Here is a 181,650-nt window from a genome sequence, read left to right on the forward strand (position 1 = left end):
CATGCGCGCAGCCCCGGCAAGAGTGCCTGTGACACACTTTGAATCAGCCCTGGGTTCAGGGATGAGTTCCTGAATATTGAGCTGTTCAACTCGGTGCAGGAGGCCAAGCTGTTGGCTGAGCAGCACCGACTCGAGTACAACACCTACAGACCGCATTCGGCGCTCCAGGGGCGTACGCCCCTGGAGGTCATCCAGCAATGGAAAGCGGCCTGACTACCCACCAGCTCTCAGAAGAACTGGACCAGCAAAGGGGGTCACGTCAACAAGGAGTGACCAATTTTTGCCGAACTCAATGTCTACCGGCCCGGAAAGAGCCCCTACGATTGATTTTTAATCCGCATTTTATCCGCCAGGAACTCGTTGCGGTCGGCAGGCAGTTACAAGCAGCTGGTCTGATGATGTATTGGCTCTGGGGCATCATTCAAAAGCCGCATTCCACATTCAAACTGTAAAATCATATGTGACCGAAACTTGTCTATTAAATATTAATGTATTGTGCGCCTGCTTGCTAATGGCAGAAGATAATGGCTGGTTGAATCGGTTATTTGTTGGATATGCATATTTACCAAGCCCAAAAGTCGAGGGGTTTGCCCATGTATGCGAGCATCTTTTCGCTGTCCTGTCTGAGATAATCGATTACCCGATTGCGAAGCTTTGGGGGCCATTCGGGTTTCTCGATTAAAATCCTCCCCTTGTCTCCGGCTTCGTTTGCTTTTGGAAGGGCGCCGTCATCCAAGAGCTTTCCTACTTTTGGGGACAAGTCAAGAAAACGAAGCAGCTGCTTTAGGGTTGGTTTGGGTTTTTTGATCAGGTCTTCGAAGGTTAGGCAGTGGATTTGATCATCTGGATAATAGGCTTTAAAGCGTTCAAGATGCTGAAAATAAAGCGAACAACCAACAACTAACTTCTTAAGCTTTGCATTGCGCATAAGGCAATTGAAGTCGGCCGTTTTTTCGTCTCGACCTCGCAGATGTCGCCACTGCGAGACAATTCGATCCAGTGGATGACGCACAATGTAAATGAGCTTGGCATCAGGCAGGTAGCGATGCATTAGCTCGGGGGTGTGTCGATATGTGGTGAGAAGACTTGCATACATCGTGCTTCCCTCACCCCTCGCCATTTTGTCGGCTCCCTTCGCAAAACGAGATCCATACCACTCCCAGCCATTTTGATAATATCTACCAAAATACTTGGGCTCTTTGGGTTTGCTGATAAAGCAGTCTGGATGTCTTGGCAGGATATCCGTGAGCGTTGTGGTAGCCGATTTAGCGGCTCCGATTATGATGAAATTCGGAAGATGTTGCCGGATCCTTAGCTCGTCGACCTGATCTTGATGCGCGCCGTTGATGCCTGCTTTAATCGCAGATGCCAATCCGGTATCAAGAGCCATGAAGCTGAAATCTATCAATGACAATATTCTACAGGATCAGGTTTTGGTCGTTATGCCGCGCCCTCGTTGAATCGGGGGGGATTCGGAGATGAATGAGTTGCGTGCTAGGTCTTCGATATTGACATCAGTGTAGAAGATCTGGATGTCTCTACTGTATCGGTCAGCTGTTTTTCTGATAAGCTCGTCACTGTTGAAATACTCGCTTAAGTCGTCCGTTTTATCCCGGCGTCTGTTTTTCTCTGGGAGTTTACCTAGCGTAGGCAACCCCTCTCTGCGCATCCGACGCCTGAGTGCGGCCCAGTGGGCATCAATCTGCTCTAAGCGGCCAATAAACTTTGGCACAAGTCTTTCTCCTGCGCACAGAATCGTACTCTGTGGTAACAAATGAACATCTAGCTGATCATCTGGGCATGAACAAACGCAGTCAATAAAGTCTGAGAACCCCATCTGGCGGCGTAAGCCCATTTCCAGCATGGATCTTGTTGGCTCACTATTCTCAACTATTTTGTTGTTGTATGCAGAAACGAGTCTGTCGAATGGATTGCGAACAAAGCTAAAGCTGAAATGAGTACCACGATGGCGACGTGCTTGCAGTGGGGTTATCAGCTCTGTTTCTCCATGTGTTGCATCACGCCAGAAACTATCAGCAGTTGTACGAACCCCATCGTCAGCAGGGTTCTTAAGCAGATTACAGAGTGAAGCTTTTATCGAAGAATTGGCAACCTTCGGTACTCGACCATACATCAATGGCAGATGATGAAATAGAATGAAATGGTGAGTGGTGCTCATGAAGACATCGCCTCCGTTTTCTGGGTCTCCTGCATGACTGAAGACCCTGAACGTTGTGATCGGCCCTGGGCGGCTTCAAGGCGTTCCAAGGCCAGCCAGGCTCCCTCCCCACTGTTTTTATGACCCTGCCAGATTTCAGGTATAAATGACGCTTCTGGGGCCAAATCAGCGAGCATTTGAAAAACCTGTGGCCAGTCAATTTCCCCTTCGCCGATTTGCAGGCCTTCACCATCCACGCCGCCCGCATCGGCAAGATGCAGATGGGCCGTGAATGGTAGAATTTGCTCCAGAAACTCACGGAACGGCATGTGTAGGTGATTGCAGGCGAGTTTGGAATGTGAAACATCTAGGCACACTCGGTAGCCTTCGTCCTGGCAGAATTCTCGAATAAACGCCGCATCGACAAAAAGGTTGTGGTAGCGTTGGCCGCCAAAGTGCCATGGGAATGGAGGCATGGTTTGGGGGATAACCTCTACCTCGTCTAAACCCCTGAGTTGATGAAAACTGTCTTTGAGGTTATCACGTAGAGGCTTAATTTCTTTGCCGCTTAGGTGTCTATTTTCAGAAAAACCACCCACATTGGTTACCAGCAGAACTCGTCCTTCACAGCGGAAGTAGCTCTTCAGCTCAGTTGAAATGTTAATTACGCGTTGAAGCTCGGCGATCGAAGTCTGTCGGTACTCTTCGTTGTTGCTGCACAGATCCAGGGTGTGATCGCCAGCGAACAGTTCGGGCGCATGAACCACTAGTCCAAGCTCGTTTTGTGGCGCCAGCACGCTAGAAAGATTTACATCAAGATCTTTGTAGCTCAAATGTATTTCAACCAAGTCTATGTTGCTGGCGTGGCTGAAGGCTTTGATATCGTGGTAGCGAACAGGAACTCCAAAAGGTTGACTGAAGTTATAGGCCCTTGGGCTGGCAACTGGGCTTTCGAGGTCGGAGGGGAAAAATGGTTCTCCTGGCTTTTTCTCGATTGGCAGCTTCCGTCCCAATAGGTCATGCAGGCGGTACGGCTGTAGACCCTGACCTGGGCTCTTGATTCTCACCATCTCTTCAGTGATCTCAGTGCCTGCTGGGATGCTACAGCTAGCCACAAGGCTTTTCGCCAAGACTTCGCGATTCATCAGCTCGCCTTGGCTAATAGTACGTTCACCACCAGTGCCCATGGATTCGCGCACGCGACGAATTCCCTTCACCATTGCAGTGAATTCACAAGGCAGCAAGCTCACCTTGTGATCGTTGCCCTCCATGGTGCGGTCAAGTGTGATGTGCTTTTCAATGACCACTGCGCCAAGGGCAGCAGCACCTATTGGTACCTCGATCCCTCTTTCGTGACCTGAATAACCAACCGGCGCGCCAGCTAACTCACGCAGCCGCTCCAAATAACGCAAGTTTACGTCTTTAAATGGTGTGGGATAGGTAGAATTGCAATGCAGCAATACAAATGCCGCGTCGCAATCTCTCAAATGGCGTATGCCTGCGCGGACTTCTTGTTCAGAGGCCATCCCGGTTGAGGCCAGGAGAGGCTTTCCGGTTGCAGCCATGCTGCTTAACAGGGCATGGTTTGTAAAATCTGCAGACGCCACCTTGAATCCTGGCACTCCCCATGCCTCCAGTTTCGCCAGGCTTACCTCATCCCAGGCTGTGCAGAGTGGCACTAGGTCTTTCGATGCAGCATGATCGAAGCAGCGGAACAGTTCCTCATCACTTAGTTGAAATCGTTCCAGAAGATCTAAGGTGTACTGTGTTCCAAGGTCTGAGCTTATATCGTTGCTGTTACCTGCATTGACATACAGTTGTTTCATGTCGCGCATCTGAAACTTTGCGCAATCGGCACCGGCCTTGACTGCTTCGTCGATGAGTTGTATCGCTAGATCTACATTGCCATTATGATTGTTGCCGATCTCGGCAATCACAAAGGTTGGCTCATCTTCTCCTATTCGTCGATTTCCAAGTAGCAAGCTGCGCTCTCCGGCACGAGCAATGGCCACGATCCGGCCATGTCTGTCGAGTAGGGGCAGGGCGTTGATCTGATCAGAAACCATTCCCCCAAGCACAGTGCTGGTCGTCCCTTCAGGAGCACTTCGGCATGCCGGATTCATGGCGGCGGTAACCGGCTGATTGAGGTCAATTTCGCTGCAGGATTCAATCCAGCGACGAAAATCGCCGTCACTCATCACCCCTAGCAGAATTCCCGACTCAGAGACGACAAAGATAAGACGCGTTTGGTTGGCCGTGATTTTGCTTAGGGCGGTGAGGATGCTGTCCTCGGCGAACACAACGAACTGAGTAAAGTTTCTGTCGATATGCACTTTTCTCATGGTTTTAGTTTTCTCGTCATGGCTATCGCTCCATCATAGCCTATCCATTAAAGCGGGGGCTCAAAAGCAGTCCTAGCCGACGTGCTATCCAGTGATTTCGTCGTAACGCCACTAGCCGCCTCCTAACATTTCGGTGATCCGGGCGAATCAGTTGCGCCAGTTCCAGACTTGCTGCAGCCTCACCGAACTGCCTAGCCCTTATCGCTTTCTCGGCACTGTTGCGAAGCTGATTGAAGCTCATGTTGTGTGAGTTCACGACATAGCCGGGTTGCTCTAGATCGATAGGAGCTGACATACTGCCTTGTCGTTCTTTCCAGTCTTGTATGAACTCCAGAAGCTTGGCTGGTTGATGTGTCTTGCCGTATCCCACCCACTCAAGCCAATAAGGATTGGGCCACTCCAGCTGTTCTTCTAGGCTATCGAGGTCCGTCAGCTTGTCAAAATAGTGACACACGCTCGAGCCGACAAATACATGGCCTCCTGACCTTGGCAAATTCCCGAAATCCGCCATCACCACAGGCTTGCAACCATAATCGAGTGCATCGAACAGGGCCGTGGATGACACTGTGGCCATCAAACGTGCTTCTTGCAACACTTCTGGTAAAGGTCGATAGTCGAGCTGAAGGTTCGTTGGCGGGTGTCCGATGGTCTCCTGAATTGTTTGACTGATGTGCTGATCGTTTCTATGGAAGGTGGCTTCGTTTGGCGCAATTCTAGGTTTGATTAGTACCTCCCAGTTAGGGGAGCGTCTGGCCAATTCAGCAAGAATGCGGACTAGCTTTTGTCGATCCTTTTGACGAGATGGAATTACGACCTGCTCGGCAAATACCAGCATCTTTTTACGCTTGTCTGCTGGTAGCAATGGTGTCTTCGTGGCTATATTTCTCTGCATACCAGTTGTCAGGAATGGCTGAGTCTCGAATGGAGTGTCAGCTAGCATTCGTTTTATTGCTGATGCGTCCCGCGGTCCATTCAGGCAAATGAGGTCGTAGCCAAGCCGCCAACTGATCGCCTCTTCAAATCCACTGAGCACAATCCCATTAAAGCCGCAAAATAGCATCGGCTTGTAGGAGCCAGGTATTATGCTTACAGCATGGCGAAAATACGCCAGTTTGCTACCTGTTAAGAATACCCCAATGGCATCAAATCTCATCAGTAATCGGTGGCTCAATAGTTGGCTCAGCCCTAGTTGCCACAGCTTGCCTAGTGCCCTGGCCCGCTCTAATACGCCATCTGGAGTCCCCTCGCGAGGAATGGCGTTGACTGTGATATTGACTGCTGGTCCATCCTCTGGAAATTGGGCTATAGCCTCACACGCCAGTAACTGACTGTCGCTGTCGCCCACCAGTAAAAGCTCCAGTGGCGTATTGGTTTTGTTTGGTGCCTCTGTCGTCACTGGGAAGCCTCCGGTTTCGCCCTGGTCCTCAGGGCCTTCACAAGCTGTGAGGCACCATCGTGGACGCCCCAGCCCATCTTCTCCAGCCAATTTGAGTTCACTATTGGCATTTCTAATAGGTCATCAAGCGCTGTGATGCTGTCTAGACGGTGCATCACACCAGAGCTGGAGAATGGAACAGACCCATGATCGGTGCGGATGCCATGGTCAGCCATCACAACCACGGCGCGCCCCCACGCCATCGCGGTGTAGATCCACGGGGAACTGATGGTGATGCATGCACTACATCGTCCCAACACTATCGGTAGGTTTCCAGAGGCACCGAAGCTGATATTTGTGGGGAGCTCGGCGAGTACGCGCTGGTCGGCGTTGAGGGGAAGTTGTTTTTCGGACTGCGTGTGATCGGTTTGAATCAATACTTGCCAGTGTGGAGACGCGCTTGCCTTTTGGCCGAGCAACCTAAGCATCCTCTCTGCGGCTCCTTTCAGTTTTGGCAGACCCTTTTGCGCTAAGACAACCAGTGTATGTGGAGAATCTGGTTTACCTACACCGACGAGTCCTCCGGTCTCTGGTGCCTCGGGCATAAACCAGAACCCGATTGCGACTGTCGGTACCGGATTGGGCCAGCGATGCATCAGGTCATGAGCCTCTTCTAGCTGTCTTTCACCATGCAAGCAGAGCAGGTCGCAACACATGCGTGGCAGCAAATCCTCGATGAGTGTGTCACCAGCCAACGGAAATACCGGACCGCTGAACACAGGCGCTGGTCGCTGAGCATTTAGTTGACAGATCTGTCGATAGTTCGTCACAAATGTCTCAACGTTGCTAGCTCGTATGAAAACTCCGATAGCCGTGGCCTTGAGAATCAACGATGAGAGGAGCAGCTCGTTTATTGAGCAGTTCAATTGTGCCACTCTGCCATTCCCTGCTGGATTCTCAGGAAGCGGTGAAACCAGACTCGAGATTCTTTCTGTTGTCACTACCAGACAATCCAAATGTTCTTGGGCCAGTTCATTGGCTAGTAGTGTGCAGGCATAGGCACCTAGATTAGAGTCGGCAAGTAGAATTATGCTCATCGGCCTCGTACTACCTTCTCAATCCAACCCATGCCAATAATGAAATCGCGGAGTTGTCTAATCAAGCTGCGGGTGCGGTTTCGCTTGCGCTGAGCTGAGCGTACGCCGCCACTTGCAAGCATACTTATACCACCGTTAGCAAGCGCAAACTCCTGCCAATCCCGGCTACCCCAGCCCGCTAGCTCGATTGCATTGTCATTCAGTTCGTTGTCCCGAGAGGTTAGTGAGGTGCGCAACGCAGTCAAAAATTGATTCTTCCCGTTTGGTTGATAGCCATGGTGCTCTAGCCAGGTTGAATCATGTCGTATTGAAAAGGGATCAGAGCAGATTGACTCGAATTCCGCGAGCGCCCCAGAGGCGATGAAATAGTGATTGCCTAGAGTTTCATTGAGTCCGAGATCTGTCACGATTCTTGTGCTGATGCCCATTGCCATGGCCTCAAGCGCTGCGGTTGACGATATAGTAATTGCGCAGCTGCACTTTCTTAGCAGATGAGCCGCCGGCTTGAAGCTGATAGTGAGGTTTTCTGTTTTCTTTGAAAGTCTTTTTATCCCTCGTGTCATCTCGCCGTGATGGCGATGTAATGTTCGTTCAAGGCCCGATATTCGAGGTTTGAAAATGATTTGATGTTCGGGCCAGTGATTGGCTAGTCTTTCGAGTTGCTGGCATAAATACCGCCTTTGGAGAGGATTCGAGGGCACTGAAGGCTGCTCAAAAAACACTAGAGAACCCCTTTCTATTGATTGTGTTCGAGGATGAAGGTTCCACAGTATCGGGAGTCCAGTTATAACTGCATTGCTGCTATCTAAATTGAGTCCTTGGCATCCCTTGGCATAGGTCTCGAAGTCGTTCGGGGTGTTAAGGCACAGCAAGTCCACGCCCGCGCGATCCAGCATGCCCTCCAGCTGGTGGCGAAAGAGGATTCCTGGGTAAGCGCTTACGAGCAAGGGGCGTTTGGGATGTTCGTTCCATAGCCTTTTCAATAGTAACAACGTATCTCGACTTCGCTTGCCATCTAGAGCTAGAATGACTGCGTCGCTACTATCTAGTTTGTTTTCAAGTAGCATCTGCCGCCCATTCCAAGGGTGGCGTGTAATTTTTGTCTTGGGATCAACCCTCTGAATTTCTACTCGCTGGCGACGGGAAATTGTTCGACCGTCCACATCCAGTAAAATTAAGTACGTATCAGCCCCGGCATTGCGGCATGCCGCGAGCATGCTCATACCTGTTTTCCCAAAGGAATCGAAACATGCCAACGCAATGATCCTGCGACCGTTGAGGGATGCGCTCATGTTGGTTGGTCAAATAACGCTGCCGCTTGATCGCAAATTGTCAGATCGTATGGCGTATCGATCTCAGGGTGCCAACCATCGATAGGTACTGGTAGCCGTGGAGCAACAAAGCGATGCCCCGCTTCGACGAAGGGCTCGGTGCGAATCGCGTAAATAGCGCCTGTCTCCAGCCAGCAGGGGGGAAGGTCTTGACGCCTTGGGCGAGGGGCATCGGCGTTGTGATTAACCCCGATGCCCCAGCCCTCTTCGCTAGCACTCCATAGAAATCCATGCCATGGTGAGGCTGAGAAGGCCATAGCTGCACCGGATTCCTGAAGCCGCTCCACCACCAGGTCGATCTCACGCCCCCGGGTGAACGGTGATGTGCACTGCAGAAATACAAAAACCTCTGGTCTTAAGCCTTCGGAGGCCAGCACGTCGAGGGCATGGATCAGAGCTGATTCAGAACTGGCAGTGTCGCCTGCTATGTCGGGTGGTCGTTGAATAGTACGTGCCCCCTCAGCTTGTGCCAGCGCCAGTAGTTCGGGTGAATCACTGCTTACATAAGTGCGCTGTATTTTCTCGGAAGACTGTGCAGCTTGAATGGTTCTTGCTAGGAGCGGGATATTTCCAACTGTTCGCAGGTTTTTGTTTGGAATACCCTTGGATCCGCCGCGTGCCGGAATCAATGAAATGATTGACATGGCTCTATACGATTGAACCTACGGCGAATGAGAACCTCGGTCATCTTAGGGTGGCTCGGCCCCTGCGTATGGCTATACCTTTTTACTGTAGCGGACCAGCCTCTTTGTGTCAACGGTTGCTTCTGGGCTTCATCCTCTCAAGTAATTTTGCGCATGTAGGCTTTGGTTGGTACAGGGAGATTGGGCTGTGTCGGTGCTGAGTCAGGCCCAGTTAGTTGGATGCCCGGATCGTCTGCTTTTAACCCACTCCACGATTGCGTCACTATTGGCCCCCGCCAAGGTGGTTGCGGGTCGTCGTCGGTGTGTGAGGGAGCCAATCCACGCTCTTGTGGCCTGGGGCCGCCGACCCAGTGGTCGTTTCGCTGAAGTCCTGAGCCAAAGACGCTCCCTGCCGCTATGGCGCCTTGAGGACGCTTTTCTGCGTTCCATGGATGCAGGTTCCGGAATCCCACCTTTAGGGATCGTCCTCGACGACTTGGGTATTCATTACGATGCAACTCGGATTAGTCGACTGGAGCTCTTGATATCAGCCGGCGTCAGTGATGAACAACGCCAGCGAGCTGAGAGCTTAGCCAGTAGCTGGCGTCAGCATCGCCTGAGCAAGACCAACGCCTCTGCTGAATCACCTCCTCCGGACACCCCGTTTGTCCTGGTTGTCGATCAAGTAGCCGACGACGCTTCGATCCGCTTTGGCTTCGCGGATGCATCTGCCTTTCCCCGGATGCTGGACGCTGCACTTGCTGAATTTCCTAATCACACAGTGGTGGTTAAGATCCATCCAGATGTTGTGAATGGGCGCCGGCATGGCCACTTTAATGCCATCTATTTGGAGCATCCTCGGGTAAGACTCTGTGTAGATGGAGGGCACCCGGCGGCGCTTTTGGAGGCCGCTGATGCGGTGTATGTTGTTACCTCACAGATGGGATTTGAGGCTCTGCTTTGGCAGCGACCTGTGCGCACATTCGGGATGCCGTTCTATGCCGGGTGGGGCCTAACTGTGGATGACCTCGAATCACAATGTATTGGACGCCGTGATGCTAAGCCTGATTTGCCAGCTTTAGTCCATTCCTGTCTTGTCTCCTATTCCCGTTATTTGCATCCTGTCACCAACCAAGTCTGCACACCTGAGCAGCTCATCGAGCACATCGTGCTTCAGCGTAATTGTAGAGCGCGTCTTCCACGCAATCTGGAGGTGTTCGGTACTGCACCTTGGAAGCGCCGAGCTGCACGCCAATATCTATTGGCTCTCAAGCCTGCGAAGCTACACTTTCGGCCTCTGGATGCCGCACCCGGAAGACAATCTGATCTTCGCCAGTTGGTTTGGGGACATCGCATTGGCCGGGGTCTACGGCGGGCTATGGCAGGAGGGATCGTACCTGAACCCATTCGAGTGGAGGATGGCTTTCTCCGTTCCGTTGGACAAGGCTGGGTTCTTCGCTGGGTGCCGCCAGTGTCTTGGGTGTTTGACGAGCAGGGTATTTATTATGACGCCTCAAAGTCAAGTGACTTGGAATGTTTTCTGGCCAGCCATCGCTTCACGGTTGAGGAACGTCAGCGGGCTGCCGCCTTACGCCGGCATTTGGTTACCTTGGGCCTCACAAAATACAATCTTAATGCACCGGCCTGGCAGCGGCCTGCCGCATTGCTTAATCGGCCTGTGCTGTTAGTGGCCGGCCAAGTCGAGTCTGATCTCTCGATCCGCTATGGCACACCCCCAGATGCCTGCATACGTAGTAATTTAGAATTGCTTCAGGCTGTGCGGTCTCTTTATCCAAAAGCTTTTTTGATCTACAAGCCTCACCCCGACGTGGTTGCTGGTCGTAGACGTCCAGGGAAAGGGGAAGGCCTGACCCATTTACATTGCGATCTGGTGTTGCCCGATGCTCCTATTGATCAATTAATTTCTGCAGTTGATGAGGTACATGTTCGCACCTCCGGAACCGGGTTTGAGGCCATACTTCGCGGCGTCCCTGTGCATACTTGGGGTATGCCGTTCTACGCCGGATGGGGTCTTACCTCGGATCAATTCATCTGCACGCGCAGGGGGCGCTCCTTAAGCCTCGACGAGTTGGTTTATGGCGCTCTCATTTACTATCCTCGCTACTTTAGTCAGCGTTCCGGGTGTTTTATCACAGCTGAACAGGCTGTTGAAGAACTGGCAATGCAGCGCCGTCATCGTCACCGTTGGCCAGGCTCTCGGTCGATTCTGGCGTCAACCCTCTTCGCGACTTCCCCTCGTGTGCAATTTGCGGGTGCCCAGCTTGCAGCGCGGTTCAAGGATGCATTGGATGGCATCCTTCCTGACTCTCTAGTTTAACCTTATTGGACTAGAAGGAGATTATCTTGAATTCCAGTCGGCATCCAATGACCCCATCCGTCCAAGTCGAAATCAAGGGACCTGTCCTGCTTCTCATGGGTCCAATTGGTCTTTTCTTTTCTCGCTTTTATAACTACTTGACGCGTTGTGGTATCCCAGTGCGTAAAGTCGAATTCCCCTTGCATGAATTTGGCTTTCCTCGTCACGCCCGTGTGCGTTTCTCTGGAGATATGGATGAGTGGCGACCCTTTTTGCGTGATTTGCTTCTCAAGCATGAGATACGTCATGTTTTTATGTATGGTGACTTCATTATTCCTCACCGCATTGCCATCGAGGAATCGCGGGCTGTTGGTGTTGAAGCCTGGGTGTTTGAGCTTGGCTATATACGACCAAATTACGTTACTTTGGAGCGTGATCGCGTCAACGCGCGTTCACACCTTAACCAATCTGCCGGCTTTTATCATTCTCTTCCTCTGGTCAGTAGTCTTCCGTCATGCCGTTTAGATTCAGGTTTGCGGTGGCGAAAGATATGGAAAGTGCCTACATTTATTCAGCATGCTTTCACGCGATACCGGATTATAGAGGGTGACCATAAGTTGCAGCCGTCTCCACGCTTCCTTTGGTACCAGTTGCGTGGCAGTTGGCTCTATTGGCTCTATCGGCTTCGGGAAAGGCGAATCAAGGATAGACTTCTCGAGAGCTATTCGTTTTTTCTGGCTATTCTCCAGGTCTCAAGTGACAGCCAGATTCAGATGGGCTCCCGTTATCGAGGCATGCATGACTTTATCGAAGAGGTGATTTGTTCTTTCGCTGCTAATGCTCACGCTTCTGATCATCTGGCATTTAAGCATCACCCGCGGGACAGAGGTTACAACAACTATTCTTCGCTCATCTCTCTTTTGGCTCGCCGTTATGGTATTTCCGGCCGCGTGCATTACTTCCATGATGGTCATCTGAGTCGTTTCTTGCGCGTCTGCCGTGGTGTAGTTACTGTTAACAGTACCGTGGGTCTCCAGTCTCTCTACCATGCTGTTCCCACAAAGGTTATGGGCCACTCTTTCTATAACCTACCCGGCCTAACTGACCAGCAACCTCTGCACCAATTCTGGGCTTCTCCCCAGTCTAGTGATCGTGCACTTTTCTACCGCTTTTACTCCCACTTGATCACCACGACACAGGTTAATGGCAACTTTGATGGTGCATTCCCGTTCCGCAGTACATTTCCCATTGCAGCTGATGCGAACCGCTTTACCCTCCCTTCTGCCTGTTCAACCGATTTAACTTGGGATAGCCGCATCCTTACAACACTAGCTGTAATTCCCAGAATCGTATCCAGGCTTTGCTGGATTCTTTGTTCGCTGTCGATTTATAGCCTACAGCTGTTACTCCTTTCACTCGGGTCTCGTAGATTCGCTTCTTGGATGCTGTCTATCGCATCGGCAGCTGCGCTGAGAGCCCTTGGTATCAAAGTTGTTGTTGATGACAGTCATTCCAGTGAGCAGGAAGGTATTCCCCTTGTTCATATCTGGAACCATGCAAGTCCGATTGATGTCTTGGTCGTGCAGGGAGTATTGAGGATTCCTAGCATCACCACGGCCAACCTACATTTAAGCCATCTTCTGCCCTGGTTTGCTAAGTCGGCTGCAAATGCGGGACATACTTTGATGGATCATCGTGATAGAGCATCCCGCATCGCAGCACTCTACTCAGCATCTCGCACTCTTGCTGAGAGTGGCCAAATTATTATTGCTCCTAATGGCTCTCTGGTTACTCCGATCGAAGAGAGAGTGTCGGCCAGTGCTTTGCTCCTAGCGCGCCGTCACGGTGCTTTGATTGTACCTTGGACGTTTGTGGTGGAGGGACTTACCAACCTTGCCCGCCTCAACTACCGGCCCCTTCGGCTTGTTTTGTCACGCCTAAGTGCACCTTTGGGATTCATTTATTGTCGTAGAGGACGGTCTAAGGACTTGCTCTTGCCGGAAGGTATCTGCGATGCTCGACAGTTCAAGATCTCCGTGCAGTCTTATTATGCTCAGCAAGCCGATCCTAGTACCAAAGAAATGTTGTGACCACCGAAGCCAAAGGCGTTCTTCAGAGCAAATCGTTGACCGTTATCGCCAGTGCTTGAATTGCCATCAATCGCAACATTCTGTTGTGCTACGTTCAGTCTCACCTCAGGATCTATTCTCTCGGCGTTAATACTGGCTGGTATTTTCCCTTCTCTTAAAGCCTGAATCGCGAGGATTGTTTCTACAGCACCTGCCGCGCCAAGTAGGTGACCGAGCTGGCTCTTTGGAGCAGTAACTGGCAGGCTATCTAAAGCTGGTCCCAGTGCTCGGTGGAGTGCACGCGCCTCTGCAAGATCTCCCAATCGAGTCCCTGTGGCATGACCTTGGATAAAGCTGAGATCTTTTGCGCTAACCTCAGCCCTCTCCAATGCATCGTTTATAGCTCGACTTGCCTGGACACCATCGGGATCTGGCGCCACCATTTGGTACCCATCACAACTGCTTCCGCAAGACAGCAGCCACCCCAAGGGCTTTTCTTTGTAAGCTAAATCTCGTTCACGTTTAAGTACTAGTACGCCTGCTCCTTCCGAGAGCACAAAGCCATCGCGATCTTTGCAATAAGGCCTCGAAGCTTGTTCGGGTGTTTCGTTTCGAGTGGATAGTGCCCGCATGGCCGAAAACCCCACTAATCCCAGTCGATTGACCGGAGCTTCACACCCTCCAGCAATCACCACATCGGCACGGTCGTCGTCAAGCAGCCACTGAGCAAGGAGTAAGGCTTCTGCTCCAGAAGCGCAAGCTGATACCGGCGTATGGCAACCGCCGTGGATCCCCAGCTCAATCGCAATCTGCCCGGCAGCAGCGTTTGGGATCATCATCGGCACTGTTAAGGGGGTCACTCTGCTCGGACCTGCATCATTTAGGTTCGTGTGTTGACGCTCTAAGGTTGACAGGCCGCCGATGCCGGTACCGATTACCACAGCTATTCGACTACGATCAACGTTGTTGAGGTAGTTTCTTGCTTGGCCCCATGCCTCACGAGCTGCGAGCACCGCCAGTTGTGTAGCTCGATCAAGACGTCGTTGAAGCAGTGGCTCAAGCAAATTTTCTCCACTATCGCTTGGATACCTGTGCACTCTCCCCGCAATTCGGGTAGGAAGATCATTGGCCCAAGACTCCCCAATCGCCCGAATCCCACATTGTCCATTGACCAATGCGATCCACGTTTCCTGAGCTGTAGCCCCAAGAGGCGTCAATGCACCCCAGCCGATAACTGCTAGACGATTAGTTGGCTTAGTCATCCAGAGAAGTATGGGAACTGAGATACATCTCAATATCTTCAACTGTTTTGAACCTTAGCAAGTCTTCTTCTGGAATCCTGGTGTGCAGGTGCTCATCTGCTTCGATTAGGATTTCATAAAATCCTAGTGAGTCAATGCCAATATCCTCTAATAGCCTTGATTCCGGCCTTATCAGGCTCGGTTCAGCGCCGGAGACTCTCGCTACGATTTCAACGATTTGATGATATAGCTCTGAATCGATCTCTTTTTCGCTTATATCTGATTGCCGATGGAGGCTTGTGGGTGTTTTGCTCCCCCTGCCTTCGCAACCCGGCTCCCGACGTGGAACTTCATCCATCTGGCCTTGCCTACTTATTTTTTTATTCTAGCATTGGCCTGCCCCAGTATCCAGGCCTCGGTACCATTCGAACTTCTTGTACACGGCATGGTGCTTAAAGCCCGTGAAGTGCTGCAAGCGAGTTGTCGGGATTCGCGTCAGATCTGCCGACATCAAGATTTCCGTGATTTGATTGAAGTCAAGCGCTAGCGATAGATTCTCTACCCTTGCCCCCATCAAATTGATATACTGACGCAGGAGAATGGGTAGTCTGAAGTGTGAATCTAGTTTTACCTGAATCTGCTTTTCTAGATCTTGTATTGTGCTGGTGTATTCTAATTCATTGCTATATCTTATTCCAGTGTGCGGATGGCGAGGCTGCGGCCGCGATTTGTTGTTCTCGGCAAAGGGTGGACGAATAAGTCTGCTTAGAAAAGAGTTGTTCACGGCGTCGCTGTAAGCGAAATGGTTGTATGAGACAAGTCCGTGGATTGAAGTGTATCCTGAGCTGAGTGCTACCTGAAGGCCGCCGCGAAATAGGCACATCAGTGTGTGAGGTAAGCGTTGAAAGCGCGGCGCTAGAGCTACTCGGCCGATTTCCAGATTGTTTCCGCGTTTGGTCAGCTTCGCCTTGATTCCGGGGTACACGTGTTCTAGGTACGACTGATGGCTTGTAGGGATAAATCTGGTTCCATCCTGCTGTCGCTCCGGCTGTTGGGGGATAAACTGAAGTCGAGCACATCCGGCAATCTCTCCCGAGGACCTCTCCACTAACAGGAAATGATCGTAGTATGCGTCTCGGCTATCTAAGTCGTGGCTTCGCCCTGAACCAGAGAGTTGCTGGCGATAGGTCAGTTCCCGAAGAATCCCCACCGCCTCCTCAAACTTTTTGAAGCGATTGCCGGGAACTAGGTAGAGGTCTAGCCCATGCGAGGTAAACAGGCCGTAATCCGCCAGGTACCGGTTGAGTTCGGTGGACAGAGCCTGCGGGACGGCGATCGACCGACCCCTTTCTTCGTTGGCCTTCACGGCTTTGACGCGCTGTGACCAAAGACTAACGTGGGGCCTATGGCTCATCCGGGCTCTAGCCCTCCTGCCTGCGTTTTTCAGTCATGCCACAGGTCCGTTGTCTGTCTTACTGTCTCGCGATGGCCTTCCTGTCAGCGCCGGCTCTTCCCCTTGGAGCTGTTGCTCAAGAGCCTGCGTTGGGACAATCACCGGTCTCACTCACCCACGAGCCCGGATCGCCTGAAAGGAGTCCTTCTTTTCCTGCTTCAACCTCTGGTGCTCAGACGTCCCCTGGTCGTACCTTTCGCTACCGGCTGGGTCCTGGCGATCGCTTGCGCATGTCGGTGTTTAAGGTCGAGGGCTACGCAGCCGATGTAGAAGTACTCAGCGACGGTACCATTAGCCTTCCACGACTCAATTCTGTTTCTGTAGCAGGTCTTACTCTTGATGATGCTCAGCGTCGGATCAGCCAGTTGTACACAATTTACCTGCGCAGACCGTTAGTCTATCTAGATCTACTGGTGCCTCGCCCGGTTCGTGTAACGGTGGTAGGCGAAGTTCAGAAGCCTGGCTTCTATAGTATTTCCCAGGGTTCTCGTGAGTCCAGCCTGGGTACCGTGGCCGCGGCCCAAACCAGTGTTGATAGCTCTGGCTGGCCAACTCTCGTTGATGCGATTCAGCGAGCTGGCGGCATTACTGGCACGGCCGATCTTTCGAGAGTGCGGCTTGTTCGGTCGTCAAATCCATCGCTCTTAAAACGTCAAGTCTATAATTATGATTTTCTTTCGACTCTTATGGGTATGGGGTCTTCGCCAAACCCTTTGATCCAAGATGGTGACACTATTGAGGTGGCCAAGATTGAAGGTGTGATCCCAAGCGACGTGCTTATACGGACAGGAAAGTCGAACCTTTCTGCTGATGCTATAGCAGTTACTGTGGTAGGCGAAGTTAACGCGCCGGGCTTGAAGCAGATCAGGCTTAATAGTTCCTTGACTGATGCGGTGATGGCTGCTGGTGACCTTAATCAGTTGCGTGCTGATCCTAATTTTATTCGACTTTTGCGTATGCAGGGTGATGGTAGTGTCGTTTCTCTTCGGCTCAGCTTGGATCCTGCAGCACCGCTGGGCTCGCGTAATAACCCTGTTCTTCAAAATGGTGACGTTATTGTTGTCGCGCGAAACGGATGGACATCCCTGAATCAGCGTCTTGTCCAGGCGGTTGAGCCCCTTGGTCCTTTGTTAAATGCTGCATCTCTCTATAACATTCTCACAAAGGGTCCGTGATTGCATTTTTCTCCATCTTTCTTCCTGACCCTTTTCTATTAGCTAACGGTTCTCGTCGGTTTCGGTCTGGCGATTCGGTGTATCAGGCATGCTGTTAGATAGTGCCTGGGTTCTGTCTGTGTTACTGCTTCCTTCGCCTTGTTCGCTAAATTGTACTTTTAGCCCCATAGTGCTCTTCTGGGTTGCTTGGTGTGTCTCGCTTATTCGGTGAGACTTGATTGTTGGCTTCATGTTTCTTATTTCTTTTACTCCGTTGCTCGGTCCGATGATCCGCTAGCAAGGTGTTCTCGCAGGGAGCTAGCTTGATCAATCCCTCCCGCATTCGCATCCTGGCGGTGGGCAAGGTGCGCAAGGACTGGGTGCTCGAAGGCATTGCCACCTACCTCAAGCGGCTGCCAGGCCTGCAGGTGCTCGAGCTGCGCGATGCCGGCAAAGAACGGGAGGCCGCGGCGATCCTGGAGGCCTTGCGGCCCGATGAGCAGCTGGTGGTGCTGGCGGAGGAGGGGCAGACCTTCGATTCGCCGGCCTTTGCCCAACGCCTGGAGGGCTCTGGCTCAGAACGCCTGGCGTTGGTGATTGGTGGAGCGGAAGGCATCGATCCCGCCCTGAAGGCCAAGGCCCGTTGGAAGCTCAGCCTCTCGCCGATGACCTTCCCCCATGAGCTGGCGCGGCTGCTGTTGCTCGAGCAGCTCTACCGCGCCCTCACGATTCAGCAGGGCGGGCCTTATCACAAGTGAGCCTGCTGGCTCAGATGCTCAGGCGCTCCCAGATCACGCCCAGGTTGGCCTGGTGCAGATCGGTGGAGAAGCAGTCGGCCAGTTGCTCGGCGCTGAGGCGTGAGGTCACGTCGGGGTCGGCTTCGAGATTGGCGCGGAAGTCGCCGCCGGCGGTGTTCCAGGCGGTGTGGGCGTTGCGCTGCACGATCCGGTAGGCGTCTTCGCGGCTGATGCCGGCTTCCACCAGGGCCAGCAGCACGCGCTGGCTGAACACCACGCCGCCGTACACATTCATGTTGCGGGTCATGTTTTCCGGGTAGACCCCCAGGCCCTGCACCACGGAGGTCATCTCCCGCAGCATGAAATGAAGGGTGACGGAGCAGTCGGGCAGCATCATCCGCTCCACGGAGCTGTGGCTGATGTCGCGCTCGTGCCAGAGGGCGCAGTTTTCCAGCGCCGCCACCACATAGCTGCGCAGCACGCGGGCCAGGCCGCTGATGCGTTCGCTGCGGATTGGGTTGCGCTTGTGGGGCATGGCCGAGCTGCCCTTCTGGCCCTTGGCGAAGTTCTCCTCCACCTCGAGCACATCGGTGCGCTGCATGTTGCGGATCTCGGTGGAGAAACGCTCGAGCGCCGCACCCACCAAGGCGAGGGTTTGGATGTATTCGGCGTGGCGGTCGCGGCCGATCACCTGGGTGCTGGCGGTATCGGGCACTAGGCCGAGCTTGGCGCAGGCGATCTCCTCCACCCGGGGATCGGTGTTGGCGTAGGTGCCCATGGCACCAGAGATCTGGCCCACGCTCACCACACGCTCCAGGCGCTCAAGCCTCTCCTGATTGCGCACCACTTCCGCCAGCCAGCCGGCCAGCTTGAAGCCGAAGGTGATCGGTTCACCGTGGATGGCGTGGGAGCGGCCGATCATGACGGTGCCTTTGTGCTCCCGGGCCAGCACCCGCAGCGCCTCGGCCAGCTTGTCGAGCTCGGTGCGCAGCAGTTGCACCGAGGCCTTCATCTGCAGGGCCACGCCGGTGTCGAGCACATCGGAGCTGGTCATGCCCACGTGGATGTAGCGGCCCGCATCACCCACGTGCTCGTTCACGTTGGTGAGGAAGGCGATCACGTCGTGACGGACCTCCGCCTCGATCTCGAGGATGCGCTCCACGCTGAAGCTGGCCTTCTCCTTGATCGTGGCCACGGCCTCGGCGGGCACGCGGCCCAGCTCGCAGTTGGCTTCAGTAGCCGCGATCTCCACATCCAGCCAGCTCTGGAACTTGGCTTCCTCGCTCCAGATGGCGCCCATCTCGGGCAGGGTGTAACGCTCGATCAAGGCCGCCGCGGGCTCACATCCAAACCAATGTATGGGGCGCTGGGATCGGCCCCTGATCGGCGCACGGGGAAGCCTCAGGCCACAGCCGTGAGCTTGCGGTGTTCCACCTCCCACTGCACCAGCTTCCCCCAGGCCTGCTGGCGCACCCAGCAGCGGCCGCCCCGGCACTGGATCAGCTGGAAGGGGGGGAGGTCGTCGGGCTGGTTGCGCAGTTTCACGAAGCTGCCCGGTTGAAGCAGTTCAACCACGTTGGATTGCTGGCGCGGCATGGGGGATCCCCTGTGCTGAGGGTCATCCTCCGGAGTGTTCCCCGTTTTGCCGCTCCAGCCCCCGTATTTGTTCGGTTTCCCCTGTGCTTTTGTGACAGCACACCAGCACACCGCTGTTGATGGGCCGCAAGCAACGCCTGGATCTGCAGTTGGTGGAGCTGGGTCTGGCCACCAGCCGCCAGCAGGCGCAGCAGCTGATCCGGGCTGGCAAGGTGCGCAGCGGCGATCGCGTGCTCGATAAGCCTGGATTGGATGTGCTCCCGGATCTGCCCCTCCAGGTGGAGCAGCCGCCGCGGTTTGTCTCTCGCGGCGGTGAAAAGCTCCAGGGCGCCCTGGAGACCTTCCCGATCGAGCTCACGGAGCGGGTGTGCCTCGATGGCGGCATCTCTACCGGCGGCTTTACCGATTGCCTGCTCCAGCACGGCGCCAGCCGGGTTTATGGCGTGGATGTGGGGTATGGCCAGACGGCCTGGAGCCTGCGCACCGATCCGCGCCTGGTGCTCAAGGAGCGCACCAACTTGCGGCACCTTGAGCCAGCCGACCTCTATGGCGATGCCGACCCCTGGCCGGATCTGGCAGTGGCGGATGTGTCGTTCATTCGCTTGGCCTTGGTGCTTCCGGCCATCGGCCGGCTGCTGCGGCCGGAGCGGCGCGAGGCGCTGCTGCTGGTGAAACCGCAGTTTGAAGTGGGGAAAGAGCGCGTGGGCAAGGGCGGGGTGGTACGCGATCCGGCGGCCCACGTGGATGCGATTGAAGGCGTGATCGCCGCCGCGGCGCTGGAGGGCTGGAGCGCCTGCGGGGTGACGGCTTCGCCGATCACCGGGCCCGCAGGCAATCACGAATATCTGCTTTGGTTGCGCAGCGGTGCCTGGCCTGCCGCGGTGGAGACGATCGAGGCTTCAACGCAGCAAAAAGCCGCCGGAGCCTCTCCCGATGGGGAGGCGATCCGGCGGCTGGTGGGGCAAACACTGGGGGTGTGAGGCTGCCTGCGGCGTGGGACGCGCCGATCAGATGGCGCTGCTGTCGCGATCGCCGGTGCGGATCCGGATCACGGAATCCACGGGGCTGATGAAGATCTTGCCGTCGCCGATCTCGCCGGTGCGGGCAGCTTCCTGGATGGCGCCCACCACGGTGTCCACCTGGGCATCGTCGACCACGATCTCGAGCTTCAGCTTCTGCAGGAATTCCACGGTGAACTCGGAACCGCGGTAGCGCTCCACCTGGCCCTTCTGGCGACCGAAGCCACGAACCTCACTCACGGTCATGCCGACGATGCCGGCATTCACCAGCGCCAGCTTCACGTCTTCAAGCTTGAACGGGCGAATGATGGCCTCAACTTTTTTCATGGCTGCGGGAGTGGCTGGGAACGCTCTGTCGGAGACAGTCTCTCAGGAATTCTGGAAAGACACGCGGGGAGTTGGGCCCCGGCAGCCCTATTAGGCCGCAGCTTTCGGGGCAGGGGTGTTGCGGTTGCTACCGCTACGGGTGCCTGGGGGCGGCTGCCTAGCATCCCCCCTTGAACCATCCCTGCCGATGAGCGCCGACCAGACCCGCACCCCCCTCTATGGAGAGCGGGCCATTGCCGAAGCGGAGCTGATCTGTTTCGACAATCCGCGTCCGGGCCGGGCCTACGAGGTGTCGATCACCCTGCCGGAATTCACCTGTAAGTGCCCCTTCTCGGGCTATCCCGATTTCGCCACCCTGCGCCTGACCTATCAGCCGGGCCCTCGCGTGATGGAGCTCAAGGCGATCAAGCTCTACGTGAACAGCTACCGGGATCGCTCGATCTCCCATGAGGAGGTCACCAACCGCATCCTCGACGACTTCGTGGCGGCCTGCGAACCGGTGTGGATGCAGCTCGAGGCTGATTTCAACCCCCGCGGCAACGTGCACACCGTGATCCGGGCCAGTCACGGCACCCGTCAGCCCTGCTGAAGGTCCAGCAGCAGCGCCGGGAGCTCCCGCGAGAAGGCTGCCAGGTTGCGGTTGCAGAGCCCGGCCACGTGCAGTTTCTGTTGTTCGGGCTCGGCGATGGCCCAGAGTTGGCGGGTGGCGATCAGGCTCAAGGCCCCGCCCGCCAACGCAATGGCGAAGCCGGCATACACCAGAGGCACGCCAGGGTCGCGCTTGAGCAGCAGACCACTAGCCGGCACCACGCCGGCGATGCGCAAGGGGATGCCGGCGATCTCCGCCGGCTCTCCGCCGGGCACCAGTGTGCCCAGCACCTCCGCCTCGGCGGAATACACAGTCACCGGGCCCTGCTCGCTCGAGAGCGACACCAACACCGGGTTGCTGCCATCGGGGCGTGTGGGCAGCACGATGCCCCACACCTGATCCCCGAGTTGCGGGAAGCTCTGCAGCGGCAGTTCCAGGATCGGGCTCTTGCCCAGCTGCACCTGGATGGCGGCCAGGGCCCAGTCGGCCTGATACACCGTCATCCCCTGGAAGCGCAGGGGATGGTTCACGCTGATCTCGCGGCTGGTGGCGCTCAGTGGCTGCGCCGCAGCGGGGTCACCGGGCTGCAGGCGGAGCTGGGATCGGAACTGTTCCGGTCTGCCGGCCGGGTCGCGTTCGATGCCAAAGCCTTCCAGCGTCACGGTGAGCTGGGTTTCGCCGCGGCGGTTGAGCAGTTCCAGCTCATTGCCGGGGGCGAGGTAGCGCTCGAGTCGCTGGCCGGCCAGGGCGCCCCAGGCCGCTCCCACCATCAGCACCACCAGGCCAGCGTGCACGAGCAGGGGGCCAACCCGGCCACTCACGCCCCGCCGGGCCGCCAGGCGATGGGGGTGGGGTTGCACCTGCCAGCCGCGCCGTTGCAACAGCTCCTGCAGATGCCCAAGCTGCGTGTCGGCGTTGGGGCTGCTGAGGGTTTCCGCCAGGGTGAGCTTGCTCAACTGACGCGGGCTGCTGTAGTCGATCCAGCGCAGAGCGGCCTGCAGCGCCGGCCATTGGCGGCGCCAGCTGCACAGGATCAACGACAGGCCCAGCCAGGCCAGTAGGGCCAGAAACCAGTTGCTCGAATACACGTGATCGAGCTGCAGGCGCAAGATCGCATCGCCGTTGAGCAACCCCAGCCAGGGCTGTGCGTCGTAGACGCGGTGATAGAGCTCCGTGCTCTCCTGCTGCGGCACCAGCGTGCCCAGGCCGCTGGCGATGGCGATCAGGATCAACAGCCCGATGGCCAGGCGAAGGTCGGAGATCCAGGCGATCAGGCGTTTCATCAACAATGCGAGGAGGGCTCAGCCCCAGCGGGCCAGAAGGGTGAGTGTGCCTGTGGCCAGCAGCACCACGCCGCTGATGGGGGGAACCCACTGGCCCAGCGCACGCAAGGCCAGCAGCCGTGGCACCCAGGCGGCGGCGGTGCCGGCGAGCAGCAACGGCATCACCTGGCCGGCGGCAAAGGCGGTGAGCAGCACCACGCCCGCCAGCGGATCGCCGGCCTGGGCGATCCAGGCCAGCAACACCGCCAACACCGGCGTGGTGCAGGGAGAAGCGGCCAACCCGAAGGCCAGGCCAGCCGCTAAAGGTGCGAGGGCCCTCGGCACACGCTGGCGCCATTGCTCCGGATCCGGCCCGCTGGGCAGCTGCAGAGGCAGCAGACCGAGCAGGTTGAGCCCCATGAACACCGCCAGCACCGCCACCAGAGTGGGCACCAGACCTGGCACCTGGCCGTAGATGCGTCCGAGGGCACCGCTGGCCAGGCCGAGCAGCACCAGCGACGCCACAATGCCTCCGCAAAAGCTGAGGCTGCGCCGCCAGGGGCGCTCCTTCTGGTCGTCAAAACCAGCCAGGTAGGCCAGGGTGATTGGCAGCAGCGACAGCGAGCAGGGGCCGAGGCTGGTGAGCAGGCCGCCGGCGAACACCAGCAGCAGCGTCAGGGCTCCTGGATGGGCCAGGGAGCTGCTGAGGAGCTGCTCTCCGCTGCGGGCCCAGTCGGCCAGGGCCGGAGCCACCATCGCGGTTCTTGAGTCGGCAGTGGCGTCAGCCTATCGAGAGGCTTCCGCCGGCTGAGCCTTCCCGCTGGCGCTCTTCGCGGCGGCGTGGCCGACCGGGTTCCAATCCAGCACCTTCCAGGGCGCAGCGCAGCAGCAGGCCGGCGGTGAGCAGGCTGGAGAGCAGGGAGTTGCCGCCGTAGCTGATCATCGGCAGGGGCAGGCCGGTGGTGGGCATGGCGCCGCTGGCCACGGCGATGTTGAGAATCGATTGCCCCACGAGCAGGCTGGTGCAGCCGATCGCGACCAGCCGTTGCTGGTTGCTGCGGCAGCTGAGTGCCACCCGCAGCCCCACGAACCCGAACAGCAGCAGAAACAGCAGCAGCAGCACCGAGCCCACGTAGCCGAATTCTTCGGCAAACACGGCAAAGATGAAATCGGTGCTCTGGATCGGGAGGTATTGCAGCTTCTGCGTGGAAAGCCCGAAGCCTTCACCCCACACACCACCCGAGCCGATGGCCAGCAGGCTCTGCACCAGCTGATAGCCATCGCCCTGGGCATCCTTCCAGGGGTTGAGGAAGGAGGTCACCCGGATGCGTTGGTACTCGTTGATCGCGATGCTCCCGATCGCCACGCTGAGGCCGAGCCCCGCGCTGCCGAACATCGCCCAGAGGGGCAGGCCTGATGCCAGCGCCATCAGCCAGAGCAGGATCCCGCAAAGGGCTGCTGTGCTGAGGTTGGGCTGCTTGAGGATCAGGCCCAGGGTGACGGCGAACACCCCAAGCCAGGTGAGCTTCTGATCAGGCGCGATTCGGCTCCAGTGGGAGAAGAGCGCAGCGCCCTGCAGCACCAGGAAGGGTTTGATCAATTCAGTGGGCTGAATTTGGATGGGCCCAATCACCAGCCAGCGGCTGGCGCCGTTCACCGTGCTGCCGATCACCAGCGTGAGGGCCACGAGCACCATGCCCACCAGCAGGGCTGGCCCGGCCATCCGTAGCCAGCGCCGCAGGTTGATTTTCACCCCGAGATACAGCAGGCCCCAGCTGGCCACCATCCAGATCGCTTGGCGCTTGAGGTAGTAGGTGGGATCGCCCATCTCGCGGGCCGCCACCCACCAGCTGGCGGAGCCGAGTACCACCAGGCCCAGCACGCTCCAGAGGGCCACCATGCCCAGCAGCAGGCGCGCCTCCGCTGGCCAATGCTGAAAGGGCACAGGTAGCAGAGCGGGTGGGTTGGCGGAACGGGCCAATGCTGCGTGGATATGAGGTTCCGACTATCCCGTATTTGCGGCGGCCTTGCCAACACGGGCGCACTAAAAAAGCCCGGCAATGCCGGGCTTTTGAACGATGCGAATCGCTCGGGTTGGCTCTGAAGATCAGTTGCCCACGTTCACCTGACGGCGACCGGAGACCAGTTCAACCTTCAGGATCTTGCCGCCTTGCTTCATGATCCGCTGCTGTTCAGCGAACCAGCTTTCGTAAGGCACCCACTTGGTGAAGAAGGTGTTCTGCAGCTCGCGCTGGGAACGGGCCTTTTCAGGGCAGGGGATGCAGGCGGTGACTTTGAACAGGCGCATGGGTGGATCCTCGAGGTTTGCCGAAGGCAGGGATCAGTTACCCAGGCCGGAGCTGATGTAGTCGAAGTACACGCCCATTTCGCGGCCGGCATCAGGGCCCACCAGGGAGGCGGTCACTTCCTTCATGGCCTGGATCGACTGCACGGTGGCGCCGATGGGCACACCCAGGGAGTTGTAGGTCTCCTTGAGACCGTTCAGCACGCGCTCGTCGAGGATCGAGGTGTCACCAGCCAGCATGGCGTAGGTGGCGTAGCGCAGGTAGTAGTCGAGGTCGCGGATGCAGGCTGCATAGCGACGGCAGGTGTACATGTTGCCGCCGGGACGGGTGATGTCCGAGTACAGCAGCGACTTGGCTACCGCTTCCTTGATGATCGCGGAAGCGTTAGCGCTGATGGTGGCAGCGGCACGCACGCGCAGCTCACCGCTGGCGAAGTACTGCTCCAGGCGGCCCATGGAGGAGGTGTCCAGGTAAAGGCCCTGAACGTCGGCCTGGTTGATGACGTTGGTGATGGCGTCTTGCATGGAACCTGATGGAAGAGGCAGTGGTTAGAGAAGGAAGATCCTCAGGAGAGGGCGCCGACGACGTAGTCGAAGTAGAAGCCAGCCTCTTCGGCATCAGCGCCGGTGAGCAGGCTCATGGCGGCGTTCTTCATCTCGCGCACGGCTTCAGCCATGGCTTCAAGGGGGGTGCCCAGGGAGCGGTACATCTCCTTGGCGCCGATGATGCCGATCTCTTCGATCGGGGTCACATCACCAGCGACGATGCCGTAGGTCACCAGGCGCAGGTAGTAGTCCATGTCGCGCAGGCAGGACGCCGTCATTTCCTCGCCGTAGGCGTTGCCGCCGGGGGAGATGACGTCGGGGCGCTTCTGGAACAGAGCACCGCCAGCGGTCTTAACGATGCGCTCGCGGCTTTCGGCCAGGACCTGGGCGACGCGAAGACGACGCTGACCGCCGCTCACGAAAGCCTTGATCTGGTCGAGTTCGCCAGGGCTGAGGTAGCGGGCTTCGGCGTCCGCGTTGATGATCGAGTTGGAGACGATGCTCATGCAGTTCTGCCTCGAAACAAGCGGTCGCCTGAACGGTGACCGATATCCGGTGGGTAAGGGGGGAGGTCTTCAGAGGTGTGCTCCTCCCGCAGCAGGCTGCGTCGGGGGCGGGTGACTGAAGGCGCGGCAGCAGTGCTGACCGCCGAGTCATTCTGTGGCAGAGCCCTGCAGCCTCCCGGGTCCCGGTAACAGTTCTTCACGGCGAGTTGTGTCCTTGAAACCCTTTGCGGTGACTGGGTTTTCCCGGGGATTGCTCACCGTGATGCGCGTGGCAGTTGTTCACAATTAATCGCGCTTCAAGCGCGCTTTTGTTGCATTTTGTTGGCATGAATTATGCGCGCTTTTGTTGCAAAAAATCCATGCACATGAAAAACCCCCTGCCATCCGGCAGGGGGTTCGAAAGCGTCACACGATTCAGGGGAGGCTCGATCCGGGCTTAGGCGGTGGGGTTGAGCGCAGCGTTGCCGCCATAGAGGGCGGCGGTGCGGTTCACCGTGCTCAGGGGGATGCCATCGCTGGTGCCCATGCCTTTGAGGTAAGGCACGGTGTCGCGGCCAAAGCTGCTGGCGTACTCGGGGGAGTTGAGCACCGCATCGATGGCACTGCGCAGGCCGTCGTTGCAACGGGTGGCCAGGAAACGGCTGGTTTCGGCGGGCTGCGCGGCACGGCCCAGCAGGGCCAGATAAGCAGCTGCAGCGGCTTTGAAGGGGGCCATGCGGTTGAGGCGGCTCACGAATAAGTCGCTGCCGGCAACCCTTGCCACGAATTCAGCCACACTCAGCTTGCCGTTGCGCAATTGCGATTCGGCATCGCCGAGGGCTTCAGCGGCCAGGGGCTGACGCCCGAGCAGCTGGCGATACACCGCTTCGATCGCTTCGTTCACTTCGGCACTGCTGGGGCGCATCGAGAGTTTCACGGTGCTACCCAGGCTGCGGCGCTTGCTGAAGCCCTGCAGGTTGCCAGGCTTGAGGGCCTTGGTCATGGCAGCGCCGGGTTGCTCAGCCAGCGCGCCAGCTGCACCGCTCGACACAGCCGAACTCCAGCCGCCGCCAATGCCGATCGTGGTGCCACTGGCCGGAGCCGCGGGGGCGGCCACGAAGCTGGTGGTGCCGGAGCTCCAGGTGGGGGCTGCACCGCCGCCAGGCTGCCAGCGCGGTGCACTCCAGCGGCGTTCAGGGGCCGGCCGTGTTTGCACGGAACCAGGACCGGCAGCTGCGCTGGCGGTGGGTGCCAGGGTTTCACCACCGGTGAGAGTGGCGCTCCAGACGCCGCGGATCACGCCGCTACGGCCCGGCAGGTTGCGCTCAGTGAGGCTGCCGCTGCCGCGGAAGCGCTCGGGAGGGTTCACCTCAGGCCGGATCTTCGGCGTGATATCGGCGTAAGCCGCTGCGTTGAAGGCCCGCTTCAGGGCTGGCACCCGGCGGGTGTTGAGGTCGGTGGGGGTGATGAAGCGCTCGTAGGGAACGGTGTCTTCCCCGAAGGATTCGCTGTACTCGGCGCTGTTGAGCATGGCGTCGACCACGCCGTAGAAGCCCTTGCGAGCGGCCACGTCGAAGTAGGCGTCGATCTCCCAACGGCCGAAGGTGGGACGGCCCAGCAGGCGGCGGTGCATCACCTCGATCGCCTTGCAGATGTAGAGGCCGCTCCAGTAGCGACGGCGGAAGGCATCGCTGCGGGCCACCTGGCGCACGAACTCACGCAGGCTGAGATCGCCGTTTTCGAGCTTGATCTCCTCCACCTTGTTTTGTTCACCGGCGTAGCCGGTGTTGCCGAGCACCTGCACATACACGGCCCGGATCACGGCCTGCGTACTGGCTTCGGTGTTGCGGATGCTGGGTTGGCCGCCGCGGCGGGGAACGGAGTTGCCGCCCGTGGCGATCTGCTGCAGCCGCACCACCTTGGGCCCGAGCTTGCGGGGGGTGGAGGCGCGGAACTGCGGGCTGTTCATCTGGCCCGGCTGGCGCATGCCGTTGCCCACCAGGATGCGGCGAGCGTCGTAGCGGATCGGTGCAGGCCGGGTGCCCACATTCGCGGTTCCCGAGGGGAAGATCGCGCCGTAGTTCAGGCCCAGGGGATCATTGCCACCGCCGTAGGGGTGCTGATCGGCGTAGGGCTGGCGATAGCTGGCGTAGAGGGTGACGTATTGGGGCGCGCCCTCAAACGGTGCGCTGAAGCGGAACAGCTTGCGGTTGGAACCCCAGCCCGCGCTTTCCTGGGCTTCTTCGCCGATGTCGCGCAGGTAGGGAACGGTTTCCTCCCCGAACACCTGGGCGTACTCCATGCTGTTGACCAGCGAATCGACCAGGCCCTTGAGGCCCTGGGCGGAGACAATGTCGAAGTAGCGGGTGAACTCCTCGCGGGAGCTGATGCCACGGCCGAGGAAGTGGCGGAAGGCCAGCTCCACCACACGGCTGTTCACAAACCGGCCGTAGAACTGTTGTTGATATTCCTTGCTGTGGCCCAGGGAGCGGATGAACTCCCGCATCGAGATGTCGCCCTGGCGCACCTGGGTGGCTTCCACCGGGCAGGGCATCTGGCTGTAGGCCTTGGCGATGTCGCGCTCAAACACCTGGCGGTAGGCGGCGCGCACCACTTCGGCTTTCTGGGCGCCGCTCATGCCAGGCTTCATGTTGAAGCGCTGGGCCTTGCCCTGGGCGGCTAGGGCATAGATAGCGGGCAGCTGCAGGCCCTGGTTTTCAGGGCTGCCTAGGCGCTGACGCGGCGAGGGGGTGGGAACGGCGAGCTCTTCGAGCAGCACGTTGAAGCTGTCGATCAACAGCTGGCGCGCTTCGGGCAGATCCTTGAGCAGATCAGCAGAGGCGGCGCGCATTTCCTGCAGGGCCACGTTCGTGGCCGCCAGCGAGCAGCCCTTCTCGAGCACATCGCGCAGGCCGCGGGTGTTCACCCGCAGGATGCTGGGGTCACCCGACACCACGGCGTAGCCCACGTAGCGCAGGAACCAGGCCAGGTCGCGGATCGACTTCTTCATCCGCTCGGTGCCGTAGCGGGCCACCGAGATCGGGCTGAAGCCAGTGGGCAGCACGACGCGCACGTCGGCATCGCCACCGGCGCCCTCGAGCAGGCGGGAGAGCGCATTGCCCCGCTTGTTGGCGCCGCTAGCGCCGGCAAAGGTTTGAACGGAGCGCTGGAACGCGGCTTGGTCGGTGGCCAATGGGGTGGCACCGGCGTCCACCGCAGGGCTCAGGGGCGCATCGAGGTAGGAGAGCGGCGTGCCGCCGGCAAAGATCCGGCTGGCGGCACGGGCCACGATCGCCTCGGCGTTGGCCGAGAGGCGACGGGCGGCTTCGACACGCAGCTGACCGCTCTGGAAGAAGGTCACCAGGGTGTTCAGCTCACCGCCATCGAGGAAGCGGTCCTGCTGTTCCGCCTCGCGGACGCTGGAGAGCGGCAGGGTGTCGTAGCGCTGAGGAGCAACCCTGCTGCTGCCGCTGCTGGCGGTCACAGTCATGGAGGAGAGCGAACCAGGCCAAGGCACGTTACGGCTGGCCCTCTGGCCTCCCGGCGGCCCATGAACAAATGTTTGCAGCCGGGCCGGAACCCCGGCCTCTCGGCCCCCCGAGCCATGAAAAGCTCGCTCGGTTGCGGAGCTGTTCCTGCGCCATGACCCAGGCCCCGGCTGATGCCGCCACCCCAGTGGTGAGCGCGTTTTACGACCGATTTCCCTATCCCGGTGACCCCCTGCAGGACGGCCCACCGCCTGGATACAACTGGCGCTGGTGCGTGGATGCGGCTTACGCCGCCTGCACCCGTGCTGTGGCACCCCGTTCGGCGGATGGAGCGCCCCTGCGCGTGCTGGATGCCGGCTGCGGCACCGGTGTGAGCACCGATTACCTGGCCCATCTCAACCCTGGCGCTGAGATCCTGGCCGTGGACATCTCGCCGGGAACCCTCGAGGTGGCGCGGGAGCGCCTGCGCCGCTCCGGAGGTCACCAAAGGGCCCAGGTGCGCATTGAAAACCGCAGCCTGCTGGAGCTGGAGGGGGAAGGAGCCTTCGACTACATCAATTCTGTTGGAGTGCTCCATCACCTGCGGCAGCCGGAAGCTGGACTCAAGGCTTTGGCGGCGCTGCTGAAGCCCGGGGCGCTGCTGCATCTCTTCCTCTATGCCGATGGCGGCCGCTGGGAGATCCATCGGACCCAGCGTGCGCTCACAGCCATGGGCGTGGGTACGGGCGAGGAAGGGCTGCGGCTGGGGCGGCAGCTGTTGGCCGAACTGCCAGAGCACAACCGGCTGCGCCATCACCACGAGCAGCGCTGGGTGATGGATTGCGCGGCGGACGCCAACTTCGCCGACATGTATCTCCATCCCCAGGAGACCAGCTACAACCTCGAGCGGCTGATGGCCTTTGTGGCCTCCGCCGATCTGGAGTTCGCCGGTTTTTCCAATCCCCAGGTGTGGGATCCGGCCCGGCTGCTGCAGGGCGAACTGTTGGAACGGGCTCAGGCCCTGCCGCCCTTGCAGCAGTGGCAGCTCGTGGAGGACCTCGATCCCGATATCAGCCATTTCGAGTTCTTCCTGGCCAAACCGCCCCTGAAGCGCTGGAGCTGGGAGGACGACGCGGCTCTGCTCGCGGCAGCAGGTCAGCGCAACCCCTGTCTCTGGGGGTGGCCTGGTGCAGCGTTGCTCGATTCCGATATGGCGCCGCTCGATCTGACTGCCGATGGATTGGCCCTGATGCAGGCGCTGGAGCTGGCACCAGCCCTGACGCCGATCGGACGGTTGCCTCTGGGCTGGTCTGAGGGGCAGATCGCTTCTGTGGCAAGGAACTTGCTCGCACAGCGCGTGCTGCTGCTTCAGCCCGGTGCCGGCGGCGCTGCGTGATAGATTCCGCGCGCCTTTTCAGAGCGCAGGAGCCCTTGCTGGCAACCCCCCCGCTCCCTCACAACGACAGCGCTTCATCTGAGGTGTTGCAAGGTGAGGGCGAGGATCTGCCAGTGGTGGCAGCTGATCCAGTCCCCGAGGCTGCGGCAGTTTCCTCCGACGACTACCTGCGCCTCCAGCGGCGTCTGCTCCTGGCCACCTTGATCGTGTCCGCCATTGCGGTGCTGATCACGGCCCTGGCATTCAACCTTCACATCGCCGGCTCACTGCTGGTGGGTGCACTCGGCGGTTTGCTCTATCTGCGGCTTCTCGCTCGCAGCGTGGGCAAGCTCGGCAACGGCGCCAAGAAGGTGGGCAAGACGCAGCTGCTTGTGCCCGTGGTGTTGGTGTTGGCCTCGGCCCGCCTTCCCCAGCTGGAGCTCCTGCCGGCGCTGCTCGGCTTCCTGCTCTACAAACCGGCCTTGATTCTTCAGGTTCTGCTCGATTCCTGAGCTGACCTCTCCCTGAACCGTCGCTCCCGCGACACCGAACGCACAACCCGATGGGTTTCTTGCCACTCGCTCTTCCCTTTGCCGAACTGGAGGTGGGTCAGCACCTCTATTGGCAGCTGGGCAATCTCAAGATCCACGGCCAGGTGTTTCTCAGCTCCTGGGTGGTGATTGGTGCTCTGCTGGCCTTTGTGCTGGTGGGCAGCCGCAAGATGGAGCGCGATCCGCGCGGCATGCAGAACCTGCTCGAGTTTCTGTGGGATTACATCCGTGATCTCGCCCGCGAGCAGATCGGTGAGAAGGCTTACCGCGATTGGCTGCCTTTCATCGGCACCCTGTTCCTGTTCATCTTTGTGTGCAACTGGGGCGGCGCCCTGGTGCCTTGGAAGCTGATTCATCTTCCCGAAGGTGAGCTCGGCGCTCCGACTGCCGACATCAACACCACCGTGGCCCTGGCCCTCCTGGTGTCCTTGGCCTACTTCTACGCAGGCCTGAGCCGCAAAGGATTCCGGTACTTCGAGTACTACGTGGAGCCGACCCCGATCATGCTCCCGTTCAAGATCATCGAAGACTTCACCAAGCCTCTGTCGCTGTCGTTCCGTCTGTTCGGAAACATCCTGGCTGACGAACTGGTGGTGGCTGTGCTGGCATTCCTGGTGCCTCTGCTGGTGCCCCTGCCGGCCATGTTCCTGGGCCTGTTTACCAGCGCGATCCAGGCACTGATCTTCGCCACCCTCGCCGGTAATTACATCGGTGAAGCGGTGCACGAAGAACATCACTGAGGCCTGTCCTCAACCCCGCCAGAGCAGGACACCCGCTCTGGCAAACTCCTTGCGCGCAGGTCCGGCACGATCCGGGCCCATCTCGAGTCAATCCGAGATGTCCCAGGCGCAGGGATAACGTCCCGGTCCCCGTCCGCGCTCTCCCAGCGCCCTACATCCTTCGTTCCACCATGGATTCCATCACCTCCGCTGCGTCTGTTATCGCGGCTGGTCTGGCTGTCGGCCTCGGCGCCATCGGCCCTGGTATCGGTCAGGGCACCGCAGCCGGTTCCGCTGTTGAAGGCATCGCTCGTCAGCCCGAGGCCGACGGCAAGATCCGCGGCACCCTGCTGCTGTCGCTGGCCTTCATGGAAGCTCTCACCATCTACGGCCTTGTGGTCGCACTGGTGCTGCTGTTCGCCAACCCCTTCGCCGGCTGATCGCGCCTGAGGTGAGCGGAGGCCTGGCACTGGCCGGGTCTCCGCACTCGTTTCACCTCACTGCATCCGCACGCGACCGCTTTCATCCGCCCGCACCCCCGCCTCATGACCAGCTGGCTCCTGCTTGGTGCAACGGAGGGAGGTCTGTTTGACCTCGATGCCACCCTGCCGCTGATGGCGGTGCAGGTGGTTCTCCTCACCTTCATTCTCAATGCCCTGTTCTTCCGCCCCGTTGGACGGGTCGTGGAGGAGCGTGAGGGCTACATCACCACCAGCCGTGCCGAGGCCAAGCAAAAGCTGGCTCAGGTGGAGCGTCTGGAGGCGGATCTGCGTGAGCAGCTCAAGGAGGCCCGCAAGGCCACCCAACAGCTGATTCAAGAAGCGGAACAGGATTCCGACAAGCTCTATCGCGAAGCCCTGGCCACGGCCACGGCAGAAGCGAATGCCTCCCGTGAACAGGCGCGTCGTGAGATCGATGCCCAGCGGGAATCGGCCCTTGGCCAGCTCAAGGGTGACGCCGAGAAGCTCGGTGACCTGATCGTCGACCGTCTGCTGGCCGCCAAATGACTTTCCCAAGCCTTTTCGCCAACCACGGTGGCTTTGGTCTGAACCTCAACGTGTTCGAGACCAACATCATCAACCTGGCGATCGTCATTTTCGCCCTCTACAAGTTTCTGCCCAATTTCCTGGGCGGCATTCTTGAGCGGCGTCGGGCGATCATCCTGGCCGACCTCAAAGATGCCGAGGAGCGTCTGGCCAGCGCCACCACACAACTCGCCCAGGCTCAGAAGGACCTCGCCGAGGCTCAGCAGAAGGCCGAGCAGATCCGTGCTGACGGCAAAGCCCGTGCCGAAGCCATCCGTCTCGAAAGCGAGAAGCGCACCATCGATGAGATGGCTCGTCTCAAGCAGGGTGCTGCTGCCGATATGGATGCCGAGGCTGCTCGCGTGAGCAATCAGCTCCGCCGTGAGGCTGCCCGCCTGGCGATTGAAAAAGCTCTGGCCACGCTCCCCGGCAAGCTCAGCCCTGAGGCCCAGGCCCAGCTGGTCAGCCAGTCCATCAACACCCTGGGGAACGCCTGATGCCGCTGCTCAACACGATTACCACCCCCTACGCCGAAGCCTTCCTGCAGGTGGCTGAGAGCCGCCAGGAAGTCGACCAGGTGGTGGATCAGGCCAAGGCCGTTCTCGCCCTGTGGCACGACTCACCCGAGCTGCGCCAGGCCATGGCTTCGCCCGTTCTCGAAGTGGAGGCCAAGAAGGCTGCTCTCGAGAAGCTGTTCACAGATCAGCTCACCCCTTCTTTCCTCAACCTGCTGAAGCTGCTGGCCGATCGTCAGCGCATCGGCGTGCTCGACGCTGTGCTTGATCGCATGCTCGAGCTCTACCGCGAGCAGCGCAACATCGCTCTCGCCAACGTGACTTCGGCCACAGCTCTCAGCGAAGAGCAGCAAGCCGAGCTCAGCAAGAAGGTTCAGGCCGTGGCCGGTACCGACAAGCTGGAAATCAACCTCTCTGTGGATCCTGATCTGATCGGCGGCTTCGTCGTGAAGGTTGGCTCCAAGGTGATTGACGCCAGCCTCGCGGGTCAGGTGCGTCGCCTCGGACTGGCGCTGGCCAAGGTGGGCTAGCCCCGCACCCGAATCCTTTCCTCACACCCCGTCCTCATCTTTCTCGCCTCCCATGGTTTCCATCCGCCCCGACGAGATCAGCGCGATCCTCAAGCAGCAGATCGCTGATTACGACAAGTCGGTTTCCGTCAGCAACGTCGGCACCGTGCTGCAGATCGGCGACGGTATCGCCCGCATCTATGGCCTCGATCAGGTCATGGCCGGTGAGCTTGTGCAGTTCGAAGACGGCACCGAGGGCATCGCTCTGAACCTCGAAGACGACAACGTCGGCGCGGTGCTGATGGGCGAGGGCCGGGGCATCCAGGAAGGCAGCACCGTGAAGGCCACCGGCAAGATCGCCTCGGTGCCCGTGGGCGACGCGATGCTCGGCCGTGTGGTGAACCCCCTGGGTCTGCCCATCGATGGCAAGGGCGACATCGCCACCAGCGAGACCCGTCTGATCGAGTCGATGGCGCCTGGCATCATCCAGCGCAAGTCGGTGCATGAGCCCATGCAGACCGGCATCACCGCCATCGACGCGATGATCCCCATCGGCCGCGGCCAGCGCGAGCTGATCATTGGCGACCGCCAGACCGGCAAAACCGCCATCGCGATCGACACGATCATCAACCAGAAGGGCGAAGACGTCGTTTGCGTCTATGTGGCTGTTGGCCAGAAGGCTGCTTCTGTGGCCAACGTGGTGGAAGTGCTGCGCGAGAAGGGCGCCCTCGACTACACCATCGTGGTCGCCGCCAACGCCTCTGAGTCGGCTGCGCTGCAGTACCTGGCTCCCTACACCGGCGCCGCCATCGCTGAGTCCTTCATGTACAAGGGCAAAGCCACCCTCGTCATCTATGACGACCTCACCAAGCAGGCTCAGGCTTACCGCCAGATGTCGCTGCTGCTCCGTCGTCCCCCCGGTCGTGAGGCTTACCCCGGCGACGTGTTCTATTGCCACAGCCGTCTGCTCGAGCGTGCCGCCAAACTGAGCGACGCCATGGGCAAGGGCTCGATGACCGCCCTGCCGATCATCGAAACCCAGGCTGGTGACGTGTCGGCCTACATCCCCACCAACGTGATTTCGATCACCGATGGTCAGGTGTTCCTCAGTTCCGACCTGTTCAACTCCGGTCTGCGCCCCGCCATCAACGTGGGTATCTCGGTGAGCCGTGTGGGCGGTGCTGCCCAGACCAAGGCCATCAAGAAGATTGCCGGTACCCTCAAGCTCGAGCTGGCTCAGTTCGACGAATTGGCTGCCTTCTCCCAGTTCGCCTCCGACCTCGACGCCGCCACCCAGCAGCAGCTGGCCCGCGGCAAGCGTCTGCGCGAGATCCTCAAGCAGCCCCAGTTCAGCCCCCTGATCCTGGCTGAGCAGGTGGCTGTGGTGTACGCCGGTGTGAAGGGCATGATCGACGAAGTGCCCGTGGAGTCGGTGGTTCAGTTCTGCCGCGAACTGCGCGAGTACCTCAAGAGCAACAAGGCCGAGTTCATTAACAAGGTGCAGACCGAGAAGCAGCTCAGCGACGAGGCTGAGGCCATGCTCAAGGACGCCATCAATGAAGTGAAGTCGTCGATGCTGGCTGCGGCCTGATCCTGACGGTTAACCCGGAGAACCCCTTCCATGGCCAACCTCAAGGAGATCCGCGACAGGATCAGTTCGGTTAAGAACACCCGCAAGATCACCGAGGCTATGCGCCTGGTGGCCGCCGCCAAAGTGCGCCGGGCCCAGGAGCAGGTGCTGCGCAGCCGGCCGTTCGCCGACCGGCTGGCGCGGATTCTGGAGAACCTCCAGACCCGCATGCAGTTCGAATCGGTGGATGCTCCCCTGCTGGAGAGTCGCGATGTGAGCACCATCACCTTGCTCGCCGTGACTGGCGATCGCGGTCTCTGTGGTGGCTACAACGCCAACATCATTAAGCGCACCGAGCAACGTCACGCTGAGCTCACCGCTCAGGGCTACAAGGTTGACCTGGTGCTGATCGGCCGGAAAGTGGCCACCTACTTCCAAAACCGTTCCAGCCAGTACACCATTCGCGCCACCTTTATGGGGCTCGAGCAGGTGCCCAATGCTTCTGAAGCAGGCAAGATCGCTGAGGAAGTGCTGGCGGAGTTCCTCTCTGGCAGTACCGATCGCGTGGAGATCATCTTCACCAAGTTCATCAACCTGGTGAGCTCCAAGCCCGTGTCGCAAACTCTGCTGCCCCTGGATCCCCAGGGCATTGCCAGCCCGGATGATGAGATTTTCCGTCTCACCACCCGCGATGGTCAGTTGGGCGTGGAGACAGGCAAGGTTGCCAATGAGCAACCAGCTCTGCCCTCTGATCTGGTGTTTGAGCAGACCCCTGAGCAGCTCCTCAACGCTCTGCTGCCGCTCTATCTGCAAAACCAGCTGCTGCGCTCCCTCCAGGAAGCCGCAGCTTCCGAGCTGGCCAGCCGGATGACGGCCATGAACAACGCCAGCGATAACGCAAAGGCGCTCGCGAAAACCCTCACCCTCGACTACAACAAGGCCCGCCAGGCCGCCATTACCCAGGAGATCCTGGAAGTGGTAGGTGGTGCGGCTGCCATGGCCTGAGGCGTTTAGCCAACCGAAAACCCTCGCCCCGTTCGGCCGTTACCGCTTCGCGGATACGGCCTCTGCGGGGCGAGGGTTTTCATTTGGCCGCCATCGGGGAGTCAGTTCCCTGCGGCCCCAGCCTCGATCCGGGCGCAGGATGAACGGATGGCAGCACGGGTGAGTGGTTGATGGGGATGGAGTTGCAGGCGCTATTTCCGTTGGCCTTGGGGCGGGTGCAGTTGCGGCTGGATCCTTGGGATCTGGCGTTGTTGATGCAGGAGGTGCTGGCGTTGCGCGGCGATGCCGTGGGCAATCCCATGCCTGGTTGCGCCTGGACGGGGGATATCAACGGCATTTGGCAGGTGCACCGGCTGGAGGCCTTTGCGGCGATCACGGCAGAGGTGGAGCGCCAGGCCTGGGGGTACCTGCAGGACCTCGGTTTTCGCGAGGGGAGTGTGGCGCTGCATGTGCAGCGGGCCTGGCCGGTGGTGAGTGAGCCGGGCCAGGTGGTGGGCCGTCATCACCATCCCAATGCGCATCTCAGTGCCGTGCTGTATCTCAACGGGGATGGCAGTGGCCGCAGCGGCTACCTGCGCCTGTTCCCTCGTCAGCAGAGCAACGAGCTGGTGCTCGGTTTGGCGGTGGGCCATGGCGGCCCGATCGATGCCGATTCCGCAGGAGGCCTGCGTTGGAATGCTCCCTGGGTGGATGTGGCGCCGCAGGCAGGCCTGCTCGTGTTCTTCCCTGCCCACACGGATCACGCTGTGACCTCCAACGACGACGACGAGGACCTGCGGCTGTCGCTGGCATTCGATCTGGCGCTCACCGCTCCCTTCGCCGGGCCGGCTGATGCGGCCCCACCGGAATACCTGGCTCCCCATCCGGCTCAATGGACGGAGCTGCAGCAGCGGGCCGGTGATCCGGGACAATGAACGGCCACCAGCCCCAGCTGCCGCTGCGCCCCATGAGCGACACCTACACCGTTGTTTGCGAGATCAACGGCACCAGCCACAGCTTCAGCTGCAGCGCTGAGCAGACCGTGCTGGCCGCTGCGGAGGCCGCCGGTGTGGATCTGCCCAGCTCCTGTTGCTCCGGCGTGTGCACCACCTGTGCCGCCCGCATCCATGAGGGCAGCGTGCACCAGCCGGATGCCATGGGCGTGAAGGCCGAGCTGCAGGAGCAGGGCTACGCGCTGCTCTGCGTGGCGTTCCCTCGCAGTGATCTCAAGCTCACCGCCGGCCAAGAAGATGCCCTTTACGAAGCGCAGTTCGGTCAGTACCAGAAGTGAGCAGCGTCCAGCTGCTCCCGCTGCTGCTGCAGCTCGAACGCCAGTCCGGCTCCTTGCGTGCTCAGGTTGAAGCGGCGGTTCGCGCCCATGGCACGCCACTGCGCTGGGCAATCACCGCCGTTCAGCACCGCCCAGAGCAGCCGCCATTGCTCCAGATCGAGGCCGTTGTGCTCAGCGGCGTTGCTGCGGAGGTTGTTGACGCGTGATCAGCACGTCTCCAGCCCTGCCCACCCTGTTGGTGATCCCCACCGGCATTGGGTGTGCCGTGGGCGGATACGCCGGCGATGCCCTGCCGGCGGCACGCTTGCTTGCGGCGGCCAGCGGCTGCCTGATCACCCATCCCAACGTGATGAATGGGGCGGCTCTCTATTGGAGTGATCCGCGCATCCACTACGTGGAGGGATCCAGTCTCGATCGCTTCGCGGCGGGGGAGCTTCTGCTCCAACCGGTTCGCCAGCAGCGGGTGGGGTTGTTGCTGGATGCCGGCATCGAGCCTGAGTTACGTCAGCGTCACCTGCAGGTGGCCGATGGGTGCCGCGCCACCCTCGGGCTTGAGATCGGCCCGGTGGTGATCACGGATCGTCCTCTGGAGGTGAGCCTCAGCCTTGGGGTCAGTGGCGTCAGCTGGGGGCAGCTGGGCCAGCCGGAGGCGCTGCTGCGGGCCGGCCGACAGCTCAAGGCCGCAGGGGCCACCGCCATCGCCGTGGTCGCCCGCTTCCCCGATGATCCAGACAGCGAAGCCCTGGCGGCCTACCGCCAAGGCAGTGGCGTGGATGCTCTGGCCGGTGCCGAAGCGGTGATCAGCCACCTGCTCAGCCGTGAGCTGGGTTTGCCCTGTGCCCATGCGCCGGCCCTCAGCCCGCTGCCGCTCGATCCCGATCTCGACCCCCGTGCTGCCGGCGAGGAGCTGGGCTTCACCTTTCTGCCCTGTGTTTTGGTGGGCCTGAGCAGGGCACCGGATCTGTTGCCTGCCGCACCCTCACCTGTCGTGGGCGGGGCGACGAGCTCCGCGCTGGGGATTGATGCGGTGGGCGCTGTGATTGCTCCAGCGGGAGCGCTCGGCGGCGGCGCTGTATTGGCTTGCGCTGAACGCGGCATTCCCGTGATAGCCGTTGATAACCCCTGCCTGCTGGCGGTGACGGCAGAGGTGCTGGGGCTCGAGGTGATTGCGGCCTCCAGCTACAGCGAGGCGGCGGGGCTGGTGTTGGCGCTGCGCGAGGGAATCGCTCCTGCCGCGTTGCGCCGGCCGTTGCCCCCTTTGCGGCTGCAGGCCTGATGGCGGGCTTTGGCAGCACAGGCCCAGACCCGCAGCAGCCTTGCCCCTGCGGTGGCAGCAGTGTGGGCGCCAGTTATGGCCGTTGCTGCCGCCCGCTGCACCGGCAGGAACAAGCTGTCGCCACGGCTGAGCAGCTGATGCGCTCGCGCTACAGCGCCTTTGCCCTCGCCCAGATTGATCATCTGCTGCGCACACAACCCTCCGAGCAACCCGTGCAGGCCCGGCGCCGTTCGCTGGAGGCCAGCTGCCGGAAGCTACGTTGGCGTGGTCTGGAGATCGTGGCCACAGAAGCCGGCGGCCCTGACGATCTGGAGGGCACCGTGACCTTCATCGCGCACTACAGCGCTGGTGCGGAGCGGGGGACCCTGCGGGAGTGCTCCCGCTTTGCCCGCGAGGGTGGCAGGCCCGATGGGGCTTGGCTCTACCTCGAGGCGCTCGAGCTCAGCGGTTGAGCCCGGTGCAGATCCGATCGAGCACCGAGGCGCAGCGGGTGCTCGATCGGGCCATGCATTCACCGCTCAGGGTTTCAAGCCAGAGCTCTCCGGTGCTGGCGATGTCGCTCCAGTCGGCCCACACCCGCACGTAATCGTTCACGCGGCGGCCGGAGCAGGGCCGCTCGAACGCCATCAGGGTGCGCTGGTCGGGTTGCTCCACCTCAAGGCCGAGCTGCTCCAGCAGGGGGCGCAGCAGCTCTCCCGGGGAGCGGGAGCCGTGGAAGGGAACGAGGGCGCGGCAGTAGGCCATGGCGTGGGACGGGCCGTGCCTTCAACGTATGGATGGCGCGGTGCAGGGTTCACCGCCTGCTCAGATTGTTTTCCACTCCGGCGCTTCAGCTCAGGCAGGCCATCGGATGCCGCGTGGGCAGCCCCAGGGCCTTGGCCACGCCGGGATGGCAGAGCGATCCCTCCACCGTGTTCAGCCCAGACACCAGCTCAGGCCGATCGGTGACGGCTTCCACCAGCCCGCGACCAGCCACGGCGGCGATGTAGGGGAGGGTGACACTCACCAGCGCTTCGGTGGACGTGAAGGGAACGGCCCCGGGCATGTTGCCCACGGCGTAGTGCTGCACCCCGTGAATGCGTACCACGGGATCGGTGTGGGTGGTTTCGCGGCTGGTGGCGATGCAGCCGCCCTGATCGATCGCCACATCCACGATCACCGAGCCCGGTTGCATCTGCGCCACCAGGGCTTCCTCAACCAAGGTGGGAGCGCGATCGGCCGGCAGCAGCACCGCACCGATCAGGAGATCGGCGGAGGGCACGAGCCGCTCCAGCAGGCCGCGGCTACTCACCAGGCTCACCAGGCGGCCCTGCCGCTGGTTTTCCAGGCGCCGCAGCCGCTCGGGGGAGAGGTCGAGCAGGAACACCTCCGCATCCATGGCGGCGGCCAGCCGAGCGGCATTCCAACCCACACTGCCGGCACCAAGCACCACCACCCGGGCCGGCCGCACGCCGGTGCAGCCTCCGATCAAGACGCCCCGCCCGCCCTGGGGTTTCTCGAGCAGGCGCGCACCCACCTGGGCCGCGAGCCGGCCGGCGATCTCACTCATCGGCGCCAGCAGAGGCAGGCTGCCATCGGCCAGTTGCACCGTTTCGTAGGCGATGGCGGTGGTGCCTGACTGCAGCAAGGCTCGGCCCACCGCGGGGTAAGCCGCCAGGTGCAGATAAGTGAACAGCACCAGATCGGGCCGCAGGAAGACGAACTCTTCGGGCTGCGGTTCCTTCACCTTGACCACCAGATGGGCAGCCCAGGCCTCCGTTTGATCCACCACGGCGGCACCGGCGGCTTCAAAGGCTGCATCGCTGATGCCGGCTCCTTCGCCAGCGCCCTGTTCGATGCGCACCTGCAGCCCATGGCTCGCGAGCTCGCGCACCGCATCGGGCGTGAGCGCCACCCGCCGTTCATCGGGCTTGATCTCCCGCGGCACGCCGATGCTGGCGATCGGGGCGATGGTGGCGGCCATGGCGCGATCGCGGTGGCGGATCGCCCTTCAGCTTGGCGCCGCTGGCAGGGATTGACCACGGTTGATGGCCGCAGCGATCGGCATCCTCCAGCCGCTGCCAAAGGAGCGTTGGCTGAGTTTGAGCACTGGTGGTGCCTGGCGGCGTTTGAATTCTGCGCGGCGCAGCAAGCCCATCACCCGTTGGGCCAGCGCAGCATCGACGCCCCGGGCGATCAGATCTTCGGGGCTTTGATGCTCTTCCAGGAGTGCCTGCAGCAGCGGATCGAGCAGCGCGTAATCCGGCAGAGAATCGCTGTCGCGTTGGTCGGGACGCAGTTCGGCGCTGGGGGGTTTTTCTCGGATGGCGGCGCCCACCAGCTCGCCGGCGGCCGGCAGGCCGAGCTCAGCGCGGCAGTGGGCTGATGCTGTGGAATCGATCCAGGCGCAGAGCCGGAACACGCTGGTTTTGTAGAGGTCGCCAATGACGGCCAGCCCGCCGTTCATGTCGCCATAGAGCGTGCAATAGCCAACGGCCAGCTCGCTTTTATTGCCGGTGGAGAGCAGCAACTGCCCTTGCTGGTTGGCCACAGCCATGAGCAGGGTGCCGCGGATGCGCGATTGCAGGTTTTCGGCTGTTAATCCCGCGGGTTCAGCGCCGAGTGGCTGGGTGAGGGCCGCATCAAAACTCGCCATCAAGGGCGCGATCGGCACCGTGTGGGTGGCGATGCCCAGGCGATCGGCGAGGGCTAGGGAGTCTTGGATCGAGCCCTCCGAGCTCCAGGGTGAGGGCATCAGCAGCGCCTGCACGTTCTCTCGCCCCAGGGCCGCGGTCGCGATCACCGCCACCAGGGCTGAATCGATGCCGCCGCTCAGCCCCAGCAGCGCCTTGCTGAAACCGCACTTGCGGGCGTAGTCGCGCACCCCAAGCACCAGGGCGCGCAGCAGCAGCTCGTCGGTTGCGGGCAGGGCGGGATGGTGTTTCTGTGCGGGCGTGGCATCGCGGCTGTCCCAGAGGCCGAGATCAGCCTCGGCAAAGCTCAGCTGGCGCAGCACCTCGCCATCGGCGCTGGTGACGAAGCTGCCGCCGTCGAACACCAGTTCGTCGTTACCGCCCACTTGATTCACATACGCCACCGGGCACTGCAGCCGGCGGGCCGCGGCGGCGGCTAGCTCACGCCGCAGCTGTGCCTTCCCTGTGCCGAAGGGTGAGGCCGAGAGGTTGAGCAGCAGATCGGGTTGCAGTGCCTGCAGATCCGCCACGGGATCATCCCCGAGCAGCCGCTGCTGGTGGAGCTCTTCCTCCACCCACAAGTCTTCGCAGATGGTGATGCCGAGGCGCCAGAGGCGGCCATGGCGTTCCAGCTCCACCAAGCAGGGCTGGTCGGCCGGACGGAAGTAGCGCCGCTCATCGAACACGTCGTAGCTGGGTAGCAGGCGCTTGCGGGCCACCACCCGCCAGCTGCCGTGCTCCACCAGCGCGGCGGCGTTGAACAGATCGGGGATCTGCCGATCGGGCGTGGGCTCGCTCACTCCCAGCAGCAGGACCAGCCCCTGGGGAAGCTCGCCGGCAAGCCTGTTCAGAGCCTGCTGCTGCTGATGGCGGAGCGCCGGGCGCAGCAGCAGATCGCGAGGTGGGTAGCCCCAGAGCGCCAACTCCGGCGCCACCACTAGATCGGCGCCAGCTGTGGCGGCGCGGCGACAGGCCTGCAGCAGCTGCTCGCCATTGCCGGCCAAGTCGCCCACCAGCGGGTTGATCTGGGCGAGGGCGAGACGCATCAGCGGAGGGAGCGGGAGGGCTGCTGCCCCAGGCCGTAGAGATTGTGACGAACCAGTTCCGCCCACAGTGCCGCCGGCACCTGCTCGGGGCTGGGATGCCGGCGGATCGAGGAGCTCGCGGTGGCTGGCACCGGCAGGTGCACCAGCTCTGGCTGCCCGCCCAGGTTGCGGATCGCCTCCAGTGCCGCCGGATACAGGGCGAATCCTTTCCTTGGAACCACCGCCAGACGGCAGCGCTGCAGCAGTTCAGCCGCTTTCCACCACGTCGGCACTTGCGCGACCAGATCCCCACCCACCACAAACACCAGAGAGTGGCCGGGCCAACGCTCAGCCGCTCGCTCCACGGTGATCAGGGCCCGCGGATTGCTCAGCTGCTGAACATGACGAATGCGGGGATTGCCGATCGCCTCCACCAAGGCAGCCAGCAGCCGGGCTCTGAGTCCCAGCGGGGCACCGTGCTGTTTGAACGGATTGTCGCTGGCCCAGGTGGCCACCTGGCCGTAGTGATCAGCCAGTCCCTCGAGCAGGGCGCGGTGGCCTTCGGTGGGGGGGTCGGCGCTGGTGCCGAGCAATGCCAGGCTGGGCAGCTCGCTCATGGCAGCAGCGGCAGTAGGGCTGCCGCTTGGTTGCTTCGGTCGTGCCACTGCTGCAGCCAGGCCCTGGCCTGAGGGTCTTGGCGGGCCAGTCTCCGCAGCAAGGATGCCGGCCGCAGCCTCCCCCGTTCGGCGCTGCGCAGCAGTTCGGCGGCCGCCAGCCGGCCGGTGAGCCGGGTGGTGTGCACCGCCAGTGCTGCTTGGGCCAAGGCCACCGGCGCCGCCGGCGCCAGGCTGAGGCCGCCGCTCAGGGGAGCCGCCAGCAGCAGCACCTGGCGCAGGCCCCCTAGTAGCAGCTGGATGCCCAGTTGGGTGCCTCCCAGGAGTGCGTTCTGGGCTGACAGCCGCGTGAGCAGGGCGCGGGCGCCGCCGCCCCCCAGCTCCAGGCCGTAGAGCTCACAGAGCTGCACCACCAGGGCGGTGTCGAGGGCAATGCCGCCGGCGAGATCCAGCAGCAGCAAAGGGTTGGCCGCCACGCCGGTGGCTTTGAGGGCGGCGTAGCGGCCGATCAGCGCCTGGGCGCTCTCCTTGCCGCGGCGCAAGCGCCATTGGTGCAAGCGCTGGGCGAAGCGATCAGCCGCTCGTAGGCCGTTGAGGCCCAGCAGCAGCGCACCGTGCTGGCTGAGCAGCTCGAGCAGAGCCCATCGCAGGGGTGCCACCTGGGGCGGCATCGGTTCGCTGCGCACACGGCCATCGGCCAACACCACCGCTTGCCGCGGCGCCGAGGCCACCGCCAACAGCTCCAGATCGCGGTGAGCCGGAGGCAAGCGCCGGCGGATGCTGCTGATCAAGGCCTCGCGCTCGCTCTCCGGCCAGCAATCGATGCGGTTGAGCGCCAGCAGCACTGGTTTGCCGGCGGCCAGCAGTTGCTCCAGGGCTTCGGCTTCCGGGGTGGTGAGGTCGCTGTCGAGCACCAGCAGCACCAGGTCGGCCCCTACGGCCACCCGTGCCGCCAGCCGCTGCCGCGCTTTGGCGGCAATCTCATCGATGCCGGGGGTATCCACCAAGTCCACGCCGGTGAGCCCGGGGATGCGCACGCTCCAGGGGCGCCGCTGTTGGCTGCGGGTGCAGCCATGGGCCACATCGGTGGCGAAGGCCTCCTCCTCCAGCAGCGCATTGAGCAGGCTGGATTTACCCACCCCCACCCGGCCGAACACGGCGACCCGCAGGCGCCGCTGTTTCAAAGCCAGCAGTTGTTGATCCAGGGCCTGTAGTTCCGGTCCAAGGGCGCTGCGCTCCCGGTCGCTCAGTCGCAGCCCGCTGCGCCACTCGCCCAGGAGCAGCTCGCAGCGCTCGGCGGTGGAGGGAGAACGCAAGGGCGGTGGCGGGAACGCCATGCATTGAAGCGGTTGTGCCATCGTCGCGCTCAGCCCCGCTCGCTTCCATGCTGATCAGCCCAGCCGTGTACGCCGAGCGCCGCGCCCGTTTCTTTCAGGCCCTGGGCGGAGCCGCTGCAGTGATCCCTGCGGCCCCGTTGGTGACGCATCACGCCGATTGCGAGTGGCCGTTCCGCCAGAACAGCGATTTTTGGTATCTCACTGGCTTCGATGAGCCTGATGCGGTGGCCTTATTCCTGCCGCACAGGCCGGAGGGGGAGCGCTATGTGCTGTTCGTGAACCCCAAAGAACCCAGTGCCGAGGTGTGGAACGGCTTCCGCTGGGGCTGTGAGGGAGCGGTGGAGCAGTTCGGTGCCGACCTGGCCCATCCCCGCAGCGAGCTGGCCCAGCGCCTACCGGAGTATCTGAGTGGAGCCGAGGGCATTGCGTTCCGCGTGGGCAAGCATCCGGCGGTGGAGCCGCTGGTGCTGCAGGCCTGGGCCGGGCAGCTGGATCGTGCCCCCCGCAGCGGTGCTGCCGCCCTCGGGCTCGTGGCCCCCTGCCCGCTGCTGCATGGGCTGCGGCTGCGCAAGAGCCCCGAGGAGCTCGATCGCATGCGCGAGGCGGCTCGCATCTCGGCGGAGGCCCATGAGCTGGCGCGCCAGGTGGTGCGGCCGGGGCTGAACGAGCGCCAGGTGCAGGCGGTGATCGAGCAGCACTTCCTGGAGCAGGGCGCCCGCGGCGCGGCCTACAACTCGATCGTTGCCGGCGGCGATAACGCTTGCGTGCTGCACTACACCGCCAACAACTCCGAGCTGCGCGACGGCGATCTGCTCCTGATCGATGCCGGTTGCTCCCTGAACGACTACTACAACGGAGACATCACCCGCACCTTCCCGATCAACGGCCGCTTCAGCGGAGAACAGCGGGCTCTCTATGAGCTGGTGCTCGCGGCCCAGGAGGCGGCTGTGGCCGCTGTTGCACCTGGGCAAACCGCAGAAGCTGTGCACGACACGGCTGTGCGAGTGCTGGTTGAGGGCCTTGTCGATCTGGGCCTTCTGGCCGGTGAGATCGACGGAATCATTGAGCGGGGAGCCTTCCGCCACCTCTACATGCACCGCACCGGCCACTGGGTCGGACTCGACGTGCACGACGTGGGCGCCTACCGCCTAGGTGAGCACCACGTGGCGCTGGAGCCGGGGATGGTGCTCACCGTGGAGCCCGGCCTGTATGTGAGCGATCGCCTGCCGGTGCCGGAAGGGCAACCCGCCATCGAAGATCGCTGGAAGGGCATCGGCATCCGCATCGAAGACGACGTGGCAGTGACCGATCACGGCCACGAGAACCTCACGGCTTCGGCGCTGAAGGCACCGGCGGCGATGGAGCGCTGAGAGGGCTCACGGCAGCGCTTCCGCCCAGCTGCGGATCACCCGCAGCCCAGCGATCTGCTCAAAGTGCTGGTCGAAGCTGAACAGCAGTGCGCCATGCTCGAGGCAGCAGGCGGCGATCCAGATGTCGTTGGTGGGAATCGGCCTGCCTTGGCGACGCAGGTCGCGGTAGATCAGGGCATAGCTGTCAGCGGTGGCCAGGCCGTTGGCGCACACGCTCACCCGTGGTGAGGCCAGGAAGCGGTTGAGCTCTTCGCGGTTGCGTGCCTCCTGGGTGCCGCAGGCGAAGCCGGCGAGCAGCTCGCCCACCACGGTGCTGCTCAGCAGCAGCTGATCGGCATGGCGGATCACCTCTACACAGGCGGCGTCACCGCGTTTGAAGCCGGCGTAGGTGTTTGTGTCGAGGGCGATCGCTCGCATCCTTCACTCCCACAGCTCAGGGTCCACCTGCTCCAGGGGGGCGATGGCTGCGTTGAAGGCATCGGCCTCGTTTTGGCTCCAGGTGCCCGCGAGGGCATCAAGGTCGTCATGGGTTCCTGCGGCGTTGTCACCGCTGCCCGTGAGGCGCTGGAGAGCCAGCTTGTTCAAGCTGATGCCCTGGCGCTGGGCTTCGTTCTTGAGATCCTCGAGTTGTTGGGCTTCTAGGCCTCGCACGCTGATGGCTGCCACGGAACGCAGGCAGAGAGTGCCATCAAGCTAGCGATAGTTGCTAGCAGTGATCCGTGCCTGCTAGCGCTTGCTCCAAACCCGCCAGCACCGCCGCGGTGCTGGGAATCACGGAATCGGCACCGGCCTCCCACAGCTGGGCCTCATAGCGGCCGCGGCGCTCGCCGGCTTCGGGGCTGTGCAGGTGGGGCGGTGCCACCGCCAGGCTCAGGAAGCGCTGCTCGGGTTGCACTTGTCGGGCGCGCTGCACGGTGAGGACGTCGGCCACGGTGTCGCCGAGGTACGCCACAGGGGCCGCCGTGGCGCCCAGGGGGCCGACTAGGTCGCTGGCGAGGCGCAGAAAACCGGTTGGGTCCGGTTTGTCGGGGGCGTCTCCCATGGCGATCAGCGGCGGGCGGCTCAGCCCCAGGCGTTGCTCCAGCACGAACCGGGCGGAGGGCGGTTCGGCGCCGCTCACAAAGCCCCAGGACACGCCTGCTGCACTCAGTTCCTCAAAGAAGCTCCGATCCACCAGCAGCGGCTCACTGCCAATGAAGCCCTGCCAGGCGCTTGGGTCGCCCTCAGGGTCGCCGCCGAAATAAAAGCCGTTGAACACGTCCACCAGCGCCTGAAACGCCGGCAGCTCCGCCAGGCCGCCCCGGCGCAGGAGCTCCAGGGAGGCCTCCCAGTCGTTGTTCCAGCAGCCCTCGGCCTTCAGCGCATCAATGGCGGAGGGCTCAGGCCGCACACCGCTGTAGTGCTGCACCGTTTCCACGATGGCCCGGCGGTAGCTGCCGCCCACATCCCGGATCACGCCGTCGATGTCGAACAGCAGGACAGCGCGGGGACTCAGGGGCTTGGCAACAGCGGCTGGTAGGTTAGTTGTTTGTGATTAAGCCTTGAGCGCTGACACCATGAGCACAGAGAGCGCTGAAAGCGCCGTGGCGACAGCCGCCGCTGAGGTTTCCTCGGAGGACACCACCGAAGGCCGTCCCGTGCTGCGTGGTGCCAGTGCTGTTCTGGCAGCAGCCACCATCGACGAGAACGGCGTTCCCTCCGGCCGTACCCCCAAGGCCGATGAGGGTCGCTTCCTCGTGAAGATCCTGTGGCTGCCCGACAACGTGGCCCTGGCTGTGGATCAGATCGTGGGTGGTGGCCCCAGCCCCCTCACTTCCTACTTCTTCTGGCCCCGTGAGGACGCCTGGGAAACCCTCAAAACTGAACTTGAGGGCAAGAGCTGGATCACCGACAACGAGCGCGTTGAAATCCTCAACAAGGCCACCGAGGTAATCAACTACTGGCAGGAAGAGGGCAAGGGCAAGAGCCTCGAAGAGGCCAAGCTCAAGTTCCCCGATGTCACCTTCTGCGGTACCGCTTGATCGCTGCGCACGACGCATTGGCAGCTGCCCCCGCAAGGGGGCTTTTTCATGCCTTAACCGCAAGGGCTCAGCTCACTGCCGGCCGCGGGTCACTTGGCCGAAGCTGCTGCCGGTGATCAGGGCTGGATCGGTGCTGGTGTCCACCGTGAACTGGCGCGACTCGCTCTGGCTGCTCCCATCGGGATACACAAAGGTGACCACCCCTTCAAGGCTCACCTGTGAACCATTGATCCCGATGGTCCGCAGCTGATCCACGCTGACGCGTTGAAATTGGCGGAAGAAGGCGGGATCGAACTGATCCGCCGCCTCACCGCTGAAACGTTGGCGTGCGCCCTGGAGATTGCCCAGGGAGAGGTCGTTGTAAAGCTGCTCCACGCTCGCAATCGCCTGAGCTGCGGCGGCATCGCTGCTGGCTTGCTGGCTCAGATCCGGCGCCGGTGGTGCCTCGGTGGTGGTGGTGTCGGGGCTGGGGGTGATCAGTTCACCGGGGAGCCGCGGCCGTTGGGCCTCTGCAGGGTTGTTGCTGGGCAGAGTGGTTTGCAGCAGCAGCCAGGCCAGGCCTCCACCTACACCCACCACCAGCACGCCGGCCATGAAGCTCAGCACGGCCACCAGCCCATTGCTGCCGCCACGGGCCTCGGTAGGCCCCATTGCGTCGTCGTACTCCTCTGTCACTTCCTCCGCCGGTTCTGGCTCGTTCTGCTGAACACTGGCTGCTATAGGGCTTGGCAACGGCGCTGCAGCCGGCGGCGCGTTGGTCTCCTGCAGGCCCATCAGCCCGCGCAGCACCGCATCCATGCGTGCGCAGATCGGTGCAGCGAACACCTCATTGAGTTCTTGCTGCAGCCGCAGCTGAAGGCGCGGATCGGCGGGCAGGGGTGGTTGCTGGCTGGCGGCGCTGCTGAACCCAGGTGAGAGCACCAGGTATTTCAGGGCTGGCAGCAGGGCCAGTTGACTCTGGCCGCAGAAATCGCCCACTAGGGCCTGGAGCCGGCGTCCATCGAGGGGCAGGCCCCGCTCCAGATCGCTGAGGATCTGGCGGCGCAGATTGGCTCCGAGCGCGTAATCGTTCACGGGTTCTTTGGCGCCGCGGCTGGCGCTGCAGCTGCAGGCATCTTGCCCTTTGCCGGCGCGGCCGTGGTGCGGGCCCGTTGCCATTGGCGGCTCAGCTCAGCGTTCAGCGCAGCGCAGCCGGGGATCGGGCCGCTCTGGCTGGCGGCGATCAAGGCGCCGAGTGGATCGGTGCTGGTGGGTTGTTGCAGCTGGCTGGCCAGTTGCGGCTGCTCAAGCAGGGCCTTGAACTGGGCGCGGCGCTGGTTGAGGTTGCTCTGGATCTGCTCGGGATTAGCGCAGAGTTGGCGTGCTTGGGCCTGCAGCGGCGTCTCCTGCCGTGTGATCAGCCACGCCCCCAGACCAATGCCAGACGCCGCCAACAACAGCAGCAGCCAGCGCCATGATCCCGCCGGCAGCACGCCGCTCCGCCTTGGCCTGGCAGCTCGGTGGGCCATCGCCAGCGACACGTCATCGCCGCTGCCGGCTTGGGTGATGTGGGCGAGCCCCTCCTCCAGCTCCTGGCGATCGCGCAGATCCACCAGAGCAGCGCAGAGCTGCAGATAGTCGGCGTCGGTGGCGCAGGATTTGCGCACGCCATCGGTGCTGAGCACCAGAGCCTGCAGATCTGTTTGGGGCTCCAGCGGATGCAGTTGGGTGCGCGGGAGCCAGAGCTGCTGATCCAGCTCCTGGCAGAGGCTGCCGGTGGCCTCGCTGTCGCTGTGCTCGCGCTCCTCGCTGAGCAGTGCAGCTTGGCCCTGTTGATCGATGGCGCTCAGATCCCAGTCGCCGATGCCCGTGCAGCCCCACCACTGCGGCGCCAGCAGCACCAGCCCAAGGGTGCTCCCGTAAAGGAGGGGTGAGAAGGGCTCGTGCTCGGCTTGCGGTTGCAGCGCCCAGTCGGCTGTGATCGCTGTCAGCCAGCGCTGATGAATCGTGGTTGGCAGCTCCTGCTTGAGCCATTGCCGCCAGCGCTCTGGATCCGCCAGGGGTGTGCAGGCCAGCCACTGTTCCACCACCTCCTGGCTCACCTGGCAGGCCAAGGCGCTGCCCCGGTGGCTGAGCCGGTAGCGATGGCCGCCGTGGCCATCGGCCACCACCAGCAGCTGCAGACTGCCGTCCCTGCCCTTGAGCTCCACACTCAGGCTGGCGTCCTGGCACGGTTTCTGCTGGCGGCGATGGGCCGCGCCGATCACGCTGCAGGCCTGCAGGTGCTGCCAGCGCGGGCTCACCACACCAGGGGGCCCACGTCGTCGCTGGGATCCAGCAGCGTGGGTGGCAGATCCGGCAGAGGGATGTTGGCCGGGCTGTTCGGCCCGCCGGCATCGGCTGCGGTCACGCGACTGGCGGGCATGGAAGCAGCCCCCACCACGGCAGTGGAGGCCCACTGGATGTACTGGGCCAGGGTGGTGGCATTGCTCGCCTGCAGCGGCCGCCGCGGCGACTTGCCGTGTGCCGATGGCTCCGGACCAATGAACTGCTGCAGCACCTCCAGATCAGCGTCATGGCCCATGGCAATCGCCAGACGCACCGCCTTCTGGGCCCACGGCCGCCGCATCAGGTTGGCCAGGCCTGCGTCGAAATCATCGGTGGGCTGGCCGTCCGAGATCAGCACCAGCACCGGCGGCAGCGCCCGCTCCTCCATCGGCGGCGACTGCAGGGCATCGGCCACCAGATTGAGGGCATCGCCCATGGCGGTGATGCCGCCGGCCTCCAGGTCGCGCCACTGCAGCTGCTGCACGGGGGTGGCTTCGGCCAGGTGCCAGGCCGCCTGATCGGCAAAGCGCACGGCGCGCACCAGCACCCGCGCTTCGGGGTTCTCGCGGGCCACCTCGGCCATGCCCGGCAGCGATTGGCGGATCGCCTGGTTGAGGGCTTGCATCTTGCCCTGGGCAGCCATCGAGCCACTGCAATCGCAGAGGTAGATGAAGTGCAGCGGCCGGTTGCTGAGCCGAACGTTGGGGAAGGGCATGGCTTAGGGGCGTAGCACCAGGATCGCTCCGGCGCTGCTGTCGATCTGCTGCAGGGCCGAGAGGTTACAGGTTTTGCCCGGGTCGAGCTCGATGCTTTGCCCGCTGGTGGTGCGTCCACGCCAGCGGCTGGTGCTCAGGTTCTGCAGGCCCAGCAGGGCGGGGTCGCTGGGGTGGGCCACCAGCCGGGCCAGGGGTTCACGGATGGCCTCGCCGACCAGGGGATCGAAGTGATGGGGCTGCAGTTCATTGCCGGCCGCGGCGCTCACCAGGCCATGGGGCAGCCGCAGGCGGAGCGGCTCTGGCAGCGGTGTGCCGCAGCTCCAGCAGGCGCCTGGGGCATCGGCAGCGGGGAAGGTTTCCTGGCCGCAATGGCTGCACAGCTGGCGTTGATCCAGGCAGAGGCTGATCGCCTGCTTCCACTGCCCTGTGAGTGTGCGTTGCTCGCTCTGGCGCAGCCCGGGGCCGAAGCTCTGTTCAAACAGGCGTTGCAGGCCGGCTGGATAAATGGGCCACGTGATCAGAGCGGCGCTGTGCTCGATCGGATCGGGCCTGTTGCGTGGATCGTTGGGATCAAAGATGAACAGGGCCTCATCGCCATATAGCCGGCGCCGGGCCGGTTCGTCCAGGCAGCGGATCGCCAGTTCCCGTTGGCCGCGGAAGGGGTCGTGTCGCGTCAGTAGCCGGAACAGCAGCACCGCCAGGGAGAAGAGATCACTGCGCGCGCTCGGTTTCGCCTGGCCCAACAGCACTTCCGGCGCCATGAATCCAGGTGTTCCGAGCACGCTTCCGCTGCTCTGGCCATCCACATCCACGTTGTCGTTGTCGCAGATGAGGATCCCGCCGCTGCTGGGATCCAGAAACAGGTTGCCCAGCGAAACGTCCTTGTAACAGAGGCCCTTGAGGTGCAGTTGATGGAAGGCCTCCGCCAGGTGGAAGCAGGCCTTGAGCACGCACTGAAGGCTGATGGCTAGATCGCCCCCGGCGTGACGATGGGCTCCCACAAACGCGTCCGGGCGTAGGCCCATCAGGTAACCGAAGCCGCCGGCGGCAGCAGGAAAGCGCCCCAGGCTTCCGGGGATGGGATCCAACAGTGCCAAGGGCCAAAGGAAATCACGGTTCGGGGCGCCGAGCCGGATGCTCTGCTGCAGCCGCTCCCGCAGTTGTGGATCCCTGCCGATGCAAGCCGGGAAGTACCACTTCAGTGCCAGCCGCTCACCGCCGAGCTGCACGGCAAACACCTGGCCCTGGCTGCCTCCCCCCAGCCCCTGCTCAATCCGTAGGGGTTGCTCCAGGCCTGCAAAGGGCAGGCTGGCGCCTTCGGGCAGCAACCAGTTCATGCGGAGGTGGCGTCCTGGCCGATGGCCTGACGGATGCCGTTGCGGTGGGCCAGGGCCGTGCGGCGATTGGCGAAACCATGGCGCACGGCTCGTCCATCGCGCAGCACCAGTACCAACTGATGCTGCTTGCGCGAACCCAGCAGGATCCAGCCGGCCAGGGCGCCGGCCTGCAGCGGCCAGAACACCAGCGGAAACGGCAACAGCAGCAGACCTCCCAGACAGAGCAGCAGCCACCAGCTGAAGATGTGGGGATGCAGCGGCAGGCTTTGCACGGCTGCCGATCGGATCTCGGCGACGGCCACGTGCTGCTCGCCAACGCTGATGCTGCGGGGCGGGGCGGCAGGTGGTGCGGTGGCGGCCGGCGCCACAGGTGGTTTTGCCGTAGCAGCCGCCGTAGCTGGGGGAGCTTTCGCCTCCACGGCTACGGCAGATTCGAACACCAGCACCGGGCCACTGCGGCCGAGCCGGATTTCATCACCGTTTTCTAGGCGCTTGCATTGATGCACCTGGCGCCCCTCGAGAAAGGTGCCGTCGTTGCTTTGCCAGTTGCACACCAGCCAGCCCTGACTGCGGGAGAAGCGCACCACGGCATGGTGCTCTGAAACCCCCTCCAGGTTGGCCAGGCACAGGCTGTTGCTGGCCGCGCGCCCGATGGTGAGCGGTTTGGCGGGATCCAGCGGCGCCACCTTGCGGCGATCCGCCGCCAGCACCAGGCGTGCAGCAGGGGCGCTCATGGTTGCCTGCGCCGGCGGCGCCACCACAGCTGCCAGTCATCGCGCAGGTCGTTCCACCAGCCGCCGTCGCCTTCGCGGTAAGGCACCACGCGGCCAGGAAAGAGCAGGGCCTTGCTGGCGAGGGCCAGGGCGATCAGCACCAGCACAAGGAGCACCCAGCCGGGGATCGCACCCACCCAGGTGGCGGCGAAGAAGGCGCGGATCGCGTACAGCCCGATCGTGAACGCCAGCCACAGCCGGAAGGGTTCCCAGGGGTCCCGTTGGCGCTGCAACGATCCGCTTGAAGGCTGGCCGTAGCCTATGGCCGGGCTGCAACACCCGCCTGGCCACCGCATCGCATCTGGCTTCATTGAAAGAGCGCCTGGCGCCCGCGCCGGTGAGGCGTGCCTGGCTTGAGCTGGCGCGAGCCGTTGGCCAGGGGCCCTGGCGGCAGCGCCCAGCAGCGATCGCTGGGGTTTGGCCCTTGCTGCGCTCCCATCAGGCCCGCGTGGAGCTCTGGGCTGGTGGACGCAAGCTGAGCGAGCTGGTGCTCGAGAACCAGCGCTACCGCCTGGGCCGGGATCCCGCCTGTGAGCTGCCTCTAGCGGAGCCCGGGCTCAGCCGGGTGCACGCCATTCTCGAGAAGCAGCGCCCCAGCGACCGCGAGTTCGCCCTCGAGGATTTCAATTCCGCCAACGGCTTGTTCCATCGGGATCGCCGAATCCGCTGGATTCAGCTGCGCGATGGCGATGCCGTGCGCTTGGGCTCGCCGCTCAAGGGTGAGGCGCCGGAACTGCGCTACCACCATCCCCGCAGCCCGCTCGAGCAGGCTGCCCTGCTGCTGGGGGTGGCGGCCCTGGCCGGCTCCACCCTGCTGGTGAGCGGCATGCTCGTGGCCGCCAGCATTGGCGGTGGCTCAAAGATCCGCTCCATCTCCGGGCCGGTGAAGATCTTTTCGGCCGATGGCCGCCAGATCGATGCCCGGGAGGGATCCTCCACCGCGTTGCCGTCGTTGCAGTCGTATCCGCTGCATTTGCGCCAGGCGTTGATGGCCTCCGAGGAGGCGCGTTTCGGCTGGAACAGCGGCATCGACCTCTTCGGCACCCTGCGCTCTGCCCTGCTGGGCACCGGCGGCGGCAGTGGGCTCACCCAGCAGGTGGCGCGCATGGTGTATCCGGACGTGGGCCGGGATGTGAGCCTGACCCGCAAGCTCAGGGAGCTGTGGGTGGCGCTGCAGCTGGAGGTGGGCTTCAGCAAGAACCGCATCCTCAAGCTCTATCTCGATCGCGCCTATCTGGGCCTCGGCACCGAAGGTTTCGAACAGGCCTCCCAGCTGTATTTCCGCAAGTCGGCGAGCGATCTGGATGTGGGCCAGGCGGCCTTTCTGGTCGGTTTGCTGCCCAGTCCGAATGGCTACAGCCCCTGCAATCTTGAGGACCCCGGAGCGGGGCTGGAGCGGCGCAACCTGGTGCTCAAACTGATGCACGAGCAGGGCTGGCTCAGCGATCAGGCCCTGATCGATGCCCAGCGCCGCCCGCTCAACATCGATCCATCAGCCTGCCGCGAATCCACCTTCAGCAGTTATCCCTTCTTCAGCGACTACGTGCTGGGGGAGCTGGAAGGCACCCGCTTCGGCCTGGATCTCAGCAGCGCCGATGCAGGCGGCAACTACGCCGTGATCAGCACGATCAATCCCAAGCTGCAGCAGCTGGCCCAGGATCAGCTCAAGCGTTTTCTGGAAGGGCCGGCCGCGGCGGCGGGGCTCAGCCAGGGAGCCCTGATCACGGTGAACACCGCAACCGGCGACATCCTGGCTTACGTGGGTGGTGGCGACTACGGCCGCTCCAGCTTTGATCGCGTGCAGGCGCTGCGTCAGCCCGGCTCCACGTTCAAGCTGTTCCCCTTTCTGGCGGCCCTCGCGGCCGGGGTGAGCCCTTCTGATCCGGTGTCGTGTGCGCCGCTGGCTTATGTGGCGGGTTGCCGCAGTGGTGGCGGCAGCACCAGCGTGGCGGAGGGATTGGCTCGTTCCGAGAACGTGGTGGCCCTGCGCCTGGCGGAGCGCGCCGGCCTGGGCAACGTGCTGAAGCTGGCCCGCCGCCTGGGCATCTCCACCCCGCTCGACGCGGACTACAACACGATGCTGGGCGGCCGTGAAACCTATCTCTACGAGCTGGCCCGCGCCTATGCCGTGGTGGCCAATGGTGGGCGCTCCGTGCCGATGCATGGTGTCAGCCGCATCTACGACCTCGGCATCTGCGGCTCGATCAAGAGCCTTGAACAATGCCCTGAGCGGGGCGTCACCGTGCCGATCGGCGAGCAGAGCCGTCAGCTGCTCTCGCCGGAACTCGCCGCCACGATGGATCAGCTCTTGGCTGGGGTGGTGCAGGGCGGCACCGGCCGAGCGGCGGCGCTGGTGCCCGATGCCCGCGGCAAAACGGGCACCACCAATAACGGTGTGGATGTGTTGTTTGTGGGGTACTCGCCTGCCAGCAAGCTGCTCACCGCCATCTGGATGGGCAACGACGACAACACCCCGGCCCAGGCCGCCAGTGGAGCGCTGGTGGCGGAGCTGTGGGGCCGCTACATGCAGCAGGCGGTTACAGCAGTTCCCGGATCCGGGTGATCACGGCCCAGCTCAGCCCCAGCAGCAGACCCCAGCCCCAGCTGCTGCTCAGCACCCGCTGCAGAGCACGGCTGCGTTCATCGGGGTTCTGGCGCGGCAGCTGCCAGCCCAGCTGCAGTGCTCCGTAGACCAGTAGCAGCACCCAGGCGGGGATCTCCAGGCCGGCGCTGCTGAAACGGAAGACCCGCCAATGCAGCAGGCTCAAGCCTGCCGCTAGGGCAATCAAGGCACTGATGGCGCCGGAAGCCCCGCTCCAGCGGCGTGTGATGTGCCATCGCGCGGCACACAGGGCGGCCAGCCCTAAACAGGCCAGGGCTGTGAGGCAGTAGCGGAGGATCACCGACCCCAGTTGCAAAGGCGAATCCCCGAGCAGGATCAGCAGCACGATCAGGTTGAGGATTGCTTCGAGGCCATTGGCATGAATCCAGGCCTGGCTCAGCCATTGCCAGGCCTGCCGCGGCTGCTCGGCCTCTGCGCTGGCAAGCGGCCAATGCCGCTTGAGTGGTTTCAGCGGTCCGAGGCTGAGGGCCTGCAGCAGGGCGAGCACGAGCACCAGCACAACCCCGCCGCTCCAGCCCCAGCCCTCGAAGAGCGCCCGATCGAGTTCGGCTCCAACCCAGGCGAACACCAGCGCACCTGCGGCGGAGAGGGCTAAGCCCGGGCCGAAGCGTTCGAGCTGAAGCCGCATGCTGACGGGCCGTTCAGCAGCGGCAGTTGCCGCGCGCGGACTGGGCTCAGCGGGCGTTGCAGGAGCGGGTGCTGATGGTTGAACAGCGTTGGAGGGCTCGGCTGCGGAGGGATCAGGAGCCGGCAGCTGTCCAGTGGCCGTGTGCAGCAGATCCAGCAGTTCCTGCAGCACAGCTGGTGCATAGGTGGCACGCAGCTGGGCGGTGAGGCTTGCCAGGGCCGATTGCTGCTCGGCACCTTGGCTGTGGAGCACCTGAAGCAGCAGCGGCTGGCTGGCCAGATCGCGGATGGGGCCCCGCAGGCCATCGTTGGCCCCCAGCGCATCCATCAGCCGGTTGGTGAGTGCCCGTGATTGGCGCAGGCCCGCGGGATCCGCCGCCAGCCACCGGTTCAGCTGCTCGCCCAGGTCGTGGCCAACACCCATGGGTTGCATTCCGCAGGCAACAACAAAAAAGCGCCCCTGAGGGGGCGCTGTCGATCATGAATCGTGGCGCTGATCAGGCCTTGCTGGCTTGCATGCGGGCGCGGGCGCGGGCCAGTTCCTGCTGAGCCTTGATCTTGTCGGTGCTGGAGGGCTGGCCTTCGAACTTGGCGAGGGCCGCGGTTGCGGCATCCAGCTCCTTACCGGCGGCTTCAGCGTTGATGCTGCTGCCGAGCTCGGCAGCATTCACCAACACAGTCACCTCGTCGGCATCGACTTCGGCAAAGCCACCCTGGAGGGCGATGGCTTTCCAGCCATTACCCTCACGAACCCGCAGCACACCGAAATCGAGGGCGGTGAGCAGGGAAACGTGGCCGGGAAGAATGCCGAGCTGACCGGTAGTACTGGGCAGGATCACTTCGTCGGCGTTGCCGTCGAAGACGCTCTGGTCAGGTGCCAGAACGCGGAGGGTGAGAGACATCAGTTAAGACTCCGGATCAGCCTTTGGCGTCAGCCTGGATCTTGGCGGCCTTGGCCTTCACTTCGTCGATGTTGCCCACCAGGTAGAAGGCAGCTTCGGGGAGGTGATCGAGCTCACCAGCCAGGATCATGTTGAAGCCAGCAATGGTGTCTTCGAGCTTCACGTACTTACCGGGCATGCCGGTGAAGATCTCAGCCACGAAGAAGGGCTGGGAGAGGAACTTCTCGATCTTGCGGGCGCGATCCACGGTGCGACGGTCGTCTTCGGACAATTCGTCGAGACCCAGAATCGCGATGATGTCCTGGAGCTCCTTGTAGCGCTGCAGGGTGGACTGCACGGCACGGGCGGTGCGGTAGTGCTCGTCGCCCACAACAGCGGGCTGGAGCATGGTGCTGGTGGAATCGAGGGGATCCACAGCGGGGTAGATGCCCTTGGAAGCCAGGCCGCGGCTGAGCACGGTGGTGGCGTCCAGGTGGGCGAAGGTGGTGGCGGGTGCGGGGTCGGTCAGGTCGTCCGCAGGCACGTAGACGGCCTGGATCGAGGTGATCGAACCTTCGAGGGTGGAAGTGATGCGCTCCTGCAGCGCGCCCACATCGGTACCCAGGGTGGGCTGGTAGCCCACAGCCGAAGGCATGCGGCCCAGCAGAGCAGACACCTCAGAGCCGGCCTGCACGAAGCGGAAGATGTTGTCCACGAACAGCAGCACGTCCTGCTTGTTCACGTCGCGGAAGTGCTCAGCCATGGTGAGAGCCGAGAGACCCACGCGCATGCGGGCGCCGGGGGGCTCGTTCATCTGGCCGTAGCAGAGGGCCACCTTCGACTTGGACAGGTCGTCGGGGTTGATCACGCCCGATTCCTTGAATTCCTCGTAGAGGTCGTTGCCTTCACGGGTTCGCTCACCCACGCCGGCGAACACGGACACACCGCCGTGCTCTTTGGCGATGTTGTTGATCAGCTCCTGGATCAGCACGGTCTTGCCCACACCGGCGCCACCGAACAGGCCCACCTTGCCACCCTGGCGGTAGGGAGCCAGCAGGTCGATCACTTTGATGCCGGTCTCGAACACCTTGGGCTTGGTTTCGAGATCGGTGAGCTTGGGAGCTTCGCGGTGAATCGGAGCGGTGACGGTGGTGCTCACGGGGCCCTTCTCGTCAACGGGCTCGCCGAGCACGTTGAAGATGCGGCCGAGGGTGGCTTCACCAACGGGTACGGAGATCGAAGCACCGGTGTCAACGGCTTCCATGCCGCGCACCAGACCATCGGTGCTGCTCATGGCCACAGCGCGGACCCGGTGGTCACCCAGGAGCTGTTGCACCTCAGCAGTCAGAGCCACGTCTTGACCGGCCGAGTTTTTGCCCGTCACGCGGAGGGCGTTATAGATCTTGGGCAGCTTGCCGGCCGGGAATTCAACGTCGATCACCGGGCCGATCACCTGCCGGATGATGCCTTTGGTGCCGGTGGCAGTAGCAGCAGCCATTTATGGGAGAAGTCGCTGGGGACGCGCAGCGGGTCCAGACCCGCTCCGAAGCGGCGCAACCTTACCACTGCGTGCCATCCCTCCGTTCTGTTCGGTAGAGCGACACCAGCTGTTCGGTCAACCGCCCCAGTGGGCGCTTGAACCGCGGTGGGCTGCCCCCATAGCTTGGCACTCACGGCAGGCGAGTGCTAACTCCCTCCGCCGGGCGTCTCGACGCCGCGACCCTGGCAGCGTCTCTGGCGCCATGCCAATGGTTTCGCCTTCTTCATCGCATTCCATCCATGGCTGCTGTTTCTCTCAGCGTTTCCACCGTCAAGCCCCTCGGCGACCGCATCTTCATCAAGGTGTCGGAGTCTGAGGAAAAAACCGCCGGCGGCATCCTTCTGCCTGACACCGCCAAGGAAAAGCCCCAGGTGGGCGAAGTGGTGCAGGTGGGTCCCGGTAAGCGCAACGACGACGGCTCCCGTCAGGCCCCTGAAGTGAGCATCGGCGACAAGGTGCTCTACAGCAAGTACGCCGGCACCGACATCAAACTCGGCACCGACGAGTACGTGCTCCTGTCCGAGAAGGACATCCTGGCTGTCGTCAGCTGAGCGATCGCGCACCGCGAGATCGATTTCCGCTTAACCGTTTCACTATTAACCGTTTCAACAGCGAGATCCGCTTTCCATGGCTAAGCGCATTATTTACAACGAGCAGGCCCGCCGCGCCCTCGAAAAAGGCATCGACATCCTGGCCGAGTCTGTTGCCGTGACCCTGGGCCCCAAGGGCCGCAACGTGGTGCTGGAGAAGAAGTTCGGCGCTCCCCAGATCATCAACGACGGCGTCACGATCGCCAAAGAGATCGAGCTCGAAGACCACATCGAGAACACCGGTGTCGCCCTGATCCGTCAGGCCGCCTCCAAGACCAACGATGCCGCCGGCGACGGCACCACCACCGCCACCGTGCTGGCTCACGCCATGGTGAAGGCTGGTCTGCGCAACGTGGCCGCTGGCGCCAACGCGATCACCCTGAAGAAGGGCATCGACAAGGCTGCTGAGTTTCTGGTCGAGAAGATCAAGGAGCACGCCAAGCCCATCAGCGACTCCAACGCCATTGCCCAGGTGGGCACCATCTCCGCCGGTAACGACGAAGAGGTGGGCCGCATGATCGCCGACGCCATGGACAAGGTCGGCAAAGAGGGTGTGATCTCCCTCGAGGAAGGCAAGTCGATGACCACCGAGCTGGAGGTCACCGAGGGCATGCGCTTCGACAAGGGCTACATCTCGCCCTACTTCGCCACCGACACCGAGCGGATGGAAGCGGTGCTCGAGGATCCCTACATCCTCCTCACCGACAAGAAGATCGGCCTGGTGCAGGATCTGGTGCCCGTGCTTGAGCAGATCGCCCGCACAGGCAAGCCTCTGCTGATCATTGCTGAGGACATCGAGAAGGAAGCCCTCGCCACCCTGGTGGTGAACCGCCTCCGCGGCGTGCTGAACGTGGCGGCTGTGAAGGCCCCTGGCTTCGGCGATCGCCGTAAGGCCATGCTCGAGGACATCGCCGTTCTCACCAACGGTCAGCTGATCACCGAGGACGCCGGCCTCAAGCTGGAGAACGCCAAGCTGGAGATGCTGGGCACCGCCCGCCGCATCACCATCAACAAGGACACCACCACCATCGTGGCCGAAGGCAACGAGGTGGCGGTGAAGGCCCGCTGCGAGCAGATCCGCAAGCAGATGGACGAAACCGACTCCTCCTACGACAAGGAGAAGCTGCAGGAGCGTCTGGCCAAGCTGAGCGGCGGTGTGGCCGTGGTCAAGGTGGGTGCCGCCACCGAGACCGAGATGAAGGACAAGAAGCTGCGCCTGGAAGACGCCATCAACGCCACCAAGGCGGCCGTTGAGGAAGGCATCGTCCCTGGTGGTGGCACCACCCTGGCCCACCTGGCTCCTGCCCTCGAGCAGTGGGCTGCCTCCAACCTGGCCGGCGAAGAGCTGATCGGTGCCACCATCGTGGCTTCCGCCCTCACCGCTCCCCTCAAGCGCATCGCTGAGAACGCTGGTGTGAACGGCTCTGTGGTGGCCGAGCACGTGAAGAACAAGCCCTTCAACGAGGGCTACAACGCCGCCACCGGCGAGTACGTCGACATGCTGGCTGCCGGCATCGTGGACCCCGCCAAGGTGACCCGCTCCGGTCTGCAAAATGCCGCCTCCATCGCCGGCATGGTGCTGACCACCGAGTGCATCGTGGCTGACATGCCCGAGAAGAAGGAAGCAGCTCCTGCCGGCGGCGGCATGGGCGGCGACTTCGACTACTGATCCCGCTCGGGTTCACTGAACCGAACCAATCCGGTCTGATTGATGCATCCAGGGAGGGCTTCGGCCCTCCCTTTTTCGTGTCTGGTGGAAGCCGGGCCTGGGATGGCGGCCGCACCAATGAAGTGTTACGAACGACACGAAATGGCGGCGCAACGGTAGCTTTCGCTACCGAATAATGGTGTGGGCGCGCAGGAAGGTCGCAGCACCTGCTGAGGCGATTTTGCTTCTTTTTGCGGCTGAACCAGCGCAGCATGCAGCCAACAACGGCTTCGTGCTGATCAGTGCAGCGCTGGTGTTGATGATGACGCCGGCTCTGGCCCTCTTCTATGCCGGCTTTGTGCGAAGCCGCAATGTGCTCAACACCATGGTGATGAGCTTTGCTGCCATGGGCTTGGTGAGCGTGCTCTGGGTGCTGTTTGGCTACAGCCTTGCCTTCTCACCCGGCAGTGGCCCCCTGGCGCCGTTCATCGGTGGCCTGCAATGGGCTGGTTTGAGTAATTGGTCGGCCCCTTACGGCGATGGTCAGCTGAGCCACGGCGCCGTGGCGTTCTTCCAGCTCACCTTCGCGATCATCACCCCCGCGCTGATCTCAGGTGCGGTGGTGGAGCGCATGAACTTCCGCGCCTGGATGCTGTTTGTGCTGCTTTGGAGCACCTTCATCTATCTGCCCCTGGCCCACATGGTGTGGGGGCCTGGCGGTTTCCTTGGCCCTGAGGGCCTGGGTGCCCTGGATTTCGCCGGTGGCCTGGTGGTGGAGATGGCCTCCGGCGTGGGGGCTGCGGTGACCGCCGCGGTGGTGGGCAGTCGCCGCAACCATCCCGAGCACAATGCCCCGCCGCACAACGTGCCCTTCATCCTGTTGGGGGCCGGTCTGCTCTGGTTCGGCTGGTTCGGCTTCAACGGTGGCAGTGGCCTGGTGGCCGGCAATCTGGCCTCGCTGGCTTGCCTCACCACCAACACTGCCGGTGCCTCCGCGGCCTTGGGCTGGATGCTGATTGAAACCGTGCAACGCGGTAAGCCCACGGCGGTGGGTGTGGCCACCGGTGCGGTGGCGGGCTTGGTGGCGATCACCCCCGCTGCCGGTTATGTGAGCCCGTTGGGTGCCCTGGTGATCGGTTTTGCAGCGGCCTTCCTCTGCAGCTGGGCCCTCCAGCTCAAGAACCGTTCTCGCCTCGACGACAGCCTCGATGTGCTGCCGGTGCATGGCGTGGCAGGCCTGCTGGGCATCCTGCTCACCGGTGTGTTGGCACTGTCTTCGGTGAATCCTGCTGGCGCCAACGGTCTGCTGGCTGGTAACCCCGCTCAGCTGCTGATTCAGATCAAGGCGGCCGGCTTCACCGCGCTGTGGGTGGGTGTGGGCACCTTTGTGATCCTCCAGGCCCTCCGCATGGTGATCCCGCTGCGGGCCAGCGATGCCGAGGAGCGCCAAGGCCTCGACATCAATGCCCATGGCGAGGAGGCCTACAACACCGAGTTCACGATGTGAGCGTCAGCCCTTGCTGGCTGGTTTGAAGGTGAGCGCGACGCCGTTGTTGCAGTAGCGCTTGCCGGTGGGTTTGGGGCCGTCATCAAAGACGTGCCCCTGATGTCCGCCGCAGCGTTTGCAGTGGTATTCGGTGCGCGGCACGATCAGCTTGAAATCGATCTTGGTGCCGATGGCCTGCGGTAGGGGCTGCCAGAAGCTGGGCCAGCCGGTGCCGCTGTCGTATTTGGCCTTGGAGCTGAACAGGGGCAGATCACAGCCGGCGCAGTTGAAGGTGCCGGCACGCTTTTCGTTGTTGAGGGGGCTGCTGAAGGGGCGCTCGGTGCCTTCCTTGCGCAGCACCTGGTAAGCGGCAGGGCTCAGGCGCCGCTTCCACTCGGCATCGCTGAGGTTCCACTGTGGGTCCGCCGCCGCTGACGCCGCCTCCGCAGCGCTGGCGCCCAGCATCGGGCTGAACAGAGCCGTGAGGCTCGCCAGAAAACTGCGGCGGGGCATCGTCAAGGTGCGGGTTGGAAAGGCTGAGGTGTGATCAGGGTTGTGATCAGAGCTTGAACCAGCCGGCGCTCAGGGCCGTGGCCAGACCAAGAAAGACCGCCAGCAGCGTCCAGGTGATGCGATTCAGCGTGGCCTCGGCGCTGCGGGCACTGCTGAACATGGAGCTGCCACTGGAGGCCAGGCCGCCCATGCCATCGCCCTTGGGGCTGTGCAATAACACGCTGATCATCAGCAGAATGCCGCTGGCCAGCCAGATCCAGGTGAAAACGGTTTGGAGCATGGCGGAAGCCTAAAGGGCCGGATCAGACTCCCAAGGTCTGGGGAATCCTGTTGGGCACAGCCGGGCTGCCGAGCGGCACCACCAGAGATGTGCCGGTCATGCGGGCTGGTTGGGGTAACCCCAGGATTTCGAGCAGCGTGGGGGCGATATCGGCAAGGCCACCGCCGCTGCGCAGCTCCACCGCATTGCCATGGCCAGGCAGTTTCCGCTTTTCGCCTTCCACCAGGATCACCGGCACCGGATTGGTGGTGTGGGCGGTCCAGGGCCGGCCATCCGGGCCTTCCATCAATTCAGCGTTGCCGTGGTCGGCCGTCACCAGCAGGGTGCCGCCCATGCGGTTGGTGGCCTCCAGCAGGCGGCCCACACTTTGATCAACCGTGTGAATGGCATCGATCGTGGCGTTCATTTCGCCGGTGTGCCCCACCATGTCGGGGTTGGCGTAGTTGATCACCACTAAGGCGTAGATGCCTTTGTTGATGGCGGCAATGCAGTGCTCGGTGAGTTGCTCGGCCGACATCGCCGGGGCTTGGTCGTAGGTGGCCACGCGGGGAGAGGGCACCAGGTGGCGGTCTTCGCCGGGATAGGGCTGCTCGATGCCACCATTCATGAAGTAGGTGACGTGCGGATACTTCTCGGTTTCGGCGGTGCGGAACTGGCGCAGGCCGGCTTCCGACACAACCTGACCGAGCAGGCCATCGAGGGATTCCGGCGGGAAAGCCACGGCCACCGGCAAACCGGCTTCGTATTGGGTGAAGGTGACGACGGCCAGGTCGTCGATCTGCTCGCGCTGGAAGTCGTTGAACTCGCTCAGCACCAGGGCACGGATGATCTGCCTCACCCGATCGGGTCGGAAGTTGAAGCACACCACCCCGTCGCCCGGGGCGATGCAGCCGGGATTGAGCCGTGTGGGCTCGATGAACTCATCGGTGATGCCGTTGGCGTAAGCGCTCTCGAGCACCTCCAAGGCGGATGGAGCCTCAGCGGGACCGTCGTTGCAGAGCAGGCGATAGGCCTTTTCGGTGCGGTCCCAGCGGTTGTCGCGGTCCATGGCCCAGTAGCGGCCACAGATGGTGCTGATGCTGCCGACGCCGGCTTTGCGGATCTGGCCTTCAATCGTGCTCAGGTAGCCCGGTGCGCTCTGGGTTGGGGTGTCGCGACCATCGGTGATCACATGCACGCACACGTGCTGGAGGCCGCGCCCTGCGGCCCACTGGAGCAGCCCCCCGAGATGATCGATATGGCTGTGAACCCCGCCATCGGAGCAGAGGCCGATCAGGTGCAGCGTTTTGCCGCTGGCCACCAGGCGGTCGGCTAAAGCGTTGAGCTCAGGGTTGTGATTAATGCTGCCGTCGCGCACGGCCTGGCTGATCCGCACCAGCTCCTGGCGAATCACACGTCCAGCGCCGATCGTGAGGTGGCCCACCTCCGAGTTGCCCATCTGGTCGTCGGGCAGCCCCACATCGGCGCCACTGGCCTCAATCAAGGTATGGGGGTAGGCATGCCAGAGGGCATCCATTACCGGGGTGTCTGCAGCCCGGATCGCGTTGTGGGCGTCGTCGTGGCGATAGCCCCAACCATCAAGGATGCACAGCACCACTGGGGCAACGCCGCCGCGGTGTGACTCGCCTCCGAAACCGTTTGTCGGTTGTTCTTGATCGGTCGACGGTGAAGCTGTCACCCGGGGAATCCTGCCTCTCCGCAACGCCTTCTCAGTCCAACCTACCCTGCGCCTAGGGCTGGTCCAGGCGTGATCCCGTCTGCGTCAGCTTTTGGTCACACCCGCTGATCCCGGTACCATCGGCGCCCGGCAGCGCGTGGATGTACGCCGATCGCATGGAGATCCTCTCGGCCGACGAGCTGGGACGGACGCTCAATCGCCTCGCCTCCCAGGTGCTGGAGAGTGTGGCCGACAGCCAGCAGTTGGTGCTGGTGGGCATCCCCACGCGTGGGGTGGCTCTGGCGGAGGTGTTGGCCCAAAGGCTTGAGGCGCTGTGCGGCCATCCGATTGCCTGCGGCAGCCTCGATCCCACCTTCCACCGCGACGATCTCGCGCGCATCGGCACCCGGCTGGCCACCCCCACCCAGCTGCCTGCCGACCTGGAGGGGCGCGATTTGGTGTTGGTGGATGACGTGATCTTCACCGGGCGCACCGTGCGCGCAGCCCTCGAGGCATTGCAGGCCTGGGGGCGGCCCAGGCGGGTGCGGCTGCTGGTGATGGTGGATCGCGGCCATCGCGAACTGCCAATCCAACCTGATTTCTGCGGACGGGTGGTGCCCACGAGCCGGCAGGAGTTGATTGCCCTTTGCCTCCAGGCGATCGATCAGGAGGAGGGTGTGTTCCTGATCAAGGAAGCCGGTTGAACGGAATTCAGCTGGGCGTGTAATCAGGCCACCGGCTCGAGCTCATCGGAGCGGAAGTGGGCGCGAAAACGGCCAAACGCCACGATCACCGGCATGGTGGGGCTGATGGTGCGCCCCTTGTAGTCGTTGAGCACCTGGAACACCTCACCCTGCTGGCCCTTGAGATCGAAGGCCTGGCCGCGATGCTCGGGATGGTGGAAGACCACCACGCTCTGGCTCACCTGGACCTGATCTCCTGCCTGCATCGAGGGTGATGGCGATGGGTGCCCCATCCTGTCACGCGTGATCAGCGGCGACAGGCGGTTTCAGGGCCAGCCTCCACCACGCGCCCGCCCAGTTCACGGCAGGCCGCGCTGAAAGCCTGCCAGTCGTCCATCCCCTGGGCCAGTTTCTGGGTGATCAGGTCGTTGAGCCGTTCAGCCGGCACGTTGGAGCTCAGGGAGCCGCCGTGCACATCGTGCTCGCGTTGCTCTCCGCTGCGCAGACCCTCGATGCCCTGTTCCACCTGGCGGCGCAACGGCGCCGATTGCTGCTTCCACCAGGGGTGTTCGATGCGGTTGAGCGCATCGAGGGCTTCCCACCAGCGCTTCTGCGGAATCAGTTGCTCCGCCCGCTGTTTGAGGAACTTCTGGCGGTTCCAGTCTTCGCTGAGCTGATCGCCCAGGGCGGTGCCGCCGGCGTTGTGGGCGGCATTGAGAGTGCTGAGCAGTTTCAGCGCTTCTTCCAGCCGGCCCTCGCGATAGAGATTCAGCGCTCGTGTTTCCAGCTGTTGCTGCCAGCTGAGGAGCTGCTGCTGATCCGCAGGCGTGCTGGTGCCTGAGTTCACCAGCTGCAGTTGCAGTTTCAGCGCTTCGGCCCAGGCCCCCTTGCGCCAGAGCTCTTCAGCCTTGAGGCGCCGGCAGCGGCCTTGCTCCAGGGGAGCCTTGCCACCCAGCCAGCGCAGTGCGGCGAGTTGTTCGCCGTAGCGCAGGCAGTCGTCGAGGCGGCCTTGGGCAGCGGCCTGCTCGAGGCGCTCCGGCAATTGCTTCTCCCACCAGTAGGCCGAGCCCACGCCGGCGGCCACCAGGCCAAGGGTGAGCACCAGCCAGAAACGCGGGAGCCGGTGCCGGCGGATGGCCAAGGGGATGCCCGATCAATCCATCCGTTCTATGGATCGATGCTCCCTGGATCACCCGATCGGGTGCAGCCCTGCAGCCGTCACGTCAGCGCACGCTGCCTAGCCGTTGCTGCGGCACAGGTTGATCGTTGGTCAGATCACGTCCTTCCACGGTTAGTTCACCGCGGCTGTTGATGGCAAAGCGGAGCTCCAGCCGATCGTTTCCCGGTTCACCGGCAGGTGTGAGCGGAATCCGAGCGGGCTGTTCAGCCCAGGCTTGCACCGCTGCCGTGCCGGCGCTCTGGCGCCGCAGCACCGGCAGACCGTTCACAAACACCACCTCGCTGCGTTCTTCCGCCTGGGGTTCACCCAGCACGAGCTCCAGTTCTGTTTGTTGGGGGCGGCTGCAGCCGAGGCGCAAGGTCAGGGGCTGTTCGCTGGGCCAGGGTTGACCGGGCAGGAACAGCGGATGCCAGCGGTGCTCGGCGCTGCGCTGGTCCCAGCAGCGCAGGGAGACTCCGCGCTGCAGCACATCTTTCACGCTGACGCCAGGGGTGAGCCGCAGCGCCCCCAGGGCCACCGCCTCCACAGGGCGCTCGAGCCGCAGCGGCACCTGGGGTAATCGCTCCTGCAGCCAGGCCCGGATCAGCGGCAGCCGGCTGCTGCCGCCAACGGGCAGCACGGCATCGATCTGCTCTGCCTCCACGCCGCAGCTTCTGGCTGCGGCCAGCACCTGCTCCAGTAGGTCATCGAGCAGCGCCACCAGCTGCCGCTCGTGCAGCAGCTCCTCCAGCTGGCGGCGGCTCAGGCGCAGTTCGAGGGGCCGTTCACCAGGGCCTGGGCTCCACAGAGCCAGCGCCTCTTCGGTATCGCTGAGCTGGCACTTCAGCCGCTCGCAGCAGTGCAGCAGGGAGGGGGTTGTGGGATCCACTCCCACCAGGGCGCCGCCTCGCTCCACCTGATCAGCGGCGATCCAGCGATCCAGATCGCGGCCCCCCAGGGCCAGGCCCGCTTTGCCCAGCACCCGGGCGGTGCGCAGGCTCTGACGGCTGGCACTGAGATCGCGGCCGCCGAAACGCAGCAACTGGGCAATGGGCGCCGCCTTGCCCTCGCCTCCTTCCAGGGCCACCAGCGACAGATCGGTGGTGCCGCCGCCCACATCAATCACCAGCACCCGACTCCCCGGCGGCAGCCCTGCGCCAATCGCCGCTGCCGTGGGTTCATCCACCAGGGCAATCTCCGGCACCTGCAGCTGGCTGGTGGCCTCGAGCAGCCACTGGCGATAGCCCCGGTAACTGTCGATCGGGGCCGTGAGCACGAGCCGCTGGGGCTGCAGCTGCTCCGGCAGGCGCTGCCAGATCTGCTCCAGCAACAGCTGGCCGCTCTGCTCCGGGCTGAGCCAGCCGCCCTGGGGTTCCGCCTCAGTGGCTGAGGCGCTGCCGGCGCCGATGCGGCGCTTGAAGTCGCGATGCAGGCCGGCTCCGCCCTGCTCGAGCAGGCCGGCTTCGATCACCTGCCGGCCGATCAGCGGCTGGCTTGAGCTGGGCTCCTGCAGCCAGATCAGGCTGGGCACCACGCTGGGCTCGCTGGAGCTGATCGGTGCCAGATCGAGCAGCGTGGCGGCGACATCGCCACTGCCTTGGTAAGCCACCACGGTGGTGGTGCTGCCCAGGTCGATGGCAAGGGTGCCGGCCACGGATGAAAGCTGAAGGGAACACAACGCCCCTGAGCGTGGCGCAGTCTTCGCCTGCATGGTGAGACCAGTGGGTCTCCAGGAGGCGGGAGGGGCGATGGAGCGTGTGATCCAGGCCGTGTTGTCCTTCTATCGAGAGGATCCCGAGCTGTTGCGGCGTCTGGATCCGCTGCGGGCCTGCCGGGTGTCCCGCGGTTGGAGTGGCCTGCGGATCGAATGCCGCGACTGTGCCCACCGGGCCATGGTCTGCCGGGTGGTGGGGCTGTTGCGGCCTCCCCTGGAAGCCCTGGCGCTGGTGCGGGAAATCCGCTTGCTGGCCCCTGGTGCTGAGCCCCTGGTGTTCCCCGTGAGTGTGCCCTTGCCGAGCAGCCTCCTGGCCTACGATGAATCCATCGGCGATTAGTTCATGTATCTCGGCGTTAACGTCAGCCCCAAGGAGCTCGCTCAGCGCGCCGAGAGCCTCGTTCGGCACTCCAGCAACCGCTATCTCACAACCGTGCGGATCGCCTTCCGCGCCAAGCAGCGTCGCTTTGATGATTTTGATGGTCTGCTTGAGGATTCGATGGTGAAGCCCGTGCAGCGCGCCATCATCGAGCTGAGCGACGAACAAGATCAGCCTGACCTGCTGCCCGGCTGAGCAGCAGCTTTGCTGTGATTGAACGCGAAGGAGAGGGTTGGCGGTTGGCCTGGGATGGCAGCCGCCAACCCTTTTCAGTGTTGATGGCTGGCGAGGGCTGGGCCGCGGAGCTCACCGAGCCTGAGGCCGAGGCCCTGCGCGATGCCGTGGCTGATCTGGTGGCCCAGCACCAGGGGCTTGTGGATCAGCTGATGGAGGAGGAGGAGATCGAGCTGGAACTCGAGCGTGATCCCTGGTGGCTAGCGATTGAGGGCGACCGTCGCCACTGGTCGTTGCGGGTGGTGCTCACCCCCGCGCCTGGGCAACGCGCGCTGGAAGGCAGCTGGTCTGTGCAGGCGTCCAGGCCGTTCAGTCAGGCCCTTCAGCAGCTGTTCGGCCAGCCGTGAGCTGGTGCAGGGCGCAGTAGTCGAGGGCATCCAGGCCGGCGGCGCTGGAGCGCTGCAACAGGGCCGCCAGCCCAGAGAGCCCTTCGCTGTTGAGACCGGCTTGTTGGGCAGCGCTGATGAAGAGATCGAGGTCCTTGCGCAGGTGGGCCGTGGGGAAGTTGGGGTTGGCGTAGTCGCCGCTCAGCTCCCGCTGCAGCTTCTTGTCGAAGGTGGGCGCGTAGAGGGCGCTGCTGCGGAGCAGCGCCATGAACGGCTCCAGCTCCACACCGCCTTGCTGCACCAGGTGCAGCGACAGGCTGAAGGCATGGGTGAGGCTGGCGATCAGTTGGTTGAGGGCGAGCTTGGCTGTCATGGCACTGCCCACCGGCCCGAGATGCACCGGTTCTCGGCTGAGCTGCTGGAGCAGCGGCAGGGCGTCTTGCATGAGCTCCGCTGGCCCACCGGTCATCAGCTGAAGCGTGCCCTCCAGGGCTTCCGGCCGGCTACCGAGAACCGGTGCCTCGAGATAGGAGCCACCCAGGGCCGCCACCGCATCGCTCAGTTGCCGGCTTTCAGCCGTGCCGATGGTGGCGATCTGAAGCACGCGGCGGCCCCGGAGCTCCTCCGCCACCTGGTCGATCAGCACGGCGTGGGTGGTCGGTCCGTCGCTGAGCACGGTGAGCAGCCAATCGGCTTCAGCCGCCGCCGCGGCCGGGCTGGTGGCCTGCCGGGCGCCGAGCGCCAGCAGGGGCTCACAGCGTTCGGGATTGCGGTTCCACACGCTGAGGCTGTGGCCGCAAGCCAGCAGCCGCGTGGCGATGGCACTGCCGAGCAGGCCCGTTCCAAGCAGAGCAATGGTCATGGCGCTCAGCTTGCCTGAGTTGCCCCCATGAGATCGGCCCTGAGATCGGGCCGTTGATCAGCACTGCTGATTGCCGCTGTTCTCCCAATGGTGTGCCGCTCTTCCCCAGGCTTTTGCCCGGTTTTTCCACAGCTCTTTGCGGCCGCTGCCCCGCTGCTGCTGGCCCCTGGGGAGAACGGGGCTCTTCCGCGCTTTCCCGTTGACAGCCGCAGCCTCGGTTGCCAGCTCTCTGGGGCGGGCTGTGGCCGGACGCATCAGATGCCCTGCTGGAGGTGGGTTCTTGCCCTGAGAGCGCTTGCGAACAGGCCTGTCTGGGACTGGTTGACCGGGGCTCAACCCTGTGGGGAACTGGTGGGCGTAACGGGGAGATCTGGATGGACAGTGCTGGCACGGTGAGCATGCGAGCCGAGGTACCTGAGCCCCTGCTTCAGTCGATGCAGGGTTTCATCGAGGCGCACCCCAACTGGGATCAGTACCGCCTGTTCCAAGCGGCCCTGGCCGGCTTTCTGGTGCAGAACGGCGTGCAGAGCCGTGAGATCACCCGCTGTTATCTGGCCAACCTGTTTCCACAGCAGCGCCGCTTCACCGATCCGATCGTTTGAAGCTGGCGTTGAGGTTGGCGGGGTTGGTCTGAAGTTCGGGGCGCAGCTGCACGTAGGCGCCCGTCACGGTGGTGGTGATGAGCGGCAACACCACCACCAACGCCATCGCGGTGGCTAACGGGCCGAGGCCTGAAATCAGTCCTTCCGCCAGGAGCCCGATCAGCACAGGGATGATCAGCAGTCCGGCGAGGCCGCTGCAGAGCAGCAGCAGCCCGGGTCCGTGATGCTCTAGCAACCAAACCCCCTGGCGAAACAGGGCGATGCCCTTCAGCCGGGTGTCCAACACCAGGCAAGGCCCGAACAATTGGCTGACCACCACAGCCACGGCGGCCAGGAGGCCGATCAGGGCGGGAACGGCGCTTAAGCCAGGCAGCAGCAGCAGCGCCAGCGACCACACCAGGCCAGCGATCAGCGCGATGGCGGCCAGTGCTGCAGCCAGCAAGATCAGGTAGAGGCACAGCCGTCCGCTGTGGCGGCATTCGGCGGGGCTGAGCTCATGCCAGTGAATGCGCTGCCCGCGCGCGATGGCCAGGCCAGCGAGCGTGAAGCCCTCGATCATCCAGATCAAGCTGCCGCCATAGAGCGCAATGCCGCTCAGGTGAAGCAGGGCTGCGAGCACCCCGCTGTCCACCTGTTCAGCAGCGGCGAACAGGGCCCAGCCCAATAGGTGGGTGCCCAGGGCGCTCAGGCTGAACCCCAGCAACAGCGGCTGGCGGCTGACGCCAGCCCAGCTCTGCTGGAAGGCGCCCCAGCCATTCAGCCGCACGGGGCTCACAGAGGCCCCAACAGCTCCAGCAGTCGCTGGGCGCTGGCATCCGGCACGGGCAGGATCGAGAGCCGGTTGCCGTTGCGCACCACCGTTAGTTCTTCCACGCTGAACTGCTCGCGCAAGGCATCGAGGCTCAGCAGTTCGCGAAAGGTGCCCACATAGCGCAGCCGCACGCAGTCCCAGCGGGGCTTGTCCGGACTGGATTTGGGATCGAAGTATTTGTTGGAGGGATCAAACTGGCTGGGATCGACAAGGCCCGTTTCAACCACCTCCATCAGCCCCACGATGCCGGGCGGTTTGGCGTTGGAGTGATAGAAGAACGCGCGGTCGCCGATTTGCATCGCCCGCATGAAATTGCGGGCCTGATAGTTGCGGATCCCATCCCAGAGCGTTGTGCCTTCCCGCTGAAGATGCTCGATCCCGTACACATCGGGTTCGCTTTTCATCAGCCAATGGGCCATCGCTGCTGTGTGCGGTGCCGCGAGGCTAGCGGTGCTGCTGCGGTGGCACCGAGCAGGGTCAGAGGCTCTGCACCAGCTGGCGGAAATGCTCTCCGCGGGCTTCGAAATCCCGGTATTGATCGAAGCTGGCGCAGGCTGGCGAGAGCAGCACGGCTTGGCAGTTGCGTTCAGTGGCGATCAGGCGTGCCAGGGGCACTGCTTCGCTGAGCCCCTCCACCGCATGAATGGCTCCCTCGTAGTGGCTGTTCTGCAGCAGTTGTTGGAAGGCTTCCCGTGCGGCGCCGAACAGCACCACCGCCCGGGCTTCGCGTTGCAAGCCGGCAAGCCAGCCTGCGGCGTCGCCTTGTTTGGCCTCACCGCCGGCCAGCACCACCAAGGGGCCCGGCAGTGCCTTGAGGGCCACTTCGGCGGCGTCGTAATTGGTGGCCTTGCTGTCGTTGAACCAGGCCACGCCATCCAGCCGGCGAATGAGCTCGAGCCGGTGGGGCACACCAGGAAAAGCGTGCAGTGCCTCGCTCATCACAGCGGGGCTCAGCCCCACCTCAAGGCCAACCGCCACGGCCATCAGCATGTTCTGGCGGTTGTGCGCGCCGGGCATGGCCAGGGCATCGGCCGGCAACAGCGGTCCGCTGGCCTGACACACCTGATTGGCCTCGATCCACAGATGGGGTTCGAAGCCTGCGGCTCGGGCCTGCTCACGGCTGCCGGCTGTCACCCAGCGGGCGTGATCCCAGCTGGCGGCGCGGCTGCGTAGGTCGGGATCGTCGCCGTTGAGGATGCGCACGTCGGAGCGCTCCAGCAGGCTGCGCTTGATCGCCCGGTAGTTGTCGAGGGTGCCGTGGCGCTCGAGATGATCAGGCGTGAGCGTGGTCCACACCCCGATGCGCGGTGCCAGGGCCGGTGCGGATTCGATTTGGTAGCTGCTCAGCTCCACCACCAGCCAGGCCGGAAGCGGCCCGCTGCCGCGCTCGAGCGCCAGCTCCGCTGCGGAGAAACCCACGTTGCCGCACATCGGTGCATCGAGGCCGGCCTGCTGGAGCAGGTGGGCGATCAGATGGGTGACCGTTGTTTTGCCGTTGGTTCCTGTGATGCCGATCCAGGGCACGTTCCCCCGGGCTTCCCAGGCGGTGGTGATCTCACCGTCGGTCCGGATGCCGTCGCTGCGCAGGGTCTCCAGGGTGGGGTGATCCCAGCGGATGCCAGGACTCACGATCACCCTTTCGGGCCGGCTGGATAATGCCGTGAAGCTGGAGGGCTCGAGCGGAATCCCCAGCCGCACATCGATGCCTTCCACGCGAAGCGCCTCCGCCCGCTCTTGCAGGGCGGGGCTGTCACCGCTCTCCAGGACCAGCACCGAGCCACCGCGCTGATGGAGCAGGCGTGCCGCACCGATTCCCGAGCGCCCAAGGCCCAGCACCACCTGCAGTGACATCTGCGTGGGCATCAAAACAAGTGGGCGATACTGGAATCGAACCAGTGACTCCTACCGTGTCAAGGTAGTGCTCTACCTCTGAGCTAATCGCCCTCAGAGCCTTGCGGCTTCAGGAACCTAGCAGCTGAGACTCTGATAAGCCTCAGCGCCGCTGCATCACCAGCCGCCAGCGATCTCGCTTGGTGGGTTGAACCTCCAGGATTTCAAGCTCACCGCGCCCATCGAGTCGGACCCGATCGCCGCAGCGCAGTTCTTTGCTCGGGCTGGTGACCACCTGCCAGTTCACCCGCACCGCTCCCTGGCGGATCAAGTCAGCCATGCGGCTGCGCGAGAGGCCGAGCCCGGCCGAGCCCACCGCATCCAGCCGTAGGGAGGCCTCCACACTGCTCAGCTGCTTCGGTGAGCGAAGGGCGGGCCATTGCACCTGCTCGAGCGGCACCACCTGCAGTCGCACCGGCACGCTGCGCACCTGAGCCTCTCGGTTATCGGCCAGGACTGAAGCCTCCTGGCTGAGCACAGCCAGGGCGCCCCGATCGCCGCGCATCCACAGATCGCCCAGATCAGCGGCCTTCAGCCCCGCTTGCAGCAACCCCTGGCGCACATCGGCGGGTTCCGCCGGGTCGAACAGAAAGTTGCCGCTCACCACCAGTCCGCAGACGGCGGCGGCAGGAGCTGGTGACTCGCCATCAGCCGTGATGTCGGCCCGGCGGATCAGCAGGCGGCAGCGTTCAGCCTGGGGCCAGCCTCCATCGCTCAAGAGAGTCACCTCACTGAGCGCGCCAAGCCGCGCTTGGGCTTCTTCGTTCACTTCGGCATCAACGAAACCGCTCCAGCGCGGTTCCCAGGTGCGCAGGGCCTCCTCCGCCAGATCGATCAGGGCCCCCAGCTCCTGAGGGCAGCGGCTTCCCTTGAGCAGCGTGTCGCGCGGCAGCATCGCGGGTCATCAGTTGTCGTTGAGCCGCACCACCGCTTTGGGGCGGGCTTCCTGCAGCCGTGTCCAGGGCATTTCGATGCCGTTGGGCATCTCCACCAGGAGCAGCCAGTTGCCTTCATCGAGGCGGTTGCGCAGGGCGCGCACCCGATCATCCACATCGGAGCTCACGCTGGCGGCCGCGGCGAAGCTGCCCATCCACCCGGATCCCAGTCCCAAAAGGCCACCGATCAGATGGGAGCCGATCGGGCCGGCAAAGGCGAAGGTGTCGAGATCGGTGATGAAGGTGAAGGTGAGACCGGCAAAAAATCCGAAGGGGATCAGCCAGGTGGACATGCGCCGTTGCCGAATCCGCCTCGCCAGAGCGGGGTTGAGTTCAGCAACCTCGGCAATGTCGGTTTCGCCCTGGCCGATGGCCACCAGCCGCTGCGGCGCCGGAGTGAGCTGGCTCAGTTGCTCGGTGAGTTGCCGCAGCCGTTTGCGCTCCGCCACCACCACCACCACGCTGCTGCCCACAGAGTTCCAGCTCTCAGATGGCTTGATTCTCCACGGCTTGAGCCTGTGGCGGGGGGCGTGAGACCCACCTCTCTACACTTCACCTCCGGCCGCCCCCACCCCGCCGGGTCATGACAAAGGTTCTGGTTTCCGATCCCATCGATCAGACAGGGATCGACATCCTGTCGCAGGTGGCTCAGGTGGATGTGCGCACGGGCCTGCCGCCCGAGCAGTTGAAAGACATCATCGGCGAGTACGACGCTCTGATGATTCGCTCCGGCACCACGGTGACGGCCGACATCATCGAAGCCGCCAGCAAGCTACGGATCATTGGCCGCGCTGGCGTGGGTGTCGACAACGTCGATGTGCCGGCGGCCACCAAGCGCGGCGTGATCGTGGTGAATTCGCCTGAGGGCAACACCATCGCTGCCGCGGAGCATGCCCTGGCGCTGATGCTGTCGCTGTCGCGCCATGTGCCCCATGCGCACGTGAGCACCATGGCCGGCGGATGGGATCGCAAAAAATATGTGGGCAACGAGCTCTATAAGAAGAAGCTCGGTGTGGTGGGTCTGGGGAAGATCGGCTCCCACGTGGCTCGCGTGGCCAAGGCCATGGGCATGGAGTTGCTGGCTTACGACCCGTTCGTCTCGCCCGAGCGCGCCCAACAGATGCAGGTGAAGCTGCTGCCGCTGGCGGAGCTGTTCGCCGAGGCCGACTACGTGAGCCTGCACCTGCCCCGCACTCCGGACACCGAAAACCTGGTGAATGCCGAGCTGCTGCGCACGATGAAGCCCACAGCCCGGATCGTGAACTGCGCCCGCGGCGGCATCATCGATGAGGCGGCCATCGCTGAAGCGGTGGAGAAGGGTGTGATCGCCGGTGCAGCCCTCGATGTGTACGCCAAAGAGCCCCTCGAGGCCGATTCAGCGCTGCGCAGCGTGAGCGAGCGGCTGATCCTCACGCCGCACCTGGGTGCCTCCACGGAAGAGGCTCAGGAAAACGTGGCCATCGATGTGGCCGAGCAGATTCGCGATGTGCTGCTGGGTCTGCCGGCCCGCAGCGCTGTGAACATCCCTGGCCTCAACGCCGAGGTAATGGAGCAGCTCAAGCCCCATCTGCAGTTGGCGGAAACCCTCGGTCAGCTGCTCAGCCAGCTCGCTGGCGGCCAGATCAGCGAGCTGGAAGTGCGGCTGCAGGGCGAATTCGCCAGTCACCCTGCTCAGCCCCTGGTGATTGCGGCCCTCAAGGGTCTGCTCTCCACCGCCCTGGGGGATTCGATCAACTATGTGAATGCCGGCCTGGAGGCCAAAGAGCGTGGCATCCACGTGCTCGAGGTGAAGGATGACGCCGCCCGTGATTTCGCCGGTGGTTCGCTGCAGCTCAGCTCCAAGAGTGCCAACGGCAATCACACCGTCACCGGTGCGGTGTTCGCCGACGGCGAGCTGCGCATCACCACCATCGATGAGTTCCCGGTGAACGTGGCCCCCAGCCGCCACATGCTGTTCACCCGTCACCGCGACATGCCGGGCATCATCGGCAATCTCGGTTCGGTGCTCGGCGAGCACAACGTGAACATCGCCTCGATGCAGGTGGGGCGCCGCATCGTGCGCGGTGATGCCGTGATGGTGCTGAGCCTCGATGACCCCCTGCCGGCGACCCTGCTGGCCACCATCCATGCCATCGACGGCATCCAGGAAGCCCATCCGGTGACCCTCTGAAGCCGGAGGCCCCTGACGGATGACGCTTTCCTGGTGGCGGCTGGAGCTGGCTTCGCTGCCTGAGCTCGAGGAATCTCTGATCTGGAAGCTGAACACCCTCGGAATCCCGAGGGTGGCGGTGCGCCATCGCCCTGAAGCTCCGGATCAGCGGCAGCTGGTGGCCTGGTTGCCGGAAGCCGACTGGCCGGAGGCCGAACGGCAGCAGCTGGAACAGGCCCTGGCGCCTCTGGCCGACACCTTCGGCCTGACCCTGCCTCCCCTCCGCTGGGAGCAGCAAGACGATGAAGATTGGAGCCTCAGCTGGAAGCAGCACTGGCAGGCCGATCCGGTTGGGGCCCGGCTGCTGATCCTTCCCGCCTGGCTCGAGCTGCCGCCGGAGCACGCCGATCGCCTGGTGATCCGGATGGATCCCGGCAGTGCCTTTGGCACCGGCAGCCACCCCACGACACGCCTCTGTCTGGAAGCGATCGAACGGTTGGCTGAGCAGCGGGGCAGCGCTGAGGGCCCTGATCTCGGTCCGATCCGCGTGGCGGATCTGGGCTGCGGCAGCGGCATTCTCGGGATTGCCGCCCTGCTGCAGGGCGCAACCAGCGTGGCGGCGGCGGATACCGATTCCCTCGCCGTGCGTGCCACGCGCGACAACGCCGTGGTGAGTGGTTTTGCCGATCGCCTGGCCGTGGAGCTCGGCTCGGTGGAGCAGCTCGCAGAGCTCCTGGAGGGGCGGCCGGCTGATCTGCTCCTCTGCAACATCCTGGCGCCCGTGATCGAGGCGCTTTGTCCGGCCTTCCACTCGGTTCTGGCACCGGATGGTCTCGGTCTGCTCAGTGGCCTCCTGGTGGACCAGGCGCCGCGGTTGGAGCAAGCGCTGGCTGAGCAGGGCTGGCGTGCCGAGCTCACCGCCCAGCAGAGTCAGTGGGGGCTGATGACGATCCGACGCGCCTAAGGATCAGCGCGCCGGATCTGCTGATGTTGCATAAGGCACGCTGATCTGTGCCCTGCGGTCTGATTGGGCTTCACGGCCAGATGCCCTCAGAACCCCAGAACAACGCCTTGGCGGATGTAGGAAGGGTCCGTCCTACGGGCCCGGGAACTTTCCCAGGAGCCTGTGAGCCCCAATCCCTTCCATGGCTTCCTACAAGGTCACCCTCATCAGCGAGGCAGAGGGCCTCAACAAGACCATCGAGGTTCCCGACGACCAGTACATCCTCGACGCCGCTGAAGAGCAGGGCATCGACCTCCCCTACTCCTGCCGTGCTGGTGCTTGCAGCACCTGCGCCGGCAAGATCACCGCTGGCACCGTGGACCAGTCGGACCAGAGCTTCCTCGACGACGACCAGATCGAAGCTGGTTTCGTGCTCACCTGCGTGGCTTACCCCACCAGCGACTGCACCATCAAGACCCACGCTGAAGAAGAGCTCTATTGAGCTCCTGTTCGGGTCGTGCCTGTTCACGTCCCGGCAGCTTGATTTCCCCAACCACCCTTCGGGGTGGTTTTTTTGTCTGCATCCACTCCTCCCCACACCGCCCTCGCCGTGCCTGCCGCCTCCGCCTCGGCATCGATACCTCCTCAGGTGGCCGAGCTCTATGCCCATGGCAGCGAGCACACCAGCCTTGGCGGGCAATACAGCTTTCGGGTGCTGGGGCCTTGCTGCCGCCTGTTTGACCGCGAGGAGCTGCCCTGGCCCTGTTGCCGCATCGCCTGGCGCAGCAAGGAGCCCAGCTGGCGGCGCGTGGGCCGCCGCTTCGTGGCCGATCTGGCGGCCCGGCGCTGCCCTTCCTATGCCGTGGAGCTGCTGCAGCCCGGCTCCCGCCCCACGGTGACCGTGCTCACGCTCTTCTCCCTGCGGCTCAGCTCGCCCCTGCAGGAGTGGTGGTACAGCAAGCAGCCCGCTTCACTGGAAGCCGAGAACACGGCTCCGCCACAGCAGGAGGGCGCTGCACCGCCGCCTTGAGGCGCGACTCAAGACATCAAAAAGCCCCTGCCGCTTGGGCAGGGGCTGAAGGTGGTTGAAGGTGTGGCTCGACGATCAGAAGTAGATCTTGCCGCCGCCCCAGGCAGAACCTTGAACCTTGGGAGCCACAAGGATGAAGCCGGCCATCAGGCGCAGGTCTTCGTCGCTCAGATCGCGCATCTTCACGAACACGTCGCTGCTGCGGATGCTGGGGTGCACGTCGGCAATGCTGTATTCGCCGTCGTAGCTGGTGGGATCCTTCATGTAATCCACCAGGGCGTCCACGTTGTCGCGGGCAGGGGTTGCCAGCGCCAGGGTCTCGGGATCGAGGCCCACGTTCTGGTTGGTCTTGGTGATGCCGCCGGCGTGGCACTCACCGCAGCTGCTGTTGAAGATCTTGCGGCCCGCTTTGATCTCCTGTTCGCTGAAGGTCACCGAAACGCCATCGGCATTGGCGGGAACGGTGAGCTGGTCAGCGGTCCACTGAGCAGCCTGGGCGGGGCCGGCCAGGCCCACCAGCAGGGCCAGGGGCAGAACCAGCACCCGGGCCAGGGTCCGGAGGGCAGAGGAGAAAGAAGAGGCCATCGAAAAAGCCGGCAAGGTGGCGGTGAAAACCGCGCCAGAGCCCTTGTATCACGGCCAATGGGCCTGCTGGTTGCCCAGGCCCCAGCCACTCACGAACTGTTGCAGCCTCAGCTCTCGCCTGCGGCCACCTCAACGCTGAGGAAATCTTTGGCCAGGTCGGTGTTGGGGAAGATGGCCCGTGCTTCGTTGAGCAGATCGTCGGGCGTGACCGGGTTGCCCTGCACGTAGCGCGGGCTGAGGTGGGTGAGCATCAGCTGTTTTACGCCGGCAGCCAGGGCCGTCTGCGCCGCCATCGTGCTGGTGGAGTGCTGGCGGGCGAAGGCCATCTCGGCTTCGGCGTGGGCGAAGGTGCTCTCGTGGATCAGCAGATCGGCCCCCTGGGCCAGCTCCACCGCCGCCTCGCTGAACACCGTGTCGGTGCAGTACACAACGCTGCAACCCGGCCGCTCCGGGCCGCAGAGGCTGGCGCCGTTGATGATGCGCCCGTCGTCGAGCACCACGTCCCGCCCGGCCTTGAGCTCGGCATAGATCGGGCCAGGCGGAATGCCGAGAGCGCGGGCCTGCTCCACATCAAAGCGGCCAGCGCGGGGCTTCTGATCCACTCGGTAGGCGTAGGCGGGCACCCGGTGGATGAGCTTGGTGCAGCGCACCGTGATGTCGTCGTCGTCGAGCAGCACCGCCCCGCTGGCGGCAGCGTCCTTCACCCGGTGGCTGCGTAGCGGGTAGCCGATGCGGGTGGAGGAGGTGCGCAGCACGCCCTCGAGGTAGTCGCGTAGCGGATCGGGACCGTAGAGATCGATGCCACTGCAGGTGCCAGCCAGCCCCAGGCTGGCCAGGAGCCCCGGCAGGCCGAACACGTGATCCCCATGCATGTGGGTGATGAAGATGCGCCGGAGCTGGCTCACCCGCAGCTCGCTGCGCAGGAACTGGTGCTGTGTGCCTTCCCCGCAGTCGAACAGCCAGAGCTCGGCCCGCTGCGGTAGGCGCAGGGCCACCGCCGACACGTTGCGGCCCCGGGTGGGCACGCCGGAACTGGTGCCGAGGAAGGTGACCTGCACGGCCGGCCGGAGGTTCCCCGGTGTGACTGATCTGATCGTGCCATGGCGCCGCCGCTGGGCACTGGCGGGATGGTCAGTCGCTCGTCACAATGACCTGCCCTGCTGATGTGGCCTGCGATGGCTCGCCTGAGACGCCTGCCGCTGGGAGTGTTCGCTCTGACGGCTTCCTTGCTGGCCACCCCGAGCGTTTTGGCGCGATCGGCCCAGCCCCAGGCCGCCCAGCCAGCCGCCTCCAATCAGCCCAACGAGCCGGTGCTGCGCGTGCTGGTGTTGCAGGGCCAGGAAGCGCGGTTGAGGCCGGCCTTGTCGGCGGCAGGGCTGCGCCTGCGGGATGGTCAGGGGCGGGTGCTGGCGGAGCTTGGCGGACAGGTGGTGCTTCAGGCAGCCCCTGATGGCGGCTGGCTGCGATTGGTGCGGGCCGATGGATCCGAGAGCGAGCAGTGGCAGCTCCGGGAGGTGTGGCTTGAAGCCTTGGCTGGTGCTGAAGAGCGGGATCCGGGCCTGTGGGTTGGGCAACGCCGTTATCGGGGCCGGCTGCAGCTGTTGCCCCAGGCAGGCCAGCTGCAGGTGGTGAACCACGTGCCCCTGGAGACCTACCTGCCCAGCGTGGTGGGTAGTGAAATGCCCGCCAGCTGGCCCCTGCAGGCGCTGCAGGCTCAGGCGGTCGCAGCCCGCACCTATGCGCTCAAGGCGAGAAAGCCATCGGCGCCCTTCGATGTGCAGGCCACCACGGCCAGCCAGGTGTACAAGGGTGTGGAGGCTGAGACCCCATCCACCCTGGCGGCGGTGGCCGCGACGCGGGGTCAGGTGCTCACCTACAACAACGCCCTGATCGATGCGGTGTTTCACAGCAGCAGCGGCGGCAGCACCGAGAGCAGCGGCGACCTCTGGCCGCGGCAACTGCCCTATCTGGTGAGCGTGCCCGATTTCGATCAGGCCTCACCGGTGCGCGATTGGCGCCAGCCCCTCGATCGCACCCGACTGCAGCAGGCGTTTCCAGAGCTCGGTGGGGCTCTGGGCATTGATGTAGTCGCCACCACGCCCACCGGCCGGGTGCGTCAGGCGCGGGTGGTGGGTCCCACGGGGCAGCTGTCGCTCACGGGAGCCCAGTTGCGTTCCCGCCTGGGCCTGAAGAGCACCTGGGTTCGCTTCGAGCTGGTGCCCACCGCCAGCTCAGCTGGGCCTGACCTGGCGGGTTTGAGCCAGGATTCGGCCAGCGGAGCTGCTCCAGCCTTGGCGCCGCCGCCCCTGCCGGCGTTCTCCTTGCCGGTGCCCTCCACCAAGGCGCCGGAGGTGGTGCAGCTGGTCGCCGTGGGGCGTGGCTTCGGTCACGGCGTGGGCATGAGCCAGTGGGGAGCTCTGGCGATGGCCCAGCGCGGTGAGTCTTACGCCTCGATCCTCAAGCACTACTACCGCGGTACGGCGCTGCAGCCCTACAGCGAGCTGGCGCGCACCGCAGTCGCTGGGCGAGGCTGGGGGAACGACGACCCGCGCTCCCTGGCCATATCGCCTTGATCGCTTCCTCCGCCTCCCTCACCACCCTCACCTGGCCTGGCCAGCTGCGGGTTGAGCCAGATGCGGAGGCCGTGGCAGCCCATGTGGCCGAACGCCTGCACCAGGCCCTGGAAGATGGTGGGGTGCTCGGCCTGGCCACCGGCCGCACGATGGAACCGGTGTATGCCGCCCTGCGGCAACGGCTGTTGGCCCTGCCCAAGCCGCAGCGGGAGCTGCTCCTGCGCCAGTGGCGCAGCTTCAATCTCGATGAATATGTGGGCTTGGGGCCGGATCACCCCCAGTCGTTCGCGGCCTTTATGCAGCGGCAGCTGGCCGGGCCTTTGCAAATCGAGCGGGGGAGCCTGGCGATCCCCCACGGCCTGGCGCTGGATGCCGATGCTGAGGCCCGGCGCTACAGCGCCGCCGTGGTGGCCGCTGGCGGGGTTGACCTTCAGCTGCTGGGGCTGGGCAGCAACGGCCATGTGGGCTTCAACGAACCCCCATGCTCGGAGGCTGAGCCGTGCCGCTGCCTCACCCTCAGCCCCGCCACCCGCCAACAGAACGCCGAGGCCTTCGGCGGCGATCCGGCGGCTGTTCCCGCCAGGGCAATCACCCTGGGCACAGCGGAGATCCTGGCGGCGCGCCGGCTGCTGCTGGTGGTGACCGGTGCCGCCAAGGCCGGGATCCTGCGGCGGGCGCTGCTGGAGCCCCCCTGCCCGGAAGTGCCGGCCAGCTGGCTGCAGCGGCATCCACGCTTGGAGGTGGTGGTGGATCTGGCCGCCGCAGCGCAGCTGGAGCTCAGCTGAGGGCAGCTTCGATCAGGGTTTCATCCGCCTCGAGATTGCTCGTCACGCTGCGAACGTCATCGAGCTCTTCGAGGGCATCGAGCAGCTTCAGGCAGCCTGCGAGAGCGTCGGGATCCTCCAGCTTGCAGGGCGTGCTGGCGATCCAGCGGTGCTCCCAGCTGCTCACCGGCAAGCCCTGGTGGCGCAGGCCGTCCTGCAGGGCTTCCAGCTGTTCAAAGGGCCCAAATACCTCGGCGCCATCGGGATTGAGCTCGTAGCTGATCACCGCTGGGCCGCCCTGCTCCTCCAGCTCCAGCAGCTTCTCCAGGAGAGCGTCCTCCGCCAGGTCTGGCTGCTCCAGCCGCACCACGCTGCGGTGCTCAAACAGGTAGCCCACGCAGCCGGTTTCACCGAGGTTGCCGCCGTTTTTGCTGAAGGCCAGGCGCAGCTCGGCGGCGGTGCGGTTGCGGTTGTCAGTGAGGGCCTCGATCAGCACGGCCACGCCGCCGGGTCCATAACCCTCGTAGCGCACCTCCTCAAATTGCTCGCCGCCGCCGCCGGCCTGGCCGGCGCCCTTGGCGATCGCCCGTTCGATGTTGGCGTTGGGCACCCGGGCCGCCTTGGCTTTTTCGATCGCCGTGCGCAGCTGAAAGTTGCCGTTGGGATCCGCGCCCGCCCGCGCCGCCACCATGATTTCTCGGCCCAGCCTGGTGAACACGGCGCCGCGCTTGGCATCCACCACTGCTTTGGTGCGCTTGATCTGGGCCCATCGGCTGTGGCCGGCCATGGTTGCTGCGGAAGAAAACGAAGGGTTGGGGCGACTCTGGCCGACTGCGGCGCTGGCCTTCAGCCGGCGGCATCGAGCACCAGGCGAGGCTGCAGCTGGCCGCCAGCCTGCACGCGGGCCATGCCCGCCAGGTTGCCATCCGGGCCCACCACCAGCACTGGTGCGTCGATCGGCCAGGCGGGATCACAGCTCTGGAGCCGGCCGCAACGCCAGCCCGGCATCTGATCGCCCTCCAGCCGGTGTTGGAGCAAATGGCTGAGGGCCACGAGCGGATCCACGAGGGCTGGTCGGGGATCGCTCTCCAGCTCCTCCAGCGCCACGCTCTGCTCAAGCCCGAACCCCAGCGCTTCGGTGCGCCGCAGCCGCGCCAGGCTGCCACCGCAGCCCAGGGTCTCCCCCAGATCCCGGGCGAGGGAGCGGATGTAGGTGCCGGCGGAGCAGCTCACCTCCAGCTCCAGTTGCCCGAGCTCCTGGTTCCAGCTCAGCAGTTCCAGTCCGTGGATGCTGACCGGCCGCGGCTGGAGTTCCACCGCCTGGCCGGCGCGGGCCAGCTTGTAGGCCCGCTCCCCATTCACATGCACGGCCGATACAGTCGGCGGTCGCTGCTCGATCGCGCCGCGGAAGGGCGCCAGGGCCGCCTCAAGCTCGGCGGTGTTCAGGGGCGGGATCGCCTGCTGCTCCAGCACCTGTCCCTCGAGGTCGTCGCTGTCGGTGCGTACGCCCAGTTGCACGACGCCGCGGTAGGTCTTATCGCCGCTCAGGTAAGGCAGTAGCCGCGTGGCGGGCCCCAGGGCGATTGGCAGCACGCCGGTCACGGCCGGATCCAAGGTGCCGCCATGGCCCACGCGCTTCAGGCCATAGGCCCGCCGCACCCGCGACACGCAGCCGTGGGAGCTCAGGCCGGCGGGCTTGTCGAGCACCAGGAAGCCGCAGATCAAAGCAGGGGGTGTGTGCAGAAGTCCGATGCTCCCATTGCGCCTCGCCTTGATCGCGCCAGGCTTGGGAGGCTGCCGGCGCCGTTGCGATGCCACGTGGGATCACGCCGAATGCCAATGCTTTGTCGCCAGCCGTGCCAGCAGGGGTGTTGCAGCGGCGCCGGGAGTTGGCCTTTCTGGTGTTGGCCGGGCTGTTTCTCGGCACGATGGGGATGCTCAACATCCTGGGGCTCACCCGTTTTTTGCAGCTGGGCAGCATCGGCTCCTGGCCGGTGGTGGTGGCGGTGGGAGCTCTGCCCTATCCGATCACCTTCCTCTGCACGGATCTGATCAGCGAGATCTGGGGGGAGGAGCGCGCCAGTCAGTTGGTGTGGGTGGGGTTGCTGCTCAATGGCTGGATTGTGTTGATCCTGTGGCTGGGGGGGGTGTTGCCCGGTTTGCCGGGTGCGCCGGAGGCCACCTTCTTTGCGGTGCAGGATCTGGCCTTCGGGGCGGTGGGTGCCTCGATGGTGGCTTACATGGCAGCCCAGTTCACCGACGTGCGGCTGTTCCATTTCTGGAAGCGGGTGAGCGGCGGCCGGGCCCTGTGGTTGCGCAACAACGGCTCCACCCTGGTGAGTCAGCTGGTGGACACCAGTGCGGTGGTGTTGATCAGCCACTACGCCGCCCACGTGTTGCCGGTGAAGCCTGAGCTGCCGGTGCTGCCGCAACTGGCCAGCTTCATTGCCAGCGGGTATCTGTTCAAGGTGCTGGCGGCCCTGGCGGACACCCTGCCCTTCTATTGGCTTACGGCCTGGTTGCGGCGTTGGCTGGTGGTGCCGGGGGCGGGCAGCGAATTAGGCCCCGCTCTGGGCTCACCACTACGGTGAGCAGCCATGAGCCCTACCGCCACCCTCTCCCTCGATCACTTTCTCGAGGGAGGCTTTGATCTGCGCCGCCAGCTGGCGGACCACCTGGCCCTGGAGCTGCAGGAGCTGGAGCGGCGCCTGCCCCTGGCCACTGAATCGCTGGCGGCGGCCCATCCCGGGGCGTTTGATCCCCACAAGGCGGAAGCCTTCTACGAAACCGCCGTAGGCACCGGGCACCTGCTGGAGCTGGCGGCCTGGCACCTGAGCAGCGCGGATTACATCGCCGACACTCTGCGCCTGCAGGCCCAGTTCGCCCGCGGCCAGGTTCTCGATTTCGGGGGTGGTATCGGCACCCATGCTCTGGCCGCCGCGGCGCTGCCGGACGTGGAGGCGGTGTGGTTTGTGGATCTCAATCCCGAGAACCGCCGCTTTGTGGAAGCCCGAGCCAAGCGCTTCGGGCTGCAGCAGAAGCTGCGCTGCTTCCGCGATCTCGAGGCGCCTGAGCTGCCGTCTCAGTTCGACACGATCGTTTGCCTCGATGTGCTGGAGCACCTCAAGGATCCGAGCGCCCAGCTGGAGCAGTTCGCGGCGCGGATGAGCCCGGAGGCCACGGCGTTGCTGAATTGGTATTTCTTTAAAGGCTTTGCCGGTGAGTACCCCTTCCACTTCGACGATCCCCAGCTCGTGGAGCGCTTCTTCCGCACGCTGCAGGGTCGCTTCCTGGAGGTGTTTCACCCCTTCTTGATCACCACTCGGGCTTATCGGTTGCTCTGAAGCGCTACATCCCGCTGCACACAACAAAGCCGGCGCCATGGCGCCGGCTTGAGGGCCTGAAATTCAGGCGATGTGCGAGGGCTGTACTCAGCCGATAGCCACGTTGATGCGCTTGCGGGTGCGCAGGCCGCGCTTGATGGTGTCGAAGCTCACCACACCATCCACCAGAGCGAACAGGGTGTCATCGGCGCCGCGACCCACATTCAGGCCGGGCAGCACGGAGGTGCCGCGCTGGCGGATCAGGATCGAACCGGCGTTGACGGCCTCACCGCCGTAACGCTTCACACCGAGGCGCTTGGAGTTGGAGTCGCGGCCGTTGCGGGTGGAGCCGGTGCCTTTCTTGTGGGCCATGGTTCAGGGAAATGTTGGGTTGAGGAACGCTGCGGCTGATCAGGCCAGGGCTTTGCTGCCCACGCTGATGGACTTCACCATCACGCGGGTCAGCTCCTGACGGTGACCGTTCTTGCGGCGGGTCTTCTTCTTGGGGCGCATCTTGTACACGATCACCTTGGGGCCGCGGCGATGCTCCATCACCTGCAGTTCCACGGTGGCGCCTTTGACGTAGGGCTGGCCCACGTTGGCGGCCTTGCCGTCGTTCACCAGGAGCACGTTCTCCAGGGTGAGGGTGCTCTCGACCTCAGCGTTGATGCGGTTGAGGTCGTAGTAGCGGTTGGGCTGAACCCACACCTGGGTGCCGGAGGTCTCAACGATGGCGTAGGGACCGGTGCTGGGAGTCGTGCTCATGGCGGTAAGGGCGTGGACAGGCTGACGGGAGCTGCCCGGAGGAAGCCCTGTCATTTCGGCCTGCCGCACGGCAATCGAAAGACAAACAATGATCTTCCCCTTTTGCCCTCCGTCCCGTCAACACTGGGAGCGTTGCCAGGCCCCGATCGCGGCGCATGTCACAGCCCGCCCTCACGATTGCCTCGCTGCTGCCGGATCCGCGCGTGGAGCGGGCCTGTCGCAGCTGGTTGAAGGGCGGTCGCTATCAGCTGGAGGATCTCGGCTCCCTTGCCGACCCCATTCAGGAGTTGCAGCAGCGGCGCGAGTTGTTCGATGTGGTGCTGTTGCAGCAGGGGGTTCACCCGCCTGAGGTGTACGAAACCTTGCGGCAGCAGGGGCTTCTGTTGCCCGCGGTGGTGATCGGTGAGGTGAGCGGCCGGGTCGAGTACCACGAGGCGGAGGTGCATCTCCCCCAAGACCAGCTCGAGCAGATCGCCTACAGCGTTGACGCGGCCGTGTCGCGGTTTCTGCGCCAGGGGTTGCCGGCGGCACCGGCCGGTGGGGGCGAAGCGGCCGGCGGCGATACGCCCGAACGCTGGCGCCTGCCCAATCGCCTGAAGGGGCGCCTGGGCTACTTGGGGGTGTTTTACAAGCGAGATCCCTCGCTGTTCCTGCGCAACCTGCCCCAGGAGGAGCGCGAGGAGCTGCTTCGCTCACTCAAACGCAGCTACCGCGACGTGTTGATCGGCTATTTCCGCGACCCTGCTGCCGCCAACCAGGCGATTGAGAGCTTTGTGCACTCCGCCTTCTTCTGTGATCTGCCGATCAACAAGGTGGTGGAAATTCACGTCGATCTGATTGACGCGTTCTGGAAGCAGCTCAAGCTGGAGGGGCACAAAAACGACTTCCTTCAGGACTATCGCCTCGCGTTGCTCGATGTCATGGCTCATCTCTGTGAGATGTACCGCCGCTCGGTGCCTCCCGACTTGCCCCTCGGAGCACCTCAAGACCCCGAGGAAGCCAGCCAGTCCCTATCCCAGGAGGTGATCTAGATGAGCCCGCGCAAGACCTACATCCTCAAGCTGTACGTGGCAGGCAATACGCCCAACTCGATGCGGGCGCTCAAGACCCTGCGCAACATCCTCGATACCGAGTTTCAGGGGGTCTATGCCCTGAAGGTGATTGATGTGCTGAAGAATCCCCAGCTCGCTGAGGAAGACAAGATCCTCGCCACGCCCACCCTGGCCAAGATTCTTCCACCACCGGTGCGCCGCATCATCGGCGATCTCTCCGATCGTGAACGGGTGTTGATTGGTCTTGATCTCCTTTATGAGGAGCTCAGCGATGAAGCGCTCAATGATCCCTATGGCGAGGAGGAGGACCCGGGCGGGCTGCTTTAACTGCCGTGTTGAAGCCGGCTTCAAGCGTTCCCTGCTCCCCTGTGCATTCAGTCAGATCCCTCTAGATTCCCCCAAGGCCCACACGTTCCATGCAGGACCCTTCCGCCACCAACCATGCCCTGTCCACGGTGCAGAAGCTGCCCACCGGGATCGAGGGTTTTGATGACATCTGTCAGGGGGGGCTGCCCATTGGACGCTCCACGCTGATCAGCGGCACGTCCGGCACCGGTAAGACCGTTTTCTCCCTGAATTTCCTTTACAACGGCATTCGCCAGTTCGACGAACCGGGGATTTTCGTCACCTTTGAAGAGTCGCCGCTGGATATCCTGCGCAACGCTGCCAGTTTTGGCTGGAACCTCCAGGAGATGGTGGAGCAGGACAAGCTCTTTCTGCTGGATGCCTCCCCGGATCCGGAAGGTCAGGATGTGGCTGGCAGCTTTGATCTCTCGGGTTTGATCGAGCGGATCAACTACGCCATCCGCAAATACAAGGCCCGCCGCGTGGCGATCGACTCGATCACCGCGGTGTTTCAGCAATACGACGCCGTTTCGGTGGTGCGGCGTGAGATTTTCCGCCTGATTGCCCGGCTTAAGGAGATCGGTGTGACCACGGTGATGACCACCGAGCGCATCGATGAATACGGCCCCATTGCCCGTTACGGCGTGGAGGAGTTCGTGAGCGACAACGTGGTGATCCTCCGCAACGTGCTCGAAGGGGAGCGGCGGCGCCGCACCGTGGAGATCCTTAAGTTGCGCGGCACCACCCATATGAAGGGGGAGTTTCCCTTCACGATGGGCTCCCACGGCATCAGCATCTTCCCGCTCGGGGCGATGCGCCTCACGCAGCGCAGCTCCAATGTGCGCGTGAGCTCCGGAGTGCCGCGGCTTGATGAGATGTGTGGCGGCGGTTTCTTCAAGGATTCGATCATCCTGGCTACCGGCGCTACCGGCACCGGCAAGACGCTGCTGGTGAGCAAGTTTGTGGAGAACGCCTGCGCGAATAAGGAGCGGGCGATCTTGTTTGCTTACGAGGAATCGCGGGCTCAGCTGCTTCGCAATGCCACCAGCTGGGGCATTGACTTTGAACAGATGGAGCGTGATGGCCTGCTCAAGATCATCTGCGCCTACCCCGAATCCACCGGCCTAGAGGATCACCTGCAGATCATCAAAACCGAGATCGGCCAGTTCAAGCCGTCGCGGATGGCGATTGATTCGCTCTCAGCCCTGGCTCGCGGCGTCAGCCACAACGCCTTCCGTCAGTTTGTGATCGGCGTGACCGGTTATGCCAAGCAGGAAGAGATCGCCGGCTTCTTCACGAACACCTCCGAGGAGTTCATGGGCAGCCACTCGATCACCGATTCCCATATCTCCACGATCACCGACACGATCCTGCTGCTGCAATACGTGGAGATTCGTGGCGAAATGGCCCGGGCCCTCAACGTGTTCAAGATGCGCGGCTCCTGGCACGACAAGGGCATCCGCGAATTCATGATCACGGGCAACGGCCCCGAGATCAAGGATTCGTTCTCCAACTTCGAGCGGATCATCAGCGGTGTGCCTCACCGCATCAACACCGATGAGCGGAGCGAGCTTTCGCGCATCGTGCAGGGCGTGACCAGCGACGAACGGCTCTAGATCAGCTCCGGGCTGCGGCTGGCGCGCTCGACCTCAAGCTGGAGCTCACTGTCGTCGGCCTGCTCGAGCGGTAGATCGAACCAGAAGGTGGTGCCCACTCCCAGCTCGCTGGCCATGCGCACCTGCGTGCCGTGCTTCTCGAGGATGCCGCGCACGATCGAAAGGCCCAGACCTGTGCCTACTTCGGTGTGCACAGCGTTCTCCACCCGGTAGAAGCGCTCGAAGATGCGTTGCTGGTCTTCGCGGGAAATGCCGGAACCTGTGTCGGCGATCTCCACGCGCAGGCGCGGAAGCGGGGCGGTGAGGGCGCAGGTGGGGCTGTCACCACTGGCTTCGGTGCTCGGATCAATCAGGCAGGTGTCGGGCCAGGGGTAGGCCCGCAGCATCAGCCGGCCGCCGCTGGCGGTGAACTTCAAGCCATTGCCCACCAGGTTGTCGAACACCTGCAGCAGCAGATCCCAGTTGCCCCGGACTCGCGGCAGTTGTTCATCCACCTCCAGAGAGAGTTCCACGCCCTTGTCCTGTGCATTGAGCCGGTAGTTGCGCAGGGTCTGTTCCATGGCGGGCCGAAGTTCCACCGGTTCCATGCTCCAGCTGCGGTCGCTCTCCAGCCGTGAGAGATCGAGCACATCGTTCACCAGGCGGGTGAGCCGATCGGTTTCGGCGTTGGCGATGGCCAGAAACTCCTTGCGGTCTTCCTCGCTGAGCTGATCTCCCAGATCGTGGAGCGTTTCCACGTAGCTCTTGATGTTGAACAGGGGTGTGCGCAGTTCGTGGGAGACGTTGCTGATGAAACGGCTCTGGGCAGCGTTGAGTTCCACTTCCCGGGTGAGGTCCTGCACGGTGACGGCGATGCCCTTGAGGCTTTCACCGCTCACATCCCGCACCGACTGGAGCACGATGCGCAGGGTGCGGGCCGGTTCGCCGAAGCTGCAGCGCACATCGCTGCTGTCGCGCTCACCGCTGAGCAGAGTTTCAAGCGGTGTTTGTAGTTCAAGGGCGAGCACCTCCGGCAGCTCATCTCCCACGAGCGCCCCTTCGAGCTTGCGGCCTTCCCAGCGGAAGAGCCGCCGTGCCGTGGGGTTCACCAGCACCACCCGGCCCTCGGCATCCAGCAGCAGGGCCCCATCGGCCATGGTCGCGATCAGCGACTGCTGCTTCACCTGGGCGGCGGTGAGCTCCTCGATGTTCGCTTCGTTGTAGGCCTCGAGCTGAGAGGCCATGTCGTTGAAGCCTTCCAGGAGCTCCCCGAGTTCGCCGCCCACCGGCAGGGCGATCCGCGCTTCGAAGTCGCCGCTGGCGATGGAGCGCACGCCCCGCAGCAGCTCCTTCACCGGTTGGGTGATGGTGAGGGCGTTGAACACTGCCCCCAGGATCACCAGCACCCAGATCGAGATGAACACCGCCACCGTCACCTCGCGGCTGAGGGCGGCACTGGCCAGGGCGGCCTCGTTGGGGTTGATGCCGAGGGCCAGCACCCCCAGATAGCGATCGCCCGCCACCAGCGGCACGAACACATCGGTCACCTGCCCATCGGGGCTGAGGTGTTGGCGGATGAGGGGGTTCTGGGGGCGGCGGGCTAGATCGGCCGGCAGCTCCAGCCGGCGGCTGAGCAGCAATTCACTGCTGCTGCCGCTGCTGCCGCTGATCGGGATCCCGAGGTAGATCACGCCGTCGGGATCGGCGAAAAAGATGTAGCGAAGGCTCCGGCTCGACTTCCAGAACCGTTCAGCCACCGCCGCCAGCTCGCGGTCGTTGCCCTCCGCCACCAGCGGCGTCACGTTGGCGGAGAGCAGCAGGCCCAGGTCGCGGGCGAAGCGGGTGTCGCTCATGCGCACATCCGCCTGGATGCCGTTGAGAGCGAAGAAGCAGATCCCCGCCATCACCAGGCTCACCACCAGGGTGGCGGCTGCCAGCAGCTTGGTTTGCAGGCTGAATTCGGCCCACCAGCGCGCCAGCCGCTGCTGCCAGTTCAAGGGGGCCGTGCCCGCACTCATTGGCTGCGCACCTGATGGCCGATGTCGCGGCGGAAGGTCATGCCGTCGTAGTTCACCTGAGCCAGGCCGGTGTAAGCCCGCTCGAAGGCGTTGTCAAAGGTGTCGGCCTGGGCCACCACGGCCAGCACGCGGCCCCCGCTGGTGAGGCAGCGACCATCGGCCTGTCGCTGGGTTCCGGCATGGAACAGCTGTAGGTCGTCGGCGGGTTGCAACTCGCTGTGGATCACATCGCCCTTGCGGATCTCGCCGGGATAGCCCTGCGCTGCCGCAATCACGCAGGCGCTGCAGTGCGGGGCAATGCTGAGCGCTGGCGCCTGGTGGAGTGTTCCATTGGCGCAGGCCAGCAGCACCGCCGCCAATTCAGGACCCAGCAGCGGCATCAGCGTTTCGCATTCCGGATCGCCGAAGCGGCAGTTGAACTCGATCACGCTGGGGCCCTTCTCGGTGAGCATCAGGCCGGCGTAGATCACCCCCTGGTAGCGGATGCCGCGGCTGTTCAAGGCCGCCAGGGTGGGCTCCAGCACCAGCTGGCGCACCTGCTCCAAACCTGCTGCATCGAGTAGAGGGGCTGGGGCGTAGGCGCCCATGCCGCCGGTGTTGGGGCCGGTGTCGCCTTCTCCGATGCGCTTGTGGTCCTGGGCGGGCGGGAGCAGCACCATGCGCTCGCCGTCGGTGAGCGCAAACACCGAAACCTCCGGGCCATGGGTGCGCTCCTCCAGCACCAGCGAAGCTCCGGCGCCGAAGCGGCCTTCAAAGATCTCCTCGATGGCGCTGCGGGCTTCCTCGATCGATTCAGCCACTGTGACGCCCTTGCCGGCCGCCAGGCCATCCGCTTTCACCACCAGCGGCTTGCCCTGGGCCTCCAGGGCCTCCAGGGCCTCGTCGCGGCTGTTGGCTTTCCAATAGCCGGCCGTGGGCACTCCCGCCTCCACCATCAGCGCCTTCGCCCACTGTTTGCTGGCCTCCAGCTGGGCTCCATCGGCGCCAGGGCCGAACACGGGGAATCCGGCGGCGCGGAGCTGGTCCGCCAGGCCCGCGGCCAAGGGGGCTTCCGGTCCCACCACCACCAGATCCACCCCGTGCTCGCGGCAGGCCGCCAGCAGGCCGTCGTGGTCGCTTTCGGCGATGGAGAGCTGCATGCAGCCCTCCAGCTCCTGGGTGCCCCCGTTGCCGGGGCTGACCCACACCTGCTGGACGCCATGGCTGCGGTTGAGGGCCCAGGCCAGCGCGTTTTCGCGGCCACCGCCGCCCACCACCAAGACGCGGGCAGGGCTCACGCCGTGGGCGGGGCTCACTGCGGGGGCGGCGGTGCTCATGGGCCAGCTGGAAAGGGTGTCTGCTCCTGCGGACTCCCCTAGGTTGAGGCCAAGAGGACTGCCGCTGGTGCCATCCCTTCTTTACACGCCGGTGGTTCCCTGCTCGCCCCGCCATCGGAGGCGTTCCTGGTGGTCTGTGCCCCGACGCAGCGCCCTACTCGTGATGCTGGGCCTGATTGCCTTGCTGGCGGCTCGGCCCGCTTCGGCTCAGGAGCTGTTCATCCTCCGCGTGATCGGCGGTTTCTTTGAGCCCAAGGCGCCGGTGCCCGAGCCCGGGCCCTCGGCCCCGCCGGTGCCCGGCAGCATGCCCGAGGCGCCATTCCAGGAGCTTCTGCAGAAGGGCGATCTGCCGGCTCTGAACCTGGCCTGCGTGGAGGCCGATGGCTTTGGCTTCACCAAACGCCTGCAGTTGTTGCAGGCGCGGCTGCTGACGATCGCTCCAGCTCCCCAGCCCTTGCAAACCGTGCTGGTGAATGCCAATGCCCTGCTCAGTTGCCGGGCACCCGATGCGGCCCTGATCGTGCTCAACCGCTTCAGCCCCCAGCCGGGGGTGGAACGGGATCAGTGGCTGGTGCAGCGTTGGCGGGCTACCCAGGCTGGCCTGCATCACGGCCTGGCGGTGGAGACCCTGGAGGAGTTGGCGAAGGGCAACCCTGCCAGTCTGGAAACCTTGGCCTTGCCGCTCAAGCTGCGCGACGACGGATCGATCGCCACCCGCCCGGGGCTGGACGTGTATGTGGATCATCTGCTGGTGTTGGGCCGCCGCAGCGATGCAGCAGCGGCGCTGCTGGCTGGCCAGATGCCCGGAAAACCGATGGCGGAGCGGCTCAAGCAGGCGGTGGCGCTGCTCAACCAGATGCCGCTCCAGGAGCGTGATCAGCTCCTGGAGCGGGCCCTCGATCAGGCGGCCGCGGCAGAAGCCTGGGGCCTGGCGATCGAACTGTTGAATCAGCAGCGGGCCCTGCTGGTGGCGGAGGGTGCGGACGCCAGTCGGCCCCGAGAGCGGCTGGAGCGGCTCAGCCAACGGGTCGACGATGCCTACAGCGCCTGGCAGCTGGCACGGCAGGATCCTCAACAGAGCGAGCGCAGCACGCAGCTGCAACAGCAGTTGCGCAGCCCCCGCGCTACTGGTGGTCACGCTGCCGCGCGAATCGCCATTCCATCCCCCGCTTCACCCCGTCCGCCGCAGCCATGACCAGCTACAGCCTTGGATCGCTGCTCTATGAGGGCAAGGCCAAGCGGGTGTTCGTCACCGATCAGGCCGATCTGGTGGCGGTGGAATACAAAGACGACGCCACCGCCTTCAACGCCCTGAAGAAGGCTCAGCTGGCCGGTAAAGGGGAGCTCAACTGCCAGATCTCTGCTCGATTGTTCGAGCTGCTGGAGCGCGAGGGGATCGCCACCCACTACCTGGCGCTGCAGGAACCCAATTGGATGCTGGTGCGTCCGGTGCAGATCGTTCCTGTGGAAGTGGTGGTGCGCAACATCGCGTTTGGATCGCTCTGCAAGCAGATGCCGATTGAGCCCGGCGCCCCCCTTGAGCCCCCTCTGCTCGATCTCTATTACAAGGACGACGCCTTTGGTGATCCCCTGCTCACCGATGCCCGCCTGGAGCGACTGGGGCTGCTGACGCCGGCCCAGCGCCAGGAGCTGGAGCGACTGGCCATGGCGGTGAATGCTTGCCTGCGCCAGTTCTTTGCCGGAATCGCGCTGCAGCTGGTGGATTTCAAGATCGAGTTGGGCTTCACCGCCGATGGAGACTTGGTGGTGGCCGATGAGATCAGCCCCGACACCTGCCGCCTCTGGGATCTGCAGGTGAGCGACGCCAGCGATCGCATTCTGGATAAAGACCGCTTCCGTCAGGACCTCGGCGGCGTGGTGGAGGCCTACGGGGAGGTTCTCAAACGGGTCCAAGGCGCCTGCCCTTCACCCCGTCTGGGCAAGTAAGTTCGGCGGAATTTGCGGCTCTGCCGCACTCCTGCTGTACCCATGGCCGCCACCCCTCACGGTTTGAGCCGCGCCCTGCGCCTCCGCGGCTCCCTCGGGCTGGCCTCCATGCTGCCGCTGGCGGCAGGGGCGGTGTTGGCGGGTGCACCGGTGCTGGCTCAGGAGGCTGCGCCCGCTCCGGCGGTGAGCCCAGAGGTCAGTCCGCCCGGTGAGGCCCTGGCACGGCCGGCCAAGCCTGAGCCGAAGGTGCTGATCAGCGAGGTGGTGGTGAAGGGGATCGAGGGCCATCCGGAGCAGGAGCGGCTCGAGATCGCCGTCTACGACGCCATGGCGACGCGGCCGGGCACGCAGGTGACCCGCAGCGAGCTCCAGAACGATCTCTCGGCGATCTATGCGAGTGGTTGGTTCTCGGATGTGCGCATCCAGCCGGTGGATGGCCCGTTGGGGGTGCAGCTGGTGGTCACGGTGGTGCCCAACCCTGTGCTCACCGAGGTGGAGCTCGAGGGCATCGGGCCGAAGACCCAGATGCCCCCCACCCTGATCCCGGACATCTTCGCGGCCGATTACGGCAAGACCCTCAACCTCAACACCCTGCAGGCCCGCATCGGTGAGCTGCAGAAGTGGTATGCCGATCAGGGCTATTCCCTGGCTCGGGTGAGTGGCCCCACCCGGGTGAGTCCGACGGGTGTGGTGCAGCTGCAGGTGCGTGAAGGCACCGTGGCCGGCGTGGAGGTGCAGTTCCTCAACAAGGAAGGCGAAGCCACCAACGACAAGGGCCAGCCGATTCGCGGCAAGACCAAACCCTGGGTGGTGACCCGTGAGGTGTCGATCAAGCCTGGCGACACCTTCAATCGCCGCCAGCTGGAGGACGACATCAAGCGCCTCTATGGCACCGGTCTGTTCGGTGACGTGAAGGTGACGCTGCGGCCCGTGGCCGGCAATCCCGGCGAGGTGACGATCGTGCTCGGCATCGTCGAGCAGTCGAGCGGTTCCCTCTCGGGTGGTCTGGGCTACAGCCAGGCCCAGGGTGTGTTCGGTCAGGTGCAGCTACAGGACAGCAACCTGCTGGGTCGCGCCTGGGATCTGGCGGTGAACTTCACCTACGGCCAGTTCGGTGGCTTGGGAGATATCTCGTTCACCGATCCCTGGATCAAAGGCGACAAGTTCCGCACGGCTTTCCGGGCCCGGGTGTTCTTCAGCCGGGAAGTGCCTCAGATCTTCCAGAGCCAGAACAACGGCACGATCAATACCGTTTCGGATGTGTCGAACGACTTCTTCAAGGCACCTTCCAACGCCACGGCGTACAACATCCAGAGCAACAACAACCCCACCGGCACCTCGTTCGGATCGATCTCGAAGGCGGAGAAAGCGGATCCCAGTCTCAACTGGTTCAATCTCGACAACAACTCGATCGCTCTGCAGCGGATCGGTGGCAACGTTCAGTTCGTGCGCCCCCTGAATGGGGGCAATCCCTACAAGCGCGCTCCCTGGAACGTTGTTCTCGGCTTCAGCGGTCAGGAAGTGACACCGATGAATTTCGGTGGTTCGGTGATGCCCTACGGCATGAACACCAACAACTACAGCAATGGCAAAACACAGGTCAAAGATGTGATCTGTATTGCCTACAACTGCGCAGAGCATAACCAGTTGGTGGGCGTTCGCGTGGCTGCCACGATGAACAACCTGAATGATCCGCGTAACCCCACATCCGGTAATTTCCTCAGCCTGGGTACGGAGCAGTTCTTCTCGGTGGGGCCTGATTCGCCCACCTTCAACCGTCTGCGCGCCAGCTACACCCACTACATCCCGGTGAACTGGCTGAAGCTGTTCAAAGGCTGCCGTCCTAAACCTGGCCAGAAGGAGGATTGCAAGCAGGCTCTGGCCTTCCAGGTCACTGCCGGCACCAACGTGGGCAACCTGCCCCCCTATGAAGCCTTCTGTCTGGGCGGCTCCAACTCCGTTCGCGGTTACTACGACTGCGATCTGGGTGTGGGGAAGAGTTTCGGTGAAGCCACCCTGGAATACCGCTTCCCGATCTTCAGCATCATCAGCGGTGAGGTGTTTGTCGATGGCGGCACCAGCTTCGGCAGCCAGCCGAACGTGCCGGGCAACCCCGGTGGCCTGCTCCTCAAGCCCGGTGATGGTTTCTCGGTGGGTACGGGTCTGATCGTCACCACGCCGGTGGGTCCGCTCCGTCTGGAGGTGGCCAGCCAAGACTTCACCGGTCAGTGGCGCTTCAACCTCGGTGTGGGTTGGAAGTTCTGAGCAACGGCGTGACGATCTGGCCCAGCGATTACTCCCAGGCCTGGACCCTGGCGGCAGCGGTGGAGCGCTCCGGCGTGGGGCTTCACAGCGGCGCTATGGCGCGGTTGCGCTTGGAGCCCTATGAGCAGCCCGGCTACTGGGTGGCCTGGCTGGATGAGCCCAACCTCGCTCCCCAGCGCCTGCATCCCGATCAGGTCTGTGAAACTCAGCTGTGCACGGCCCTGCAGTTGGATCAGCGCCGCCTGGCCACCGTGGAACATCTGATGGCGGCCCTGGCCGGTGTGGGTATCAGCTCGGCGCTCCTGCTGGTGGACGGCCCTGAAATTCCGTTGATGGATGGTTCCGCCCAGCCATGGGTGGAGGCGATCGCTGAAGCAGGCCTCAAGCCTCTAGGCGCCCGATCGCCTCAGCACGCTCTGCAGGCGCCGATCACCCTGCAGCACGGCCAGAGCTTTGCCACCGCCCTCCCCTCCGATTGTTTGCGGCTGGGGGCGGCCATCGAGTTTCCCCAGGCGGCGATCGGCCGGCAGCTTTATAGCCTCGAGCTCACGCCTCAGGCCTTTGTGGAGCAGATCGCCCCAGCTCGCACCTTCGGCTTCAAGCAGCAGGTGGAGCAACTGCTGGCCGCTGGGTTAATCAAGGGCGGCGCCCTCGATAACGCTTTGGTGTGTGATGGCGAGGGATGGGTGAATCCACCGCTGCGCTTTGCCGATGAGCCGGTGCGCCATAAGCTCCTTGACCTGCTGGGGGATCTCGCCCTGGCGGGGCTGCCCCAGGCCCAGGTGTTTGCCTTCCGCGGCTCCCATGGGCTGCACACGGCCCTGGCCGCCGCTCTGGTTTCTTCGAACTGACCCCCTTGACTGCCACCCCCTCAGCGCCGGCGCCTGTGCTCACCAGTGAGCAGATCCAGGGTCTACTGCCCCACCGCTATCCCTTTGCGCTGGTGGATCGGGTGATCGAGCACGAGCCCGGCAAGCGGGCTGTGGCGATCAAGAACGTCACCTTCAACGAGCCGCAGTTCCAGGGCCATTTCCCGGGGCGCCCCCTGATGCCAGGCGTCTTAATCGTGGAGGCGATGGCCCAGGTGGGTGGTCTGATCGTCACCCAGATGCCTGATCTGCCCAAGGGGCTGTTTGTGTTCGCCGGGATTGACGGTGTGCGCTTCCGCCGGCCCGTGGTGCCCGGCGATCAGCTGGTGATCAGCTGTGAGCTGCTCAGCCTCAAGCGCAAGCGTTTCGGCAAGGTGAAAGCCGAAGCGAAGGTGGATGGTGAACTGGTCTGCGCCGGAGAGCTGATGTTCTCCTTGGTGGACTGAGCGCCGCCGTGATGTCTTCAGTCGCCATGGAACCCAGCACGGGCGAAACCAGGATCCATCCCACGGCGGTGGTGGATCCGCGCGCGCAGATTGATGCGGGCGTTGAGATCGGCCCCTATGCGGTGGTGGGTGCCGAGGTGTCGATCGGTTCCGGCACGCGCATTGGTCCGCACGTGGTGCTGGATGGCCGCGTGACCATGGGCTGCCGCAATCGCATCTTCCCGGGTGCCTGCATCGGTGCCGAACCCCAGGACCTCAAATACAACGGTGCCTCCACCGAAGTGGTGATCGGCGATGACAACGCCATCCGTGAGTGCGTGACCATCAACCGCGCCACCCATGAGGGTGAGCAGACGCGGATCGGTAGCGGAAACCTGCTGATGGCTTACAGCCATCTGGGCCACAACTGCCTGCTGGGTGATCGGATCGTGATCGCCAATGGTGTGGCGGTGGCTGGTCATGTGGTGATCGGTGACCGGGCGGTGATCGGCGGTGTGCTCGGCATTCACCAGTTCGTGCACATCGGAACGATGGCGATGGTGGGTGGCATGAGCCGCATCGATCGCGATGTGCCCCCCTACGCGATCGTGGAAGGGCACCCGGGACGTTTGCGCGGCCTCAACCGCATCGGCATCAAACGCAGTGGATTGGCGGAGCTTGATGACGGAGCCCAGGCCAAGCAGCTGCAGCAGGTGTGGGCTGAGCTCTACCGCAGTGGTGCGGTGCTGGCCGATGCCCTCCAGCAGGTGCGCCGCCAGCCGTTGCTGCCGCCGGCCGAAACCTTGGTCAGTTTCCTGGAAGCTTCGATCGGTCCTGGCCGCCGCGGCCCGCTGCCAGCCGGTCGTTCATGAGACGACTGCTGATCAGCACCGGCGAGGTGTCCGGTGATCTGCAGGGTGGCCTGTTGGTGGCCGCCCTGCGCCAGGAGGCTCAGCGGCGTCAGCTTCCTCTTGAAATCGCAGCGCTGGGCGGTTCGCGGATGCGCCAGGCCGGAGCCGAGCTCTTGGCCGACACAACCCCGATGGGCTCCATCGGCCTGTGGGAAGCGCTGCCGCTGGTGCTGCCCACCCTGCGGGTGCAGCGGCGCGTGAGCCGCTGGCTGAAGCGCAATCCGCTCGATGGCCTGGTGCTGATCGACTACATGGGCGCCAATGTGAGACTTGGCCTCAAAGTGAAACGGCGCCTGCCTCAGGTGCCGATTTTTTATTACATCGCCCCGCAGGAATGGGCCTTTCGCGTGGGGGAAGGTGGCTCCACGCGCTTGATCGGCTTCACCGATCGGATCCTTGCCATCTTTCCGGAGGAGGCCCGCTTCTACGGCGCCCGCGGTGCTCAAGTCACCTGGGTGGGCCATCCGCTGCTCGATACCCTCACGGATCTGCCCAGCCGCGATGCAGCCCGCGCCCAGCTGGGGCTCGAGGCCGGTGAACGGTTGCTCCTGTTGCTGCCTGCCTCGCGCAAGCAGGAGCTGCGCTATCTCTTGCCGCCTCTGGCGGCTGCTGCCGCTGAGCTGCAGCGCCGCTGCCCTGGCCTGCGGGTGATGGTGCCGGCGGGGCAGACGGCGTTTGAACCGGTGCTGGCCGAGCTGCTCGCGGCAGCCGGGGTGCGGGCCGAGGTGGTGCCAGCCGCTCAGGCCGATCAGCTCCGCCCCACGCTGTGTGCCGCTGCCGATCTCGCCCTCAACAAATCCGGCACGGTGAATCTGGAGTTGGCCCTGCGGGGCGTTCCCCAGGTGGTGGGCTATCGCGTCAGCCGCCCCACGGCCTGGGTGGCCCAGCATTTGCTGCGCTTCCAGGTGGATCACATCTCACCGGTGAATCTGGTCTTGCAGGAGCGGCTGGTGCCCGAACTGCTGCAAGACGAGCTCACGGCGGATGCGGTGGTGCGCGAAGCGTTGCCGCTGCTGGACGACCCCTTGGCTCGCCAGCGCGTGGAGGACGGCTATCAGCGGCTGCGCCAGGCCCTGGGTGAGCCGGGCGTCACCCGGCGTGCTGCCGCTGCCATCCTGGATGCGATGCCCGCTGCTGCCTCAGTTTGATCAAGCGCACCGTTCCGGTTCTGTTGGCGCTGGTGCTGCTGCTCTGGCCCCTGGCGCCCGTGCAGGCCGCCGTGGAGGAGGCCGTTCTGGCCGGAGGCTGCTTCTGGTGCCTCGAGCACGACCTCGAAAAACTGCCTGGGGTGGTGAGCGTGGAGAGCGGTTATAGCGGCGGCAGCCTGCGCAATCCCACCTACCGCCAGGTGAGTGGCGGTGGCACGGGCCACCAGGAGGTGGTGGAGGTGCGCTTCGACACCGCTCGCATCAGCTATCCCACGCTGCTGAGGGCCTATTGGCGCAACGTGGATGCGCTGGATGGCGGCGGCCAATTCTGCGATCGCGGTAGTTCCTACCGGCCCGTGATCTTCACCCGGGGTGATGCGCAGAAGCAGCAGGCTGAAGCGAGTCTCAAGGCTGCAGCACGGGAGCTGGGCAAGCCTGTTTCGGCGATTCGGGTGCAGATCAAGCCCCTCATCCGCTTCTGGCCCGCGGAGGGCTATCACCAGGATTACGCGGAGCGCAACAGCGTCAAATACAACTACTACCGCTGGGCCTGCGGCCGCGATCGCCGCCTGGATCAGCTCTGGGGATCAAAAGCTCGCAGCAGCGCCCCCTGGGTGTCCGCCCCCTGACCTGCCGCGTTTGGCCTGCCGTTGAGCAATTCCAAGGAAAAGCTGAAGGCTCGTGGTGCTGATTTGGGCTGTTTTTGAGTGGTGGAGCGGGTTTCCGCCCTTTTTTCTCTGGGCAGAGTCACCTAGCGTTGACCTGACGCGAGCGCAGGTGTGTGTATGTATCTGCTGACCATTCGCGATGGTCTTGTGACCCGCCATATCGGCCCTTACGAGAGCCCCAAGCAGGCCTCCGATGATCTGGATCGGCTGCTGGAGCAGTTCGGTGAGCGCGCCCGCTGGCAGATCCATGCCCTTGAGGCGCCGCAGGATGTCCTTCGGGGCTCAGGCCGAATGGCCACCGCTGCTTAGGGCTTCTGCTGTCCCGGGTAGCCGCGCAGCAGTCCGCTTTCCACCATCAGGCCCACCCCCGCCACGATGGCCACCAGGCTGAGGGTTCCGTACCAGAACCAGGGGCCATGGGCCTGGCCGAGGGTCTGCAGTGTGCGGCGTTGAACGGCTTCCCCAAACAGGCACAAACCGGCGGGCAGCAACAGCACCCCGATCTGTGCCTTGACGAACCAGCGGATCTTGCGAACGGCCATGGAGTGCAGCTGGGTCGATCGATGCGGCCAGCCTAGGCGGGGCCCCCGGCCTGCACCCAGTTCACCAAGGTGCGCACGCCATAGCCGGTGGCGCCCGCTGGATCCAGGCCGCGGCCCTTATCGCTCCACACCGTGCCGGCGATGTCGAGGTGAGCCCAGGCTACTTCGGGAGCCACGAAGTCCTGCAGGAACAGCGCGGCGGTGATCGATCCACCGGGCCTGGGGCCGGTGTTTTTCATGTCGGCCAGGCCGCTCTTGAGGCCTGCGCGGTAGGAGGCGCGCAGGGGCATGCGCCAGAGGGTTTCGCCGCCCTGGGCTCCCGCCTCAATCAGGCCCTGGGCCAGGGGATCGCAGGGCGACCACAAGCCAGCGATCTCCTCCCCAAGCGCAATCACGCAGGCGCCGGTGAGGGTGGCCAGATCCACCACGGCATCGGGTTCCAACTTGCAGGCGTACACCAGTGCATCCGCCAGGGTGAGGCGCCCTTCGGCATCGGTGTTGTTGATCTCGATCGTTTTGCCGTTGGAGGCGGTCACGATCGCGCCGGGGTGAATCGCACCGCCACTGATCATGTTTTCGCAGGCGGCCACGATCATGTGCACCTCCACGCCGGCGGGCTTCAGTTCGGCGATGGCACGCATGGCCCCCAGCACCGCCGCGCTGCCGCCCATGTCGTACTTCATCATGTCGATCTGGGAGCCGGCGGTTTTGAGGTTGTAGCCGCCGGAATCGAAGGTGAGGCCCTTGCCCACCAGCACCAGGCGGCGATCCGCTCCGCCCTGGGGCCGGTAGGTGAGATGGATGAATTTTGGGGGGAGGTCTGAGCCCTGGGCGACCGCCAGGTAGGAGCCCATGCCGAGCGCTTCGCAGTCGCTGCGCTCGAGCACCTTGAGCTCCAGGCCGAACTCGCGGGCGATGTCGGCTGCGGTGTCGGCCAGGGCGGCTGGGGTCACCACATTGGGCGGGGCCGCCACCAGCTCGCGGGCCAGTTCCACACCGCTGCAAACGGCGCGGCTGCTCTCCACGGCGGCCTGGGCGCTGTTGTCCAGACCCAGCAGTTCCACCTGGCTCAAGCTGGGCTGCGGATCTGTTTCGCTCTTGAAGCGTTGATCGCTGTAGAGGCTCAGGCGCACCGCTTCAGCCATGGCCGTAGCGGCGGCCTCCGGGGCCAGGCCTTCCACCGGCATGGCCAGCGCGAATTGGCTGGCACCGGCATGGGCCGCGCTCTTGCTGGCGGCCGCGGCAGCGCTGCGCAGTTGTTCTGGGCCGAAGTCGGCGGGAGCACCGAGGCCCACCAGCACCAGCAGGCTCGGCGTTTGGCCGAGCAGATCGATGCTCAGGCATTCACCCGGTTTGCCCTTGAAGCGGCGTTGTTCGAGCCGATCCGCCACGGCAGTGCCGAAGCGCTCCAGCAGTTGGCTGCGGCTGGCCTCTCCCGCTTCGCCGCTGAACAGACCCACCGCCAGCGCTTCACCGCTCCAGCTGGCAAGGGTGGCGGTGCTGCAACGGATGTCGGCGACCATCTCGGCGGTTCAGATGGCGGCGATGGTAGGGCGATCAGCCCAGCTCGGCGGTGAAGGGTGTGGCCCAGCGGCCGCGGGTTTCCTTGTTGAAGGGTGGCAGCCAGTGGCGGATCAGGGCCTGCTCAAGCGCTCGCCTCGGGCGCACCGCCACTGGCGCATCGCTCCAGAAGCGAATGCTCAACTGGCTGCCTAGCCCCACCTGCTGGAGGGCGTCGCAGTAGGCGGCCAGGTAGCTCTTGCAGTCGTGCTCGCCCTTCCAGCGTCGATCGGCCTGGGCCGTTTCCCCCACGTAGAGCAGCAGGCTGCCTGGGAGGTGGGGCGGCCGATCGAGCACGAAGTAGAGGGCGGCGCCGGTGTTGCTGGCTTCAGGCCAGCGCCAGAACTGCAGGCTCTGGGGCGCCAGCGCGAGGGGATCCAGCCGCTGCACCGTCTCGGATGGGCCGACCACGGCGTCATCGAGCAGGTTGATCTGGCCGGCGGCGAGGCTGCGGCCTTCAGCCACGGCAGCAAAGCGTGGTTGCTGGAAGGCCAGCAACCGCTCCTGCCACTGGCGCAGCTGATGGTCCTGCAGGGGCAAATCCTCTGGGGTGGCGCTGCTGCCGCCAAGCGGTTGGGCAAACAGATCGCCCTGACGGTGGGTGGGACCCTTCACCATCCGCTCAGGCAGAACGGGGCAGCTGCGGTCCAGCCGGACCCTGGCCAAAGCGCACCTTCCCGATCAGCTCCTCCACCAGGGCGGGCGGCAATTGCAGGCGCTGCTGGAGATCCGCCAGATCCAGAAACGGGGCACGCTGGCGCTCGCGCAGCAAGCGGCCCCGCCGCACCGCATCGAGTTGCGGCAGCTCGCGCTCCAGTGCTGCGCCTGGGGCATGGTTGAGGTCCACCGGTCGGGGGCTCGCCTGCAGCGGCGCGCCATCGCCGTACCAGCGGAACAGCAGCAGCGGCTCCCAGGCTGTTGCCTGGCTGCGCGGCAGCTCCAGCAACCGCTCCAGATCGTCGAGCCCGCTCAGTTGCACACCGCCGCGCTGCAGCCGCAGCAGCAAATCCACCTGGGCCGGTGTAATGCCGGGCAGGCGCAGCCAGTCGTCGGCGCTGGCACGGTTCACATCCAGGCGCCAGCCCAATGCCGCTGCATGTCGCACCTCGCTGGGGTCTTGCAAGCGGCGCTGCGGATCCTGGCGGAGCTTCAGCTCAAGCAAGTCGCGCTCCACAACCTCGTCTGCAGCTGTTGCCTCGACAGCCATCGCCTCGGCTGGCTTGGCTGGTTGGGGGCGACGCGGCAGCTGCCCCGTGGCCTCCAGAAGGCTGCGTGCAAGCGGATCCAACCAGTGGCCACGGGCCATGGCGGCGGCGGCGAAAGCGAGTGTTGCCCGACCTTAACGATCTTCCGGCCACTCCACCAAACCGAGGCGGATGCCTTTGATGGCGGCCTGAAGACGGCTGCGGGCATCGAGTTTGTGTAAGACCTGCGCCACATGGCTCTTCACCGTTTCCATGCTGAGGAAGAGGTCGGCTGCAATCTCTGGGTTGGTTGCATTGGCGGTGATCCTCTGCAGCACCTCCAGCTCGCGTTCAGTGAGTGGGGCTAGCGGTGCATCTCCGATGCCGCAGAAGCCTTGGAGGTACTGCTGTTGCAACCCTTTTTCGATGTAAGCCGCTCCGGCGCTGATGGTTTCGAGAGCCTGCGCCACCGTGCCTTGCCCGATTTGAGATTCCAGGCAGATGCCATCGCAGCCGGCATCCACCGCACGGCGGATCGTGATGAGCCGTCGGGGTTGGGTCACAACAAGCAGGGTGGAGGGGGCTGGCTGAAGTTGCTTGGCTGCCTCCACCAGCGATCCACCGTTGCCTTGCTCGAGGCGGTCTGTACAGAGCAAGAGATCGGCCTTGGTGGACCGCAGTCGATCCAGTGCATCTGATTCAGAGGTCGTGGCGCCAGCTAGCTGTTGGGCTGGGCCAAGGGCACTGAGGAATAGGGTCAAGGTCATCGGGCTCCCAAAGCACACCACCAAGCGATGGCGCTCCAGCAGCGTGTTGCCACTGGTCACATGGCCGCGCATCTGCTCGATCAGCGGGGTGAAGTCCACGGGAATTGGCCTGGGGCACACGTTCACTGTGTGTCGCCTCAGTGGCAGCGTCAGCTAAGGGCTGAACCCCAGCCCCATATACGTGGATCCGCACTCGTCAGCCCCGGTGGCGCTCAGCAGAATCCCCCAACGCGCTTGGGCCCGGACGCCATGGCTTTCTTCGACTCCGAGATCGTGCAGGAGGAAGCCAAGCGCCTATTCGGCGATTACCAGCAGCTGATGCAGCTGGGGGGCGAATACGGAAAGTTCGATCGCGAGGGCAAAAAGCTGTTCATCGAGCGGATGGAAGAGCTGATGGACCGTTATCGGGTGTTCATGAAGCGCTTCGAGCTCTCGGAGGACTTCCAGGCCAAGCTCACCGTGGAGCAGTTGCGCACCCAGCTCGGCCAGTTCGGCATGACGCCTGAGCAGATGTTTGAGCAGATGCAGCGCACGCTCGAGCGGATGAAGAGCGAACTCGACAAGGAGGCTTGAAATCCTGCCTGAAATCCCGCCTGAAGCCTCGCTGCTTACGATCCGCCCCTGAACAGCAGCGGCAGCGATGGCCAAGGGTGCGTGGGGTTTGCCGCAGTGGATCGAGCGCGGCGTGGCTGATCTGTTCCCGGCAGGCACGGCTGAGGGTGCGGCGATGGATCCTGATCAGCAGCTCGCCGCTCGCCTCGCTGAAGCGGAGCGCGATGGCCGGCCGCTGCGGATCAAGCTCGGCATCGATCCCACCGGCTCCCACATTCACCTGGGCCACTCGATCCTGTTCCGCAAGCTCCGGGCCTTTCAGGACGCAGGCCATACGGCGGTGCTGATCATCGGCGACTTCACCGCTCGCATCGGCGATCCCACCGGCAAGAGTGCCACGCGGGTGCAGCTCAGCGCCGAGCAGGTGGAAGCGAATGCCGCCACCTATCTGGCCCAGCTTGGCCAGGGTCAGGATCCAGCCAGGGCGCTGCTCGATTTCGAAACACCCGGCCGGCTGGAAGTGCGCCGCAATAGTGAATGGTTGGCGGGCCTGGATTTGCCGAAGGTGATCGAGCTGCTGGGCATCTCCACCGTGGGCCAGATGCTGGCCAAGGAGGACTTCGCCAACCGCTACGGCTCCGGCACGCCCATCTCCCTGCATGAATTCCTCTATCCCTTGCTGCAGGGCTACGACTCGGTGGCCATTCAGGCGGATCTCGAGCTGGGCGGCACCGATCAGAAGTTCAACGTGGCCATGGGCCGCGATCTGCAACGGCACTTCGGCCAGCGCACCCAGTTCGGGATGTTGCTGCCGATCCTGCCGGGCCTCGACGGCGTTCAGAAGATGAGCAAGAGCCTGGGCAACACCGTGGGCCTCAGCGAAGACCCGCTCTCGATGTATTCCAAGCTCGAGAAGGTGCCCGATGCGGTGGTGGACGAGTACCTCACCTTGCTCACCGATCTGGATCTGGAGGCCCTGCCGGCCAACCCCCGCGAGCGGCAGAAGGCAATGGCCCTGGAGATCACCCGCCAACGCCACGGAGAAGTGGCGGCCCAACAGGCCCAGGCTGATGCCGGCAAGTTGGTGGGCGGTGCAAGTGGCAGCGGCGCCGCGGATGCGGAGGTGCCAGAAGCCTCGCTGGCGGAGGTGAACTTTCCGGCTAAGGCCTTTTATCTGCTCAGTGCGGTGGGCATCTGTGCCAGCAGTAGCGAAGCGCGCCGCCAGATCCAAGGCGGCGGCGTGAAGCTCGATGGCGAGAAGCTCAGGGATCCCAATCAGGAATTTGCAGGGCCCGATCAATTGGCCGGCAAGGTGCTGCAGCTCGGTAAGAAAACCTTCCGGCGGTTGGTGGCTGGTTAAAAGCTGCGCAGCACCTGCACATTTTCCGTAGCCAGCTGCTTGTCAGTCGACACAAGCACGATCACTACATCGCCGCCGCGGGCTGTCGGGAGGCGGTCACCAGGCTTCGTAGCCTTAGATGACTTGCGCTTGCCCGCTTCCGCGTGAACAGGTCTGCCGCCGATCGGATCATCGTGGCCCTTGATGGCATGGCTCCGGAGCGGGCCCTGGGCTTTGCGGCGTTGGTGCCTGAGCTGCGCTGGGTGAAGGTGGGCCTTGAGCTGTTCGTGGCCGGCGGCCCGGATGTGGTCCGTCAGCTGCGCGATCAGGGCAAGCGGGTGTTTCTGGATCTCAAATTCCACGACATTCCCGCCACCATGGCGGGTGCCTGCCGCAGCGCCGCGCGGCTGGGTGCGGAGCTGATCACTGTGCATGCCTGCGCCGGCAGCGAGGCCCTGCGCGTGGCTCAGGCTGCCGCCATGGATTCGGCGACCGCCGCGGGCCTCCCGCTACCCACGCTGTTGGCAGTCACGGTGCTCACCAGCTGGGAGCCGGCCCGCTTTGCTGCTGAGCTGGCGATCGAGGAGCCGGTGACGTCCTACGTGCCCAGGTTGGCTGATCTGGCCGCGTCGTCTGGAATCGGCGGCTGTGTGTGCTCGCCGCTCGAAGTGGCGTCTCTGAGGTCGGCTCACCCTGAGCCTTTCGCTCTTGTGACTCCGGGGATACGGCCGGCGGGTTCAGCCCTAGGCGATCAGCAGCGGGTGATGACCCCGGCTGAGGCCATCGCCGCGGGTTCCAGCCAGCTGGTGATTGGCCGACCGATCACGGCGGCAGCTGATCCGGCCGCGGCGTTTGCAGCCTGCTGCGCCGAACTGTCCGGTTAGGCCGCCAGACTGCCTTCGGGCACAAGCTCGGCGTAGAGCCGCTCAAGTTGATCGATGTTGCGGGCGAGGGTGTAGCGCTCAAGGGCCCGCTGGCGGGCGCGGCGGCCCAGCTCGGCTGTGAGCACCGGTTGATCGCGCAACACAGGGAGCAAGGTGCGCAGCTGGGTGGTGACGCCCTGGGTGCTGATCACGATTCCTGCGCCGCCCTCGAGCACCTCGCCATCGGCGCCCGCATCGGTGGCCACACAGGCGGTGCCGCTGGCCATCGCTTCGAGCAGCGCCAAGCTCAGCCCCTCCACCAGCGATGGCAGCAGGAAGACCTCCGCCAGCTGCAACAGAGCAACGCGCTTGGCCTGATCCGGTTCGTGGCCCCACCAGTGCACGCTGCTCTCAAGGCCATAGCTCTGCATCAGCGACTGCCGCACGGGCCCATCGCCCACGATCACCAAAGTGCAGCCCTCCGGTTGCACCAGCCGCCAGGCCCGCAGCAGCGCTTCCACGTTTTTCTCGGTGGCGATGCGGCCCATGTAGAGGAAGACCCGCTGGCCTGCAAAGCGCTGGCGCAACTCGAGCAGGTCCGAGGATGCCGCCGTCGCGCTGGGGGCCCACTGCTCGGGATCCACGCCGTTGGGGATCACCGCGAGGCGGTTGGCCGGTACCCCTAGGCGCATCAGCACATCCGCTTGCAGATCGGAGAACACCACTACCCGGTCGTAGCGGGCCAGCGACGGGGCGTAGAGCTGATAGGTGAGCTGTTGGGTGCCGGAGCTGAGATTGCGCAGCCCCGCATCAAAAGGGGGATGGAAGGTGGCCACCAGGGGGAGCCCCAGCTGCTGGCACAGATCCGGCAGGCGGAAATCCAGAGGGGAGAGGGTGAGGCTGGCGTGCACCAGATCCGGCTGCAGCCGCTCCAGGGATTCGCGCAGCTCCCGCTGGGCTCCGGGCGAGGGGATGGTGTACACCTGGGATTTCACCAGGTAGGGCAGCGTCACTTCCGGGTTGTCGCCTGCGCCGGTGGTCAGGTCGGCGACCGCTTCCTCAGGGCTTTTGCCAAGACCCGCTGCCGGGGTATCGAAGTGAATAAAGCTGATCTCGTGGCCGCGTTGCTTCAGGGCTGCCGTGGTGCTGAGCCCGTAAGTGACGTTGCCGCAGAACGGTGATTTCTTGCCCAGCCAGGCGATGTGGGCCACGCGCGGGCAGTGTCACCAGATACCGAAGCTAGCAGCGCTCCCAGGGTCGCTCCAGCAAAGCTGCCACTAGTGCCAAGCCCGCCAGCGCCCACAGGACAGGCAGCAGCCCGTAGCGGCTCACAACGGCACCAGCAAGCACCAGCGGAAGGCTCAGGGCGATGTTGATCAGGTTGTTCTGCAGGCCAAACACCTTGCCGCGCATGGCTTCTGGGGTGTCCTCCTGGATGGTGGTTTGGGCTGGAATGGCCAGGAGTGCTGAGCCCACACCGAGAACGGCGCACAAGGTGAGGGTGGCGCTGAGGTTGCCCCGGAGCTGGCCCAGCAACACCAGGCTCCAGGCGATCGTGCCCAGGCCGGTTGAGGCGAGCCGGCGCCGGTTGAAGCGATGGCCCACCTGTGCCACGGCTACTGCGCCCACCGCCAGGCCGATGCCACTCATCGCTAGCAACGTGCCGAACTGGGTGGGCCCCAATTGCCGAATCGCTGAGGCCAGGCTGATGGCGAGCACATACAGCGCTGCCAGCAGGCTGTAGAGGAGCACCAGTTGCAGCAGTGCGCTGCGCACGCTGGGTCGTTCCCGCAGCACCTGGAGTCCGTCGCGCATCTCCTGCCATACGGTTTGCTCGCGTTCTTGGCGGGGTGTTTCCTCCACCCGGATCCAGGCAATCGAGAGAGCGGCCAGGCCGTAGCAGAGCGGCAACAGGGCGAATTCCCCGTTGGCGATGCCGATGGCCCCAAGGCTGTACTTGAGCAGCCTCAGGATCGGATCTCCCAGGGCGAAGCCCACGATCGTGGCGCCCATGCTCGTGGCTTGGTAAAGCGAATTAGCCGCCAGCAGCTGGCGGGTGGGCACCAGCATCGGGATGGCTGCCTGTTCGGCCGGTGCGAAGAACTGGGTGAGTACCGATTCGAGGAAGGTGATCACCAACAGGGCCCAGTAGCCCCAGCTCAGCCCCAGCCATTCGGGCCCCGGGATCAGGCTGAGCGGCGCCAGCAGCGCCAGGCCGGCGCGGATGGCGTTGCTGGCCACCATTACCTCACGTTTGCGCCAGCGGTCGGCCCAGACACCCGCCACCAGACCCAGCAGCATGGCTGGGATCGTGTTGGCCACGTAAATCCCTGTGGCCAGAAGGGTGATCAGCTGGGCGCGGCTCTCGATGCTGAAGCGGAAGGCGCCGGCGGCTTCGGCGATCGCTCCGTCGGCAGGCAAGGTTTCTGTCACCCAGTACTGGGCGATCAGGAACACCATCAACACGATGTAAAACTTGTCGGCCAGCTGGCTGAAGATCTGGCCGAGCCAGAGCTTGCGGAATTCAGGCAGCGCCAGAACCCCCTGCAGGCCGGTCGATCGTGGCGCTTCGCTCACGGGCTGAATCGGCTCTGGGGGAGGGTGGATTGGCTCACGATGATGCCCCATCGCCCCCGCCGGAGCTTCCATCGGCAAAGCACTGGCGCAGCAGCTTCCAGGAGCGCGGGTTGCGGCCGAGGTGTTCGCGGCTCCAGAGCTCCACCAGCTGCAGCAGCCGCAGCCATACCGGCAGGGGCCCCATCAGCTCACCATCGCGCCGGCGGGGCAGGGCCGGCCGCAGCAGCCGCTGCAGCAGGGCCAGCTCGGACGCGTTGAGCACCAGCTGGGCGCCAGCTACACCGCCGATCACAAAGCCCTCGCCGGGCAGCAGGCTGCAGCGCCACTCCCAGTTCCCCAGCGGTGGATCCAGCGCGGCCCCAGTGCGGGCGCAGCAGGTCAGCGGCAGGGCGTAACCCCCCAGCGCCAGCAGATGCACCACACCCTGCACGGCGATGGCCAGTGCTTCAACGCTCTGCTGGCGCTCCTTCACCACCAGCTCGAGCCGCGCCAGTTGCAGCAGCAGATCTTCGAGCACCCCATCCACCCCATCACCGCTGGGTACCAGCAACAGGGTCTGCTCCGCCAGCCCTTGGGCTGCCGCCAGCGTTTCCAGGCGTTCGGCCAGGGCGGCGAAGTTGCGTTGCACGCTCAACTGCAGCACGCGCTTGAGATCCCCGCGCCCGCCCACCTGCAGGTTGAGCAGAGCCAGGGGCACCGCGGCGGCCATGGAGCTCTTCGGTTTGCGGGCGCCTGGTGCCGCCAGCCGGATCAGGCCTTGCCCGGCGCTGAGCACCGTGATCAGGCGATCGCTTTCCCCGAGGGGTGTGCTGCGCAGCACCAGCCCCTCCAACCGCTGGTCGCTGCTCACCGGCTGCTGTCAGCTGTTGGCGCGCTGCCGCCCTGCCGCAGAGCCTGCATCAGGGCTACCCCTCGGCTTGTGCCCAGGCGGCTCGCACCGGCTTCCACCAGGGCGATGGCTTGCTCGAGGCTGGTGATCCCGCCCGCAGCCTTCACGGCCGCGCGGCCGCGGGCCAGTTGGCGCAGTTGCGTGACGTGCTCCACGGTGGTACCCAGGCCGAAACCGCTCCCGGTTTTGAGCATGGTGGCGCCCACATCGATGCTGGCCTCCACGGCCAGCTCCAGCGCTGCGCGCTCGAGGCGCCCCACCTCGAGGATCACCTTCACGGGCAGGCCCAGCTCCACGATGGGAGCCAGGTCGTTGCAGAAGGCGCGGCTGTCGCCATCGGCGAGGGCGCCGAAATCGGGCACGACATCCAGCTCCTCAGCGCCGCTGGCTGCTGCCCATTCCGCCTCGGCTCGCTTGATCTCCGCCGGGATCGCGCCGAAGGGGAACCCCACCACACTCACCAGCTTCGGTCCGCGGCCGCCACTGGGGCCCAGCCGTTCCCGCGCTGCCGGCAGCCAGCGTGAAGCCAGGCAGACGCCGGCAAAGCCGAAATGGCGCGCTTCATCGCAGCAGCGCAGCACGGCTTCCGCGCCCTGGTGGGGATCCAGGAGGGCGTGATCGATCAGCGGAGCGAGATCGGGGAGGTCGCGCAAGCGGGCTGGGGGCTGGGGCCCTTGGAGTTGGACCCCAGTTTGGAGGGAGGGTCAGCCCTTGGCCTGGATGACCCCGAAGCCGCCGTGGTTACGGCGATACACCACTTGCAGCTCGCCGCTGGCTGCGTCGCGGAACAGATAAAAGTCGTGGTCGATCAGTTCCAGCTGATGCAGCGCATCGTCGATGCTCATCGGCGGCATCGCGAAATATTTGCGGCGCACGCCGGGGCTGGGCAGGGTGGCTTCTTTGCCCTCCAGCAGCGATTCGCTCACGGCGTCCTGGCCGGGCAGCTCCGCCAGGCTGGGCGTGGTGGTGGCGTGATGACCTGGGCTGTGGTGGTGATCGTCGTGGCGGTCCTTGTAGCGGCGCAGCTGGCGGGTGAGCTTGCCGGCCACCAGATCGATGCTGGCGTAAAGGTTTTCGCTGCGTTCCTGGGCGCGGATCACCGTGCCGTTGGCAAACACGGTCACCTCGGCGGTTTGCTGGGGCACGCGCGGATTACGGGCCACCGAGAGATGCACGTCCGCTTCTTTCACCATCCCATCGAAATGACCGATGGCTCGCTTGAGCTTGTCTTCGGTGTAGTCGCGGATGGCTGGAGTGACCTCCAGATTGCGGCCGTGGATCAACAGCTTCATCCCTTGCCTCCCGGGCGATGGGCTCAGTTGAACGCTAGGAACGGTGCGTGATTTCCACCACAGCCGATGCAATCTGTTTCGAGCCGGCGGGGCTGATTGCTTTCCCGCTGGCCTGGAGCTGGCAGCAGCAGCTGCAGCAGCGGTTGCTGGCGGATCCAGGTGGTCCGGATTCCTTGCTGCTCCTGGAGCACGAACCCTGTTACACCCTGGGCCGCGGGGCGGATCCGGCTTTTCTGGGGTTCGATCCGGCTGATCCTCCGGCCCCGCTCTTTCGGATTGATCGTGGCGGGGAGGTGACCCACCACTGCCCCGGCCAGCTGGTGCTCTATCCGGTGCTCAACCTGCAGCGCCACGGCGCTGATCTTCACCTCTATCTCCGCGAGCTGGAGGGGGTGGTGATCGATCTGCTGATGGAGCTGGGGCTGCAGGGTGAACGGGTGGAGGGGCTCACCGGCGTGTGGCTGGAGGGGCAGAAGGTGGCGGCGATTGGTGTGGGTGCTCGGCGCTGGATCAGCCAGCACGGCCTGGCCCTGAATGTGGAGGCGGATCTGGCCGGTTTTGCCCAGGTGGTGCCCTGTGGGATTGCTGATCGGCCCGTTGGGCGCCTGCTGGACTGGCGGCCCGAGCTCTCCGCCGCGGTGTTGCGGCCGCTGCTGCTTCAGTGCTTCAGCCGCCGCTTTGGTTTGACGCTGCGGCCCCCCACCCCCCAAGAAGCCCTTCAGGGGTGGTAAGACCGGGGCCACTCACGTGCTCCTGATGTCCACCGCTGAGATCCGCTGGAGCGGCAGCCGCCGCGATCAGCAGGCCCTGGCTCAACGGCCCGACTGGGGCGATCTCACGGGCCTGGAGCAGCTCTGGCCGCGGCTGGCGGAACGCCATGGCGACGCCACGGCCCTGGATGCGCCCCATGCCAAGCCACCCGAGCAGCTGAGCTTCAGCGATCTCAATGCCCGCATTGGGCAAGCTGCCGCCGGCTTTGCCGCTCTGGGCGTGAAACCCGGTGATGTGGTGGCGCTGTTTTCGGAAAACAGCCCCCGCTGGCTGGTGGCCGATCAGGGGCTGATGCGGTTGGGGGCCGCCGATGCGGTGCGCGGCAGCGGGGCGCCGGTGGAGGAGTTGCGCTACATCGCCGCTGATTCGGGCGCTGTGGCGCTGGTGCTCGAATCGGCGGAGCTGCTCACCCGGCTCAAGCTCAGCAGTGAATTGCTGGGGCAGCTGCGCTTTGTGGTGCTGCTCCAGGGCGATCGCGGCTCGGTGGTGCCGGTGCTGCCCTGTTTCACCTGGGAGGAGCTGATGGCCCAGGGCGCCAAGGCGCCAGCCCCGGCCTGGCCCGAGGGCGGTGAGCAGCGTCTGGCCACGGTGCTTTACACCTCCGGCACCACCGGCCAACCCAAGGGCGTGCCCCTCAGTCACGCCAACCTGTTGCATCAGCTGCGCCATCTCGGGGTGGCGGTGGCGCCGCAGCCTGGGGATCGCGTGCTCAGCGTGTTGCCGATCTGGCATGCCTACGAGCGCAGCGCCGAATACTTCCTGCTGGCCTGCGGCTGCGCGCAGACCTACACCAACCTCAAGCAACTCCGCCCCGATCTGCAGCGGGTGCGGCCCCACTATCTGATCAGCGTTCCGCGCTTGTGGGAGGCGCTGCTGAGCGGCTTTGAAGATGCCTTGGCGGCGATGCCCTCCGCCCGCCAGAAGCTGCTGCGCTCGGCCCTCGGCCTGAGTCGCTACCACTGCCTGTCGCGGCGGGTGGCGGCGGACCGCACCTTGGCGCCTGAGCCTGCAGGCCGTCGCCTGCTGGCGGCTGGCGGGGCACTGCTCAGCTGGCCCCTGCATGGCCTGGCTAGCCGCGTGCTTTGGCCCAAGGTGCGCCAGCAGCTGATTGGCGGCCGCCTGCGCACCGCCATCAGCGGCGGGGGCGCCCTGGCGATCCACGTGGATGGCTTCTTTGAGGCGGTGGGGATTGAGCTGCTGGTGGGCTACGGCCTCACCGAAACCAGCCCGGTGCTCACCTGCCGCCGCCGCTGGAACAACCGCCGCGGCAGCTCCGGACAGCCGCTGCCGGACACGGCGATCCGGATCGTGGATCCTGAAAGCGGGGCGCTGCTCCAGATCGGCCAGCGGGGGCGGGTGCTGGCCCAGGGGCCCCAGGTGATGCAGGGCTATTTAGGCAAACCCGAGGCCACCGCCAAGGTGCTCGACCAGGAGGGTTGGTTCGACACCGGTGATCTGGGTCAGCTGCTGGCGGATGGAACCCTGGTGCTCACCGGCCGCGCCAAAGACACGATCGTGCTCAGCAGCGGCGAGAACATCGAACCCGGCCCGCTCGAGGAGTGCCTGGTGGCCTGCACCCTGGTGGAGCAGGTGATGTTGGTGGGGCAAGACCGCAAGGCTCTCGGCGCCCTTGTGGTGCCGAAGCTGGAGGCACTGGCCGGCTGGGCCCGGGAGGAGGGGCTCCCTTCACCGCAGCCCGGCGCTGCTGCAGACCCGGCGCTGCTTAAAGCGTTCACCAGCCGCCTCAACCGCCGCCTGCAGGCCCGCCCTGGTGCCCGCCCCGATGAGCGGCTGGCTGGGGTGGCCTTGGTGGAGCCCTTCAGCCTTGATAACGGCCTGCTCACCCAGACCCTCAAGCAGAAGCGTGATCGCATCGCCGAGCGCGACGCCGCCGCGATCGAGGCGATCTACGGCCGCTGAGGTGGCGTGGATGGGGGTGTGGGGCGGTTCCGGCCGGAAACCCGCCCTGCCGCTGCGTTGCCGCCGCCGCAGCTGGCTGACAACCTGAGCGCTGCATTTCCAAGTCCATGGCCGACGGCAGCCTTTCGATCAAGCGTTCGATCACCGTGCGTGCCGTGGTCACCCCCCGCTGGAAGGAAGACGCCGAGCGCGAGATCAGCAACGCCATCGCCGGCAGCGATGCCCAGCTCGCTCAGTTGGAGCAGGAAGGCCAGCAGCTGGTGGATGCGATCCGTAGCCAGAGCATCAATCCCCTCGATCCCCGCGTGCAGGAGCAGGTGGCGTCGGTGCAGGAGCAGGTGGCGGCCAAGCGCGCCGAGCTTGAGGAGCAGAAGCGCCAGCTGATCGAGCAGCAGCGTCAGGTGCGTGATCTGGAGATGGAGCAGATCGTGGATCAGGGCCAGCTGGAGAGCTTCTGCGATGTGCGCGTGGGCGACAACCTCGTTGAGAAGTTGTCTGTGGCCGTGGTGGTGCGCGATGGGGTGATCGAGGCGATCGAGGGAACCCTCTAATCGCCTGCTGAGTCAGCACCGGGCGGGGAAGCGAGCCACGTAAAATCCGCCCCAATTGCGCGGCAGACCTCCGTTGGCCACCCACGAAATCTTTATGCCCGCCCTGTCCTCCACCATGACGGAGGGCAAGATCGTGGAGTGGCTCAAGAAGCCGGGCGACAAGGTGGAGCGCGGTGAGTCGGTGCTCGTGGTCGAGTCCGACAAGGCCGACATGGACGTGGAATCGTTCAACGAGGGCTACCTCGCCGCCGTTCTTATGCCGGCTGGTGGCACGGCGCCGGTGGGTGAAACCATCGGTTTGATCGTGGAAACCCAGGCGGAGATCGCTGAGGTTCAGGCCAAGGCCCCCACTGGTGGTGCGGCGGCGGTTCCCGCTCCGGCCGCGGCTCCTGCCCCTGCTGCCGCGCCCGCTCCTGCACCTGCTCCCGCGCCGGTGGCCGCAGCTCCAGCACCCGTTGTCGCTGCCCCCCCTGCTCCCGTGGCCAGCGGCCGCGTGGTGGCCAGCCCCCGCGCCAAGAAGCTCGCCAGCCAGCACGGTGTGGCGCTCGAAACCCTGCGCGGCAGCGGTCCCCACGGCCGCATTCAGGCGGAAGACGTGGAACGTGCCCTCGGTCTCACCGTGGCCGTGCCCCGCGTGGCGGAGGGGTCAGCCCCTGCGGCTGCCGCCTCAGGCAATGGCGCCGCTGCGCCGGCTCCCGCACCCGCCGGTGACGCGTTTGGACGCCCCGGCGAGAGCGTGAGCTTCAACACGCTGCAGAACGCGGTCAACCGCAACATGATCGCCAGCCTGGAGGTGCCCTGCTTCAGGGTGGGCTACACGATCACCACCACCAAGCTCGACGCCTTTTACAAGCAGGTGAAGAGCAAGGGCGTGACCATGACGGCCCTGTTGGCCAAAGCCGTGGGTGTGGTGCTCGCCCGTCACCCCCAGGTGAATGCCGCCACCAGCGCAGATGGCGGCGCCATGAGCTTTCCCGCTGGTGTGAATGTGGCTGTGGCTGTGGCCATGGAAGACGGCGGTCTGATTACCCCTGTACTCGCCAACGCCGACAAGACCGATATCTATTCGCTGGCGCGCAACTGGGCTGATCTGGTGAGCCGCGCCCGCAGCAAGCAGCTGCAGCCCGAGGAATACAGCACCGGCACCTTCACCCTCTCCAACCTGGGGATGTTCGGTGTTGACCGCTTCGACGCGATCCTGCCCCCTGGCACCGGCGCCATCCTGGCTGTCGCCGCCTCCCGCCCCACCGTTGTGGCGGGCAAGGATGGCTCGATGCGCGTGGCCAACCAGATGCAGGTGAACCTCACCTGTGATCACCGCGTGATCTATGGCGCCCACGCGGCAGCCTTCCTCAAGGATCTGGCCCAGCTGATCGAAACCAACCCCGAAAGCCTGGCGATCTGACCTAGACACCGCCCGCGCTCAAGTCCTCGATTGATGGCGATCGATCCGGCTGATCAACGGTTATCGAGCTATGTCTTCGATCTGCCGGAGACGTTCATCGCCCAGAGTCCGGTGGAGCCTCGCCATGCCGCTCGGTTGTTGGTGGTGGACGCCGGGCAACCCAGTGGTTGCCGGCACCGCACGGCCTGGGATCTACAGGATGAGCTGAAGCCTGGTGATCTCCTCGTGGTGAACAACACCCGGGTGCTCAAGGCGCGGCTGCAGGCTCGACGGCCCAGTGGCGGCAGCGTGGAGCTGCTGGTGCTGGAGCCGGCCGGGGCGAGTGACTGGCTTTGCCTGGCTCGTCCAGCCAAACGGCTCAAACCCGGCGAGGTGCTGCAGCTGGAACATGCTGGGCAGCCCGCCATCGGCCTTGAGATCGTGGCCATCGATGAGGAGACGGGGGGGCGTGTGGTGCGTTTCCCTGAGGAGTGCACCAGTCCTGAAGCGATCGAAGCGCTGCTAGCCCGCTACGGCTCCATGCCGTTGCCTCCTTACATCCAGCAGCAAAACGACGACGACGACACCCGCTATCAGACCCGCTACGCCTCACGGCCCGGAGCCGTGGCGGCACCAACGGCGGGCCTACACCTCAGTGATGAGCTGATTGCCGCCATCCGGGCACGCGGTGTGGAGATGGCCGAGGTCACGCTGCATGTGGGTCTGGGGACCTTCCGCCCCGTGGAAACGGAAGACCTCAATCAGCTGGAACTGCACAGCGAGTGGGTGGAGGTGTCACCCGCCTTGGTGGAGGCCGTGGCGGCCTGCCGGGCTCGCGGGGGCCGTGTGATCGCTGTGGGAACCACCAGTGTGCGCAGCCTGGAGGCGGTGGCTCAGCTGCATGGTGGAACCCTCCAGCCCCATGCCGGACCGGTGAATTTGGTGATTCAACCGGGCTATCGCTTCGCGGTGGTGCAGGGGCTTCTCACGAACTTCCATTTGCCCAAGAGTTCTTTGCTGTTGTTGGTGAGCGCTCTGATCGGGCGCACGCGGTTGCTGGATCTCTACGAACAGGCCAAAGCAGAGGGTTATCGCTTCTTCTCCTACGGCGATGCGATGTGGATCGCACCGGAGGCTGTGCTCCAGCAGGCGCAGCCTCAGCTGGGGGTGTAGTGGGCAGAGGCGCGCCCCGCTTGGAATCAACGCCATAAAAAAAGCCGCCAACGATTCCGTTGGCGGCTCAGCTCAGTTGTGGCGTGGCATCACGCCGCTGGGAAGGCTCAGCTTTGGCCCCAGCAGAGCTTGGGGTTGCTGGTGGTGAGCAGCATGCCGGTCATCGGCACGTTGGTGGTTTGCAGCGTGTAGCTGAACTCGCTGGGGCGCACACCGGTGGGCTTGGCGCACAGGAAGGTGGCACCGTTGGTGTTGGTGGTGGTCTTGGTGCTCACGCCGTAAAGCTGAAGCAGGTTCACCATGGAGGCGTCGTAATCCACCTCGGCGTCGCTGCTACCCAGGAACAGCTGGGAGCGGCTGCTGCCACAACGTGCCTTGGAGGTAGTGACGTTGGGATACAGAGCCTGGGAGGTGTAGGTCACATCACACAGCACGCCCTCAGGAGTGTTGGTTGTGCCCTGGATCGACAGGATGGCGACGGAGGTGGGGTTCGCCTGCTTGACGAATACCGATTGGGGGATGAAGTTCTTGAGGTCAATCGCCTCGGCGCTGTTGGCGAGCAGGGCAGGAGCCGCAACAGAAGTGGCGATGGCTGCCGAGATGGCACCAGCGCGGGACAGGAGACGCATGACAATGGCGCATTAGCGAAGAAATATTGCCACGCAAGGGGTGTATTTGGCTGAATTAACTTATTTACTTCTTGCACCTATGTGTAAATCTGTTTGCTTTGTTGTTGTAGTCTCGCCGCCGCTCCGCAGGGGTTTCGCGTGGTGAGGAGCACGGCTGATTGTTTGGGTGTTGGCATGAAAAAGCCCCGCGTGCCAACGAAGGGCGCACGGGGCTAATTCTCAAGTTGATCGAGAGCTGATCAGTCGAGGGGTGTGAATCAGGCGGCAGCCAGGTTGGCGGCCACGAAGTCCCAGTTCACCAGCTTGTCGAGGTAGGTGGTGATGTAGTCGGGGCGGCGGTTCTGGTAATCGAGGTAGTAAGCGTGCTCCCACACATCCATGGTGAGCAGCGCTTTCTGACCGTGGGCCAGGGGCAGATCGGCGTTGCCGGTCTTGGTCACTTTCAGGGTGCCGTTGTCGAGCACCAGCCAGGCCCAGCCGCTGCCGAACTGAGTCGCGCCGGCGGCCTTGAACTCCTCAACGAACTTCTCGAAGCTGCCGAAGTCAGCGTTGATCTTGTCGAGCAGAGCACCGCTGGGAGTGCCGCCACCATTGGGCTTGATGCACTGCCAATAGAAGCTGTGGTTCCACACCTGGGCAGCGTTGTTGAACACGCCGGCCTTGCTGGCGTCACCGGCCACGGCGGTGATGGTGTCTTCCAGGCTCTTGCTTTCCAGCTCGGTGCCGGCCACCAGGTTGTTGAGGTTGGTCACGTAAGCGTTGTGGTGCTTGCCGTGGTGGAACTCGAGGGTCTGGCGGGAGATGTGGGGCTCGAGCGCATCGAGGCCGTAGGGCAGCGCAGGCAGCGTGTGAGCCATGTGACGTGGGATCGTGCTGGATGTGGCCCGGCCAAGTGCCGGACGGCCGCGGCATCCTAACGATCGCTTCAGGTTTCGTAAGTCGCGAGAACCGTCCCGGCCTTCAGGCGCCAGCGTTGCCCAGAGGAGCCATGCCGAACACCAGTCCGGGGCGGTTCACCGCTCAGTTGTGATCGGCGCTGATCAGCCTTTGATCTGCAGCAGCTCCACCTCAAAAATCAAGGTGGCGTTCGGGGGGATCACGCCGCCGGCGCCGCGCTCGCCGTAGGCCAGATCCGGGGGAATCACGAGCTTGCGCTTGCCGCCCACCTGCATGCCGGCCACGCCCTCATCCCAGCCCTTGATCACCCGGCCGGCGCCCAGGGGGAAGGAGAAGGGGCCGCGGCCGTAGCTGCTGTCGAACTCCTTGCCGTTCTCGAGGGTGCCGCGGTAATTGACCACAACCGTTTGGCCCGAGGTGGCTTCGGGGCCGTCGCCCAGCACCAGATCGGTGATGCGCAGGCCGCTGGGGGTCACGCGCTCTTTGGCGACCACCATTTCCCCGCCGAGGGCGGAGGCGCCGGAATCGGCGATCAGGTCGTTGTTGTCGGCGTCGCTGGCCATGGTGAAAAGCGCGGGGTTGGGGTCTTCAGGATCCAGCTCAAACTGGCCGCTCAGGCTGGCCGGGGCTGCAGCCGGAGCCGCGGCAACCACCACCTGCGCCGCCGGCTGGGCTTCCACCGTGGAGGGCGCCACCAGCTGGCTGACCAGCGCCAGAAGCAGGCAGGCCACGCACACAGCCGAGCTGATCAGGATGTCGCGCATGGCTCGAGAAGGGCTGGGTCGGCGAATTCTGCCCCAGCTTCAGTCGGGAATGTCGCTGAAACGGCTGGTGTCGTTGGCTTCCGTGTCGCTGCGTAGCCGCCTGAGTTGTTGCTCCATCCGATCGATGCGGCCTCGCAGTTCATCCACTTCCCGTTGGCGTGCCAGGCCGAGATCCTGCAGGAGGTGATCGAGATTGCGCTCCACCTGGCGCTCGGTCTGCTTCTCCAGTTCCGGGTTCTCGCCCCGCAGGCTGGCCAGAACATCGTCCACTAGCGCTGTGGCCTGGGACGAGTCGAGGCGGCCGCTGCTCACCCAGGCCTGGGTCACACTGCGCAGCCGTTCGGCGACCAGTGATGTCGTGCCGAGGCCCCGCACCAGAAGCTGTTGAAGGGGATTGCTCGCGTCCATGGGCCCGCCCGTGGTTCCTGCTCCAAACCATGGCGCTTCCTAACGTCAGTCGCCATGGCAGGGAACCGGCCGTTGTGGACATGGAGCGGCGCGGCGGCGGCTGGGTTGCTGGCCGGTCTGGCCTTGCCACCCTGGGGCTGTCCACCGTTGCTGTGGCTGACCTTGGTCCCCTTGTGGGCTCTGGGGCCTGGGCCTGCGGCGCTCTGGGGTGGCGCGGCGGTGTTGGTCAGCCATCGCTGGTTGCTGTGGCTTCATCCCCTCGATTGGGTGGGCGTGCCGCTGCCACTAAGCCTGCCGCTCTGTTTGCTGCTCTGGGCCAGCCTTGGTGTGGTGGCGGCGGCTCTGGTGGGCGGCTGGCGGCTGCTGGTGCAGCTCATGGGGCCTGAGCGTTGGAGTTCGGCTTGCCTGGCCGCAGCGCTCTGGGGGCTGGCGGAAATCGTGCTGGCCAAGGGGCCGTTGTTCTGGATCGGCCTGGGTAGCGCCGCGTTGCCGGGTGATCGCGCCATGGCTGGCTTGGCCCAATGGATCGGGGCGGGTGGTTTGGCGGCCTTGCAGCTGTTGCTGGCTTGGTGGCTCTGGCGCGCTCTGGTGGCCTGGGCTGCGCAACGCAGTGGTGTCTGGCGTTCGGCCGGCGCCTGGTTGCTGGTAGTGGTGCTGCTGCATGCCTGGGGTTGGCGGCTGCTGCAGCTGCCTGGGCCGGTTGCCGGTGCTGCAAGCCGCCTGAATCTGCTGGTGCTGCAACCGGCGATTCCAACCCGGGAGAAATTCAGCTGGAGCCAGCAACAGGCTCTGTTGCGCCGTCTGGCCGGGGCTCAGCTGCAAGCGGAGCAGCAAGGGGCTGATCTGCTCGTGTTGCCTGAAGGGGCCCTGGCTGTGGGGCAGACCCTCCCCCACGCCGCGGATGTGGAGGTGCTGAGCGGCGGTTTCCGCGAGGTGGATGGTGCGTTGCGCAGCGCGGTGCTGCGCTTTGCGCCCGGGGAGCAGGCGCCAGTGCAGGCGATCGACAAACACCGGCTCGTGCCGCTCGGGGAGTGGATACCAGGCGGCAGCTGGTTGCGCTGGGCGGGCTTGTCAGCGGTGGGTGGCGTGAGCTTCGGCGAACCCTCGCGGTTGCTGGCGCGTCCCGCAGGCGCTGTGGGCGTGGCCATTTGCTACGAGATCGCTGATGGGGCTGCCCTGGCGGCGGCGGCGCGCGATGGGGCCGGCTGGCTGTTGGCCAGCGCCAACCTCGATCCCTATCCCTCTCAGCTGCAGGGTCAGTTCGCCGCCTTGGCGCAATTGCGGGCGATCGAAACGGGGCGCTGGCTGGTGAGCGCCGCCAACACCGGCCCCAGCCTGCTGGTGGATCCTTCAGGCGTGGTGCGTCAGCGGTTGAGCACCGGCAAGGCTTCAACCCTGCTGGTGCAGTTGCAGGTGCGGGTTGGTCGTACGGGCTACAGCCGCACGGGCGAGCTGCCGTTGCTGCTGCTCGCCGCAGGAGCAGGCGCAGCCCGGCTCCGGTCTCGGGTGCGACAATCTTGAGACTTTCTTGAGATTGCCTGTGCGTCCTTCGCGCTGGCGTGTGGCTGCTGCTCTGGCGTTTGGAGTGGCTGGGCTGCAAATGTCCCCGCTTTGGGCTGAGGGTTTGCCGCTGCAGGCGGAGGCGGAGCTGCTCGAGAGTCTGCGGGCCCTGGGGGTGAGCGTGCAGCAGGGCGGTGCGTGCGGAGCTCCTGGTCAGCTCGCCACATACAACATGGGCGCCAATCTGCTCTGCCTGGGCGATGCCCTGCAGACCAGAGCCAAGGAGCGCTCCAAGGTGCTCCATCACGAGCTGGTGCATGTGGTGCAGGACTGCCTCGATGGCCTCGAGACCCCCTCATCGTTGCCGCTCAGCGAAGGGCTGAGGCGAGCCGGTGATCTCACGGAGCGCCAGTTGAATGGCTTCTTCTTGCAGCACCTGCGCAACCAGGGCAATCTCCAGCACGTGGTGGCCACCACAGCTCCCCTTCCCCAGGACAGCCGTCAGCGGGAAATTGAGGCCTATGCCTTGCAGGCCGATCCCGCACTGGTGCAGCATCTGCTGCGTCAAAGCTGCCGCAGGCCTTGATGCCCCTCAATGCTGAGGATTCCCAGGAATCCGCTCTCAGTCGGCTACTGAGCAGCGCCCGTTCGCTCTGGCAACTGCGCGTTTTTCGTCGCTTCTGGGTGGCCAATCTGGTGTCGAACCTCGGCACCAGCGCCTTTGTGATGGCGCTGTCGTGGCTCACGGTGAAGACCTACGGCGCCAGTGGCATCGCGGCCTTGGCCCTGGGCTATGGCGTGCCGCAGTTTTTACTGGAAGTGGTGGGTGGGGCCGCTGCCGATCGCATCAGCCGGCGGCGGCTGTTTCAGCTCACCGAAACCGGTTTTTTGGTGGTGGCGCTGACGCTCTGGTTGGCGTCGATGGATGGCACTGTGCCCCTATGGCTTTTGGTCGCTGTGAATGCCTGCAATGGCGCCATTTCTGCGTTTGATTCACCTGCCCGAACGGCGCTGATCACCGAGATGGTGCCGCAGCACCAATGGATGGAAGCGCAGCAGCTCTACAGCGCATCGTCCAATGTCACCAACATTTTTGGTCCGGCCCTTGGCGGGGTGCTGCTCAGTATTGGCACCAGTAATCGCAGTCATGAAGAGGTGGCCTTCTGCTTCAATGTGCTCAGTTTTTTGCCCCTGTTAGCACTGATTCCCTTTCTGCCTTCGCTGCACTCCCCAACCCATGCTGCACGCAGCAAGGGGGAATCTTTTCTGCGCAGCGTTGCTGAGGGCCTGCAGTTTGTGCGCGGCCAGTGGAGTTTGAGGGCGCTGTTGCAGCTGTTGGCGGTGGTGATGCTGTTGGGGATGCCCTTCCAGACCCTGCTGCCGATCTTTGTGCATGGTCATCGTGCGATGGGCGGGGGTCAGAGCCACGGCTATTACGCCGCTTTGCTCTCAGCTGTGGCGCTGGGAGGGTTCGTGGGGGCGTTGTTGGGGATGGCCTCCGGTAGTGGGCGCCGTCCTGGTGGGCCGCTGTTGGCAGCGTCTGCCGGGCTGGGGCTATCGATCGTGCTGCTGGCCTCCAGTGACGTGATCCATTGGGCCTCGCTGGCGGCGTTCTTTGCAGGAGTCTGCGGAGTGTTGGCCGTGAATCTTGATACGGCCCTCGTGGAGGGGTTCACGCCGGTTGCCTTGCAGGGCCGGGTGTCGGCCATTGCCAGCTTGGGTAAGGGGTTGCAGTCATTCAGCGCGGCGGCGGCCAGTGGGCTGATGCATGGGGTCGCGTTGTTTGCGGGTAACCCTGGCTCGGGTTATTGGCCTGTGCAGGTGTCGATGGGAGTAGCGCTGATCCTGGCGGTGCTGCTGCTGCGTAGGCCGCTGCTGGCTCTTGATCAGCGATCCGCCTCTGCCGGCGTCTAGATCGAGCCCAGACGGTGCGCAAAAAAAAGCGCCCGAGAGGGCGCCGAATCGATGAACTGGCCTCCCCGGATCAGAAGATCTGGGCGCGGGGGTTGCTCACAGTGGCGAGCTGAGCCTGGTGCAGGCGCTGGGCCTTCAGGATCTGCGCGCGGATGAGGGCGAGGGTGTTCATGGCGGTTGCCTCAAGCTGGCAGCCCCGTTCCCTGCTGCCAAGGCGTGCGTCCCACAAGGGGATGAACGTGTTGAAAGTGTAGCAACGGCTACCGGTGTAAAAGTGTTCGTGGTGTACCGAGGTTTTGTTTCCTGGGTCACGTTTTGATGTCTTGGCCTTCCGGCGGTGAACTCGGCCCACGTTCCGTGCTGGTGCTTCGCGCGCTCACCCTCTTGCGCTGGCCTTTCGCCCTGGTGGCCTGCACAGGGATTTTGGCCTGGGTGATTGCCACCGACGACGAGATGATCTTGAAGGGGCCAGTGCGCGTGCAGCTCACGCTTGATCAGCCTCTGCCGGTGTCGGCGGCCGTGAGTGGTATCGAAGCTCCCATCCGTACCCAGGCGCTGCATGCCACGGTGCAACTCCATGACGGCGTGCGGCTGGCCGCGCCTGTGGCAGTCCAAGTCCCCCAGTTGAACAAGCCGTTGAAGGCTGAAGTGTTCGGTGCTGTGGCCGTAACGGGCGGCGTGACAGCTCAGGTGAGTGGGAGTGTGGACGCCAGCGTGGATGGCGAAGTGGACGCTGAGATCACCAAGCCGATCAAGCACGAACGCATTCGCCTGGGCCTTTGATGCCTGGCGTTGGCGAGATACAAAAAAACCCGGGGAATGCCCGGGTTAACTCGATGGAGCCAAGCGGATTCGAACCGCTGACCCCCTGCATGCCATGCAGGTGCTCTACCAGCTGAGCTATGGCCCCGTTTGGATCAAAAGGCTGATCGGGGCTGGACTCCCGAACTGGCCTTGCGGCCCGCCGTTTCGATGCAGAGAGCTTACAACGCAGGGGTGCTGGGCTGGTCAGCCGCTTAAACCTGGCGCCAGACGGCGACCAGTTTTCCTTGCACCATCACCTGTTCGGCGTCGAGCACGATGGGCTCATAGGCCGGGTTGGCGGCTTCCAGTCGCACTTGGCCGCCATCGCGGTGGAAGTGTTTGAGGGTGGTGCCGCTGCCAGGCACCAGAGCGCTCACGATCGTTCCCTCGCGCAGGCGGCTGGGCTCCTGCACCGGTTCCATCAGAACCACGTCTCCATCAGCGATGTGGGCATCCACCATGGAGTCGCCGTTCACGGTCAGGGCAAATAGGCCGCGGGTCTCCAATACGGGCGCCAGATCAATCCGCTCGCTCACGTCGTCAAACGTTTCCACCAGTCCGCCGGCGGCTACGGCACCCAGCACGGGGATGCCTGGGGTGAGTTCGCCCAGGAGCTGCAGGGTGCGGGCTTGGCCTTCCTGCCAGGTGATCCAACCCTTCTGCTGAAGATGGCGCAGGCGGCTCTGCACAGGAGCCGGGGAGCGCAGCCCCATCGCTTCCATCATCTGGCGGATGGAGGGGCTATGGCGGTGTTGCCCGATAAAGCTCGCCAGCCAGTCGTACAGCTCCTGCTGGGCAGGAGTAAGCGGTTCAGGCGATCCTGTGGGCACCGGAGGGGTGAGTGGCTGTCAATACATTTGTACCTCCCGGGTTGCGCCATGGCAAGCCTTGTGGCTCAGTGCAGGGTCGGCGCAACGGGCGGTGGTGGCAGTGGCGGTGGCACCGTGCTTGCAGCGGGGAGGTTCTGGGGCGCCAGCAGCTGTTTCAGGCCTGTGATCCGTTCGCTGGCGGGTTCAGGCCCAAGGCTCCAAAGGCTCTCCAAATAGAAGAATCCAGTGCCGAGACCCTGCCCGCGATTGGCTTCCACCTTCTCTCGGATCAGGGGGAGCGTGGTGGGGCGATTGCGCTGGCCGCTCAGCACGGCAATGGCTGTGGGGATGCGATCGCGGGCCTCCAGAACTTCCGGTTTGCTCAGCTGGGGGAGATAACTGGCTAGATCGGGTCTGTAGATCTGAATGAGTAGTTCATCAGCGATACCCGTCTGCACCCAGCGGCGCCAATCCTGCAGCTGCAGTTTGTAGGCGAAGTCGTAGTAGTTCGGGGAGATGGACACGAGGGCGCCGGGCCTCGCTGTGCGAATGGCCTGGCTCAGGCTTTGCATGAAGGCCGTGAGCCGATCAGCTCGCCACTTCACCCAGGCCGGGTCATCGGGGTTGGCCGGCGGTGCCTTGCCGGTGTCCTTGCGATAGAGCTCCACGGTGAAGGGGTCGTAGCCGAACTCCCGCGGCAGGCTCATGTGGTCATCGAACTGGACCCCCTCCGCTCCGTACTGGTTCACCACCTCCAGCACCAGATCGGTGATCAGTTGCTGCACATCGGGTCGGAAGGGATTGAGCCACACCACCTCGCCTGCGGCGCTGATCGACGTGAGGCCGCCATCGCGTTTCTGCGTGAGCCAGCTGCGGTGCTGCTTGGCCAGCTCGGAATCAGGCGGAGCCATCAAGCCGAATTCAAACCACGGCAGCACCACTAGCCCGCGGCTGCGTCCAGCATTGATCAGTTCACCGATCACGTCCTGCCCCTGCAGGCCGCGGTAGGTGAAGCTCTGAAAGCCGCGGCTCTCGGTCAGCTGGCTCGGGTAGTAGCCCATGCCGCCGTTCCACACCACCACGTACAGCCTGTTGAACTGCAGCTGGGCTAGTTGATCCACCGTGGCCTGCATGCGCTCGCGATCACGCAGAACGGGCATGTCGTTGGCGGTGAGCCAAACCCCCCGGAGTTCCTGCTGCTGCCCTTGCGATGGTTGGCTCCAGGCAAGGATCCAGGCGCTGAGTAGAGCTGCCGCCAGAACCCGCCGCCTGCTCCTTCGGGCTGGATGCGAGTGCGCCATGCCCTGACGCTCAGGTGCCTCCGAGCAGGGCAGCCAGCAGGGCCTGTTGGGCATGCAGGCGGTTTTCGGCCTGGTCAAAGATGCGACTGCTGCTGCCTTCCATGGCGCCGGCGCTGATCTCCAGGCCCCGATAGGCGGGGAGGCAGTGCAGCACAATCGCCCGCGGATCGGCTTCAGCCACCAGCTCTTCGTTCAGGCACCAGCCGCTGAAGGCGGCTTCGCGGGCGGCCTTTTCATCCTCCTGGCCCATGGAGGCCCAGACATCGGTGTAGAGGGCATGGGCACCGCGCACGGCGGCCACAGCCTCGTGCACCACGTCGATGCTGCAGCGGGTGCCTGCCAGTTGGCGGGATTGCTCGAGCACCCCGGCATCCGGCTCATAGCCCTTGGGGCAGCCCACCCGTACGTTCACCCCCAGCAAGGCGCCGCAGAGCATCAGCGAGTGGGCCACGTTGTTGCCATCACCCACGTAGGCGAGGGTGAGCCCATCCAGTTCGCCAAAGGCTTCCTGCAGGGTGAGGTAGTCGGCCAGAGCCTGGCAGGGGTGCTCCAGATCGGTGAGGGCGTTGATCACCGGAATGGAGGCCCAATGGGCGTAGTCGGCCAGTTCCTCCTGGGCGAAGGTGCGGATCGCCAGGGCATCCACATAACGGCTGAGCACGCGGGCGGTGTCGGCCACCGGTTCACCGCGGCCCACCTGGCTCACCTGGGGATTGAGGTCGATGGTCTGACCGCCCAGCCGGGCCATCGCCACCGTGAAGCTCACCCTGGTGCGGGTGGAGGCCTTGCTGAAGATCAGGCCGAGGCTGCGGCCGCCGAGATCGATGCGGGTGCGGCCTGCCTTGAGATCGCTCGCCAGCTGGAGCAGAGCGGCGGTCTGCTCGGCTGTGGTGTCGGTGGAGGAGAGAAAGTCGCGCCCTTTCAGCTCCGCCAAGGCTGGGTAGCCGCTGCTGGCAGCCATCGGCCTTTCTTCAAAGAACCCTTATCCGAGATCACGGGCCCCTTCGTCAAGGGTCTGGCCCTGTGGCGGCACACCAAAAAGCGCCCAGAACGGGATATCCGTGGATATCCGGCTCTGGACGCTGATGGCGTGATGCTGCCCGACCAGCTGTGAGTCAGGGCCGATCAGGCAATCGCCACGGCCTCTTCGGGCATCACGCTGCTGGCGAGGAGGTTCTTGAGGTCGTCGCCTTCGATCACTTCCTTCTCCAGGATCTGCTGGGAGATGCTCTCCAGCAGATCGCGGTTGTGGTGAAGGATCGAGAGGGCTCGGTCGTGGGCGCGATCCACCAAGGTGCGCACCTCCTTATCGATCGCCTGGGCGGTGGCATCGCTCACCACCCGGCGGGGGTTGTTGCCACCACCAAGGAAGCGGCTGCCGCCTTGCTTGTCGTAGGCAAGGGGGCCGAGCACATCGCTCATGCCGTAGGTGCCCACCATCTGCTCGGCGATGTCGGTGGCCCGCTGCAGGTCGTTGGCGGCGCCGGTGGTGACGGCACCAAACACGATCTCTTCAGCGCTGCGGCCCCCTAGCAAGGTGGCGATCTGGCCTTCGAGGTCTTCCTTGGAATTGAGGAAGCGCTCTTCGGTGGGCAGCTGCAGGGTGTAACCCAGGGCTGCCATCCCGCGGGGCACGATCGAGATCTTCGCCACCTTGCTGCCACCCGGCATCAGGTGACCAACGATGGCGTGGCCCACTTCGTGATAAGCCACCACCTTCTTTTCATCGGGCTGGAGCACACGGCTCTTTTTCTCGAGGCCGGCCACCACGCGCTCGATCGCTTCGTTGAGGTCGCCCTGCTCCACGGAGGTGCGCTTGCTCCGGGCTGCCAATAGGGCACCCTCGTTCACGAGGTTGGCCAGGTCGGCACCGGCGAAGCCGCTGGTGGCCTGAGCGATCTTGTCGAGATCCACGCCTGGGGCCAGCTTCACCTTGCGTGCATAGATATCAAGGATTGTTTTGCGGCCGGAGAGGTCGGGGCGATCCACCAGCACCTGGCGATCGAAACGACCGGGACGCAGCAAGGCGGCATCCAGGGTTTCGGGCTGGTTGGTGGCGGCGAGCACGATCACCGGTTTGTCTTTGGCGGCAAAGCCGTCCATCTCGGTGAGCAGCTGGTTGAGGGTCTGCTCGCGCTCGTCGTTACCGCCAACAACCCCCATGGAGCCAGCGCGGCTCTTTCCAATGGCGTCGAGTTCGTCGATGAAGATGATGCAAGGCGCCTTCTTCTTGGCTTCCTCGAACAGATCACGCACGCGGGCTGCACCAGCGCCCACAAACAGCTCAACGAATTCTGAGCCGCTGATGATGAAGAAGGGCACGCCCGCTTCCCCAGCCACGGCTTTGGAGAGCAGGGTCTTGCCGGTGCCTGGAGGGCCTACCAGCAGCACACCCTTGGGAATGCGGGCGCCGATAGCGGTGTAGCGCTCCGGGGTCTTGAGGAAGTCAACGATCTCGGTGAGTTCCTGCTTGGCCTCATCCACGCCGGCCACATCGGCGAAGGTGACGCGCGATTCCTCATCGGGCACATACACCTTGGCTTTGCTCTTGGTGAAGCTCAGCGCCCCCTGGGCGCCGCCCATGGAGCGGCGGGCGAAGAACTGCAGCACCAGGATGAAGATCAGCGGCGGCACGATCCAGCTGAGCGCCGTGGTGATGAAGCTGGGCTTCTGAGGTGGTGCCGCGGCGAATTCCACGCCGTGCTCCTCGAGCCGCTTCGGCAGATCCATGTCGAAGATCGGCGTGGTGGCCAGCACGCTCGGGGCGCCTTCCGCCGGCGCCTCCTTCAGTTCGTAGCGGATCTGCTCCTGAGTGATGTAGGCGCGGCGCACATTGCCGTCGTCCACCTGGCTCACAAACAGCGAGTAGGGAACGCGTGGCACCTGCTGCATGCCTTGATTCGGCAGGAAGCTGCTCACTAGCAGCAGCACCCCAACGCCGATCAGCACCAGGTTCACGATGCCGAAGCGACGATTCGGAGGTGTGTCGTCCTTACGGATAGGCATGCACAGGCAGCCGGAATGGCTTCCAAACTAGGGGTCGCCCACGGGCCCGGTGGTGGGTGAGAACCGAACGGGAGCCGCTCTGGCCGTGTGTGGTCGTTATTCCCTCACTGCTCGCCTCGATCAACTGCTGCCGCGTCTCCAGGGAGCGTTGCCGCTGGGCTTGGAGCGGTACTACGCCCCACGCGGTCTGATCGCACCGGGCGAACCGGTGCTGGCGCTGCGCCAGGAGCACGGAGCGCTGCAGCCTGCTCTGATGCTCTGGGGGCTCCTGCCGGAATGGAGCAAAGACCCGTTGGTGGGTCCGCGGCCGTTCAATGCCCGCGCCGAAACCGTGGCGGAAAAGGCCAGCTTTCGCGGTGCTTGGCGCCATCGGCGTTGCCTGCTGCCCGCCGATGCCTTCTACGAGAAGGGCCACCGCATTCAGCGCCGTGATGGCGCTCTGTTCTGGTTGGCCGGCATCTGGGATCGCTGGATCGGTCCGGATGGCAGCGAGGTGGAGAGCTGTTGCGTGCTCACCACCGCGCCCAATGCCCTGGTGGCTCCACTGCACAACCGGATGCCCGTGATCGTGCCGGATGGTCTCGAGCAGGCCTGGCTGGAAACGAAGGATGGCCCTGGGCTGCGGGCCCTTGAGCCGCTGCTGCAGGGCTGGGATCCGGGGTGGTGGACTGCAGAACCGCCGGCGCTCCGTGCCAAGCGATCACAGCTCAGCTCAGAGCAGTTGCCGTTGTTTCCAGGATCTCCACAATGACGCCATCTGGGTCAGCGGTGATCGTGCAATCAGCGCACACGCGTCGCCGTCAAAACGGTTATGTGAGCCTGCTGATCACCTGCCTAGGGGTGTTGATCTGCTTGATGCTGCCCCATGGCTTGCGGCAGCTCGCAACCATCGGCTATTTGGCACTGCCGCTGGTGTTGATCAGTTCCCTGGGGATGCCGATCGATGAGGGGCGCTGGCCGACGCTCCGCAGGCATGGGTTCCGGTTGCTTGGCTTCGTTACCTGGGTGGCGTCCTTGGTTTGGTACCTCACGCCGCTCTCGCAAACGGGCACCGGAGTGCCGCTCTTGGTGCTCTGGAGCGTGTTGGTGCTGTGGAGCTGTGAACGCCTCATCCGCAATCTGGCGAAGGAACGCCAGATCAATCGGGAGGTGTTGCTCGGCGCCCTGGCCGGTTACCTGCTGCTCGGGCTGGGGGCTGGGCTGTTGTTTAGTGCCCTGGAAACTGTGGTGCCTGGCAGCTTCATCAGCACCCGCACCAGCCCAGGGCCTGTCCTGCGCCCCTATGGAACCGGGCTCAACCCTGCCAATCCGGTTTGGGCGTTGGATTTCGTCGAGCTCAACTACTTCGCGTTCGTCACCCTCACAACCACGGGCTACGGCGACATCCACCCCGTCACGGCGCAGTCACAAATGCTCTGCGTGATGGTGGCGATCGCCGGCACGATTTATCTGGCAATGGTGATGGGTTTGCTGATCAGCCGCTACACAGCGCGCGGTGTGGAGGACGACTTGGAGCTTTAGCACCCCAGCTCCCAGAGCCAGTCGGCCCCAAGTTGCTGCAGCTTCAGTGCTTGCCAGGGCTTTGCCTGGTTCACATCCACCATGTTCAGATCGCCCAGAGGGGTGCGGGCCGGCTCGCCGCCCAGCAGCTTGGGGGCGAGCACTGCCGCCAGCTGCTGCACGCAGCCCTGCCGCAGTGCTGCCGCCGCCAGGGCAGGGCCGCATTCCCACAGCACCTGATTGCAGCCGCGCTGCGCCAGGCGCTCCATCAGCTCCAGCGGTTCACAGCGCTCCAGCACCAGACGCTCCACTCCGGCGGCATCCAGTTGGAAGCGGCGGCTCGCGGGGGCGTCGTAGCCATGCACCACCAGGGTTGGCGCGGTGTGCTGGTTCCAGAGCTGGGATTCGGCTGGCAGATCCAGCGAGCGGCTGATCACCACCCGCAGTGGTTCGGGAGTGCGCTGGCCGCGGCTGGTGAGTAGCGGATTGTCGGCGCGCACTGTGCCTCCGCCCACGATCACCGCATCAGAGCGGCTCCGCAGTTGATGCACCCAGGCCCGCGCTGCTGGGCCCGAGATCCACTGGCTGGAGCCGTTGGGCAGGGCGGTGCGGCCATCGAGGCTCATCGCCCACTTCAGCAGGCCCAGCGGGCGGCCGTGCTCCACCCGGTGGATGAAGGCGCGGTTGAGCTGGCGGGCTTCGGCCTCGCACACCCCCTCAATGACCGCGATGCCAGCGCTCTGCAGCTGGGCGATGCCACCTCCGGCCACCCGCGGGTCGGGATCGCGCATCGCCACCACCACGCGCGCCACTCCCGCGGCGAGCAAGGCCTCACTGCAGGGAGGGGTTCGGCCGTGATGGCAGCAGGGCTCGAGCGTCACCACTGCGGTGCCGCCATGGGCACGCTCCCCAGCCTGGCGGAGCGCATGCACCTCGGCATGGGGCGTGCCGGCTCGCTGATGAAAGCCTTCGCCCACCAGTTGGCCGTTGGCATCCAGCACCACACAACCCACCAGGGGATTGGGACTGGTGCGGCCGTTGCCCAGCGCGGCCAGCTGCAGCGCCCGCTGCATCCAAGGGCGCCAGGGGGCGCTCATCCCTCGCGCCAGCTGGGCAGGCTGCGCCATTCACCCACCACAAAGGGCGGCACCGGCAGCTCCACAAACACCCCGGGCAGCTCGAGCCGCAGCGGCCGGTTCTGGTGCAGATCGGCCAGCAGCGGGCTGAGGTTGAACTCGGCGGCGGCATCACGGCCGTCGGTGGCCAGTTTGGGGTTGGCGGTGGTGATGTCGTCGAGCGTCCAGGTGCCTCGGCCGGAGTGCACGATCAAGGAGGTGGGGTGATCGAGGCGCACCTTGCCGGGGTAGCCCACGATCCGCAGGGTCACTGGCCCGCCTGGCGGACCGGTGCGGTAGGCCACGGCCTGCCAGCTCTGGTAATCGAGATCGCGCAGGCTCTCAAGGCTGCGCACCACCTCCTGGCCGTTTTCATCCGGATGGGCATGCACCTGGGCCCAGGCCGGCTGCAGCGGAGTGAACAGCAGCAGAGCTCCGGCCAACCAGGCCAGCAGCCCCCGAACGAGTGAACCTGATGCCATAGAGCTGCAGATCTGGCGTTCAGCGTATGGAACGGAGCGGGTCAGCTTCGCTCCGCCCCCGGAATCTGCTGCCAGTTGGTGTGGGTGGCCCACACCCCCCAGATCGCCATCGCCCGCAGGTAGTGGCAGGCGCGGAAGGTGTTCACGGCGGTGATCGCCTCGGGGGTGCGGAACTGCAGACCGCCGCCATACACCTGATCCACCACCGCCGAGGTGATTGCCAGGGCGGTGGTGGTGTCGCCCATCAGGCGGTAGTAGCTGGCGATGCCGAAGTTGATGCCGGTCCACACCTCGAGTGGGTGGGTGCCGTTGGGATCGAGGGGGGTGCCGTCGCGCCGCAGGCCATTCGCCACGCCGAGCTTGCCGCCTTCGAACTTCTCGAAGCACGCTTCGCGCACAGCCTTGAGGGTGCTGCGGCTGTTGGCCTCGCTCACCACCGGAGGCAGTCCGAGTAGGCGAGCATAGAAATCACCGCAGAGCTGATCGGCCATCACCACCGGGGTGCCGCTCTCGGCATCGATGTCGTAGTACTCGCCGTTCCAGAGCAACTGGTCGAAGTTGCCGCGCGATTGCTCCAGCCAGCTGCTGAAGGTGCGCTGTTCGCTGGAGGTGTCCAGTCCGGTGCTGAGCTGCAACTGCTGGGCGATGGCCAGTGCCGCCTCCAGTGCGGCGATCCACAGGGCTCCGCAGTAGGCGCTCACGCCTTTCAGCGGCCAGTCGTCGAAGGTTTGGTCGGGTGCGCCGCCGTTGTCGGGCAGGCCGTCGTTGTTGGCGTCAAAGGTTTTCAGGTAGTGGAGTGCCTCCACGGCCGCCGGCCAGCATTCCGCCAGGAAGTTGATGTCTTCACCGTTGGGCGCCAGCTTGAAGGTGCGCCACACCTGCAGCACGTAGTCGCTGGCCAGGTCTTTCCAGAGGTTGCAGTCCTGGTAAGCGGTGTAGTTGGTGGCATCCCAGGGCCGCTCGTTCGGTGCACCGAGGTCGTGGGGCGTGGCGCCCTTCACCTTGCGGGCTGCTTCCACCCGCCCTTTGCCTTGGGTGAAATACCAACCAATCGGCCGTGGGTTGGCATCGGATGCGGGGATGGCGCGCGCGAAGCTGCGCAGTACTGCTTTGTCGAGCTCGGGCCAGAGCTGCAGCAGCGCCAGCGAGCCGTAGAGGCGCACATCGAGGCTTTCGTACCAGGCGTAGTCGAGGCACTCGAGCACGCCGAAGCGGCCGTAGGGATCCTCTCTTGATGCCGCGCTCCAGAGGCTGCCGCCACTGCAGAGGTCGTAGAGCTCGTTGAACAGGGCCATCCTCAGCGGTTCGGGTAGATCGCTGCGCTCGAGCACCGGCTGCTGCCAGGCCTCGATCTGATCACGCCAGCTGCGCCAGTCGCGCAGGCCCTCGGCGGCGATGGCGGCGGCCTTGTTGGCGCTGGCGCCGAAGAAATCGGTGTAGCGGCGCAGGGCGCTGGTGCCTGTGGCGAAGGCCGTCACGGGCAGATCCCAGCTGATCACCACCGGGATCTCGATGCTCTGGCCCGGCTCCAGTCGGCACTGCACCGCCAGGGCTGCACTGGCGGGATCGGCGGCACCGCTTCGGCGGTCGTTGTTGCTGTCGGGGATGGAGCCATCGCGGCTGAAGCTGCCCCAGAGCTCGCTGCCATCGCCGTGGGGATTCCAGCGGCTGCAGCGCTGAATGCGTACCCCGGGCTGCTGCGTGGTGGCAATGCACCACTGGCCTTCACCTTCGGCAACCGGTTGGGAGACGTCTCCTTCCAGCAGCACGCCTTTAAGGGAGCCATCGTCGATCCAGCGGTTGCGATGCCCTTCGCTCTTGCCGATCGCCGGGGCGTAGTTGTGCTCCGGGCTTCCGTCATCGCGGAAGTGCACCTCGGCGGAGGCATCGGTGTTGGTGAACCAGCCGGTGGTGTTGCGCCAGCTGAGCAGCAGCGAGAGATCGAGAGGTTTGCGGGTGGGGTTGCGCAGGGTCCACACAAACATCGCCAGCGGGTAGCTGGTCTGCTGGTAGTTGCCCGGCAAGATCGGGCTGAAGGCCTGGCAGCTCACCTCCGCGTCGTAAACGCCCTGGTAATGGCTCCAGCTGAGGGGATAGCGGGCCGCATAGGTGCCCGTGGTGCGATCGGGGCTGCTGGCGGGATACCAGTTCCAGCTCGGCAGGGGTTCAGCAGCCTCAGGACGTGAGGCATCGCACTCCGGCTTCACCGCCAGGGCATGGGCGCGGCTCTGCTTGCCGTTGCTCTCAAACAGCGCGAATTGGCAGTCGGGCAACACCCCGAACCAGTGCTCGCCGCCATCGAGATGCCAGAGGTTGAAGTTGCCATCCGGCGCTCGCCCGATGCAGCCGGCGCCGAAGCCCCCCAGGGGCATGCCGTGGTTGGGGCCGTCGTCGAGATTGCTGGCGTAGCGAACCGTGTAGGGCTTCTGCCAACCGAGCCCGAGGGGGTGGCTCCAGCTGGCCAGTGGTGGCTGCCAGTTGGATGTGGTGGCGCGGCTCAGCCCCTTGCGACGCAGCAGAGATTTCAGGGCAGACAGGCCGAGGCGCGCCATGGGGCAGCAGAAGGTGCCGCCAGCTTGTCAGAGCTTGCTGGTGGGCGCCTGTTCCCCCACTTCCTGATCCACCAGTGCATCGAGGGTGACGGCCGAGCGCACCAGCGCCTGATAGCGCTGCACCACCCGCCGGTTGCGCTCGAGCCAGCTGGCGGGGTTGCCCTGGGCGGCCGCCAGGCTGCCGGTGTGATCGCCATCCAGCAGATCGAGTTCGCTCTGTTGGCTGATCAGGGCCACCACCAGTTCGTGGATGCGTTGGCGGCGATCGGCGTGAGACATCGACTTCAAGGGGAGGGTTGTGCGCTCGCGCCCACCCACAGACGCACAAAGTGATAGCCCAGCGACAGCACCACCGGCCCGAGGAACAGGCCTGCCAGCCCGGCCTTGAGCGTGCCGCCCAACACGCCCACCAGGATCACCAGCATCGGCACCGGCAGCCCACGGGCCATCAGCAGCGGTTTGAGCAGGTGCTCCAGCAGGGTGGCGGCCAGCAGCCAGAGGGTGAGCAGTAAGGCCATCAGGGGCGGCAGATGGCTCCAGGCCATCACCAGCGCCACCACCACCACCGGCAGCGGCCCGATCTGCATCAGGCAAAGGATCAGAGCCAGCAGGGTGAGCAGCCCCGACCAGGGCACATCGGCGGCGATCAGCCCTAGGCCGATCAACAGGGATTGCAGGAAGGCCACGCCCACCACCCCCCGCGACACGTTGCGCACGGTGGTGGCGGTGATCAGCTGCACCGTTTCGGCATGCTCCGGCGACAACCGATGCAGCAGGCGCCGCAGCCGCAGCAGCAAAGCATCGGAGTACACCAACATCACAGCCGCCAACAACAGGCTCACGAGCAGCCTGAGGAACCCCAGTCCCTTGGCCAGGGTGGTCTCGAGCAGCCGTGTCATCAAGGCGGTGAGCGTGTCGGAGTGGCTGCGCAGCAGGCCATGCAGATCGCTGATCAAGCCGTGCCAGAGCGGCTTGATCGCTGGGCCCAGCACAGGGATGCCCAGCAGAAGCGGCGGCGGTTGGGGCAAGACCTGTTTGCCATGGCGCACCAGCTCCACCAGCTCACTCACGTTGCTCAGCAGTGCCGCCGCCAGGGCGCCCACCGGGCCGAGCAGCACGAGCAGCCCCACCAGCATGATCAGCCCTGCCGACCACCAGCGCCCTAACCGCAGGTGTTGCTGCAGCCACAACTGCAGCGGTTTGAGAATCACCGCCAGCAGTCCGGCCCAGAGCATGATCTCGGCGAAGGGCTGCAGGATCAGGGCGCAGGCCAGGCCCAGCCCAACCAGCAGCAGCAGCCGGATCAGGGCATCGAGATTGAACACCATCTCAGTTGGCGGCTGGTGGAGCGGCCTCGAAGCGATCCAGCAGCACCTGCACCGGGATCTGTGTGCGGAAGCGGCAGGCGCTGGTTTCGCTGCAATCGAGGGTGCCGTGTTCCCAGAACTTGTTGCTGCCCATGCCACCGCCGCAGAGGCCGTAGTAATCGCAAGTGCTCTGGCAGCGCGCCATGCCGGAGCTCACATCGCTCCACAGTTGTTGAAAGCGGGGGCTGCGTGCCGCCTCCAGCAGGCTGGTGGTGCGGATGTTGCCCAGGTTGAAGCTGCCGTAGCGCTCGCTGCTCACCGACAGCAGCTCGGGATCGAAGGTGGAAAAGTTGCCCTGCCAATCCACGCTGAAGATGGAATAGGGCCGGTTGAGTTCGTTCTGGTTGAGGCGCCGGTTGCGCTGGATCAGATCGATCACCTGCTGGAACTCCCGCAGCACCAGCGGGTGGCCATCGGCCTCGCTCAGCTGCCAGAAGCGCGTGAGGAATTGGCGGTAGCGCTCTTCCTGCTCACGCCCCTGCATCGAGGAGCTGGTGTGCACCCCCTCCTGCTCCTCCACGTTGAAGCCCACTGAGCTGATGCCGTTGTCGCGGAAGAAGCGATACATCGCCTCGGGCTGCTCCATCGCGGCGGCCGTGACCACGGCAATCACGTGGCAGGGGATGCCGTGGCGTTTGAGCGCTTCGATCCCCCGCATCGTGAGGTGATGAGAGGCGTTGCCGTTGCGAAAGCGGCGATGGGCGTCGTGGATGGCGGCCGGTCCATCCACGCTCACGCCCACCACGATGCCGTTGCGCTGGAAGCAGTCGCACCAGGCGTCGTTGATCAGCGTGCCGTTGGTTTGCACGTGCTGCTCGATCACCACGGCACCGCCGGTGAACTCCTGCACGCAGCGCTCGATGATCGCCGTGGCCTCGTCGTAGTAGCTGCAGGGGAGCGTGAGCGGCTCACCGGCGTGCCACACCAGCGAAAGCTGGGGACCGCAGAACGGGCTCTCGAGGATCCGCTGCAACAGCAGGGGAAGGAGCTCGAGATCGAACACCCGCCGCTTCTGGCGATCCGGCAGGTAGCAGTAGTCGCAGTCGAGATTGCAGAGCGAGGTGGATTGCACCACCACCAGGCCAATGGGGCCGAACCGGCTCAGCTCGAGATCGGCAAGAGCGGCGCCGGCCTGGGAAATCTCGCCGCTGATCACCAGTTGATGAAGCTGCCGGGCAGCACGTTGCCCCAGCCACCATTACCCCAGCCGCCGTTGGGCCAGCCCAGGTTCACGTCAACGCCACCGCCGTAGTAACGGCCGCCGTTGCCCCAGCCGCCACCGTTGCGCCAACCGCCGCCATTGCCCCAGGCGCGGCCACCACCATTGCCCCAGTAGCGGGCCAGAAGCTCACCGTTGCCAGCGCTCAGCTGGGGTTGCCAGGCGCCATCGCGCAGGGCCTGGATGCGGCTTTCGAGCGGATTGCTCAGATCAGGCGCCTGATACACAGCTGCCTGAGCTGTTTCGGTGAACACGGCGGCAGCAGCGGTGAGGGTGAGCAGCTGCAGAAGGGAACGGGGTGCCATGGCAGTGGTGGGTGCAGTGAATTTCAGACGTGCTGGAGGCTCAGGACAGGTTCAGCAGCGCGGCCGTGAGCAGCACGTTGGTGAAGTAGGCCTTGATCACGTCTTGACTCAGATTCACGGTGCTGCCGGGGCCCACCCACTGGTTGATGCGCTGCAGAGCTGAGGGATCGTCGTTGATGTAGGCCTGCATCAGCTTGGCGATGGCCAGGTTGCTGAGGTTGAGCAGGCCGGAGTTGTTCTCGGGCACCACACAGCCCACGGCCGAGCGGTTGTAAGGCACCGAGGGGGTCACGTTGCCGGAGGGATCCACGGCGGCGCGGTTGGCGAGCAGCCAGAGGCTGTCGCCGGCGAGGAACTGAATCTCGCCATTCTTGAGCGCTTGCAGGGCTGCGGCGGGGTTTTCAAACAGCGCCAGCTCACCGCCGGTCACGGTCTTTTCGATGGCGTGGGCCGAGAGGCTGTTCTTCACCGCCCCGATGGTTTTGCCCTGCAGAGCGGTGGGGGTGCCGTCGTTGCCGGGAGGGGTGATCAGGCGGGTGCCGGTGAGGGCGAAGGGCAGCGAGTAGTCGACAAACATCGAGCGGCCCCAGCTGAAGCCGGCGCCGCAGGAGAGGTCCACAGCTCCGCTGGCGATGGCGGCCAGCCCTTCATTGATCGAATTCACCGGTTGCGGCACCAGCTGCACGGGCTTGCCGATGTACTCGCTCACTTCTTTCTGGATCTCCTTGGCGAACTCCATGCCAAGGCCCACATAGCCATTGCCCTGCTGCGTGGTGTAGGGAAGGTCGCCGTTGAGCACCACGGTGTTCAACCTTCCGGTGCGGCTCACCCGCTCGAGCACGGTTTCGGCTTGGGCCGGTTGCAGCACCCCCAGCGTGAGGCTGAGCAGAGCTCCGGTGAGTGCGGTCAGTCGAACAGCCATCGCGTGGGGCGCAGACTCAGACAGTTGGCCGGAGAGTAAGGCAGTTTCGGCTCCTCTGCAGAACGCCGGGCGCCCACAATGGCGGGATGATTGAGGTGATCGGCACCGACGCCGGCGCACCGGCCAGCCTGCCGCCGGCACATCAGCAGCTGCTGCGCCAGGCAGCGTTGGTGGCTGCCCCCCGCCGGCTGCACGCTGCCCTGCAGAGCTGGGCTGGCGTGGGCGGACCTGCGCTGATTGCCAGCGATCAGCCTGAGCCGCTGCTGGAGCAGCTGCGCTGCCTCGATGCCCAGCAACTGGTGGTGGTGCTGGCCAGTGGCGATCCGCTCTGGTTTGGGATCGGGCGGTTGCTGCTGGAGGGGCTGCCGGCGGCGCAGCTGCGTTTTCACCCGGCCCCCAGCTCACTCCAGCTGGCCTTCGCGCGAATCGGTCGCCCCTGGCAGGACGCCAGCTGGCTCAGCCTGCACGGCCGTGATCCGGAACCGCTGACGGCGCGGCTGCAGCAGCGGCCAGCGGCCTTGGCGGTGCTCACCGATCCAACCCGTGGTGGGGCCGAAACGGTGCGGCGTTGTCTGCGGGCCGCGGGGCTCGAGCAGGCCTACAGCTTCTGGCTGTGTGAGCGCCTTGGCCACAGCGCCGAGCGTGTGCAGCGCCTGGCGCCCGAAGATCTCATCCCGGTCGATCTCGATCCGCTGCATCTGGTGGTGCTGGTGGCCGAGCCGCCGGAGCTGCCGGCTCATCTGCCGCTGTTTGGTTTGCCGGATGGGTTGTTTCTCCAGCACCCGGATCGCCCCGGGTTGATGACCAAGCGCGAGGTGCGCATTCAGTTGCTGGCCGATCTCGATCTGCCCCAGGAGGGTGTGCTGTGGGATATCGGTGCCGGTGTGGGCTCGGTGGGGCTTGAGGCGTTGCGGCTACGGCCGGCCCTGCAGCTCTGGGCGCTTGAGCAGCGCGGCGGGTCGGCGGCCTTGATTGAGGCCAACGCGCAGCGGCTGGGCGTGAAGCCCGCCCGGGTGCTGGAGGGCCGCGCCCCCGAAGCCCTGGTTGAGCTGCCCGATCCTGATCGTGTGTTGATCGGTGGCGGTGGCCGCGATCGCCGTGCCCTGCTGGAAGCCGTGCTGGAGCGGCTGCGCCCAGGCGGTGTGGTGGTGATTCCGCTGGCCACCGTGGAAGCACTGGCCGAGCTGCGGCCGCCGCTGGAGCAGGCAGGCCTCACGGTGGCGGTGGCTCAGCATCAGGCCTGGCGCGGGGCTCCGCTGGCGGATGGCACGCGCCTGGCGCCGCTCAATCCCGTGCTGGTGCTACGGGGCGAGCGGCCGGCGGCAGCGATGACGGCCTGAGCGGGCGGATCACGGCTTCACTTCCCACCACGATGCCGAGGCGGCGCGCTTCACCGGCAGCCAGCTCCACCACGCCATCGCCCGGTTCATTCGGGCCATAGCTGCGGCAGGGCAGCCGCGGGCACGGGGTGGCGGCTTCCTCAATGGCGATCACGCGGTTGTCGTTGATGAACACCATGTCGAGCGGTTCGGGAGTGCGGTGCATCCAGAAGCGCAGCAGCGCATCTTCAAAGGGAAACCACATCCCCCGCAGAGGCGGCAGCGGGCCTCGCAGCTGCAGACCCATGGCCTGCTCCTGCGGTTCATCGGCGACCTCCAGCTGAATGCACTGTTGGCTTGGCAGGCACCATTCCGCTTCTACAGGCAGCACCTGGGGGGGCTCCTTGGCCTGCAGTGCGCAGGGGGCCAGCGTCAGCCCAAGGCTCAGCAGGGAGCGGTGGAGGTGGCGCATCCTCATCAGTTTTGGCTCATCAGAGTGAGTAGCAGCCGGGGCTCAGCGGGGCGGCGGGCCATCGCTCAGGCAATAGCCCTGACCGCGCACCGTATGGATCAGCCGCTTTTCCCCTTGCTCCTCGAGCTTCTGGCGCAGGTAGCGCACATACACCTCGATCACATTGCTGGCGGCGCCGCGCTGGTCGTGCCAGACCTGGCGCAGGATCTGATCGCGGCTGAGCACTTGGCCGCTGTGCTCCATCAGCAGCAGCAATAAGGCGTATTCCCGGGCGGTGAGCGGCACGATCCGCTGGCCGCGGCGCACCTCATGGCGGCTGGGAATCAGGCTCAGATCGCCCAGGCTGAGGCGATCTTCCGGCGGGCGCCCCTTCTCCAGGAGCTTGCGGTGCAGGCGCAGGCGCATCAACAGATCGCTGGCTCCTGCTGACGACAACCAGAAATCGGTTGCACCGGAGCGCAGCAGACGCGAGCGGGCAGCCACGCTGTCGGAGCCGATGTCGAGCAGCAACGGCACGGCTCCGATTCGCTGCTTCAGCTCCGGCAACTGATCGGCAAGCTCGGCGCCGAGCACGGCCAGATCACAGCCGGCTGCGATCCCCGCTTCACCGATGGAGCAGGTGTAGCCGGAGGCTTCCAGTCGAGGCGCCAGGGCTACGGCCTCCTGGCCGAGCAGCAGCAGGCTGGCCCCGCTCATGAAGGGGCGCCGGGTTTGGCCACATGGGGCAGGCCCCATCCCAGCTTGTTGCGCAGCACCTGGAAAAACTCGTGATCGGCTAGACGCACGAAGCGCACCGGGTGTTCGCTGCGGCGGATCAGCACCCGATCCTCCGGCCACACGTAGCAACCAGCGCTGCCATCCACCACCATCATCAGCCGCTCGGGCGTGGCGGGAAACACCGTGACCGGCTCCTGATCGCTAAACACCAGCGCCCGTGACGCGAGCGAGTGGGGTGCGATCGGGGTGAGTTGCAGAACAGGGCAATCGGGGGTGATCACCGGGCCGCCGGCACTGAGGGCATAGGCGGTGGAGCCGGTGGGAGTGGAGAGGATCACCCCATCGGCGGCGATATCCACCGGCGCATGGCGGCCCACGGCGATCTCGAAATGGCACATCGAGGTGAGCGGCTCGCGGTGCAGGGCCATCTCGTTGAGGCACAGCACCTCCCAACGGCGCTGCTCGCCCCGCATCACGCTCACTACCAGGGTGGTGCGCTCCTCCACGGTCCATTCACCGGCGATCACCTGCTCGAGGGCCTGCTCGAGTTCGGGCAGATAGGTTTCGGCCAGAAAACCCAGATGACCGGTGTTGATCGTGAGGATCGGCACATCAATTGGTGCCGTCATCCGCGCGGCCGACAGCACCGTGCCATCGCCCCCCAGCACCATGGCCATCGCCATGGACGCCTCAAAGGTGGGCGGCACGCAGGCCGCATGCCCCTTGGCGCGCAGGTGCTGATCCGGGTTGGCAAAGCCCACCATGCCGGCGGAGCTGCTGGCCCGCAGCACCTCGTAACCCGCTCCGCGCAGGCGCGTTTCGATGGCGTCGGCGGTGGCCAGGGCCAGGTCCTTGCCGTCGTTAACGATGAGGCCGACGCAGGGCACTGACAGGGGACAAGAGCAGACGATCAGACGATTTTATGGGTGCCTTACGGATCTGCTGATCACGAGCCGACCTGCGCTTCAGAACTGCTCCAGGAAGCGCAGGTCGGAGGTGAACAAGCGGCGGATGTCGTCGATCCCGTGGCGCACCATGCAAAAGCGTTCCACACCCAGGCCGGCGGCGAAGCCGCTGTAGCGCTCTGGGTCAATGCCGAGGCCCTCAAGCACCGCCGGATCCACCATCCCGCAGCCCATCACCTCCAGCCAGCGGCCACGCCACTGCACATCCACCTCAGCGGAGGGTTCGGTGAAGGGGAAGTAGCTGGCGCGAAAGCGCACCGGCAGATCGCCGAAGAAGCGCTGCAGGAAGGTGGTGACGGTGCCGCGCAGGTGGCTGAAATCCAGCCCCTCATCGATGGCGAGCACCTCCACTTGGTGGAACACCGGGGAGTGGGTGGCATCCACGGCATCGCGGCGATACACGCGGCCTGGAGCCACGATCCGCACCGGTGGCGGGTTCTTCTCCAGGTGCCGGATCTGCACTGGGGAGGTGTGGGTGCGCAGCAGCTCGTGCTCGCTCAGATAAAAGGTGTCCTGCATGTCCCGCGCTGGATGGTGCGGCGGGATGTTCAGGGCGGTGAAGTTGTAGTGGTCGGTTTCGATCTCCGGGCCTTCTTCCACCCGGTATCCGAGACCGGCCAAGATGTCCACGATCTCTTCGATCGTGCTGATCAGGGGGTGACGGTGGCCGGCCGGGGTGTATGTGGCCGGCATGGTCACATCGAGGGTTTCGCTGGCGATGCGCTCGGCCATGGCCGCCGCTTTCACGGCGCTGAGCCGCTCGCCCAGCAAACCCTGCACCTGTTCCTTGAGCACGTTGGCCCGCTGGCCCACCAGCGGGCGCTCATCGCCGGGCAATTTGCCCATGGCGCCGAGCACGGCCGAGAGCTTGCCCTTCTTGCCCAGCAGCCCCACCCGCAGGTCTTCGAGCTCGCTGGCCGAGCCGGCGGCACCGATGGCCTTGGCGGCTTCAGCCTCCAGCTGATCGAGTTGATCGGTGAGCTGCTGCAGGCTGATGGTGGCGCTCACGGCTGTGTTCCGGTAGCCCATGACTTTAAGAAGACGGCCTCTAGCCTCCAGGCAGCCACCCCAGCCCCTTGCGGATCCTGATCAGTAACGACGACGGCGTCTTCGCCGACGGCATCCGCGCCCTGGCCGCCGAAGCTGCAGCCCGCGGTCATCAGGTGACGGTGGTGTGCCCCGATCAGGAGCGCTCCGCCACTGGCCATGGCCTCACCCTCCAGACCCCCCTGCGGGCCGAGCGGGCGGATGAACTGTTTGCTCCTGGCATCACGGCCTGGGCCTGCAGCGGCACCCCCAGCGACTGCGTGAAGCTGGCGCTGTTCGCTCTGCTGGAGGAATGGCCCGATCTGGTGCTCTCCGGCATCAACCACGGCCCCAACCTCGGCACCGACACGCTGTATTCCGGCACGGTGAGTGCCGCCATGGAGGGCACGATCGAGGGGTTGCCGGCCCTGGCGGTGAGCAGCGCCGATTTCCAATGGCGGCAGTTCGATCCCGCCGCACGCATCGCCCTCGATGTGGCCGAACACACCATGGCGGCGGGATGGCCGGAAGGGGTGCTGCTCAATCTGAATGTGCCCCCCTTGGCCGCAGAAGCGATCGGCCCGCTGCGCTGGTGCCGCAAGGCCGTGCGCCGCTACACCGATCAGTTTGACAAGCGCGTTGATCCCCGCGGCCGCACCTACTACTGGCTGGCGGGTGAAGTGGCCAACGATCTGGAGGCTGAGGTAGCCGGCCCAGCCGATTGGCCGATTGATGTGGCCCATGTGGCCGCCGGCGGTGTTTCGCTCACGCCGCTGCAGCCGGAACTGTTCTGGCGGGGTGAGGCAGCGGCGCTGCCTCAGCTGCCGCTGGGCCTGTAGATCCGCTGCAGCATCCAGATGCTGATCCAGAGGCCGATCACGTGGGCAAACAGCACCTGCGTGTTGCTCAACACCGACAGCATCTCGAGCGAGGTGATCGGGTAGTTCGTGATGCGCCCGCCGGGGGTGGTCATGGCTCCGCCGAAGGCGAAACCTGCCTGCATCGATGCCTGCACAAATAGGCTCCCGGCCAGGGATTGATACCCCACGGCGCCAAGGGAGAGGCCCACGAGATCGGCCAGCACACTGCGTTTGATCAGCCGAGCGGTTTCACCCTTGCTCGGGTGCACCGGCCCATTGAGAGCCCTGCCGCAGCGCACGATCAGGCCGCTCTGCCAGATCGACCAGAGCAGCACCACAAAGGCCAGGCTCGTGAGCGACAGGCCAGGCCCCAGGCCGAGGGCTTTATCGGCGCGGGCCGCAATCTGGCCACCGATGTTGTTGAACAACAGCACTCCCATCACCACCACCCCCAGCACCACCTGGGACCACAGCCGGATCCAGCCCATCCGCCGCAGAGCAGCGGAGATCAGTTGCAGGTCGAGGCGATCGGCCATGGGGAGGAGCGAGGGCGCCGGAGATGGCCCAAACCTGCCATGGGAGGATGCCCAGGGCGAGGGCCTGGATGCGCTTGTTGGTGAACCGGCCTTGATTCCTCTGCGCAGTCCTGAGCAAGCCGCACGGCCCACAGCCATCGCCCTGGGCAGTTTCGATGGGCTGCATCGGGGCCATCGCCGGGTGATTGCTGCGGTGGTGGAGCGGGCTGCGGCAGCGCAGCTGGTGCCCACGGTGGTGAGCTTCTGGCCCCATCCGCGCGAGGTGCTCTACGGCGAGGCCCGGCTGCGTCTGGATCTACCCGCCGAAAAGATCCATCTGCTGGAGCCGCTTGGCATCGAGCAGTTGGTGTTGGTGCCCTTCACGCCGGAGCTGGCCGCCCTCAGCCCGGAGCAATTCGTGGAGCAGGTGCTGGTGCACCAACTGCAGGCCCAGTTGGTGGCCGTGGGCGAGAACTTCCGCTTTGGCGCCCGCCGCAGCGGCGATATCCACTGCTTGCGCGAGCTCTGCGTCGAGCGAGGCATTGAACTGCTGGTGCAGCCGATCCTCAGCGACAGCAGCGGTCGATTGAGCAGCAGCCGGATCCGCCGGGCGCTCGAGGGGGGACAGCTGCAGGAGGCGGCGGCTCTGTTGGATCGCCCTTATCGCTTCGGCGGCCGGGTGGTGCGGGGGCGCGGCCTGGGCCGGGAACTGGGATGGCCCACCGCCAACCTGCAGGTGGATGGGCGCAAATTTTTGCCCCAGCAAGGGGTGTATGCCGCCTGGGTGTGGCTGCAGGGAGAACAACTTCCCGGCCAACGCCTGGCGGCGGTGATGAACCTCGGGCCTCAGCCCACGGTGGATCCCACGGCCCCATCGGCCGTGGAGGTGCATCTGCTCGGGCGACGCCTGGATCTGGAAGGTGCGGAGCTGCTGGTGGAACCGGTGGCCCTGCTGCGCCAACAACAGCGTTTCGAGAACCTGGAAGCGCTGGTGGCGCAGATCGCCCGCGATGCAGCAACCGCTGAGCAGCTACTGGGCTCAGCCAGCGGGGTAGGCGTTGGCCAGGCCCCAGCTGATGAAGGCGGCAATAGCCCCCAGCAGCAGAATCCCTGAGATCAGCACCAGCATTGGGCTGTCGGATCCGCCCTGCGCCATAGCCCCTGTGATGGCATGTGTGCGCACACCCTAAGCAGCCCCTCTCGCCTCAGTTCTGTTCATGACGGCCCCCGCACAACCCCAGCCGGTGTTGCGCCTGCTCGACGCCAACCTCGATCGCGCCCGGGAGGGCCTTCGGGTGGTGGAGGACTGGTGCCGCTTTGGGCTGGATCGTGCCGATCTGGTGGCGCGGTTGAAAGATCTGCGCCAGCGGCTGGGGCTGCTGCATGCCGATCGCTACAAGCAAGCGCGGCACACAGCTGGCGATGTGGCGGCAGGCATGGCCCATCCTGCCCAGGCCCAGCGGCAGGAGCCCGCGGCGGTGGTGGCGGCCAACTGCGGGCGGGTGCAGGAAGCGCTGCGGGTGCTGGAGGAATTCGGCCGCGCGGAGGATCCAACCCTGGCTGCTGAAGCGGCCGCGATCCGTTACGCCCTCTACGACCTGGAGGTGGAGTTGCTGCGGGCCTGCCCGGAAGGCGATCAGCGCCGGGTGCAGCTGCAAAGCAGCCGGCTGTATCTGATCACGAGTCCATCCCCACAGCTCGAGGCTGTGGTGGAAGCAGCCCTCGAGGGTGGCGTGCGCCTGGTGCAGTACCGCGCCAAGGAGGGCAGCCTGGGCGCTGATGGTGCATCGATCACCGATGCGGAACGGTTGGCGCAGGCCCAGGCGCTGCGCCAGCTCTGTAGCCGTTATGGCGCCCTGTTTCTGGTGAACGACCGCATCGATATCGCCCTGGCGGTGGATGCCGATGGCGTGCATCTGGGGCAGGGCGATCTGCCGCCGGCGCTGGCCCGGCGTTTGCTCGGCCCCGAGAAACTGATCGGCCGCAGCACCCACGCCCTCAGCCAGCTGCGTGAGGCGGTCGCTGATGGATGCGACTACGTGGGTGTGGGCCCGGTGAACGCCACGCCCACCAAGCCTGGCCGTGAGCCCGTGGGCCTGGATTATGTGCGCCAGGCCGCAGCAGACAGCCCGATCCCCTGTTTCGCGATCGGCGGCATCGATGCCAGCAATCTGGCGGCGGTGCAGGCCGTGGGTTGCAGCCGGGTGGCGGTGGTGCGGGCGATCACCGCGGCCCCGGATCCCGCGGCGGCCAGCCGGGAGCTCCTGGAGATGCTGAACTGAGCCGATGAGCGAATCCACGATCGAAGTGCGCCTGAACGGCGATCCGATTCCGTGCCCTGAAGGCCTGTCGCTGCTGCAACTGCTTGAGCTGCGCGGTTACAAGCCACAGCTGGTGGTGGTGGAGTTCAACGGCGAGATCCTGCCCCGGGCCTGTTGGGCAGATCAGCCCGTACGGGAAGCCGATGCCGTGGAAGTGGTCACCATCGTGGGAGGTGGTTCTTAGATTTCATGGCAATTCCTGGGGTTGGTTTTGCCTCAACAGCACTCCACGCCGCTGCTGCGTCGTCTGTTTCGTCGCCTGATGCTTCCTGCGTTGCTCAGTGCGGCCCTGGCGCTGGTGGTGCTGGCCCCTCAGCCTGCTGATGCCGCCAGCGGTGGCCGCATCGGTGGCGGCAGCTTTCGTTCTGCTCCCATGCCGCGCAGCTACAGCGGAGGCGGCTATGGCGGTGGCGGTTACCAGCGTGGCTATGGCGGCGGCATCGGTTTTCCGTTCATCGTTCCGTTTTTCTTCGGCGGTGGTGGCCTGTTTGGCTTCCTGGTGCTGATGGCGGTGGTCGGCCTGGTGCTGAATGCCTTCCGCGGTGGCGGTGGCGGTGGTGGCGGCCAGGCGTTGCCGGCGGGGATGCGCGGGGGGGATCTCGATGGCTATCGGCCCGATGGCCCCGTGGCAATTGCGCAGCTCCAGGTGGGGCTGCTGGCTTCGGCTCGCGAGCTGCAGCGCGATCTGCGCAGCCTGGCCGCCAGCTCTGATACCAGCAGCAGCAGCGGTTTGCAGCGCGTGCTGCAAGACAGCACCCTGGCGCTGCTGCGTCATCCCGATCTGTGGGTGTACGCCAACGCTGAGGTGGGCCAGGTGCCCTTCCAGGCGGCCGAATCCACCTTCAACCGCCTCTCGATGACCGAGCGCAGCAAGCTCGCCGGCGAGATCACCACCAATGTGGGTGGCTCCCGCGGGGCGGCTACCGCCACAACCGCTGGTGATGCCGATGCCACCAGCGATTACATCGCTGTGACGCTGCTGGTGGCCAGCCGCAGCCGCATCACGCTCAAGCCTCTCAACGGCAGTGAGGATCTGCGCGAGGCGCTGCGTGTGGTGGGCTCGGTGCCTTCCGATCAGCTGTTGGCCCTCGAGGTGATTTGGCAGCCCGAGGGTGTGGGCGAAGTGCTCAGCGCCGATGAGCTGATCACGGCCTATCCCGATCTGAAGCACCTCTGAGGCGGGATCTTCGCTTTTTCTGAAGATTTGGCGATCTACAGAAACTCTTCCGCTGAATTCGTGTTGTAAGTCCGGTTGGCGGCGGCGTTGATGTTTAGGTTGATAGCCACTTCATTCCGCTTGCGTGTCCGCCTCAGTTCGCCATTCCGAAACCCGCGCCATGAAATGGCAGGCCAATGGCGAATTGGCTGGTAGTGATCTGCACGCCCTGCTGAGCCGTCTGCATCAAGTGGAAACGGAGGAGCGCTCCCGCGAGCTCCAGCAGTGCCTGGGCCGACGCGCCCTGGAAGGTTGAGCCCCTCGCGCTAGAGGCTCAACTCTGAAGCCGATCTTCAGGTTGGCCTCCCCCGGTTGCCGAGGGCCTTACCACCACGCACAGTGCGGCTCAGCTGAACGGTTCGGATGGCACCGCGCTCTCCGCACTGGGTGAACAGCCCTGTGCTGCTCGAGGCCTTGGAGCGCTACGAACAACGCCGGCTGCCCCGCTCGATGCAGCTTTGGGTGGAGGCGATGCTCGAGCTCAAGGCTCCTGCGCGGGAGCCATTGCGCGGCCACTGTTGAGGATCCGCAGGGCGGCCATTGCGGCGCCATAGCCGTTGTCGATGTTCACCACGCTCAGCCCCGGCGCGCAGCTGGCCAGCATCCCGTGCAGGGCAGCCTGGCCGCCGGCGCTCACCCCGTAGCCCACGCTCACCGGCACCCCAATCACCGGTTGTGGCACCAGGCCGGCCAACACGGTGGGCAGAGCCCCTTCCATCCCGGCGCAAGCGATCAGCACCTGGGCCTGCTCCAGCCGCTCCAGCTGGCCCAGTAGCCGATGCAGCCCCGCCACGCCGACATCCAGCAACCGCTCGCAGCGCACCCCATGCCAGTGCAGGGCCAACTGCGCTTCGCTGGCGACGGGCAAATCACTGGTGCCGCCGCTGAGCACCAGCACCTCGCCGAGCTCCTGCCGCGGTGGCGCGGGATCCCCGAGGCTCAGGCAGCGGGCATCGGCGTGAAAGTGCAGCTGCTCAAGGAGCGCAGCACCTGATGCTTCGGCCTCGATCAGCTCCGCCACGGCTTGCGCTTTGGCGGCATCCACGCGGGTGGCCAGCGCCAGTTCTCCTGCCCGCTGCAGCCGTATCAGGATCGACGCGATCTGCTCGGTGGTTTTGTGCTCGCCCCAGATGGCCTCCACCATGCCGATCCGCTGGCGGCGCTGCAGATCGAGCCGAGCGGTTTCGGTCATGCTGCGGGCTGTAGCTCGCCTTCAAACACCAGCGGGAAGGGATTGCCTTGCCGGGTGCCGGTGGCTTGGCGGGCCAACTGCTCGAAGCGCTCCTGCACGGCTTCCACCTCGCCCAACGGGATGGCTTTCCATTGCTCGCGGCTGGCCCAGCGGATCAGAAGCGTGCCCTCTTCTCGCTCAGGATCCCAGAGCAGATCGCGCCCCAGATAGCCCTCTTGCTGCGCCAGCCAGGGTTCCCAGCTGCCCCGTTCGGCTTCCAGCCAGGCTTGGCGGGCTTCAGCAGGCACCTTCACCCGCAGGTGCTCCACCACCGCTACCTCAAAGGTGCCTCCCGGCTGTTGCTGCTCAGCGATCGCCACATCGGGATGGCCGGCCAGCAGCATCAGCAAGCAAAGCGTATGGGCCAAAACCCTAGCCAGCGTGCGCCGGCTCATGGCTTTTGCAGCAGGGCCACCGCCTGGCAGGAGATCCCCTCCTCCCGGCCCTCCGGCCCCAGCTTTTCGTTGGTAGTGGCTTTCACACCCACCTGATCAGGGTCCAGACCCATCCGGGCGGCAATGGCGGCGCGCATCGCTTCGATGTGAGGTTTGAGCTTGGGGCGCTCAGCAATCACCACCGAATCCACATTGATCACGCTCCAGCCCCGTTCTGCCACCAGCGCCACCACCTGCTCCAGCAGCACCAGGCTGTCGGCCCCCTTCCACTGCGGATCGTCGGGAGGAAAGTATTTGCCGATGTCGCCCAGGGAGAGGGCGCCGAGGAGGGCGTCCATGATGGCGTGCACCAGCACGTCGGCATCGCTGTGGCCATCAAGGCCCAAGCCGGCGGGATGCTCCAGTTGTTGGCCCCCGAGGATCAGCGGCCGGCCCGGCACCAGGCGGTGGATGTCATAACCGTTGCCGAGGCGAAGCTGCATGGAGGGGTCAGCTGGTGGGTGAATTCAACCCCATCTGATCCAGCACGCAGATCCGGTCGCGGCCCGTGCGCTTGGCCTCATAGAGAGCCTGGTCGGCTCGATCCAGGCCTGCCGCACTGGTTTCGCCTGGCCGGTGCAGCGTCAGCCCGTAGCTGAGGGTCACGCTGGTGCGGGCATCGGTGGGCTCGAGCTGAATCTCCGTGGCGCGCAGGTGGCTGCGTAACGCCTCCAGCCGGGCGACCGCTTGCTCCAGGTTCGACATCGGCAGCAGCAGCAAAAACTCCTCTCCGCCCCAGCGGAACACCGGATCGCTCTCGCGCACGCTGGTTTTGATGGCCGCGGCAACCGCACGGATCACGGCATCACCAGCTGGATGGCCATAGGTGTCATTCACCCGTTTGAAATGGTCGATATCCATCAAGGCGATGGCGAGCCCGGAATCGGGCCGGGAGCCACGGCTGGTGAGCTCCTCAAAGATCGCTGCAAAGGCTTGGCGATTGAGCAGACCGCTCAGGTTGTCGGTGCTGGCCGATTGCTGCAGCTTCTCTTGATCACGACCAATCGTCAGCCGGCCAACAACGATTAATAAGCAGCCGATCAGCAGCGCTGCAACGCTGTTTTGAAGCAGAAGACGCCGCAAGGCTTGTTCCTCAGCGTTGGGGCGCTGGATCACCACCAGAGTCCAGCCGGAGCGGGGGATCTGGATGGCATTCACATACAACTCGTCTCGATCCGTCGCGAGCTGTAAGGCCTGTTTGGGGCGGCTCAGAATGGCGCGGCTCTGAGCGCCAATGTCAGCCAGCCTAGAGAGGTTGCCGCTGCTGCCATCCGAGGTCAATACAATCTGGCCGGATTTATTAACAAGTAAGAGGCGGGCGCCGTATGCATGCTGGTAAGCAACAAGCTTGTTGCGGAAAAAATCCACATCCACGCCTAGGCCAGCTACGCCCAGAAGTTGGCGATTATCTCCCTCAACGCGCACATTCACGAAGGCCAACGTTTTGGAGGGATCGGCCGGATCGCGATCAATGTTGATTTCCACAGATCGGCCCGAATCGATGAAGCGCTGATACCACTGGTCAGCGCTGGATGCTGGGTTGATGGTTCTCACTAGGCCCGATGGGCCGTAGTACCTCCGACACTTTTCGGACACCAGGAAGGCCGTGGCCACGCCAGTGCTGCGTTGAATGGAGCTGAGGTAGGAGGCGATCTCTCTGGGTTGTTGATCGTCACCAAGCAACAGATCAACCAGCAGGCTGTTGTCGGCAGCAAGCCTGGAGGCCAGCACCGGCTGGCTGATCAAGTTCTCAATGTTGGCTGCAACGGCATCCGATGTGAGAGGCAGGATCTCTGTAACCATCTGACGATCAAACTGTTGGCGCGATCGCAGATAGCTGAAGACAGAAAGGCTGCCAAGGCCGCTTAGTAGGAGCGCTGAAAGCACAACCGCAAAGCGCCGCGACTGCTTGAGATGGGTGTTAGGGATTGTCATCTCAGAAGCCTGTTTCCAATTTTGCGGCTGGTTGTACTTATGATCGTAGTCATGGGCCTCTCTGCTGGCTCAACTGCATTTCTCCCCTGCGCCAGCGAGCCAGCCGTCATTCGCCATGCCCATTGACGCGCTGATCGACCTGTTCGCGGGGTATCTCTACGTGCTGCGTCTGGCCACCGCGTTGATCGGCGGTGCCTTGGCGATTCTGGGCACAGAAGATCTGCTGATCGATCTGATCTACTGGTCGCGCCGGCTGTGGCGATCCGCTGCCGTGTACACCCGCTACCGGGTTGCTGATGAGCAGCTCCTCTTTGGAGTCCCGGAGCAACCCTTGGCCATCCTGGTGCCGGCCTGGCAGGAGGTGGGCGTAATCGGGGCGATGGCTCAGCTGGCCGCCAGCCGTCTCGACTACGAGAACTACCAGATTTTTGTTGGTACGTATCCCAACGACCCCGAGACACAAGCCGATGTGGAGGAGGCCTGCCTGCGGTTCTCCAATGTGCACAAAGTGGTTTGTGCTCTGCCAGGACCCACCAGCAAGGCCGACTGCCTCAATAACATCCTGGAGGCTGTTTTGGCCTTTGAGCGAGAGGCCTCGATCCGCTTTTGCGGCTTCATTCTTCACGATGCTGAGGATGTGATCTCACCGCTGGAGTTGCGGCTGTTCAATCTTCTGGTGGACCGGAAAGATTTGATCCAAGTGCCTGTCTATCCGTTTTTGCATCGCCATTGGTGGAACTTCACGGCCAATCACTATGCCGATGAATTTGCCGAGCTGCATGGCAAGGATGTGCTGGTGCGCGAAGCCCTGGTGGGTCAGGTTCCCAGTGCAGGCGTGGGCACCTGTTTCAGTCGCCGGGCTCTACTGCATCTGTTGGATGAAGGAGAAGGCATCGCCTTCTCCACCCAAAGCCTCACGGAGGATTACGACATCGGCATCCGGCTGCGTCAGGCCGGGATGCGCGAGATTTTTGTGCGTTTCAGCCCGCGTGATCCGGCGCTGGCGCCCTTGCGAGAGCATCGTTTAGGTGTGAGCCGGCGTGAAGGAAAGGTGATCTGCGTGCGCGAAAACTTCCCCGACACACTGGCCACCGCCATTCGCCAGAAGTCGCGATGGATTACCGGGATCGTGTTCCAGGGTGCGCAAACACTGCCATGGACGCGCAACTGGTTGCTGAACTATTTCCTCTGGCGTGATCGTCGCGGAGCGATCAGCAATCTGATTGGCCTGCTGTCGATGCTGCTGGCCCTGCAGCTTGGCTTGGTCTGGTTGGTCAGCGTCGAGCACTGGAGCGCTTGGGATTTCGCCTCTGTGTTGGGTGATAGCCGATTCCTGCACATTCTCTTGGCCTACAACGGCGTGTTGCTGCTGAATCGGATTGCGCAGCGCATCATTTTCACGGGCAGTTTTTATGGCCTCGTGCCGGCCTTGATGGCTGTGCCGCGTATGGTGTGGGCCAATTGGGTGAACTTCTTCGCCAATCTGCGTGCGTTCCGTCAGGTGATGGCTATTGGTGATGCCCGCCGGGTGGCCTGGGATAAAACAACCCATGTATTCCCCAGCGTGGCAGCAACCTCTAGCCGCCAGCCGCTCGGGCAAATCCTGATCACTGAGGGTGCACTCACGGCTTCTCAGCTGCAGCAGGTGTTGGAGCGCAGCGGTCGCCGCCGCATCGGTCGCGCGCTGCTTGAGCAGGGAGCGATCAGCTCGCAGCAGTTGGCTGCTGCACTCGCGGTGCAGCAGGGGCTGGAATGGCGCGATCTCGATCCCTTCAGCTTGGATGCCTCGCTGCTGGAGCGGCTGGGCGAACGGCTGGCGTTCAAATATTCGGTGCTGCCTCTGGCTTTGGAGGACGGCATGCTGGTGCTTGGCCGCGAAAGTGCTGCAAGTGCCGTTGCCGTTGGGGTGATCAGTCGCCAGCTGGGGTTGCCGTGCCGTCAGGTTCTGGTGCCTCAGGGCCGCGTGCAGGTGGGGCTGATGCACGGCTACCGCCCCGGCGATTCCAGTGAGCTGGGACAGGTGCTGCATCAGCTGGCCCAGGACGAGAGCCGTGCGCAGGGGCCGCTCGAGCGCCTCTGCCGCCATCTGATCCTGTTGGGTGATCTCACCGTGGAGCTGGGCCTGCTCAATCAGGCGGTGCTTAGCCAGGCTTTGATCAGCTTCGAGCCGCTGCAGCAACGTCTCGGCGATCATCTCGTGCAGATGGGTTTGCTCAGCGAGGCCAACCTGCAGGTGCTGTTGGCAGAGCAGCAGAAGCAGCGCCAGTTGGGGCTAGAGGCCGTGAGGCTGGGTGTATGAGGCGCCGCTTCTCGCAGGTCATTGGGCTGCCGGCGCTGCTGTTGGTGCTCTGGCAGCCCATGCCAGGCCAGGCCTTTCCAAACTTGCTGCGCGACTGGAAACGCTTCAGCGCCTATCCCCATTTGGCACGCGGCTCCCAGGCGTTGCAGCAGGGGCGCTTCAGTGAAGCCGAACGGGAGGCGCGGCATGTGCTTAACCGCATCGATGCCACCTCCCGCGATGCACGTGTGCTGCTGGCTCAGGCCTTGCTGGCGCAGCGGCGCCACGGCCCTGCCCTCGATGCGCTGCAACCGTTGCCCGGTGCAGCCCTGCGGCGGCAGATCCAGCTAAGTTGGCTCAATCAACCATCGCCCACGCCCGCCTGGCGTGTGGAGCAGTGGCTGAGGCAGAGCGGCTCCGCCAAAGAGCGGGACGCCTTGGCGACGGCCCATGCCGAGCAGCTGCGCCGGCAGTTTGGCGCCGCAGCGGCCTGGCGCTGGCTGCGCTCTCGCGGTGGGGACATCACCTACCGCAGCGGCCTGGCTGAACTGGCCCGCGACTGGCGCTCCGTGGTGGCGGAGCTGTCTCCGCTGGCTGGCATGGGCCGTGGGCTTTCGCCACTGCTGGCGAAGCGGCTTGCCCTGGCGCGCGCCACCTTGAATCCGCCCGCTTTCGTGGCGCCCCCGCAAGCAAAGGGTGCGGTGGCGGTGTGGCGTATCCCTCCCGAACCAGCCCCAACCCTGGATCAACTCAGTTATCGACTGATCGCAGCTGGCAGCCTCTTTGAGGCGCTCACCCTGTTGGAGCAGCGGCTAGGCCTCAGCCCAGGCCAAGCAGCCAGTGCACCGATCGAGGAACCCTTGGCCAGCCGGTTGGTGAACCTTTACGGCCAGGTGCGTCCTCCGGCGGCTCACTGCGTCGAGCGGTTGGCTCCGCGGTTGTCGAGCTCGCTGCGCGGCCAGCTGTATGAGCAGCTGGTGGATCAGGGCTTATGTGATCGCATCCCTGCATTGAGCCGTGATGCCACCCGCGCCGCCTCCGCTGGGGAATGGTTGGCTCGCGGCGAATGCAGCATCACGCAGCGGCCTGGTGAGGCCGTGATCTACCTCGAACGCGCGCTGGAGCAGGGGCGCAGCGATGGCCGCAGCCTGCTGGCTTTTGCCCTGGCGGCCAGCGGTGAGCCTGAGCGGGCCTATCAGCTCTGGAGTGAACTGCCGCCCTCGGAGCGGCAAAACACTGCGGTGCAGGCGGGGATGGCCCAGGTGGCCCTGGAGCTGGAGCGCCCGGACCAAGCCGAAGCGCACTGGTTAGAGCTGCGCGCGCCAGATCGTGATCAGTGGCGCCTGGGAGGGCTGATCGCCCAGGCTCGAGGTGATCTCAAAGCCGCGCACGAGCGCTTTGAGCAGGTGCTGGCCACCAGCCAAGACGGGGCTGATTTCTATCAAGCTGGTTTGATTGCGCGCACCCAGGGGGATCGTGCTCAGGCCCGTCGCTGGTTGCAGAAGGCCACGGAACTGAGCCCAGGCAATGGCGCTTATCTCAGTGATTACGGCTTCACCCTCAGCCAGGACCCGGATCGCCGCATTCGCGATCAGGCCGTGCCGGTGTTGCTCGAGGCGAGCCGAATCAATCCCTCGAACCCGGCGTTGGAACTGGAGCTGGCCAACCGCACCCGTGAGCAGGGCCAGCGGAGCGCCTCCCTGCAACATCTCGGCCGCGCCATTGAGCTGGAACAGGATCCTGCGATCGCGACGGAACCGCTGGAGACGCCAGCCCAGCGGCAACGGATTTATGGGCTCAAACGCAGTTACGAAAGCCTTGCTCGCAATAACAGTTGGCTGATCAATCTCACGGTTGCCCCGGATGGCGCAGCCCAGACTGTGAATGAGGCTTTGATCAACGCCAACAACAATGTTGTGGGCACGGCGATCTATGAACACCGCCTGACCGTGGAGGGGCTGTTTGGTTACGGCCGGCTGATCAGCGCCAACGATGCGCTCAACAATCAAAACCAAACGGCTGGTGGATTGGGAGTGCGCTACGCCCCGATCCGTGGAGTGAATATGAATGTGTTCACCGAGGCCTATCAGGCGCAGCTGGGTCAGCCAAACACTAGTGATCTATTGCTGCGCATCAACGGTTCACTGCTGGATCAGGGCCGTTGGAATGCCGAATGGAAGGAGGACCGGCGGGCTTGGAATGAACGCTCGCTCTATCTCGATGCGGCCTGGTTTGTGAATCAGAACCAAACACTCAGCCTGGCGCGCTACAGCCAGGGTCGAACCTGGCGGGTGGGCCAGGGGTTAGCGCAAACCCTGAGCCCGTATCTGTTGGGTCAGTTTTCCCAACAGAACAGTCAGACCGACTTACGTATTGGCCTCGGCCTGCGCTGGCAGCTGTGGCTGCAGCAGGACCGGTTGCGCGCCTACCGCCGCAAGATCACGGCGCGCGCAGAACTGCAACAGTCGCTAGCGGGTGATCTCTATCGTAATGGCACTGGTGTGGTGCTCAGTCTTCAGGCTGATTTATGAGATCACCGAACGCCTGGTTGTTTTGGCTAGCGAAGCTGTTGCTCAGCGCCGGCATCCTGTTGAGCTCGTCTACGGCACTGCGTGCTGCGCAAACGGTTTTTTATCAGCCCCTCAATCGCGACATCAGCCTGAGCGCTGAACAATGGCGCGGCATCTGGCAGCAGACGCGCGCCCAGGGCTACGACCGGGTGATTGTGCAGTGGAGCGCCTTCGGGGATGAGCGCTTCGATCAGAACAATTGGCTGCTCGAGAGCCTGATCGAAGCCCATCGCCAGGGGCTCAGCCTTGTGATTGGTCTGGCCGCCGATCCTGCCTATTTCCAGACTGTGCTGCAGCCCGGCTGGAAGGAGAGCTTGGGCGATTACTGGGCCAGCCTGCTGCGCCAATCCCTGGCGCAGCAGCAACGGCTTCAGCCGCTGTTTGAGCAGAAGCAACTGCCCGTGGAGGGTTGGTACTTACCGGCAGAGCTCTCCGATCGCTTGTTTGCCGAACGCAAGCGACGCCTGCAAACGCGCGATCAACTGGTGCTGTTGGCAGAACGGTTGAACCGGCCGTTGCACGTGAGCGCCTACAGCAATGGCCAGCTATCTCCCCAGGCCAACGCCGCTTGGCTGAGTAGCCTTGAGCAGGCCGGCCTCCAGGTGTGGTGGCAAGACGGCGAGGGCATTCACGAACTTCCTCCCCCTGCGCGCCAGGCCTATCTGCAGGCCTTGCCCTGTGCAATCGGAGTGGTGCGGGAAGCCTTCCGCCAGGTCTCTGCGCCAGGCGCCCCCTTCGCTGCGGTGTCCGCCCCACCGCAACCCCCGGTGCCCTGCCATCCCGACGCCGTGTTTGAACTGCGCTATCTGCCCTGGGCAGGCCCGTTGCTCACTCCTCGCTGAGCACCTGCAGCCGGTTGCCATCGCGCCCCATCACAAGCACTGCTGCGCCGGGCGGGAGGGTGCGCTCCGGCTCGAGGTTGGTCGCCGCCCAGCTCTGGCCCTGCCAGCGCACCCGCCCGCTGGGTTCGTTGCTGCTGAAGCCGCTGATCACGGTGGCCTGCTCGCTGGCGCCACTGGCTGGAATCGAGCGCTCCCGGCGCCGCGACCAGCGCTGCAGCAGCGCCAGCAACCCCGCCGTGGCTGCTGCGAACAGCAGCAGCTGGCCGGCCAGCACCAGCCCCGGCAGCACCGCCGTGAGCACCGACAACGCCAAGGCCGCTAGTGCCGCCGCCAGCAGCCCATCGAATTCAGCCCCGAGCCATTCCGCTGCCAATAGAGCCAGGCCCAGCAGAAACCAGATCAGTGGAGCTGGAACCATGGCTGGTGGAGCAACTCGCTCATGCTGCCTAGCTTGAGGCCAGCGCGCCTGACTGCCTGTGGAAACCCTGTTCGGTCTGCCGGCCCTGGCGGTGATTGCCTTTCTTGGCATCAACGGTGTGAAGGTCACCAGCGGCGGTCAGTCGCGCCTGGTGGAGCGGCTCGGCAAATACGACCGCCAACTGCAGCCCGGGCTCTCGTTTGTGCTGCCGGTGGTGGAGCGCGTGGTGAGCCATGAATCGCTGAAGGAGCGGGTGCTCGATATCCCGCCTCAGCAGTGCATCACGCGCGACAACGTGGCGATTGAGGTGGATGCCGTTGTGTATTGGCAGCTGCTGGAGCATTCCCGCGCCTATTACGCCGTGGACAACCTCCAGGCGGCGATGGTGAATCTGGTGCTCACCCAGATCCGCGCGGAGATGGGCAAGCTCGATCTCGATCAAACCTTCACCACCCGCCAGGAGGTGAATGAAGCTCTGCTGCGCGAGCTCGATCAGGCCACCGATCCCTGGGGCGTGAAGGTGACCCGCGTTGAACTGCGCGACATCCAGCCTTCCCGCGGCGTGCAGCAGGCGATGGAGCAGCAGATGACCGCCGAACGCGAAAAGCGTGCTGCAATTCTGCGCTCCGAAGGCGAGCGCGAGTCGCAGCTCAATGCCGCCCGCGGCCGTGCCGAAGCCTTGGTGCTGGATGCCAAGGCCAAGCAGGAAGCGCTGTTGCTGGAAGCTGAAGCTCAGGCAAAGCAACAGGAACTCTTGGCCCAGGCCCGCGCTGATGCCGCCACCCGGCTGGCCACGGTGATGCAATCCCACCCGCAGGCTTCTGAAGCGATCCGCTTGCTGTTGGCAGGCGACTGGATGGCCATGGGCGAATCCATGGCCAACGCCCCTGCCGGCAGCGTGCTGATGGTGGATCCTCAGAGCCCCGCGGCACTGCTCACGGCCCTGCGTGAACTGCAGAAGCCGCAGGGTTGAGGCCTACTGCCGCTGTTGCTCCTGCCAGCGGGCGTAGAGATCGGGGCGTCGCTGCTGGGTGCGCTCTTGCTGCTGTTGAGCGCGCCAGCGGGCGATGGCGCCGTGGTCGCCGCTGCGCAGCACATCGGGCACGGTGAGACCACGGAAGTCCGCCGGCCGGGTGTAGTGGGGGTGCTCCAGCAGCAGGGCGCTGTGGCTCTCGTCTTCCAGGCATGCCTCGGTCCCCACGGTGCCGGGTAGCAAGCGCACCACGCCGTTGATGATCGTCATCGCTGGCAGTTCGCCGCCGGTGAGCACGAAATCTCCGATCGACACCTCTTCATCGGCCAGGGCGCGGATGCGCTCGTCGAAGCCTTCGTAGTGGCCGCAGAGAAACACCAATTGGTCGTAGTCGTCGGCCCAGCGGCGGAGGTCCGCCTGCTCGAGCGGTTTCCCCTGGGGGCTCATCAGCAGCACCCGCCGGCGCTGCAGCACCGGAATCGCTTCCACGGCGGCGTACACCGGCTCGGGTTTGAGCACCATGCCGGCGCCGCCGCCGTAGGGCTCATCGTCCACCTTGCGGTATCGATCGGTGGCGTAATCGCGCGGGTTATGCACGTGCAGTTCGGCTCGCCCGGCTGCGAAGGCGCGGCCGATCACCCCGAGGCCCTGCAGCGGCGCGAATGCCTCCGGGGCCAGGCTCACCACATCAAGGCGCATGGCGGTGGGTTGCGAATCGCTCAAGCGGCTGGGGTCGCCGGTTTGCTCACTCGGCGGATTTCCGAGCTGAAGCTGGCCCGGCCCGGGGTGCCGTCGGCCGGCTGCTCAATCGTGGAGCGCAGGCGCAGGTTGGGCTTGTTGAACCAGATGCGCTCGCGCAGCTCAGCGTCGTTCTGCTCGCTCACCAGCTCGAGGCTGCCATCGGGCCAGAGGGTCCAGCTGCCCTGCTGATCACCCGCGGTGAAGCTGCCATCGGCCGCAAACAGGAGCTGCCGCGGCGTCTGATCCTTCGGGCCCACGCTGATGCCACCTGGTTGCCTGCTGTCCGAGGGTTCCACGTAGCGCACCACCAGCTCGCCCCGTTCGCTGCTGTGCCATTCATCGCCCTCTCCCGCATCGGCCTCGCTTCCAAGCTGGAAGCGTGAACGCAGGGTCATCCACTCGCCTTCGCAGAAGCGCAGGAAGGCCTCGATGGTGGCGGGGGGAAAGGTGGCGGGATCGCTCATCGGGGGATTCTCTCAGTTCTCTTTGCCGCCCACCCAGTGCACCGCGGGCCCGTATCGCTCCAGCGTGCGATCAGCCGTGAGCAGGGTGCGCTCGCTGCTGATGGCCTGAGCGACCAACAAACGATCAAAGGGGTCGCGATGGACCCAGGGCAGATGCTGCACCGCAAGGCAGTGCTCGGCTTCAATGCCCAGCTCTTGGAATCCTTCACGTAGGAGGCCCTGTCGCAGTTGGCTGGCATCAACAGTGAATCCCGCTTTGCCGAGTGACGTTTTGATCGCTACCTCCCAGAGGCTTGCCACGCTGAAGCAGAAAGGATCCTTCCGATCTTCGAGGTCCTTGGCCAACGCTGGAGGCAATCACTCGGGTGCTGCGGCTAGCCACAACAGAAGTTGGGTGTCGAGCAGGGGTGCGCTTGCGTGGGGCAATCTGCTCACCCAAACATCGAGTCGATCTCGGCGTTGAAGCCAGCCTTGAGATCGGTGCTCAGCTGTGCGCTGCCCCGTAAGAAACCAAGTTGGCGACGGCGAGGCGTTTCGGTGATCGGAACCAGCCGGACCAGTGCTTTGCCTGCGCGCGATCACCACGTCTTCCCCATCGAGCGCTTGCTCCAAGTAGCGCGAGAGATGCGTCTTGGCGTCGTGGAGATTCACCTGCATAGATACATGCTTAGCCACCTTTGCGGCTAAGTCGATATGGGTTCCGGTTTTGAGCGGGGCGATCAGCTGTCCCCCCGGTAGCCCAGTTCCGCCAGGCGCGAAGCGCTGCGCCGCCAGTTGGGCACCACTTTCACGAACAGCTCCAGATACACCGGGCCGTTGATCAGCTTCTGCATCTGTTGACGGGCGCCGCTGCCGATCTCGCGGAGCATCCGGCCGCCTTTGCCGATCAGGATTCCCTTCTGGCTGTTGCGCTCCACGAACACTGTGGCCAGCACGGCCGTGCGCGGGCCGTCATCCACGATCCGCTCGATCTGCACGGCCACGGAGTGGGGCACTTCTTCGCGGGTGTGTTGCAGCACCTGTTCGCGGATCAGTTCCGCCAGTAGTAGTTGCTCCGGCTGATCGCTCACCGCATCGGGTGGATAGAGGTGAGGCCCTTCCGGCAGTGCGGCGGAGAGGGCGCTGACCAGCGCTTCGGTGCCGTCGCCGGTGAGGGCGCTCACCGGATGCAGGGGCCAGTCGGGCACCAGCTCGCGGTAGCTGGCTTCCAGTTCGATCGCCTGGGCTGGATCCACCAGGTCGTACTTGTTGAGGGCCACGTGCACGGGGGCGCGCGCGTGGCTCAGCAGTTCCACGATGAAACCGTCCCCCCGGCCGGCGGGTTGGCTGCCATCCACCAGCAGCAGCACCAGATCCACCTCGCCGATGGCACCGCGGGCGGTCTGCACCAGGCGCTCACCCAGCAGGTGATGAGGTTTGTGGATGCCGGGCGTGTCCACCAACACCAGCTGGGCTTCGGGGGTGGTGAGGATGGCGCGCAGGCGGTTGCGGGTGGTTTGGGCGATGGGGGAGGTGATCGCCACCTTCTCACCCACCAATTGATTGAGCAGGGTGGACTTGCCCACGTTGGGCCGCCCCACCAGGGCGACAAAGCCGGAGCGAAAGCCTTCGGGGCTATCCCCCAGCTGGAAGCCACCCGCCATCGCTTCGGCCGGCAGGTCGCTCAGATCCGGAAACGGTGGCAGCGGGTCGGTGGGGTGGCTTGGTTCCATAACGTCACCATGGCAGCCCGACGTTCATTTGGGTCCCCGCGCTGATGACCGAGAACACCGACAGCACACCGCTTCAGCCCACCTTCCAGCAGGCCATGGAGATCACGGCCCAATGGTTGGGGCTCTGGGAGAACGGCGAGCTCAGTGATGAGGTGCTCGGCGATCGCGTGGCTGAGATGGTGGCCAGCCGCGATGGGGCCCGCGGCTTTTTCGTGGTGTCGCTGGCGGGCGACTCGCCGCTGATGGATCGCCTGCCGGATCCGGTGGTCTTAGCGCTGCGACAGGCCGGCGATGGCGTGGTGGATCTGAGCGTGCGCAATCTCGCGATGAGCACCGCGATGGCCCTTCACCACCAGCGCAACGGTGATGCCGGCCAGCAGGGCGGATCCGAGCGGGTGCAGTTGCGCTGCACCGAGCTGCTGCGTCTGCTGGAGCCAGGTGCTGTGAAGGAGCGCCTTGAAACGTTGCTCGAGGCCACATCCGGCCGCGGCGACGATGTCGTTTTCCTCGATCGCTGGGGCTACGACGCCGACCAGCGCGCCGCCATCGCGGATGCGGTGCTGGCTGTGGCTGAAGGCTGACCCCAGCCCCACAAGGGTCGATACCGCCAACAAAAAAAGCACCCCACTGGGGTGCTTTGGGCTGGAATCAGCTCTTGTTGGCACGGATGGGACAGCAGCCCGTGCCGACTGAATCAGTCGCGGCGGCCGCCGCCGTTGAGGGCGATCACCAGGCGCAAGATGAAGATGAACAGGTTGATGTAGGTGAGGTACATGCCCAGAGCGCCGGCCAGGTACTGGTCGTCGCTGTAGGTGCGGGGCATCGTGTAGAAGTCGACGAAGGCAGCGCCCACGAAGATCACGGTGCCGAAGCCGGCGATCAGAAGCTCCATGCCGCCCATGCCGAAGCCGGGCACAAAGATGCCGCCCACGATCTGCACGAGCATGGCGATCACCAGGCCGATGATGCCTAGGCCGACCACGCCGCTCAGGGCCTGACCGACGCTGTCGCTCATGCGACGGCCCATCACCGAGGCAGCCACAAAGGTGATGCCCGTGGCGAGTGCCGCCGTACCGATGGCGCCGATGCCCGCGGTGCCGATGGCCATGGCCACCAGGCCGCTGAGGGTGTAGCCGGTGATCAGGCTGTAGGCGGCCAGCAGCGGCAGGGCCGTGCTGTTGTTGCCCTTCATGGCCACGTTCTGGGCCGCGAAGAAGAGGATGAAGTTGCCGATCAACGCCACCCAGAACAGGGGCATGAACAGCGCCGGGTTGCTGGCCATCAGGGCCAGACCGCCCATCACGCCACCGGCGGTGAGCACCATGCCGCCGCCCACGTAGGGCAGGGCCTTGTTGACCACATTGGGGCCCACCAGCGCGCTCGATTGAGCCTCGCGGATGGCCTCCTGGAAATTGCTGCTGGCCGGCATGGCTCAGAGAGAAGACTGAGCACATCCTGCCAGCGTTGTCCAGGTTGCGTTGGGGTTCTGGGTGTGGATCCCCCTATCGCGGAGCATTGCCGCGTAGCTCGCGCCTCTGGGGCCATAGCAGCACCACCAACACCGCCACGGCAGTGCCGATGCAGGATTCAGCAAAACGCAGCAGGGCGTTGAGCCCAGGGTTGAGGGCTGGACTGAGGCTGGCCGTCACCATCACCACCAACACGGTGATGGCGGCCAGACGGCCATGGCTGGGGATGTTGATGGCACCGCAGATCACGCCCGTGGCGAAGATCGCGGCCGCCATGCCGATCGGGTGGAAAGGCAGCAACGAGAGATACACCGCGCTGGTGGTGGCACCGATCGCTGTGCCCAGCACCCGCAGGGAGGCGGATTTGCGGGTGTCTTCTCGGGTGAGCTGGGTCACCACTACCGCGGAGATGGCCGACCACAGGGCCCCGATCTTGGGCAGATAGCCGGGAAACAGGCTGGTGAATCCGAATCCGATTAGATAGGCCAGCAGAGCGGCCAAAGCGATCTGGGCTGGGATCAGCAGCCGTTCAGGGCGAGATGGGCGTGTCGTCATGGATGGCGGCGGCGCTCGGTGTCGCGGTTGGCGTAGGCCGTGACGAGCCGCTGCACCAGCGGATGGCGCACCACATCGGCGGCGGTGAGCCTGCAGATGGCTACCCCCTCCACGCCTTCGAGCACCTGGGCGGCTTCAATCAGGCCGCTGAGCTGGCCGTGGGGCAGATCGATCTGGGTGGGGTCACCGGTCACCACCATGCGGGAACCTTCGCCGAGGCGGGTGAGCACCATGCGCATCTGGGCTGTGGTGGTGTTCTGGGCCTCGTCGAGGATCACGAAGGCATCGGCCAGGGTGCGGCCGCGCATGTAGGCCAGCGGCGCCACCTCGATCACATTCTTTTCGATCAAGGCGGCCGTGCGCTCCTGGCCCAGCAGGGTGTGGAGCGCGTCGTAGAGGGGGCGCAGATAGGGATCCACCTTCTGCTGCAGATCGCCCGGCAGAAAGCCGAGCCGCTCGCCGGCTTCCACGGCGGGGCGGGTGAGGATCAGCCGCTCCACACGCCGCTCCTGCAGGGCGCGCACGGCCTGCACCGCAGCCAGGAAGGTTTTGCCGGTGCCGGCAGGGCCGAGGGCCAGGGTGAGGTCGTGGCGCTCGATCGCCTCCACGTAGGCCTTTTGCTTCAGCGTGCGCGGACGCAGCAGCTTGCCGCTCTGGCTGCGGGCCAGCACTTGCTTGCCCAGTTGCTGGTGCTCCTCGCCGCGGCCGGTATCCAGGGCGGTGAGGGCGGTTTGCACATCCACCTGGGTGATCGCCTGGCCCTCCTGCCAGAGGGGGCGAAGCAGTTCCACCAGGCCAGCGGCTCGCTCCAGCTGATTGGGGCGGCCGCGCAAGTGCAATGACAAACCCCGCAGCACCAACGAAGCACCAGTCAGGGCTTCGAGGCGATGCAGGGTGGTTTCAGCCTCCCCAGCCAACGCCATAGCGGCGTCTTGGTCGGGGAGATCGATCGTGAAGGTGGTGAGGGTGTCAGCCCCGGACATGGGGGCTCAGCCTCAGGCTTCGGCGGCGTCTTCGGCGGGGGCTTCTGCGGCAGCGGCAGCTTCAGCAGCCTTGGCTTCGGCGGCTTCCTTGGCGGCCTGCTTAGCAGCAGCGTCGCGGGCAGCAGCTTGCTTCTTCTGGCCGATCACCACGGAAGGACGCACCTTCTTCTCAACCAGACCGCCGCGCTCGAGCAGGGTGAGCACGCTGTCGGTGGGCTGAGCACCCTGTGCCAGACGGGCACGGATGGCTTCGGTGTCGAGACGGGTCTCTTTGGTGCGGGGGTTGTAGAAGCCCAGCTCCTCGAGGGGGCGACCGTCGCGGCGGGAGGTGCTGTTGCAGGCCACGAGGCGGAAGCTCGCTTCCCGCTTCTTACCGAACCGCTTCAGGCGGAGCTTGATCATCGTGGCCTTGCCTTGCTGACTGGATAAGGGGTGCGTGATCCGTTGGGAGGCGGAATCGCGCGCCAAACGACCACAATACTCTTCGGGGTGAACCCCCTCAGAGCTCCCCGAAGCCTTTGCGCTTCTTGGCCGGTTTGGGCGCTTTGGGCATGCCGCCGCCGCCACGGCCCGGGCCACCCATTCCGGGCATGCCGCCCATCCCAGGCATCCCGGGAAAGCCACCGCCCATCCCAGGGAAGCCGCCCATGCCGGGCATGCCGCCACCGCGCGTCATCTGCTGCATGAAGCCGCGCATCTGCTGGAAGTTCTGGAGCACCTTGTCCACATCCGCCGAGGTGTGACCGCTGCCACTGGCGATGCGGCGCCGGCGGGAGGGGTTGGCGGCCAGCAGATCCGGATCGCGCCGCTCGGCCTCGGTCATCGAGCTGATCATCGCCTCGATCTTCTTGAGCTGCTCCTCGCCCTGCTTGAGCATGCCGTCGTCGATCTTGTTCATGCCGGGGATCAGCTTCATCAGGCCCCCGAGCGAACCCATGCGCTTGATCAGGCGCATCTGCTGCACGAAGTCCGAGAAGTCGAAGGTGGCTTCCTGGAGCTTCTGCTGCATCTTGGCCACATCGGCCAGCTCCACCTCCTTCTGGGCCTTCTCCACCAGGGTGAGCACGTCGCCCATGCCGAGGATGCGACTGGCCATCCGCTCGGGGTGGAAGGGCTGCAGCGCCTCCACCTTCTCGCCGGTGCCGATGAACTTGATCGGCGCGCCACTCACCTTGCGGATCGAGAGGGCGGCGCCACCACGGGAGTCGCCGTCGAGCTTAGTGAGCACGGCGCCCGTGATGCCCACTTGATCGTGGAAGGCGCGGGTGAGTTCGGCGGCCTCCTGGCCGATCATCGAATCCACCACCAGCAGCACCTCATCGGGGCTGCAGGCCTCCCGGATCCGCACCATCTCCTCCATCATCGACTCGTCGATCTGGAGGCGACCGGCGGTGTCCACCAGCACCGTGTCGAAGCCTTCGGCCTTGGCCTTTTCGATGCCGGCGGCGGCGATCGCTTCCGGCTTGGCGTCAGTGCCGAGGCTGAATACCTCCACGCCGATCTGCCCGCCCAGCGTTTTCAGCTGATCGATGGCCGCAGGGCGATACACGTCGGCGCCCACCAGCAGCGCCTTGCGGCCTTGTTCCTTGAGGTGCAGGCCGAGCTTGGCGGTGGCGGTGGTTTTACCGGCGCCCTGCAGGCCGGCCATCAGCACCACGGAGGGCTCGCCCGGTTTGCCGCCCGCAGCAAGAGGGGCATTTTCGCCGCCCATGGTGTCCACGAGCTGCTCGTGCACCACCTGGATGAACTTCTGATCCGGGCTGATGCCGCGCACCACTTCGGTGCCGAGGGCCTTCTTGCGGACTTCGTCCACAAAGTCCTTCACCACCGGCAGGCTTACGTCGGCCTCCAGCAGGGCCCGGCGCACCTCCTTCAGGGCGCCGTCCACATTGCTTTCGCTGATCGAGCCCTGGCCGCGCAGGTTCTTGACCGCGTCTTCAAACCGCTGGGAAAGCTCGTCGAACATCAGATACGCAGGCGGCTGGGGGCTGGCGGCAACAGCCGCAGATGGCGCGATCGTAAAAAGGCGCCGCCCTCAGCCCGGTTTGAAGGCCGCCAGCAGCCAGCGTTCACCGTCGCGGGCAAACACATAGGTATTGGTGAGGCTGGTGGCGGGGGTTTGGTTCAGCACCGCGCCACTGCTGCTGCGGCGCTCATCGCTGTAGCGCAGCGTCACCTGAGCGGCGATGCGGTTGGGGCTGCGCTCACTCACGCTGAAGCTCTCCACGCTTGCTTTCACCGTTTCGGTGGCGCCGGCGCTGCGGTTGGCTTGCTCTTGGCGCTGCAGCAGCGCCACCTGGGAGCTGCGGGCGAGATCGGTGAGGGGCAGCGGTGCATTGCCTCCGGCCAGCACGGCGGCCTTGGCCTCCAGCCAGGCTTCCAGCAACTCCTGCAGTTGCGTTTCGCTCGGATCGGCGGCGGCGAGGGGGAAGCTTGGAGCCACTGATGCCGGAGGCGTTGGCGGCGCTGCGGGCGGTTGGGCTTGTTCGGCCGGCTGCACCGGCAAGGGCTGCGCCGGTTGGGTGCGGGGCCGCAGCAACAGCCAACCGCCCAGGGCGATCACCACCACAGCAGCACCGGCGCTGGGCAGGGCCCAGCGGGGAAGGTCCGCCAGGGCGGGCATGGCCGGCAGCTGCAGGTTCGGCAGGCGCCACTGGGGGCCATCCCAGAGGTCGTCGTCCGCTTCGGTGGCAGCAGCGTCGAGAGCAGCGGGGTCCTGGCTGGTCGGCGTGGGCTCGAGGCTGAAATCTGGCCAGGCGGGCAGCTCCTGGGCCGTGTCGGCTGCTGCCGGTGCGGGCTCGGGGGCAGCGCTGCTGGTGAGCCGGCCGCGGATGCGGTCCTGTTGCTCCACGTAGGCCTGCACATCGCGATCGGCGAACCAGGCCTCCAGGTCGGCATCGGCGTCGATGTCGCGGAAGCCAGGCAGCACCTCACGGCTCAGCCAGTCGCGGCAGTAGGCGCACAGGCGTGCCAGGGGATCGTCGCTTTGCTCGTGGGCCCATTGGCGCAGGGCTTCATCGGCGCCGGCATCGAACAGGGTCTGGGCTTGTTCCACCTGGCCAAGCAGCAGCTGCTGGCAGGCCAGGAACACGTCCATGCCGGGCTGGCCGCCCGCTTGCAGGCGCTGGAAGCCGGCATGGATGCGCTCCGGTTTGCGCTGCACGAAGCCTGAGGCCGTGAGGGCGAAGCTGGCGAGGAAATCAGCGGTGGCTGAGCCGGCCTCCGCCCAGCGGCTGAACAGATCCACCTGCTCCTGCACCGTCAGGAACTGGCGGATCTGTTTGAAGAAGGGTTGGAATTCGTCCTGGGGGAAGTCGGCATCGAGCTCGCCTTCCAGGCCACCGCGCTGCAACACCAGTTGCTCCAGCAGCCGGATCCCTTCCTGGCGAGCGGTGAGCGCCGAGAGGTCGCGGCTGATCAGATCAAGTACCCGGTAGGGCAACAGCAGCTTGAGCTCGCGCTCGAGCTGGCGTCGCTGCTCAGGCAACTGCCCCATGCGCTGCAACAGCTGCAGACCCTGCTGCAGGGTCCGGGCCGCGGCTTCGTAGCGGCGTTGGTTGCGGAAATCAGCGGCGGCGGCCTGGCAGGCCAAGCCGGCTAACAGGGTGAGGTCGGCTTCACGGCTGCTGCCCAGGGCTGGGGCCTGGGGTGGTTGGAGGCCGCGGCTGGCGGCTTCAAAGGTTTCCTGGGCCTGGCCGGCTTCCATCAGCAGCAGCAGGCCGCCTACCTCGCGTGATGGCGGAATTTCGAGGGCGGCAATCGCGCCTTCACCCGTGTCGGCGATGGCGGTGAGTTCACGCTCGTAGCTCTGGCGGCGTTCCTCATCGCTGAGCAGCTTAGCGCTGGCCTGTAGCAGTTCGGCCCGCGCCTGCAGCGTGTCGATGGTGAAGCCTTGATCCGGCGCGCGATCCAAGCGTTGCTGCAGGGTGCGCAGCACGGTTTCACTGTCGGTGGTAGCGCTCACCCCGAGCAGACGGAAATGGTCGATCGGCAGTTCCAATCCGCCCGGTTCGCTTGGGCGTGACTGTAGTCAGGGTCTGAGGTTTTGGCCTCATCCCGCACACCGTTCGGTGATGGACCCCGTACAGTCGCCTCAGCATCAGTAGTGGCCGGACAGCCGGAAACCGCGCATGACACAGGCAGATCTCGGCCAGAGCCTCGCCAGCAACGGAGCTCCAGCCTGCTCCGCTGATGTGAATGCGGTGGGCCTGCACGCTGAGCGTCTGCTCAATCTCTATCCCTCCACGCCCGCTGTGGTGAGTCGCGAGGAGGGCCTGATGCTCTATCGCGACATGACCCTGGGTCGGCGCTTTGAAGACAAGTGCGCCGAGATGTATTACCGGGGCAAGATGTTCGGCTTCGTGCACCTCTACAACGGCCAGGAAGCCGTGAGCACGGGCGTGATCAAGGCGATGAAGATGCAGTACGACTGGTTCTGCAGCACTTATCGCGATCACGTGCACGCCCTCAGCTGTGGCGTGCCTGCCCGTGAGGTGATGAGCGAGCTGTTCGGCAAGGAAACCGGCTGCAGCAAGGGTCGTGGCGGCTCGATGCACCTGTTCTCCAAGGAGCACCACCTTCTGGGTGGTTACGCCTTTATCGGTGAGGGCATTCCGGTGGCTCTCGGCGCCGCCTTCACCAGCCGCTACAAGCGTGATGCGCTGGGCGATGCCAGCAGCGATGCGGTGACGGCCGCCTTCTTCGGCGATGGCACCTGCAACATCGGTCAGTTCTATGAGTGCCTGAACATGGCGGCGCTCTGGAAGCTGCCGATCCTCTTTGTGGTGGAGAACAACAAGTGGGCCATCGGCATGGACCACAACCGCGCCACCAGCGACCCCGAGATCTGGCGTAAAGCCGCCGCCTTCGGCATGGCTGGTGAAGAGGTGGATGGCATGGATGTGCTGGCGGTTCGTGGTGCAGCCCAGCGCGCCATCGAGCGCGCCCGCGCCGGCGAAGGCCCCACCCTGCTGGAGTGCCTCACCTACCGCTTCCGCGGCCACTCCCTCGCCGACCCCGACGAGCTGCGCGCCGAAGCGGAGAAGGAGTTCTGGGCGCAGCGCGATCCGATCAAGCGCCTGGCAGCTCACCTGATCGAGCACAACCTGGCCAATGCTGAAGAGCTCAAGGGCATCGACAAGGAGATCGATGCGGTGGTGGCCGACTGCGTGGAATTCGCCTTGGCCGCACCCGAGCCCAAGCCTGAAGAGCTCACCCGCTACATCTGGGCGGAAGACTGAAGCCAGCGCGCCCAGCGCTATTCACAACTCAGAGGCCGTGCAATCGGGCCTGCTCTTTCGCTGCCCTGAATACCAACGCGTGGCGCTGCACCAGCGGGATGAGATCGTCGTAGCCGCCGCCAATCACGGTGGCTACGGGTATTGAGCGGCGCAGGCAGGCATCGAGTACCAGCCGATCACGGTTGAGCAACCCTTCGTTGCTGAGGTTGAGGCGACCTAAACGGTCGTGGCGGTGTGGATCCACGCCGGCGTTGTAGAGCACCAGATCGGGCTTCACCTGATCCAGCAGGTTGGGGATCAGATCGCCAATGGCGAGGAGGTAGTCGTCGTCTTCCAGGCCATCGTCGAGAGGGAGGTCGATATCGCTGCTTTGTTTGCGCAGCGGGAAGTTGCTTTGGCAGTGGGCGGAGAAGGTGAACACCTGTGGCTCCTCGGCAAAGATCGCAGCCGTGGCATCGCCCTGGTGCACGTCGAGATCGATCACCATCAGTTGCTGAACCAGCCCCTCCGTCAGCAGCACCCGAGATGCCACGGCGCAGTCGTTGAAGATGCAGAAGCCGCTGCCGTGGTCGGGGTAAGCGTGATGGGTGCCGCCGGCTAAATGGCAGGCCAGTCCGTGCTGGAGCGCCAGCCGCGCCGTGAGCACGGTGCCCCCCACCGCCAGCCAGGTGCGCTGCACCAGCGGTGTGGTGGCTGGTAGCCCGATGCGCCGCTGCTCGGAAGCGGTGAGCTCGCCGCGAGCAAAGGCGTGGTGGTAGCTCCGCTCATGCACCAGTTCCAGCCAGCGGCGCGGTGCCGGCAGGGGTTTCACAAACTGATCAGCTCTCGCTAGCCCTTGCTCCTGCAACAGCTGATGCAGCAAGCGAAACTTCGCCATCGGAAAGCGATGGCTACTGGGCAGCGGCGCCGAATAGGCCGGGTGGTAGATGAACGGGGGTCTCAGGGCGCGGTCGGCTACTCCAGGCTGTCTAGAACAGCGCGACGATCAATAGCTGGGCGCTCGCGGCTGAGTGGTTTCAGCGACCGCCTGTGAAGGCCAGGTGGCTGAAGCCCCACCACATCACCACAAACACGCCCACAAGGGAGGCCAGGGTGGCAATGGTTTGCAGGGCATTGGTATCGCCTTCCAACCAGCGTCTGTAGGCGCGGCTCGCGGCAGGAACCAGTAGCCATGAGGTGGCTGCAACGCAGAGGGTGTTGCTGACCAGCATCAAAGTGGCGCCGGATGCTTTGGGGAAAAGATCGTGAAGGATCGGGGTGAGCAACATCGCTGTTGGGTACAGCGTGAGCAACACCATGAGGTTCACTTTCCACGTGGGTACCGGGCGACGAATACGGCCGGAGAGCCAACGGCCGTAGCCAATCCAGTTGGCTCTGCCCTTGAATTGAAATCCGGTTTCTTCCTCTTCCTGAATCAGCAAGCGCCGGCGCTCCGGGTCGTCGAGCCAGCTCATGCATTGCTGAGGATGATTGAACCGCATCGTGGTGCGGAACACATACTGATCGGGTCGTTCTTCAACCAGCTGGCGCTCAAGACTGATAAACCCTTCTCGCTGGCTCGCCATCTGCTTCATTCGGTCGCTGAAGCGGTAGTAGCGATCCAGGTATCTCGGATCGATGTGTTGTTCGAATTGATACTCGAATGACCCTGCAGTTCCGTTCATGGGATGATCGGATCCTTGAGGTTGAGCAAGTCTCGGCGCACCATGGCATGTACGCCTTTGTTCTGGTTTACGAGTTGGGTGATGCGGATATCGCAGGCAAGGCTTGAGAAGATATAAGCCTGTTCGCGGCTCCAGCCGGTCAGCGAAGTCAGCCAATCGAGCATGCGATGGGAGGCCTGCCGAGCCGCTTCGTCGAGGTCTGTATCGAAGCCCATCGTGATCAGGTGGGTGGGCGTTAGGGCCCGCGGAGCATCCAGCGTGCGCCCTGGGTGAAGGATCAACTGGAAGCTGCCATCCATGCAGGTTTCCAGGGCTGTGACATCCATCTCACCATCCCCCTGAACGGCATGGCCATCGCCTGCTGAGAAGAGCGCGCCTTCCGTAAAGACCGGTAGGAAGAGCGATGTGCCTGCGATCAGCTCCTTGTTGTCGATGTTGCCGCCAAATTCACGTGGGGGAACCGATGACACGCGTCCCCATTCCGGTGGTGGTGCGGTAGCCAGGACGCCGAAGAATGGTTGCAGCGGTACGTCGATTCCCCACGGCAAACGGGTGATGCCACGGCCACGATCGATGGGAAAGGTGTTCTGGCGGGGTTGATGAAACTCATCGGGAAGGGTCCCCCGGCCTGGTCGGATCAGGTTGTAACCCCAGTCGGCACCTAGGCGGATGTCCTCAATGCACACTTCCAGGCAATCGCCGGGTTGAGCCCCTTCAACAGCGATCGGCCCGGTCAGGATGTGGGGCCCATCCATCGGCATCACGCTTTCGATGATGTCGCGATGGGCTGGGGCCACGATCGAGAGGTCGCCGCCCAAGTCGGCGCGGCCACCCGAGAAGGTTTCGATCTCGATGTAATCCCCTGAACGCACCTGCATGCGAGGTTCGAGATCGGCCTGCAGGTGGCCCCAGTGAACCGTGGCTGGTGTGGCTTTGAGGCTGTGTCTCACAGGCTGCTGGGCATTCTGCGGGTGAGGTGCCGCAGCTTGCGTAGGGCTTTGAGTTCCACCTGGCGCACCCGCTCGCGCGAGACGTCGAGCATGCGGCCGATCTCGGCCAGGGTGTGGCGCTCTTCGCCTTCGAGGCCAAAGCGCAGCTCAAGCACCTGACGCTCCTGCTCGGTGAGGTGGCTGAGCCAGCGGCCCAGTTGCTCGTGGTGCATGCCGCGCTCCACCTGATCGAGCGGCTCGGCATGGCTGTTGTCGGCGATCAGATCACCCAGGAAGCTGCGGCCTTCTTCGCCGTTCACCGGTGCATCCAGGCTGGAGGTGGTGAGGGCCTGGCGCAGCAGCGAATCCAGCTCATCGATGGGCATGTCCATCGCTTCGGCGATCTCCTTGCGGCTGGGCATGGCGCCGAGCTTGTGGGCTAGATCCAGGCTCACCTTGCGGATGGCGGTGAGGCGCTCGGAGAGGTGCACCGGCAGGCGGATCGTGCGCGACTGGCAGGCGATGGCGCGGGTCATGCTCTGGCGGATCCACCAGAAGGCATAGGTGGAGAACTTGTAGCCCCGGGTGGGGTCGAACTTCTCAACGGCCCGCTCGAGGCCAAGGGAACCTTCCTGAATTAGATCGAGCAGTTCTAGACCCTTGCCTTGATATTTCTTGGCAACGCTCACCACCAAGCGCAGGTTGGCTTTCATCATCCGTTCTTTGGAACGGCGGCCGACGCGGATAGTTTTCTTCTGCTGATCGGTATAACCGCTCTCGGGTTCCTCTTCGGTGAGGCGCATCATCGCCTGCACCTGATTGCCGAGCTCAATTTCTTCTGCTGGGGTTAACAGCGGAACGCGGCCAATGGTGGAGAGATACCAACTAATTGGGTCACTGCCTCGGCGGCGACTGGCGCCCCCCGGCGAAAGTCCGGATGCCGTCATGAACCCAGTCCTGGAAGTGGGGCAAATCTCCTATGGGTTCTGCGAAAATCAATGTGATTTCAGATGCCCTTCAGCTTTCAGCAGCAAAACCACACACTTGTGTTGAGACTCACGTGTTGGCCAATGGTTGTTACTCCATTTGCTTGGTGTGCGTTGTGTTGAGTTCCTGTCTTTGCAGCCCATGAGCCACAGCCATTGGATCAGCGCCGCCAAGGCCGCGCTGCTGCGCTGCCTGTAGCCCCGCCTGCGCGTGAGCCAGGGCGCTGGTGGCCAGCAAGGCGGCATCTCCGCCGCCCCGTGCTGCCAGGCCAGCGGCGTACCCCGCCAGCACATCGCCCAGCCCCGCCCGTGCGGCAGCGCTGCAGGCCTCACGCAGCTGCCAGCGCCGGCCATCGGCGGCGGCGATCACGGTGCGTGCCCCTTTGAGCAGCACGCTGCAGGGCTGCTGATCGCTGCACACCTTGGCGGCGGCTGAGGCCGCCAGCAGCGGTGGTTGGTTGGCCAGCTCCGGGAAGAGGCGTGCAAATTCACCGGCGTGGGGGGTGAGCCAGGTGGGTCCTTGCCGGCCCTGCAGCCATTGCGCGGCCCCCAGGTGCGCCAGGCGATTCAGCCCATCGGCATCGAGCAGCAACAGGCCGGGGAAGCGTTGCAGCAGATCCCAGCGCGAGGCTTCCGCTGCTGTCTCTGTGGCCGTCGTGCCCCCCAGGCCGGGCCCCAGCACCACGGCATCCAGCCGCTCCAGCACGCTCTCGCTCAGCCCCGCCAGCTGCAGGCTTCCGCTGGGGTGAGCCTCCAGTGATGCGCTCACCACCACATGGGGCTGCACGCTCCACAGTTGCTCGGCCACGGGCTGAGGCAGGGCTGCCCGCAGGCTTCCCACCCCACTGGCGCTGGCGCCTTGCAGGCAGAGCTGGCTGGCGCCGCGATAGGCCTCACTGCCGGCGATCACCAGCAGCCGGCCGCGTTGGTACTTCGAAGCGGCTTCCGGTTGCTGCGGCCAGGGGGCAGTCGCCAGATCACGGTCCAACAAGGCCAGGGGCTGGTCGTGGCCAAGACCCTGCAGCAGCGGGGCCGGCAGCCCCAGCTCAAGGCGCTCCAGTTGGCCCACCCAGGCGAGCGCCTGATCCTGCAGAAATCCCTGCTTGAGCAGGCCAATGCTCAGGCTCAGAGCGGCGCAGGCGGCCACGCGGCCCAGGAGCTGGCCGCTGTCGGCGCATAGGCCGGTGGGGCCATCGATGGCGATCAGCCGGCCTGGTTGCATCCGCTGCCGCTGCTCCAGCAGCGCTTCCAGCGCTTCGCCGGGGGGGCGGCTTTGGCCGATGCCGAACAGCGCATCGATCCACACCGCTGGATCGCTGGGATCGGGGGCTCCTGACATCTCTGGAATGCCCAACCAGCGGGCGTGGCGCAAGTGGGCGCCCGTCAGCGGTTTGTGGCGCTCAAAGGGGCTCCAGATCCGCACGGCGATGCCGGCCAGGTGGAGCTCTCTGGCCACCACCAGCCCGTCGCCGCCGTTGTGGCCGGGCCCCACCAGCACCAGAGCGCCGCGCTGCTGCAGCTGGGGCCACCAATCGGGTTGCTGCAGGCGCCGGGTTAGCGCCAGCGCCGCTTTTTCCATCAAGGCCTCCACCGGCAGGCCGCTGGCAAACAACTGCTGCTCCAGCTCCGCCATCTGGCTACCGCTCACCAGCAGGTGTTCGGCATCGCGCAGGGGCCAGGCGGGCTGAGACAAAACAGGCCGGGTGGTGACCGTTCCATGATGGAGAGATCCCGCTGATCGGGCTGTAGGGCCCGGTTGTTTTGTTGGTTTGGCGCGTTTTTCTGCGATTCCCGCTGCCGCGGAGCCCTCGGTGGCGGCCACGCCGGCCGGGGCCTTAGCTCTCGAGCGCCTGCAGGCTTGGCCGGGTGAGCACCGGGTGGCGGTGGGGTTGTCGGGCGGGGTGGATAGTTCCCTCACCGCAGCCCTGCTGGTGGAAGCGGGCTGGCAGGTGGAAGGGCTCACGCTCTGGCTGATGAGCGGCAAGGGCGCTTGCTGTGCCGAGGGCTTGGTGGATGCGGCGGGGATCTGCGAGCAACTCGGTGTGGAGCACCACGTGGTGGATTTCCGCGAGCACTTCAAAGAGCAGATCGTGGATTTCCTGGTGCAGGGCTATGGCGATGGCATCACGCCCTTGCCGTGCTCGCGCTGCAACCGGGAGGTGAAATTTGGCCCGATGCTGCACTGGGCTCAAGAGGAGCGCGGCATTGCGCGCATCGCCACAGGCCACTACGCCCGGGTGTGCCACGGCGAGCAGAGTGATAACGGCCGCCATCAGCTCTTGCGCGGCCTCGACCGGCAGAAGGATCAGAGCTATTTCCTCTACGACCTGCCGCAGGAGGCCTTAGGCCGACTGGTGTTTCCTCTGGGGGAACTCACCAAGGCCGACACCCGTGTTGAAGCGGCCCGCCATGGGTTGCGTACAGCCGAGAAACCGGAAAGCCAAGACCTCTGCCTGGCGGACCACCACGGCTCGATGCGCGCGTTTCTCGATGCCTACCTGCCCCCGCGCCAGGGTGAGATCGTGATGGAGGACGGCCGGGTGGTGGGCCAGCACGACGGCATCCAGCACTTCACGATCGGTCAGCGCAAGGGGCTCGGTGTGGCCTGGAGCGAGCCGCTGCATGTGGTGCGCCTGGATGGCGCCATGAACCGCGTGGTGGTGGCCCCGCGTCGCGATGCCGCCCGCAGTGATGCGGTGGTGGGAGCCGTGAATTGGGTGTCGATTGCGCCGCCTCAGGAGCCGATCGAGGTGGAGGTGCAGGTTCGCTACCGCAGTGGAGCCGTTGCAGCCCGGTTGTCTCCTCTGGAGGCGACCGATGCCGATGCGGCGGCGGGCCGGCCCCATCGCTGCCGGTTGGAGTTTGCTGAGGAGCAGTTTTCGATCACACCTGGACAGGCCGCGGTGTTTTATGCGGGTGATCGGGTGCTGGGGGGTGGCCTGATTCAGCGCTGAGGCGTGAGGAGGCCAGCCAGATCACCGCAGCATGCTTTCCCCCGGATAATCGAGTTCAACAGCGCTCCGTTCATTCCTAAAAGTTTGATTGTGTTCCGAATGGAATGCCTCTGCCAGGTGCATCCCCTTGATGGATGAGCTCGTATGGAGGATTGATGGAATTTTAGAAGTTAGTCTTGATCGGTAGTGACTGAGCTGAGGATTCTGGTCACGCTTTCCCGGATCGCAGGGAACTGCTGATAGGCCTGCCACACCTCCTCGAGATCCACTCGGTCATAAGCATGGATCAGAAGATCTCGCATGCCTGCCATTCCGCGCCAAGGCAGGTTTCTCCATTGATCTCGAAGTTCAGGGCTGATTCGTTTGACGGCTTCTCCCATTACCTCGAGGCATCGGATCAAGGCGTCTTGTAAATAATCTGTCTGCTCGAATGCGTCGAAGTTTGAAATGGGAAACCCCAGGGCACGATCGATCACCGCAAGGATGTCGTTCAGGGCTTCTTGATCGCGGGGGGGGCATGCCAGGGGTACCGCGTCTGCTTCGACACGATCGCGCAGGCTTGGCTTGAGGTTTCGACGACGGATGAGATCGACGTTTTGCTGGAGGAGTGTTTCCAGATCCTGTTTGAACTCCGCGTGCTCAAACAGGCTGGTGCCTGGAGGCAGGTCAACGAGTAGATCGATGTCGCTGGTGTCTGTCGCCTCATCGCGGGCCACGGAGCCGAATACAGCGATGTTGGAAGCGCCGTAGCGCTTGGCGATCAGCCTCAGCTTTGGGGTGAGGGCCTGGAGTTCTGAAAGTCGCATCGGCCAGGCAGCGCCTGACTTAAGCCTACGGGTTCTACGAGGTACTGCAGTTTGCTGACACTTCCAACGAATGCTCTGAGGCCTGATGCCCTATGGCCTCACCAGTAAGGATCCGTTGCCAACTCCACGGTGAGCTCGCCGCTTTTGCTCGCCGGCACGGTGGCGATGCAAGCTCGAACCGTGGTGCCGTTCACGTCGAGTTCGCAGGCGCCGCAGCTGCCGCCGAGGCAGCCTGTGGGGATCGAAAAGCTGGCATCGCGCGCTGCTTGAAGCCAATCGATGCCTGGCGTGCAGCGGGTGGTTTGCCCCGAGGGCCAGTGGATCAACACCTCTTTCATGGCTGCTGCAGGAGTGGCTCCAGGTTCACGTGCTGCTCGAAGGCATCGGCGAGGCGATCGAGTAGGGCGTCGCGCTGACGGCTGTGGTGGGGTTGCTGTTCGCTCAACATCGGCAACCCTTTGCGCGCGCGTAACTGATTGAGCCACCGCCTGCGCCAAGGGCCGCTTTCGAACACACCGTGCAAGTAGGTGCCGGCCACTGAGCCGTGCACCCAGCCCAGCTCTGCATCGGTGCAAAAGGGCTGGCATGGCTCCAGGGTGGTGGTGCTGCCGCGGTGCAGCTCGAAGCCTTCGATCTGCAAATTGCTGCTGTCGCCAATCAGCGGCCAGAGGGCCGTGCTGGCGCGCTGGCGCAGGGCTTTGCTGCCGCCAAACACGGTGCGTAGGGGCAACAGGTTGAGCCCTGGTGCCTGAAGCAGGCCGTTGCTGCTGCCTTCCAGCCCCTCGGGGTCGCAGAGCTCTCGCCCCAGCAGTTGCATGCCGCCGCAGATCCCGAAGACCGTCCCACCTGCCGCAGCGAACTGCTGCAGCCCACTGCACAGGGTTGCGTTCATCCGCAGGGCGTCCAAGTCGCGCAGCGTTTGCTTGCTGCCAGGCACCACCACCGCATCGGGGTTGCCCAGCTCCTCGCCGGGGGCCACCCAGCGCAGCTGCACGCTTGGTTCTGCCTCGAGCGGATCGAGATCGGAGAAGTTGCTCAGCGAGGGCAGCTTCAGCACCGCGATCTCCAGTTCGGCGCCTCGTTTGCGGCCCCGGCGTTCCAAAAGGTCGAGGGAGTCTTCCGGCGGGAACAGCTCATCGAGCCAGGGCATCACCCCCAGCACCGGAATGCCCGTGTTGGCCTCCAGCCAGCGGCGGCCTTCGTCAAAGAGTTCGCGGCGTCCGCGGAAGCGATTGATCAGCAGGCCCCTAATCAGCGGACGCTCCACCGGCCGAAGTAAGGCCAGGGTCCCCACCAGCTGGGCAAACACACCGCCGCGCTCAATGTCGGCCACCAGGATGCAGCGGGCGCGTAGGTATTGGGCCAGGCGCAGGTTGGTGAGATCGCGCGGTTGCAGGTTCACCTCAACGGGGCTGCCGGCGCCCTCCAACACAAGCCGCCCCTCGGGGTAAGCCCCTTGCAGCTCGTTTAAGCCGCTGCGGATCGAGGTCCAGCCGGGGCGAAACCAGTCGCGGTAATAGTGCTCGGCGCGGCAGCTGCCTACCGATTGGCCCAGGTGGATCACCTCGCTGGTGCTGTCGCCCTGGGGTTTGAGCAGCACTGGGTTCATCGCGCACTGGGGTTCGAGCCCTGCGGCCCAGGCCTGCAGCGCCTGGGAGTAGGCCATCTCGCCGCCGGCCTGATCAACCCAGGCGTTGTTGCTCATGTTCTGCCCCTTGAAGGGCAGTGGCGTTTCACCGCAGCGCCGCAACACCCTGCAGAGCGCGGCCGTCATCAACGACTTGCCGGCACCGCTGCTGGTGCCCAGAACCATCAGGGGGGGTGGAGAGAACCTTGGCAAGCGGAGTGCTGCTTTGAGGCAACCTAATCGTGTATCCCGGTGCCAAGCTGGTGGCGCACCCTCAACACAGAGACAGGCCATGACTCTGGCCATTGAGTTGACCGACCAGCAGGCTCGAGCACTGGCCGAAGCCGCTGAACAGCTCCATGTGAGTGAGGCTGAGCTTGCGGCAGCTGCAGTGCGTGACCTCGTTTCTGCTCCAGCACCTGATTTCGCCGCTGCTTCACAACGGGTGCTTCGTAAAAACGAGGAGCTCTACCGCCGGCTGGCTTGATGCGCTGGCTGAGTCTGGCTGAAGTTTTGGACCTTCACCGCCAGTTGATCGAGCAAAGCGGTGGTTCTCCTGGTATTAGGGATCTCGGCTTGTTGGAAGCTTCGCTTGCTCAGCCCTGGCAGACCTTTGGTGGAATATATCTCTATCCCGAGTTTCTGCAGAAGGTTGCCTGCTTGGGTTTTTCGCTAATCCAAAACCATCCGTTTGTTGATGGCAATAAGCGCATTGGTCATGCGGCAATGGAAGTGTTGATGCTCCTGAATGGAATGGAGCTTATGGCTAGTGTCGATGAATCAGAGGCTGTTGTGCTGAAGATTGCTACTGGCGCTCTTGGTCGCGAGAGCTTGGCTCGCTGGCTTGCTGAGCATCAGGTTCCAAGCTCGGGTCATTAGTTGATGTGTAGGCCTGGAGCTGAAATGCTGGCTGACCGACACAAGTGCGAGACCCGCTGCGACAGAACGGGTCTCAGTCG

At 64.4% G+C, this 181,650-nt stretch carries 194 protein-coding genes and 2 tRNA genes; 83 read left to right on the forward strand and 113 right to left on the reverse strand.

Annotated features, from left to right (window positions below; genetic code table 11):
* The first annotated feature begins 42 nt into the window (after window positions 1-42).
* Window positions 43-213 (forward strand): integrase core domain-containing protein, encoded by a 171-nt coding sequence (locus H9532_RS12975; RefSeq protein WP_296369563.1) that lies wholly within the window; start codon window positions 43-45, stop codon window positions 211-213.
* A 349-nt stretch (window positions 214-562) separates the two neighbouring features.
* On the opposite strand, the gene H9532_RS12980 is transcribed toward H9532_RS12975, so the two are convergent.
* The 7 genes from H9532_RS12980 to H9532_RS13010 are packed head-to-tail and all read right to left on the reverse strand — an operon-like array spanning window position 563 to window position 8,947.
* Window positions 563-1,390: a sulfotransferase gene (locus tag H9532_RS12980; RefSeq protein ID WP_296369204.1), complete on the reverse strand. Its 828-nt coding sequence runs from the start codon at window positions 1,388-1,390 to the stop codon at window positions 563-565.
* A 36-nt stretch (window positions 1,391-1,426) separates the two neighbouring features.
* Entirely contained in the window at window positions 1,427-2,179 is a 753-nt protein-coding gene (locus H9532_RS12985; RefSeq protein ID WP_296369206.1) for a sulfotransferase family protein, read from the reverse strand.
* The gene (locus H9532_RS12990; RefSeq protein ID WP_296369208.1) at window positions 2,176-4,500 is read right to left on the reverse strand and encodes an N-acetylneuraminate synthase family protein; all 2,325 of its coding nucleotides are present in this window, start codon (window positions 4,498-4,500) and stop codon (window positions 2,176-2,178) included. The genes H9532_RS12985 and H9532_RS12990 overlap by 4 nt, the downstream gene beginning before the upstream one ends.
* 40 nt (window positions 4,501-4,540) lie before the next feature.
* On the reverse strand, window positions 4,541-5,896 hold the full coding sequence (locus tag H9532_RS12995) for a DUF6716 putative glycosyltransferase (RefSeq protein WP_296369210.1): 1,356 nt from the start codon (window positions 5,894-5,896) through the stop codon (window positions 4,541-4,543).
* Complete coding sequence (locus tag H9532_RS13000) at window positions 5,893-6,972, reverse strand: DUF6716 putative glycosyltransferase (protein WP_296369212.1); 1,080 nt, start codon at window positions 6,970-6,972, stop codon at window positions 5,893-5,895. The genes H9532_RS12995 and H9532_RS13000 overlap by 4 nt, the downstream gene beginning before the upstream one ends.
* Window positions 6,969-8,264 carry a DUF6716 putative glycosyltransferase gene (locus H9532_RS13005; RefSeq protein WP_296369214.1) on the reverse strand — a complete coding sequence of 432 codons (1,296 nt, stop codon included), beginning with the start codon at window positions 8,262-8,264 and terminating at the stop codon, window positions 6,969-6,971. The genes H9532_RS13000 and H9532_RS13005 overlap by 4 nt, the downstream gene beginning before the upstream one ends.
* Window positions 8,261-8,947, reverse strand: a complete 687-nt coding sequence (locus H9532_RS13010; RefSeq protein ID WP_296369216.1) for an acylneuraminate cytidylyltransferase family protein — start codon at window positions 8,945-8,947, stop codon at window positions 8,261-8,263. The genes H9532_RS13005 and H9532_RS13010 overlap by 4 nt, the downstream gene beginning before the upstream one ends.
* Before the next feature lie 328 nt (window positions 8,948-9,275).
* Between H9532_RS13010 and H9532_RS13015 the strand changes: the two genes are divergently transcribed.
* Both H9532_RS13015 and H9532_RS13020 read left to right on the forward strand, forming a co-directional pair.
* A complete protein-coding gene (locus H9532_RS13015) occupies window positions 9,276-11,264 on the forward strand; it encodes a capsular polysaccharide biosynthesis protein (protein WP_296369219.1) in 1,989 nt (662 codons plus the stop codon).
* Window positions 11,265-11,311: 47 nt separating this feature from the next.
* Window positions 11,312-13,333: a 1-acyl-sn-glycerol-3-phosphate acyltransferase gene (locus tag H9532_RS13020; RefSeq protein WP_296369221.1), complete on the forward strand. Its 2,022-nt coding sequence runs from the start codon at window positions 11,312-11,314 to the stop codon at window positions 13,331-13,333.
* Here the strand turns inward: H9532_RS13020 and H9532_RS13025 are convergent.
* From H9532_RS13025 to H9532_RS13035, 3 genes are read right to left on the reverse strand one after another with little or no spacing between them, the layout of a single operon-like run.
* Complete coding sequence (locus tag H9532_RS13025; protein WP_296369223.1) at window positions 13,297-14,574, reverse strand: beta-ketoacyl-[acyl-carrier-protein] synthase family protein; 1,278 nt, start codon at window positions 14,572-14,574, stop codon at window positions 13,297-13,299. The two genes, H9532_RS13020 and H9532_RS13025, sit on opposite strands and share 37 nt — an antisense overlap.
* Complete coding sequence (locus H9532_RS13030) at window positions 14,567-14,911, reverse strand: acyl carrier protein (RefSeq protein ID WP_296369225.1); 345 nt, start codon at window positions 14,909-14,911, stop codon at window positions 14,567-14,569. Before H9532_RS13030 ends, H9532_RS13025 begins: the two co-directional genes overlap by 8 nt.
* 27 nt (window positions 14,912-14,938) lie before the next feature.
* Window positions 14,939-15,919 (reverse strand): GNAT family N-acetyltransferase, encoded by a 981-nt coding sequence (locus tag H9532_RS13035; protein WP_296369227.1) that lies wholly within the window; start codon window positions 15,917-15,919, stop codon window positions 14,939-14,941.
* A gap of 293 nt (window positions 15,920-16,212) precedes the next feature.
* Between H9532_RS13035 and H9532_RS13040 the strand changes: the two genes are divergently transcribed.
* Window positions 16,213-17,181: a polysaccharide biosynthesis/export family protein gene (locus H9532_RS13040; protein ID WP_296369565.1), complete on the forward strand. Its 969-nt coding sequence runs from the start codon at window positions 16,213-16,215 to the stop codon at window positions 17,179-17,181.
* Between the two features lie 305 nt (window positions 17,182-17,486).
* Window positions 17,487-17,918 carry a 23S rRNA (pseudouridine(1915)-N(3))-methyltransferase RlmH gene (locus H9532_RS13045; RefSeq protein WP_296369568.1) on the forward strand — a complete coding sequence of 144 codons (432 nt, stop codon included), beginning with the start codon at window positions 17,487-17,489 and terminating at the stop codon, window positions 17,916-17,918.
* A gap of 10 nt (window positions 17,919-17,928) precedes the next feature.
* Here the strand turns inward: H9532_RS13045 and purB are convergent, their stop codons facing one another.
* Window positions 17,929-19,224 carry an adenylosuccinate lyase gene (gene purB, locus H9532_RS13050; protein ID WP_296369229.1) on the reverse strand — a complete coding sequence of 432 codons (1,296 nt, stop codon included), beginning with the start codon at window positions 19,222-19,224 and terminating at the stop codon, window positions 17,929-17,931.
* 74 nt (window positions 19,225-19,298) lie between these two features.
* Entirely contained in the window at window positions 19,299-19,493 is a 195-nt protein-coding gene (locus H9532_RS13055) for a hypothetical protein (RefSeq protein WP_296369232.1), read from the reverse strand.
* A 119-nt stretch (window positions 19,494-19,612) separates the two neighbouring features.
* Here H9532_RS13055 and H9532_RS13060 point away from each other — a divergent pair, with 119 nt between their 5' ends.
* On the forward strand, window positions 19,613-20,473 hold the full coding sequence (locus H9532_RS13060) for a TlyA family RNA methyltransferase (protein ID WP_296369234.1): 861 nt from the start codon (window positions 19,613-19,615) through the stop codon (window positions 20,471-20,473).
* A gap of 27 nt (window positions 20,474-20,500) precedes the next feature.
* Here the strand turns inward: H9532_RS13060 and H9532_RS13065 are convergent, their stop codons facing one another.
* On the reverse strand, window positions 20,501-20,839 hold the full coding sequence (locus tag H9532_RS13065; RefSeq protein WP_010310966.1) for a P-II family nitrogen regulator: 339 nt from the start codon (window positions 20,837-20,839) through the stop codon (window positions 20,501-20,503).
* Between the two features lie 187 nt (window positions 20,840-21,026).
* Between H9532_RS13065 and queF the strand changes: the two genes are divergently transcribed.
* Window positions 21,027-21,428, forward strand: coding sequence for a preQ(1) synthase (gene queF / locus H9532_RS13070; protein ID WP_296369240.1), 402 nt, complete (start codon window positions 21,027-21,029; stop codon window positions 21,426-21,428).
* Here queF and H9532_RS13075 read toward each other — a convergent pair.
* From H9532_RS13075 to H9532_RS13105, 7 genes are all read right to left on the reverse strand, one after another.
* Window positions 21,416-22,711, reverse strand: a complete 1,296-nt coding sequence (locus H9532_RS13075; protein WP_296369242.1) for a cytochrome c biogenesis protein ResB — start codon at window positions 22,709-22,711, stop codon at window positions 21,416-21,418. The two genes, queF and H9532_RS13075, sit on opposite strands and share 13 nt — an antisense overlap.
* Before the next feature lie 18 nt (window positions 22,712-22,729).
* Window positions 22,730-23,446, reverse strand: coding sequence for a cytochrome c biogenesis CcdA family protein (locus H9532_RS13080; protein ID WP_296369244.1), 717 nt, complete (start codon window positions 23,444-23,446; stop codon window positions 22,730-22,732).
* Window positions 23,447-23,471: 25 nt separating this feature from the next.
* A complete protein-coding gene (locus H9532_RS13085) occupies window positions 23,472-24,671 on the reverse strand; it encodes an FtsW/RodA/SpoVE family cell cycle protein (RefSeq protein WP_296369245.1) in 1,200 nt (399 codons plus the stop codon).
* Between the two features lie 126 nt (window positions 24,672-24,797).
* A complete protein-coding gene (locus H9532_RS13090; RefSeq protein ID WP_010310954.1) occupies window positions 24,798-24,998 on the reverse strand; it encodes a phycobilisome linker polypeptide in 201 nt (66 codons plus the stop codon).
* A gap of 33 nt (window positions 24,999-25,031) precedes the next feature.
* Window positions 25,032-25,520, reverse strand: coding sequence for an allophycocyanin subunit beta (gene apcB / locus H9532_RS13095; RefSeq protein ID WP_010310952.1), 489 nt, complete (start codon window positions 25,518-25,520; stop codon window positions 25,032-25,034).
* Window positions 25,521-25,561: 41 nt separating this feature from the next.
* Window positions 25,562-26,047 carry an allophycocyanin subunit alpha gene (locus H9532_RS13100; protein ID WP_010310950.1) on the reverse strand — a complete coding sequence of 162 codons (486 nt, stop codon included), beginning with the start codon at window positions 26,045-26,047 and terminating at the stop codon, window positions 25,562-25,564.
* Between the two features lie 436 nt (window positions 26,048-26,483).
* The gene (locus H9532_RS13105; RefSeq protein WP_296369248.1) at window positions 26,484-29,516 is read right to left on the reverse strand and encodes a phycobilisome rod-core linker polypeptide; all 3,033 of its coding nucleotides are present in this window, start codon (window positions 29,514-29,516) and stop codon (window positions 26,484-26,486) included.
* Window positions 29,517-29,668: 152 nt separating this feature from the next.
* Between H9532_RS13105 and H9532_RS13110 the strand changes: the two genes are divergently transcribed.
* The 14 genes from H9532_RS13110 to H9532_RS13175 all read left to right on the forward strand — a co-directional run bounded on the left by H9532_RS13110 (window position 29,669) and on the right by H9532_RS13175 (window position 39,760).
* The gene (locus H9532_RS13110) at window positions 29,669-30,889 is read left to right on the forward strand and encodes a class I SAM-dependent methyltransferase (protein WP_296369251.1); all 1,221 of its coding nucleotides are present in this window, start codon (window positions 29,669-29,671) and stop codon (window positions 30,887-30,889) included.
* A 35-nt stretch (window positions 30,890-30,924) separates the two neighbouring features.
* Window positions 30,925-31,380: an ATP synthase gene (locus tag H9532_RS13115; protein WP_296369253.1), complete on the forward strand. Its 456-nt coding sequence runs from the start codon at window positions 30,925-30,927 to the stop codon at window positions 31,378-31,380.
* A 50-nt stretch (window positions 31,381-31,430) separates the two neighbouring features.
* A complete protein-coding gene (gene atpB / locus H9532_RS13120; protein WP_010310941.1) occupies window positions 31,431-32,159 on the forward strand; it encodes a F0F1 ATP synthase subunit A in 729 nt (242 codons plus the stop codon).
* Window positions 32,160-32,329: 170 nt separating this feature from the next.
* Window positions 32,330-32,578: an ATP synthase F0 subunit C gene (gene atpE, locus H9532_RS13125; RefSeq protein ID WP_010310940.1), complete on the forward strand. Its 249-nt coding sequence runs from the start codon at window positions 32,330-32,332 to the stop codon at window positions 32,576-32,578.
* A gap of 105 nt (window positions 32,579-32,683) precedes the next feature.
* Window positions 32,684-33,145 carry a F0F1 ATP synthase subunit B' gene (locus H9532_RS13130; RefSeq protein WP_010310938.1) on the forward strand — a complete coding sequence of 154 codons (462 nt, stop codon included), beginning with the start codon at window positions 32,684-32,686 and terminating at the stop codon, window positions 33,143-33,145.
* On the forward strand, window positions 33,142-33,660 hold the full coding sequence (locus H9532_RS13135) for a F0F1 ATP synthase subunit B (RefSeq protein WP_296369257.1): 519 nt from the start codon (window positions 33,142-33,144) through the stop codon (window positions 33,658-33,660). The genes H9532_RS13130 and H9532_RS13135 overlap by 4 nt, the downstream gene beginning before the upstream one ends.
* A complete protein-coding gene (gene atpH, locus H9532_RS13140; RefSeq protein ID WP_296369259.1) occupies window positions 33,660-34,208 on the forward strand; it encodes an ATP synthase F1 subunit delta in 549 nt (182 codons plus the stop codon). Before H9532_RS13135 ends, atpH begins: the two co-directional genes overlap by 1 nt.
* A gap of 52 nt (window positions 34,209-34,260) precedes the next feature.
* Entirely contained in the window at window positions 34,261-35,778 is a 1,518-nt protein-coding gene (gene atpA, locus H9532_RS13145; RefSeq protein WP_296369261.1) for a F0F1 ATP synthase subunit alpha, read from the forward strand.
* 30 nt (window positions 35,779-35,808) lie between these two features.
* A complete protein-coding gene (locus H9532_RS13150; RefSeq protein WP_296369263.1) occupies window positions 35,809-36,762 on the forward strand; it encodes a F0F1 ATP synthase subunit gamma in 954 nt (317 codons plus the stop codon).
* Window positions 36,763-36,938: 176 nt separating this feature from the next.
* On the forward strand, window positions 36,939-37,676 hold the full coding sequence (locus H9532_RS13155) for a putative 2OG-Fe(II) oxygenase (protein ID WP_296369265.1): 738 nt from the start codon (window positions 36,939-36,941) through the stop codon (window positions 37,674-37,676).
* A 32-nt stretch (window positions 37,677-37,708) separates the two neighbouring features.
* Window positions 37,709-38,032, forward strand: coding sequence for a 2Fe-2S iron-sulfur cluster-binding protein (locus tag H9532_RS13160; RefSeq protein ID WP_296369570.1), 324 nt, complete (start codon window positions 37,709-37,711; stop codon window positions 38,030-38,032).
* Window positions 38,029-38,238: a hypothetical protein gene (locus H9532_RS13165; protein ID WP_296369269.1), complete on the forward strand. Its 210-nt coding sequence runs from the start codon at window positions 38,029-38,031 to the stop codon at window positions 38,236-38,238. The genes H9532_RS13160 and H9532_RS13165 overlap by 4 nt, the downstream gene beginning before the upstream one ends.
* Window positions 38,238-39,308: a DUF3326 domain-containing protein gene (locus tag H9532_RS13170; protein ID WP_296369572.1), complete on the forward strand. Its 1,071-nt coding sequence runs from the start codon at window positions 38,238-38,240 to the stop codon at window positions 39,306-39,308. The genes H9532_RS13165 and H9532_RS13170 overlap by 1 nt, the downstream gene beginning before the upstream one ends.
* Window positions 39,308-39,760, forward strand: coding sequence for a YchJ family metal-binding protein (locus tag H9532_RS13175; protein ID WP_296369271.1), 453 nt, complete (start codon window positions 39,308-39,310; stop codon window positions 39,758-39,760). The genes H9532_RS13170 and H9532_RS13175 overlap by 1 nt, the downstream gene beginning before the upstream one ends.
* Here the strand turns inward: H9532_RS13175 and H9532_RS13180 are convergent.
* The 5 genes from H9532_RS13180 to H9532_RS13200 all read right to left on the reverse strand — a co-directional run bounded on the left by H9532_RS13180 (window position 39,750) and on the right by H9532_RS13200 (window position 44,977).
* Window positions 39,750-40,052, reverse strand: a complete 303-nt coding sequence (locus H9532_RS13180) for a hypothetical protein (protein ID WP_296369273.1) — start codon at window positions 40,050-40,052, stop codon at window positions 39,750-39,752. The two genes, H9532_RS13175 and H9532_RS13180, sit on opposite strands and share 11 nt — an antisense overlap.
* An 85-nt stretch (window positions 40,053-40,137) precedes the next feature.
* Window positions 40,138-41,271 (reverse strand): alanine dehydrogenase, encoded by a 1,134-nt coding sequence (gene ald / locus H9532_RS13185; RefSeq protein ID WP_296369275.1) that lies wholly within the window; start codon window positions 41,269-41,271, stop codon window positions 40,138-40,140.
* A gap of 27 nt (window positions 41,272-41,298) precedes the next feature.
* Window positions 41,299-43,026: an NAD+ synthase gene (locus H9532_RS13190; RefSeq protein ID WP_296369276.1), complete on the reverse strand. Its 1,728-nt coding sequence runs from the start codon at window positions 43,024-43,026 to the stop codon at window positions 41,299-41,301.
* Window positions 43,026-43,622 (reverse strand): nicotinate-nucleotide adenylyltransferase, encoded by a 597-nt coding sequence (locus H9532_RS13195; RefSeq protein ID WP_296369278.1) that lies wholly within the window; start codon window positions 43,620-43,622, stop codon window positions 43,026-43,028. Before H9532_RS13195 ends, H9532_RS13190 begins: the two co-directional genes overlap by 1 nt.
* Window positions 43,619-44,977, reverse strand: a complete 1,359-nt coding sequence (locus H9532_RS13200; protein ID WP_296369280.1) for a DUF697 domain-containing protein — start codon at window positions 44,975-44,977, stop codon at window positions 43,619-43,621. Before H9532_RS13200 ends, H9532_RS13195 begins: the two co-directional genes overlap by 4 nt.
* A 26-nt stretch (window positions 44,978-45,003) precedes the next feature.
* Here H9532_RS13200 and H9532_RS13205 point away from each other — a divergent pair, with 26 nt between their 5' ends.
* On the forward strand, window positions 45,004-46,326 hold the full coding sequence (locus tag H9532_RS13205) for an aminopeptidase P N-terminal domain-containing protein (protein ID WP_296369282.1): 1,323 nt from the start codon (window positions 45,004-45,006) through the stop codon (window positions 46,324-46,326).
* Between the two features lie 6 nt (window positions 46,327-46,332).
* Here the strand turns inward: H9532_RS13205 and H9532_RS13210 are convergent, their stop codons facing one another.
* From H9532_RS13210 to H9532_RS13220, 3 genes are read right to left on the reverse strand one after another with little or no spacing between them, the layout of a single operon-like run.
* Entirely contained in the window at window positions 46,333-46,743 is a 411-nt protein-coding gene (locus H9532_RS13210; protein ID WP_296369284.1) for a type II toxin-antitoxin system VapC family toxin, read from the reverse strand.
* Window positions 46,744-46,746: 3 nt separating this feature from the next.
* A complete protein-coding gene (locus H9532_RS13215; protein WP_296369286.1) occupies window positions 46,747-46,992 on the reverse strand; it encodes a hypothetical protein in 246 nt (81 codons plus the stop codon).
* 40 nt (window positions 46,993-47,032) lie between these two features.
* A complete protein-coding gene (locus tag H9532_RS13220; RefSeq protein ID WP_296369574.1) occupies window positions 47,033-47,821 on the reverse strand; it encodes a TIGR01548 family HAD-type hydrolase in 789 nt (262 codons plus the stop codon).
* A gap of 46 nt (window positions 47,822-47,867) precedes the next feature.
* On the opposite strand from H9532_RS13220, the gene H9532_RS13225 reads away from it, so the two are divergent.
* Window positions 47,868-48,347, forward strand: a complete 480-nt coding sequence (locus tag H9532_RS13225) for a 30S ribosomal protein PSRP-3 (RefSeq protein ID WP_296369288.1) — start codon at window positions 47,868-47,870, stop codon at window positions 48,345-48,347.
* Window positions 48,348-48,419: 72 nt separating this feature from the next.
* Here H9532_RS13225 and H9532_RS13230 read toward each other — a convergent pair whose 3' ends face one another.
* Genes H9532_RS13230 through H9532_RS13255 form a run of 6 tightly spaced genes read right to left on the reverse strand, consistent with a single transcriptional unit; the run spans window position 48,420 to window position 53,713 of the window.
* Window positions 48,420-49,505, reverse strand: a complete 1,086-nt coding sequence (locus H9532_RS13230) for a hypothetical protein (protein WP_296369290.1) — start codon at window positions 49,503-49,505, stop codon at window positions 48,420-48,422.
* Entirely contained in the window at window positions 49,418-50,629 is a 1,212-nt protein-coding gene (locus H9532_RS13235; RefSeq protein ID WP_296369293.1) for a protein phosphatase 2C domain-containing protein, read from the reverse strand. The genes H9532_RS13230 and H9532_RS13235 overlap by 88 nt, the downstream gene beginning before the upstream one ends.
* Window positions 50,626-51,369 (reverse strand): VWA domain-containing protein, encoded by a 744-nt coding sequence (locus H9532_RS13240; protein ID WP_296369295.1) that lies wholly within the window; start codon window positions 51,367-51,369, stop codon window positions 50,626-50,628. The genes H9532_RS13235 and H9532_RS13240 overlap by 4 nt, the downstream gene beginning before the upstream one ends.
* A 3-nt stretch (window positions 51,370-51,372) precedes the next feature.
* Window positions 51,373-52,707 carry a protein kinase gene (locus tag H9532_RS13245; RefSeq protein ID WP_296369297.1) on the reverse strand — a complete coding sequence of 445 codons (1,335 nt, stop codon included), beginning with the start codon at window positions 52,705-52,707 and terminating at the stop codon, window positions 51,373-51,375.
* Entirely contained in the window at window positions 52,704-53,441 is a 738-nt protein-coding gene (locus tag H9532_RS13250; RefSeq protein WP_296369299.1) for an FHA domain-containing protein, read from the reverse strand. Before H9532_RS13250 ends, H9532_RS13245 begins: the two co-directional genes overlap by 4 nt.
* Window positions 53,438-53,713 (reverse strand): hypothetical protein, encoded by a 276-nt coding sequence (locus H9532_RS13255; RefSeq protein WP_296369301.1) that lies wholly within the window; start codon window positions 53,711-53,713, stop codon window positions 53,438-53,440. The genes H9532_RS13250 and H9532_RS13255 overlap by 4 nt, the downstream gene beginning before the upstream one ends.
* Before the next feature lie 104 nt (window positions 53,714-53,817).
* Here H9532_RS13255 and H9532_RS13260 point away from each other — a divergent pair, with 104 nt between their 5' ends.
* A complete protein-coding gene (locus H9532_RS13260; protein WP_296369302.1) occupies window positions 53,818-56,043 on the forward strand; it encodes a transglycosylase domain-containing protein in 2,226 nt (741 codons plus the stop codon).
* Here H9532_RS13260 and H9532_RS13265 read toward each other — a convergent pair.
* From H9532_RS13265 to atpD, 3 genes are all read right to left on the reverse strand, one after another.
* Complete coding sequence (locus H9532_RS13265) at window positions 56,018-57,154, reverse strand: rhomboid family intramembrane serine protease (protein ID WP_296369304.1); 1,137 nt, start codon at window positions 57,152-57,154, stop codon at window positions 56,018-56,020. The two genes, H9532_RS13260 and H9532_RS13265, sit on opposite strands and share 26 nt — an antisense overlap.
* 73 nt (window positions 57,155-57,227) lie before the next feature.
* The gene (gene atpC / locus H9532_RS13270) at window positions 57,228-57,632 is read right to left on the reverse strand and encodes an ATP synthase F1 subunit epsilon (RefSeq protein ID WP_296369306.1); all 405 of its coding nucleotides are present in this window, start codon (window positions 57,630-57,632) and stop codon (window positions 57,228-57,230) included.
* A 16-nt stretch (window positions 57,633-57,648) separates the two neighbouring features.
* A complete protein-coding gene (gene atpD, locus H9532_RS13275; RefSeq protein ID WP_296369308.1) occupies window positions 57,649-59,109 on the reverse strand; it encodes a F0F1 ATP synthase subunit beta in 1,461 nt (486 codons plus the stop codon).
* Window positions 59,110-59,390: 281 nt separating this feature from the next.
* Between atpD and groES the strand changes: the two genes are divergently transcribed.
* The 3 genes from groES to H9532_RS13290 all read left to right on the forward strand — a co-directional run bounded on the left by groES (window position 59,391) and on the right by H9532_RS13290 (window position 62,896).
* The gene (gene groES, locus H9532_RS13280; RefSeq protein ID WP_296369310.1) at window positions 59,391-59,702 is read left to right on the forward strand and encodes a co-chaperone GroES; all 312 of its coding nucleotides are present in this window, start codon (window positions 59,391-59,393) and stop codon (window positions 59,700-59,702) included.
* A 76-nt stretch (window positions 59,703-59,778) separates the two neighbouring features.
* Window positions 59,779-61,410 (forward strand): chaperonin GroEL, encoded by a 1,632-nt coding sequence (gene groL, locus H9532_RS13285; RefSeq protein WP_296369312.1) that lies wholly within the window; start codon window positions 59,779-59,781, stop codon window positions 61,408-61,410.
* Window positions 61,411-61,630: 220 nt separating this feature from the next.
* The gene (locus H9532_RS13290; RefSeq protein ID WP_296369314.1) at window positions 61,631-62,896 is read left to right on the forward strand and encodes an ammonium transporter; all 1,266 of its coding nucleotides are present in this window, start codon (window positions 61,631-61,633) and stop codon (window positions 62,894-62,896) included.
* Between the two features lie 3 nt (window positions 62,897-62,899).
* Here the strand turns inward: H9532_RS13290 and msrB are convergent, their stop codons facing one another.
* The 3 genes from msrB to gpmI are packed head-to-tail and all read right to left on the reverse strand — an operon-like array spanning window position 62,900 to window position 65,265.
* The gene (gene msrB / locus H9532_RS13295; RefSeq protein ID WP_296369576.1) at window positions 62,900-63,388 is read right to left on the reverse strand and encodes a peptide-methionine (R)-S-oxide reductase MsrB; all 489 of its coding nucleotides are present in this window, start codon (window positions 63,386-63,388) and stop codon (window positions 62,900-62,902) included.
* Window positions 63,389-63,434: 46 nt separating this feature from the next.
* A complete protein-coding gene (secG, locus tag H9532_RS13300) occupies window positions 63,435-63,668 on the reverse strand; it encodes a preprotein translocase subunit SecG (protein WP_296369317.1) in 234 nt (77 codons plus the stop codon).
* 22 nt (window positions 63,669-63,690) lie between these two features.
* Window positions 63,691-65,265 carry a 2,3-bisphosphoglycerate-independent phosphoglycerate mutase gene (gpmI, locus tag H9532_RS13305; RefSeq protein WP_296369319.1) on the reverse strand — a complete coding sequence of 525 codons (1,575 nt, stop codon included), beginning with the start codon at window positions 65,263-65,265 and terminating at the stop codon, window positions 63,691-63,693.
* Between the two features lie 221 nt (window positions 65,266-65,486).
* On the opposite strand from gpmI, the gene pyrR reads away from it, so the two are divergent.
* Window positions 65,487-66,029 (forward strand): bifunctional pyr operon transcriptional regulator/uracil phosphoribosyltransferase PyrR, encoded by a 543-nt coding sequence (gene pyrR / locus H9532_RS13310; protein ID WP_296369321.1) that lies wholly within the window; start codon window positions 65,487-65,489, stop codon window positions 66,027-66,029.
* A 23-nt stretch (window positions 66,030-66,052) separates the two neighbouring features.
* Here pyrR and H9532_RS13315 read toward each other — a convergent pair whose 3' ends face one another.
* The 3 genes from H9532_RS13315 to H9532_RS13325 all read right to left on the reverse strand — a co-directional run bounded on the left by H9532_RS13315 (window position 66,053) and on the right by H9532_RS13325 (window position 68,821).
* A complete protein-coding gene (locus H9532_RS13315) occupies window positions 66,053-66,274 on the reverse strand; it encodes a ferredoxin-thioredoxin reductase variable chain (protein ID WP_296369323.1) in 222 nt (73 codons plus the stop codon).
* 41 nt (window positions 66,275-66,315) lie between these two features.
* Window positions 66,316-67,149, reverse strand: a complete 834-nt coding sequence (locus H9532_RS13320; RefSeq protein ID WP_296369325.1) for a hypothetical protein — start codon at window positions 67,147-67,149, stop codon at window positions 66,316-66,318.
* Window positions 67,150-67,231: 82 nt separating this feature from the next.
* On the reverse strand, window positions 67,232-68,821 hold the full coding sequence (locus H9532_RS13325) for an Hsp70 family protein (protein ID WP_296369327.1): 1,590 nt from the start codon (window positions 68,819-68,821) through the stop codon (window positions 67,232-67,234).
* 94 nt (window positions 68,822-68,915) lie between these two features.
* Here H9532_RS13325 and H9532_RS13330 point away from each other — a divergent pair, with 94 nt between their 5' ends.
* Genes H9532_RS13330 through H9532_RS13340 form a run of 3 tightly spaced genes read left to right on the forward strand, consistent with a single transcriptional unit; the run spans window position 68,916 to window position 69,841 of the window.
* A complete protein-coding gene (locus tag H9532_RS13330; RefSeq protein ID WP_296369330.1) occupies window positions 68,916-69,221 on the forward strand; it encodes a hypothetical protein in 306 nt (101 codons plus the stop codon).
* A 3-nt stretch (window positions 69,222-69,224) separates the two neighbouring features.
* Entirely contained in the window at window positions 69,225-69,455 is a 231-nt protein-coding gene (locus H9532_RS13335; RefSeq protein ID WP_296369333.1) for a DNA-directed RNA polymerase subunit omega, read from the forward strand.
* Window positions 69,456-69,469: 14 nt separating this feature from the next.
* Window positions 69,470-69,841, forward strand: coding sequence for a DUF1818 family protein (locus H9532_RS13340; RefSeq protein WP_296369335.1), 372 nt, complete (start codon window positions 69,470-69,472; stop codon window positions 69,839-69,841).
* On the opposite strand, the gene H9532_RS13345 is transcribed toward H9532_RS13340, so the two are convergent.
* Window positions 69,804-70,682, reverse strand: a complete 879-nt coding sequence (locus H9532_RS13345) for an NAD(P)-dependent oxidoreductase (protein ID WP_296369337.1) — start codon at window positions 70,680-70,682, stop codon at window positions 69,804-69,806. The genes H9532_RS13340 and H9532_RS13345 overlap by 38 nt on opposite strands.
* A 374-nt stretch (window positions 70,683-71,056) precedes the next feature.
* Between H9532_RS13345 and H9532_RS13350 the strand changes: the two genes are divergently transcribed.
* On the forward strand, window positions 71,057-71,284 hold the full coding sequence (locus tag H9532_RS13350) for a DUF2811 domain-containing protein (RefSeq protein ID WP_296369339.1): 228 nt from the start codon (window positions 71,057-71,059) through the stop codon (window positions 71,282-71,284).
* Here the strand turns inward: H9532_RS13350 and H9532_RS13355 are convergent.
* The 6 genes from H9532_RS13355 to H9532_RS13380 all read right to left on the reverse strand — a co-directional run bounded on the left by H9532_RS13355 (window position 71,265) and on the right by H9532_RS13380 (window position 75,393).
* Window positions 71,265-72,059, reverse strand: a complete 795-nt coding sequence (locus tag H9532_RS13355; RefSeq protein WP_296369341.1) for a hypothetical protein — start codon at window positions 72,057-72,059, stop codon at window positions 71,265-71,267. The two genes, H9532_RS13350 and H9532_RS13355, sit on opposite strands and share 20 nt — an antisense overlap.
* Window positions 72,056-72,514, reverse strand: a complete 459-nt coding sequence (locus H9532_RS13360; RefSeq protein ID WP_296369344.1) for an EVE domain-containing protein — start codon at window positions 72,512-72,514, stop codon at window positions 72,056-72,058. Before H9532_RS13360 ends, H9532_RS13355 begins: the two co-directional genes overlap by 4 nt.
* A gap of 58 nt (window positions 72,515-72,572) precedes the next feature.
* Window positions 72,573-73,946, reverse strand: a complete 1,374-nt coding sequence (gene murD / locus H9532_RS13365; RefSeq protein ID WP_296369345.1) for a UDP-N-acetylmuramoyl-L-alanine--D-glutamate ligase — start codon at window positions 73,944-73,946, stop codon at window positions 72,573-72,575.
* Window positions 73,947-73,967: 21 nt separating this feature from the next.
* Window positions 73,968-74,039: transfer RNA gene (locus tag H9532_RS13370), tRNA-Val, on the reverse strand.
* Window positions 74,040-74,088: 49 nt separating this feature from the next.
* Window positions 74,089-74,880, reverse strand: coding sequence for a photosystem II S4 domain protein (locus tag H9532_RS13375; RefSeq protein ID WP_296369347.1), 792 nt, complete (start codon window positions 74,878-74,880; stop codon window positions 74,089-74,091).
* Between the two features lie 9 nt (window positions 74,881-74,889).
* Complete coding sequence (locus H9532_RS13380) at window positions 74,890-75,393, reverse strand: hypothetical protein (protein ID WP_296369349.1); 504 nt, start codon at window positions 75,391-75,393, stop codon at window positions 74,890-74,892.
* A 110-nt stretch (window positions 75,394-75,503) separates the two neighbouring features.
* On the opposite strand from H9532_RS13380, the gene serA reads away from it, so the two are divergent.
* The 4 genes from serA (at window position 75,504) to H9532_RS13400 (ending at window position 79,042) form a co-directional block, all read left to right on the forward strand.
* Window positions 75,504-77,090: a phosphoglycerate dehydrogenase gene (gene serA / locus H9532_RS13385; RefSeq protein ID WP_296369351.1), complete on the forward strand. Its 1,587-nt coding sequence runs from the start codon at window positions 75,504-75,506 to the stop codon at window positions 77,088-77,090.
* A 19-nt stretch (window positions 77,091-77,109) separates the two neighbouring features.
* Complete coding sequence (gene prmA, locus H9532_RS13390; RefSeq protein WP_296369353.1) at window positions 77,110-78,033, forward strand: 50S ribosomal protein L11 methyltransferase; 924 nt, start codon at window positions 77,110-77,112, stop codon at window positions 78,031-78,033.
* A 181-nt stretch (window positions 78,034-78,214) separates the two neighbouring features.
* Window positions 78,215-78,514, forward strand: coding sequence for a ferredoxin (locus H9532_RS13395; RefSeq protein WP_010310832.1), 300 nt, complete (start codon window positions 78,215-78,217; stop codon window positions 78,512-78,514).
* A 108-nt stretch (window positions 78,515-78,622) separates the two neighbouring features.
* Window positions 78,623-79,042 carry a hypothetical protein gene (locus tag H9532_RS13400; RefSeq protein WP_296369578.1) on the forward strand — a complete coding sequence of 140 codons (420 nt, stop codon included), beginning with the start codon at window positions 78,623-78,625 and terminating at the stop codon, window positions 79,040-79,042.
* Window positions 79,043-79,117: 75 nt separating this feature from the next.
* On the opposite strand, the gene psbV is transcribed toward H9532_RS13400, so the two are convergent.
* Both psbV and H9532_RS13410 read right to left on the reverse strand, forming a co-directional pair.
* Window positions 79,118-79,627, reverse strand: coding sequence for a photosystem II cytochrome c-550 (psbV, locus tag H9532_RS13405; protein WP_296369358.1), 510 nt, complete (start codon window positions 79,625-79,627; stop codon window positions 79,118-79,120).
* A 107-nt stretch (window positions 79,628-79,734) separates the two neighbouring features.
* Entirely contained in the window at window positions 79,735-80,685 is a 951-nt protein-coding gene (locus H9532_RS13410; RefSeq protein WP_296369360.1) for a ribonuclease Z, read from the reverse strand.
* A gap of 117 nt (window positions 80,686-80,802) precedes the next feature.
* On the opposite strand from H9532_RS13410, the gene H9532_RS13415 reads away from it, so the two are divergent.
* A complete protein-coding gene (locus tag H9532_RS13415; RefSeq protein WP_296369362.1) occupies window positions 80,803-82,200 on the forward strand; it encodes a SpoIID/LytB domain-containing protein in 1,398 nt (465 codons plus the stop codon).
* Window positions 82,201-82,271: 71 nt separating this feature from the next.
* The gene (locus H9532_RS13420; protein WP_296369579.1) at window positions 82,272-82,985 is read left to right on the forward strand and encodes a glucosamine-6-phosphate deaminase; all 714 of its coding nucleotides are present in this window, start codon (window positions 82,272-82,274) and stop codon (window positions 82,983-82,985) included.
* Here H9532_RS13420 and H9532_RS13425 read toward each other — a convergent pair.
* On the reverse strand, window positions 82,978-83,751 hold the full coding sequence (locus tag H9532_RS13425) for a YebC/PmpR family DNA-binding transcriptional regulator (RefSeq protein WP_296369364.1): 774 nt from the start codon (window positions 83,749-83,751) through the stop codon (window positions 82,978-82,980). The genes H9532_RS13420 and H9532_RS13425 overlap by 8 nt on opposite strands.
* Before the next feature lie 59 nt (window positions 83,752-83,810).
* Window positions 83,811-84,689 carry a tRNA pseudouridine(55) synthase TruB gene (gene truB, locus H9532_RS13430; protein ID WP_296369580.1) on the reverse strand — a complete coding sequence of 293 codons (879 nt, stop codon included), beginning with the start codon at window positions 84,687-84,689 and terminating at the stop codon, window positions 83,811-83,813.
* A gap of 86 nt (window positions 84,690-84,775) precedes the next feature.
* Between truB and H9532_RS13435 the strand changes: the two genes are divergently transcribed.
* Window positions 84,776-85,555, forward strand: a complete 780-nt coding sequence (locus tag H9532_RS13435; protein WP_296369366.1) for a queuosine precursor transporter — start codon at window positions 84,776-84,778, stop codon at window positions 85,553-85,555.
* A gap of 6 nt (window positions 85,556-85,561) precedes the next feature.
* Window positions 85,562-86,308, forward strand: a complete 747-nt coding sequence (locus tag H9532_RS13440; RefSeq protein WP_296369368.1) for a methyltransferase domain-containing protein — start codon at window positions 85,562-85,564, stop codon at window positions 86,306-86,308.
* Window positions 86,309-86,395: 87 nt separating this feature from the next.
* On the opposite strand, the gene rpmA is transcribed toward H9532_RS13440, so the two are convergent.
* Both rpmA and rplU read right to left on the reverse strand, forming a co-directional pair.
* Window positions 86,396-86,659, reverse strand: a complete 264-nt coding sequence (gene rpmA, locus H9532_RS13445) for a 50S ribosomal protein L27 (RefSeq protein ID WP_296369370.1) — start codon at window positions 86,657-86,659, stop codon at window positions 86,396-86,398.
* Between the two features lie 39 nt (window positions 86,660-86,698).
* Window positions 86,699-87,052 (reverse strand): 50S ribosomal protein L21, encoded by a 354-nt coding sequence (rplU, locus tag H9532_RS13450; protein ID WP_296369372.1) that lies wholly within the window; start codon window positions 87,050-87,052, stop codon window positions 86,699-86,701.
* A gap of 155 nt (window positions 87,053-87,207) precedes the next feature.
* On the opposite strand from rplU, the gene H9532_RS13455 reads away from it, so the two are divergent.
* The 3 genes from H9532_RS13455 to kaiC all read left to right on the forward strand — a co-directional run bounded on the left by H9532_RS13455 (window position 87,208) and on the right by kaiC (window position 90,065).
* Window positions 87,208-88,083: a circadian clock protein KaiA gene (locus tag H9532_RS13455; protein WP_296369374.1), complete on the forward strand. Its 876-nt coding sequence runs from the start codon at window positions 87,208-87,210 to the stop codon at window positions 88,081-88,083.
* Entirely contained in the window at window positions 88,084-88,431 is a 348-nt protein-coding gene (kaiB, locus tag H9532_RS13460) for a circadian clock protein KaiB (protein WP_296369376.1), read from the forward strand. It begins immediately after the preceding gene.
* 89 nt (window positions 88,432-88,520) lie between these two features.
* Entirely contained in the window at window positions 88,521-90,065 is a 1,545-nt protein-coding gene (gene kaiC / locus H9532_RS13465) for a circadian clock protein KaiC (protein WP_296369379.1), read from the forward strand.
* Here kaiC and nblS read toward each other — a convergent pair.
* Together nblS and purD are read right to left on the reverse strand one after the other, a co-directional pair.
* Complete coding sequence (gene nblS, locus H9532_RS13470) at window positions 90,062-92,062, reverse strand: two-component system sensor histidine kinase NblS (RefSeq protein ID WP_296369381.1); 2,001 nt, start codon at window positions 92,060-92,062, stop codon at window positions 90,062-90,064. The genes kaiC and nblS overlap by 4 nt on opposite strands.
* Window positions 92,059-93,378, reverse strand: coding sequence for a phosphoribosylamine--glycine ligase (gene purD / locus H9532_RS13475; RefSeq protein ID WP_296369384.1), 1,320 nt, complete (start codon window positions 93,376-93,378; stop codon window positions 92,059-92,061). The genes nblS and purD overlap by 4 nt, the downstream gene beginning before the upstream one ends.
* Window positions 93,379-93,445: 67 nt before the next feature.
* Between purD and H9532_RS13480 the strand changes: the two genes are divergently transcribed.
* The 9 genes from H9532_RS13480 (at window position 93,446) to H9532_RS13520 (ending at window position 101,920) form a co-directional block, all read left to right on the forward strand.
* Window positions 93,446-94,573, forward strand: coding sequence for a hypothetical protein (locus H9532_RS13480; protein WP_296369388.1), 1,128 nt, complete (start codon window positions 93,446-93,448; stop codon window positions 94,571-94,573).
* Window positions 94,570-95,325, forward strand: coding sequence for a phosphoribosylaminoimidazolesuccinocarboxamide synthase (gene purC / locus H9532_RS13485; protein ID WP_296369390.1), 756 nt, complete (start codon window positions 94,570-94,572; stop codon window positions 95,323-95,325). The genes H9532_RS13480 and purC overlap by 4 nt, the downstream gene beginning before the upstream one ends.
* 42 nt (window positions 95,326-95,367) lie before the next feature.
* The gene (locus H9532_RS13490; protein WP_296369392.1) at window positions 95,368-97,590 is read left to right on the forward strand and encodes a BamA/TamA family outer membrane protein; all 2,223 of its coding nucleotides are present in this window, start codon (window positions 95,368-95,370) and stop codon (window positions 97,588-97,590) included.
* Window positions 97,591-97,598: 8 nt separating this feature from the next.
* Window positions 97,599-98,441: a UDP-3-O-acyl-N-acetylglucosamine deacetylase gene (gene lpxC, locus H9532_RS13495; protein WP_296369394.1), complete on the forward strand. Its 843-nt coding sequence runs from the start codon at window positions 97,599-97,601 to the stop codon at window positions 98,439-98,441.
* Window positions 98,442-98,446: 5 nt separating this feature from the next.
* Window positions 98,447-98,905: a 3-hydroxyacyl-ACP dehydratase FabZ gene (gene fabZ, locus H9532_RS13500; protein WP_296369396.1), complete on the forward strand. Its 459-nt coding sequence runs from the start codon at window positions 98,447-98,449 to the stop codon at window positions 98,903-98,905.
* Window positions 98,906-98,916: 11 nt separating this feature from the next.
* A complete protein-coding gene (lpxA, locus tag H9532_RS13505; RefSeq protein ID WP_296369398.1) occupies window positions 98,917-99,756 on the forward strand; it encodes an acyl-ACP--UDP-N-acetylglucosamine O-acyltransferase in 840 nt (279 codons plus the stop codon).
* Window positions 99,753-100,943, forward strand: coding sequence for a lipid-A-disaccharide synthase (lpxB, locus tag H9532_RS13510; RefSeq protein WP_296369400.1), 1,191 nt, complete (start codon window positions 99,753-99,755; stop codon window positions 100,941-100,943). Before lpxA ends, lpxB begins: the two co-directional genes overlap by 4 nt.
* Window positions 100,940-101,572, forward strand: coding sequence for a peptide-methionine (S)-S-oxide reductase MsrA (gene msrA, locus H9532_RS13515; RefSeq protein WP_296369402.1), 633 nt, complete (start codon window positions 100,940-100,942; stop codon window positions 101,570-101,572). Before lpxB ends, msrA begins: the two co-directional genes overlap by 4 nt.
* Before the next feature lie 156 nt (window positions 101,573-101,728).
* Complete coding sequence (locus tag H9532_RS13520) at window positions 101,729-101,920, forward strand: hypothetical protein (RefSeq protein ID WP_296369404.1); 192 nt, start codon at window positions 101,729-101,731, stop codon at window positions 101,918-101,920.
* On the opposite strand, the gene H9532_RS13525 is transcribed toward H9532_RS13520, so the two are convergent.
* The 5 genes from H9532_RS13525 to H9532_RS13545 are packed head-to-tail and all read right to left on the reverse strand — an operon-like array spanning window position 101,917 to window position 105,763.
* A complete protein-coding gene (locus H9532_RS13525; RefSeq protein ID WP_217794784.1) occupies window positions 101,917-102,153 on the reverse strand; it encodes a hypothetical protein in 237 nt (78 codons plus the stop codon). The two genes, H9532_RS13520 and H9532_RS13525, sit on opposite strands and share 4 nt — an antisense overlap.
* A gap of 32 nt (window positions 102,154-102,185) precedes the next feature.
* Window positions 102,186-103,676, reverse strand: a complete 1,491-nt coding sequence (locus tag H9532_RS13530; RefSeq protein WP_296369410.1) for a leucyl aminopeptidase — start codon at window positions 103,674-103,676, stop codon at window positions 102,186-102,188.
* Between the two features lie 34 nt (window positions 103,677-103,710).
* The gene (locus H9532_RS13535; RefSeq protein WP_296369411.1) at window positions 103,711-104,331 is read right to left on the reverse strand and encodes a GIY-YIG nuclease family protein; all 621 of its coding nucleotides are present in this window, start codon (window positions 104,329-104,331) and stop codon (window positions 103,711-103,713) included.
* 4 nt (window positions 104,332-104,335) lie between these two features.
* Entirely contained in the window at window positions 104,336-105,019 is a 684-nt protein-coding gene (locus H9532_RS13540) for a hypothetical protein (protein ID WP_296369415.1), read from the reverse strand.
* A 33-nt stretch (window positions 105,020-105,052) separates the two neighbouring features.
* Window positions 105,053-105,763 carry a response regulator transcription factor gene (locus H9532_RS13545; protein WP_296369417.1) on the reverse strand — a complete coding sequence of 237 codons (711 nt, stop codon included), beginning with the start codon at window positions 105,761-105,763 and terminating at the stop codon, window positions 105,053-105,055.
* Between the two features lie 150 nt (window positions 105,764-105,913).
* Here H9532_RS13545 and H9532_RS13550 point away from each other — a divergent pair, with 150 nt between their 5' ends.
* The 3 genes from H9532_RS13550 (at window position 105,914) to pyrF (ending at window position 108,439) form a co-directional block, all read left to right on the forward strand.
* Window positions 105,914-106,237: a DUF1825 family protein gene (locus tag H9532_RS13550; protein WP_296369419.1), complete on the forward strand. Its 324-nt coding sequence runs from the start codon at window positions 105,914-105,916 to the stop codon at window positions 106,235-106,237.
* A 67-nt stretch (window positions 106,238-106,304) separates the two neighbouring features.
* On the forward strand, window positions 106,305-107,576 hold the full coding sequence (tyrS, locus tag H9532_RS13555; RefSeq protein ID WP_296369420.1) for a tyrosine--tRNA ligase: 1,272 nt from the start codon (window positions 106,305-106,307) through the stop codon (window positions 107,574-107,576).
* 143 nt (window positions 107,577-107,719) lie between these two features.
* Window positions 107,720-108,439: an orotidine-5'-phosphate decarboxylase gene (gene pyrF / locus H9532_RS13560; protein ID WP_296369422.1), complete on the forward strand. Its 720-nt coding sequence runs from the start codon at window positions 107,720-107,722 to the stop codon at window positions 108,437-108,439.
* Here the strand turns inward: pyrF and H9532_RS13565 are convergent.
* Genes H9532_RS13565 through raiA form a run of 5 tightly spaced genes read right to left on the reverse strand, consistent with a single transcriptional unit; the run spans window position 108,436 to window position 113,176 of the window.
* Window positions 108,436-109,629, reverse strand: a complete 1,194-nt coding sequence (locus tag H9532_RS13565; protein WP_296369424.1) for a glycosyltransferase family 4 protein — start codon at window positions 109,627-109,629, stop codon at window positions 108,436-108,438. The two genes, pyrF and H9532_RS13565, sit on opposite strands and share 4 nt — an antisense overlap.
* Before the next feature lie 28 nt (window positions 109,630-109,657).
* Complete coding sequence (locus tag H9532_RS13570) at window positions 109,658-110,995, reverse strand: MFS transporter (protein ID WP_296369427.1); 1,338 nt, start codon at window positions 110,993-110,995, stop codon at window positions 109,658-109,660.
* A 34-nt stretch (window positions 110,996-111,029) separates the two neighbouring features.
* Window positions 111,030-111,845, reverse strand: coding sequence for a DNA repair protein RecO (recO, locus tag H9532_RS13575; protein WP_296369429.1), 816 nt, complete (start codon window positions 111,843-111,845; stop codon window positions 111,030-111,032).
* The gene (deoC, locus tag H9532_RS13580; protein WP_296369431.1) at window positions 111,842-112,537 is read right to left on the reverse strand and encodes a deoxyribose-phosphate aldolase; all 696 of its coding nucleotides are present in this window, start codon (window positions 112,535-112,537) and stop codon (window positions 111,842-111,844) included. Before deoC ends, recO begins: the two co-directional genes overlap by 4 nt.
* Window positions 112,538-112,588: 51 nt before the next feature.
* Window positions 112,589-113,176 carry a ribosome-associated translation inhibitor RaiA gene (gene raiA, locus H9532_RS13585; RefSeq protein ID WP_296369433.1) on the reverse strand — a complete coding sequence of 196 codons (588 nt, stop codon included), beginning with the start codon at window positions 113,174-113,176 and terminating at the stop codon, window positions 112,589-112,591.
* A gap of 50 nt (window positions 113,177-113,226) precedes the next feature.
* Here raiA and lipB point away from each other — a divergent pair, with 50 nt between their 5' ends.
* The 5 genes from lipB to queA all read left to right on the forward strand — a co-directional run bounded on the left by lipB (window position 113,227) and on the right by queA (window position 118,975).
* The gene (gene lipB, locus H9532_RS13590; protein ID WP_296369581.1) at window positions 113,227-113,907 is read left to right on the forward strand and encodes a lipoyl(octanoyl) transferase LipB; all 681 of its coding nucleotides are present in this window, start codon (window positions 113,227-113,229) and stop codon (window positions 113,905-113,907) included.
* Window positions 113,908-113,932: 25 nt separating this feature from the next.
* Window positions 113,933-115,867: an AMP-binding protein gene (locus H9532_RS13595; RefSeq protein ID WP_296369436.1), complete on the forward strand. Its 1,935-nt coding sequence runs from the start codon at window positions 113,933-113,935 to the stop codon at window positions 115,865-115,867.
* A gap of 107 nt (window positions 115,868-115,974) precedes the next feature.
* Entirely contained in the window at window positions 115,975-116,418 is a 444-nt protein-coding gene (locus tag H9532_RS13600) for a YlqD family protein (RefSeq protein ID WP_296369438.1), read from the forward strand.
* 73 nt (window positions 116,419-116,491) lie between these two features.
* Complete coding sequence (locus tag H9532_RS13605; RefSeq protein ID WP_296369440.1) at window positions 116,492-117,823, forward strand: dihydrolipoamide acetyltransferase family protein; 1,332 nt, start codon at window positions 116,492-116,494, stop codon at window positions 117,821-117,823.
* A gap of 33 nt (window positions 117,824-117,856) precedes the next feature.
* Window positions 117,857-118,975: a tRNA preQ1(34) S-adenosylmethionine ribosyltransferase-isomerase QueA gene (queA, locus tag H9532_RS13610; protein WP_296369442.1), complete on the forward strand. Its 1,119-nt coding sequence runs from the start codon at window positions 117,857-117,859 to the stop codon at window positions 118,973-118,975.
* 107 nt (window positions 118,976-119,082) lie between these two features.
* Here queA and H9532_RS13615 read toward each other — a convergent pair whose 3' ends face one another.
* The 4 genes from H9532_RS13615 to H9532_RS13630 form a co-directional block, all read right to left on the reverse strand.
* Entirely contained in the window at window positions 119,083-119,604 is a 522-nt protein-coding gene (locus H9532_RS13615; RefSeq protein ID WP_296369443.1) for a hypothetical protein, read from the reverse strand.
* A gap of 257 nt (window positions 119,605-119,861) precedes the next feature.
* A complete protein-coding gene (locus H9532_RS13620) occupies window positions 119,862-120,461 on the reverse strand; it encodes a superoxide dismutase (protein WP_296369445.1) in 600 nt (199 codons plus the stop codon).
* A 183-nt stretch (window positions 120,462-120,644) separates the two neighbouring features.
* Window positions 120,645-121,265, reverse strand: a complete 621-nt coding sequence (locus H9532_RS13625; protein ID WP_296369448.1) for an FKBP-type peptidyl-prolyl cis-trans isomerase — start codon at window positions 121,263-121,265, stop codon at window positions 120,645-120,647.
* A gap of 39 nt (window positions 121,266-121,304) precedes the next feature.
* Window positions 121,305-121,673 (reverse strand): hypothetical protein, encoded by a 369-nt coding sequence (locus tag H9532_RS13630; protein ID WP_296369450.1) that lies wholly within the window; start codon window positions 121,671-121,673, stop codon window positions 121,305-121,307.
* A 54-nt stretch (window positions 121,674-121,727) separates the two neighbouring features.
* Here H9532_RS13630 and lnt point away from each other — a divergent pair, with 54 nt between their 5' ends.
* The 4 genes from lnt to H9532_RS13650 all read left to right on the forward strand — a co-directional run bounded on the left by lnt (window position 121,728) and on the right by H9532_RS13650 (window position 125,870).
* A complete protein-coding gene (lnt, locus tag H9532_RS13635) occupies window positions 121,728-123,194 on the forward strand; it encodes an apolipoprotein N-acyltransferase (protein ID WP_296369452.1) in 1,467 nt (488 codons plus the stop codon).
* Between the two features lie 79 nt (window positions 123,195-123,273).
* Window positions 123,274-123,759, forward strand: coding sequence for a hypothetical protein (locus H9532_RS13640; RefSeq protein ID WP_296369454.1), 486 nt, complete (start codon window positions 123,274-123,276; stop codon window positions 123,757-123,759).
* Window positions 123,759-125,087: an MFS transporter gene (locus H9532_RS13645; RefSeq protein WP_296369456.1), complete on the forward strand. Its 1,329-nt coding sequence runs from the start codon at window positions 123,759-123,761 to the stop codon at window positions 125,085-125,087. The genes H9532_RS13640 and H9532_RS13645 overlap by 1 nt, the downstream gene beginning before the upstream one ends.
* Before the next feature lie 318 nt (window positions 125,088-125,405).
* On the forward strand, window positions 125,406-125,870 hold the full coding sequence (locus H9532_RS13650; protein ID WP_296369458.1) for a hypothetical protein: 465 nt from the start codon (window positions 125,406-125,408) through the stop codon (window positions 125,868-125,870).
* A 54-nt stretch (window positions 125,871-125,924) separates the two neighbouring features.
* Here H9532_RS13650 and H9532_RS13655 read toward each other — a convergent pair.
* The 5 genes from H9532_RS13655 to ftsH all read right to left on the reverse strand — a co-directional run bounded on the left by H9532_RS13655 (window position 125,925) and on the right by ftsH (window position 131,007).
* A tRNA-Ala gene (locus H9532_RS13655) sits at window positions 125,925-125,997 on the reverse strand.
* Window positions 125,998-126,103: 106 nt separating this feature from the next.
* The gene (gene lexA / locus H9532_RS13660) at window positions 126,104-126,721 is read right to left on the reverse strand and encodes a transcriptional repressor LexA (RefSeq protein ID WP_296369461.1); all 618 of its coding nucleotides are present in this window, start codon (window positions 126,719-126,721) and stop codon (window positions 126,104-126,106) included.
* Window positions 126,722-126,786: 65 nt separating this feature from the next.
* Window positions 126,787-128,001 carry a family 10 glycosylhydrolase gene (locus H9532_RS13665; protein ID WP_296369462.1) on the reverse strand — a complete coding sequence of 405 codons (1,215 nt, stop codon included), beginning with the start codon at window positions 127,999-128,001 and terminating at the stop codon, window positions 126,787-126,789.
* A 10-nt stretch (window positions 128,002-128,011) separates the two neighbouring features.
* Window positions 128,012-128,962, reverse strand: a complete 951-nt coding sequence (gene argF / locus H9532_RS13670) for an ornithine carbamoyltransferase (protein WP_296369464.1) — start codon at window positions 128,960-128,962, stop codon at window positions 128,012-128,014.
* Between the two features lie 164 nt (window positions 128,963-129,126).
* The gene (ftsH, locus tag H9532_RS13675; protein WP_296369466.1) at window positions 129,127-131,007 is read right to left on the reverse strand and encodes an ATP-dependent zinc metalloprotease FtsH; all 1,881 of its coding nucleotides are present in this window, start codon (window positions 131,005-131,007) and stop codon (window positions 129,127-129,129) included.
* Between the two features lie 85 nt (window positions 131,008-131,092).
* Here ftsH and H9532_RS13680 point away from each other — a divergent pair, with 85 nt between their 5' ends.
* Window positions 131,093-131,758, forward strand: coding sequence for an SOS response-associated peptidase (locus tag H9532_RS13680; protein ID WP_296369582.1), 666 nt, complete (start codon window positions 131,093-131,095; stop codon window positions 131,756-131,758).
* Between the two features lie 23 nt (window positions 131,759-131,781).
* Window positions 131,782-132,528 (forward strand): potassium channel family protein, encoded by a 747-nt coding sequence (locus tag H9532_RS13685; protein WP_296369468.1) that lies wholly within the window; start codon window positions 131,782-131,784, stop codon window positions 132,526-132,528.
* Here H9532_RS13685 and ribD read toward each other — a convergent pair.
* From ribD to grrP, 8 genes are read right to left on the reverse strand one after another with little or no spacing between them, the layout of a single operon-like run.
* Window positions 132,525-133,604: a bifunctional diaminohydroxyphosphoribosylaminopyrimidine deaminase/5-amino-6-(5-phosphoribosylamino)uracil reductase RibD gene (gene ribD, locus H9532_RS13690; RefSeq protein ID WP_296369470.1), complete on the reverse strand. Its 1,080-nt coding sequence runs from the start codon at window positions 133,602-133,604 to the stop codon at window positions 132,525-132,527. The genes H9532_RS13685 and ribD overlap by 4 nt on opposite strands.
* A complete protein-coding gene (locus H9532_RS13695; protein WP_296369471.1) occupies window positions 133,601-134,104 on the reverse strand; it encodes a DUF3122 domain-containing protein in 504 nt (167 codons plus the stop codon). Before H9532_RS13695 ends, ribD begins: the two co-directional genes overlap by 4 nt.
* A gap of 41 nt (window positions 134,105-134,145) precedes the next feature.
* Entirely contained in the window at window positions 134,146-136,656 is a 2,511-nt protein-coding gene (locus H9532_RS13700) for a GH116 family glycosyl hydrolase (protein WP_296369473.1), read from the reverse strand.
* A 27-nt stretch (window positions 136,657-136,683) separates the two neighbouring features.
* Window positions 136,684-136,935, reverse strand: coding sequence for a hypothetical protein (locus tag H9532_RS13705; protein ID WP_296369475.1), 252 nt, complete (start codon window positions 136,933-136,935; stop codon window positions 136,684-136,686).
* A 5-nt stretch (window positions 136,936-136,940) separates the two neighbouring features.
* On the reverse strand, window positions 136,941-137,984 hold the full coding sequence (locus H9532_RS13710; protein ID WP_296369477.1) for an AI-2E family transporter: 1,044 nt from the start codon (window positions 137,982-137,984) through the stop codon (window positions 136,941-136,943).
* A gap of 1 nt (window position 137,985) precedes the next feature.
* Window positions 137,986-139,179 (reverse strand): cyclophane-forming radical SAM/SPASM peptide maturase GrrM/OscB, encoded by a 1,194-nt coding sequence (gene grrM, locus H9532_RS13715; RefSeq protein ID WP_296369480.1) that lies wholly within the window; start codon window positions 139,177-139,179, stop codon window positions 137,986-137,988.
* Window positions 139,176-139,547: a GrrA/OscA1 family cyclophane-containing rSAM-modified RiPP gene (grrA, locus tag H9532_RS13720; protein ID WP_296369482.1), complete on the reverse strand. Its 372-nt coding sequence runs from the start codon at window positions 139,545-139,547 to the stop codon at window positions 139,176-139,178. Before grrA ends, grrM begins: the two co-directional genes overlap by 4 nt.
* 40 nt (window positions 139,548-139,587) lie before the next feature.
* Window positions 139,588-140,469, reverse strand: coding sequence for an extracellular substrate binding-like orphan protein GrrP (gene grrP, locus H9532_RS13725; protein WP_296369484.1), 882 nt, complete (start codon window positions 140,467-140,469; stop codon window positions 139,588-139,590).
* A gap of 86 nt (window positions 140,470-140,555) precedes the next feature.
* Between grrP and cbiE the strand changes: the two genes are divergently transcribed.
* Entirely contained in the window at window positions 140,556-141,809 is a 1,254-nt protein-coding gene (gene cbiE, locus H9532_RS13730; protein WP_296369486.1) for a precorrin-6y C5,15-methyltransferase (decarboxylating) subunit CbiE, read from the forward strand.
* Here cbiE and H9532_RS13735 read toward each other — a convergent pair.
* From H9532_RS13735 to pheS, 4 genes are all read right to left on the reverse strand, one after another.
* Window positions 141,754-142,266, reverse strand: a complete 513-nt coding sequence (locus H9532_RS13735; RefSeq protein ID WP_296369488.1) for a DUF192 domain-containing protein — start codon at window positions 142,264-142,266, stop codon at window positions 141,754-141,756. The genes cbiE and H9532_RS13735 overlap by 56 nt on opposite strands.
* Before the next feature lie 36 nt (window positions 142,267-142,302).
* Window positions 142,303-142,956 (reverse strand): response regulator transcription factor, encoded by a 654-nt coding sequence (locus tag H9532_RS13740; protein ID WP_296369490.1) that lies wholly within the window; start codon window positions 142,954-142,956, stop codon window positions 142,303-142,305.
* Window positions 142,953-143,864, reverse strand: a complete 912-nt coding sequence (locus H9532_RS13745; RefSeq protein WP_296369492.1) for an NAD(+) kinase — start codon at window positions 143,862-143,864, stop codon at window positions 142,953-142,955. Before H9532_RS13745 ends, H9532_RS13740 begins: the two co-directional genes overlap by 4 nt.
* 78 nt (window positions 143,865-143,942) lie before the next feature.
* A complete protein-coding gene (gene pheS / locus H9532_RS13750; RefSeq protein ID WP_296369494.1) occupies window positions 143,943-144,950 on the reverse strand; it encodes a phenylalanine--tRNA ligase subunit alpha in 1,008 nt (335 codons plus the stop codon).
* Window positions 144,951-145,018: 68 nt separating this feature from the next.
* On the opposite strand from pheS, the gene surE reads away from it, so the two are divergent.
* Window positions 145,019-145,807 (forward strand): 5'/3'-nucleotidase SurE, encoded by a 789-nt coding sequence (gene surE, locus H9532_RS13755; protein WP_296369496.1) that lies wholly within the window; start codon window positions 145,019-145,021, stop codon window positions 145,805-145,807.
* Here surE and H9532_RS13760 read toward each other — a convergent pair.
* Window positions 145,786-146,364: a DUF3611 family protein gene (locus H9532_RS13760; RefSeq protein ID WP_296369498.1), complete on the reverse strand. Its 579-nt coding sequence runs from the start codon at window positions 146,362-146,364 to the stop codon at window positions 145,786-145,788. The genes surE and H9532_RS13760 overlap by 22 nt on opposite strands.
* Before the next feature lie 91 nt (window positions 146,365-146,455).
* Here H9532_RS13760 and H9532_RS13765 point away from each other — a divergent pair, with 91 nt between their 5' ends.
* From H9532_RS13765 to H9532_RS13790, 6 genes are all read left to right on the forward strand, one after another.
* Complete coding sequence (locus tag H9532_RS13765) at window positions 146,456-147,457, forward strand: bifunctional riboflavin kinase/FAD synthetase (RefSeq protein WP_366664575.1); 1,002 nt, start codon at window positions 146,456-146,458, stop codon at window positions 147,455-147,457.
* A gap of 103 nt (window positions 147,458-147,560) precedes the next feature.
* On the forward strand, window positions 147,561-148,625 hold the full coding sequence (locus tag H9532_RS13770) for a thiamine phosphate synthase (protein ID WP_296369500.1): 1,065 nt from the start codon (window positions 147,561-147,563) through the stop codon (window positions 148,623-148,625).
* A gap of 4 nt (window positions 148,626-148,629) precedes the next feature.
* Window positions 148,630-148,848, forward strand: coding sequence for a sulfur carrier protein ThiS (thiS, locus tag H9532_RS13775; protein WP_296369502.1), 219 nt, complete (start codon window positions 148,630-148,632; stop codon window positions 148,846-148,848).
* 78 nt (window positions 148,849-148,926) lie between these two features.
* Window positions 148,927-149,841, forward strand: coding sequence for a DUF1517 domain-containing protein (locus H9532_RS13780; protein ID WP_296369583.1), 915 nt, complete (start codon window positions 148,927-148,929; stop codon window positions 149,839-149,841).
* A 124-nt stretch (window positions 149,842-149,965) separates the two neighbouring features.
* Window positions 149,966-150,136 carry a hypothetical protein gene (locus H9532_RS13785; protein ID WP_296369505.1) on the forward strand — a complete coding sequence of 57 codons (171 nt, stop codon included), beginning with the start codon at window positions 149,966-149,968 and terminating at the stop codon, window positions 150,134-150,136.
* A gap of 107 nt (window positions 150,137-150,243) precedes the next feature.
* Window positions 150,244-150,402 (forward strand): hypothetical protein, encoded by a 159-nt coding sequence (locus tag H9532_RS13790; protein ID WP_296369507.1) that lies wholly within the window; start codon window positions 150,244-150,246, stop codon window positions 150,400-150,402.
* Here the strand turns inward: H9532_RS13790 and larB are convergent.
* The 4 genes from larB to H9532_RS13810 are packed head-to-tail and all read right to left on the reverse strand — an operon-like array spanning window position 150,362 to window position 153,348.
* Entirely contained in the window at window positions 150,362-151,072 is a 711-nt protein-coding gene (gene larB, locus H9532_RS13795; protein WP_296369509.1) for a nickel pincer cofactor biosynthesis protein LarB, read from the reverse strand. The genes H9532_RS13790 and larB overlap by 41 nt on opposite strands.
* Window positions 151,069-151,455, reverse strand: coding sequence for a TIGR03792 family protein (locus tag H9532_RS13800; protein WP_296369510.1), 387 nt, complete (start codon window positions 151,453-151,455; stop codon window positions 151,069-151,071). The genes larB and H9532_RS13800 overlap by 4 nt, the downstream gene beginning before the upstream one ends.
* A gap of 47 nt (window positions 151,456-151,502) precedes the next feature.
* A complete protein-coding gene (gene ispF / locus H9532_RS13805) occupies window positions 151,503-151,988 on the reverse strand; it encodes a 2-C-methyl-D-erythritol 2,4-cyclodiphosphate synthase (RefSeq protein WP_296369511.1) in 486 nt (161 codons plus the stop codon).
* 7 nt (window positions 151,989-151,995) lie between these two features.
* Window positions 151,996-153,348 (reverse strand): sensor domain-containing diguanylate cyclase, encoded by a 1,353-nt coding sequence (locus H9532_RS13810; protein WP_296369512.1) that lies wholly within the window; start codon window positions 153,346-153,348, stop codon window positions 151,996-151,998.
* A 247-nt stretch (window positions 153,349-153,595) separates the two neighbouring features.
* On the opposite strand from H9532_RS13810, the gene H9532_RS13815 reads away from it, so the two are divergent.
* The 3 genes from H9532_RS13815 to H9532_RS13825 are packed head-to-tail and all read left to right on the forward strand — an operon-like array spanning window position 153,596 to window position 159,170.
* The gene (locus tag H9532_RS13815; protein ID WP_296369514.1) at window positions 153,596-155,779 is read left to right on the forward strand and encodes a glycosyl transferase family protein; all 2,184 of its coding nucleotides are present in this window, start codon (window positions 153,596-153,598) and stop codon (window positions 155,777-155,779) included.
* A complete protein-coding gene (locus H9532_RS13820; RefSeq protein ID WP_296369516.1) occupies window positions 155,776-158,289 on the forward strand; it encodes a hypothetical protein in 2,514 nt (837 codons plus the stop codon). The genes H9532_RS13815 and H9532_RS13820 overlap by 4 nt, the downstream gene beginning before the upstream one ends.
* Complete coding sequence (locus H9532_RS13825) at window positions 158,286-159,170, forward strand: DUF4434 domain-containing protein (protein ID WP_296369518.1); 885 nt, start codon at window positions 158,286-158,288, stop codon at window positions 159,168-159,170. Before H9532_RS13820 ends, H9532_RS13825 begins: the two co-directional genes overlap by 4 nt.
* Here H9532_RS13825 and H9532_RS13830 read toward each other — a convergent pair.
* The gene (locus H9532_RS13830) at window positions 159,157-159,588 is read right to left on the reverse strand and encodes an NfeD family protein (RefSeq protein ID WP_296369520.1); all 432 of its coding nucleotides are present in this window, start codon (window positions 159,586-159,588) and stop codon (window positions 159,157-159,159) included. The genes H9532_RS13825 and H9532_RS13830 overlap by 14 nt on opposite strands.
* Before the next feature lie 58 nt (window positions 159,589-159,646).
* Here H9532_RS13830 and H9532_RS13835 point away from each other — a divergent pair, with 58 nt between their 5' ends.
* A complete protein-coding gene (locus H9532_RS13835) occupies window positions 159,647-160,561 on the forward strand; it encodes a stomatin-like protein (protein WP_296369522.1) in 915 nt (304 codons plus the stop codon).
* Window positions 160,562-160,564: 3 nt separating this feature from the next.
* Here H9532_RS13835 and trmD read toward each other — a convergent pair whose 3' ends face one another.
* The 4 genes from trmD to era form a co-directional block, all read right to left on the reverse strand.
* On the reverse strand, window positions 160,565-161,260 hold the full coding sequence (gene trmD, locus H9532_RS13840; protein WP_296369584.1) for a tRNA (guanosine(37)-N1)-methyltransferase TrmD: 696 nt from the start codon (window positions 161,258-161,260) through the stop codon (window positions 160,565-160,567).
* A gap of 20 nt (window positions 161,261-161,280) precedes the next feature.
* Window positions 161,281-161,766 carry a phycobiliprotein lyase gene (locus H9532_RS13845; protein WP_296369524.1) on the reverse strand — a complete coding sequence of 162 codons (486 nt, stop codon included), beginning with the start codon at window positions 161,764-161,766 and terminating at the stop codon, window positions 161,281-161,283.
* A gap of 12 nt (window positions 161,767-161,778) precedes the next feature.
* Window positions 161,779-162,123: a type II toxin-antitoxin system VapC family toxin gene (locus tag H9532_RS13850; RefSeq protein WP_366664574.1), complete on the reverse strand. Its 345-nt coding sequence runs from the start codon at window positions 162,121-162,123 to the stop codon at window positions 161,779-161,781.
* 362 nt (window positions 162,124-162,485) lie between these two features.
* A complete protein-coding gene (era, locus tag H9532_RS13855) occupies window positions 162,486-163,409 on the reverse strand; it encodes a GTPase Era (RefSeq protein ID WP_296369586.1) in 924 nt (307 codons plus the stop codon).
* Between the two features lie 113 nt (window positions 163,410-163,522).
* Between era and H9532_RS13860 the strand changes: the two genes are divergently transcribed.
* Window positions 163,523-164,059: a hypothetical protein gene (locus tag H9532_RS13860; protein WP_296369529.1), complete on the forward strand. Its 537-nt coding sequence runs from the start codon at window positions 163,523-163,525 to the stop codon at window positions 164,057-164,059.
* Window positions 164,060-164,172: 113 nt separating this feature from the next.
* On the opposite strand, the gene H9532_RS13865 is transcribed toward H9532_RS13860, so the two are convergent.
* From H9532_RS13865 to H9532_RS13890, 6 genes are all read right to left on the reverse strand, one after another.
* Entirely contained in the window at window positions 164,173-164,907 is a 735-nt protein-coding gene (locus tag H9532_RS13865) for a Bax inhibitor-1 family protein (protein WP_296369531.1), read from the reverse strand.
* A 73-nt stretch (window positions 164,908-164,980) separates the two neighbouring features.
* Window positions 164,981-165,502, reverse strand: a complete 522-nt coding sequence (locus H9532_RS13870) for an FUSC family protein (protein ID WP_296369533.1) — start codon at window positions 165,500-165,502, stop codon at window positions 164,981-164,983.
* Window positions 165,499-166,485, reverse strand: coding sequence for a PhoH family protein (locus H9532_RS13875; protein ID WP_296369535.1), 987 nt, complete (start codon window positions 166,483-166,485; stop codon window positions 165,499-165,501). Before H9532_RS13875 ends, H9532_RS13870 begins: the two co-directional genes overlap by 4 nt.
* Before the next feature lie 12 nt (window positions 166,486-166,497).
* A complete protein-coding gene (gene rpsP, locus H9532_RS13880; protein ID WP_296369537.1) occupies window positions 166,498-166,887 on the reverse strand; it encodes a 30S ribosomal protein S16 in 390 nt (129 codons plus the stop codon).
* A 97-nt stretch (window positions 166,888-166,984) separates the two neighbouring features.
* Window positions 166,985-168,451: a signal recognition particle protein gene (gene ffh / locus H9532_RS13885; RefSeq protein ID WP_296369540.1), complete on the reverse strand. Its 1,467-nt coding sequence runs from the start codon at window positions 168,449-168,451 to the stop codon at window positions 166,985-166,987.
* Window positions 168,452-168,520: 69 nt separating this feature from the next.
* Window positions 168,521-170,485, reverse strand: a complete 1,965-nt coding sequence (locus tag H9532_RS13890; RefSeq protein ID WP_296369542.1) for an IMS domain-containing protein — start codon at window positions 170,483-170,485, stop codon at window positions 168,521-168,523.
* A 130-nt stretch (window positions 170,486-170,615) separates the two neighbouring features.
* On the opposite strand from H9532_RS13890, the gene pdhA reads away from it, so the two are divergent.
* Window positions 170,616-171,725 carry a pyruvate dehydrogenase (acetyl-transferring) E1 component subunit alpha gene (gene pdhA, locus H9532_RS13895; RefSeq protein ID WP_296369544.1) on the forward strand — a complete coding sequence of 370 codons (1,110 nt, stop codon included), beginning with the start codon at window positions 170,616-170,618 and terminating at the stop codon, window positions 171,723-171,725.
* 28 nt (window positions 171,726-171,753) lie between these two features.
* Here the strand turns inward: pdhA and H9532_RS13900 are convergent, their stop codons facing one another.
* The 5 genes from H9532_RS13900 to H9532_RS13920 all read right to left on the reverse strand — a co-directional run bounded on the left by H9532_RS13900 (window position 171,754) and on the right by H9532_RS13920 (window position 176,997).
* Window positions 171,754-172,668: a histone deacetylase gene (locus H9532_RS13900; RefSeq protein WP_296369589.1), complete on the reverse strand. Its 915-nt coding sequence runs from the start codon at window positions 172,666-172,668 to the stop codon at window positions 171,754-171,756.
* A gap of 73 nt (window positions 172,669-172,741) precedes the next feature.
* Window positions 172,742-173,389 (reverse strand): hypothetical protein, encoded by a 648-nt coding sequence (locus tag H9532_RS13905; protein ID WP_296369546.1) that lies wholly within the window; start codon window positions 173,387-173,389, stop codon window positions 172,742-172,744.
* Window positions 173,386-174,339 carry an acetamidase/formamidase family protein gene (locus H9532_RS13910; RefSeq protein WP_296369548.1) on the reverse strand — a complete coding sequence of 318 codons (954 nt, stop codon included), beginning with the start codon at window positions 174,337-174,339 and terminating at the stop codon, window positions 173,386-173,388. Before H9532_RS13910 ends, H9532_RS13905 begins: the two co-directional genes overlap by 4 nt.
* Complete coding sequence (locus tag H9532_RS13915; protein ID WP_296369549.1) at window positions 174,336-175,265, reverse strand: RpoD/SigA family RNA polymerase sigma factor; 930 nt, start codon at window positions 175,263-175,265, stop codon at window positions 174,336-174,338. The genes H9532_RS13910 and H9532_RS13915 overlap by 4 nt, the downstream gene beginning before the upstream one ends.
* A gap of 130 nt (window positions 175,266-175,395) precedes the next feature.
* Window positions 175,396-176,997 carry an NAD(P)H-hydrate dehydratase gene (locus H9532_RS13920; RefSeq protein WP_296369551.1) on the reverse strand — a complete coding sequence of 534 codons (1,602 nt, stop codon included), beginning with the start codon at window positions 176,995-176,997 and terminating at the stop codon, window positions 175,396-175,398.
* Window positions 176,998-177,115: 118 nt separating this feature from the next.
* Here H9532_RS13920 and mnmA point away from each other — a divergent pair, with 118 nt between their 5' ends.
* Window positions 177,116-178,258, forward strand: a complete 1,143-nt coding sequence (mnmA, locus tag H9532_RS13925; RefSeq protein WP_296369591.1) for a tRNA 2-thiouridine(34) synthase MnmA — start codon at window positions 177,116-177,118, stop codon at window positions 178,256-178,258.
* Between the two features lie 170 nt (window positions 178,259-178,428).
* Here mnmA and H9532_RS13930 read toward each other — a convergent pair whose 3' ends face one another.
* From H9532_RS13930 to H9532_RS13940, 3 genes are all read right to left on the reverse strand, one after another.
* The gene (locus tag H9532_RS13930) at window positions 178,429-179,064 is read right to left on the reverse strand and encodes a HepT-like ribonuclease domain-containing protein (protein ID WP_296369554.1); all 636 of its coding nucleotides are present in this window, start codon (window positions 179,062-179,064) and stop codon (window positions 178,429-178,431) included.
* A 98-nt stretch (window positions 179,065-179,162) separates the two neighbouring features.
* Window positions 179,163-179,402 carry a 2Fe-2S iron-sulfur cluster binding domain-containing protein gene (locus H9532_RS13935; RefSeq protein WP_029553073.1) on the reverse strand — a complete coding sequence of 80 codons (240 nt, stop codon included), beginning with the start codon at window positions 179,400-179,402 and terminating at the stop codon, window positions 179,163-179,165.
* Complete coding sequence (locus H9532_RS13940; protein ID WP_296369557.1) at window positions 179,399-180,877, reverse strand: cobyric acid synthase; 1,479 nt, start codon at window positions 180,875-180,877, stop codon at window positions 179,399-179,401. Before H9532_RS13940 ends, H9532_RS13935 begins: the two co-directional genes overlap by 4 nt.
* A 106-nt stretch (window positions 180,878-180,983) precedes the next feature.
* On the opposite strand from H9532_RS13940, the gene H9532_RS13945 reads away from it, so the two are divergent.
* Window positions 180,984-181,178: a hypothetical protein gene (locus tag H9532_RS13945; RefSeq protein WP_296369559.1), complete on the forward strand. Its 195-nt coding sequence runs from the start codon at window positions 180,984-180,986 to the stop codon at window positions 181,176-181,178.
* Window positions 181,178-181,570 carry a type II toxin-antitoxin system death-on-curing family toxin gene (locus tag H9532_RS13950; protein WP_296369561.1) on the forward strand — a complete coding sequence of 131 codons (393 nt, stop codon included), beginning with the start codon at window positions 181,178-181,180 and terminating at the stop codon, window positions 181,568-181,570. The genes H9532_RS13945 and H9532_RS13950 overlap by 1 nt, the downstream gene beginning before the upstream one ends.
* The last annotated feature ends 80 nt before the right edge of the window (window positions 181,571-181,650 follow it).

This window comes from Vulcanococcus sp. Clear-D1 (assembly GCF_014654725.1).
Lineage (GTDB): Bacteria > Cyanobacteriota > Cyanobacteriia > PCC-6307 > Cyanobiaceae > Vulcanococcus.

Excerpts from the sequence above, each read along its gene's own strand:
- H9532_RS12980 (WP_296369204.1), bottom strand. The coding sequence starts at position 1,390 with ATGGCTCTTGATACCGGATTGGCATCTGCGATTAAAGCAGGCATCAAC.
- H9532_RS12985 (WP_296369206.1), bottom strand. The coding sequence starts at position 2,179 with ATGAGCACCACTCACCATTTCATTCTATTTCATCATCTGCCATTGATG.
- H9532_RS12990 (WP_296369208.1), bottom strand. The coding sequence starts at position 4,500 with ATGAGAAAAGTGCATATCGACAGAAACTTTACTCAGTTCGTTGTGTTC.
- H9532_RS13000 (WP_296369212.1), bottom strand. The coding sequence starts at position 6,972 with ATGAGCATAATTCTACTTGCCGACTCTAATCTAGGTGCCTATGCCTGC.
- H9532_RS13005 (WP_296369214.1), bottom strand. The coding sequence starts at position 8,264 with ATGAGCGCATCCCTCAACGGTCGCAGGATCATTGCGTTGGCATGTTTC.
- H9532_RS13010 (WP_296369216.1), bottom strand. The coding sequence starts at position 8,947 with ATGTCAATCATTTCATTGATTCCGGCACGCGGCGGATCCAAGGGTATT.
- H9532_RS13020 (WP_296369221.1), top strand. The coding sequence starts at position 11,312 with ATGACCCCATCCGTCCAAGTCGAAATCAAGGGACCTGTCCTGCTTCTC.
- H9532_RS13025 (WP_296369223.1), bottom strand. The coding sequence starts at position 14,574 with ATGACTAAGCCAACTAATCGTCTAGCAGTTATCGGCTGGGGTGCATTG.
- H9532_RS13030 (WP_296369225.1), bottom strand. The coding sequence starts at position 14,911 with ATGGATGAAGTTCCACGTCGGGAGCCGGGTTGCGAAGGCAGGGGGAGC.
- H9532_RS13055 (WP_296369232.1), bottom strand. The coding sequence starts at position 19,493 with ATGCCGCGCCAGCAATCCAACGTGGTTGAACTGCTTCAACCGGGCAGC.
- H9532_RS13060 (WP_296369234.1), top strand. The coding sequence starts at position 19,613 with ATGGGCCGCAAGCAACGCCTGGATCTGCAGTTGGTGGAGCTGGGTCTG.
- H9532_RS13065 (WP_010310966.1), bottom strand. The coding sequence starts at position 20,839 with ATGAAAAAAGTTGAGGCCATCATTCGCCCGTTCAAGCTTGAAGACGTG.
- queF (WP_296369240.1), top strand. The coding sequence starts at position 21,027 with ATGAGCGCCGACCAGACCCGCACCCCCCTCTATGGAGAGCGGGCCATT.
- H9532_RS13075 (WP_296369242.1), bottom strand. The coding sequence starts at position 22,711 with ATGAAACGCCTGATCGCCTGGATCTCCGACCTTCGCCTGGCCATCGGG.
- H9532_RS13080 (WP_296369244.1), bottom strand. The coding sequence starts at position 23,446 with ATGGTGGCTCCGGCCCTGGCCGACTGGGCCCGCAGCGGAGAGCAGCTC.
- H9532_RS13090 (WP_010310954.1), bottom strand. The coding sequence starts at position 24,998 with ATGCGCCTGTTCAAAGTCACCGCCTGCATCCCCTGCCCTGAAAAGGCC.
- apcB (WP_010310952.1), bottom strand. The coding sequence starts at position 25,520 with ATGCAAGACGCCATCACCAACGTCATCAACCAGGCCGACGTTCAGGGC.
- H9532_RS13100 (WP_010310950.1), bottom strand. The coding sequence starts at position 26,047 with ATGAGCATCGTCTCCAACTCGATCATCAACGCGGACGCCGAAGCCCGC.
- H9532_RS13105 (WP_296369248.1), bottom strand. The coding sequence starts at position 29,516 with ATGACTGTGACCGCCAGCAGCGGCAGCAGCAGGGTTGCTCCTCAGCGC.
- H9532_RS13110 (WP_296369251.1), top strand. The coding sequence starts at position 29,669 with ATGACCCAGGCCCCGGCTGATGCCGCCACCCCAGTGGTGAGCGCGTTT.
- atpB (WP_010310941.1), top strand. The coding sequence starts at position 31,431 with ATGGGTTTCTTGCCACTCGCTCTTCCCTTTGCCGAACTGGAGGTGGGT.
- atpE (WP_010310940.1), top strand. The coding sequence starts at position 32,330 with ATGGATTCCATCACCTCCGCTGCGTCTGTTATCGCGGCTGGTCTGGCT.
- H9532_RS13130 (WP_010310938.1), top strand. The coding sequence starts at position 32,684 with ATGACCAGCTGGCTCCTGCTTGGTGCAACGGAGGGAGGTCTGTTTGAC.
- H9532_RS13135 (WP_296369257.1), top strand. The coding sequence starts at position 33,142 with ATGACTTTCCCAAGCCTTTTCGCCAACCACGGTGGCTTTGGTCTGAAC.
- atpH (WP_296369259.1), top strand. The coding sequence starts at position 33,660 with ATGCCGCTGCTCAACACGATTACCACCCCCTACGCCGAAGCCTTCCTG.
- atpA (WP_296369261.1), top strand. The coding sequence starts at position 34,261 with ATGGTTTCCATCCGCCCCGACGAGATCAGCGCGATCCTCAAGCAGCAG.
- H9532_RS13150 (WP_296369263.1), top strand. The coding sequence starts at position 35,809 with ATGGCCAACCTCAAGGAGATCCGCGACAGGATCAGTTCGGTTAAGAAC.
- H9532_RS13155 (WP_296369265.1), top strand. The coding sequence starts at position 36,939 with ATGGAGTTGCAGGCGCTATTTCCGTTGGCCTTGGGGCGGGTGCAGTTG.
- H9532_RS13160 (WP_296369570.1), top strand. The coding sequence starts at position 37,709 with ATGAGCGACACCTACACCGTTGTTTGCGAGATCAACGGCACCAGCCAC.
- H9532_RS13175 (WP_296369271.1), top strand. The coding sequence starts at position 39,308 with ATGGCGGGCTTTGGCAGCACAGGCCCAGACCCGCAGCAGCCTTGCCCC.
- H9532_RS13180 (WP_296369273.1), bottom strand. The coding sequence starts at position 40,052 with ATGGCCTACTGCCGCGCCCTCGTTCCCTTCCACGGCTCCCGCTCCCCG.
- ald (WP_296369275.1), bottom strand. The coding sequence starts at position 41,271 with ATGGCCGCCACCATCGCCCCGATCGCCAGCATCGGCGTGCCGCGGGAG.
- H9532_RS13190 (WP_296369276.1), bottom strand. The coding sequence starts at position 43,026 with ATGCGTCTCGCCCTCGCCCAGATCAACCCGCTGGTGGGCGACTTGGCC.
- H9532_RS13195 (WP_296369278.1), bottom strand. The coding sequence starts at position 43,622 with ATGAGCGAGCTGCCCAGCCTGGCATTGCTCGGCACCAGCGCCGACCCC.
- H9532_RS13200 (WP_296369280.1), bottom strand. The coding sequence starts at position 44,977 with ATGGCACAACCGCTTCAATGCATGGCGTTCCCGCCACCGCCCTTGCGT.
- H9532_RS13205 (WP_296369282.1), top strand. The coding sequence starts at position 45,004 with ATGCTGATCAGCCCAGCCGTGTACGCCGAGCGCCGCGCCCGTTTCTTT.
- H9532_RS13210 (WP_296369284.1), bottom strand. The coding sequence starts at position 46,743 with ATGCGAGCGATCGCCCTCGACACAAACACCTACGCCGGCTTCAAACGC.
- H9532_RS13230 (WP_296369290.1), bottom strand. The coding sequence starts at position 49,505 with ATGGCAACGGGCCCGCACCACGGCCGCGCCGGCAAAGGGCAAGATGCC.
- H9532_RS13240 (WP_296369295.1), bottom strand. The coding sequence starts at position 51,369 with ATGCCCTTCCCCAACGTTCGGCTCAGCAACCGGCCGCTGCACTTCATC.
- H9532_RS13245 (WP_296369297.1), bottom strand. The coding sequence starts at position 52,707 with ATGAACTGGTTGCTGCCCGAAGGCGCCAGCCTGCCCTTTGCAGGCCTG.
- H9532_RS13250 (WP_296369299.1), bottom strand. The coding sequence starts at position 53,441 with ATGAGCGCCCCTGCTGCACGCCTGGTGCTGGCGGCGGATCGCCGCAAG.
- H9532_RS13265 (WP_296369304.1), bottom strand. The coding sequence starts at position 57,154 with ATGGGTGTTGGCCACGACCTGGGCGAGCAGCTGAACCGGTGGCTGGCG.
- atpC (WP_296369306.1), bottom strand. The coding sequence starts at position 57,632 with ATGTCTCTCACCCTCCGCGTTCTGGCACCTGACCAGAGCGTCTTCGAC.
- atpD (WP_296369308.1), bottom strand. The coding sequence starts at position 59,109 with ATGGCTGCTGCTACTGCCACCGGCACCAAAGGCATCATCCGGCAGGTG.
- groES (WP_296369310.1), top strand. The coding sequence starts at position 59,391 with ATGGCTGCTGTTTCTCTCAGCGTTTCCACCGTCAAGCCCCTCGGCGAC.
- groL (WP_296369312.1), top strand. The coding sequence starts at position 59,779 with ATGGCTAAGCGCATTATTTACAACGAGCAGGCCCGCCGCGCCCTCGAA.
- msrB (WP_296369576.1), bottom strand. The coding sequence starts at position 63,388 with ATGCCCCGCCGCAGTTTTCTGGCGAGCCTCACGGCTCTGTTCAGCCCG.
- secG (WP_296369317.1), bottom strand. The coding sequence starts at position 63,668 with ATGCTCCAAACCGTTTTCACCTGGATCTGGCTGGCCAGCGGCATTCTG.
- pyrR (WP_296369321.1), top strand. The coding sequence starts at position 65,487 with ATGTACGCCGATCGCATGGAGATCCTCTCGGCCGACGAGCTGGGACGG.
- H9532_RS13315 (WP_296369323.1), bottom strand. The coding sequence starts at position 66,274 with ATGCAGGCAGGAGATCAGGTCCAGGTGAGCCAGAGCGTGGTGGTCTTC.
- H9532_RS13330 (WP_296369330.1), top strand. The coding sequence starts at position 68,916 with ATGGAGCGTGTGATCCAGGCCGTGTTGTCCTTCTATCGAGAGGATCCC.
- H9532_RS13335 (WP_296369333.1), top strand. The coding sequence starts at position 69,225 with ATGTATCTCGGCGTTAACGTCAGCCCCAAGGAGCTCGCTCAGCGCGCC.
- H9532_RS13345 (WP_296369337.1), bottom strand. The coding sequence starts at position 70,682 with ATGACCATTGCTCTGCTTGGAACGGGCCTGCTCGGCAGTGCCATCGCC.
- H9532_RS13350 (WP_296369339.1), top strand. The coding sequence starts at position 71,057 with ATGGACAGTGCTGGCACGGTGAGCATGCGAGCCGAGGTACCTGAGCCC.
- H9532_RS13360 (WP_296369344.1), bottom strand. The coding sequence starts at position 72,514 with ATGGCCCATTGGCTGATGAAAAGCGAACCCGATGTGTACGGGATCGAG.
- murD (WP_296369345.1), bottom strand. The coding sequence starts at position 73,946 with ATGTCACTGCAGGTGGTGCTGGGCCTTGGGCGCTCGGGAATCGGTGCG.
- H9532_RS13375 (WP_296369347.1), bottom strand. The coding sequence starts at position 74,880 with ATGCTGCCGCGCGACACGCTGCTCAAGGGAAGCCGCTGCCCTCAGGAG.
- serA (WP_296369351.1), top strand. The coding sequence starts at position 75,504 with ATGACAAAGGTTCTGGTTTCCGATCCCATCGATCAGACAGGGATCGAC.
- prmA (WP_296369353.1), top strand. The coding sequence starts at position 77,110 with ATGACGCTTTCCTGGTGGCGGCTGGAGCTGGCTTCGCTGCCTGAGCTC.
- H9532_RS13395 (WP_010310832.1), top strand. The coding sequence starts at position 78,215 with ATGGCTTCCTACAAGGTCACCCTCATCAGCGAGGCAGAGGGCCTCAAC.
- psbV (WP_296369358.1), bottom strand. The coding sequence starts at position 79,627 with ATGGCCTCTTCTTTCTCCTCTGCCCTCCGGACCCTGGCCCGGGTGCTG.
- H9532_RS13415 (WP_296369362.1), top strand. The coding sequence starts at position 80,803 with ATGGCTCGCCTGAGACGCCTGCCGCTGGGAGTGTTCGCTCTGACGGCT.
- H9532_RS13425 (WP_296369364.1), bottom strand. The coding sequence starts at position 83,751 with ATGGCCGGCCACAGCCGATGGGCCCAGATCAAGCGCACCAAAGCAGTG.
- H9532_RS13435 (WP_296369366.1), top strand. The coding sequence starts at position 84,776 with ATGCCACGTGGGATCACGCCGAATGCCAATGCTTTGTCGCCAGCCGTG.
- H9532_RS13440 (WP_296369368.1), top strand. The coding sequence starts at position 85,562 with ATGAGCCCTACCGCCACCCTCTCCCTCGATCACTTTCTCGAGGGAGGC.
- rpmA (WP_296369370.1), bottom strand. The coding sequence starts at position 86,659 with ATGGCCCACAAGAAAGGCACCGGCTCCACCCGCAACGGCCGCGACTCC.
- rplU (WP_296369372.1), bottom strand. The coding sequence starts at position 87,052 with ATGAGCACGACTCCCAGCACCGGTCCCTACGCCATCGTTGAGACCTCC.
- H9532_RS13455 (WP_296369374.1), top strand. The coding sequence starts at position 87,208 with ATGTCACAGCCCGCCCTCACGATTGCCTCGCTGCTGCCGGATCCGCGC.
- kaiB (WP_296369376.1), top strand. The coding sequence starts at position 88,084 with ATGAGCCCGCGCAAGACCTACATCCTCAAGCTGTACGTGGCAGGCAAT.
- kaiC (WP_296369379.1), top strand. The coding sequence starts at position 88,521 with ATGCAGGACCCTTCCGCCACCAACCATGCCCTGTCCACGGTGCAGAAG.
- nblS (WP_296369381.1), bottom strand. The coding sequence starts at position 92,062 with ATGAGTGCGGGCACGGCCCCCTTGAACTGGCAGCAGCGGCTGGCGCGC.
- purD (WP_296369384.1), bottom strand. The coding sequence starts at position 93,378 with ATGAGCACCGCCGCCCCCGCAGTGAGCCCCGCCCACGGCGTGAGCCCT.
- purC (WP_296369390.1), top strand. The coding sequence starts at position 94,570 with ATGACCAGCTACAGCCTTGGATCGCTGCTCTATGAGGGCAAGGCCAAG.
- H9532_RS13490 (WP_296369392.1), top strand. The coding sequence starts at position 95,368 with ATGGCCGCCACCCCTCACGGTTTGAGCCGCGCCCTGCGCCTCCGCGGC.
- lpxA (WP_296369398.1), top strand. The coding sequence starts at position 98,917 with ATGTCTTCAGTCGCCATGGAACCCAGCACGGGCGAAACCAGGATCCAT.
- lpxB (WP_296369400.1), top strand. The coding sequence starts at position 99,753 with ATGAGACGACTGCTGATCAGCACCGGCGAGGTGTCCGGTGATCTGCAG.
- H9532_RS13520 (WP_296369404.1), top strand. The coding sequence starts at position 101,729 with ATGTATCTGCTGACCATTCGCGATGGTCTTGTGACCCGCCATATCGGC.
- H9532_RS13525 (WP_217794784.1), bottom strand. The coding sequence starts at position 102,153 with ATGGCCGTTCGCAAGATCCGCTGGTTCGTCAAGGCACAGATCGGGGTG.
- H9532_RS13530 (WP_296369410.1), bottom strand. The coding sequence starts at position 103,676 with ATGGTCGCCGACATCCGTTGCAGCACCGCCACCCTTGCCAGCTGGAGC.
- H9532_RS13535 (WP_296369411.1), bottom strand. The coding sequence starts at position 104,331 with ATGGTGAAGGGTCCCACCCACCGTCAGGGCGATCTGTTTGCCCAACCG.
- H9532_RS13540 (WP_296369415.1), bottom strand. The coding sequence starts at position 105,019 with ATGGCCCGTGGCCACTGGTTGGATCCGCTTGCACGCAGCCTTCTGGAG.
- H9532_RS13550 (WP_296369419.1), top strand. The coding sequence starts at position 105,914 with ATGGCTTTCTTCGACTCCGAGATCGTGCAGGAGGAAGCCAAGCGCCTA.
- tyrS (WP_296369420.1), top strand. The coding sequence starts at position 106,305 with ATGGCCAAGGGTGCGTGGGGTTTGCCGCAGTGGATCGAGCGCGGCGTG.
- raiA (WP_296369433.1), bottom strand. The coding sequence starts at position 113,176 with ATGAAGCTGTTGATCCACGGCCGCAATCTGGAGGTCACTCCAGCCATC.
- H9532_RS13595 (WP_296369436.1), top strand. The coding sequence starts at position 113,933 with ATGTCCACCGCTGAGATCCGCTGGAGCGGCAGCCGCCGCGATCAGCAG.
- H9532_RS13600 (WP_296369438.1), top strand. The coding sequence starts at position 115,975 with ATGGCCGACGGCAGCCTTTCGATCAAGCGTTCGATCACCGTGCGTGCC.
- queA (WP_296369442.1), top strand. The coding sequence starts at position 117,857 with ATGGCGATCGATCCGGCTGATCAACGGTTATCGAGCTATGTCTTCGAT.
- H9532_RS13615 (WP_296369443.1), bottom strand. The coding sequence starts at position 119,604 with ATGCGTCTCCTGTCCCGCGCTGGTGCCATCTCGGCAGCCATCGCCACT.
- H9532_RS13620 (WP_296369445.1), bottom strand. The coding sequence starts at position 120,461 with ATGGCTCACACGCTGCCTGCGCTGCCCTACGGCCTCGATGCGCTCGAG.
- H9532_RS13625 (WP_296369448.1), bottom strand. The coding sequence starts at position 121,265 with ATGCGCGACATCCTGATCAGCTCGGCTGTGTGCGTGGCCTGCCTGCTT.
- H9532_RS13630 (WP_296369450.1), bottom strand. The coding sequence starts at position 121,673 with ATGGACGCGAGCAATCCCCTTCAACAGCTTCTGGTGCGGGGCCTCGGC.
- lnt (WP_296369452.1), top strand. The coding sequence starts at position 121,728 with ATGGCAGGGAACCGGCCGTTGTGGACATGGAGCGGCGCGGCGGCGGCT.
- H9532_RS13640 (WP_296369454.1), top strand. The coding sequence starts at position 123,274 with ATGTCCCCGCTTTGGGCTGAGGGTTTGCCGCTGCAGGCGGAGGCGGAG.
- H9532_RS13645 (WP_296369456.1), top strand. The coding sequence starts at position 123,759 with ATGCCCCTCAATGCTGAGGATTCCCAGGAATCCGCTCTCAGTCGGCTA.
- H9532_RS13650 (WP_296369458.1), top strand. The coding sequence starts at position 125,406 with ATGTCTTGGCCTTCCGGCGGTGAACTCGGCCCACGTTCCGTGCTGGTG.
- H9532_RS13665 (WP_296369462.1), bottom strand. The coding sequence starts at position 128,001 with ATGGCGCACTCGCATCCAGCCCGAAGGAGCAGGCGGCGGGTTCTGGCG.
- argF (WP_296369464.1), bottom strand. The coding sequence starts at position 128,962 with ATGGCTGCCAGCAGCGGCTACCCAGCCTTGGCGGAGCTGAAAGGGCGC.
- ftsH (WP_296369466.1), bottom strand. The coding sequence starts at position 131,007 with ATGCCTATCCGTAAGGACGACACACCTCCGAATCGTCGCTTCGGCATC.
- ribD (WP_296369470.1), bottom strand. The coding sequence starts at position 133,604 with ATGAGCGCCCCCTGGCGCCCTTGGATGCAGCGGGCGCTGCAGCTGGCC.
- H9532_RS13695 (WP_296369471.1), bottom strand. The coding sequence starts at position 134,104 with ATGGCATCAGGTTCACTCGTTCGGGGGCTGCTGGCCTGGTTGGCCGGA.
- H9532_RS13700 (WP_296369473.1), bottom strand. The coding sequence starts at position 136,656 with ATGGCGCGCCTCGGCCTGTCTGCCCTGAAATCTCTGCTGCGTCGCAAG.
- H9532_RS13705 (WP_296369475.1), bottom strand. The coding sequence starts at position 136,935 with ATGTCTCACGCCGATCGCCGCCAACGCATCCACGAACTGGTGGTGGCC.
- H9532_RS13710 (WP_296369477.1), bottom strand. The coding sequence starts at position 137,984 with ATGGTGTTCAATCTCGATGCCCTGATCCGGCTGCTGCTGCTGGTTGGG.
- grrA (WP_296369482.1), bottom strand. The coding sequence starts at position 139,547 with ATGGCACCCCGTTCCCTTCTGCAGCTGCTCACCCTCACCGCTGCTGCC.
- grrP (WP_296369484.1), bottom strand. The coding sequence starts at position 140,469 with ATGGCTGTTCGACTGACCGCACTCACCGGAGCTCTGCTCAGCCTCACG.
- cbiE (WP_296369486.1), top strand. The coding sequence starts at position 140,556 with ATGATTGAGGTGATCGGCACCGACGCCGGCGCACCGGCCAGCCTGCCG.
- H9532_RS13735 (WP_296369488.1), bottom strand. The coding sequence starts at position 142,266 with ATGAGGATGCGCCACCTCCACCGCTCCCTGCTGAGCCTTGGGCTGACG.
- H9532_RS13740 (WP_296369490.1), bottom strand. The coding sequence starts at position 142,956 with ATGAGCGGGGCCAGCCTGCTGCTGCTCGGCCAGGAGGCCGTAGCCCTG.
- H9532_RS13760 (WP_296369498.1), bottom strand. The coding sequence starts at position 146,364 with ATGGCCGATCGCCTCGACCTGCAACTGATCTCCGCTGCTCTGCGGCGG.
- H9532_RS13770 (WP_296369500.1), top strand. The coding sequence starts at position 147,561 with ATGACGGCCCCCGCACAACCCCAGCCGGTGTTGCGCCTGCTCGACGCC.
- thiS (WP_296369502.1), top strand. The coding sequence starts at position 148,630 with ATGAGCGAATCCACGATCGAAGTGCGCCTGAACGGCGATCCGATTCCG.
- H9532_RS13780 (WP_296369583.1), top strand. The coding sequence starts at position 148,927 with ATGCTTCCTGCGTTGCTCAGTGCGGCCCTGGCGCTGGTGGTGCTGGCC.
- H9532_RS13790 (WP_296369507.1), top strand. The coding sequence starts at position 150,244 with ATGGCACCGCGCTCTCCGCACTGGGTGAACAGCCCTGTGCTGCTCGAG.
- larB (WP_296369509.1), bottom strand. The coding sequence starts at position 151,072 with ATGACCGAAACCGCTCGGCTCGATCTGCAGCGCCGCCAGCGGATCGGC.
- H9532_RS13800 (WP_296369510.1), bottom strand. The coding sequence starts at position 151,455 with ATGCTGCTGGCCGGCCATCCCGATGTGGCGATCGCTGAGCAGCAACAG.
- ispF (WP_296369511.1), bottom strand. The coding sequence starts at position 151,988 with ATGCAGCTTCGCCTCGGCAACGGTTATGACATCCACCGCCTGGTGCCG.
- H9532_RS13810 (WP_296369512.1), bottom strand. The coding sequence starts at position 153,348 with ATGGTTACAGAGATCCTGCCTCTCACATCGGATGCCGTTGCAGCCAAC.
- H9532_RS13815 (WP_296369514.1), top strand. The coding sequence starts at position 153,596 with ATGCCCATTGACGCGCTGATCGACCTGTTCGCGGGGTATCTCTACGTG.
- H9532_RS13820 (WP_296369516.1), top strand. The coding sequence starts at position 155,776 with ATGAGGCGCCGCTTCTCGCAGGTCATTGGGCTGCCGGCGCTGCTGTTG.
- H9532_RS13825 (WP_296369518.1), top strand. The coding sequence starts at position 158,286 with ATGAGATCACCGAACGCCTGGTTGTTTTGGCTAGCGAAGCTGTTGCTC.
- H9532_RS13830 (WP_296369520.1), bottom strand. The coding sequence starts at position 159,588 with ATGGTTCCAGCTCCACTGATCTGGTTTCTGCTGGGCCTGGCTCTATTG.
- trmD (WP_296369584.1), bottom strand. The coding sequence starts at position 161,260 with ATGCGCCTTGATGTGGTGAGCCTGGCCCCGGAGGCATTCGCGCCGCTG.
- H9532_RS13845 (WP_296369524.1), bottom strand. The coding sequence starts at position 161,766 with ATGAGCGATCCCGCCACCTTTCCCCCCGCCACCATCGAGGCCTTCCTG.
- era (WP_296369586.1), bottom strand. The coding sequence starts at position 163,409 with ATGGCGGGTGGCTTCCAGCTGGGGGATAGCCCCGAAGGCTTTCGCTCC.
- H9532_RS13860 (WP_296369529.1), top strand. The coding sequence starts at position 163,523 with ATGACCGAGAACACCGACAGCACACCGCTTCAGCCCACCTTCCAGCAG.
- H9532_RS13865 (WP_296369531.1), bottom strand. The coding sequence starts at position 164,907 with ATGCCGGCCAGCAGCAATTTCCAGGAGGCCATCCGCGAGGCTCAATCG.
- H9532_RS13870 (WP_296369533.1), bottom strand. The coding sequence starts at position 165,502 with ATGACGACACGCCCATCTCGCCCTGAACGGCTGCTGATCCCAGCCCAG.
- H9532_RS13875 (WP_296369535.1), bottom strand. The coding sequence starts at position 166,485 with ATGTCCGGGGCTGACACCCTCACCACCTTCACGATCGATCTCCCCGAC.
- rpsP (WP_296369537.1), bottom strand. The coding sequence starts at position 166,887 with ATGATCAAGCTCCGCCTGAAGCGGTTCGGTAAGAAGCGGGAAGCGAGC.
- ffh (WP_296369540.1), bottom strand. The coding sequence starts at position 168,451 with ATGTTCGACGAGCTTTCCCAGCGGTTTGAAGACGCGGTCAAGAACCTG.
- pdhA (WP_296369544.1), top strand. The coding sequence starts at position 170,616 with ATGACACAGGCAGATCTCGGCCAGAGCCTCGCCAGCAACGGAGCTCCA.
- H9532_RS13905 (WP_296369546.1), bottom strand. The coding sequence starts at position 173,389 with ATGAACGGAACTGCAGGGTCATTCGAGTATCAATTCGAACAACACATC.
- H9532_RS13915 (WP_296369549.1), bottom strand. The coding sequence starts at position 175,265 with ATGACGGCATCCGGACTTTCGCCGGGGGGCGCCAGTCGCCGCCGAGGC.
- H9532_RS13930 (WP_296369554.1), bottom strand. The coding sequence starts at position 179,064 with ATGCGACTTTCAGAACTCCAGGCCCTCACCCCAAAGCTGAGGCTGATC.
- H9532_RS13935 (WP_029553073.1), bottom strand. The coding sequence starts at position 179,402 with ATGAAAGAGGTGTTGATCCACTGGCCCTCGGGGCAAACCACCCGCTGC.
- H9532_RS13940 (WP_296369557.1), bottom strand. The coding sequence starts at position 180,877 with ATGGTTCTGGGCACCAGCAGCGGTGCCGGCAAGTCGTTGATGACGGCC.
- H9532_RS13945 (WP_296369559.1), top strand. The coding sequence starts at position 180,984 with ATGACTCTGGCCATTGAGTTGACCGACCAGCAGGCTCGAGCACTGGCC.
- H9532_RS13950 (WP_296369561.1), top strand. The coding sequence starts at position 181,178 with ATGCGCTGGCTGAGTCTGGCTGAAGTTTTGGACCTTCACCGCCAGTTG.